210 protein-coding genes, 1 tRNA gene, 1 pseudogene and 1 riboswitch are annotated in these 224,949 nt (G+C 64.7%); of the genes and pseudogenes, 110 read left to right on the plus strand and 102 right to left on the minus strand.

Features of this window, described 5'->3' with window-relative positions; translation table 11 throughout:
- The first annotated feature begins 310 nt into the window (after positions 1 to 310).
- From RT614_RS14945 to RT614_RS14960, 4 genes are read left to right on the plus strand one after another with little or no spacing between them, the layout of a single operon-like run.
- Positions 311 to 1,975, plus strand: coding sequence for a DNA cytosine methyltransferase (locus RT614_RS14945; protein ID WP_313622909.1), 1,665 nt, complete (start codon positions 311 to 313; stop codon positions 1,973 to 1,975).
- On the plus strand, positions 1,972 to 3,978 hold the full coding sequence (locus tag RT614_RS14950; protein WP_313622910.1) for an ATP-binding protein: 2,007 nt from the start codon (positions 1,972 to 1,974) through the stop codon (positions 3,976 to 3,978). Before RT614_RS14945 ends, RT614_RS14950 begins: the two co-directional genes overlap by 4 nt.
- Positions 3,978 to 6,296, plus strand: a complete 2,319-nt coding sequence (locus RT614_RS14955; protein WP_313622911.1) for a Z1 domain-containing protein — start codon at positions 3,978 to 3,980, stop codon at positions 6,294 to 6,296. The genes RT614_RS14950 and RT614_RS14955 overlap by 1 nt, the downstream gene beginning before the upstream one ends.
- On the plus strand, positions 6,289 to 7,242 hold the full coding sequence (locus RT614_RS14960; RefSeq protein ID WP_313622912.1) for a PD-(D/E)XK motif protein: 954 nt from the start codon (positions 6,289 to 6,291) through the stop codon (positions 7,240 to 7,242). Before RT614_RS14955 ends, RT614_RS14960 begins: the two co-directional genes overlap by 8 nt.
- Positions 7,243 to 7,336: 94 nt before the next feature.
- On the opposite strand, the pseudogene RT614_RS14965 reads toward RT614_RS14960, so the two are convergent.
- The 3 genes and pseudogenes from RT614_RS14965 to guaB form a co-directional block, all read right to left on the minus strand.
- Positions 7,337 to 7,610: pseudogene (locus tag RT614_RS14965) on the minus strand (Arm DNA-binding domain-containing protein); the annotation flags it as partial.
- Positions 7,611 to 7,935: 325 nt separating this feature from the next.
- A complete protein-coding gene (guaA, locus tag RT614_RS14970; protein ID WP_313622913.1) occupies positions 7,936 to 9,528 on the minus strand; it encodes a glutamine-hydrolyzing GMP synthase in 1,593 nt (530 codons plus the stop codon).
- A gap of 100 nt (positions 9,529 to 9,628) precedes the next feature.
- Positions 9,629 to 11,089, minus strand: coding sequence for an IMP dehydrogenase (gene guaB, locus RT614_RS14975; protein WP_313622914.1), 1,461 nt, complete (start codon positions 11,087 to 11,089; stop codon positions 9,629 to 9,631).
- Positions 11,090 to 11,288: 199 nt separating this feature from the next.
- On the opposite strand from guaB, the gene RT614_RS14980 reads away from it, so the two are divergent.
- The 5 genes from RT614_RS14980 to RT614_RS15000 all read left to right on the plus strand — a co-directional run bounded on the left by RT614_RS14980 (position 11,289) and on the right by RT614_RS15000 (position 14,841).
- Positions 11,289 to 11,894: a DUF2239 family protein gene (locus RT614_RS14980; protein WP_313622915.1), complete on the plus strand. Its 606-nt coding sequence runs from the start codon at positions 11,289 to 11,291 to the stop codon at positions 11,892 to 11,894.
- A gap of 54 nt (positions 11,895 to 11,948) precedes the next feature.
- Positions 11,949 to 13,322, plus strand: a complete 1,374-nt coding sequence (locus RT614_RS14985) for a DUF308 domain-containing protein (RefSeq protein WP_313622916.1) — start codon at positions 11,949 to 11,951, stop codon at positions 13,320 to 13,322.
- A 100-nt stretch (positions 13,323 to 13,422) separates the two neighbouring features.
- On the plus strand, positions 13,423 to 13,632 hold the full coding sequence (locus RT614_RS14990) for a hypothetical protein (RefSeq protein WP_313622918.1): 210 nt from the start codon (positions 13,423 to 13,425) through the stop codon (positions 13,630 to 13,632).
- A gap of 257 nt (positions 13,633 to 13,889) precedes the next feature.
- The gene (locus tag RT614_RS14995) at positions 13,890 to 14,267 is read left to right on the plus strand and encodes a DCC1-like thiol-disulfide oxidoreductase family protein (RefSeq protein ID WP_313623220.1); all 378 of its coding nucleotides are present in this window, start codon (positions 13,890 to 13,892) and stop codon (positions 14,265 to 14,267) included.
- 73 nt (positions 14,268 to 14,340) lie between these two features.
- Positions 14,341 to 14,841, plus strand: coding sequence for a hypothetical protein (locus tag RT614_RS15000; RefSeq protein ID WP_313622919.1), 501 nt, complete (start codon positions 14,341 to 14,343; stop codon positions 14,839 to 14,841).
- On the opposite strand, the gene RT614_RS15005 is transcribed toward RT614_RS15000, so the two are convergent.
- The 3 genes from RT614_RS15005 to RT614_RS15015 form a co-directional block, all read right to left on the minus strand.
- Positions 14,831 to 15,232: an Imm1 family immunity protein gene (locus RT614_RS15005; protein ID WP_313622920.1), complete on the minus strand. Its 402-nt coding sequence runs from the start codon at positions 15,230 to 15,232 to the stop codon at positions 14,831 to 14,833. The genes RT614_RS15000 and RT614_RS15005 overlap by 11 nt on opposite strands.
- A gap of 97 nt (positions 15,233 to 15,329) precedes the next feature.
- Positions 15,330 to 16,436, minus strand: a complete 1,107-nt coding sequence (locus tag RT614_RS15010; RefSeq protein WP_313622921.1) for a PHB depolymerase family esterase — start codon at positions 16,434 to 16,436, stop codon at positions 15,330 to 15,332.
- A 25-nt stretch (positions 16,437 to 16,461) separates the two neighbouring features.
- On the minus strand, positions 16,462 to 16,884 hold the full coding sequence (locus tag RT614_RS15015) for a CopG family transcriptional regulator (RefSeq protein ID WP_313622922.1): 423 nt from the start codon (positions 16,882 to 16,884) through the stop codon (positions 16,462 to 16,464).
- Between the two features lie 187 nt (positions 16,885 to 17,071).
- On the opposite strand from RT614_RS15015, the gene RT614_RS15020 reads away from it, so the two are divergent.
- Both RT614_RS15020 and RT614_RS15025 read left to right on the plus strand, forming a co-directional pair.
- Positions 17,072 to 17,554, plus strand: coding sequence for a DUF4189 domain-containing protein (locus RT614_RS15020; protein WP_313622923.1), 483 nt, complete (start codon positions 17,072 to 17,074; stop codon positions 17,552 to 17,554).
- A 43-nt stretch (positions 17,555 to 17,597) separates the two neighbouring features.
- Complete coding sequence (locus RT614_RS15025; RefSeq protein ID WP_313622924.1) at positions 17,598 to 17,981, plus strand: hypothetical protein; 384 nt, start codon at positions 17,598 to 17,600, stop codon at positions 17,979 to 17,981.
- A gap of 9 nt (positions 17,982 to 17,990) precedes the next feature.
- On the opposite strand, the gene RT614_RS15030 is transcribed toward RT614_RS15025, so the two are convergent.
- The gene (locus RT614_RS15030) at positions 17,991 to 18,899 is read right to left on the minus strand and encodes a LysR family transcriptional regulator (RefSeq protein WP_313622925.1); all 909 of its coding nucleotides are present in this window, start codon (positions 18,897 to 18,899) and stop codon (positions 17,991 to 17,993) included.
- A gap of 175 nt (positions 18,900 to 19,074) precedes the next feature.
- Here RT614_RS15030 and RT614_RS15035 point away from each other — a divergent pair, with 175 nt between their 5' ends.
- The 19 genes from RT614_RS15035 (at position 19,075) to RT614_RS15125 (ending at position 37,924) form a co-directional block, all read left to right on the plus strand.
- Positions 19,075 to 20,070, plus strand: coding sequence for a tripartite tricarboxylate transporter substrate binding protein (locus RT614_RS15035; protein WP_313622926.1), 996 nt, complete (start codon positions 19,075 to 19,077; stop codon positions 20,068 to 20,070).
- A gap of 49 nt (positions 20,071 to 20,119) precedes the next feature.
- The gene (locus RT614_RS15040) at positions 20,120 to 21,085 is read left to right on the plus strand and encodes a 2-hydroxyacid dehydrogenase (protein ID WP_313622927.1); all 966 of its coding nucleotides are present in this window, start codon (positions 20,120 to 20,122) and stop codon (positions 21,083 to 21,085) included.
- Between the two features lie 640 nt (positions 21,086 to 21,725).
- A complete protein-coding gene (locus tag RT614_RS15045) occupies positions 21,726 to 22,019 on the plus strand; it encodes a hypothetical protein (RefSeq protein ID WP_313622928.1) in 294 nt (97 codons plus the stop codon).
- A 92-nt stretch (positions 22,020 to 22,111) separates the two neighbouring features.
- Positions 22,112 to 22,519, plus strand: coding sequence for a hypothetical protein (locus RT614_RS15050; RefSeq protein ID WP_313622929.1), 408 nt, complete (start codon positions 22,112 to 22,114; stop codon positions 22,517 to 22,519).
- 105 nt (positions 22,520 to 22,624) lie between these two features.
- Complete coding sequence (locus RT614_RS15055; RefSeq protein WP_313622930.1) at positions 22,625 to 22,891, plus strand: hypothetical protein; 267 nt, start codon at positions 22,625 to 22,627, stop codon at positions 22,889 to 22,891.
- An 11-nt stretch (positions 22,892 to 22,902) separates the two neighbouring features.
- Positions 22,903 to 23,244, plus strand: a complete 342-nt coding sequence (locus tag RT614_RS15060) for a hypothetical protein (protein WP_313622931.1) — start codon at positions 22,903 to 22,905, stop codon at positions 23,242 to 23,244.
- A gap of 158 nt (positions 23,245 to 23,402) precedes the next feature.
- The gene (locus RT614_RS15065; protein ID WP_313622932.1) at positions 23,403 to 24,380 is read left to right on the plus strand and encodes a LysR family transcriptional regulator; all 978 of its coding nucleotides are present in this window, start codon (positions 23,403 to 23,405) and stop codon (positions 24,378 to 24,380) included.
- Positions 24,377 to 25,846: an NAD(P)/FAD-dependent oxidoreductase gene (locus RT614_RS15070; protein ID WP_313622933.1), complete on the plus strand. Its 1,470-nt coding sequence runs from the start codon at positions 24,377 to 24,379 to the stop codon at positions 25,844 to 25,846. Before RT614_RS15065 ends, RT614_RS15070 begins: the two co-directional genes overlap by 4 nt.
- A complete protein-coding gene (locus tag RT614_RS15075; protein WP_313622934.1) occupies positions 25,843 to 26,817 on the plus strand; it encodes an ABC transporter permease in 975 nt (324 codons plus the stop codon). Before RT614_RS15070 ends, RT614_RS15075 begins: the two co-directional genes overlap by 4 nt.
- Complete coding sequence (locus tag RT614_RS15080; RefSeq protein ID WP_313622935.1) at positions 26,814 to 27,731, plus strand: ABC transporter permease; 918 nt, start codon at positions 26,814 to 26,816, stop codon at positions 27,729 to 27,731. The genes RT614_RS15075 and RT614_RS15080 overlap by 4 nt, the downstream gene beginning before the upstream one ends.
- Positions 27,728 to 28,741 carry an ABC transporter ATP-binding protein gene (locus tag RT614_RS15085; RefSeq protein WP_313622936.1) on the plus strand — a complete coding sequence of 338 codons (1,014 nt, stop codon included), beginning with the start codon at positions 27,728 to 27,730 and terminating at the stop codon, positions 28,739 to 28,741. Before RT614_RS15080 ends, RT614_RS15085 begins: the two co-directional genes overlap by 4 nt.
- Positions 28,738 to 29,757, plus strand: a complete 1,020-nt coding sequence (locus tag RT614_RS15090; RefSeq protein ID WP_313622937.1) for an oligopeptide/dipeptide ABC transporter ATP-binding protein — start codon at positions 28,738 to 28,740, stop codon at positions 29,755 to 29,757. Before RT614_RS15085 ends, RT614_RS15090 begins: the two co-directional genes overlap by 4 nt.
- Before the next feature lie 74 nt (positions 29,758 to 29,831).
- Positions 29,832 to 31,403, plus strand: coding sequence for an ABC transporter substrate-binding protein (locus RT614_RS15095; protein WP_313622938.1), 1,572 nt, complete (start codon positions 29,832 to 29,834; stop codon positions 31,401 to 31,403).
- 3 nt (positions 31,404 to 31,406) lie between these two features.
- A complete protein-coding gene (locus RT614_RS15100; protein ID WP_313622939.1) occupies positions 31,407 to 32,711 on the plus strand; it encodes an acyl-CoA thioesterase/bile acid-CoA:amino acid N-acyltransferase family protein in 1,305 nt (434 codons plus the stop codon).
- 156 nt (positions 32,712 to 32,867) lie between these two features.
- On the plus strand, positions 32,868 to 34,043 hold the full coding sequence (locus RT614_RS15105; protein ID WP_313622940.1) for a CMD domain protein: 1,176 nt from the start codon (positions 32,868 to 32,870) through the stop codon (positions 34,041 to 34,043).
- Between the two features lie 257 nt (positions 34,044 to 34,300).
- Positions 34,301 to 34,576: a hypothetical protein gene (locus tag RT614_RS15110; RefSeq protein WP_313622941.1), complete on the plus strand. Its 276-nt coding sequence runs from the start codon at positions 34,301 to 34,303 to the stop codon at positions 34,574 to 34,576.
- A 141-nt stretch (positions 34,577 to 34,717) separates the two neighbouring features.
- Entirely contained in the window at positions 34,718 to 35,581 is an 864-nt protein-coding gene (locus RT614_RS15115) for an SAM-dependent methyltransferase (protein ID WP_313622942.1), read from the plus strand.
- 614 nt (positions 35,582 to 36,195) lie between these two features.
- On the plus strand, positions 36,196 to 36,678 hold the full coding sequence (locus RT614_RS15120; RefSeq protein WP_313622943.1) for a hypothetical protein: 483 nt from the start codon (positions 36,196 to 36,198) through the stop codon (positions 36,676 to 36,678).
- 169 nt (positions 36,679 to 36,847) lie between these two features.
- Positions 36,848 to 37,924, plus strand: coding sequence for a M15 family metallopeptidase (locus RT614_RS15125; RefSeq protein ID WP_313622944.1), 1,077 nt, complete (start codon positions 36,848 to 36,850; stop codon positions 37,922 to 37,924).
- 248 nt (positions 37,925 to 38,172) lie between these two features.
- Here RT614_RS15125 and RT614_RS15130 read toward each other — a convergent pair whose 3' ends face one another.
- Positions 38,173 to 39,078 carry a LysR family transcriptional regulator gene (locus RT614_RS15130; protein WP_313622945.1) on the minus strand — a complete coding sequence of 302 codons (906 nt, stop codon included), beginning with the start codon at positions 39,076 to 39,078 and terminating at the stop codon, positions 38,173 to 38,175.
- Between the two features lie 91 nt (positions 39,079 to 39,169).
- On the opposite strand from RT614_RS15130, the gene RT614_RS15135 reads away from it, so the two are divergent.
- The 5 genes from RT614_RS15135 to RT614_RS15155 all read left to right on the plus strand — a co-directional run bounded on the left by RT614_RS15135 (position 39,170) and on the right by RT614_RS15155 (position 43,442).
- Positions 39,170 to 39,964: an SDR family NAD(P)-dependent oxidoreductase gene (locus tag RT614_RS15135; RefSeq protein ID WP_313622946.1), complete on the plus strand. Its 795-nt coding sequence runs from the start codon at positions 39,170 to 39,172 to the stop codon at positions 39,962 to 39,964.
- A 14-nt stretch (positions 39,965 to 39,978) separates the two neighbouring features.
- Positions 39,979 to 40,797, plus strand: a complete 819-nt coding sequence (locus RT614_RS15140; RefSeq protein WP_313622947.1) for an SDR family NAD(P)-dependent oxidoreductase — start codon at positions 39,979 to 39,981, stop codon at positions 40,795 to 40,797.
- 18 nt (positions 40,798 to 40,815) lie between these two features.
- Positions 40,816 to 41,328: a carboxymuconolactone decarboxylase family protein gene (locus RT614_RS15145; protein ID WP_313622948.1), complete on the plus strand. Its 513-nt coding sequence runs from the start codon at positions 40,816 to 40,818 to the stop codon at positions 41,326 to 41,328.
- Between the two features lie 37 nt (positions 41,329 to 41,365).
- Entirely contained in the window at positions 41,366 to 42,331 is a 966-nt protein-coding gene (locus tag RT614_RS15150; protein WP_313622949.1) for a tripartite tricarboxylate transporter substrate binding protein, read from the plus strand.
- Between the two features lie 115 nt (positions 42,332 to 42,446).
- Complete coding sequence (locus tag RT614_RS15155; RefSeq protein WP_313622950.1) at positions 42,447 to 43,442, plus strand: quinone oxidoreductase; 996 nt, start codon at positions 42,447 to 42,449, stop codon at positions 43,440 to 43,442.
- A gap of 563 nt (positions 43,443 to 44,005) precedes the next feature.
- On the opposite strand, the gene RT614_RS15165 is transcribed toward RT614_RS15155, so the two are convergent.
- From RT614_RS15165 to RT614_RS15175, 3 genes are all read right to left on the minus strand, one after another.
- Complete coding sequence (locus RT614_RS15165) at positions 44,006 to 46,360, minus strand: TonB-dependent siderophore receptor (protein ID WP_313622952.1); 2,355 nt, start codon at positions 46,358 to 46,360, stop codon at positions 44,006 to 44,008.
- Positions 46,361 to 46,561: 201 nt separating this feature from the next.
- Positions 46,562 to 47,515 (minus strand): FecR domain-containing protein, encoded by a 954-nt coding sequence (locus RT614_RS15170; protein ID WP_313622953.1) that lies wholly within the window; start codon positions 47,513 to 47,515, stop codon positions 46,562 to 46,564.
- 94 nt (positions 47,516 to 47,609) lie between these two features.
- Positions 47,610 to 48,119: a sigma-70 family RNA polymerase sigma factor gene (locus RT614_RS15175; protein WP_313622954.1), complete on the minus strand. Its 510-nt coding sequence runs from the start codon at positions 48,117 to 48,119 to the stop codon at positions 47,610 to 47,612.
- A 20-nt stretch (positions 48,120 to 48,139) separates the two neighbouring features.
- Here RT614_RS15175 and RT614_RS15180 point away from each other — a divergent pair, with 20 nt between their 5' ends.
- Positions 48,140 to 48,472 carry an integrase core domain-containing protein gene (locus tag RT614_RS15180; RefSeq protein ID WP_409558477.1) on the plus strand — a complete coding sequence of 111 codons (333 nt, stop codon included), beginning with the start codon at positions 48,140 to 48,142 and terminating at the stop codon, positions 48,470 to 48,472.
- Here the strand turns inward: RT614_RS15180 and RT614_RS15185 are convergent.
- The 3 genes from RT614_RS15185 to RT614_RS15195 form a co-directional block, all read right to left on the minus strand.
- Entirely contained in the window at positions 48,385 to 48,663 is a 279-nt protein-coding gene (locus tag RT614_RS15185; protein WP_313623240.1) for a hypothetical protein, read from the minus strand. The genes RT614_RS15180 and RT614_RS15185 overlap by 88 nt on opposite strands.
- A 414-nt stretch (positions 48,664 to 49,077) precedes the next feature.
- On the minus strand, positions 49,078 to 49,869 hold the full coding sequence (locus RT614_RS15190) for an IclR family transcriptional regulator (protein ID WP_313622955.1): 792 nt from the start codon (positions 49,867 to 49,869) through the stop codon (positions 49,078 to 49,080).
- Complete coding sequence (locus tag RT614_RS15195) at positions 49,866 to 50,498, minus strand: flavin reductase family protein (RefSeq protein WP_313622956.1); 633 nt, start codon at positions 50,496 to 50,498, stop codon at positions 49,866 to 49,868. The genes RT614_RS15190 and RT614_RS15195 overlap by 4 nt, the downstream gene beginning before the upstream one ends.
- Positions 50,499 to 50,739: 241 nt before the next feature.
- On the opposite strand from RT614_RS15195, the gene RT614_RS15200 reads away from it, so the two are divergent.
- The 6 genes from RT614_RS15200 (at position 50,740) to RT614_RS15225 (ending at position 55,478) form a co-directional block, all read left to right on the plus strand.
- Positions 50,740 to 51,708, plus strand: coding sequence for a tripartite tricarboxylate transporter substrate binding protein (locus RT614_RS15200; protein WP_313622957.1), 969 nt, complete (start codon positions 50,740 to 50,742; stop codon positions 51,706 to 51,708).
- 70 nt (positions 51,709 to 51,778) lie between these two features.
- Positions 51,779 to 52,159, plus strand: coding sequence for a RidA family protein (locus RT614_RS15205; protein WP_313622958.1), 381 nt, complete (start codon positions 51,779 to 51,781; stop codon positions 52,157 to 52,159).
- A 12-nt stretch (positions 52,160 to 52,171) separates the two neighbouring features.
- Positions 52,172 to 53,044 carry an amidohydrolase family protein gene (locus tag RT614_RS15210; protein WP_313622959.1) on the plus strand — a complete coding sequence of 291 codons (873 nt, stop codon included), beginning with the start codon at positions 52,172 to 52,174 and terminating at the stop codon, positions 53,042 to 53,044.
- Positions 53,041 to 53,907: a fumarylacetoacetate hydrolase family protein gene (locus RT614_RS15215; protein ID WP_313622960.1), complete on the plus strand. Its 867-nt coding sequence runs from the start codon at positions 53,041 to 53,043 to the stop codon at positions 53,905 to 53,907. The genes RT614_RS15210 and RT614_RS15215 overlap by 4 nt, the downstream gene beginning before the upstream one ends.
- Positions 53,908 to 53,916: 9 nt before the next feature.
- Positions 53,917 to 54,699 (plus strand): 2-oxo-hept-4-ene-1,7-dioate hydratase, encoded by a 783-nt coding sequence (hpaH, locus tag RT614_RS15220; protein ID WP_313622961.1) that lies wholly within the window; start codon positions 53,917 to 53,919, stop codon positions 54,697 to 54,699.
- An 8-nt stretch (positions 54,700 to 54,707) separates the two neighbouring features.
- Positions 54,708 to 55,478: an HpcH/HpaI aldolase/citrate lyase family protein gene (locus RT614_RS15225; RefSeq protein WP_313622962.1), complete on the plus strand. Its 771-nt coding sequence runs from the start codon at positions 54,708 to 54,710 to the stop codon at positions 55,476 to 55,478.
- A gap of 54 nt (positions 55,479 to 55,532) precedes the next feature.
- Here RT614_RS15225 and RT614_RS15230 read toward each other — a convergent pair whose 3' ends face one another.
- The 3 genes from RT614_RS15230 to RT614_RS15240 all read right to left on the minus strand — a co-directional run bounded on the left by RT614_RS15230 (position 55,533) and on the right by RT614_RS15240 (position 58,169).
- Positions 55,533 to 56,399 carry a prephenate dehydratase gene (locus RT614_RS15230; protein ID WP_313622963.1) on the minus strand — a complete coding sequence of 289 codons (867 nt, stop codon included), beginning with the start codon at positions 56,397 to 56,399 and terminating at the stop codon, positions 55,533 to 55,535.
- Positions 56,400 to 56,462: 63 nt separating this feature from the next.
- Positions 56,463 to 57,113, minus strand: a complete 651-nt coding sequence (locus tag RT614_RS15235) for a hypothetical protein (protein ID WP_313622964.1) — start codon at positions 57,111 to 57,113, stop codon at positions 56,463 to 56,465.
- A 306-nt stretch (positions 57,114 to 57,419) separates the two neighbouring features.
- Positions 57,420 to 58,169 (minus strand): SDR family oxidoreductase, encoded by a 750-nt coding sequence (locus tag RT614_RS15240; protein ID WP_313622965.1) that lies wholly within the window; start codon positions 58,167 to 58,169, stop codon positions 57,420 to 57,422.
- A gap of 541 nt (positions 58,170 to 58,710) precedes the next feature.
- On the opposite strand from RT614_RS15240, the gene RT614_RS15245 reads away from it, so the two are divergent.
- On the plus strand, positions 58,711 to 60,336 hold the full coding sequence (locus RT614_RS15245) for a DUF4157 domain-containing protein (RefSeq protein WP_313622966.1): 1,626 nt from the start codon (positions 58,711 to 58,713) through the stop codon (positions 60,334 to 60,336).
- Between the two features lie 44 nt (positions 60,337 to 60,380).
- Positions 60,381 to 60,800 carry a hypothetical protein gene (locus tag RT614_RS15250; RefSeq protein WP_313622967.1) on the plus strand — a complete coding sequence of 140 codons (420 nt, stop codon included), beginning with the start codon at positions 60,381 to 60,383 and terminating at the stop codon, positions 60,798 to 60,800.
- Positions 60,801 to 60,878: 78 nt separating this feature from the next.
- Here the strand turns inward: RT614_RS15250 and RT614_RS15255 are convergent, their stop codons facing one another.
- Both RT614_RS15255 and RT614_RS15260 read right to left on the minus strand, forming a co-directional pair.
- Positions 60,879 to 61,172 (minus strand): contact-dependent growth inhibition system immunity protein, encoded by a 294-nt coding sequence (locus RT614_RS15255; protein ID WP_313622968.1) that lies wholly within the window; start codon positions 61,170 to 61,172, stop codon positions 60,879 to 60,881.
- A 264-nt stretch (positions 61,173 to 61,436) separates the two neighbouring features.
- Positions 61,437 to 62,465 carry an NADP-dependent oxidoreductase gene (locus tag RT614_RS15260; RefSeq protein WP_313622969.1) on the minus strand — a complete coding sequence of 343 codons (1,029 nt, stop codon included), beginning with the start codon at positions 62,463 to 62,465 and terminating at the stop codon, positions 61,437 to 61,439.
- Positions 62,466 to 62,576: 111 nt separating this feature from the next.
- Here RT614_RS15260 and RT614_RS15265 point away from each other — a divergent pair, with 111 nt between their 5' ends.
- The 3 genes from RT614_RS15265 (at position 62,577) to RT614_RS15275 (ending at position 65,108) form a co-directional block, all read left to right on the plus strand.
- On the plus strand, positions 62,577 to 63,476 hold the full coding sequence (locus tag RT614_RS15265; protein ID WP_313622970.1) for a LysR family transcriptional regulator: 900 nt from the start codon (positions 62,577 to 62,579) through the stop codon (positions 63,474 to 63,476).
- 146 nt (positions 63,477 to 63,622) lie between these two features.
- Complete coding sequence (locus RT614_RS15270; protein ID WP_409558478.1) at positions 63,623 to 64,411, plus strand: DUF899 domain-containing protein; 789 nt, start codon at positions 63,623 to 63,625, stop codon at positions 64,409 to 64,411.
- A gap of 118 nt (positions 64,412 to 64,529) precedes the next feature.
- Positions 64,530 to 65,108, plus strand: coding sequence for a hypothetical protein (locus RT614_RS15275; RefSeq protein WP_313622971.1), 579 nt, complete (start codon positions 64,530 to 64,532; stop codon positions 65,106 to 65,108).
- Between the two features lie 2 nt (positions 65,109 to 65,110).
- Here the strand turns inward: RT614_RS15275 and RT614_RS15280 are convergent, their stop codons facing one another.
- Entirely contained in the window at positions 65,111 to 66,157 is a 1,047-nt protein-coding gene (locus RT614_RS15280) for a hypothetical protein (protein ID WP_313622972.1), read from the minus strand.
- A 142-nt stretch (positions 66,158 to 66,299) separates the two neighbouring features.
- Here RT614_RS15280 and RT614_RS15285 point away from each other — a divergent pair, with 142 nt between their 5' ends.
- The 4 genes from RT614_RS15285 to RT614_RS15300 all read left to right on the plus strand — a co-directional run bounded on the left by RT614_RS15285 (position 66,300) and on the right by RT614_RS15300 (position 68,805).
- Positions 66,300 to 66,893 carry a YSC84-related protein gene (locus RT614_RS15285; protein ID WP_313622973.1) on the plus strand — a complete coding sequence of 198 codons (594 nt, stop codon included), beginning with the start codon at positions 66,300 to 66,302 and terminating at the stop codon, positions 66,891 to 66,893.
- A gap of 60 nt (positions 66,894 to 66,953) precedes the next feature.
- On the plus strand, positions 66,954 to 67,445 hold the full coding sequence (locus RT614_RS15290; protein WP_313622974.1) for a nucleoside deaminase: 492 nt from the start codon (positions 66,954 to 66,956) through the stop codon (positions 67,443 to 67,445).
- Between the two features lie 174 nt (positions 67,446 to 67,619).
- Positions 67,620 to 68,297, plus strand: a complete 678-nt coding sequence (locus RT614_RS15295; protein ID WP_313622975.1) for a hypothetical protein — start codon at positions 67,620 to 67,622, stop codon at positions 68,295 to 68,297.
- A gap of 25 nt (positions 68,298 to 68,322) precedes the next feature.
- Positions 68,323 to 68,805, plus strand: a complete 483-nt coding sequence (locus RT614_RS15300; RefSeq protein ID WP_313622976.1) for a hypothetical protein — start codon at positions 68,323 to 68,325, stop codon at positions 68,803 to 68,805.
- Between the two features lie 46 nt (positions 68,806 to 68,851).
- Here the strand turns inward: RT614_RS15300 and RT614_RS15305 are convergent, their stop codons facing one another.
- A complete protein-coding gene (locus tag RT614_RS15305; RefSeq protein WP_313622977.1) occupies positions 68,852 to 69,463 on the minus strand; it encodes a cysteine hydrolase family protein in 612 nt (203 codons plus the stop codon).
- A 187-nt stretch (positions 69,464 to 69,650) separates the two neighbouring features.
- On the opposite strand from RT614_RS15305, the gene RT614_RS15310 reads away from it, so the two are divergent.
- Complete coding sequence (locus tag RT614_RS15310; RefSeq protein ID WP_313622978.1) at positions 69,651 to 70,634, plus strand: GlxA family transcriptional regulator; 984 nt, start codon at positions 69,651 to 69,653, stop codon at positions 70,632 to 70,634.
- On the opposite strand, the gene RT614_RS15315 is transcribed toward RT614_RS15310, so the two are convergent.
- Positions 70,631 to 71,593 carry a GlxA family transcriptional regulator gene (locus RT614_RS15315; protein ID WP_313622979.1) on the minus strand — a complete coding sequence of 321 codons (963 nt, stop codon included), beginning with the start codon at positions 71,591 to 71,593 and terminating at the stop codon, positions 70,631 to 70,633. The two genes, RT614_RS15310 and RT614_RS15315, sit on opposite strands and share 4 nt — an antisense overlap.
- Positions 71,594 to 71,695: 102 nt before the next feature.
- Between RT614_RS15315 and RT614_RS15320 the strand changes: the two genes are divergently transcribed.
- Both RT614_RS15320 and RT614_RS15325 read left to right on the plus strand, forming a co-directional pair.
- Positions 71,696 to 72,388 carry a GNAT family N-acetyltransferase gene (locus RT614_RS15320; RefSeq protein WP_313622980.1) on the plus strand — a complete coding sequence of 231 codons (693 nt, stop codon included), beginning with the start codon at positions 71,696 to 71,698 and terminating at the stop codon, positions 72,386 to 72,388.
- A 158-nt stretch (positions 72,389 to 72,546) separates the two neighbouring features.
- Entirely contained in the window at positions 72,547 to 73,848 is a 1,302-nt protein-coding gene (locus tag RT614_RS15325; protein ID WP_313622981.1) for a UDP-N-acetylglucosamine 1-carboxyvinyltransferase, read from the plus strand.
- On the opposite strand, the gene RT614_RS15330 is transcribed toward RT614_RS15325, so the two are convergent.
- Positions 73,845 to 74,495 (minus strand): DsbA family oxidoreductase, encoded by a 651-nt coding sequence (locus RT614_RS15330; RefSeq protein ID WP_313623222.1) that lies wholly within the window; start codon positions 74,493 to 74,495, stop codon positions 73,845 to 73,847. The two genes, RT614_RS15325 and RT614_RS15330, sit on opposite strands and share 4 nt — an antisense overlap.
- A gap of 262 nt (positions 74,496 to 74,757) precedes the next feature.
- Between RT614_RS15330 and RT614_RS15335 the strand changes: the two genes are divergently transcribed.
- Positions 74,758 to 75,339, plus strand: coding sequence for a YceI family protein (locus RT614_RS15335; RefSeq protein ID WP_313622982.1), 582 nt, complete (start codon positions 74,758 to 74,760; stop codon positions 75,337 to 75,339).
- A 62-nt stretch (positions 75,340 to 75,401) separates the two neighbouring features.
- Here the strand turns inward: RT614_RS15335 and RT614_RS15340 are convergent, their stop codons facing one another.
- The 5 genes from RT614_RS15340 to RT614_RS15360 form a co-directional block, all read right to left on the minus strand.
- Positions 75,402 to 76,709, minus strand: a complete 1,308-nt coding sequence (locus tag RT614_RS15340) for an acyl-CoA thioesterase/bile acid-CoA:amino acid N-acyltransferase family protein (protein WP_313623223.1) — start codon at positions 76,707 to 76,709, stop codon at positions 75,402 to 75,404.
- A gap of 22 nt (positions 76,710 to 76,731) precedes the next feature.
- Positions 76,732 to 77,721 carry a tripartite tricarboxylate transporter substrate binding protein gene (locus RT614_RS15345; RefSeq protein ID WP_313622983.1) on the minus strand — a complete coding sequence of 330 codons (990 nt, stop codon included), beginning with the start codon at positions 77,719 to 77,721 and terminating at the stop codon, positions 76,732 to 76,734.
- A gap of 294 nt (positions 77,722 to 78,015) precedes the next feature.
- Positions 78,016 to 78,573, minus strand: a complete 558-nt coding sequence (locus tag RT614_RS15350) for a DUF1415 domain-containing protein (RefSeq protein WP_313622984.1) — start codon at positions 78,571 to 78,573, stop codon at positions 78,016 to 78,018.
- Positions 78,574 to 78,643: 70 nt separating this feature from the next.
- Entirely contained in the window at positions 78,644 to 80,113 is a 1,470-nt protein-coding gene (locus RT614_RS15355; RefSeq protein WP_313622985.1) for a M20 family metallopeptidase, read from the minus strand.
- Between the two features lie 78 nt (positions 80,114 to 80,191).
- Positions 80,192 to 81,109 carry a LysR family transcriptional regulator gene (locus RT614_RS15360; RefSeq protein ID WP_313622986.1) on the minus strand — a complete coding sequence of 306 codons (918 nt, stop codon included), beginning with the start codon at positions 81,107 to 81,109 and terminating at the stop codon, positions 80,192 to 80,194.
- A gap of 161 nt (positions 81,110 to 81,270) precedes the next feature.
- Between RT614_RS15360 and RT614_RS15365 the strand changes: the two genes are divergently transcribed.
- Together RT614_RS15365 and RT614_RS15370 are read left to right on the plus strand one after the other, a co-directional pair.
- Positions 81,271 to 82,227: an alpha/beta fold hydrolase gene (locus RT614_RS15365; protein WP_313622987.1), complete on the plus strand. Its 957-nt coding sequence runs from the start codon at positions 81,271 to 81,273 to the stop codon at positions 82,225 to 82,227.
- Between the two features lie 19 nt (positions 82,228 to 82,246).
- Positions 82,247 to 83,230, plus strand: coding sequence for a tripartite tricarboxylate transporter substrate binding protein BugE (locus RT614_RS15370; RefSeq protein WP_313622988.1), 984 nt, complete (start codon positions 82,247 to 82,249; stop codon positions 83,228 to 83,230).
- Positions 83,231 to 83,334: 104 nt separating this feature from the next.
- Here RT614_RS15370 and RT614_RS15375 read toward each other — a convergent pair whose 3' ends face one another.
- Positions 83,335 to 84,963 (minus strand): methyl-accepting chemotaxis protein, encoded by a 1,629-nt coding sequence (locus RT614_RS15375; RefSeq protein ID WP_313622989.1) that lies wholly within the window; start codon positions 84,961 to 84,963, stop codon positions 83,335 to 83,337.
- A 196-nt stretch (positions 84,964 to 85,159) separates the two neighbouring features.
- Positions 85,160 to 89,209 (minus strand): phosphoribosylformylglycinamidine synthase, encoded by a 4,050-nt coding sequence (gene purL / locus RT614_RS15380; protein WP_313622990.1) that lies wholly within the window; start codon positions 89,207 to 89,209, stop codon positions 85,160 to 85,162.
- Positions 89,210 to 89,568: 359 nt separating this feature from the next.
- On the opposite strand from purL, the gene RT614_RS15385 reads away from it, so the two are divergent.
- From RT614_RS15385 to RT614_RS15395, 3 genes are all read left to right on the plus strand, one after another.
- A complete protein-coding gene (locus RT614_RS15385; RefSeq protein ID WP_313622991.1) occupies positions 89,569 to 90,111 on the plus strand; it encodes a TRAP transporter small permease in 543 nt (180 codons plus the stop codon).
- Positions 90,108 to 91,406: a TRAP transporter large permease gene (locus tag RT614_RS15390; RefSeq protein WP_313622992.1), complete on the plus strand. Its 1,299-nt coding sequence runs from the start codon at positions 90,108 to 90,110 to the stop codon at positions 91,404 to 91,406. Before RT614_RS15385 ends, RT614_RS15390 begins: the two co-directional genes overlap by 4 nt.
- An 84-nt stretch (positions 91,407 to 91,490) precedes the next feature.
- Complete coding sequence (locus RT614_RS15395; protein WP_313622993.1) at positions 91,491 to 92,519, plus strand: DctP family TRAP transporter solute-binding subunit; 1,029 nt, start codon at positions 91,491 to 91,493, stop codon at positions 92,517 to 92,519.
- 181 nt (positions 92,520 to 92,700) lie between these two features.
- Here the strand turns inward: RT614_RS15395 and greB are convergent, their stop codons facing one another.
- The 3 genes from greB to RT614_RS15410 form a co-directional block, all read right to left on the minus strand.
- A complete protein-coding gene (gene greB / locus RT614_RS15400; protein ID WP_313622994.1) occupies positions 92,701 to 93,252 on the minus strand; it encodes a transcription elongation factor GreB in 552 nt (183 codons plus the stop codon).
- A 68-nt stretch (positions 93,253 to 93,320) separates the two neighbouring features.
- Complete coding sequence (locus tag RT614_RS15405; RefSeq protein ID WP_313622995.1) at positions 93,321 to 94,166, minus strand: 3',5'-nucleoside bisphosphate phosphatase; 846 nt, start codon at positions 94,164 to 94,166, stop codon at positions 93,321 to 93,323.
- Between the two features lie 68 nt (positions 94,167 to 94,234).
- On the minus strand, positions 94,235 to 95,167 hold the full coding sequence (locus tag RT614_RS15410) for an alpha/beta fold hydrolase (protein ID WP_409558479.1): 933 nt from the start codon (positions 95,165 to 95,167) through the stop codon (positions 94,235 to 94,237).
- A gap of 277 nt (positions 95,168 to 95,444) precedes the next feature.
- On the opposite strand from RT614_RS15410, the gene cfa reads away from it, so the two are divergent.
- The gene (gene cfa, locus RT614_RS15415; RefSeq protein ID WP_313622996.1) at positions 95,445 to 96,635 is read left to right on the plus strand and encodes a cyclopropane fatty acyl phospholipid synthase; all 1,191 of its coding nucleotides are present in this window, start codon (positions 95,445 to 95,447) and stop codon (positions 96,633 to 96,635) included.
- Positions 96,636 to 96,706: 71 nt separating this feature from the next.
- On the opposite strand, the gene RT614_RS15420 is transcribed toward cfa, so the two are convergent.
- Complete coding sequence (locus RT614_RS15420) at positions 96,707 to 98,332, minus strand: GMC family oxidoreductase N-terminal domain-containing protein (protein WP_313622997.1); 1,626 nt, start codon at positions 98,330 to 98,332, stop codon at positions 96,707 to 96,709.
- A gap of 203 nt (positions 98,333 to 98,535) precedes the next feature.
- Between RT614_RS15420 and RT614_RS15425 the strand changes: the two genes are divergently transcribed.
- From RT614_RS15425 to RT614_RS15455, 7 genes are all read left to right on the plus strand, one after another.
- Positions 98,536 to 99,423 carry a LysR family transcriptional regulator gene (locus tag RT614_RS15425; RefSeq protein WP_313622998.1) on the plus strand — a complete coding sequence of 296 codons (888 nt, stop codon included), beginning with the start codon at positions 98,536 to 98,538 and terminating at the stop codon, positions 99,421 to 99,423.
- Between the two features lie 340 nt (positions 99,424 to 99,763).
- Positions 99,764 to 102,325, plus strand: coding sequence for a nitrite reductase large subunit NirB (nirB, locus tag RT614_RS15430; RefSeq protein ID WP_313623000.1), 2,562 nt, complete (start codon positions 99,764 to 99,766; stop codon positions 102,323 to 102,325).
- Complete coding sequence (gene nirD, locus RT614_RS15435) at positions 102,325 to 102,675, plus strand: nitrite reductase small subunit NirD (protein ID WP_313623001.1); 351 nt, start codon at positions 102,325 to 102,327, stop codon at positions 102,673 to 102,675. The genes nirB and nirD overlap by 1 nt, the downstream gene beginning before the upstream one ends.
- A gap of 49 nt (positions 102,676 to 102,724) precedes the next feature.
- A complete protein-coding gene (locus tag RT614_RS15440) occupies positions 102,725 to 103,537 on the plus strand; it encodes a formate/nitrite transporter family protein (RefSeq protein ID WP_076520447.1) in 813 nt (270 codons plus the stop codon).
- A 10-nt stretch (positions 103,538 to 103,547) separates the two neighbouring features.
- Positions 103,548 to 105,296, plus strand: a complete 1,749-nt coding sequence (locus RT614_RS15445) for a bifunctional protein-serine/threonine kinase/phosphatase (protein ID WP_313623002.1) — start codon at positions 103,548 to 103,550, stop codon at positions 105,294 to 105,296.
- A 21-nt stretch (positions 105,297 to 105,317) separates the two neighbouring features.
- Positions 105,318 to 106,076: a uroporphyrinogen-III C-methyltransferase gene (cobA, locus tag RT614_RS15450; RefSeq protein WP_313623003.1), complete on the plus strand. Its 759-nt coding sequence runs from the start codon at positions 105,318 to 105,320 to the stop codon at positions 106,074 to 106,076.
- Between the two features lie 31 nt (positions 106,077 to 106,107).
- Entirely contained in the window at positions 106,108 to 107,370 is a 1,263-nt protein-coding gene (locus tag RT614_RS15455) for a nitrate- and nitrite sensing domain-containing protein (protein WP_313623004.1), read from the plus strand.
- Between the two features lie 25 nt (positions 107,371 to 107,395).
- On the opposite strand, the gene RT614_RS15460 is transcribed toward RT614_RS15455, so the two are convergent.
- The 5 genes from RT614_RS15460 to RT614_RS15480 all read right to left on the minus strand — a co-directional run bounded on the left by RT614_RS15460 (position 107,396) and on the right by RT614_RS15480 (position 114,326).
- Positions 107,396 to 108,922 carry an MFS transporter gene (locus RT614_RS15460; protein WP_313623005.1) on the minus strand — a complete coding sequence of 509 codons (1,527 nt, stop codon included), beginning with the start codon at positions 108,920 to 108,922 and terminating at the stop codon, positions 107,396 to 107,398.
- An 18-nt stretch (positions 108,923 to 108,940) separates the two neighbouring features.
- Positions 108,941 to 110,107, minus strand: coding sequence for an efflux RND transporter periplasmic adaptor subunit (locus RT614_RS15465; protein WP_313623006.1), 1,167 nt, complete (start codon positions 110,105 to 110,107; stop codon positions 108,941 to 108,943).
- A 62-nt stretch (positions 110,108 to 110,169) separates the two neighbouring features.
- Entirely contained in the window at positions 110,170 to 111,660 is a 1,491-nt protein-coding gene (locus tag RT614_RS15470; RefSeq protein ID WP_313623007.1) for an efflux transporter outer membrane subunit, read from the minus strand.
- A gap of 76 nt (positions 111,661 to 111,736) precedes the next feature.
- Positions 111,737 to 112,192, minus strand: coding sequence for a MarR family transcriptional regulator (locus RT614_RS15475; protein ID WP_313623008.1), 456 nt, complete (start codon positions 112,190 to 112,192; stop codon positions 111,737 to 111,739).
- A gap of 112 nt (positions 112,193 to 112,304) precedes the next feature.
- Positions 112,305 to 114,326, minus strand: coding sequence for a transcriptional regulator (locus RT614_RS15480; protein WP_313623009.1), 2,022 nt, complete (start codon positions 114,324 to 114,326; stop codon positions 112,305 to 112,307).
- Positions 114,327 to 114,463: 137 nt separating this feature from the next.
- Between RT614_RS15480 and RT614_RS15485 the strand changes: the two genes are divergently transcribed.
- Entirely contained in the window at positions 114,464 to 115,312 is an 849-nt protein-coding gene (locus RT614_RS15485; RefSeq protein ID WP_313623010.1) for a class I SAM-dependent methyltransferase, read from the plus strand.
- Between the two features lie 293 nt (positions 115,313 to 115,605).
- Here the strand turns inward: RT614_RS15485 and RT614_RS15490 are convergent, their stop codons facing one another.
- Complete coding sequence (locus RT614_RS15490; RefSeq protein WP_313623011.1) at positions 115,606 to 116,667, minus strand: LacI family DNA-binding transcriptional regulator; 1,062 nt, start codon at positions 116,665 to 116,667, stop codon at positions 115,606 to 115,608.
- A 112-nt stretch (positions 116,668 to 116,779) separates the two neighbouring features.
- Here RT614_RS15490 and RT614_RS15495 point away from each other — a divergent pair, with 112 nt between their 5' ends.
- From RT614_RS15495 to RT614_RS15515, 5 genes are all read left to right on the plus strand, one after another.
- Complete coding sequence (locus RT614_RS15495) at positions 116,780 to 117,802, plus strand: TRAP transporter substrate-binding protein (RefSeq protein ID WP_313623012.1); 1,023 nt, start codon at positions 116,780 to 116,782, stop codon at positions 117,800 to 117,802.
- A gap of 11 nt (positions 117,803 to 117,813) precedes the next feature.
- Entirely contained in the window at positions 117,814 to 119,694 is a 1,881-nt protein-coding gene (locus RT614_RS15500; protein WP_313623013.1) for a TRAP transporter large permease subunit, read from the plus strand.
- 67 nt (positions 119,695 to 119,761) lie between these two features.
- Entirely contained in the window at positions 119,762 to 120,301 is a 540-nt protein-coding gene (locus tag RT614_RS15505) for a VOC family protein (RefSeq protein WP_313623014.1), read from the plus strand.
- 28 nt (positions 120,302 to 120,329) lie between these two features.
- Positions 120,330 to 121,607: a ribulose-bisphosphate carboxylase large subunit family protein gene (locus RT614_RS15510; protein WP_313623016.1), complete on the plus strand. Its 1,278-nt coding sequence runs from the start codon at positions 120,330 to 120,332 to the stop codon at positions 121,605 to 121,607.
- On the plus strand, positions 121,604 to 122,947 hold the full coding sequence (locus RT614_RS15515) for a four-carbon acid sugar kinase family protein (protein ID WP_313623017.1): 1,344 nt from the start codon (positions 121,604 to 121,606) through the stop codon (positions 122,945 to 122,947). Before RT614_RS15510 ends, RT614_RS15515 begins: the two co-directional genes overlap by 4 nt.
- Positions 122,948 to 122,997: 50 nt before the next feature.
- Here the strand turns inward: RT614_RS15515 and RT614_RS15520 are convergent, their stop codons facing one another.
- Positions 122,998 to 125,466, minus strand: coding sequence for a DNA internalization-related competence protein ComEC/Rec2 (locus RT614_RS15520; protein WP_313623018.1), 2,469 nt, complete (start codon positions 125,464 to 125,466; stop codon positions 122,998 to 123,000).
- Between the two features lie 218 nt (positions 125,467 to 125,684).
- On the opposite strand from RT614_RS15520, the gene RT614_RS15525 reads away from it, so the two are divergent.
- From RT614_RS15525 to RT614_RS15540, 4 genes are all read left to right on the plus strand, one after another.
- Complete coding sequence (locus RT614_RS15525; RefSeq protein WP_313623019.1) at positions 125,685 to 126,608, plus strand: LysR substrate-binding domain-containing protein; 924 nt, start codon at positions 125,685 to 125,687, stop codon at positions 126,606 to 126,608.
- Positions 126,609 to 126,733: 125 nt separating this feature from the next.
- Complete coding sequence (locus tag RT614_RS15530) at positions 126,734 to 127,711, plus strand: tripartite tricarboxylate transporter substrate binding protein (RefSeq protein WP_313623020.1); 978 nt, start codon at positions 126,734 to 126,736, stop codon at positions 127,709 to 127,711.
- 46 nt (positions 127,712 to 127,757) lie between these two features.
- Positions 127,758 to 129,044 (plus strand): M28 family peptidase, encoded by a 1,287-nt coding sequence (locus RT614_RS15535; protein WP_313623021.1) that lies wholly within the window; start codon positions 127,758 to 127,760, stop codon positions 129,042 to 129,044.
- 111 nt (positions 129,045 to 129,155) lie between these two features.
- Positions 129,156 to 129,605, plus strand: a complete 450-nt coding sequence (locus tag RT614_RS15540) for a PA2169 family four-helix-bundle protein (RefSeq protein WP_313623022.1) — start codon at positions 129,156 to 129,158, stop codon at positions 129,603 to 129,605.
- A gap of 223 nt (positions 129,606 to 129,828) precedes the next feature.
- On the opposite strand, the gene RT614_RS15545 is transcribed toward RT614_RS15540, so the two are convergent.
- Positions 129,829 to 130,464 carry a glycoside hydrolase family 19 protein gene (locus RT614_RS15545; RefSeq protein WP_313623023.1) on the minus strand — a complete coding sequence of 212 codons (636 nt, stop codon included), beginning with the start codon at positions 130,462 to 130,464 and terminating at the stop codon, positions 129,829 to 129,831.
- Positions 130,465 to 130,732: 268 nt separating this feature from the next.
- Between RT614_RS15545 and RT614_RS15550 the strand changes: the two genes are divergently transcribed.
- From RT614_RS15550 to RT614_RS15560, 3 genes are all read left to right on the plus strand, one after another.
- Positions 130,733 to 131,191: a DUF2846 domain-containing protein gene (locus tag RT614_RS15550; RefSeq protein ID WP_313623024.1), complete on the plus strand. Its 459-nt coding sequence runs from the start codon at positions 130,733 to 130,735 to the stop codon at positions 131,189 to 131,191.
- Positions 131,192 to 131,277: 86 nt separating this feature from the next.
- A riboswitch (TPP riboswitch) is annotated at positions 131,278 to 131,403 on the plus strand.
- Positions 131,404 to 131,432: 29 nt separating this feature from the next.
- Entirely contained in the window at positions 131,433 to 132,248 is an 816-nt protein-coding gene (gene thiM, locus RT614_RS15555; RefSeq protein ID WP_313623025.1) for a hydroxyethylthiazole kinase, read from the plus strand.
- Positions 132,249 to 132,328: 80 nt separating this feature from the next.
- Positions 132,329 to 134,446, plus strand: a complete 2,118-nt coding sequence (locus RT614_RS15560) for a 5'-nucleotidase C-terminal domain-containing protein (protein WP_313623026.1) — start codon at positions 132,329 to 132,331, stop codon at positions 134,444 to 134,446.
- Positions 134,447 to 134,487: 41 nt separating this feature from the next.
- Here RT614_RS15560 and RT614_RS15565 read toward each other — a convergent pair whose 3' ends face one another.
- Genes RT614_RS15565 through RT614_RS15585 form a run of 5 tightly spaced genes read right to left on the minus strand, consistent with a single transcriptional unit; the run spans position 134,488 to position 140,257 of the window.
- Positions 134,488 to 135,246, minus strand: a complete 759-nt coding sequence (locus tag RT614_RS15565) for an ABC transporter ATP-binding protein (RefSeq protein WP_313623027.1) — start codon at positions 135,244 to 135,246, stop codon at positions 134,488 to 134,490.
- On the minus strand, positions 135,243 to 136,226 hold the full coding sequence (locus tag RT614_RS15570) for an iron chelate uptake ABC transporter family permease subunit (protein ID WP_313623028.1): 984 nt from the start codon (positions 136,224 to 136,226) through the stop codon (positions 135,243 to 135,245). Before RT614_RS15570 ends, RT614_RS15565 begins: the two co-directional genes overlap by 4 nt.
- The gene (locus RT614_RS15575) at positions 136,219 to 137,217 is read right to left on the minus strand and encodes an ABC transporter permease (RefSeq protein ID WP_313623029.1); all 999 of its coding nucleotides are present in this window, start codon (positions 137,215 to 137,217) and stop codon (positions 136,219 to 136,221) included. The genes RT614_RS15570 and RT614_RS15575 overlap by 8 nt, the downstream gene beginning before the upstream one ends.
- Positions 137,218 to 137,248: 31 nt before the next feature.
- Positions 137,249 to 138,190, minus strand: coding sequence for a siderophore ABC transporter substrate-binding protein (locus RT614_RS15580; protein ID WP_313623030.1), 942 nt, complete (start codon positions 138,188 to 138,190; stop codon positions 137,249 to 137,251).
- Positions 138,191 to 138,235: 45 nt separating this feature from the next.
- Positions 138,236 to 140,257 carry a ligand-gated channel protein gene (locus RT614_RS15585; RefSeq protein WP_313623031.1) on the minus strand — a complete coding sequence of 674 codons (2,022 nt, stop codon included), beginning with the start codon at positions 140,255 to 140,257 and terminating at the stop codon, positions 138,236 to 138,238.
- Between the two features lie 212 nt (positions 140,258 to 140,469).
- On the opposite strand from RT614_RS15585, the gene RT614_RS15590 reads away from it, so the two are divergent.
- The 3 genes from RT614_RS15590 (at position 140,470) to RT614_RS15600 (ending at position 145,735) form a co-directional block, all read left to right on the plus strand.
- Positions 140,470 to 141,183, plus strand: coding sequence for a response regulator transcription factor (locus tag RT614_RS15590; protein ID WP_313623032.1), 714 nt, complete (start codon positions 140,470 to 140,472; stop codon positions 141,181 to 141,183).
- A complete protein-coding gene (locus tag RT614_RS15595) occupies positions 141,183 to 142,583 on the plus strand; it encodes an ATP-binding protein (protein ID WP_313623033.1) in 1,401 nt (466 codons plus the stop codon). The genes RT614_RS15590 and RT614_RS15595 overlap by 1 nt, the downstream gene beginning before the upstream one ends.
- Positions 142,584 to 142,825: 242 nt before the next feature.
- A complete protein-coding gene (locus RT614_RS15600; protein WP_313623034.1) occupies positions 142,826 to 145,735 on the plus strand; it encodes a C1 family peptidase in 2,910 nt (969 codons plus the stop codon).
- 99 nt (positions 145,736 to 145,834) lie between these two features.
- On the opposite strand, the gene RT614_RS15605 is transcribed toward RT614_RS15600, so the two are convergent.
- The 3 genes from RT614_RS15605 to RT614_RS15615 form a co-directional block, all read right to left on the minus strand.
- Entirely contained in the window at positions 145,835 to 146,653 is an 819-nt protein-coding gene (locus RT614_RS15605) for a TatD family hydrolase (protein ID WP_313623035.1), read from the minus strand.
- An 80-nt stretch (positions 146,654 to 146,733) separates the two neighbouring features.
- Positions 146,734 to 147,447: an ABC transporter ATP-binding protein gene (locus tag RT614_RS15610; protein ID WP_313623036.1), complete on the minus strand. Its 714-nt coding sequence runs from the start codon at positions 147,445 to 147,447 to the stop codon at positions 146,734 to 146,736.
- The gene (locus RT614_RS15615) at positions 147,440 to 148,672 is read right to left on the minus strand and encodes a lipoprotein-releasing ABC transporter permease subunit (RefSeq protein ID WP_313623225.1); all 1,233 of its coding nucleotides are present in this window, start codon (positions 148,670 to 148,672) and stop codon (positions 147,440 to 147,442) included. Before RT614_RS15615 ends, RT614_RS15610 begins: the two co-directional genes overlap by 8 nt.
- Before the next feature lie 178 nt (positions 148,673 to 148,850).
- Here RT614_RS15615 and RT614_RS15620 point away from each other — a divergent pair, with 178 nt between their 5' ends.
- Positions 148,851 to 149,792, plus strand: a complete 942-nt coding sequence (locus tag RT614_RS15620; protein ID WP_313623037.1) for a hypothetical protein — start codon at positions 148,851 to 148,853, stop codon at positions 149,790 to 149,792.
- Positions 149,774 to 151,474, plus strand: a complete 1,701-nt coding sequence (gene recJ / locus RT614_RS15625; protein WP_313623038.1) for a single-stranded-DNA-specific exonuclease RecJ — start codon at positions 149,774 to 149,776, stop codon at positions 151,472 to 151,474. Before RT614_RS15620 ends, recJ begins: the two co-directional genes overlap by 19 nt.
- A gap of 71 nt (positions 151,475 to 151,545) precedes the next feature.
- On the opposite strand, the gene RT614_RS15630 is transcribed toward recJ, so the two are convergent.
- Positions 151,546 to 152,856: an MFS transporter gene (locus RT614_RS15630; RefSeq protein ID WP_409558480.1), complete on the minus strand. Its 1,311-nt coding sequence runs from the start codon at positions 152,854 to 152,856 to the stop codon at positions 151,546 to 151,548.
- A gap of 255 nt (positions 152,857 to 153,111) precedes the next feature.
- Between RT614_RS15630 and prfB the strand changes: the two genes are divergently transcribed.
- From prfB to RT614_RS15650, 4 genes are all read left to right on the plus strand, one after another.
- Positions 153,112 to 154,216, plus strand: a protein-coding gene (gene prfB, locus RT614_RS15635; protein WP_313623039.1) for a peptide chain release factor 2 whose coding sequence is annotated in 2 segments (ribosomal slippage) — positions 153,112 to 153,192 and positions 153,194 to 154,216 — 1,104 coding nt in all. Because the reading frame shifts where the segments join, the coding sequence is not laid out codon by codon here.
- Between the two features lie 42 nt (positions 154,217 to 154,258).
- Complete coding sequence (locus tag RT614_RS15640; protein WP_313623040.1) at positions 154,259 to 155,014, plus strand: SDR family oxidoreductase; 756 nt, start codon at positions 154,259 to 154,261, stop codon at positions 155,012 to 155,014.
- A 10-nt stretch (positions 155,015 to 155,024) separates the two neighbouring features.
- Positions 155,025 to 156,548, plus strand: a complete 1,524-nt coding sequence (lysS, locus tag RT614_RS15645) for a lysine--tRNA ligase (RefSeq protein WP_313623041.1) — start codon at positions 155,025 to 155,027, stop codon at positions 156,546 to 156,548.
- Between the two features lie 15 nt (positions 156,549 to 156,563).
- A complete protein-coding gene (locus RT614_RS15650; RefSeq protein WP_313623042.1) occupies positions 156,564 to 156,884 on the plus strand; it encodes a preprotein translocase subunit TatB in 321 nt (106 codons plus the stop codon).
- Positions 156,885 to 156,899: 15 nt separating this feature from the next.
- Here RT614_RS15650 and RT614_RS15655 read toward each other — a convergent pair whose 3' ends face one another.
- Genes RT614_RS15655 through RT614_RS15685 form a run of 7 tightly spaced genes read right to left on the minus strand, consistent with a single transcriptional unit; the run spans position 156,900 to position 164,783 of the window.
- Positions 156,900 to 157,655 (minus strand): citryl-CoA lyase, encoded by a 756-nt coding sequence (locus tag RT614_RS15655; protein ID WP_313623043.1) that lies wholly within the window; start codon positions 157,653 to 157,655, stop codon positions 156,900 to 156,902.
- A gap of 31 nt (positions 157,656 to 157,686) precedes the next feature.
- Positions 157,687 to 159,822: an acetate--CoA ligase family protein gene (locus RT614_RS15660; RefSeq protein ID WP_313623044.1), complete on the minus strand. Its 2,136-nt coding sequence runs from the start codon at positions 159,820 to 159,822 to the stop codon at positions 157,687 to 157,689.
- The gene (locus RT614_RS15665; RefSeq protein WP_313623045.1) at positions 159,819 to 160,316 is read right to left on the minus strand and encodes a MaoC/PaaZ C-terminal domain-containing protein; all 498 of its coding nucleotides are present in this window, start codon (positions 160,314 to 160,316) and stop codon (positions 159,819 to 159,821) included. Before RT614_RS15665 ends, RT614_RS15660 begins: the two co-directional genes overlap by 4 nt.
- Complete coding sequence (gene fabG / locus RT614_RS15670; protein ID WP_313623046.1) at positions 160,313 to 161,062, minus strand: 3-oxoacyl-ACP reductase FabG; 750 nt, start codon at positions 161,060 to 161,062, stop codon at positions 160,313 to 160,315. Before fabG ends, RT614_RS15665 begins: the two co-directional genes overlap by 4 nt.
- Before the next feature lie 60 nt (positions 161,063 to 161,122).
- Positions 161,123 to 162,088, minus strand: coding sequence for a tripartite tricarboxylate transporter substrate binding protein (locus RT614_RS15675; RefSeq protein ID WP_313623047.1), 966 nt, complete (start codon positions 162,086 to 162,088; stop codon positions 161,123 to 161,125).
- 27 nt (positions 162,089 to 162,115) lie between these two features.
- Positions 162,116 to 163,579, minus strand: coding sequence for an aldehyde dehydrogenase family protein (locus RT614_RS15680; RefSeq protein WP_313623048.1), 1,464 nt, complete (start codon positions 163,577 to 163,579; stop codon positions 162,116 to 162,118).
- A gap of 10 nt (positions 163,580 to 163,589) precedes the next feature.
- Positions 163,590 to 164,783, minus strand: coding sequence for an iron-containing alcohol dehydrogenase (locus tag RT614_RS15685; protein WP_313623049.1), 1,194 nt, complete (start codon positions 164,781 to 164,783; stop codon positions 163,590 to 163,592).
- An 82-nt stretch (positions 164,784 to 164,865) separates the two neighbouring features.
- Between RT614_RS15685 and RT614_RS15690 the strand changes: the two genes are divergently transcribed.
- The 4 genes from RT614_RS15690 to RT614_RS15705 all read left to right on the plus strand — a co-directional run bounded on the left by RT614_RS15690 (position 164,866) and on the right by RT614_RS15705 (position 169,141).
- On the plus strand, positions 164,866 to 165,687 hold the full coding sequence (locus tag RT614_RS15690) for an IclR family transcriptional regulator (RefSeq protein ID WP_313623050.1): 822 nt from the start codon (positions 164,866 to 164,868) through the stop codon (positions 165,685 to 165,687).
- The gene (locus RT614_RS15695) at positions 165,684 to 166,715 is read left to right on the plus strand and encodes a nitronate monooxygenase (RefSeq protein WP_313623051.1); all 1,032 of its coding nucleotides are present in this window, start codon (positions 165,684 to 165,686) and stop codon (positions 166,713 to 166,715) included. The genes RT614_RS15690 and RT614_RS15695 overlap by 4 nt, the downstream gene beginning before the upstream one ends.
- Before the next feature lie 273 nt (positions 166,716 to 166,988).
- Positions 166,989 to 167,960 carry a tripartite tricarboxylate transporter substrate binding protein gene (locus RT614_RS15700; RefSeq protein WP_313623052.1) on the plus strand — a complete coding sequence of 324 codons (972 nt, stop codon included), beginning with the start codon at positions 166,989 to 166,991 and terminating at the stop codon, positions 167,958 to 167,960.
- Positions 167,961 to 167,989: 29 nt separating this feature from the next.
- Positions 167,990 to 169,141 (plus strand): acyl-CoA dehydrogenase family protein, encoded by a 1,152-nt coding sequence (locus RT614_RS15705; protein WP_313623053.1) that lies wholly within the window; start codon positions 167,990 to 167,992, stop codon positions 169,139 to 169,141.
- On the opposite strand, the gene RT614_RS15710 is transcribed toward RT614_RS15705, so the two are convergent.
- The 8 genes from RT614_RS15710 to RT614_RS15745 are packed head-to-tail and all read right to left on the minus strand — an operon-like array spanning position 169,134 to position 177,621.
- On the minus strand, positions 169,134 to 169,790 hold the full coding sequence (locus tag RT614_RS15710) for a TetR/AcrR family transcriptional regulator (RefSeq protein ID WP_313623054.1): 657 nt from the start codon (positions 169,788 to 169,790) through the stop codon (positions 169,134 to 169,136). The genes RT614_RS15705 and RT614_RS15710 overlap by 8 nt on opposite strands.
- A 5-nt stretch (positions 169,791 to 169,795) precedes the next feature.
- Positions 169,796 to 170,950 carry a thiolase family protein gene (locus RT614_RS15715; protein WP_313623055.1) on the minus strand — a complete coding sequence of 385 codons (1,155 nt, stop codon included), beginning with the start codon at positions 170,948 to 170,950 and terminating at the stop codon, positions 169,796 to 169,798.
- On the minus strand, positions 170,947 to 172,797 hold the full coding sequence (locus tag RT614_RS15720) for an AMP-dependent synthetase/ligase (RefSeq protein ID WP_313623056.1): 1,851 nt from the start codon (positions 172,795 to 172,797) through the stop codon (positions 170,947 to 170,949). The genes RT614_RS15715 and RT614_RS15720 overlap by 4 nt, the downstream gene beginning before the upstream one ends.
- Complete coding sequence (locus tag RT614_RS15725; protein WP_313623227.1) at positions 172,794 to 173,588, minus strand: ABC transporter ATP-binding protein; 795 nt, start codon at positions 173,586 to 173,588, stop codon at positions 172,794 to 172,796. The genes RT614_RS15720 and RT614_RS15725 overlap by 4 nt, the downstream gene beginning before the upstream one ends.
- A gap of 58 nt (positions 173,589 to 173,646) precedes the next feature.
- Positions 173,647 to 174,828, minus strand: a complete 1,182-nt coding sequence (locus RT614_RS15730; protein WP_313623057.1) for an ABC transporter substrate-binding protein — start codon at positions 174,826 to 174,828, stop codon at positions 173,647 to 173,649.
- 49 nt (positions 174,829 to 174,877) lie between these two features.
- Positions 174,878 to 175,915, minus strand: coding sequence for a branched-chain amino acid ABC transporter permease (locus RT614_RS15735; protein WP_313623058.1), 1,038 nt, complete (start codon positions 175,913 to 175,915; stop codon positions 174,878 to 174,880).
- A 3-nt stretch (positions 175,916 to 175,918) separates the two neighbouring features.
- Entirely contained in the window at positions 175,919 to 176,797 is an 879-nt protein-coding gene (locus RT614_RS15740; RefSeq protein WP_313623059.1) for a branched-chain amino acid ABC transporter permease, read from the minus strand.
- Entirely contained in the window at positions 176,797 to 177,621 is an 825-nt protein-coding gene (locus tag RT614_RS15745; protein WP_313623060.1) for an ABC transporter ATP-binding protein, read from the minus strand. Before RT614_RS15745 ends, RT614_RS15740 begins: the two co-directional genes overlap by 1 nt.
- Before the next feature lie 257 nt (positions 177,622 to 177,878).
- On the opposite strand from RT614_RS15745, the gene RT614_RS15750 reads away from it, so the two are divergent.
- A complete protein-coding gene (locus RT614_RS15750; RefSeq protein ID WP_313623061.1) occupies positions 177,879 to 178,682 on the plus strand; it encodes an enoyl-CoA hydratase/isomerase family protein in 804 nt (267 codons plus the stop codon).
- A 49-nt stretch (positions 178,683 to 178,731) separates the two neighbouring features.
- Here RT614_RS15750 and RT614_RS15755 read toward each other — a convergent pair whose 3' ends face one another.
- The 11 genes from RT614_RS15755 to uvrB form a co-directional block, all read right to left on the minus strand.
- On the minus strand, positions 178,732 to 179,616 hold the full coding sequence (locus RT614_RS15755; protein ID WP_313623062.1) for a methylglyoxal synthase: 885 nt from the start codon (positions 179,614 to 179,616) through the stop codon (positions 178,732 to 178,734).
- 160 nt (positions 179,617 to 179,776) lie between these two features.
- Positions 179,777 to 179,971: a Fe-S cluster assembly protein IscX gene (gene iscX / locus RT614_RS15760; RefSeq protein WP_313623063.1), complete on the minus strand. Its 195-nt coding sequence runs from the start codon at positions 179,969 to 179,971 to the stop codon at positions 179,777 to 179,779.
- Positions 179,971 to 180,312 (minus strand): ISC system 2Fe-2S type ferredoxin, encoded by a 342-nt coding sequence (gene fdx, locus RT614_RS15765; RefSeq protein WP_313623064.1) that lies wholly within the window; start codon positions 180,310 to 180,312, stop codon positions 179,971 to 179,973. Before fdx ends, iscX begins: the two co-directional genes overlap by 1 nt.
- A gap of 9 nt (positions 180,313 to 180,321) precedes the next feature.
- Entirely contained in the window at positions 180,322 to 182,184 is a 1,863-nt protein-coding gene (gene hscA, locus RT614_RS15770) for a Fe-S protein assembly chaperone HscA (RefSeq protein WP_313623065.1), read from the minus strand.
- A gap of 72 nt (positions 182,185 to 182,256) precedes the next feature.
- On the minus strand, positions 182,257 to 182,769 hold the full coding sequence (gene hscB, locus RT614_RS15775; RefSeq protein ID WP_313623066.1) for a Fe-S protein assembly co-chaperone HscB: 513 nt from the start codon (positions 182,767 to 182,769) through the stop codon (positions 182,257 to 182,259).
- A gap of 3 nt (positions 182,770 to 182,772) precedes the next feature.
- A complete protein-coding gene (gene iscA / locus RT614_RS15780; protein ID WP_313623067.1) occupies positions 182,773 to 183,096 on the minus strand; it encodes an iron-sulfur cluster assembly protein IscA in 324 nt (107 codons plus the stop codon).
- Between the two features lie 2 nt (positions 183,097 to 183,098).
- Positions 183,099 to 183,503: a Fe-S cluster assembly scaffold IscU gene (gene iscU / locus RT614_RS15785; RefSeq protein WP_076520401.1), complete on the minus strand. Its 405-nt coding sequence runs from the start codon at positions 183,501 to 183,503 to the stop codon at positions 183,099 to 183,101.
- 33 nt (positions 183,504 to 183,536) lie between these two features.
- Positions 183,537 to 184,748 (minus strand): IscS subfamily cysteine desulfurase, encoded by a 1,212-nt coding sequence (locus RT614_RS15790; RefSeq protein ID WP_313623068.1) that lies wholly within the window; start codon positions 184,746 to 184,748, stop codon positions 183,537 to 183,539.
- 21 nt (positions 184,749 to 184,769) lie between these two features.
- Positions 184,770 to 185,309: a Fe-S cluster assembly transcriptional regulator IscR gene (gene iscR / locus RT614_RS15795; protein WP_056318865.1), complete on the minus strand. Its 540-nt coding sequence runs from the start codon at positions 185,307 to 185,309 to the stop codon at positions 184,770 to 184,772.
- Between the two features lie 191 nt (positions 185,310 to 185,500).
- The gene (locus RT614_RS15800) at positions 185,501 to 185,992 is read right to left on the minus strand and encodes a low molecular weight protein-tyrosine-phosphatase (RefSeq protein ID WP_006386176.1); all 492 of its coding nucleotides are present in this window, start codon (positions 185,990 to 185,992) and stop codon (positions 185,501 to 185,503) included.
- Positions 185,993 to 186,243: 251 nt separating this feature from the next.
- Positions 186,244 to 188,310: an excinuclease ABC subunit UvrB gene (uvrB, locus tag RT614_RS15805; protein ID WP_313623069.1), complete on the minus strand. Its 2,067-nt coding sequence runs from the start codon at positions 188,308 to 188,310 to the stop codon at positions 186,244 to 186,246.
- 75 nt (positions 188,311 to 188,385) lie between these two features.
- Between uvrB and RT614_RS15810 the strand changes: the two genes are divergently transcribed.
- Together RT614_RS15810 and lexA are read left to right on the plus strand one after the other, a co-directional pair.
- Complete coding sequence (locus tag RT614_RS15810; RefSeq protein ID WP_313623070.1) at positions 188,386 to 189,585, plus strand: amino acid aminotransferase; 1,200 nt, start codon at positions 188,386 to 188,388, stop codon at positions 189,583 to 189,585.
- Positions 189,586 to 189,734: 149 nt separating this feature from the next.
- Positions 189,735 to 190,385, plus strand: coding sequence for a transcriptional repressor LexA (lexA, locus tag RT614_RS15815; RefSeq protein ID WP_313623071.1), 651 nt, complete (start codon positions 189,735 to 189,737; stop codon positions 190,383 to 190,385).
- A gap of 115 nt (positions 190,386 to 190,500) precedes the next feature.
- Here the strand turns inward: lexA and lon are convergent, their stop codons facing one another.
- From lon to RT614_RS15840, 5 genes are all read right to left on the minus strand, one after another.
- Entirely contained in the window at positions 190,501 to 192,951 is a 2,451-nt protein-coding gene (gene lon / locus RT614_RS15820; protein WP_313623072.1) for an endopeptidase La, read from the minus strand.
- Between the two features lie 255 nt (positions 192,952 to 193,206).
- Positions 193,207 to 194,505 (minus strand): ATP-dependent Clp protease ATP-binding subunit ClpX, encoded by a 1,299-nt coding sequence (clpX, locus tag RT614_RS15825; RefSeq protein ID WP_313623073.1) that lies wholly within the window; start codon positions 194,503 to 194,505, stop codon positions 193,207 to 193,209.
- A 101-nt stretch (positions 194,506 to 194,606) separates the two neighbouring features.
- Complete coding sequence (gene clpP / locus RT614_RS15830) at positions 194,607 to 195,260, minus strand: ATP-dependent Clp endopeptidase proteolytic subunit ClpP (RefSeq protein WP_313623074.1); 654 nt, start codon at positions 195,258 to 195,260, stop codon at positions 194,607 to 194,609.
- A 4-nt stretch (positions 195,261 to 195,264) separates the two neighbouring features.
- A complete protein-coding gene (gene tig / locus RT614_RS15835; protein WP_313623075.1) occupies positions 195,265 to 196,575 on the minus strand; it encodes a trigger factor in 1,311 nt (436 codons plus the stop codon).
- A 175-nt stretch (positions 196,576 to 196,750) separates the two neighbouring features.
- Positions 196,751 to 197,506 (minus strand): M48 family metalloprotease, encoded by a 756-nt coding sequence (locus RT614_RS15840; RefSeq protein ID WP_313623076.1) that lies wholly within the window; start codon positions 197,504 to 197,506, stop codon positions 196,751 to 196,753.
- Positions 197,507 to 197,765: 259 nt separating this feature from the next.
- On the opposite strand from RT614_RS15840, the gene RT614_RS15845 reads away from it, so the two are divergent.
- On the plus strand, positions 197,766 to 198,311 hold the full coding sequence (locus tag RT614_RS15845; protein ID WP_313623077.1) for a TIGR00645 family protein: 546 nt from the start codon (positions 197,766 to 197,768) through the stop codon (positions 198,309 to 198,311).
- A gap of 92 nt (positions 198,312 to 198,403) precedes the next feature.
- Here RT614_RS15845 and RT614_RS15850 read toward each other — a convergent pair whose 3' ends face one another.
- The 5 genes from RT614_RS15850 to RT614_RS15870 all read right to left on the minus strand — a co-directional run bounded on the left by RT614_RS15850 (position 198,404) and on the right by RT614_RS15870 (position 201,019).
- Positions 198,404 to 198,610, minus strand: a complete 207-nt coding sequence (locus RT614_RS15850; protein ID WP_042794090.1) for a cold-shock protein — start codon at positions 198,608 to 198,610, stop codon at positions 198,404 to 198,406.
- A 309-nt stretch (positions 198,611 to 198,919) separates the two neighbouring features.
- Positions 198,920 to 199,483 (minus strand): DUF924 family protein, encoded by a 564-nt coding sequence (locus RT614_RS15855; RefSeq protein WP_313623078.1) that lies wholly within the window; start codon positions 199,481 to 199,483, stop codon positions 198,920 to 198,922.
- Positions 199,484 to 199,631: 148 nt separating this feature from the next.
- Entirely contained in the window at positions 199,632 to 199,835 is a 204-nt protein-coding gene (locus RT614_RS15860; protein WP_006220190.1) for a cold-shock protein, read from the minus strand.
- 371 nt (positions 199,836 to 200,206) lie between these two features.
- Entirely contained in the window at positions 200,207 to 200,527 is a 321-nt protein-coding gene (locus tag RT614_RS15865; protein ID WP_313623079.1) for a hypothetical protein, read from the minus strand.
- A 93-nt stretch (positions 200,528 to 200,620) separates the two neighbouring features.
- The gene (locus RT614_RS15870; protein ID WP_313623080.1) at positions 200,621 to 201,019 is read right to left on the minus strand and encodes a hypothetical protein; all 399 of its coding nucleotides are present in this window, start codon (positions 201,017 to 201,019) and stop codon (positions 200,621 to 200,623) included.
- Positions 201,020 to 201,143: 124 nt separating this feature from the next.
- On the opposite strand from RT614_RS15870, the gene RT614_RS15875 reads away from it, so the two are divergent.
- Positions 201,144 to 201,443, plus strand: a complete 300-nt coding sequence (locus tag RT614_RS15875; protein ID WP_313623081.1) for a DUF2513 domain-containing protein — start codon at positions 201,144 to 201,146, stop codon at positions 201,441 to 201,443.
- Between the two features lie 70 nt (positions 201,444 to 201,513).
- Here RT614_RS15875 and RT614_RS15880 read toward each other — a convergent pair whose 3' ends face one another.
- From RT614_RS15880 to RT614_RS15890, 3 genes are all read right to left on the minus strand, one after another.
- A complete protein-coding gene (locus RT614_RS15880; RefSeq protein ID WP_313623083.1) occupies positions 201,514 to 201,810 on the minus strand; it encodes a hypothetical protein in 297 nt (98 codons plus the stop codon).
- 100 nt (positions 201,811 to 201,910) lie between these two features.
- Complete coding sequence (locus tag RT614_RS15885; RefSeq protein WP_313623084.1) at positions 201,911 to 202,297, minus strand: RidA family protein; 387 nt, start codon at positions 202,295 to 202,297, stop codon at positions 201,911 to 201,913.
- A 24-nt stretch (positions 202,298 to 202,321) separates the two neighbouring features.
- Positions 202,322 to 203,479 (minus strand): DSD1 family PLP-dependent enzyme, encoded by a 1,158-nt coding sequence (locus RT614_RS15890; protein WP_313623228.1) that lies wholly within the window; start codon positions 203,477 to 203,479, stop codon positions 202,322 to 202,324.
- Positions 203,480 to 203,597: 118 nt separating this feature from the next.
- Between RT614_RS15890 and RT614_RS15895 the strand changes: the two genes are divergently transcribed.
- Positions 203,598 to 204,521 (plus strand): LysR family transcriptional regulator, encoded by a 924-nt coding sequence (locus RT614_RS15895; protein ID WP_313623085.1) that lies wholly within the window; start codon positions 203,598 to 203,600, stop codon positions 204,519 to 204,521.
- A gap of 6 nt (positions 204,522 to 204,527) precedes the next feature.
- Here RT614_RS15895 and RT614_RS15900 read toward each other — a convergent pair whose 3' ends face one another.
- Complete coding sequence (locus tag RT614_RS15900) at positions 204,528 to 204,926, minus strand: RidA family protein (RefSeq protein ID WP_313623086.1); 399 nt, start codon at positions 204,924 to 204,926, stop codon at positions 204,528 to 204,530.
- Positions 204,927 to 205,106: 180 nt separating this feature from the next.
- Between RT614_RS15900 and RT614_RS15905 the strand changes: the two genes are divergently transcribed.
- On the plus strand, positions 205,107 to 205,415 hold the full coding sequence (locus RT614_RS15905; protein WP_313623087.1) for a hypothetical protein: 309 nt from the start codon (positions 205,107 to 205,109) through the stop codon (positions 205,413 to 205,415).
- A 13-nt stretch (positions 205,416 to 205,428) separates the two neighbouring features.
- Here RT614_RS15905 and RT614_RS15910 read toward each other — a convergent pair whose 3' ends face one another.
- The gene (locus tag RT614_RS15910) at positions 205,429 to 205,677 is read right to left on the minus strand and encodes a hypothetical protein (RefSeq protein ID WP_313623088.1); all 249 of its coding nucleotides are present in this window, start codon (positions 205,675 to 205,677) and stop codon (positions 205,429 to 205,431) included.
- A gap of 98 nt (positions 205,678 to 205,775) precedes the next feature.
- On the minus strand, positions 205,776 to 207,425 hold the full coding sequence (locus RT614_RS15915; RefSeq protein WP_313623089.1) for an intermembrane transport protein PqiB: 1,650 nt from the start codon (positions 207,423 to 207,425) through the stop codon (positions 205,776 to 205,778).
- 161 nt (positions 207,426 to 207,586) lie between these two features.
- Here RT614_RS15915 and RT614_RS15920 point away from each other — a divergent pair, with 161 nt between their 5' ends.
- The gene (locus RT614_RS15920; RefSeq protein WP_313623090.1) at positions 207,587 to 208,072 is read left to right on the plus strand and encodes a GNAT family N-acetyltransferase; all 486 of its coding nucleotides are present in this window, start codon (positions 207,587 to 207,589) and stop codon (positions 208,070 to 208,072) included.
- An 11-nt stretch (positions 208,073 to 208,083) separates the two neighbouring features.
- Here the strand turns inward: RT614_RS15920 and RT614_RS15925 are convergent, their stop codons facing one another.
- The 4 genes from RT614_RS15925 to aqpZ form a co-directional block, all read right to left on the minus strand.
- Entirely contained in the window at positions 208,084 to 208,392 is a 309-nt protein-coding gene (locus tag RT614_RS15925; protein ID WP_313623091.1) for a carbohydrate isomerase, read from the minus strand.
- Between the two features lie 66 nt (positions 208,393 to 208,458).
- Complete coding sequence (kdsA, locus tag RT614_RS15930) at positions 208,459 to 209,316, minus strand: 3-deoxy-8-phosphooctulonate synthase (RefSeq protein WP_313623092.1); 858 nt, start codon at positions 209,314 to 209,316, stop codon at positions 208,459 to 208,461.
- 95 nt (positions 209,317 to 209,411) lie between these two features.
- Positions 209,412 to 209,975 (minus strand): cytochrome b, encoded by a 564-nt coding sequence (locus tag RT614_RS15935; protein WP_313623093.1) that lies wholly within the window; start codon positions 209,973 to 209,975, stop codon positions 209,412 to 209,414.
- Positions 209,976 to 210,507: 532 nt separating this feature from the next.
- Positions 210,508 to 211,221 (minus strand): aquaporin Z, encoded by a 714-nt coding sequence (aqpZ, locus tag RT614_RS15940; protein ID WP_313623094.1) that lies wholly within the window; start codon positions 211,219 to 211,221, stop codon positions 210,508 to 210,510.
- Between the two features lie 239 nt (positions 211,222 to 211,460).
- Here aqpZ and RT614_RS15945 point away from each other — a divergent pair, with 239 nt between their 5' ends.
- Positions 211,461 to 212,000, plus strand: coding sequence for a hypothetical protein (locus RT614_RS15945; RefSeq protein ID WP_313623095.1), 540 nt, complete (start codon positions 211,461 to 211,463; stop codon positions 211,998 to 212,000).
- 259 nt (positions 212,001 to 212,259) lie between these two features.
- Here RT614_RS15945 and RT614_RS15950 read toward each other — a convergent pair.
- Positions 212,260 to 212,346, minus strand: a tRNA-Leu gene (locus tag RT614_RS15950).
- A gap of 47 nt (positions 212,347 to 212,393) precedes the next feature.
- Between RT614_RS15950 and dapC the strand changes: the two genes are divergently transcribed.
- The 5 genes from dapC to RT614_RS15975 all read left to right on the plus strand — a co-directional run bounded on the left by dapC (position 212,394) and on the right by RT614_RS15975 (position 218,506).
- Positions 212,394 to 213,590 carry a succinyldiaminopimelate transaminase gene (gene dapC, locus RT614_RS15955; RefSeq protein ID WP_313623096.1) on the plus strand — a complete coding sequence of 399 codons (1,197 nt, stop codon included), beginning with the start codon at positions 212,394 to 212,396 and terminating at the stop codon, positions 213,588 to 213,590.
- 24 nt (positions 213,591 to 213,614) lie between these two features.
- Positions 213,615 to 214,436 carry a 2,3,4,5-tetrahydropyridine-2,6-dicarboxylate N-succinyltransferase gene (dapD, locus tag RT614_RS15960; protein ID WP_313623097.1) on the plus strand — a complete coding sequence of 274 codons (822 nt, stop codon included), beginning with the start codon at positions 213,615 to 213,617 and terminating at the stop codon, positions 214,434 to 214,436.
- Positions 214,436 to 215,569: a succinyl-diaminopimelate desuccinylase gene (gene dapE / locus RT614_RS15965; RefSeq protein ID WP_313623098.1), complete on the plus strand. Its 1,134-nt coding sequence runs from the start codon at positions 214,436 to 214,438 to the stop codon at positions 215,567 to 215,569. The genes dapD and dapE overlap by 1 nt, the downstream gene beginning before the upstream one ends.
- Before the next feature lie 112 nt (positions 215,570 to 215,681).
- Positions 215,682 to 216,578, plus strand: a complete 897-nt coding sequence (gene prmB, locus RT614_RS15970) for a 50S ribosomal protein L3 N(5)-glutamine methyltransferase (RefSeq protein WP_313623099.1) — start codon at positions 215,682 to 215,684, stop codon at positions 216,576 to 216,578.
- Positions 216,575 to 218,506 (plus strand): ABC-F family ATP-binding cassette domain-containing protein, encoded by a 1,932-nt coding sequence (locus RT614_RS15975; protein WP_313623100.1) that lies wholly within the window; start codon positions 216,575 to 216,577, stop codon positions 218,504 to 218,506. The genes prmB and RT614_RS15975 overlap by 4 nt, the downstream gene beginning before the upstream one ends.
- Positions 218,507 to 218,589: 83 nt before the next feature.
- On the opposite strand, the gene RT614_RS15980 is transcribed toward RT614_RS15975, so the two are convergent.
- The 3 genes from RT614_RS15980 to RT614_RS15990 are packed head-to-tail and all read right to left on the minus strand — an operon-like array spanning position 218,590 to position 222,328.
- Positions 218,590 to 218,895 carry a chorismate mutase gene (locus tag RT614_RS15980; protein ID WP_056562507.1) on the minus strand — a complete coding sequence of 102 codons (306 nt, stop codon included), beginning with the start codon at positions 218,893 to 218,895 and terminating at the stop codon, positions 218,590 to 218,592.
- A gap of 5 nt (positions 218,896 to 218,900) precedes the next feature.
- Positions 218,901 to 221,195, minus strand: a complete 2,295-nt coding sequence (locus RT614_RS15985) for a UvrD-helicase domain-containing protein (protein WP_313623101.1) — start codon at positions 221,193 to 221,195, stop codon at positions 218,901 to 218,903.
- Complete coding sequence (locus tag RT614_RS15990; protein ID WP_409558484.1) at positions 221,192 to 222,328, minus strand: fatty acid desaturase; 1,137 nt, start codon at positions 222,326 to 222,328, stop codon at positions 221,192 to 221,194. The genes RT614_RS15985 and RT614_RS15990 overlap by 4 nt, the downstream gene beginning before the upstream one ends.
- On the opposite strand from RT614_RS15990, the gene RT614_RS29105 reads away from it, so the two are divergent.
- Positions 222,248 to 222,424 (plus strand): hypothetical protein, encoded by a 177-nt coding sequence (locus RT614_RS29105; RefSeq protein WP_409558485.1) that lies wholly within the window; start codon positions 222,248 to 222,250, stop codon positions 222,422 to 222,424. The genes RT614_RS15990 and RT614_RS29105 overlap by 81 nt on opposite strands.
- Before the next feature lie 341 nt (positions 222,425 to 222,765).
- On the plus strand, positions 222,766 to 223,149 hold the full coding sequence (locus tag RT614_RS15995) for a hypothetical protein (protein WP_313623103.1): 384 nt from the start codon (positions 222,766 to 222,768) through the stop codon (positions 223,147 to 223,149).
- Here RT614_RS15995 and RT614_RS16000 read toward each other — a convergent pair.
- The gene (locus RT614_RS16000) at positions 223,133 to 224,512 is read right to left on the minus strand and encodes an RsmB/NOP family class I SAM-dependent RNA methyltransferase (RefSeq protein ID WP_313623229.1); all 1,380 of its coding nucleotides are present in this window, start codon (positions 224,510 to 224,512) and stop codon (positions 223,133 to 223,135) included. The genes RT614_RS15995 and RT614_RS16000 overlap by 17 nt on opposite strands.
- Positions 224,513 to 224,949: the final 437 nt, after the last annotated feature.

The raw sequence follows: 224,949 nt of genomic DNA on the forward strand, positions 1-224,949 counted from the left end.
TAACCTTCGCTCCGATCGTCTATCAACCAATGTCTACTTGACAGGGGTGCTTACGTGCCGAACACGTAGAAGAAAAAATGCCCATGTGAAATTCATACAATCATGAAAGCGCACCCAATCTGTGCCTTCGCAGGCTCTGAGGCGAGACATTCCTGCGGCTTCATTACACTATGACACAATGCAGCATTTGGCGTCCGGCAGACGAATCGTCAAGCCGGGTTGCGGTGCGTGGTATGAACAGGCTTGAACCTCCGACCACCTGCACTCCGTGCTGGTGGTCCTGGCGCATGTTCCCTATGAGAGATACCGGATGTCCATCCAAACCGAGCTGCGAAAGTCGCAGTCCAGCAAGATCTACGAAAAGCACGCCCCCACGGCTGCCGACCTGCCCTCCCCGACCGGCAAGAATTCCCGCACCTCGCCCTCGGACCACGAGTTGATCCGCGACAAGCTGCAGCGCATACAGAACGGCGGAGAGATCCGCTACATGGATATGTTCGCCGGATGTGGCGGCATCTCCCTGGGCTTCCTGACCGCCGGTTTCACGCCGGTCGCATCCATCGAAATGGACCCGTGGGCTGCAAAGTCGCACGGAGCCAACTTCGGCTCGCGCTCTGTCGGGGGTGACAAGGAAGCGCACCACACCCCCCGCGACGCGGTAACCGAAACTGCAGACACCGTCTTTGGCGATCTGGGGCTGCAGGGTGCCACGGACTGCCAGATCGATGTGCTCGTCGGCGGCCCCCCCTGTCAGGCGTTCGCCCGTGTAGGCCGGGCCAAACTCCGCGAGCAGGCTCGGCTGCGCGAAGAGGTAACGGCAGACCAGGCATTCCTCGTGGACGGTCGGGTGAGCCTGTGGGAGCGGTACGTCGCGTTCATCCGGGCGACAAAACCTGTCGCGCTACTTATGGAGAACGTGCCGGACATCCTGAACCATGGCGGCACCAACGTTGCCGAGCTGGTTTCGAAGAGCCTTGCCGATGAAGGCTACGACGTTGCCTACACGCTGCTGAACTCCGTTTGGTACGGGGTTCCTCAGATGCGGGAGCGGATGATTCTTGTCGGTATTCACCGGTCTGCCGGCATCAAACCCCGGTTTCCCGTGCCGACGCACCACCTCGTTCTGCCCTCCGGCTATACCAGCTCCAAGAATGCCGCGCGCCGCGTGCTGAAGGCCGAAGGCTCGGCGCACCATCGCTGGATCCCGGACCCCGCACCCGACTCTCCCGCAGCCACCTCGGCCTCCGACGCCCTTGCGGATCTCCCGCCCCGATTTGCCAGAGAACTGCTGAGTAGTGGCGCCATCCGCCGCGGGGCAAAGGATCCGGCAGAGTCCGTCGAGTACACGACAAAAAATCCGACAACACCCTACTCACGTCTGATGCGGGAGTGGAAGGGCTTTGCGACCAAGTCCACGACCGGCCATGTCTTCCGATACCTCCCCCGGGATTACAAGATCTTTGCCGAGATTCAGCCTGGCTGGGAGTACCCGCAGGTGCATGCTTATGTCGAGCAGAAGATCGCTACTTGGCTAGCCAACCGCAAGAAGCGCGGCTTGCCTACAGATCCGCGAAACGCGGATGTCATTTCCTACATCACGGCTTGGCGCATTCCGTACGACCCAGGAAAGTTTCCGAACAAGTGGTGGAAGCTCCGCGCTGATGCTCCGGTACGTACGCTGATGGCGCACCTCGGCAAGGACTCCTATTCCCACATCCACTTTGACTCGGATCAGGCACGCACTATCACGGTACGTGAGGCTGCGCGGCTCCAATCTTTCCCGGACGGTTTCATTTTCAAGGGATCGATGAACCCGGCATTCAAACAGATCGGCAACGCCGTGCCGCCGCTGTTTGCCTATGCCATTGCTCGTGGAATCCGGGAGTGCCTGGGCGCCCCCAGGACGCCAGACATGCGCGTATCCCTGCTGGGCCTGGACCCGTCACAGATCAAGACCACCGAGGGAACGAAGTGAAGTTCACCATCCTCCGGCTGCTGAAACCGTCCGAACTGGGTATGTTTCATGAATACCGCCGTCAGGGGAAGGAGCGCGCCAAACAGCGCGCCATCAACTTCGACTGGGATGTCGTCGACACAGTCTTTCCCTCCGCCGAAGACCAGGACATCATCGCCATCAACTGCCGGCGCCTGGAAGACGAGCACACCGTCGTAGAGGTTGCCTCTTGGCTGAAGCGGCAGCACCGAAACTGGAGATTCGAAGGCGACTGCCCGACGAGTCTCTTTTACAGATTTGTCGACCCTGGTGTTCTGTTTGCAATGGTCGTGGACGCCTCGACTACCCCGGCCAATGCATCCTGGGTTGTCATCCCCGCAGACCACCCAGCCCATTCTTCGATCCTCGGCCATGGAGAAAGCGCCCGGCTAGGTAAATCCGCAATGATCGCGTTGTACGGTGATGAGGGCCAGCACTGCCAGACAGTGCTCTCGGATCACTTCCCGCAGGTATTCAAGGAGGCAAAAACAGTGTCCGCGACGTCATACAAAGAAAACGACAATAACCACAACGACGATGACGCCGCCCCGGACCCGCTCGGCCTTTTCAAGATCCTGGCGCGTGCCGGTCACAGTCTGCCCAGCGCTGTGGCCGATCTCGTGGACAACAGCCTTTCGCATGGCGCGCGGGAAATCAACATCACATTCCCGAATCCCAATGCGGGCGGCCGATGGATGTGCATCCGCGACGACGGCACGGGCATGACGCCATCGGGCCTACGAGACGCAATGAAGATCGGGCACCAGCGTGAATACGACGATGGCGACCTGGGCAAGTTCGGCTATGGGCTCAAGGGTGCGGCTTGGTCTCAGGCCGATCGCCTGACGGTAGTGTCGAAGGCTGCCGAAAACCATTCTACAACCCTCACCTGGGACAAGGAACATCTTGCCAAGACGCGCCGTTGGGCGCTGCTAAGCGACCCGGTGGCTCCCGAGCATGTCTCTGCTGTGGCCATCGGCGACTCGGGCACAGCCGTGCTGCTCACGCAGATGCGTCCCTCATTGGAGCCTGCCAGGGGCAAGTCAGATTCCCCCTATGCGCAGGAGCTTGCCGCCATCAAGTCGCACCTCGAACTTGTCTTCCACCGGTACCTTGAAGGCAAGGCGCGCGGGCGCGAGAAGGTCGTCATCCGATTGAATGATGACATCCTACGCGCCAATAACCCCATGGGACATCCTCTGACGAAGGAGTATGACCAGCATCGCATCGAGCTTCCCGGTCTTACGCCGGACAAGACGCCGGCACTCTATGTACGAGCTTATGTCACACCGAACGAGGCAGAGTTCGACGAGTACGTCAAGGATTTGCCACCGCTGGAGCAACGCGTCGAACGCGACCGCCACACCCTGAACGGCAGGGCCAACGATGCACAGGGCATGTACTTCTATCGGCTTGACCGGCTTATCAAATGGGGTGGCTGGGAAGATCTCTTCGCCAAGGATGAACACACCAAGCTAATTCGTGTCGCAGTCGACTTTGACAGGCTGGCAGATGAGCAGTTGCAGGTAGATATCAGCAAGCAGCTCATTCGCCTGCCCTTTGCGATCACTAAGCCCCTCGAAGCCCTGATTAAAGGCCCTCGCGCAGCCGCCCGCCTCCGGTACAACAAAAAGGAAAAGCCTGCGCCGGCACCGAAAGGAGGCGGCCGTACTGTGTCGCCGACAGTCACGCCAGCGCCGGGCGGTTTGATCCCTCCAACGACAGCGCCGGGAGCCCCCCCGGCTCCAGCCCCCACAGCGAAGAAAGACAGGACTTCAATCCGCCTCGTCAGCAGTGGCGACAAGCCATGGCAACGCAAGACGGGATTCAAGGGCGAAGAAGTCGAGGTCACCCCCCTGATGCCGACGCTGGTGACGCTCGTACAGCTCATTGACAAGGATGCCGAGGTCAAGACTGCTCTCTCTGAATTCCTTCGCGCGCTGGAAACAGCCGGTGTCCCGGACCAGTTTTCGGACAAGGCCTGATGCAGATCCGACTTCCGCTTCCCCTCACGCTGAAGCCCAGGCTGGCCCTGTGGACCGACGGAACCGCCTGGACCAACTGGTCCCGGCATGAAGCTTATCTGAGGTCTCAACCCAAGTGGAAGCCGCACCAGATTGTGTCGGTCGCGGAAGAGTCACTGCGGATCATCTCAAAGACAACGCCCATCGCTCGCCCGGAATTTCAGTGCCGCGGACTGGTCGTCGGCTACGTCCAGTCAGGCAAGACAGCCAATTTCACAGCTGTGGCGGCGCGCGCGGCTGATGTCGGCTATCGCCTGATCATTGTTCTTTCCGGCATCCACGATTCGCTACGGAACCAGACGCAGCAGCGCCTGGATCTGGAGCTTGTCGGGACCGGCGTCGACTGGATCACGCTGACCGATGAGGCTGCAGACTTTCGTGAACCGAAGGTGGCCGACGGATTCGCATCGACGGGTACAGTTCTGATCGTCGCCAAAAAGATCACGCCGATCCTGAAGCGGCTCAACCAGTGGTTCGGAAATCTCGAAGGCCGCCTCGCTGATGTACCGGTTCTTCTCATCGATGACGAGGCCGATCAGGCTTCCATCAATACACGCGGAAATCGACGTGATCCCAGTATCGACGCGGACACCGAACCGGATGCCGACACGGCCCCGTCACTGACCAACGCGCTAATTCGCGACATTCTCAACAAGATTCCGCGGGCTACATACATCGCCTACACGGCGACGCCATTCGCCAACATCCTTATAGACCCCGACGCCAGCGACAACCAAGTCGGAGAAGACCTGTTCCCCAGGGACTTCGTCGTGCAGCTTCCGCGGCCTGACGGCTACACAGGGACCGAGGAGCTTTTCGGCATCAGTGCGCAGGGCCGTGACGTACTCCGCCCCGTAGACCCCGCGGATGTGAAGGCTCTGAAGTCGAAGCAGCGCAAAAGGAGTGAGACGATCGTTGCCCGGGGTCCACTGGATCTACCCCAGTCGCTCGCCGATGCCCTTCTGACGTTTGCACTGGCCGGCGCCATCAGGTTGCTGCGCGGCCAGTCGGGCAAGCCGAACACGATGCTGGTGCACGTATCCCAGCTCCAGCAGGACCAGTTGCGCATTGGTGAAGCGATCGAGGAACAGATCCGCAACTGGTTCCATCATGAGAGTGCCGAACCCGGTGTACTCAAGCAGATGTTCCGGTCAACGCTCACAGGACTGGGACAGATTGATCTGCCCTGCAGCGAAGAGCTTCTCCTGGAAGAGGCAGTGACGAACTTGGCCCGTCTGGTCGTCGTTGTGCTCAACAGCACGACGGGCGACGAACTGGAGTACGACGCCAAGCCTGGGCGGCAGCTCGTTGCAGTGGGCGGCAATCGGCTGTCGCGCGGCCTGACGCTTGAGGGACTGACAATCGCCTACTTCCTGCGCACCACAACGCTGGCGGACTCGCTGCTGCAGATGGCCCGCTGGTATGGTTTCAGGACTGGCTATGAAGACCTGATCCGCATCTGGACAACCGAGGGCATCGCTCAGTGGTTTGTGGAACTGGCGCTAGTTGAGGAATCCCTGCGAGATTCCATCACAGCGCTGAACAAGGCCGGCCGCAGGCCAGACCAGATGGCCATCCGGATGCGCGCCCATTCAAAGCTCCTGCTCACCAGCAAGAACAAGAGCAGGATGCAGACTGACGATGCACAGTCATGGTCTGGCGAGAACCCGCAGACAATTCTGTTTCCCATGCAGGATCAGGAATTGCTGGAACGGAACTTTGACCTCGCGTCTGCCCTGCTGCGACAGCATCCCCCGACACAGGATGCACACGGCGGCGCCATCGCCCACGATGTGCCGGCCGAGGACATCGCACTGTTCCTGCGGCGTTATGAAGGACACCCGAACAGCATTGCGTTTCAGGGCGCAGAGATTGCCGACTGGATCCTGGAACGCGCTGAAGCGGGAGAGCTGACGAACTGGACCATATTCGTAGCCAACCCGCAGCGGGAACGCGAGGTTCTGCTAGGTGGAAGGCCGTTCGGCCTTGTTCGACGTTCGTTGCAGGCCAACGAATCGATCGGCATCCTTATCGATCCTCGCCATGAAGGTGTTGATCTGCATGGCGGGCCGGAAAACTACCGCGCTGCCTCAGGCTTCAATGCCCGCGCAATGCGCGAGGACCGACCTGCGCAGCAGGGCTTGCTCCTGCTCTACCCCCTCGATCCCGAACCGCTCCGCGCGCCAACACAGGCCGTGCTGGGCCTCGCGTTATCGCTGCCCCGCACTGCGGACGGCGAACAACGGTTCGTCGTGAACCGTGGGGTCCGCAATGGTTGAGATCACACAGGACCGTTGGGCAAGTCTGCGGGAGCAGCGGCTTCCACACGAGGCTATCTACGAACGAGCTGCAAAAGACCTGGAAGCGGCGCTGATCGGGGTGTCAGACGACGGACGGCTGCACCTGCTTCTGGCAATCGACGTCGCCCCGAAAAACCTGCCGCCGGACCTGCAAAGCCTTCAGGTCCGCATCCTGGAAGGCGAACAGACTTGGCTGGATGTCTCAGCCCGCAGCCACCACGAAGAACTACTTACGCTAGTCACCAACAAAGTCCTCTATGCCATCCGCATCGAAGGCCGCGACCCTGCTGTCTCGGTTGAACGGATCATCGACGACATGCGCGCGGCATTGCGCCCGCTCACACTTGAGCTCAGCACGACAGAGCAGATCGGCCTATTTGGCGAACTCTGGGTGCTCTCGAATGTGCTGTTCCCAACCCTCGGCAGCCGGGTCTGCCACCTCTGGAGCGGCCCGGAAAGCGAGCGACACGATTTCGTCGGACAAGGCGTCCACGTCGAAGTAAAGACCACCACGCGATCGGAGCCGAAACACGAGATTTCCCGCCTCGATCAGCTCAAGGCCCCCGCCAGCAAACGCCTTCTGTTCGTGAGCGTGATGCTGGAGAAAAGCCTGGGCGGCGACGAAACCCTGGCAGACCGCATCGATGAAATTCGAGAGAAGCTGGGATCGGATGGGCGTGCACTCGACGCCTTCGATTCACGCCTGGCTCAACTCGGCTGGCATGAAGGCCTTCGGCAGACCGGAGCCTTGCTGCGGTTCACATTCCGCGACGTTCACGTCTTCGAGGTTGCCGGCGACTTCCCCAGGCTACCCGATGACTACTTGCCGCCACTTGGCGTGACCGGAATCAAGTACAGCATCAACGTCGGAAGCCTCCCGTCGCTCGACGTTTCCGAAGTCCAGGAAGTTCTCTTGACCGCCTGATGCGCCACCTCGCGACCGACCCTGGCGGCACGTTACGGGAGCGCGATGCAAACGCCGTCGATAGCAATCCTGGGCATCTTCACGCTCCCGGTCCACGCCCTTTCTCTCGCTGCGTCTGTAGCGCTGGCGAAGCGCCCTCCCAGCAGCCGCTTGGCCCGTCGCAGCTTTTCTCGGGCTTCGGCTAGTGAAATGCCTCCGAAGCCGTAACGGCCTATGCTCAACGTCTCTCGTCGGCCATTGATCCGGTAGTCGTAACGGAAGGTCATAGTGCCTTCCGGTGAAACGATGGCGTACATGGCATCGCGATCGGCGACCGTGTAAAGGATCGCGCGGGGTTTCAAGTTCCGCCGGGCAAAGTCTGTCAGCACGGGAATAGTCTCCTGATTGAAACGGCCGATTGCCGTCACCTATCACGAGACCTACCTATCCTTGCGAGCCCGCATAAATCCTGATGTCTAAGAGAAAGAACTACCGTCGCTGACGGTAGTTCTTCCGAGGCTACGCCAACCCCAGCCCAAAGAGCTTGCGCACCCCGTCAAATTTACCGTCAGCTTGGCTGCCTGGAAGCTCTTGAAGATAAATAGCTCACACGAAATAACCTTTAAAATCAAAAGCCTAGAAGAATCACATTCTTGTTGATGATCTTTTGAGAGTCTTTCTAGCTTTTGATTTATAAGGGAAAACTGCTTCCCCTCACTCCCACTCGATCGTCGCCGGCGGCTTGCTCGACACGTCGTACACAACCCGATTGATGCCGCGCACTTCATTGATGATGCGCGACGACACGCGGGCCAGCAGCGGATGCGGCAGCGGCGCCCAGTCGGCGGTCATGAAGTCGAAGGTCTGCACGGCGCGCAGCGCGACGACGTATTCGTACGTGCGGCCATCGCCCATCACACCCACGGACTTGACGGGCAGGAACACGGCGAATGCTTGCGAGGTCAGTTCGTACCAGGTCAGGCCGCTGGCTTCGTCCTTGGTGTTGCGCAGTTCTTCAATGAAGATCGCGTCGGCGCGGCGCAGCAGTTCGGCGTACTCGTGCTTCACTTCGCCCAGGATGCGCACGCCCAGGCCCGGGCCGGGGAACGGGTGGCGGTAGACCATCTGCGGTGGCAGGCCCAGGGCGACGCCCAGTTCGCGGACTTCGTCCTTGAACAGTTCGCGCAGGGGTTCCAGCAGTTGCAGGTTCAGCGTATCCGGCAGGCCGCCCACGTTGTGGTGCGACTTGATGGACGTGGCCTTGCCGGTCTTGGCGCCGGCCGATTCGATGACGTCCGGGTAGATCGTGCCCTGGGCCAGCCACTTGGCGCTTTTCTGCTTGCCGGCCTGTTCCTGGAACACTTCGACGAATTCGCGACCGATGATCTTGCGCTTGGCTTCGGGATCGGCCACGCCAGACAGCTTGCCCATGAATTGGGCGGTGGCGTCGACGTGGATGATCTTCACGCCCATGTTTTCGGCGAAGGTCTGCATGACCTGCTTGCCTTCGTCCAGACGCAGCAGGCCGTGGTCGACGAACACGCAGGTGAGCTGGTCGCCGATGGCCTTGTGGATCAGCGCGGCGGCAACGGACGAATCCACGCCGCCGGACAGGCCGAGGATGACTTCGTCGGTGCCCACTTGCTCGCGGATGCGGGCGACGGCTTCGGAGACGTAGTCGGGCATGTTCCAGTCGCCCGTGCATTCGCAGATCTCGTTCACGAAGCGGGCCAGCATGGCCTTGCCTTGAACGGTGTGCGTGACTTCGGGGTGGAACTGCACGGCGTAGAAGCGGCGGTCTTCGTCGGCCATGCCGGCGATCGGGCAGGACGGCGTGGACGCCATCAGCTTGAAGCCCGGGGGCAGTTCGGTGACCTTGTCGCCGTGGCTCATCCAGACCTTGAGCATGCCGTGGCCTTCGGGCGTGCTGAAGTCTTCCAGGCCTTCCAGCAGCTTGGTGTGGCCGTGGGCGCGGACCTCGGCATAGCCGAATTCGCGGTGGTCGGAGAAACTGACCACGCCGCCCAGTTGCTGCGCCATGGACTGCATGCCGTAGCAGATGCCCAGGACGGGCACGCCCAGTTCGAACACGGCGTGCGGGACGCGCATTGAGCCTTCTTCGTAGGCCGAAGCGTGGCTGCCGGACAGGATGATGCCCTTCAGGCCCTGCGCCATCTGTTCGCGCACGAAGGCGTCGTCGACGTCGCCGGGGTGGACTTCGGAATAGACGCCGGCCTCGCGGACGCGGCGGGCGATCAGCTGCGTGACTTGCGAACCGTAGTCAAGGATAAGAATGCGCTGGTGCATGGAGACTCTACCCGTTGGAAATAAAACCGCACCGGCAGACCCGCTGATCTTTGCGGTTCTGCCGGTGCGTGATGCATGACATTGTAGTTGACTGTGCGGATCAGTCGGCGCGGTAGTTGGGCGCTTCCTTGGTGATCTGCACGTCGTGCACGTGGGACTCGCGTACGCCCGCGGAGGTGATCTCCACGAATTCGGTCTTGGTGCGCATGTCGTCGATGGTGGCCGCGCCGCAGTAGCCCATGGAGGCGCGGATGCCGCCGACCAGTTGGTAAATGATGGCCAGCACGCTGCCCTTGTAGGGGACGCGGCCTTCGATGCCTTCCGGCACCAGCTTGTCGGCGTTGTTGGCGGGATCCTGGAAGTAGCGGTCGGCGGAGCCTTCCGTCATGGCGCCCAGGCTGCCCATGCCACGGTACGACTTGTACGAACGGCCCTGGAACAGCACGACTTCGCCCGGCGCTTCTTCGGTGCCGGCGAACATGCCGCCCATCATGCACGAGAACGCGCCGGCGGCCAGCGCCTTGGCGACGTCGCCCGAGTAGCGGATGCCGCCGTCGGCGATGAGGGGAACGCCCGTGCCTTCCAGCGCCTTGGCGACTTCGGAGATGGCATGGATCTGCGGCACGCCCACACCGGCCACGATACGCGTGGTGCAGATGGAGCCGGGGCCGATGCCGACCTTGACGCCGTCGGCGCCGTGTTCGACCAGCGCGCGCGCCGCGGCTGCGGTGGCGATGTTGCCGCCGATGACTTCAACCTTGGGGTAGTTCTGCTTGACCCAGCGCACGCCTTCCAGCACGCCCTTGGAGTGGCCGTGCGCGGTGTCGACGATCAGGACGTCGACGCCTGCGGCAACCAGCTTTTCCACGCGCTCTTCGGTGTTGCCGCCCACGCCCACCGCCGCGCCAACGCGCAGCTGGCCTTGGGCATCCTTGCTGGCCATCGGGTGTTCGGTGTTCTTGACGATGTCCTTGACGGTGGCCAGGCCACGCAGTTCAAAACCGTCGTTCACGATCAGCACGCGTTCGAGGCGATGCTTGTGCATCAGGGCCTGCGCTTCATCAAGCGTGGCGCCTTCCTTCATGGTGACCAGGCGTTCCTGCGGCGTCATGATGTTGCGCAGGGGCTGATCCAGGTTTTCTTCGAAACGCAGATCGCGGTTGGTGACGATACCGACCAGCTTGCGGCCTTCGACGACCGGCAGGCCCGAGATGCCATGCTGGCGCTGCAACGCAATGGCGTCGCGCACTTTCATCTGGGGGGTGACGGTGACCGGATCGATCACGATGCCGAATTCGTGGCGCTTGACGCGAGCCACTTCACGCGCTTGGGCGTCGGCGGAAAGATTCTTGTGGATGATCCCGATGCCACCCTCTTGAGCCATGGCGATGGCCAAGCGCGATTCGGTGACGGTGTCCATGGCGGCGGACACTAGCGGAATATTCAGGCTGATGTTGCGGGTCAGGCGGGTGGCCAGGGAGGTGTCGCGCGGCAACACCTCGGAATACGCAGGCACCAACAACACATCGTCGAAGGTGAGCGCTTTTTGAACGAGACGCATGGGTAACTCCGGGCGCAAAGCAAGATTATACGCCGCCAACGTGTTTTGACTAGGTGTTCTCCCTAGGTTCGGGGTGGATATTTCTGACCCTGCGGGTTTCCCATGCACGCGCCTCCATATTTTTACCCGGATCATATTGACAGACATTTTCCCCAGGGTAATAATCTCGAAACTCTTATTGACCCGGATAAAAATCGCCATGACCGCTTTCCCCTCTGTCGACCCGCATACCGCCTTCGAGGGACTCCGCATTCTTGCCGCCGGCGAGCTGTCCAGCGTCGCGCTTGCCGTCAAACGCGCCATGGCCGCGCATGGCAATGACGCGATTCTGGTGTTCCAGGACGCGTCGGGCAAACAGGTGGACCTGGATCTGAGCGGCGATGACGCGCAGATCGTTGCGCGCCACGCGCACGCCCCCGCCGTTGCGCCCGCAAGCCACGACGCAGAACTTGACGCCGCGCCTCGCGGGCGCGGCCGGCCCAAGCTGGGCGTGGTGGCGCGCGAGGTGACCCTTTTGCCCCGCCACTGGGACTGGTTGGCCGCGCAGCCAGGCGGCGCGTCGGTCGCGCTGCGCAAGCTGGTGGAACAGGCCCGGCGCGACAACGAGGCGCACGATGCTCGGCGCCAGCGGCAGGAGGCCGCCTATCGGTTCATGTCCAGCATGGCCGGCAATCTGCCGGGCTTCGAGGACGCCACGCGGGCGCTCTACGCCGACGACCGGGACGCATACGCGCGGCACGTAGCGCAGTGGCCGCAGGGCGTGCGTGGCTATGCAATGAACCTGGCCTGGGGCACACCCGAATAGGATTGCTTTTACTTTTCCTATACACGTTATCGATTGCTGTCCGAGGCCGCCGCCATGCCGCAATTGGTTTTGCTGTTGTTGGGAGTGACCTACCTGCGCCAACGCTGGCGTGCGCTTGCCGTCGCGGGAGCCGTGTTCTTGCTGGCCGGCGTCGTGGTGTTCATCGACGCGCTGGACGGGGCGGCCTACTTCCCGCTTAATGTGTTCGCCGTCCTGTTCATCATCGAGGGCCTTGGCACCTTGCTGATCGCGTCCAGCGGCGTGGGTGGCCAGCGCGTGCTGCGTTATGCCAAGGGCTTGTTCGTCCTGCTGGCCGGGGGCCTGATCCTTGCCGGTCATCACCACGGGCACTTCGTGCTGTCGATGATTTTCGGTTTGCTGTTCCTGGCGGACGGCCTGCTGCAATGTGTCGCTGGCTACGTCGTGCGGTACGAACGCTGGCGCTATGCCTTTGCCGGTGGCGTGGCCGAAATCCTGCTCGCCATCTTCTTTTTTCAGCCTTATCCCACCAATTACCTGGGCACCGTGCCCTATTGCCTGGGCCTGTTCCTGGGCATCGCGGGCGTGAAACTGCTGTGGCTGGCGCGCCGCGTGCGGCATCTATCGTCGAATCCGGCATTTGCCGCCACACAGTCAATGGGTTTTGCGCCGACCGCGCCCGAACTGTCCAAAGCGCGGGTCTGGGATGGCCCGCCGGCCGATTCCGAACGCGCGTTGACAGTGCATGTCTGGACGCCGTCGGGTTCAGCCAAGACGCAGACCCGCAACTATCCCGTGGTGGACCGCTACATCGCGGCGGTGGACGTCAACGGCGTGATTTCCACCGGCCACGCCGCGCTGGAATCGCCCGAGGGCATCTACATCAGCCTGTACCCGCAAGAGGAAATCGACCGGTCCCCGGACGACTTCGGCGCGCTGCTGCGCGCCACGGCTGAAAACGACATCCCGGGCGTGTATCAGCCCGACTACGACACCGAATCCAAGGCCTGGCGCCCGTCAAACGTCCAGGTGCGCATCCGCAATTACGACGCCGAAAAGCTGGCCGCCTTCTGGGAGGAATACCGCAAGGTTTCCACCTACAACCTGACGCACCGCAACTGTTCCAGCACGGTATCGCAAGCGCTGGACGCCGCGCTGGATGGCGTCGTCGGACGCCTGCACGGCGACGAGGCCGGCTGGCGGGTGCTGATCCGGCTGCTGTTGACGCCCGAACTGTGGGTCGCGTCACAGATCCGCAAGCGCGCCCTCACCATGGCCTGGACTCCCGGTTTGACGCTGGATTACGCCCGCGCCATGAGCATGCTGGCCGACCCCCGCCCATTCGGCTGGTGGAAGATGTCGCAAAGCGCCGTGAGGCGAATCGCCAAGCTGCGCGAAGGCTGGCGAACGCAGGACAAGGAATCGCCCGCCCGGCGCCCCCGCACCTGAGCCGCCGCCAGGCTGTTGCAATTGATCCCTGGAGTATCGCCAGGCCCGGGCGTAACGTGAAAGCGCGGCATATGCCGCGTTGCCTTCGCAGGTACGCATCATGACGCCCAACACTCCCCGACCCGATTCCCGCCACGCGACGACCCTTCCTGCCCCCGACAACCATGCGCCGCCCCAAGCGGACAAAGCCCGGGCCAAAGCGGATCACCAGCATGAAGACGCGCGCCGCAAGGCGCTGGCTGGCTCGCAGCACAAAGAGAACACGCGCGCGGTGGCCGCGCCGCGCTACCACGGACACCGGGGCGGCTGAAGCTTCGTTTCTCCACGGGTTGTTGCCGTCTGCCTTCGCCAGGGCCAAAGGTTCAGGCCTCAAGCCCCAGGAGCGAGGCGGACGGCGAAAGCGCGCGCGGCGGGTTTATCTGGTCGCCAATCGTCGGATCACCCGTGCGCTAGACGACCGACATCGCCGGCCCACCTGCACACCGGACCACCAACATCGCCAGCCCGCCGGACCGCCAAACCGGATTTATGAGGTATGTTCCTGAAACTACCGACGGATCCCCCATGATGCAGTCCGACGAAAACTACCTTCTTTACGACGGCGATTGCCCGTTTTGCTCGAACTACGTGCGGATGATGCAGCTGCGAAAGGCCGCGGGGCCCATCGCCATGCTGAACATGCGTGACCATCCCGACCTGGCCACGCGGCACCGGGCACAAGGCTTTGACCTGAATCAGGGCATGCTGCTGCACCTGGACGGCCGGGATTACTGGGGCGCGGACGCCATCCACCGGCTGGCGCTGCTCAGCACCGGCAGCGATCTGTTCAACCGCGTCAATGCCACTATCTTCAGCAACGCATGCCTGTCCAAGGCGCTCTATCCCTTCATGCGCACCGGCCGCAGTTTGACGCTGACGTTGCTGGGCAAGAAGAAAATGCCTTGACGCACGGCTCACACAGGGCGCGCGGCATGAGCAGATCTTGCGCTAATTTCCCTTCAATCTGGAATTGACCTCGATGCTCTACATCACCGGCGCCGTGCTGCTGGCGCTTACGCTGTGTTCTATCGTCTATCGCCGCATGCAACGCAGGGACGGCGAGTCCGGCCGCGCCATCGGCCGGGACGTAGCCGCTGGCGCCGCCATTTATGCGTTCGTGGGGCCGGCCGTCGCCATACTCGTGATTGCCGTGTCCATGGCGATCATTACCTTGAGCCCCAATAACCTGATGTTCGCCCTCTTCGGGCTTCCCTGGTCGTACATCTTTGGCATTGTGCCGGCCCTGCTTTGCGGGATGATTGCGGGCGCCCTCAAGCCGCTCGCGCCGTCGTGGATGGCCATTGTGCGCATGGGCATCATCGGCGCTGTGTTTGCCTTTGCCTTCCTGCTGACATTCGGCGGCCGCGACCTGACCTGGTCGTCCACGGTGTTTCCCCTGTACATGGGCGCCCTGCCCGGCTCTATCGCCGGACTGCTGTGCGCGCGACTGCTCTACGGCAAGCCCGCGCCTACTCGCTAGCCCAGCTCAGATCGGGCGAAGGCGCGCCGTGCTGGTGAAAGTACAGCAGCGCGGACGCCGCCATGTTGCGGTCCACGCACTGGAACTGCGGGTAGCTGCCTGATTGGCCGCCCGCTACCAGATCCTGGTCATGGTCCTCGGATTTGGCGGGATCGATCAGCGTGTGTATTTGCGCATCGCCGCCTAGAGAGATAAATACGATATAGGCGCCGTCGCCGCCGCCGATCGACAAGACCGCGTCGTCATCGATCACGAAGGCGGTGGAACTGTAGACGACGCCATCCAGCCTGTGCAGCGCGGCAAGCAGATCGCTTTCGGTCGGAGCCTCGTGCGCACGCGCCTGCACCCGTTCATCCTCACGTACATCTTCGACGATTCTGATTATTTTCACGGTAATCCAGCCGACTGGCGGCGCGTAAGTGGAAGGTTGCGTTCGACCCGCAGGTTCGACCGAGACTACATCGGCCTTGAACTGCGAATGCGGCGTTTCATTGCTGTCCAGGCAAGGACTGCTGGAAGAAGAATCGCAGCATCTCGGCCGTGGCGTCCGGACCGGACTGATCCGTATAGGACCCCTGCTGCGATCCGCCGGCCCAGGCATGGCCGGCACCATGGACGTCCCAGCGCTCGGCGACGATGTCGCCCGCGGCATTGCGATACACGTGCCGGGTGCTATGACGCTTGCTGGCAACGCCCGGCACGCGCTGGGTCTCGGCGCGCATGCCCGGCCCCACACTGGCGGCGATCACCCTGTCGGCGTTGCCCGGATGCACGGTCGCATCGCGGTCGCCATGGAAGACGATGGTGGGCACGCCGCTGCCGGCCGCGGCGCTTGCCGAGAGGCCCACGCCCTTCATCGCGGACAGCGCCGACGGAAGATCGGACGCCGCGCCGGGCGCCAGCCCGGAATGCACGCCCGCCGCCGCATAGAGTTCGGGATAGGAGCCAGCCAGGATGGCGGCCATCGCGCCGCCCGCGGACAAGCCGGCAACATACACGCGCTGCGGATCAATTGCGTGGGTTCCCATCACCTCGCGCGTCATGCCCGCCAGGATCGAGGGTTCCCCGCGCCCTTGCTGCTGATGATTGTGCTTGAACCAGTTCCAGCACTTCTGGGGATTGGCGTCGCGAGATTGAACCGGGTACAGCACGTAAAAGCCCTGCTCGCGCGCGGCCGCGTTCATGGCGGTACCGGCCGCGAAATCGTCTGCGTCCTGGGTGCAGCCATGCAGCATCACCACCAGTGGCAGCGGCTTGCCGTCCGCATTGGGCGGCACGTACAGCTTGTAGCCACGTTGCCCGGACGCATTGCGGAATGATCCTGCGGTGAACGTATCGCCAGAGACGGAAGGCTTGCGCAAGGGTTGGACGACATCGACATCGTCGTGGGCGGGCTGCGCCGTTTCGGAGACGCCTGCGGAATCCGGAATCTCCCAGGCCTCGACCTCGATGACGCCGGCGTCGTCTTGCCTGGCGTCGTCCTTGATCGGATCGCCCCGCAGGGCGGCCTGGATCGCGGCGGTGGCCGCAGCCAGATCGCCGGACCGAGTGAGCTGGGTAGCCCGGTTCATGAACTGTTGGAAATCAGGGTGCATTTCGTGACCTTTTTGCGGCGTGATATCAGCGAATGCGCTGACGCAAGGCGGCTTTGACGGCGGGGCTGGCGTGCAGCGCCCCCAACACCGTCAGGGATTCGATCGTGGCCAGAGCCAACTCGGGCGTGATGTCCGGTGCAAGCGTCGCCAGGCCCAGCACTCGGATCTGAAGCATTTCGCCCGCCGCCTGGACCGCCTGCAAATCCTGGGCGGTGTAGTGCTGGATGCCGAGAACCAGCGTTTTCCGGCTGACGGCCTGGCGTACGGCGTCGCCATGGGTGGCAAGTTGATTGCGAATCGCGGTGCGGATCAGGTCCGTCCGGTTTGCATAGAACCCCTCCTGAACCAGAAGGTCGATCTGGCCCAGGTCGACATAACCCAGGTTGATCGTGATCTTCTCGTCGGCAGGCTTGGGGACGGAGGCGAGTTGAGATGTGCGAGGCGGCATGGAGCGAATATAAACCATCCACTTGGATGGTGCGTGGATGTTTCACTTTGATAAGCCTGCGCCGGTTGAGTACACGGGCGAGTTCACCGGAGGGACTAGTGCGCCGTTTTCCCGATGCTGAGGCGAAGTACCAGTGGCAAGGTCGGCGGCGCTCCGCTACTGTCGTCTTGAACCTCGGGGGATCCCAATGGCGCTGCGCCTTGTTTCGGGCCTGCTCTTGTCAATTGCCTGCGCGGCCACCGCCAGCGCTCAGCCCACGCCGCCTGACTTGTACGGCGCCCTTGTCGTCTCTTCCACTTATCGCTACTACGCGTCGATTCTGTACGGCTCCGAAAGCTCGGCTCGCCAAAACGCGCTTGCGGAATGCAAGGCCGATGAGCCCGACGCTACCTGCGCGGTGTACGCAAACTTCAAGAACCAATGCGTGGCGGTGGCCGCAAACGGCGCGCAGCACGTTGTCGCCATTGGCAGGAACGCGTGGAACCGGCAGCAGACGGGCGATTTCAGCCTGCAGCTATGCCGCGACAAGACGGGGTCCGCCTGCAGGTTGGTGATCAGCGCGTGTTCGACCCATGCGCAAAAGGCCGAGGACCAAAGCGCCTGGGCCGGCCCCGGCAGGCCAAGAGAGGGGGAGTTGCAGGCCCATCACGGCGGCCGCGCTCCCCAATGAACTACAGTCTGTCCAGACCCCGTTCACCCGAAAAGGAACCAATATGGAAAATCCCTTTGGCGACTCCGACGAGCCGTCTGGCACCGACCGGCAGTATCTGGTCCTGATCGCGGCATCGAAAGACAACGCCGCGCTCGCGCAAAAGATCCTGGAAAACATCAAGACCCATGTGGACGAACGCGCCGCGCCCCTGTGGATCGACGCCAAGGGAATCGGCGTGCTGGTCACGACGGAACTGGTGGCGTCCGAAATCTGGCGCGAGATGTTCCAAAAGGCGCCCGGCCAGGATTATGGCGACACGCGCAACCTGCTGATTGTTGAAATCGGCAAGGACTGGGCGGCTCGCCGGGACGACAAGATCGAACACTGGCTGGCCAGCCACGTCGGCGCTCCGCTGCCGCCGCCGCATCGCGCCAAGCGGCGCTAGGGGCAGGATTCACTTCTGCCTTGCGGCTGCCGCCGCGGGTCCGTCCACTTTCGCCACGCGTTGAAGAAACGCATCCAGCGCCGGATTGTCGTGCTGCGCATGCCAGGCCAGGTACATGTCGGCGTAGAGGTTGCGTTGCCCGATCGGCCGGAATTCCACGCCTTCGAACCGCAATTCGCGGGCCGAATCCGGCACGATGCCCACGCCCAGTCCAGCCCGCACCAACGCCAGCAGCGTATGGGTCTGCCCCGCGCGTTGCACATACTGCGGCTGCACGTCCGCCAGGCCGAAGGCGCCGACGATGCGGTCGTAGAAGTACTTCCCTTCCCGGGGCGAATACAGCACGAAAGGCTGCCCTTGCAGCAGGCGCAGCGGTACCGTGGCGTGCTCGCACAACGGCGACGCCGCCGGCAGCGCCAGCACCAGCGGCTCGCGTTCAAGCAGGCGCGATTCGATGCCCGCCTGCTGCGGCACGCTGCGCGCCAGGATGGCGTCCAGTTCATGGGCCAGCAGCAGGCGGCTGAGGTCCGTGGTGACGGTTTCCCGAAGCTGGATCTCCACGCCCGACAACAGTTTGCGCGCCTGCATGATCAGCGACGGCATCAAGCGGTACGCGGCCACGGCGGTGAACCCCAGCGTGATCTGGCCCGCTTCGCCACCCGACGTGCGGCGCGCGGTGGCGGCCGCCTGCGCCGAGAATTCCAGCAGGTGCCGCGCATCCCGCAGGAACCGCCGGCCGGCCGCGCTCAGCAGCACCTGACGGCTATTGCGTTGGAACAGTGTTACGCCCAGATCCTGCTCCAGAAGCTGGATCTGGCGCGACAACGGCGGCTGCGTCATGCATAGCCGTTCCGCAGCACGGCCAAAGTGCAGCTCTTCGGCCACGGCAATGAAACACTCAAGCTGGCGGAATTCCATCGATCCAATCCTTGAATTGATCAATGCTATTTATAGCTCGAACGGCTATCCATGGGCAGCCCTTCCTATACTCGGGCGCAAGGCCGAAAACCGGCCGTTCGAAGCATCAGGAGCCTTACCCAGCAGCACCCTTTTTCGCGGCATAGCCGCCATCAACGCCATAAAGAGAAAATCCATGGAGACAAAGAACACCGCCCGGATCCGCGTCCGGCTTATCGCCGCGGCGCTGGCCTTGACCGCCACTGCGGCATTGCCAGGCGCCGCCAGCGCCGCCGGCTATCCGGAGCGACCGATCAATCTCATCGTCCCGTTTTCACCGGGCGGGGGCACGGATATCTCGGCGCGCCTTCTAGCCGCGGCCCTGGGCGAAAAATTTTCGTCTTCGGTCGTGGTGGACAACCGGCCGGGCGCGGGCGGACAGATCGCCGCCGACCTGGTGGCGCGATCACAGCCCGACGGCTACACGCTGCTTTTCGCCAACTCGGGCATGCTGGCGATCAACCCCTGGATCTACAAATTGCACTCGGACCCGGTCAAGGCGTTCGCGCCGGTGTCCCTGTTCTCGGACCTGCCGTTCGTGCTGGTGGTGCCCGCCAGCCTGCCGGCCAAGAACGTCGCGGAACTGGTCACGTTGACCAAGTCCCAGCCCGGCAAGCATACGTTTGCCAGCTCCGGCACCGGCGGCGCGCCGCACCTGTCCGGCGAGATCTTCCAACAGGCCACTGGCGTCGACCTGGTGCACGTGCCCTACAAGGGCGGCGGCCCGGCCATGACCGACCTGATGGCGGGCCGAGTCGACATGCTGTTCGCGTCGGTGCTGGAAACCATGCCTTACGTCACCGCTGGCAAGCTGCGCGCTCTGGCCGTCACGGGCGCGGCGCGCTCGCCGGCCATGCCGGACGTTCCCACCATCGACGAAGCCGGCGTGAAGAACGCGCAAAGCGGATCCTGGACTGCGGTGCTGGCGCCTGCCGGAACCCCGCAGGCGGTAATCGACAAGCTGTCCGAAGCCATCCGAGAAGTCGCGGCCGACCCTGCCGTCAAAGCGAAGCTTGAATCGCAGGGCGCGGTGGCGCATGGCTCCACGCCAAAAGAACTGCAAGAATTGGCGGCCAGCGAACGCGAACGCTATGGGCAGATAATCAAGTCCCGCAATATCCAGACCAACTGATCCTCAATCCGGCCCGCCTTGGCGGGCCCACACCTCATAAGCCGTATCCATGACTGCATCCCTTCCCGCTTCCGCCGCCGACATCCTGATGGTTGGCCCCCTGCTGCCCGAATTGGTGGCCGACCTGGAATCGCGCTACCGAGTCCATCGCCTGTGGGAGGCCAAGGACGCGGCAGCGCTGTTGCGCGAACACGGGCCCGCCATCCGCGGCATCGCCACCAGCGGCCGGTTTGGCGCCAAGAAGGAACTGATCGACGCCCTGCCCGCCCTGGAAGGCATTTTCAGCTTTGGCGTGGGCTACGACACCATCGACATCGAAGCCGCCAAGGCGCGCAATGTCGTGGTCACCAACACGCCCGGCGTCCTGGACGCCTGCGTTGCCGACACCGCGCTGGCCCTGATGCTGGCCGTCTCGCGCCGCGTCGCGGAAGCCGACCGCTTCGTGCGCGCGGGCCGCTGGCCCACGGAAGGCTTCGGGCTGGGTTCCCGCATGACGGGCAAGCGCTGCGGCATCGTCGGGCTGGGCAACATCGGGCTGCAGATCGCCCGCCGCGCACAGGCCTTTGACATGGAGATCCTGTACACCAACCGCAAGCCGCGTCCTGACGCGCCGGCGTCGTATCGCTATTGCCCGGACATCGTGACGCTGGCCGGCCAATGCGACTATCTGGTCCTGGCCGTGCCGGGCGGAAGCGCCACGCGGCACATGGTGAACGCGCAAGTGCTAGACGCGCTGGGTCCCGATGGCTGGCTGATCAATATCGCGCGCGGCACCGTGGTGGACGAAGCGGCGCTGGTGGCTGCCTTGCAGAACAAGCGCATCGCCGGCGCCGGCCTGGACGTGTTCGAACACGAGCCCGCCACGCCCCCCGAACTGAACGGGATGGAGAACGTGGTGATGCTGCCGCACATCGCCAGCGGCACGCACGAAACCCGGCAGGCGATGGCGGACCTGATGCGCTCCAATCTGGACGCCTGGTTCCGCGAAAGCCAGGTGCATACGCGGGTGGTGTAAGGCGCGCGTGGGGTTCAGTCGGAGTTTCTTGCTGACGGCGCTGCTGCGCGACTGCTTCCAGCGATTCGGCCAGGGGTGGACGCCGACCCGCGCGGTTTGATGGTTGGTGATCTCCGACTCACGCGGCTCAAGGAACGGTGAGCGCGAGCGCACGCGGCTTAAGAAACCGCCTTCAGGCCGCGCTCCGTGTCATCGACTGACTGCGTTGCAGCCGGCTGCGCCCGATCGGGCGTCGTGCGGTCGCAGCGCGCCCATCCGGATGCCGCGTTGCGCCTGTCATGCAAATAGTCCCAATTGGCTCCGCAGGTGGCGCATGAAAAAGCCTCGTGCGTAATGCCCCGTTGGACAAGATGCAGAGCGCGCACGTGCCCCAGGCTGACCAGGTTTGCGTGACCCGGGGCGCCCGCCCTGTTCTCAACGATCGACGCGCAGTCCGCGCATTCCTCCATGCCTCCACCCTTTCATTTTGCTGTCGGGCAGAATGTTACGAAGGAAGGCGGCTTCGAAGCTCAACAATTCTCACATTCGGTATTTCACAGTTACGATGTCGCGTTTTGCCTGCGCGCTACCTGCCGAAACTACCAACGTCTGTGGCCGGTTCAATCGGACTATACTGGATATATAAACAGTATTTTCCGCCATGCCGTTCAAAGCCCCACTCACCCACGCCGACCTGCGATTCATCCGCGAACGTCAGCCCTGGAACCCCGACGTGATTTCCCTGCTCTGGGAGGTCAAGCGGCTGCGGTCCATCTTGCTGCGCGCCTACCAGCTATCCGGAGACTTCAAGCGCCCAGCAGGCATCACCGGCGAGCTCTACGATGACTTCATGAAGGATCTGCGCGGCGAACCCTGTGTGCTGGAACGCGACGACATGACGTCGACGCTGATCGAAACGCCAGACAAGCTGCGCAAGGGCATGGCGCCGCGATAGCTTTCCGAATTGATACGGAACTTAGTCCGCGGCGGGGTTACCTACGGACATCCAGGACGCATCAAGCGCACCGCCGCCCCAGGAGTTTCACGATGTCGACTTTCCCCATCAATACTGGCGGACCCACCGCCAGTTCGTCCCTCTCTGCCTCGCACGCGTCCGACAGCGCATCGATCGAGGCCATCATGCTGGCGCGCCCCGACGCCTTGAAAGGCCTCGTGGAAAAACAGGCCGAAATCGTCCACAACCTGAACGAGCAACTGCGTACCCTTTCCGCCGAAAAAGCGGAGCTTGCCGGCAAAGCCACCCCGACAAAGGACGACAAAGACCGCCTGAACGCCCTGGATGAGCAACTCGCCGGCCTGGTCAACCAACAGAGCATCCAGATGACCAAACTTCAAGACCTGGCTAACAAGATGACGCAAAGCCTGGAGATCGCGAGCAGCGTCGCCAAGAAGTTCTACGACGCCGGCGCCGGCCTGATCACCAATCTGCGCTGACTGCACGAGCGGCAGCGGCGCCGCAGTTCCAGGCACGTACTGGAATCCTGCCTGGCCCGGGAGTATCGTCAGGACGCAACCCCGGCCATTGTGCGGAGGCGTCTCATGTCTGAAATTCCAAATATCGATATAGAAGCCGGCGCGTCCCAGATGGGCAATCTGGTGCAGTTCCTGCTGTGGATTGCGGCGAAGCCCCGCACCTACGCCGAAACCATGGAAGCCTGGCGGACCAACTGCCCGAGGCTGTCAGCCTGGGAAGACGCCACCGCCAATGGGCTGATCGACATGACGGATGAGGAAAGCACGGTGCGGGGGGAAGCCGTGGTGGTGCTGACGGAAAAAGGACGAGCGCTGCTCGCCTCGTCGAAGTAAGGCTCTGGAGGTTGAACACGATCTCCATGCGCGTTTTCAAGCGCGCCCTCCTTGCCTGCGCCCTCCTCGGCGCTCCGTCTACCGTCCTGGCTGGCCAATTGGACAAGGCGGAATGCACCTACAGGGGCATTCCTCTGCACGGCAAGGTCAAGATCGTTACCGCCTTCCCGGACATCAAAGTCCGGGTAGTCAACGCGTTCGCCGACCTGTCGGTCAAGAAGGTCAACGCCTTCGCCAACAAGTGCGGCGAATGGCAAATCGTCGATAGCTTTCCCGACTTCACCATCCAATTGGTGGACGCGTTCGGCGATATCACGATCAATTGGACGGACAGTTTCCCCGGCGTCCGCTGACCCAGCAGCAAGGCGCGTCCGCCTAAGCGCTTGAAATAACTCGAAGTTATGAATTCGCCTAAGGAAAACCCGATTAGGGAATTTGCTTATGCGCTTTAATTATTTGCAAAGCGCATACTTGGCCGGCCAGAATTCGTCCTTGGCATAAATCAATACCAATGGAACTTCGTCAACTCGAGGCCTTCGCGGCCGTCATGTCCACGGGCAGCGTCACCGCTGCCGGACGGCTGCTTGGACGCTCGCAGCCTGCGATCAGCCGGTTGCTGCAGGAACTGGAGGCCGAGATCGGCTATCCCCTGTTCGCACGCAGCGGCCCCCGCGTGACGCCGACCGAGCAGGGCTTTCTTCTGTATGACGATGTTGAACGCGCGCTGACCAGTCTGCAGCAGATCCGCGGCCGCGCCGACGAGATCGCTCGCGGCCAGGCCCAGCCGCTGCTGATGGCCGCCACGTCCGCCCTGGCGGCGGGCCTGGTGCCGGACGCGCTCAAACGCATCGAAGACCGCCTTGGCGCCGCGCGCATTCAGTTGCGCAGCGCGTCCCCGGAACGCGTGGTGCACGCCGTGCTGTCGGGCGCCGCCCAACTGGGCGCGACCAGCCTGCCGCTGGAGCATCGCGGCCTGACGGTGCACTGGATCGGCCAGGCCCCTTGCGTGGCCGCCCTTCCGGAAGACGATCCCGTCGCGCAGCAGGCCGTGGTGCCGGTGTCGGTCCTGGCCGGGCGCCGCCTGATCACCATGGCCAACCCCTACCGCCTGCGGCGCCGTCTGGACGCCGCGCTGGCGGCCAACGGCCAGCTGCCCGGCACGCTGGAAACCAATTCGTCCATCAACGCCCTGGCTGCCGTGCGCGCCGGACTGGGCGTGTCGGTGCTGGAGCCAATCACCGCTTACGGCGCCCCGATGCCGGGCGTGGCGATCCGCCCCATCGACCTGGACATCCCCTTCTTTTTTGGGGTCATCACCCCGCAGTCGCAAACGCTGACGCCGGCCTGCCAGGCCATGGCCGACGCGCTGGCCGAGGCCGCCGCAGCCCTGCTGCCGGACTTCGTGCGGCATGACGCCTGCGAGCACTCGGCGCTATTGCAGTCGATCTACGGCGATGACGCCCCTGTCATGGAAACCCCCGCAATATGAATCAGCCCATCGCCACCCCGCCGCAAGGCTTAGCTGCCCTTGAGGCGCGCCTGCGGCAAGACCTGTCCTGGCTGGAAATCCCCGCCAAGAACTGGGTGACGCCCCGGCTGGTCGACGGCCAGCAGGTGCTGGACGTGGCCGTCATCGGCGGCGGCATGGCCGGCTTGGCGGCGGCGGCTTCGCTGAAGCACCTGGGCATCGACGCGCCGATCTTCGACCAGGCGCCCGAAGGCTACGAAGGCCCGTGGGCCACCACGGCCCGCATGGAAACGCTGCGTTCGCCCAAGCAATTGACAGGCCCCGCGCTGGGCCTGCCGGCGTTGACCTTCCGCGCCTGGTTCGAATCGCAGTTCGGGTCTGAAGCCTGGGAAGCGCTGGACAAGATTCCGCGCCTGCAATGGATGGACTACCTGCGCTGGTATCGCCGCGTGCTGGCGCTGGATGTGCGCAACGAACACCGCATCCTGTCGGTGCAGCCGCGCGCCGACAAGCTGGTCCAGCTGGACATCGAATCGCCCGCCGGACGCAGCACCGTGCTGGTCCGCCGCGTGGTGCTGGCCACCGGCCGCGACGGCCTGGGCGGCGCGTACGTGCCTGATTTTGCGAAAAAGCTGCCGCGCGACCGCTGGGCGCATTCGTCCGACGTGATGGACTACAACACGCTCGCCGGCCTGCGCGTCGGCGTCGTGGGCGCCGGCGCGTCCGCCATGGACAGCGCGGCGACCGCGCTGGAAGCGGGCGCCGCCAGCGTGGATCTCTTGATCCGCCGCAACGACATCCCCCGCATCAACAAGGGCAAGGGCGCGGGCAACCCCGGCCTGACCCACGGCCACCTGACGCTGCCCGACGAATGGAAGTGGAAGATCCGCCACTACATCAACGCCGCGCAGGTGCCGCCCCCGCGCGGCAGCACGCTGCGCGTGTCGCGCTTTCCCAATGCCTACTTCAACCTGGGCTGTGGCGTGCAGGACCTGGCGCTGGTCGGCGATGAAATCCACGTCACCACGCCCAAGGGCGTGTTCGTGCTGGATTTCCTGATCTTCTCCACGGGCTTCCGCATCGACTGGACCGTACGTCCGGAATTCGCGCCGCTGGCGCCCCACGTGCGCGCCTGGGGCGACCGCTACACGCCGGCCCCCGGCGACGAAGACCAGGAACTGCATGATTCGCCCGACCTGGGCGCAGTATTCGAACTGCAGGAAAAGGTCCCCGGCGCCTGCCCGGGCCTGGACCGCGTGCACTGCTTCTCGTACCCCGCCGCGCTGACGCAGGGCACGATCTCGGGCGACATCCCCGCCATCAGCGAAGGCGCCAAGCGCCTGGCGCAAGGCATCGCCGGCCTCTTCTATCGTGAAGACGTCGCCACGCACTACGCCAACATGGAAGCGTTCTCCGAACCCGAAGTGTTCGGCGACGAATGGACGCCGGCCCGCGCGCCGGCGCCGCAGGCGGAGACCGCGCAATGACCGCATGGCTGCTACGCCGCGTGGCGCAAGCCGCGGTGGTCGTGTTCCTGATGACGCTGATCGTCTTCGTGGGACTGCACGCCATCGGCAACCCCGTGGACATCCTGATCGGCCAGGACGTGGACCAGGTGGACCGCGCCCGCATCATCGCCGAACTCGGCCTGGACAAGCCCCTGTGGCAACAGTATCTGGCCTTCTTGAATGGGGCGCTGCACGGCAACCTGGGCAACAGCTTCGTCTACAACATTCCGGCCGTCGAACTGGTGATCCAGCGCCTGCCAGCCACGCTTGAACTGGCCATCACCGCCCTGACCTTCGCGGTCATCATCGGCCTGCCGCTTGGCCTCTTTGCCGGCCTGTATCCCGACAGCCGCGTGTCCAAGATGATCATGGCGGGCAGCATCGTCGGCTTCTCGCTGCCCACCTTCTGGGTGGCGCTGATGCTGATCATGGCGTTCAGCGTGTCGCTGGGCTGGCTGCCGGCCAGCGGCCGCGGCCAGACGGTGGAATTCCTGGGCTTCCAGTGGTCGTGGCTGACGGCCGACGGCTGGCGCCACCTGATCCTGCCGGCGCTGAACCTGTCGCTCTTCAAGATCTCGTTGGTGATCCGCCTGACCCGCGCCGGCGTGCGCGACGTGATGCCGCTGGACTTCGTGAAGTTCGCGCGGGCCAAGGGCCTGTCGCCCTTCCGCGTGGTCTGTGTGCACGTGCTGCGCAACACCATGATCCCGCTGGTGACGGTGCTGGGCCTTGAGCTGGGCTCGACCATCGCGTTCGCCGTCATCACCGAAAGCATCTTTGCCTGGCCTGGCGCCGGCAAGCTGATCCTGGACAGCCTGAACGCGCTGGACCGCCCGGTGATCGTGGCCTACCTGATCGTCGTCGTGTTCCTGTTCGTGACGCTGAACCTGATCGTCGACATTCTGTACAAAGTGCTGGACCCCCGGGTACGGCTGGAGGCCACGGCATGAGTTCCGTATCCAATACCTCGCAGGCGCCCGTCCTGCGCCGCGAGTCCCCGTGGCGCCGCAACCTGGCCGAGTTCCTGTCGTCCAAGACGGCCGTGCTGGGCCTGGTGGTGGCCACGCTGCTGATCCTGGCGGCCGTGCTGGCGCCCTGGATTTCGCCGCAGAACCCGTATGACCTGCTGCAGATCGACGTCCTGGACTCGCGCCTGCCGCCAGGAACCATGAACGGCCTGGAAACCTTCCACTACTGGCTGGGCACCGACGGCCAGGGCCGCGACCTGCTGTCGGGCATCTTGTATGGCCTGCGAATCAGCTTGATGGTGGGCGTGGGGTCGGCGCTGATCGCCGGCGTCATCGGCACGCTGCTGGGCCTTCTGGCCGCGTACGCCGGCGGCAAGGTCGACGCCTTCATCATGCGTCTGGTCGACCTGATCCTGTCGTTCCCGTCCATCCTGGTAGCCATGATGATCCTGGCTTACCTGGGCAAGGGCGTTGGCAACGTCGTGCTGACGCTGGTGATCCTGGAATGGGCCTATTACGCCCGCACCGCGCGCGGCCAGGCCCTGGTCGAACGTCGTCGCGAATACGTCGAAGCCGCCCGCTGCCTGGACATCCCCAACTGGCGGATCATGCTCAAGCACATCCTGCCGAACTGCCTGCCGCCGCTGATCGTCATCGGCACGCTGCAGATCGCGCGCGCCATCACGCTGGAAGCCACGCTGAGCTTCCTGGGCCTGGGCGTGCCCGTGACCGAACCGTCGCTGGGCCTGCTGATCTCCAACGGCTTCCAATACATGCTGTCCGGCGAATACTGGATCAGCTTCTACCCCGGCATCGCGCTCTTGATCACCATCGTGGCGATCAACCTGGTGGGCGACCGCCTGCGCGACGTGCTGAACCCGAGGACCCACAAATGACCGACCGCTCCGCCTCGGCTGGCGCGCCGGCCACGCTTGAAGTGCGCAACCTGCGCACCCAATTCCATACCCGCGCGGGCGTGCTGCCCGCCGTGGACGGCGTTTCCTTTACGTTGGAACGCGGCAAGATCCTGGGCCTGGTCGGCGAGTCCGGCTCGGGCAAGTCCGTCACGGGCTTTTCCATCATGGGTCTGGTCGACGCCCCCGGCCGCATTGCGGGCGGCGAAGTCCTGTTCCAGGGCCGCGACCTGACCAAGCTGGCCCCGCGCGAACTGCGCAAGCTGCAGGGCAACCGCATCGCCATGATCTTCCAGGATCCGATGATGACGCTGAACCCCGTGCTGCGGGTGGACGTGCAGATGATCGAGACGGTGCGCGCCCACAACGGCATGAGCAAGGCTCAGGCCCGCATCCTGGCGCGCGACACGCTGGGCATGATGGGCATCCCCAGCCCCGAAGAGCGCCTGCTGGCGTATCCGCACCAGCTTTCCGGCGGCATGCGCCAGCGCGTGGCCATCGCCATCGCCATGCTGCACCGCCCCGACCTGATCATCGCCGACGAACCCACCACCGCGCTGGACGTCACCATCCAGGCGCAGATCCTGTCCGAAGTGCAGAAGCTGGCCCAGCAGCACGGCACCAGCCTCATCTGGATCACGCACGATCTGTCGGTGGTTGCCGGCCTGGCCGACGACGTGGCGGTGATGTACGCCGGCCGCATCGTCGAACACGGCAAGGTTGACGACGTGCTGGACCGCCCGCAGCATCCGTACACGGTGGGCCTGATCGACAGCCTGCCCAGCAACAACGCCCGCGGCCAGCGCCTGCGCCAGATCCCCGGCATGACGCCGAACCTGCTGCACCTGCCTGCCGGCTGTGCGTTTTCGACGCGCTGCTCGCGCGCCACCGCCGCCTGCGGCCAGCAACCTGGCATCACCGAAGCCTTACCCGAACACAACGTGCGCTGCTTCCATCCTTCCATCCAGATCCACAGCGAGGTGGCGGCATGAGCGCGGCTGCCAATGCAATCACCCCGCTGATCGACCTGCGCCAGGTCAGCAAGCGTTTCGGCGAGCGCAAGGTCGGCGCCGCCGGCCGCGCCATGCAGTCGCTGGGCCTGTCCAAGCCGCCCGCCATCACGCGCGCGGTGGACCACGTGGACCTTATCGTGAACCCCGGCGAAGTCGTCGGCCTGGTCGGCGAATCCGGCTGCGGCAAGTCCACGCTGGGCCGCATCGCCGCGGGCCTGCTCACGCCGTCGGGCGGCGAAGTCCGCATCAACGGCGTGCGCCCCGCTGACATGAATCCTGCCCAGGCCCACGCCGCGCGCCTGAAAGTGCAGATGATTTTCCAGGACCCCTACGCCAGCCTCAACCCGCGCCTGCGCGTGGATGAGATCGTGGGCGAAGCGGCCCGCATCCACGGCCTGGTCGGCAACGGCGACTTCGACGACTACGTCAGCGCCCAGCTGGAACGCGCCGGCCTGGACCCCGCCCTGCGCCAGCGCTATCCGCACCAGTTCAGCGGCGGCCAGCGCCAGCGCATCGGCATCGCCCGCGCCCTGGCCGTGCAGCCGTCCATGCTGGTCTGCGACGAGGCCGTGGCCGCGCTGGACGTGTCGATCCAGGCGCAGATCCTGAACCTGTTCATGGACCTGCGCGAAGAGCTCAACCTGACGTACCTCTTCATCAGCCATGACCTGGGCGTGGTCGAACACCTGTCCCACCGCGTCGTCATCATGTACCTGGGCCGCGTCGTGGAAACGGCCACCGTGGAAGAAGTCTTCCAGCGCCCGAACCACCCGTACACGCAGGCGCTGCTGGCCGAGATTCCCACCCTGAAGTCGCGCCACAAAACCTTTACCGCGATCAAGGGCGAAATCCCCAGCCCGCTGAACCCGCCCAGCGGCTGCCATTTCCATCCGCGATGTCCGCACGCGATGCCGCGCTGCAAGACCGAGGTTCCCACGTTGAAGGGAATCGCAATCAACCACCTTAGCGCCTGTCATCTGAACGACATGGCCTGACGATCACTGGCCGCGGCCCGACCGCCGCGGCCGCTGGATTAACTCCGTTCCCCCCTATACCAAGGACCCCGGACATGAAACGCCTGATTCTCTCGACTCTCACCGCCGCCATCCTGGGCGCGTCGGCCGTTGCCGCCGCCGACAACCTGTCGATCGGTTTTGCCGACCCGCTGTCGTCCCTGGACCCGCAGCTGAACAACCACGCCGGCGACCGCTCGGTGGCCCTGCACTTCTGGGACCTGCTGATCGAGAACAAGTGGAACAAGCTGCAGCCGGGCCTGGCCGTGAGCTGGAAGCCGCTGGACCCCACCACCTGGGAATTCAAGCTGCGTGAAGGCGTGAAGTGGCAGGACGGCACGCCGTTCACCGCCGACGACCTGATCTACTCCTACACCCGCGCGCGCGGCGTGCCGGGCAGCGTCGCCACCTACGCCGGCTACCTGCGCACCATCGACACGATGACCGCCAAGGATCCGCTGACCCTCATCGTCAAGACCAAGGCCCCCAACCCCGACCTGCCGCTGAACCTGGCGTCCATCCACGTCGTCAGCAAGCACGTCGGTGAAAAGTCGTCGACCGAAGACTACAACTCGGGCAAGGCCATGATCGGCACCGGCCCCTACAAGTTCGTGTCCTACACCCCCGGCGACCGCGTCATCATGGAACGCAACGACGCCTACTGGGGCGACAAGCAGACCTGGGAAAAAGTCAACTACCGCTACATCAACAACGCCGCCGCCCGCACCGCCGCGCTGCTGGCCGGCGACGTGGACGTGATCGACAAGGTCTCGGTGTCCGACCTGGCCAAGCTGCAAAAGGCCTCGAACATCTCGGTGTACCCGTACGACGGCCTGCGCGTCATGCTGCTGCAGCCCAGCTTCAACCCCGCGCCCAACCAGTACATCACCGACAACAACGGCAAGCCGCTGGACAAGAACCCGCTGCTGGACGTGCGCGTGCGCCAGGCGCTGAACCTGGCCATCAACCGCAAGGCCATCGCCGACCGCATCCTGCAAGGCGCCGCCACCGAAGCCAACCAGTGGATGCCCAAGGGCACCTTTGGCTACAACCCCGACGTCAAGGACATCCCCAACGACGTCGCCCAAGCCAAGAAGCTGCTGGCCGAAGCCGGCTTCCCCGACGGCTTCAAGCTGACGATGCACGTCCCCAACGACCGCTACCCGCAAGGCCCGGAAACGGCCCAGGCGGTTGCGCAGTTCTGGACCCGCGTCGGCGTCAAGACGCAAGTGGAAGTCGTGCCATGGGCCGTGTACTCGGGCCGCGCCAACAAGAACGAATTCGCCGTCAGCATGCTGGCGTGGGGCAACGGCACGGGTGAAGCGAGCTACGCGCTGGTCAACATCCTGGCCACCGTCGACGCCAAGAAGGGCCTGGGCGCCTCCAACTGGGGCCACTACACCAACCCCAAGGTCGACGCCGCCCTGGAGCAATCCACGTCTGAATTCGACGTGGCCAAGCGCGAAGCCATCCTGCGCGACTCCGTCAAGATCGTCGCCGACGACGTCGGCATCATCCCGCTGTTCCACTACAAGAACATCTGGGCCACCAAGAAGGGCCTGAAGGTCACCCCGATGACCAGCGACCGCACGGCCGCCATGATGGTCACCAAGGAAGCGGGCAAGTAAGCCATGACGCCGACCCTGACCATCGCCCCCGCGGACGCCCTGATCGACGTCCCGCGCCAGATCCGCGTCGAACACGTCGCGCCCGGCGCGACGGTCGAGATCACCGCCCTCACCCGCCGCAACGGCGTGCTCTGGCAAAGCCAGGCCGCCTACACGGCGGGCGAAGACGGCGTTGTCGACCTGACCCGCGACGCGCCCGTCTCGGGCGACTACACCGGCCTGGCCCCCATGGGCCTGGTCTGGTCGCAGTCTCCCGTGGATTCCCCCAGCCGCGAACACTTCAACCACCCGGTGACCGAAGCGCTGATCACCGACGTCGTGGCTCGCGTGCAAGGCGCCGAGGTAGAGGCCAGCTTCACGCAGCGCCTGGCCGCCGACGGCGTCACGCGTCATGAAGTCCGCGATGAAGGCCTGGTCGGCACGCTTTACCTGCCGGCAGGCAGCGCCCCGGGCTCGCATCCCGCCGTCATGATCCTGAACGGCTCGGGCGGCGGCATCAACGAACCGCGCGCCGCCCTGTACGCATCGCGCGGCTACGCCGCCTTCGCGCTGGCCTACTTCAAGGCTCCCGGCCTGTCCGACTACATCTCGAACACCCCGCTGGAGTACTTCCAGACGGGCCTGCGCTGGCTGCGCAAGAAGGTCCAGCCCAAGCATGACTTCGTCGCCATCAGCGGCCAGTCCCGCGGCGGCGAACTCGTGCTGCTCTTGGGAGCCACCTTCCCCAAGGAAGTGTCCGCGGTCGTGGCCTACGTGCCCGGCGCCGTCGTGCACAGCGGCCAGAACGCCTGCGACCCCAAGATCGGCCGCGAAGGCCCCACGTGGCTGCTGGACGGCAAGCCCCTGCCTCACGTCTGGGAAAACAACCGCACCGCCACGTGGGCTCCGTTCGATGAAGGCCCCGCGCCCCATCGCCACGAAAAGGCCATCCTGACGGCGTTGCAGGACCCGGACGCCGTGGCCCGTGCGCGCATCCGCGTGGAAGACATCGAAGGCCCGGTCATCATGCTGTCCGGCACCGACGACGGCTCCTGGCCGTCCAGCCTGTACTCGAAGATGATCCAGGACAAGCTGGTTGAAGTGAAGCATCCGTACCCGGTCGAGTGGCTGGACTACGAGAACGGCGGCCACTCCATCCTCTTCCCCTTCGTGCCGACCACCCAGCACGTCTACGCCCACCCGGTGTCAGGCAAGATCAGCACCAGCGGCGGCACGCCCAAGGACAACGCGCGCGCCGACGAGGAATCGTGGGAAGGCGTGAAGAAATTCCTGGACGCGGCCGTCAAGGCGAAAGCCGCGGCGGCCTGATCCGTCGACACATCCGCATCGGCATGAACAACGCTTCCGCCACGCGTTCCGGTTCCCACGCGAACGCTGCTGCAAGCGTTGCCGGCAGCGCCAACGGGGCATGCGTAACTGCTGCCCCGTCAGCGCCGGCTAAATGACATTCAAGGAGAACTCCTAATGGCACAACAACCCATCGTCTACGACGTCACGAAAGACCTGGTGGACCAGCTCGTCGGCCTTACGCCCGGCAGCCAGACCTTTGAAGTGCGCCACAAGCGCGACAAAGTCGCCGCCGCCACCCAAGGCAGCTACGACGCCCTCTTCGACCCGGCCCTGCCCGGCCTGTCGCTGGCCGAACGCCTGGTCGTCGCGCTGTACGCCACCCGCATCACCCCGTCGCCCCTGCTGGCCGCCCACTACCGCGCCCGCGCGGTGGAAGCCGGCGCTGCGGCTGCGGACATCGCCGTCGCCGAATCCGGCAAGCCGGCCGACGCCGCCGACGCGCGCCTGGCCGCCGTGTTGGAATACACGCGCAAGCTCATCGAAAAGCCCGTCGAAGGCGACGAAGCCGCCTTGAAGACCCTGCCGGCCGCAGGCGTCTCCACCCCCGCGGTGGTCACCCTGTCGCAGCTCATCGCCTTCCTGTCGTACCAGACGCGACTGGTGGCGGGGTTGGTGGCGATGAAGGCGGCTGAGGGGCTGGGGGCTGGTGGTTCCGATGCTGCCGATGCAACGGCCGTCATCAACCCCGGCAACACCGAACCCGGCGCCGTCATCAAAGCCCACGGCTTCACCAACGAAGTCCTGGAATGGAAAGCCTGGCTCGACGTCGTCAACGTCGACACCGCCACGCCCGAACAGATCGCCGTCCTGGAAGAAAGCCACCCCAAGGCCAAGGTCTCGGACTACTACCTGTTCCTGGTCCACCAACCGGAAATCCTGCGCCAGCGTTCGACCGCGTTCAACGCGATCATGTATGCGCCGGGCGGGATGTCACGTGCTGAGCGGGAACTGGGCGCCACTGTCGTCTCGCGCGTCAACGGCTGCGTCTACTGCGCGTCGGTCCATGCGCAGCGCTTTGAGCAACTGGCCAAGCGCAATGACGTGATCGGCCAGGTGTTCGAGAATCCGATCACTGCTGGCACCACTGCCCGTGAACAGGCCATCGGCAAGTTCTCGATCCAGATCACCGAAGCGCAGGCTGCCGTGAATGCGGACAGCATCCAGGCGCTGAAGAATGTGGGGCTGAACGACGGCGAGATTCTGGATCTGCTGCATTCGGATGCGATTTTTGCCTGGGCGAATCGGTTGATGCTGAATTTGGGCGAGCCCGTGTTCGTCGTTGCTGGCTGACACCTGCGTTTTCCCTGCCCTGGGGCCGCGTCAGGCCCCAGGTGTCTGGCACCCGTGCAAGACCGTCGGCGCACTGCGAGAGCGGTCCCGGGTGTCTGACACCGCCCTTGAGCAGACACAGCCGGTGTCCGCGACACCGCACCGCCGTAAACTGGCCTCGGCGGCCACCTCGCCGCCAGCCACCCTGCCGCCCTCCGCGCCTTCCCCCTTCGGCCCGCCACGGCAGCCCCCTCGCGAACAAGACACGGAGCCCAGCCATGGACCATGACCTTGACGCCATGACGCGCGAGCAGCTCATCAGCGAAGTCAAGAAACTGCGCGCCGGCGTGCGCGCCCACCGCGACGCCACCGGCCACGACCTCTGTTGGCATCACCCTCAGCTATGGGATCTGCTCCCCGAGCAAGCTGGCAAACCACCCATCGTGCCCGCCTGGCCTCAGTTCATGCGAGGCTGCATCGCCTACCGCACATCGCTGGACGCGCAATGCCCAGCCGCTGTGCGCAGCGAACAGGAATACGGCGGCAAGCCCTAGCGCCGCCACGGCGCATCCGGTCCCACGCCTTGGGGCCCGACACCCGCCGCCGGGACTGCTCTTCCCCGGGGAGGAGTTAAACTGCCTCTTTCCGCCTTCCCCTGCGCCCCGCCCCTCGAGCGGGGCGCAATGCCTTTCCCAATGTCAGAAAAAACTCACGACATCCGCCCCGGCCAGTCCGTCGAACTGCTAAAGGCCCTGCACATCCTGACCCGCGACGGCAAGATGAACCAGGACAGCCGCAGGAAATTGAAGCAGGTCTATCACCTGTTTCAGTTCATCGAACCGTTGTTAAAAGACGTTCAACAGGAGCGCGGCGCGGTCACGCTCGCGGACCACGGCGCGGGCAAGTCGTATTTGGGGTTCATCCTGTATGACCTGTTCTTCAAAGAGCAGCCCGAGGCGCTGAAAAACGGCTCCCACATCTACGGCATCGAAACCCGCGAAGAACTGGTGAAGTCGTCGGAAGAACTGGCCAAGTGGCTGGGGTTTGGCGGCATGTCATTCCTGAACTTGTCGGTGGCCGACTCCATTACGTCAGGCAAACTGCCGGCCTCCATCGACGTCGTCACCGCCCTGCACGCTTGCAATACGGCCACCGACGACGCGATTCATTTTGCGTTGGAGAAGAAGGCGAAGTACATCGTCGTGGTGCCTTGCTGCCAGGCTGAGGTGGCCTCGGTGCTGAGGAAGAATAAGGCGAAGGCGTTGGCTGATCCGTTGGCTGAAATCTGGCGGCATCCGCTGCATACGCGGGAGTTTGGGAGCCAGATCACCAATGTGCTGCGCTGCCTGCAATTGGAAGCGCATGGGTATCAGGTGAGTGTGACCGAGCTGGTTGGCTGGGAGCATTCGATGAAGAATGAGCTGATCATTGCGCAGTATAAGAATCTGCCGACTCGGAAGCCTGCGGAACGGTTGACGGAGATGTTGGAACGGATTGGGTTGCAGGAGTTGAAGGACAGGTTTTTTGTGCCTGAAAAGAAGCAAGAAACTACAGCCTGATCGAGAACCTAAACCCGCTGTTACCGCTTTCCCACCTACGCACGGCACACGACCTGCTCATTGAGCGCGAGTGCCCAATACCCCTTCAAGAACGGCTCGAGCCCGCCAGCACTCAGCCTGCCGTTCGGTGGGCGCCAGACGGGGCGGTCGCGACCAATCCGACCGCGCAAGAAAAAATCGAAATCCCTATTCGGCCGGGAAAGGTCGCGACACCGATCGAGAACCGGTGGCTCAACTTCTTTCAGTTGAGAAGAAGCCGCATTAGCTTCCGAGCACCGGCGGATCTGACAACCGGCGACCCAATAATGGCCCGCCCATTGCCCTGACGACTTCGCTCTTCGCGGCTGTACGTGGAGACGAGGGTGAGATCTCTTCGATTTCGCATGCCCATCCAGTACTTGCAGCCATGTACATCCGCACTTTGAGGTATGTACATACCGCTCATCAGGCGCAAAATTCAAATTAGAACAACGCTCTAATTCTGTCCCCGAGCATCCCAAGGGACGAGTTTGAGGAAATGTACGGCGATATCAAGCAGCTGCAAGGCGTTCAGGGGACGCGATTTCAGGCTGCCCTCCTTCAAAGCAACCTGGCCGCAAGAATCGAGCGCTCATATGACCCGCCAACAAGCATTAAATCAGATTTGGAAAAAACTGCTGCTAGTATTTCTAATCCTTAGCGCCATAACCATAAGTGTGGCATACCTCGGCAAGGATGCTCGAGTTCCAATACTGGTATTTTTGTTCGGAAATATTGGCGCATACGTTGGTGTTCATAGAAATCTTGCCGACCTCTCTGATGGAGAGCTATCGGATCTTGCAGGCTCGTGGCTAGGTCTTGTCATTCCGTCTTTCGTGGGAGGCATATTAGCGCTCGTGCTCTATCTATTATTTCTCTCCGAGATCGTCGGCGGAGAACTATTCCCAAGCTTCACAAACGACTCCAAACCCACATTAAAAGAAAACTTCGACATCATTTTGAATCAGCATGCCCCCACGGCGGCTGATTATGCGAAGCTACTTTTCTGGAGCTTCCTTGCAGGTTTCAACCAGAAATACGCAGTGGATATTATCGATTCAGTTAAAAATCGAACCTAATCATCAACGCAGATACGCCCGTTAGGTTTCATCGCAATCAACACCACGCGCAGCAGCTTGCTTGGTTAGACCTTATCGCATGCCCCGCTTTCAGAATGTACGGCAAGCGGTAATTTCGCGGCTGCGCCCGCCACCAGGCGAGAATATTCTCATATTGGAGGATATAAAAATGCCAGAAGGACTGTTCAATCATCCACTTTTCGGCTCTATCGCCTTCCGCACCGCAAACAGGAATCGATGGATCCGTGGCGACGCCATCTCGTTTATCAGCGGCTTCGATGATTCCGAGATAACCCCTTTACACATCCCACAACTCGCCGGGATTCCAGGCGCCAACCACGGGAATCTACGATTTCATCAGAAAGGGCACGCTCAATTGCTCCGGACATTTGCAGAGATAGCAGATCAAGAGCTGTTGCATCATATTAAGACCTGCGCCGGCTCGTTGAACAAGCGATTACGCAAACCTGTCGACGGAGGGGTAAGCAAGCTACCGTCCAACCACGCATTCGGAATCGCTATTGACCTGAATTCCGACGATGGCAGCCTTGGCGGGTCAATAGCCCCAGTGGCTCCGATTTTTCAAAAAAACGGATTTTTGTGGGGAATATCTTTCAACGATCCAATGCACTTTGAGGTAAGTCAATTCCTGCCTCACGGTAACAACCCCGTAGGTGCGCCTGTCGTATCGACGCCTAAACAGTTCATTGCTTGCAAACAGAAAGTACACAATCGCGGCGCTCCCCCTGACGCATTCCTCAACAAGCTGGTTGGATGGGGCGCTGTCGCAGACGACGAGATATTTCTAAAGAACAGCGCGTTTGACATTTACGCCAGCACGGCCAATGTCCTGGGACCGTGGCGCGGCGACTTGCATCGACGCGCCGTAATGCTGGAGGTTCTGCGCGTTTTGGGAGGCTTCGAAAGCTCATGGCAGTGGGAGGCCGGCCGTGACATCACCAACCCCACCTCAGGAACACCCTGCACGGAAGAAGCTGGCATTTTCCAATGTTCTGGTAATTCTATGAACTTCTCCTCCCGGCTACTTCAACTCCTGCGTGATATCGGCGGAGATGAAAGCTGCGAATCGTTTATTGCAACGACCAAATCAAATCACAAATTCGCACTTGAATATTGCGCGCGCCTGCTTAGAATCACTATAAAACACCATGGCCCGATCAAACACGGACATATTCACGCTTGGCTGAGACGTGATGCCGTGGACGAGTTGATGAGAATACTTTGATGTCATTGCACCGGTGAATCGAGCCTTGAGCTGCTCGAACTTACGCAGTTAGCGCAGCTCAAAAGGGGTGTATTTTCTCAACCATCTTTAGAAATCGCCCCGGACGCACCAAGCTGCCGACGTACGTCGGTCACTCCCTCTTCGCTTCCTGCCACGGCTGACGTGCGCCCCTCTGGTTCTTTTGGCTAGGTCTCATCAACAACAGAAACGAGCACAAGAACACCCCACGCCCTAGAACGACCTACATCTCATCGGTCGGACCTCTGCCTATCCCTCCCCAACCTCCGCAGCTCATCCAACGCCAGCCGAGCCAGTTTTGAAGGACGATACTCCCGCCGAATAAACATTCCCACTGATCGAGTCGGCGCGCCCTGGAGACGAGTCTTGGCAATACCATGATGAACAGCCTGATCCAAAGACGACTCGGGGAGCAAGGCGACCCCACAATCGTCCTGCACAAAGCGCGCAATGGTATTGAGATCCCGCAGGGAATACAGAGGCTTGAACGCCTGCGACTCGTCTTGAAAGGCGCGCTCGGTCAACACGCGCACGCTGGTTCCAGGCGGCATGCTGATGATGGGCAACTGGCCGATCTCGGCCGGTGTCCAATGTGTGGTCCGGACGTCGGCCTCAAGGCTATGAAACAGCACGAAGGGTTCAGCAAACAGCTCCTGATATCGCAGATCCGGAGAGCCGTCGTTGCCCATGGCGGTGACAGCGATATCGACGCGGCGTTCGCGTAGCAATTGCAGCGCCTCGCTGGCAATGGGGTCGTATACGTCAATGCGGGCACGCGGGTCCGCCTGCCGAAGATTTTTAACGAGCTGTGGAAGCAGCGATGCCGCCAGCGTTGGCAATGCGGCGACGGCGACGCGGTTGTGGCGTTCGCGCAGCCGTTCGTCCAGCTCCAGCATGCCCGCGTCATAGCGGGCCGTCACGCTGCTAGCGATTTCCAGTATGTCTTGCCCTTCGCGCGACAGTCGGACCATGCGAGTACTACGCTCAAAAAGCTTGATGCCGATGGAGGCCTCGATTTCTTTTACCAGCTTACTTAGCGTGGGCTGCGTGATGTGCAGCATTTCGGCCGTCTTGTGAAAGCTCAAGGTCTGCGCCAGCAGCACGAATATCTTCAGTTGTCTTGTCGTCAGATTCATTCTTTTTATCTATCAATAAAGTGCGGATCGGAACTTAACCTGGAAGCTGTGCCGTCCTAAGCTTGAATCCAGAACGGTATCTGGAGATCACATGTTTCGCCTCGATGGAAAGATTGCGCTGGTGACGGGATGCGGGACCCTGGGAGACGGCTGGGGCAATGGCAAGGCAACGGCGGCGGTCTTGGCAAGGCTGGGGGCATCGATATATGGCTGTGATGTCGACATCGATGCGGCGGTGCAGTCTGCCGCGGCGATCGAAGCCAAGGGCGGCCGGATCCAGGTGCGGCAATGCGACGTCCGGCATGCACGTGAGGTCGCCGAACTGGTGGAGGCCTGCGTCGCCGCCTATGGGCGCATCGATATCCTCGTCAACAATGTTGGCAGGTCCGAGCCGGGGGATCCGGTCAGCATGTCCGAGGAAACTTGGGACGATCAGATCCAGGTGAACCTGACCTCTGCCTTTCTCTGCTGCAAGCACGTCATTCCGCTCATGACAGCAGCGGGAGGCGGCTCGATCATCAACATCTCATCCATCGCAGGGCTTAGGTATGCGGGCAAACCCCAGGTGGGCTATGCCGCCGCCAAGGCCGCCTTGATGCAGATGACGGCGACTACCGCCGTCATCTACGCAAAAGATGGCGTGCGTCTGAACTCGGTGGTGCCAGGCTTGATGTTTACCCCGCTGGTGCAGCGCCTGGCGCAGAAGTACGCCCAAGGTGACTACGAGGGCTTCGTCGCCCATCGGCATCAGCAGGTGCCCACGGGCCGTATGGGCGATAGCTGGGATGTCGCGCATGCGGTGGCCTTCCTGGCCAGCGACGAGAGCCGCTACATCACCGGCCAACAGTTGGTGGTGGACGGCGGCATCACGCTGTCCACGCCTTAGGCCTGGGGGAAATCATGGACGAAGAGAACTGCCAGACAGGACGGGTGGCGGGCAAGGTGGCGCTGGTATTTGGCGCCGGATGCACCGGCCCCGGCTGGGGCAATGGGCGCGCGATCGCCGTGCGCCTGGCACAGGAAGGCGCCATGGTGGTCGCGGTGGACAAGGATGAACAATCGCTGCCGGAGACGTTGGAACGCGCCGGTCGATACCGCGATCGCATCGAGACGCAGATTTGCGATGTCCAGGATTCGAGCCAAGTTGCGACGCTGATCGAGCAGACGCTGCAAAGGCACGGCCGGATAGACATCCTGATCAACAACGTCGGCGGCCCTATCGCAGGCGGTCCTGGCGCGTTGTCAGAGGACGATTGGCAGAAGCAGCTGGCGCTGAACTTGACCACAGTGTTTACAACGTGCCGGCATGTGCTGCCCATCATGGCGCGTCAGCGCGCAGGCGCGGTGGTGAATGTCTCGTCTACCTCTGCGATTCGCTGGACGGGTGCGCCGCAGGTTGGCTATGCGGCCGCAAAGGCGGGGGTGATGCAGTTTGGCCGCGTTGCCGGGGTTGAGTACGCCCAGTGCGGCGTGCGTATAAATACCGTGCTGCCGGGCCAGTTGCACACGCCGCTGGTGGATGCTTTCCTGGCCGCACAGCAGACCGCCGGCGATATCGAGGCGTTGCTGCAAAAGCGCCGGAAACGCATTCCCCTGCCCTTCGAAGGGGACGGGCGCGACACGGCGAACGCCGTGCTCTTCCTGGCTTCGGACGAAGCCAGGTTCATAACCGGCACCGAGCTCATCGTAGATGGCGGCATGAGCGCACGGTGCGATTGAGACAAAGAGGAACCCACGATGGCGAGAATCTCCTATGCGGATGTCACCAGGCCGGAAACCCGGGAACTGGTCCAGCGCATACAGCACGAGCGCGCCAGTCTGCCGAATCTGTACAGGATGCTGCTGAACAGTCCGCCCGTCGCCGAAGGCTGGCTGAATTACCTGACAGCCATCCGCCAAAAGAGCGGCCTGTCTGCCCGGATACGAGAGATGCTTATCCTGCGGGTAGCGGTGTTGAACCAGGCCGACTACGAGTTCGAGCAGCATCTGCCCATTGCATTGAAAGAAGGTTGCACCGAACAGCAGGTGGCCGCCCTGAAAGTGGGAGACCGGGCCGCGCTGGATGATAAGGCGCAAGCCGCCATTGCGTACTGCGATGAGATGACGCGCGACATCCGGGTCAAAGAGGCAACCTTCGCGACGCTGCGATCATTATTCAACGAGAAAGAGATCGTGGAGATCACGGCGACCATCGCCGCCTACAACATGGTGTCGCGTTTTCTGGAAGCCATACAAGTCGATCACGAGTAAGCGGCAAAGTCCGTCATAACGATAATGGGAGACAACAATGCGCAAGTATTTCGGAGGCATCGTGGCGTCGTGCGCTCTGGGCTTGGCCCTGAGTACGACAGCCCACGCTGGACAGCCCTATCCCGACCGACCGGTGCAACTGGTCATTCCCTTTTCACCCGGCGACACCGACAGGATGCTGCGGCCCATCACCGAGAAAATGGGGCAATACATGGGCCAGCCCTTGGTTATGAACTACAAGCCTGGGGCGGGCGGCGGCATCGGCGCGGCGTTTACTGCCGGCTCGGCGCCAGATGGATATACGCTGGTGGGAAGCTCTCCCGGTTCACTTGTGGTCGTGCCGCTCGCCAATAAAGAGGTCACCTATACGACCGATTCCTTCGCACCCGTGGCCGGGATTTCGCTGGGTGGCATGATGATCGTTGCGCCCTCGAAATCCAGATACAAGACCCTGGCCGATGTCGTAGCCGATGCCAAGGCCCGTCCCGACGCCATCGCGTATGGCACGTCGGGCGCCATGGGCATCAGCCACCTTCTTGGAGAACTCTTTGCTTCCGAAGCGAAGATCACCCTGCGCCATATCCCGTTCAAGGGCAGCACCCCGGCGGTAACCGCGTTACTAGGCGGACATACCGATATCGCGGTCTCGGCGGTCGGTCCCGCGCAAGCGCATATCGACGCCGGCGGCCTCAGGCCGCTTGCCGTGTTCAGCGATAAACGCCTGGTCGCCTACCCGGACGTGCCGACCGTGCGGGAGCTGGGCTACGACGTGGGCAGCCCGACGATCTACGGCCTGATGGCGCCCAAGGACACACCGCCCCAAGTGATCGATGCGCTTTACCAGGCCGCGCGCAAGGTGGTGGCTGAGCACGGCGCCGAGGTGGAAAAAACCCTGGCCACGCTAGGGGCGGAGGTCAGTGTGATGGGGCCCAAGGAGTATGGTGCCTATCTGCAGCAGCAGCGCGCACTGTTTTCCCGGGGTGTTGGCCTGATACGGGAGTAACTCCCGATCCCCGGACCTTTACACATGCACGCAAGCGCGGGTGAAGGCCCCTGCTGTCGCCTCACGTTTGGCGGCAGGCCTCATTCATCATCGCTCAACCACCTTGGACGCCTCAATGACTGACCACCGCGCCACGGAAAGCCGATCCATCCAACTCCAGGGATTTGGAGGAACGGACGTCTTGAAGTTGCAGACCATCGATATCCCTGCTCCTGCGACGGGCGAGGTCCAGCTGAAGCAGACCGCAATCGGCTTTAACTTCATCGACATTTATCAGCGTGCCGGCAAGTACCCACTTCCCTTGCCCACCGGCCTGGGTCACGAAGCCGCGGGTATCGTCGAAATGGTTGGCTCGGGTGTCACCGACTTTCGCGTCGGTGATCACGTGGTCTATATGAATGCCGGTGTTGGCGCATATTGCAGCCGGCGTAACGTCCCCGCAGAAAAGCTTGCGCGAATTCCCGACGGAATCGACGACGAAACTGCTGTTGCCGTCTTTTTCAAGGCCATGACGGCCCAGTATCTGGTTCGCAAGACCTTTCCTGTCAAGAAGGAGAACATCGTGGTCGTTCACGCCGCGGCAGGCGGCGTCGGACAGATCCTGAGCGGATGGGCCAAGGCATTGGGAGCCATCGTAATCGGCACGGCCGGATCGGTCGAAAAATGTGGGATCGCCATCAATGCAGGTTGTGACCACGCGGTGAATTACAGCGAGGAAGATTGGGTCGACCAGGTCATCAAGGCAAGCGATGGCAGAAAGGCTGATGTGGTCTATGACTCCGTCGGCAAGAACACCTTTCTTGGATCCCTGGACTGCACAGCCAAATTCGGCATGGTCGTCCTGTACGGAGCGGCGTCAGGACCTGCTCCGTCCATCGATCCCGAACTGCTGAACAAGAAAGGATGTCTTTTTCTGACGCGGCCGTCCGTCTTTCCCCACAATGCCGACCCCGCAACGTTTCGGGAGAACGCGGCAGAAGTATTCGACGCCATGCAACGGGGCTATTTCAAGGCATCAGTTGCCGCCCGGGTCGCCCTGGAGGACGTCGCCGATGCACACACGCTGGCGGAAAGCCGAAAGAGCGCGGGCTCGATCATCATCGTGCCGTAGAAGTTCGTTCAAAACGACTTCCCGCTGTCTCGACTGGGCGGCTCCGAAGCGCTGATCCGCGCGAGAAATCCATGCCGCGGCGACGCATGGTCAGCTGCTGAACTGGCCATTTACAGACGGCACTATTCCAGCAGCTGTGCAAGACCTCGTGCGTTTCACGGGTTCAACCCGCCTATCAATCCCCCGAACTCCGACGCAACCGATCCGTCGACTCCTTATTCAACCGCTTCGCTTCATCTTCCGCATAATCTTCCTCGCCCGAGTCATACTGCCCCTCATAGATGCAGCTGCTGCGGTACCACGCGCACTCGTTGCCTATTGAACAACCCGAACTCAGCGCGGCGAGAAACAGCACGACACCGCAGCGGCTTAACGTTTGAATCGACATATCGCTCCCTGGTTAACGACTTAGTGTAGGGGATCAAGTCGACAGATCAAGGGAATGGCGGGTTCAATATGCGCCGTCATGTATCGAGTGTTTTCTTACGGTGAATTCGCTACGCCATTTCGGCCGCAGGGGCTGACGTCCAAGATCGCCAGCCCTGCTCCCCATCAAACTCGCCTCAATACTGATACCGCATCGTCAACATCACACTGCGCGGCTGTCCGTAGTAGTTCTGCCGCGAAGCACCACCCAGCTTTTCGTAGTACTTACGATCGAACAGGTTGTCGACCGTCAGCGTGCCTTCGACATGGCGGTTGTAGCGGTAGCCGATCTGGGCCGATACGAGCGCATAGCTCCCCTGCTCCCAACGCACTTTGCCGCTCTGCAGATAATTCCCGCTATTCCAGCGCACGCCCGTACCCACGCTGAAGCCTTCCAGCGCCGGCTCCGTAAAGCGGTAGCGGGTCCACAGGTTAATGGCGTGGCGCGGGGTGATCGTGCTGTACGACAGTCCTTCCGTCCCTTGGGCCGCCTCGAGGTATTTGGTCTGCGTGTAGGCATAGCCCGCCACGATGTCCCAGTTCGGCAGCGGCGATCCGCTGATCTCGGTTTCGAAGCCCTGGCTGCGCACCTTGCCCGCGGCCACGGAATACATCGGATTGTTGAGATCGCTCATCGCCCGGTTGCGGTCCACGATCTGGAACAGCGCGGCGTGGGCGTTGAGCGCGCCGTCCATGAACGAGCCCTTCAGGCCCGTTTCGATCTGGCGCCCGACGCGCGGAGACAGCGTGTTGCCTTGGGCGTCGATCTCGGTCTGCGGCTGGAAGATGCTGGTGTAGCTGGCGTAGGCGGACAGCTGCGGCGTGAGGTCGTACACCAACCCGGCATACGGCGAGGGGCGCGCGGAGATGCGCGTTTCGGTCTGGCTGAAGTCGCCGAAGTACTGGTTGGCGTTGCGCGCGTCGTTTTTCCACCAGCTCAGGCGAGCGCCGGCGATGACCTTCAAATGGTCGGTGGCCTGGATATTCGCCCGTGTGTACAGGCCGAACTCGCTCGTGCGCCCGTCGTTGCCGTTGACCTGCTCCATTTCGGGCAGGGGCATGTCGATGACCGGCTCGTACACGTTGGTCGGGAATATGGAGCCGCCGCCGTAGTTGAACTGCTTGTGCGTGTAGCTGTAGTCGGCGCCCACCAGCACGCTGTGTTCTCGGCCGAATGCTTCGAACGGCAGGTTCACGTGGGCGTCCGCGCCCGTGGTTTTCCAGTGATTGCGGTACGACCAGGCAATGACGTTGGTATCGCCGGTGACCGGATCGACGGCTCGGTTGGGCCAGGTGGTCAGGCGGGTGGGTGTATCGGTATCGCGATGGAAGACACTCGCCTTCACGGAGCCGCCGCCGCCGAGCCGGTGCTCGAGGTCGGCAAAGACCTCGGTGGTTTCTTCTTTGATGTAGTTCCACTCGGCGCTGAGGTTGGTGCCGCGGCGCACGTCGAGCAATGAGCCATCGGCATAGGCCGGCAGGCCGAATGCTGGCGTAATGCGGGCGCGTTGATGCGTGATGCCGGCGGCCAGCGTGGTGTTCGGCGTCAGATCGGCCTCGACGATGCCGTAGATCGTGGGCCGCTCGGAATTCACGCGGTCCACGAAGGAGCCGCGATCTTCATAGGCCGCAATGAAGCGCCCCCGCACCTTGCCTTCGCTATCGAAAGGCGTGCTCAGGTCGGCCACCGCGCGGTAGTAGTCCCACGATCCGACGCTGGCCTGCGCACCGAAGGCGAATTCCTGCAGCGGACGCTTGCGCACGAGATTCACGCTGCCGCCCGGCTCACCGGTACCTTGATACAGCCCGGACGGGCCGCGCAGCACTTCGATGCGGTCGTAGATGGCCAGGTCGAAGCCCGCCGACAGGTTGCCGGCCCCGGCCGGCGCGCGCATGCCATCGACCTGGATGGAATCCAGCGTATAGCCGCGGGAAATGAATCCGGACATGTTGCCGCCGCTCGACAGCGTTTCGACAGTGATGCCGGTCACGTTACGCATCGCGTCCGACAGGCTATTGAGGTTCTGGTCATCGAGCTGCTGTCGCGTCACGACCGACACCGACTGCGGGATTTCCTTGAGCGTCTGCGTGCCCTTGCCCAGCGTGACCGCATTGCTGGTGTACGAGCCCGTCCCTTCGCTGGTGGCGCGTTCGGCCATCCCCGTGACGGTCACGGCTTCCAACTGGGTGACCCCGCCTTGCGGCGCGGCCTGCATGGAATAGGTGCCCGCCGCGCCGGGCACGGCGCGATAGCCGGTGCCCGCCAGCAGCCGGTCAAAACCTTGCTGCACGCTCATCTCGCCCGAGATGCCCGGGCTCTGGCGGCCTGCCAGCCAGGCCGGGTCGTAGACGATCTGTACGCCCGCGGCGGCGGCATAGCGCGACAGCACGGTGTCGAGCGGTCCCGCGCCGATCGCCACGGAGCGCACCTGCGAGGCTGGCGCCGTGCCGGTCTGCGCGGCGGACTGCGCGCCCGCCGTCGCGCTTGCCATGGCCGTGCACCATAGAGCCGACCAGATCATTGCCTTGCGGGATCCTCTGCCCCGCGCTGCGCGTACACGTGCCATCACTCTTTCATCCTTTCATCGTCAAGCTGGAAGCGCCCGCATCCCCTCGATGCGGTCTCACTTCCTACTCCGTACGACAACGAAAAAGTGATCACCTCGATGCAAAATATTTTTATGCGAGGCCGTTCAAGCGCCCGCCGGCCCGACCGATACCCAATAGCGTGTGACGCGTTGCACCGCGATCGGCAGGCGTTCGGCCAAGGCGCTCAAGGCCGCGTCGGTATCGCGCAGCGACAGCGCGCCTGACACCCGCAAGTCGGCGACCTCGGGCGAGCAGCGCAGGAAGCCCGGGCGATGGCGCGCCAGCTCTGCGACCACATCGGCCAGGCGCTGGTCGCGCACGACCAGCATCCCCTGCTCCCAGAACGCCGCGCTGTCGTCCACGGGCGCAAGCGCGCCGGTCTGGCCTAGCGTGAAGCTGCCCCGTTGCCCGGCGTCGATGCGCAAGGGCGCGGCGTGCGCCGGACGCGCCAGCACCGCGTGCTCGAACACCATGACCTCGGTGCGATCGTCGATCAGGCGCACCGAAAAGCGCGTGCCCAAGGCCTGCACCTCGCCCTGCGGGGTCTGCACCACGAACGGCCGATACGTGGGTTCCGTCTCGTGGCCGGTAGTCACCAGCACCTCGCCCGCCACCAGCACCAGACGGCGTTCGGCGGTTCCGTAGCGCAGGTCGACGGCGCTGCCGCTGTTCAATACCAGCCGCGTGCCATCGTCGAGCATGCGAGTCAGTTGTTCGCCCGCGGCGGTGCGCAGATCGGCGCGCCAGGCGGGCGCTTCGCGCCACGCAATCCAGCCAGTCGGCGCCGCGACGCCCAGCCCAAGCGCCACGCGCAGCACGGCGCGGCGGCCCTGCCGCTTGCGGGTGGCGCGCAGCACGTCATGTCCGATTCCTGCAGGCAGCCCGTCAAATGCGCCCAGCACCTGTTCGGCGCGTGCCCAGGCCTGCGCATGGGCCTCGCCCTGCGCAAGCCAACGCTCGAACACCCGTTGTGTTTGCGCATCGGCGGGCTCGTAACGCAGCCGGATAATCCAGTCGGCCGCTTCTTCCAGCAGCATGTCGCCCGGCACGGCCGTCATGGCGTCCCAGCCCCGGCGAATACGTCCGTGATCGCCGCTACAGGTTGAAAGTGCGTACAGGCCCCCGCGCCGAGGCAGGTTGTCAGCCACCCGCTCATGCGGCGACGGTCATGCAGGCCATCAGGGCCTTGCGCAGATGGCGCCGAACCGTGATCACGGGTTTGCCCGTCTGCTCGGAGATCTCCTGCAGCGTCAGCCCGTCCAGTTGGGCGAGCAGGAACATGTCGCGCGTGGCGTCGGGCAGGCGCCGCAGCATGGCGTCGATGGCCACCAGCGTCTGCACGATCATGAGGCCCGTTTCCGGCGACGGCACCTGCGGCTCGGGCAGATGCGCGATCGCGTCCAAATAGGCCTGCTGCACCGCCCGGCGGCGCCAATGGTCGACCAGCAGCCCCTTGGCAATATGCGTGATCAGAGCGCGCGGCTCCTCGCGCAGCACGGGAGGCCGGCGCGCGGCCATCAGCCGCACGAACGTGTCATGCGCCAGATCGGCCGCATCGCCGCTGTCGCCCAGCTTGCGATGGAGCCAGCCTTGCAGCCAGCCATGGTGATGGCGATAAAGCTGCTCGACTGCAGGAAGAGAAAGTGAGTCGGTAGATTGCAAGATGCCGCGTAGTCTACCGAATGCGAATAAGAAATACTATTAATTGCAACAAATGGGTGAGTGCCGGCGCAGCTTGCGCGCAACAGGCGGCGTCATACCCACGCGGTATCAAGCTCGATCACACGCGCCCCGGTAAACCTCCCGATGATGGGCATATCGAGTCATTCAACGGTCGACTGCGTGATGAATACCCTAACGTGCAGGAATTCATCACGCTGCACCACAAGCGAAAAACGAGACAGGATGGGCTCTGGTTTATATATCGTCAACGGTTGTCAGAAATCTCCCTGAACTCATCATCGGTCATCACCCACCCGCTTCCTTTGCCACAAGAGACTCGTTTGAATCTGTAGACCTTCTGATAGCTCCATCCCTCGCCTAGCGAACAGACTTCACCGGGAGCAAGCGAAAAAATGACCGGCGCAACATCGTCATTTTCCGCATACACGTCTATAGAAGCGGTGACCTCCCACCGGCCTTGGGGCGAATCGGAACACCCGCACAATGCAGCAATCATTGCCAGAACAATCAAGACAGCCTTCATTTCGTTTTCGGGTACGAAGTGCGCCTGACTACGCGAGAAGATCGAGACACGATTAGCAGCACCTCTTTCGGGCTCACAGCAGTTCTTCTCGAGGCTTCCCATTGAAATCGGGGATCGTGGGCTAGCACTCCCGACCATCTCTGTATTCGAATCATGGTTGCGCCCGCAGCGAGAGGGTCACTGGCGACCACACAGTCCCGAGCACACTTCCAATGCCTGCATCGTCGTCCATCTTTTCGCCCTGGCTAGTAGGTAAGCGACGAATGTCACGAATAACCAGAACCTGGTCGATCAGCAGTGTCTTATGCGCCCTACGATTTCTTCGCAATCAATGGACATAGCTCTGTAGCTCGGCCATTCTTCCACAAAATCCTGAAGAGGCCTGACGAGGCATCTGACCTGAAACCCAGTTACTCAGGTTCTACTTAAAACCTGCGCGTGCCGCCCCGCAATCCCCGTCGCCGCCTGCCTCATTCGCTCCACCACTTCCCCAAACCGCTCCACTCCCAACCGTTCCGCCATCGCCGTCACGGTAATCGCCCCCAAGGCCTCGCCTCGTGCCGACATGATCGGCACCGCGACCGCGCTGGTCCCCGGCATCAGCCCCGCCGGCGCATGCGCCAGCCCTTCTCGCCGCGCCACGTCAACCCGAGCAATCACATCCTCCACCCGCTCCCCCAACACCTCCAGCCGCGCCGCATTGCTGCGCACCAGACTCTCGCTTTCCTCGGCATCCAAGCTGGCCAGCAACGCGACGCCAGAGACCCCCACCCCCAGCGGCCTGCGAACACCGACCTCAATCGACAGCACCTGTATCGGGTGCCGTCCCGTCCGCCGGCCAATGCATATCGAGTCATGCCCATGCCGGATGCTGAGGAACACCGTATCCCCTACCTGATCCGCCAGCTCCGCCATATACGGATCCGCCAGCGTCAGCAACGGAAACCGCCGCGTGCGCGCCAGCCCAAGCAGGGTGACCTCCTGCCCGATCAAATACCGCCGCGTCTCCGGATCCTGTTCGACGGCCTCTTCTTGAACCAAGGTCTTGAGTAATCGATGCACGGTCGGGCGATTCAGGCCGGACATCCGTTCTAAGTCCACCAGACGCACGCCCCGCTCTTGCCCGCACGCAATCAAGCGCAGCAGCGCGAGCGCTCGCCGGACGGTTTGCGCGCCCGACGCGCTTTTATCGTCGGGATCGCTCATGCGGCCTCCGGTTTCATCACCGCCTTCGCCGTCTGCGCGATGCCGCGCTTGGTGACGATGGGGCCCAGCGATGCGTAGTTGGGCCCGCCGATTCGGCAGATGGGGCGCAGCAGGCCGGTGTCAATCTTGCCGTCCTGCATCAGGCCGTCTCGGATGTGGAACATGACGACTTCGCCCACGAAGAATTCGGCGCCGGTGTTTCCAAACGCCGTGACGCTGTGCAGCCGGCATTCCAGGCTGATGGGGGCGGCGGCAAGACGAGGCGTGGCGATTACCGTGCCGGGAAGAACTTCCAAGCCCAATAACTCGGCTTCGCTCACTTCCGGCGGATGCTCCTGGGCGCTCTCGTGCAACGGATCCAGAAGCGTCTCGTCCGCGATGTTTACGACAAAATGGCCGTTCTCCATGATGTTCCGACCAGTGTCTTTGCGTTCGCCGGCTTTACGGCCGATGTTGACGCCGATCATGGGTGGCTGGTTGGAGACGAAGGTGTAGCAGCTGAAGGGCGCCAGGTTGACGCCGCCGTTGCGGTTGACGCTGCTGATCCAGGCGATGGGCCGGGGAACGACGATGCCGCTCATCAACCGATAGGTCTGTTCGGGGTTCAGGTCGGTGGCGGGGAAGTGCATGGTTGTCTCGCTCCGTAGTCCGGATATTGAACATCAAATTTGGCCGTATCGATGCGCAAACAGTGCGCCAAGCCTTATTTTCCGGTGCTGAAAGCCAAGTCCACACACCACCTCCAAACTCCAGTTTGAAAAGAGTCCAATATCCGGAACTTTTTGCGAAATTCGCGTTGTTCGACATAGCGGCAATTCCTACAGTGTCATCAAACAAACAAAACGCGATGACACGCACAGGAGACTAACCATGAACCGCACCGCGCTCCGCGCCTGCGCCACTGTGGCGCTGACCGTCCTGACTTCGATGGCGCACGCCGCCTGGCCTGAGAAGCCCGTGAAGATTGTTGTGCCCTACCCGCCCGGCGGGAATGTGGACGTGGCGGCGCGGCTTATCGCGCCGGGGTTGCAGGCGGCGCTGGGGCAGCCGTTCATCGTGGAGAACAAGCCGGGTGCGGGCGGCATGATCGCCGGCGAGCAGGTGGCGCGTTCGGACCCGGACGGCTACACGCTGTTCATGGCCGCAAATGGCCCGCTGCTGTTCTCGCCGCTGATATTCAAGCGCGAGGCCTATAAGTGGGACCGGGATTTCGCGCCGATCAGTTCGGTGTCGTTCACGCCGCTGGTGCTGCAGGTGCGGCCAGGCCTGCCCGCCAAAACGCTCGATGAACTGCTGGCGCTGGCCAAGAAGGAGCCGGGCAAGCTGAACATGGCGTCGCCGGGCGCCGGAACGACGAATCATCTGGTCAGCGAACTGCTGCAATCGCTGACGGGCGCGCGTTGGACGACAGCCCAGTACAAGGGTAATGCGCCCGCCACAACCGATCTGCTGGGCGGCCAGGTGGACTTCAATTTCGACCAGATTTCAGTAGCGCTGCCGTACGTGAAGGAGGGGCGGCTGCGGGCGCTGGCGGTGACGACGGCCAAGCGCGTGCCGTCGATGCCGGACGTGCCGACGTTCGCCGAAGCCGGTGTGCAGGGCATGGAAGCGGCGACGTTCACCGGCCTGCTTGCGCCCAAGGGCACGCCGCCAGATGTCCTGAACAAGCTGAGCGCGGCGCTAACCAAGATCCTGGCGGAGCCGACGATCATCCAGCGCTTTGATGATCTGGGCGCCGAGGCGCGCGGCAGTTCGCCCGAGGAATTCACGCGCTATCTGGCATCCGAAGACGCGCGCTGGACCCCGATCATCAAGCGCGCCGGCATTACGGCCAACTGATCCAGGGACGCCGCCGCGGCATCAGCGCCGGCGTCCTTCCCCCATACATCGACCCGATACGGAACCCGCCATGAGCAGACGCAGCATCTACGCCGAAGGCTTCAGCCACAAGAATCCCATTCCCGCCGCCTGCCGGATCGGCGCCATGCTCTATTCCGGCAGCATTCAGGGCACCGATCCGGCCACGGGCGCCTATGGCGAGTCGCTGGAACGCCAGTGCGAACTGATGTTCGACCACGTGCGCCGCATCGTGGAAGCGGGCGGCGGGTCGCTGGACCATGTCGCGAAGATGACCGTGTGGATGCGCGACCGCAGCCAGCGCGCGGCGCTGAATGCGGTGTGGCTGAAAGCGTTTCCGGATGCGCAGAACCGTCCGGCGCGCCACACGATGCAGGCCGACCTTGATGGCGACAAGCTCATCGAGTGCGATTTCGTGGCCGTGATCGGATAAGGAGGCCAGAAGATGACGCAATACCAGCCCTTTCATTCCCATCCGACGGCGCCGGCGTATCGCCCGCCGGCCGGATCGTGCGATAGCCAATTTCACGTGTTCGGCTCTGCGGACCAATATCCCGTGCGCCCGGGCGCAGCCTACGAGATGCCCAGCGCCACGATCGAGACCGCACTGGGCCTGCACCGGCTGCTGGGCATCGAGCGCGGCGTGATCGTGCAGGCCACCACGTACGGCGCGGATCACCAGGTGGTGCTGGACGGCCTGGCGGCCGCCGGACCGTCCTATCGCGGTTGCGCGAATGCGGTGGTGCTGGCCGAGCGCGATGACGCCTACATCCAGAAGCTGCACGATGCCGGCGTGCGCGGCGCGCGATTCACGCGCCAGGGCCTGGGCATCAGCATGTCGCCCGACGTGTTCGACCGCGCCATCGCCCGCATCCGCGAGCTGGGCTGGTACGCGAAGTTCCAGCCCGAGCCCGACGGCATGATGGCGCAGGCCGCGCAGTTCGAGCGGCTGGACATCCCCGTGCTGTTGGATCACATGGGCCGCGCGGACCCCAACGCGGGCGCAGCGGATCCCACGCGGCGCCTGCTCGAATCGCTGCTGGCGCGCGGCAATTTCTGGGTGATGTTGTCGCTGACCGAGAAGATCTCGCGCACAGGCCAGCCCTGGGACGACGTGATTCCGTTGGCCCAGTCGCTGATCGCCGCGAACCCGGACCGCGTGGTGTGGGGCAGCGACTGGCCGCATCCGGTGTCGGTGAAGGCGACGCCGGACGAAGGCCGCCTGCTGGACCAGCTGGCGCGCTATGCCGGCGACGAAGCGACGCTCAAGAAGATCCTGGTCGACAACCCTGCCCGCCTGTTTGGATTCAACGAATGAAACTCCTCAGCTTTACCCATCAAGGCCGCGCGCGCTTTGGCGCCCTGCGCGGCAACGACGAAATCGTTGCGCTGGACGGCCACGGCCATGACAGCCTGCGCGCCGCACTGGACGCCGGCGATCTGCCCGCGCTGGCGCGTCTGGCCGACACGCTGTCCGTCACGCACCGGCTGGACGAGGTGCGCCTGCTGCCGCCGATCCCCGCGCCCGAGAAAATCATCTGCGTGGGCGTGAACTACGGCAAGCGCAACGAGGAGTACCAGGACGGCAGCGCGCCTCCGGCCTATCCCAGCGTGTTCCCGCGCTTTCCGGGATCTTTCGTGGGGCACGGCGCGCCCCTGCTGCGCCCGCCCGAGTCCGAGCAGCTCGACTACGAAGGCGAGATCGCCATCGTGATCGGCAAGGCCGGACGCCGAATTTCCGCGCAAGACGCCTGGAGCCACATAGCAGGCCTGACGTGCCTGAACGAAGGCACGGTGCGCGACTGGATCAAGCACGGAAAGTTCAACGTGACCCAGGGCAAGAACTTCGACGCCAGCGGGTCGATGGGCCCCTGGATGGTGACGGCCGACGAGTTCGACCCGGCCGCGCCGCTGACGGTCAGCACGCGGGTGAACGGCGAACTGCGCCAGCAGGACACCACCGACAACCTGATGTTCCCGTTTGCCGAACTGATCCGCTACATCTCCATCTGGACAACGCTCAAACCCGGCGACGTGATCTCCACCGGCACGCCCATTGGCGCCGGCGTGCGCTTCACGCCGCCGCGGTTCCTGAAGCCGGGCGATGTCGTCGAGGTGGAAGTGGCCGGGATCGGCATCTTGTCCAACCCCGTGGCCGACGAATCGGCCGTGCCCGCCTAAGGAACCGCCATGCTGAATGAAGAAGATCGCGACCGCGCCGCCGGCCTGCTGCTGGAAGCAGAACGCAGCGGCGTGCCCACCACGCAGCTTGACCAGGCCTTTCCCGGCATCGAGATCGCGGACGCCTATGCGATCCAGAAGCGCATCATCGACCAGAAACTTGCTGCGGGCGCCAGGCTGCGCGGCCACAAGATCGGTCTGACGTCCAAGGCGATGCAGAGTACCGTCGGCATCGATGAACCCGACTACGGGCATCTGCTGGACACGATGTTTTATCAGGACGGCGAGACCATCCCGACTGACAAACTGATCGTGCCGCGCGTGGAGGTGGAGCTGGCCTTCGTGCTGGGCAAGCCGCTGCATGGCCCCGACGTCAGCCTGTTCGACGTCCTGGACGCCACCGACTACGTGGTGCCGGCGCTGGAACTGATCGACGGGCGCAGCAAGTATCCGCGCCGCATCGTCGACAACATCGCCGACAACGCGGCATGCGCTGGCATCGTGCTGGGCGGCCGGCCGGTGCGGCCGCTGGACATCGACCTGCGCTGGGTCGGCGCCCTGCTGCTGAAGAACGGCGTCATCGAGGAATCCGGCGTGTCCGCCGCGGTGCTGGGGCATCCGGCCCTGGGCATCGCCTGGCTGGCCAACAAACTGGCCCAGCACGACACAGGCCTGGCGGCCGGGCAGATCGTGCTGGCCGGGTCGTTTACCCGCACCGTCGCGGTCAAGCGCGGCGATACCCTGCATGCCGACTACGGCAAGCTGGGCAGCATCTCGGTGCACTTTTCCTAGGACGGCGCATGGAACTCCCGATCAACTCTTTCAAGCGCGCGCTGCGCGAACAGCGCCACCAGACCGGGCTGTGGGTCACGCTTGGCCACCCGAACAGCACCGAACTGGTGGCGGCCAGCGGCTTTGACTGGCTGCTGCTGGACACCGAGCACACGCCCGTGCTGCTGCCCACGGTGATGGCGCAATTGCAGGCCGCGGCCGCCTACGGCAGTCATCCGGTCGTGCGCCCGTCGTGGAACGACAAGGTGCAGATCAAGCAATACCTGGACATCGGCGCGCAGACCCTGCTGCTGCCCTATGTGCAGAACGCGGCCGAAGCCGAAAGCGCCGTCGCTGGCATGCGCTACGCGCCGCGCGGCGTGCGCGGCGTCAGCGGCACCATGCGCGCCACGCGGTACGGCCGCGTGGCCGACTACATGCGCCGTTGCGAGGACGAACTGTGCCTGCTGGTGCAGGCCGAGACCGGCGAAGCCCTGGAAAACCTTGACGCAATCATCGCGGTCGATGGCGTGGACGGCGTATTCATCGGCCCGGCGGACTTGGCGGCCAGCCTGGGTTATCCGGGCGAACCCCTGCATCCGAAGGTGGTGGCCGAGGTCGAACAAGCCATCAGACGGGTGCGCGCGGCCGGCAAGGCGCCGGGCGTGCTGACGCCAGATGAAACGCTGGCTCGGCGCTACATGGCCGCGGGAAGCCTGTATACGGCGGTGGGCGTGGATGCGGCGATCCTGGCGCGGCATTGTGATCAGTTGGCGGCGCGATTCGCCGTATCGGCTTAGAAATGAACCGCGGCGGGTGGCGCGATTCGTGCCACCCGCCGCCCCCGAGCGCCTCTATTTCCTGGGATAAGACCCCAACACCCGAAACTCGCCATGCTTGGCCAGAAACGCCGTCAATTCCCCTTGCTTGGCATGCCCCGCGACTTCGATCAGATATCGGTGCGTATCCAGCGTCTTCTTGCTAGGCCGTTCATACACGGTCAGCACCTGCACCCCTGCCCCGGTCAGCGCCGCCAGCGACGCGCCGAATTTGTCGTCGGACTTGTTGAGCAGCAGCGACGTCTTGTCGTTGCCAGTGGGCGCGGGCATCTCGCGGCCCAGAACCCACCAGCGGGTGACGTTGTGCGGACCCTCTTCGATGCCGTCGACCAGCGACACCAGTGAGTAAACACTGGCGCCGACCTTGGGCCCGAACGAGGCCTTGTCCAAGGTCGGGCTATTGGCCACGGTCTGCGCGGCAGCGCCTCCACTGGCGGCGTCGGTGCGGCGCACGTTGGGCATTTCGCGGTCCACCCACGGTTTGACCTCTTCGAAGGCCACGGGGTGGGCGAAGACTTCCTTGATGTCCTCGCGCTTGGCGCCGGGCTTGGCCAGCAGGCTGTAGCCGAGCATCTTGGGATACTCCGCGACGATGGTGACGTTGGGCAGGTCAAGGACGGCGTCCAGGTACGGCGTGACACCCACCACCGACGTCGTGACGGGAACGCAGGCGCGTTCGACCTTGCCGTCGGTGTAGCTTTTGAAGAGTTCGTCGCGGGTGAGCGGCACCAGGTCTTTGGGCCCGAAGAGATCGAGACACGCTTGATGCGTCCAGGAGCCGGCGGGGCCCAGGTAGGCGATAGGGCCGGCCACGGCCGGATTGTTGACGGAGAGGTTCAAGGTAAGCAGGCCTAAGACGGTGAGCGATGTAAGAGTCTTCATGTTCCGTTCCTGGTGGTCGCGTGCAGGTCCGTGGACATGATACTTAGAACTACCCGCTCGATCTCATAAATGCCGGTGGCTGCAAACCATGGTTTGTCCGGTCAGCTCGCCGATCAGGCCCGCCAGCCCCTCAGCACTTTCCTGGTCCAGGCCTTCTGTTCTTACCAGCCGAAAGCCCATCGCCAGGCTGTAGCGCCAATCCAGTTCCAGGATGCGGTAGTCGCGGCCATTCCCCGCACAGCGCCATTGCGCCGCGGGATCCTCGTAAGCCGCGCCGATGAAATCGGCATGCGATTCAAACGGCGGCATGGACTCCAGGGGTTCCGCTGAACCCGGCAGGCAGGGTTCGGAAAAGTTTTCACCCACCGCCACATGCGGGGCTGGACCGTCATAAGCCAGCAGCACCAGCGGAAAATTCTTGGGATCCGCGTCGTAGGCGGCTCTTGCGTCTTCGCTGAGATAGGGCCGCGCCGCAGGGCCAAGACAATACTGGGGGCTGTGCCAGTCGCTGTCCTCAGCGTCGGCATACAGCGCCGCCGGCGTAATGCCATGGGTGGCCAGTAGCGCCAGGGTCTCTTCCATGGTGTCGGCGTGGCGGATCAGGATGTTTGCTGGCAGATACCCTGCCCTTGCATACATCGCGATCACGTCGCCCGGCGTACGCAAGGATTCTTGATACTGGTATGACCCTTCGTTCAAGCCCGCCAGGCCCATGCTCAGATTCAGCAACGCGCGATACGGGACATTATCGCCGCGCGGTTCCAACACATATCCGCCCTCCAGCAATCTGGCTTCAAGCGCTCGCCAATCGGGCGGCGGCAAGTGCATATCGCGGGGGCACAGGAACTGGTGGTGTTCGGACATCGATGAAACTCGCTGAGGGGTGTAGCCGGGGCGTGTCGACGTGCACTGCCGAAGGCGGGCATGTCATTTATCTCGAGGAGGCAACACTGTAATGCAATGCCCCTGGATCGTCGGATGACGTTCCGTCAAGGTATATCCGAAGCCACGCCGATCCGCTTACTTCACCGCCGCATTCCCTCCATCCGCAAACAAGGCAGAGCCTGTCACGAAGCTCGCCATCGAACTCGCCAGGAACAACGCCGCGGAAGCGATCTCCTCCGGCAGGGCAATCCGCTTCATGGCATGCAACCCGGCCGCCCACTCCTTTTGCGCGCTGTCGCCGGCCATCGCCGTGTCCACGCCGCCGGGCAGCAGCGCGTTGGCCCTGATGCCCTTGTCGCCGTAGTCGGCAGCAATACCCTTGACCAACCCCATCAGCCCCGCCTTGGCGGTTCCGTAGGCCGCCATGCCGGGCAGTCCCACACTGGTGCCCACAAAGCTGGACGTGAAAATGATGGACCCGCCCCCGCGCGCGAGCATCGCGGGGATCTGATGGACGCATCCCAGGAAGGCCGAATGCAGGTTCATCGCAATCGTGGCTTGCCAGTCGGCGAACGTGATAACGGCAAGCGGTGCGATCGGACCGGTGGCGCCGGCGTTGTTAAGTGCGATATCCAGGCCGCCAAATGCGTTTATCGCTTCTGCCACCAATCGCTGATGGGTCTCGGGCTGACTGACGTCGCCCGCGATGACACTCGCCTGTCCACCTTTTGCCCGGATGCTCGCTGCAACCTCTTCAAGCGCGGCTTCGCCCCTGGCATTTAATACGACAGCGGCGCCCTCGGCGCTGAACAACAGCGCGGCGGCGCGGCCGATTCCAGAGGACGCACCCGTGATGATGGCCACTTTGCCCTGCAACAGACCCATGATGATTCTCCGAATTGGATGACGTGTCGCCATTCTCGCGATCGTCCATCCAGGCGGATATCCGGTTCTTGCGCCTATGAAAAACGCGCACACGGTTCCCCCTGTCCCGCTGAACTATTGGTGCCGGAGCCGATCCGCCCGAATATGCCGCAAGCCGATAAAAGGTAGACAATATTTGGCGTAGCCAAGCAGAAGACGCAACCTGTTTCCCTTCCTGCCCGCTGAATTCCTTGGTTGCTGAAGACCGAACGAACGGAGCGAAACCATGCGCACTGTCGTACAGACGCCCAAAGCGGCCCCGCGCTCCGCGTTGTCCAAACGCGACGGGCGTAGCGCCGTGGAAGTTCGGCCGGCGCGACGAAATTCCGTCGACGATACGTGGGACACCAAGGAAGACCAGCGCGCTCCCGCCCCGCCGGTATCTCCCGCTCACGATTTAAGGCGCATCCCCATTCATCCTCCGGCCGCCACGCTAGCCATCAATAGCGCCGGTGACAAATACGAGCAGAACGCCGAGCGAATCGCGAGGAAAGTGTTGGAGATGCCGCAGGCGCAGGCCACCGAGCGGCAAACCGATCCTGGTTCTCGCCAATCGCCGCTGCCGATGCAGATGGCGGCGCCCACCGCAGCGACGCATGTCGAGGCCGCCCCCATCGTTCAGGGCGTGCTGACCGCTGCGGGCCGGCCGCTCGACTCACGAACCCGGGCTTTCATGGAACCCCGGTTTGGCGCGGACTTCGGCAATGTCCGCGTGCATGCCGATTCGAGCGCGGCGATATCGGCTGACGCCGTCCAGGCCCGCGCATTCACGGTGGGCCATCAAATCGTGCTGGGCGCCAGCGAGTATGCGCCCGGCACACCTGCGGGCCGCGCGCTGCTTGCGCACGAGCTGGCGCATGTGGTCCAGCAAACGTCGATGGCAACCGGCCGCGCGATGCTGCTGCAGCGTGAGCCGCTCGGGCCGACCTATGGGAATCTGCCCAGGGACATGCCGGCGCCAGGTTCGTCGGGCGATGTGGTCCGGCTCAGGCAAGTCAACGGATCCTGGAAAGAAGTTGGCCCCAAGTACACCCGCACGGCGCGCGGCAACTATGACTTTGTCGTGAAGGACAAGGAGATATTTGCCGTCAAAACGAAGAGGACATTGGGCGGGGGGTATGGCCATACCGAGGCCGCCCGTGGCGAGCGAGTCAATTGGGCGGGCCAGGTGGAGTTCGAAGGCGGGAAGGTGAAGACGTGGAATGACGGGTCGGGGCACTACCGCTCCCTGTCAAGCATGCGACAGCCCGCCGTGGACGCCGGGATGCCGAAAGACAAGTTCGTACAACATGTCGAGACGGCGCCGCGCCCTCGTCCAAAATCCTCTTTGCCCCAACTCCCCGTCGAACAACCCGCCACCAAGCCGCGCGTGCCCGGCGAGCCGCCAAAGGTCGGCGCCGGCCCACCCCGCATGGCCGAGTTCGAGGCGCGGTACGGAAAGGCGCCGACCGCGGTGCCTGCCACCGCCGCCAGCACGGTCGTGGCCGAGGAAGCCACTTCGGTCCTGAAGGTGTCGGGCCGCACCGCCTCCGCGCTGGGCAAGATCGGCAGCGCCGCCGGCTGGGTGGCGGACTTCCTGATGCCCGGCCCGCAAGACGCCATCATGCTGATGGTGCAGTTCGCCATGACCTACGCCGAAGCGCAGGATGCGGCGCGGGCCGAAGGGATGCGCACAGGGTTCGGGCACGGACTGTGTGCGGGACTGCTGCGGCTGAGCCGCGGCTGGATACGCGACAACCTGGCGCCCAAGGTCATCAGCCGCAGCGTCGCCAGCGAAGTCGCGGCCACCACCGGGTATCGCGAGAAAGGCGTGGTGCAGGGTCTGGTGGCCGGCATCTCATTCGCGGAACGTCTCTCGGCGGATCAACGCAAGGCCCTGATCAAGGAGGCGACGCGCGCCATGCGGGCCAAGGGCGACGATATGACCCTGCGCGCGCGCTGGGAGCGCGGCTACACGGCAAACGACATCATCGACATGTCCGTCGCCCTGGCGCCGCGCATCACGGAGATCCTTGAAGAAGCGCAGAAGAACGAGGAACTGCGCCAGGCGGCGGAGAACTGGAAGAAGTTCAAGAAGTACGGTCCGTTGATGCCGCTGGAACCGCTGTTCAAATCATTCGAGTCATAGCAGGCAGGATGCTGCCAGGACTCGATTGGCTACACTTCCTTCCCATGCGCAACCCGTCCGATCCCTTCGCCCCGCCAAAGAAGCAGCGCGCCGCCCGCCAGAACTCGCTCTTGTGGATTCTTGAACCGCTGGAGCGGGATGCCGGCTACACGCACCGCAACATGTTCGGCGCCGACGCGGCATACCTTGACGGACTGCTATACCTGATCGTCGCCGACCGCGACGATCCGTGGAACGGCGTGATGGTAAGCACGTCGCAAGACCGCCATGCGGCCTTGCTTGCGGACATACCCGAGCTGATACCCCATCCGGTGCTGGGAAAGTGGCTGTATCTGCCGCAATCGAACGAGTCGTTCGAATCGATTGCGGCAACGCTGGCGATGCTGGCGGTGGCGCGCGACCCGCGCATGGGAGTTGTGCCCAAGCCGAGGGCGCGTCGCGGTTCGCCCAGTTTAGGCAGGTAATTAGCTGCCCGGTGAAACCGATCCGTTGTCAGCACAGGCCGCAGGGACACAGCGTCCTGGCTGATCAAGCCTGTCGATCTAGCCGATCAGAACCCGCTTCAATTCTTCGAAGAAGGCTGGAATGGTATATCCCCCTCCAGCTGGATCGAAAGATCTCCAGTTTTCCGCAAATGCAGTTGCGGCACCCGGCCCAAATTCGGCAACAAATCTGTCCATCTCCCGGCACGCTTGAGCGATATCTTCTGGAGCGGTCACCCTCTTATAGCAAAGGGCTACTTCCTCTATGGTCTCGCCAAAAAGGTCATAGTCCTGATGAAAGTACCCCCCAAGGAGTGCGTTCAAGGCAGGGTAACTCTCCACAATCACAGTCATTTAAGTTCCAGATAGGAAGTTAAGACGAAGCAAGGCACCCCGTTGTAGGGCTGCTTTTTCAGCAAAGGCCGATAAACCAATGACTGTTACAAGCCGCCAGATACCAGGCAATCAGAGTGGTCTGATCTTGCTGTGCAACCGATCGCTGAGTCCTGTTCCACGACACCTCCCCGGGCACTCGTCCTCTGGCAAGCTGGCGATTGATCGGGTCTATTGCCCCTCGCCAGCCTGCCAGCTTCCAACGAGCCCAGCCGGCAGCGCCCCTTACCCGCCCACCCTCACCACCAGCTTCCCAAAGTTCTTCCCTTCCAGAAGCCCGATCAACGCTTCCGGCGCCCTCTCCAGCCCTTCAACCACATCCTCGCGCCAGCGCAGCTTGCCTTCGCGAATCCACTGGCCGGCCACCCGCAGGAACTCGTCTTCCTGCTCTTTCGGAAAGTCGAACACGATGAACCCTTGCATGGTGATGCGCCGGGCGAGGATTTCGCGCATGGTCGCGGGCAGACGGTCCGGGCCGCTTCGGTCGGCGGGGCCGTCGTTGTAGTTGGCGATCAGTCCGCACACGGGCACGCGGGCGAAGTCGTTCAGCAGCGGCAGCACGGCGTCCCACACATGGCCGCTGACGTTTTCGAAGTAGACGTCGATGCCGTCGGGGCAGGCCTCGGCCAGCTTTTGCGCGAAATCGGGTGCGTGGTGGTCCACCACCACGTCAAAGCCCAGTTCTTCTTTGACGAAGGCGCACTTTTCCGGACCACCCGCAATGCCCACCACGCGAGCGCCCTTGATGCGAGCGATCTGGCCGACGACCGAACCGACCGCGCCGCTGGCGGCCGCGACGACGACGGTCTCACCTGGCTTGGGCTTGCCGATGTTGAGCAATCCGACATAGGCCGTGAGGCCGGGCATGCCAAGCACGCCAAGTGCAGTCGACGGCGGTGCGATGGTCGGATCGAGGCGGCGCAGGTCGCTGCCGTCCGACAGTGCGTAGCGTTGCCAACCGGCGGCCGACAACACGATGTCGCCTTCGCGCCAGTCGGGGTGCCGTGAGGTTTTGACGCGGGCGACGGTGCCGCCCACCATCACGTCGCCGATTTCCATGGGCGGCGCATAGGATTTCGCATCGCTGACGCGCCAGCGCATGTAGGGGTCCAGCGACAGGGTCTGGACTTCCAGCAGCACCTGGCCGTCGGCCGGTTCAGGAATAGGCGCGTGTTCGACGCGGAAGTCGCCGGTTTTGGGACGGCCAACGGGCCGGGACGCCAGGACGACGCGCAGGTTTTGGGTTTGAGTCATGGTGAAAGCTCCTTGAATTGAGTCGGACATTTCGCGACAAGGGACATCCTAGGCAGCCGCCAGAGTTACAGCTAGACTGATATCTCTTAAACCAGACTTCACGGATTGATAATGTCAGGCGATTTCGACCCCGCCCTGCTCCGAACCTTTGTCGCCGTCTGCCGCCTCGGCAGCCTGAGCCGCGCCGCGGATCAGGCCGGGCGCGCGCAGTCGGCGCTCAGTACGCAGATACGCCGGCTGGAGGAGATGGTGGGCAAGCGCCTGCTGCACCGCACCGGCCGCGGCATGGCGCCCACGACCGAGGGTGAGCTGCTGCTTAGCTATGCCAACCGCATCCTGGCGCTGGGCGAGGCGGCTGCGGCACGGTTGCGCGAGCGCGCGGTGGCGGGCAGCGTGCGCATCGGACTGTCGGAGGACGTGGCGGTGGCGGCGTTGCCCGCGGCGCTGGGCCGGCTGCGGCGTTCGTGCCCCAATCTGCACCTGGAAGTCATCATCGACGACGGCGAGCGGCTCGCGGCGCGCTGGCAGGAAGGCACGCTGGACGTGGCGGTGGGCGCATGCACCGGTTTCGTGGACGAACCCATCGAGACGTGGTCTGTCGATCTGCACTGGGTGTGCGGCATCGACGAGGCGCCGGATCCGGACCAGCCGCTGGACGTGATCGTGTACGCCGAACCGTGCTCGTGGCGCCGGCTGGCGTTTGATGCGCTGACTGCTGCGGGACGGGATTTCCGGGTCTCGCTGACCAGCCACAACGTAGGCGCGACCGTCGCGGCCGTCGAAAACGGCTTGGGCGTCGCGTTGCTGACCACCGAGTGCCTGCGGCCGGACACCATGCGGGTGATATCGATCGGTGACGACGGCACGGCGCCGCTGACCGCGCAATTTGGCCTGTACGCGGCGCATCGGCTGAACGACAGCGGCCGGGCCGCCGTCGAGCTGCTGCGAGAAAGCCTGCGCGGGTGGACGGCGCCGGCGGCGCCGCGGGAGGCCGGCCTGATCCTCGCCTGACGCGGTTGCCCGCCAATTTTGTTACCCCCGGCCGTCCCGCCCCGGTGCCACACTATCTGCACGCCCCGAGCCGCCGCGCTGCGCCCTCGCCTTCCAGGCCATGGCCCGCGCCATCGGGATCGACGCACACCAGGAGGAACCAAGCCATGACCACGCCCCCCGCACCCGCCGGCAACGGCGACCGGCCCGCCATGCAGACGCCCCCGGTCGTTTCCGCCGAAGACTGGGAAGCCGCCCGACTGCAACTTCTGCTGAAAGAGAAAGCCCACACCCGCGCCCGCGACGCCCTGGCCGCGGAACGCCGCCGCATGCCCTGGGTGGCCGTGGACAAGGAATACATCTTTGAAGGCCCCGCCGGGCAGGTTACGTTGCGCGACCTGTTCGACGGCCGCCGGCAGCTCATCGTCTATCGCGCATTCCACGAGCCCGGCGTGTTCGGCTGGCCCGACCATGCCTGCCGCGGCTGCTCGATGGTGGCCGACCAGGTCGCGCACGTGGCGCATCTGAACGCGCGCGACACGACGCTGGTCTTCGTCTCGCGCGCGCCGCAGGCCGACATCGAACGGCTGAAGGCCCGAATGGGCTGGACGATGCCTTGGTTTACGCTGACCGACAGTTTCGACGCCGACTTCGGCGTGGACGAATGGCACGGCACCAACGTGTTCTTCCGCGACGGAGATCAGGTGTTCCGCACGTATTTCCTGAACAACCGCGGCGACGAGCAGATGGGCGGCACATGGAACTACCTGGACATCACGCCGATGGGCCGGCAGGAAGTCTGGGAGGATTCGCCCGCGGGTTACCCGCAGACTCCCCCCTACAAGTGGTGGAACTGGCACGACAGCTATGTGCCGGATGCGCCGCCGGATAAGAAGTGGGTGGAGGTTTCCGACGCAGGAGAGAAAGCGTTCCGCAACCATTGCGACGGAAAGTAGGCTCGAAGCGCAAAAAAGGCTTGCTTTAAGATATGCGCGGTCGCAATTCTTGCAGCAAGCTCCATGAAAATCGAAACCGGCCCACGCCATGGCCGCAAGCGTTCCCAAGGCATCCGGCATGAGCAGTGAGCTGGCCGATTGGAAGCGAGCCTTTCGGCCGTGCCTTTTTCCCGCGCTTGCCGTGCTGGTCCTGGGTGTCATCTCTTTCCTGTTCTTCGGCATGGCGAAGGGCATCCGCCTGCCCTACGACCCCGCGAAGCTGAACACGATCCAGTTGCGCATCGACAAGGTGACAAGCTGCGAAGGCCGGGCCCGCATCCGTGGCTGGTGGCAGTCTTTCCCCGTGCCTTGCGTGTATTCGGGCAACTATCCCTACATGGTGTTCAAGTTCCATGACGCGACCGGCAATGTCCGGTACACCGAGGGTGAGCGCGTGGAATTCATGGTGCGCGAGGACGAAGCGCAGCTCACCGACAGCGAGATCGCCCTGCAGTACAACATGGCCATACCCATCCGAGTGTATGGCGTGCGTCGGGACGGTGAAACGCTGGTCGATCCCGTGAAGGTTCACGATTGGAACCTGTCGCGCAAGGTTCAGCGCAACATGGTGGGATGGATTTCGCTGGCTCTGGCGGCTTGGGCGGCTGTCATCACGTTCCGCCGGGCCAGGAAAATCTTGAACGAAGAGATGTGGTGACCTTACGCGCGCTGGCTTTCGTCGTCGAATACGCGGGTCCAGGCGTGCGCCAGCGTGACGGCGTCTTGCTCGGCTACGTACTGCGGCGCTGCCTTCGCCATCGCGGCAAATAGCAGGGCGTCGCAGGCGCCTTGCCACAGGGGCGCCAATATCTGTTCGGTTTCGCCATCTTCTTCGACCACGACGAAGGCGCTGTCGCCGTCGACTTGCTCTGCGCGTAGCCGCAGTTGAGCGTGGATCAGCAGAAAGCCGGAGTGGATGGGCGAACGGGCCTTGTCGCCGCGCCGCGTGGCGGCCAGCGTGCCGCGCCACTCGTCCACGCTGTCATGCGCCGGTTCCGCACCCTGCTGCGACCACTGCATCCAGGCACGGCTGTACGCCAGGTGTGCATCCGCCGGCAGGTTGTCGGCCAACCCCTGAGCCTCGATGCGCGACAGTTTGCGGATTTGCGCAATGATGTCCAGCACGGCATCGCCATTCGCGCCGAACAAGGCGGACAACGGCAACTCTTCCAGCAGTTCAATCGTCGACGCACGCCAGTACCCGGGCTGCGCCACCAGGCCGGACATATCGCCCAGTTTGACGACACGTACGCGCCAAAGCTGGCCAGGCCACCGGCTGCCGATGACGATGGAGTCAAGGGACTCGTCCACCACGATCCAGGGCGGCGTCGCTTTTGGGCGCGCAACACGGCCGGCGGTTCGCTTCAGTTCGACCGACGGGTCCAGAGAGTCGAACCAGTAGCCCTCGGGCATGGCCGCAAGCTCGCCGTCTTGCGCCGTTTCGGTCACGTCGCCGCCGCAATGCCGGCACACGCGTGCCTCGCGAAGAATGCGCCCGCCGCACAAGGGGCAATCGATATGGGATGCGGGCAAGGGCTGGCCGCCCTGCTGCGACCGCTTGGTGATCGTCGTCAGGAATATGCCTGCAACCGGCGCGCTGATCAGGCAGGCCAGCATCGTCCATCCAAAACCATTGCGGCCTCGGCCCTTGGCCATGAAGCCGACCACGATGGCCAGCACGATCCAGAGAAAGATGATGAGTAGCATGGCGCGATGTTAAACCGAGGCCATGCGTGTTTTTTTGCGTCGCGCGCGCCTTGTCGGGACGCTGTTGCCGCCGGCCGGGGTAACCTGCTGCCAGGAGATGGTTTGATGTGCATCGTTGGTCACCCACAATAAGGAAGCGCATATGCTTGATATCACTTCGAAATTCCGCAGAACCGCCGTCGCGGCCCTGACGCTGGGCGTGGCCGGCGCGCTGTTCGCCGGCTGCACGACGACGGATTCCCGCGCGAGCGCAACACCGGCCGAAAAGAAGCAGGAACTGGACACCGCAACGAACGCCACGCTGTCCAAGCTGTATGAATCGTCGCCGCAGTCCAGGCAGTTGGTTGAGCAGGCCCGCGGGGTGCTCGTGTTCCCAGCGGTGTTGAGCGCCAGCTTCATCGTCGGGGCGCAGCATGGCACAGGCGTGCTTCGTGTCAGCGGCCAGGACACCGGCTACTTCAGCATCACGGGCGGCTCCATCGGCTTCCAGGCAGGGGCCCAGTCCAAAGCCATGGTGGTGCTCTTCATGACCGAGGATGCGCTGGCCAAGTTCCGCGCCAGCAGCGGTTGGACGGTGGGCGCCGACGCCACGGTCGCCGTGGCGAACGTGGGCGTCAATGGCAGCATCGATTCCAATACGGCGCAGCAGCCCATCGTGGGCTTTGTGTTGAACAACGGCGGCCTGATGGCCGGCGTGTCCGTGGACGGAAGCAAGATTTCGCCGCTGCTGCTGTAAGCCTGCCGGGCCGCCGCGGAAGGTCCGCGGCGGCCAGAATTTTTTTCCAGGAGATCACGCGTGATCAGCGAACAAGACAGGAAGCACCTGGCTCGATGTGTCGAGCTGGCCAAACAGGCGCTCGACGCGGGAGACCAGCCCTTTGGATCGGTGCTGGTGTCCGGCGACGGCCGGGTGCTGTTTGAAGACCACAATCACGTTTCCACCGGCGACCGCACACGCCATCCGGAATTCGAGATTGCCCGCTGGGCGGCGGCCAATGTGCCCGAAGCGGAACGCGCCGCGTGCACCGTCTACACATCCGGCGAACACTGCTCCATGTGCTCGGCAGCACATGGTTGGGTGGGGCTGGGTCGCATCGTCTACGCCGTGTCGTCCAGGCAGTACGCCGAATGGATGCGCGGTTGGGGCGTGCCTCCGTCGGCGGTGCGGCCGTTGTCCATATCGGAAGTCATCGACGGCGTGGAAACCGAAGGGCCCGTGCCCGAGTTTGTGGAACAGGTACGACTGCTGCATGAAGAGAACGTGCGTCGGCGCTCGCGGGGCGCCTGAAGCAAAGTGTTGGCGACCTAACGAATAGATACACAAACTCGAAAGACGGCAATTATTTGCACGCAATGGTCATGCTAAGTTGGCGGCCGTGCCGTAATCGGGGTCAGGGTCAACCGCCCTGCTCCGATCAAGAACAAGAGACACGGCGCGTCCCTTTCCCTTCTGACACAGACCATGCAAACCACCGTTGATCGCGGCGCAACCGGCGCCTTGGGTATCAAGCGCAAGACCGGCAAACTGATTGTCGCCCTGAGCCTGGCGTTCGCCGCCGCCCCGGCCATCGCGGCCCAGGATCCCGGCGCGGCCATCCTGCCTCCGCGGGGCAACGCCGCAAATCAGGCACCCGCTCAACAGGCGCCTGTTCAACAAGCCCCCGTTCAACAAGCGCCCGTGCAGCGCGCTCCTGTCCAGCAACAGGCGCCCGTGCAGCGAGCCCCGGCAGCGCAGCAGCCGGCGCAGTCAAGCGCCCTGGCTCCCGTACAGAAAACCCAGATCAACAACCAGGCGGCCTACGAACGGCTTCTGAACAATAGTGGTGTGACGCTGCAATGGCTGTGGTCCGCGCAGCGCGGCAAGATGAACGCCATCGACGACAACGACGTGGTGCGCATCGACGGCACCCAGGCCAACTTCGAAGGCACGCTGAAGGTCAAGGGCGAGATCGTCTCCATCGACAGCGACCGCTTTGTGCTGCGCGGCACGATTCTGATTTTGGACGCGCCGGACAAGGGCCGCCGCTGCGAGCGCACCGGCGACTACGAATTCAAGGCGACGGGCAAGCGCAAGTACTGGCGGCTGCAGCAGATGGAAGCTTGCGGCGGCCTGACGGACTACGTCGACATCTTTTATTGATCCCCCCGTCCACGCGTAGCCTTCCATGCCCCCTACCGCGATCAAATGGCTTGCCAGCGTTGTGTTCGGTCTGCTCATCGGCAGCGCGAGCTTCAGCCTTACCAACCCGTTGCTGCAGATCGTATTCGGTCTGAATCAGCCCGCTGGCGCGCCTTATGAGCCCTTGGACCCCGTCGCGCTGGAACGGATGCAGATCGCCGGCGCGGTGCTTTACGGCCTGATCGCGGTCGTGGTCGCGGTGGTGCTGGCGCGCATATCCAACATGCGCCGGCTGATCGGCTGGGGTTGCGTGGTGCTGGGCGTCACGTTGCTGCTGACGGTGCCGATCGCCCTGCTGCAAATGGACCCCGCCGTCCATGGCGGCGGCGGCGCCGACGCACGGGACGCGAACACCGCCCTTTTCTTCTTCCTGCTTATCTTCGGCCTTCCTTATCTGGGCGGGGGCTTGCTGCTGACGATTGGCGGCGCGGTGCTGATCCGGAAGAATCCGAAACAGCCGGCCGCCTGATCGCAGGCAGCCTGATCGCAAGCCGCCTGATCCCATTCCAGGCGTATCAAACCACCGGCAGCTTCAGCACCTGCTCCGTCGTCAGCACGTCTCCGAACGTATCTTCAATGCTTCCCAGCGCGGCCTGGTGCAGGCTGTCGTGCCGCACGACGCTGCCATCGCCCCGGTCCAGGTCCCGGGTTGCGCACGCATCTTCGGCGACGATGACCTGATAGCCCAGCGGCACGGCGTCGCGCGCGGCGCCGGCCACGCAGGCGTGGGTCATCAAGCCGGTGATGACCAGGGTTTTCACGCCGGCCGCCTTCAATTGCTCGTCGAGATTGGTCGTCGGAAACGCGCTGACCGACGATTTGCGCACGACCTTGTGGTGCGGCGCGGGCTGCAGGTCTTCATGGAATTCGCCCGTGGGGCTTTGGTCGGCGAACACGGGGCTGCCCGCCGGCGTGACGTGCTGGATATGGAAAACCGGAATCTTGGCCTGGTCGGCATGGGCGATCAGGCGCTGCGCATTGCCCAGCGCCGCCTTGCCGTCGGGAATCGGCAGCTTCCCGTTGAAGTATTCATTCTGGAAGTCGATCACCAGCAAGGCGGTGCTGGATGCATCGATGGAGGCCGGGGCAGGCGCGCCGGCGATGGTGCGGATGGTGGGATGGCTCATGGTTGACCTCGGCGATGTGAGATAAGGAAGGCCTGCTTCGGGCGGGCCGTTTTTGCGCGTACTGCGTCAAGGCCTTCAGTTTCCCGCGGAGCGAGCTTCCCGGATAGTGGCCCGATGGACAACTATTGCTAGAATCGGGCCAACCCGCATACGCCAACCCGCATACGCCCCGACCCTCGCCTGAAAGATGCATACCGTCGCCGTCATCGCCTTCGAAGACATCAGCCCTTTTCACCTGTCCGTCCCCTGCATGGTGTTTGGCGACGACCTGGCCCGGCTGGGCGTGCCGCGCTACCGCCTGATGATCTGCGGCGAACGCACGGGGCTGGTTCCCACGATGTCTGGATTCCGGATCGAGGTGGAGCACGATCTGCGCGCCCTGGAACAGGCCGACACCATCATCATGCCGGCCTGGCGCGACCCCGACGAATCCGCCCCGCCTGCGTTGCTCGATGCGTTGCGGGCGGCTCATGCGCGCGGCGCCCGGATTGCCGGGCTGTGCCTGGGGACGTTCGTGCTGGCCGAGGCCGGTCTGCTGGACGGACGCACGGCGGCAACTCATTGGGCCTGGAGCGAAGACTTCGTGCGGCGCCATCCCCAGGTCAAGCTGGACCGCAAATCGCTGTATATCGACGACGGCGACATTCTCACGTCAGCGGGCACCGCGGCCGCCATCGATTGCTGCCTGCACTTGCTGCGCTGCGATCACGGCGCGGAGATCGCAAACCGCGTCGCGCGCCGCATGGTCGTTGCGCCGCACCGGGATGGCGGCCAAGCCCAGTACATCGAGCAGCCCCTGCCCGACTGGCACGGATCCGACAAGCTCGACGCCACGCTGGACTGGGCCATGGAAAACCTGCGCCAGCCGCTGACGCTGGACCTGCTGGCCGGCAAGGCCGGCATGAGCCGCCGCAATTTCACGCGCCGCTTCAAGGCCAAGACGGGAGCCACGGTGTCCCAATGGGTGCTGAATCATCGGCTGGCATCGGCGCAGCGGCTGCTGGAAACCAGCAACAAAACCGTGGACCTGATCGCCGACACCGTGGGATTTGGTTCGCCAGCATCGTTCCGGCAGCATTTCGCCCATGCGTTCGCGATCTCGCCGTCGGGCTACCGCAGGCAGTTCAGCACCGGCCCTGCCCCTGGCGCGGCGCTTACCCAAAACGTCTAGCCCAGCCGCAGCTCTTTCACCCCCCGTCCCAAGCGGCGACGCAGCAGGGTCCGCAGCGTGGCGCCGTCCTCGTAGCCGACTTCGGCGGCAATGGCGTCGATGTTCAGATGGCTGGTGCGCAGCAAATGCACCGCGCGTTCGACGCGCAGGTCCTGGAAGTACGACAGCGGCGACTTCCCGAGCACGGCCTCTATGCGGCGTTGCAGCGTCCGGGTGCTGGTGGCCAGCGCGCCAGCCGCGGCGTCGAGCGAGAAACCTTGGGCCAGCCTGTCCCGGGCCCAGCGCTCGAAGCGTTCCACCAGCGGATCCGCGCGCGCCAGATGGTCGGGGATCATATAGGACGCCTGGGATGGCCGCGCGTCCACCAGCAGGTAGCGCGCGACGACGGCCGCCAGCGCGGGGCTGGCCTGGCCCAGCAGCCACAAGGCCAGGTCAAGGTGACCCATCGCGGCGCCCGCGGTCGTGAAGCTGCCGGACGGCACCATCATCCGCGCGCTGTCCAGTTGAACCTCTGGATAACGCTGGCGGAACAGCGGCGCCAGCCACCACGACGTCGTGGCCTCGTGGCCGTTCAGCAGCCCCGATTCGGCCAGCACGAACGTACCGATGCAGGCGGCCGCGATCCTGGCGCCGCCCGCGTGGCTTTCGCGCAGCAGCGCCAACGCATCCCTGACGTCGCGCCGCTCCAACGCCGGCAGCAACTGTTCCGGCATCTTCGTCGCGATGGCTGGCAGGACCACCCAGTCGGGATCGCCCATCGCGCTGACGGGCTTGGCCGGGACGCGCATGCCCAGCCCTGTGCGCACCTCGCGGCGCAGGCCGATCACGTTGATGTCGAACCGAGGCCCGGCGCCGGGTTGCTGCAGCTGGGCGAGCTCGTTCGCGGTGGTGAATGCATCCAGGATGGCTGACAGCCCGGTGTCGAAACAGCCGTCCAGCGCCAGCACCGAAAGTTTCATGGCGGAAATGACTCCAAAATTGTCACTTGCGACAATAGAGCCCGGGCCGATTCCTGTCTACATTGGCCGTAGGCGCATACGGCGCTGAACACAGGAACCGGCATGGACCAACAAGCACACAGTCTGGACAACCCGATCTGGACAGCTCTGAACAGCGACCAGGCGCATCTGGGCCTGCACAATGGACTCGCGTGCAGGTACCACCCCGACGTGGCGCCGTTCGGCGCGATGGAATCCGAATCTCCCGAGGCTTGGCTCGCGCTTGAACATCTGTTGCCTCCGGGGCAGCAGGCGGCGTTGTTGTCATCCGACCCGGTCTCGCCCCCGGCCCCGCTGCGTGCACAGCCCGTCGGCGTGATCCACCAGATGGTCGCGACGCGCCGCGACGCCTGTGTGGAGGACGCGTCGGACATCGTGACGCTTGGTCCCGCGGACGCGGCGCAGATGCTGGAACTGGCGGGCAAGACAAAGCCCGGCCCTTTCAGCACGCGCACCCACGAGCTGGGACGCTACATCGGCGTACGAACGCAAGGACGCTTGATTGCGATGGCGGGCGAACGCATGCATCCGGCCGGCCACGTCGAGATCAGCGCGGTCTGCGTGGACGAAGCCTGGCGCGGCAAGGGGCTGGCCGCGCGGCTGGTGCAACGGCTGGAACGGGAGATCTGGCAGCGGGGAGAGTCGCCGTTCTTGCATGTGCTCAGCAACAACGTCAATGCGATTGCGCTGTACGAAAAGCTGGGGTTCGCATTGCGGCAAAGGTTTTTTCTGACGCTGGTGGGGCGCGACGAATAACCGACTGACAAACGTTGCGCAGCGCTCGCAACGGTCCACCGAATCCCCCGCGATTGCAGTTTGAAATATCTTGCGGCCTTTCGTCGAAAAGGCCCGGCGGGGGACGCCGGTACAATTCGGGCGCTCTTTCCTATTTCTTTCCTGGCCGTTCAATCCCCATGTCCAACCTCATCGTCCACGGCGGCACGCCTTTGCGCGGTCGCGTCGTTCCTTCGGCCAACAAGAACGCCGTGCTGCCCATCTTGTGCGCCACGTTGCTGACTGACCAGCCGCTCAAGCTGCATGGGGTGCCGGACATCACGGACGTGCGCAAGATCCTGGACATCTTCCGCACGCTGGGCAGCGACGTCCGGCTGGACGACACGACGCGCACGCTGGAACTGCATCACCGCAACACGGTTTTTGATGCCGCACGGCATCGACTTCCCGAAGAGATGCGGTCGTCGATCATGCTGGTGCCGCCGCTGCTGGCTCGCTTTGGCGTGGCGCGCCTGGAAGACAACGTCAAGGGCTGCACGCTGGGCGTGCGCGAAATCGATCCGCACGTGGACATCTTCCGGTCCTTCGGCGGCGAGGTCGCACGCGCCAGCGGGTCCCTGCTGGTCCGTTCGACCGGCCCGCTGAAGCCCACGCATCATTGGCTGGACTATGCGTCGGTGACGACGACCGAAAACTTCGTGCTGTGCGCGGCCGCGGCCGAAGGCGAGTCCACCCTGACGAACGCGGCTTCCGAGCCGCACGTGCAGGAGTTCTGCCGCTTCATGGCGATGATGGGCGCGGACATCGACGGCATCGGGACGTCCCGCCTGACGGTGCGCGGCGGCGCGCGCCTGAAGGGCGGCGAGTTCACGTTCGAAGAAGACTTCCACGAGATCACGACCTTCCTGGCGCTGGGCGCGATCACGGGCGGCGACGTCGTGGTGCGCAACAGCACCCCGGGCAACTTCCCGCTGATCGATCGCACGTTCGCCAAGTTCGGCGTGCGCATCGAACACAAGGACGGCTGGTCGCGCGCGCTGCGCGCGGGCCCGCTGAAGGTGCAGACACCCTTCACCAGCAATGTGCTGACCAAGGTCGAGGCGGCGCCCTGGCCTTACTTCCCGGTGGACCTGCTCCCGATCTTCATCGCGCTGGGCGTATGCGCCGAAGGCAATGCGATGTTCTGGAACAAGGTCTACGACGGCGCTTTGGGCTGGACCGGCGAGCTGTCCAAGTTCGGCGCCCACGTGTTCTCGTCGGACCCGCACCGCGTGGTGACCTTTGGCGGCAATCCGCTGACGCCGGCCGTGGTGGAAAGCCCCTACATCATCCGCGTGGCGATCGCGCTGTTCATGGTGGCCAGCAGCATCAAGGGCCGATCCGAGATCCGCAACGCCACGCCGATCCGGCGCGCCCATCCGCAGTTTGTCGAAAACCTGCGCAATCTGGGCGTGCAGGTGGAATGGGCCAACGACGACTAGCCCTCCTCCGCGACCTGCCGCAGGGCCTGTTCGAAGGCCTCCGGCGGCTGGCCGCCAGACACCAGGTATTTGCCGTTGATGATCACCGACGGCACCGACGAAATGCCCAGCCGCCGCCAATGCTCTTCATCGGCGCGCACCTCGTCGGCGTAGCGGCCACTGTCCAGCACCTCGCGCGCCGCCGCCTCGTCCAGCCCCGCCTCGCGTGCCGCCCGCGCCAGCACCTGCGCGTCGCCGGTGTCTTCGTTCAGAAAATGATAGGTGCGCAGCAGGCTCTGCTTCATCGCGGTCTGCTGCGCCTGCCCCTGCAACCCGGCCCAGTGGATCAGCCGATGGGCATCGAAGGTGTTGAAGGACCGGTTGTCGTCTTCCATGCGCATCGGCATGCCGACGGCGGCCGCGCGCTCGCTGATGACCTTGCGGTTCGCCTGCACCTGTTCGCGGTCGTACCCGTACTTTGCCATCAGGCGCTCGATGGTGTTCTGCCCGCCGGCCGGCATGTCGGGATTCAATTCGAACGGCCGGAAATGCAGGTCGACCTGAGCGATTCCCTCCGTCCGGCGCATGGCCTCCAGCAGCCCGCCCAGCCCCACCGCGCACCACGGGCAGGCGACGTCGGAAACGAAATCGATGTTGATCTTGGCCATGCGGCTCTCCAGAAAACGTGACGATGAGCCAGAGAGTAAAACAAACCGCCCGACCGCACCGGGACTGGCCACCGTCTCCCGCGCACTTGCCGGATGGCGCGCGCGCAGCTGGGCAATGTGCCCTGATTCCGCTTCAGACATTGCCGCGCATCTGTTGATCTGCATCCGTCGCTGACAAAGAACTGAATGTTATTGTCTTGCTTTCGCTGCACGCTCGCGCATGCCGCCAGCGTGGCTTGAACGCCATTCACAAGGAGCCGAAATGAAGTTGATCCCGTCCCTGCTGGGCGCCGCCGCGCTGATGCTGAGTGTCTCCGCCACCGCCGCGCCGGTCACGTATGACCTGGATCCCTCGCACACGTACCCCAGCTTCGAAGCCGACCACTTCGGCGGCCTGTCGACCTGGCGCGGCAAGTTCAACCAGTCCCGTGGCGTGGTGGTGCTGGACCGCGAGGCGCGCACCGGCACGGTAGAGGTCACCGTCGACATCAACTCGGTGGACTTCGGCCACGACGAGATGAACAAGCATGCCGTCGCGCCCGATATTTTCGATGCGGCCAAATACCCCACCGCCACGTTCAAGGGCAAGTTCACCAAATTCGACGGCGACCGCCCGGAAGAAGCCACCGGCGACCTGACCCTGCGCGGCGTCACGCGCCAGGTCAAGATGGACATCGACGACTTCAAGTGCATCGACCACCCCATGGCGAAGCGCGAGGTCTGCGGGGCCGATGTGTCCACGGAGTTCAGCCGCAAGGACTTCGGCCTGAACTTCGGGCTGGACATGGGCTTCAAGCCCGAAGTGAAACTGAAGATCCAGGTCGAGGCGGCGCGTCGACAGTGACGCCTGTCAGCCCTGCCGTGCGGACCGCACGGCGGGGCTGAACCGCGCCGACGCCCAACGATCTATTCCTCGCCAGCCTGCCCGCGTCGCGCCTGCGCCAGAAACCCCAACACCGCGCGGTACGAGCCTTCATTGCCCGCAGCGTTCGCGGACGGCGTGCCTCCGGCGTCCAGCAGCAACCCCGACATGGCATGCGGTTTGTTGATCAGCGTGGCGGGCAGCCAGGGATAGTGAATGTGATGGCCCGCCCCCGCGCAGACATGGTGCAGCGTCGGCAACGCATGCGCCTGCCGCTGGCGCACCACCATTTCCGAATACGCGGTGCTGGGCCAGAAACCGTCGTCCGACGCGCTGACCAGCATGACGGGCCCCGGATAGTTCTCAACCGGAATGCGGGCGCGCTCGAACGCAGCGGCGTCGCGCGTGGCGCTCAGGAAGGCCAGCGTCTGGCGATACGGCGGCTCGGAGGCGTAGGCGGCATCCCAGTCGGCCGTGGCGTTGTCCTGCCACAGGTGCGGCAGCGGTTCGCCATGGCGAGTCCAGACCTGCGCATCGCGCCCCGTGCCGGGCGCGCCGGCGCTGACCACGCCGTGCATCACCGGCGATGGCACGTACGCCACCACAGCGCTCACCAGTTCGGGAAAGTGCGAGGCCACCAGCAAGGAGGTCTCGCCGCCGCGGCTGATGCCTGACACCGCCACGAAGCCGTCGCGCGGCTGCAGGGATTTGCGTATCCATTTCAGCGCCGACTCGAAGTATTCGAGCGGCATGTCGTTCAGGTACTTGGGCCGGCCGTCGTAGTTGAAGATCGCGAGCGCCAGGCATTGGTAGCCGCGGGCAGCGAAGAGCGCGGCGCGCGGGGCGTTCACGCCGCCCGACGATCCATTCATGTACACGACGACGGGATGCGGCCCCGGGCCGGCGGGAACGTACAGCTCGCCCGACAGCGTCATGCCGCCCAGGTCTTCGCGCACGGACCGGTGCGTGACCCCTTCGGCCATGAACTCCTGCACCAGCGTGGCCTCGGCCGACAGCGCGCCGTTCGTCGCATGCAGATGCACGGTCAGCGCATCGGTGCTGTCGGGCGGGAACACCACCCGTTCCATCTCCTGGCACGCCATCGACCAGACGATGCCCATTGCGGCTGGTTCGGCATAGGAACCGGACACCGGACCGTCCCGGCGCAAATCGAGGCGCCCGTCGTGGCCCGCGACGAACACGGCTTCCGAGCGCCAGGCCGCGCCGCACATCTGCATGCTGGCCGTGACGGTGATGAAGGCATACGCCGGAAAACCTTCGATGCGGATGTCGCGCTCGACGTCGATGAGCGCGCGTTCGGGCGTTACGGTGATACGGGGCTGCGTCACGATCGTCTCCTTTGCGGTCGCGGCCTCAGGCCTTCAAATCGGTCTTGGGAACGCCATTGGCCTTGATGACCTGCGCCCACATGGCGGATTCGTCGGCGATGACTTTGTCCAGGTCCGCCGACGAGGTGAACTCCACGGCCACGCCCTGCTCCGCGAACTGCTGCACCAGGCTGGGATCGCGCGTGCCCTCGCGCACGGCGTTCTCAAGGGTCTTGACCACATCGGCGGGCATGGCCGCGGGGCCGGAGATCATCATGCGGGTGTAGAGCTCGAAGTCATCGACGCCGGCCTCTTTCATGGTGGGCACGTCCGGCAGGCTGGACAGGCGCTTGTCCGCAGTAACGGCCAGCACCTGGAGCTTGCCCGACTTGATGTTGGGCAGCGCCGACGTGGGAAAGTCGAAGGTGCTTTGCACCGTGCCCGCCATCAGGTCCAGCAGCGCCGGGCCGCTGCCCTTGTAGGGCACGTCCTGGAACTGCGTGCCCGTCTTGGACTGGAAGTGCAGCAGCGCCAGGTGGTTGATGACCCCGCGGCCCGCATGCGCGCACGTGATGTCGTTGGGCTTTTTCTTGGCCAGCGCGATGAATTCCTGCACGTTCTTCACGCCCAGGTCAGGATGCACGATCAGCAGCATGGGCGACTTGCCCATCGAACCCAGTTGCTTGAAGTCCGAAGGCTGGTACGGCAGGTTGTTGTACAGCAAGGGGTTCAGGATCATCCCGTTGGTGCCCGCGAATCCCAGCGTGTAGCCGTCCGGCTCCGCCCGCGCCACGGCAACGGTGGCGATGATGGCCTGGCCGCCGGGCCGGTTCTCGACGACGACGTTCTGCTTGAGCGTCTTGCCCATGCGGTCGGCCAGCGCGCGGGCGGCGATGTCGGTCAGGCCACCGGGCGCGAAGCCCACCAGCAGCCGCACGGGCCGCGTCGGATAGGCGTTCTGCTGGGCCCAGGCCGGGCGCGAGATCAACGGCAGCGCGGCAATCGCGCCCAGGGCATGACGGCGGGTGAATCGCATACGGCTCTCCAGACTAGGCAAAGGCAAAGGCCAACGCGCGGCCAAGGACGCGCCGCGGGGCAAGACAATGAAAAGGGGAAGGACGCACAGGCCGGTCGCCGAACGGCGGCGGTCACAATAATCGTATGTTGTATGCAATACAACGGATGGGCTATCTAGGGATATCCCGGTGCGCCTGGAGTGACGGGCGGACAGATTCCGCCGGGCGGTATTTGGTATTCAAGAGCAAGCACCCCGGCATTGAGGTGCAGGCATTGGACCCCAGGCTGCAGGGGCAGCGTGCCCCTGCCGGCCTCAGGCCTTGGTCATCAGCTTCTTCCAGCCTTCCAGGCCCAGCTTCTGCATCGTGTCGATGTTCTTTTCGTAGATCTCGGCGGCGTCGGGGAAGGATTCCACCGCGCGGTCGATGCTGTCTTCGCGCAGCAGATGCAGGATGGGGTATGGCGAACGGTTGGTGTAGTTTTCGATGTCGTCTGGCTGCGTGTCGGCGAACTGGAACTGCGGGTGGAACGTGGCGACCTGCAGTTCGCCCACCAGGCGCATGCGCTTGAGCAGGCGATCGGACAGGTCTTCGAAGTCGTTGAAATCCAGGAAGTCGTCCAGCGCGTCAGGGATGATCAGCAGCGTGGTGTCGATCTTTTCGGGGTCGGTTTCGGCCAAGAGCGCCAGCTCGTCCTGCAGGTCGGTGAGCACGCCTTCGGCGTCGGTGGCGTCGCTGACGGCAAAGCGGATCTGGTCCTTGACCTGAACCGCCTTGGCGAAAGGACAGAGGTTCAGGCCGATCACGGCCTGGTTCAGCCAGTGGCGGGTTTCTGCAACTACGTTGGCGTAGGCGTCGGAGGTTGAAATCATCGAATCAATCCTGGAAAAAGAAAGAGCGCAAGGCCATAGGCCCCGCGCTCTGCATGGCTGATGGTGCGCGTCAGGCCGGCATGGCCGCCATCGTCTGCGCGACAGCGGCGGTCAGCTTCTTGCCATAGGGCACGTGCAGGAATTCATTGGGGCCGTGGGCGTTGGACTTGGGACCCAGCACGCCGCACACCATGAATTGGGCCTGCGGGAAACCCTTTTGCAGGATGCTCATCAGCGGAATGGTGCCGCCCTGGCCGATGTAGCCGCAAGGCGCGCCGTAGTACTGCTGCGAGGCCGCGTCCAGCGCCTGGGTCAACCAGGGCACGGATGCGGGCGCGTTCCAGCCCGTGGCCGCGCCTTCGTTGGCCTTGAAGATCACCTTGGCGTTATAGGGAGCGTCCGCTTCCAGCAGTTCCTTGATTTCCTGCGAGGCGGCCACGGCGTCGATCAGCGGCGGCAGGCGCAGCGACAGCTTGAACGCGGTGCGCGGGCGCAGCACGTTGCCGGCGCTGGACAGGGGCGGCAAGCCTTCGGCGCCCGTTACCGACAGCGTCGGGCGCCAGGTGCGGTTCAGCAACGCCTGTTCGGGTTCGGTGGTCATGGGCAGCACGAAGCCGCCTTCGGCGCCGCAGCTCCAGGGAAAGCGGCGCCAGACTTCGTCGCCCAGGATGCGGGCTGTGGCCGCGACCTGTTCGATGCGTTCGGCGGGGATTTCGCAGTGCAGGCTTTGCGGCAGCAGACGGCCGGTGGCGCTGTCTTCCAGGCGATCCAGCAGGTGACGCAGGATGCGGAACGACGACGGCACGACGCCGCTGGAGTCGCCCGAGTGCACGCCTTCGTCCAGGACCTGGACTTCCAGGGTGCCGGACACCATGCCGCGCAGCGACGTGGTCATCCAGAGTTGGTCGTAGTTGCCGGCGCCCGAATCCAGGCACACCACCAGGGCCACGTTGCCCAGGCGGTCGCGCAGCGCGTCCACGTAAGGCAGAAGGTCGTAGCTGCCCGATTCTTCACAGGTTTCCACGATGCCCACGCAGCGCGGACGCGGGATGCCCTGCTTGTCCAGCGCCATGATGGCGGTCAGCGAGGCGTACACGGCATAGCCGTCGTCGGCGCCGCCGCGGCCATAGAGCTTGCCGTCTTCGTACTTGGGCGTCCAGGGGCCCAGGCCCGCGCGCCAGCCGGAGAATTCGGGCTGCTTGTCCAGGTGGCCGTAGAGCAGGACGGTGTCGCCGTTGTCGCTGCGGGTGGCGGGCGCGTCAAAAAAGATGACGGGCGTACGGCCCGGCAGGCGCACCACTTCCAGTTTCAGGCCGGACACCTTTTGCGCTTCGACCCATTGCGCCGCATCGCGCACCACACGTTCGATGAACGCGTTCTTTTCCCAGTCGGCGTCGAACGCCGGGCTTTTGGCCGGGATGGCGATGTAGTCGGTCAGCGCGGGGATGATTTCGTTGTCCCACTTGTCATCCACGAAGTCCTGGAGGGCCTTGGGATCGAGAGTGGGCGGCAATGCGTCTTCGGGGATGCGTGCGTTCATGGCGCTGGCTTCCTGTGTGCGGGAAAGGGGCAAACCGCTATTTTATGCCTGTGCCGGGCGGACGGCATCTTTTGTCCCCTATCTGGCCGCGTACGCCTCGATCCGGCTCCATACCTCGCGGGCCAGCGGCTTGGCGTTGCCGACCGACTGGTACAGCCGGATTTCCATATGGATGTCGTTGCGGGCGCCGTCGGCGCGCACCAGCGTGCCGTCCCGCAGGTCGGATTCAACCAGCGTATGCGGCAGCCAGGCCAGCCCGAAGCCCTGGCGCGCCATGGCGTGCAAGGCGTCCGCCAGGTCTGATTCGTACATGGTCTGCAATAGCGGAACCTCGCAAAGTCCGCGCAGCTTGTCGTGCAGGATGCGGCCCAGCGACATGCTGCTGGCGTAGGCCAAAAAAGGCACGGGTGGATCCGAGGCCAGCTTGGGCACGGCGTGGCGGGGATAGCGTCCGCCGGGGGAAACGGGCGCGCTGACGGCGACCAGCTTGTCGGCGCCCACCCGCCGGTAGCGGTAGCTGGGATTGTCGATCTTGGCGTACAGCGGTTCGTGCGCATGGCACAGCAGGAAGTCGACCTCGCCGTCCTCGAGCATGTCGACGCCGTAATTCAGCGTCGTGGTGACGACCTTCAACTGAAAAGCTGGCAGGCCCCGCTGAACGCCTGCCATCAGCCCCGGCAGCACCGAATGGGCCAGCGTCTTGCCGGATGCGATGGTGATCTTGCGTGCGCGCTCCTGTTCGGGCTTTTGCAGCGTCTCGCGCGTTTCGCGCAGGATGTCCAGCACGTCGATGGCGGCCGCCAGCACGCTGCGCCCGGCGGCGTTCAGCGTGGACACCTGGTGGCCGCGTTCGACCAGCGGCACGCCTGCCCAATCTTCCAGCGCCTTGATGCGGCGCCCGAACGCCGGGTGCGTCACGTTGCGCGCCTCGGCGGCCTGGAACAGGTTGCGCGCCTTGGACAGGGCGACGAAGTCCTCAAGCCATTTGATATCCATCGGTGTCTCTCTTTTCCCGCCCCGCCCCGAGATTCGGCAGGCCCGGCGGTTGTTTGTGCATGGCTCAACGCCTGTGCCGATCTGGCACAGCGATTGCGCATTTTGCACAACCCAGAAACACCTTGCAACTAATATCCCAGCATCCACTCCTGGAAAACCCTATGTCAGACACTCCTGTCCTGCTCAAGTCGATACGCAGCCATTACCTGGGCGGCGTGGACGTCGTGGCTGGCGGCCTGCCCATGCAACAGCAAAAGGTCGTGGGCAATGCGTCCGCCCGGCTTATCGATATGAACGGCGGCTATAGCGCCGGACAGTTGTATGTCCAGGAATACCGGCTGGCGCAGCCGCGCTGCCCCTACCCCGTACTGCTGTGGCATGGCGGAGGCATGACGGGCGCACAGTGGGAAAGCACACCCGACGGCCGCGACGGCTGGCTGTGGCGCCTGCTGCAGGCGGGCTACGACGTTTTCGTGTCCGACGCGCCCGAGCGCGGCCGCGCCTCGTGGGCGATGTTTCCGCAGGTGTACGACTCGGCGCCCATCTTCCGCTCCAAGGAAGAGGCCTGGCGACTGTTCCGCATCGGTCCGGCTTCGGGCTACGCCCCCGCAGGTGAAGACCGCCATGCGTACCCGGGGCAACAGTTTCCCGTCGACGCTTTCGACACGTTCGCCAAGCAGTTCGTCCCGCGCTGGCTGACGCATGGGGACATGGCGCTTGGCGCCTACCGAGAACTATTGGACCTGGCCGGCCCCTGCATCGTCATCGGCCACAGCCAGGGCGGCGGCTTCGCCACCTTGCTTGCCCAGGAATACGCGGCGACCGTGCGCGCCGTCGTCGCGGTGGAACCCACCGGCACCCCGGCCCAGGCCACCTGTCAGTTGCCCCCGCAACTGCTGGTCTGGGGCGATCACTTTGACGCGGACGACACCTGGCAGCGCTACCGCGCCCAGACGGACGCCTATTGGAACGCCCTGCGCGCGGCCGGCCAGACCGCCGACGTGCTGGACCTGCCCGATGCCGGCATCGCCGGCAACTCCCATTTCTGCATGCTGGATCGCAACAGCGACCACATTGCCGGATTGATCGTCGATTGGCTGGACCGCAGCCTCGACTAACCTTCTCGTGGAGATAGACATGACCCTGAAGAAAACCACCATTGCCCTGGCGCTGTTCACCGGCGCCACGCTGGCGGCCGGCGCTTCGGCCCAGCAGGCCGACTATCCGAACAAGCCCATCCGCATGATCGTGCCGTTCGCCCCGGGCGGCACCGCCGACATCATCGGCCGTGTTTTTGCCGCGCAACTGGGCACCGAGCTGGGCGTTACCGTCGTCGTCGAAAACAAGGCCGGCGCCGGCGGTTCGATCGGCACGCGCTATGTCGCCGACGCCGCGCCGGACGGCTACACCATCCTGCTGGCCTCCTCCAGCACCCACGGCACCAATCCCGCCGTGTACAAGAACCTGACGTATGACGCGTCGCAGGACTTCACGGCGATCACGCAGCTGGTCACCGTGCCGGGTGTGCTGAGCGTCACCAAGGACTTCCCCGCCGCCGACCTGAACGCACTGATCGCGCAGTCCAAGGCCAATCCGGACAAGTACACGTACGCCTCGTCGGGCGCCGGCGGCCTGGGCAACCTGGCCATGGAACTGATGAAGTCGATGACGGGCTCCAAGCTCATGCACATCGCGTACCGCGGTGCGGGCCCGGCCTTCACCGACGTGATCAGCGGCCAGGTGTCGATGATCTGGGAACCGGTGCCGGCATCGCTGCCGTACATCAAGAGCGGCCAGATCCGCCCGATCGCCATCGCCGCCGACGCGCGCTCGCCGGAACTGCCGGACACGCCCACCTTCAAGGAAGCCGGCCTGGCGCGCTACGAAGCCAACGCCTGGAACGGACTGCTGGCGCCCAAGAACCTGCCGGAAAACGTCAAGCAGAAGCTGCATGACGCGTCGGTCAAGGCTTTGAACACGCCGGACGTGAAGGCCAAGATGGCCAGCCTGGGCGGCACCGTGGTGGCCGGTACGTCCGACGCTTTCCAGCAAGTGATCGCCAGCGACGTGAAGAAGTGGAAGAACGTCGCGAACGACGCCAAGATCCAGCTGGACCAGTAATGGAAAAGGCCCCGGCGCGATGCGCGCGGGGTCTTTGCTCGGATCAGGGCCTGTATATATATATAGGCAAGCCGGCCGTCATGGCCGGCTTTTTCATGGGTGGATCAGGCGCCGATCAGTGCAGGTTCGCCGCCGCGGCTTTCCAGGGCGGGCGCCTCGGCATCGATCACGCGGCCGGTTTGCAGCTTGAACACCGCCACGGCTTCGCGCAGGCGCTGGGCCTGCGTTTCCAGCGAAGCCGCGGAAGCGGCCGCCTGTTCGACCAGCGCCGCGTTCTGCTGCGTCACGCTGTCCATCTGCGACACGGCCTGGTTCACCTGCTGGATGCCCTGCGACTGCTCTTCGGACGCGCTGGAGATTTCGTTGATGATGTCCGTCACGCGGCGCACCGAGGTGACGATCTCCTGCATGGTGGCGCCAGCGGCCTCCACCTGGTCCGAACCCACCGACACCTTCTGCACGGAGTCGTCGATAAGGCCCTTGATTTCCTTGGCGGCGGCGGCGCTGCGCTGCGCAAGGGCGCGCACTTCGCTGGCCACGACCGCGAAGCCCTTGCCCTGCTCGCCGGCACGCGCCGCTTCCACCGCGGCGTTCAACGCCAGGATGTTGGTCTGGAAGGCGATGCCGTCGATCACGCCGACGATGTCGGCGATGCGGTGCGAGCTGTCGGCGATGCCGCGCATCGTGCCGACCACGTCGCCCACGGCCTGGCCGCCGCGCGTAGCGACCTCGGACGCCGCCATCGCCAGTTGCGAGGCGTTGCGCGAGCTGTCGGCGTTGTTTTTCACGGTGGAGGACAGTTCGTCCATGCTGGCGGCCGTTTCCTCCAGCGACGCGGCCTGCTGTTCCGTGCGGGAAGACAGGTCGATGTTGCCCGCGGCAATTTCGCGCGAACCCGTGTGGATCTCTTCCACGCCCAGGCGCACGGCGGACACGGTGCGCGCCAGGCTGTCCTGCATGCGCTTGACGGCGGCGTACAGCACGCCGATCTCGTTGTTGCCGCGGTGGTCGATGCGATTGGTCAGGTCGCCGTTGGCGATGCGGTCGAACAGGCGCCCGGCTTCATGCAACGGGCGGAAGACGGAACGTCCGAACACGACATACAGCCCCACGACCAGCGCCGCCACCACTGCCAGCAGACAGATCAGGAACACGATTGCTGCATTGATGCGAGCGGCGGATTCACGCGCCACCCGTTGGCCGACTTCGTCGGCATAGTCCACGTACTGCTGGATGGAATTGGTGAAGTTGATGCCCAGCGGCGTGACCTTTTCCAGATTGATTCGGCCGGCTTCCTTGGCGTTGCCGGCGCGGATGGCGGCAATCAGCGGCACGATCGCGTCGCGCGCATAAACGTCATAGGCGGCCAGCGCGGCATCGAACAGGGGCTTGCCCTGCGGCGTCAGTTCCGGCTGCTTGCGCGCCGAGTCGATCAGGCCGGTGGCCTTGGTGACGTAGCCGTCCAGCCGCTGCATGCTGGCCATGTTTTCCAGGCTCTTGCCTTCCAGCAGCGCGCTTTGCGCCGACAGCAGCACCACGCGGGCGCGCAGCAGTTCGGCGGCGGCGTCGTCCAGCGCGTTGGCGCGGACGAGGTTGGTGTCCAGCATCACCTCGATGGAGGTGCGATTGGACGTCAGTTGCTGGTACACGGCGATGCCGGTGACCAAAAAGAGTGCAAAGAAGACGCCCAGGGCGGTCGTCAGGATTGCGCGGATACTTAAATTCTTGAACATTGGAGCCACTCCGGGGGTTGCGTAACGCTATCCCCTTAACGGCGCAATGCAATGAAAAGTTAAATATCTCATCGGGTTACATGCGTGCGGCAACCCGGCTGCGTTCAATAAAAACCCCGCCGCCCAGGCGCATTGCCTGGGCGGCGGGGTCTGTGTCGCGCAACGCCGGGGACGAGGCCCCGGCGAATGAACCGGCTTACTTCAGCCAGGCGCGCGCATTGCGGAAGATGCGCATCCAGGGGGTGTACGCGCCGCCCTTGTCGGCATTGCCCCATTTTTCGGGGGCCCACGACATCATGACGTTGCGCGTGACGCGTTCCGGGTGCGGCATGATGACCGTGAAGCGGCCATCGGCGGTGGTGACCGAAGTCAGGCCGCCCGGGCTGCCGTTCGGGTTGAACGGGTAGGTCTCGGTGGCTTGGCCGTAGTTGTCGATGAAGCGCGCGGCGGCCAGCACGCGGCTGGCGTCGCCCTGTTGCGAGAAGTCGGCGAAGCCTTCGCCGTGGGCCACGGCGACCGGCACGCGGGCGCCTTCCATGCCTGCGAAGAAGATCGACGGCGACTTGGCCACTTCAACCATGGACAGGCGCGCTTCGTACTTTTCCGACTGGTTGCGCGTGAAACGCGGCCAGTGGTCGGCGCCCGGGATCATCGGGGCCAGCGCGGCCATCATCTGGCAGCCGTTGCACACGCCCAGCCCGAAGGTGTCGGGGCGCGCGAAGTACGCGGCGAACTGGTCGGCCAGCTTGCTGTTGAAGCGGATGGTGCGCGCCCAGCCTTCGCCGGCGCCCAGCACGTCGCCGTAGCTGAAGCCGCCGACGGCGACCAGGCCCTGCATCTGCGCCAGGTCCACGCGGCCGGACAGCAGGTCGGTCATGTGGACGTCGATGGCTTCGAAGCCTGAAGTGTCGAACGCCCAGGCCATTTCGACCTGGCTGTTGCAGCCTTGTTCGCGCAGGATCGCCACGCGCGGGCGCTTGCCGGTGTTGATGAACGGGGCGGCGACGTCTTCCTGCGGATCGAAGGCCACGGTCGGGCTCATGCCCGGATCCTTGACGTCATTCCAGACGTCGAGTTCGGCCTGGGCGCAGGCCGGGTTGTCGCGGCGAGCCATGATGCGGTAGGAGACTTCGGACCAGGCGCGGCCGAGGTCAGCGCGGGGCTGGCCCCAGATCTTCTTGCCGTCGCGGTAGAACTCGATTTCGTCGGCGCCGTTCAGGCCGCCGATGACGTGCGAGTGGGCCGACAGGCCTGCGCCGCGCAGCACCTGCATGACGGCGTCGCGTTGCGCGGCTGGCACCTGGATCACGGCGCCCGCCTCTTCCGAGAACAGCGCCTTGAGCGTGAGTTCGTCGCGCTGCACCGCCACCTGTTCCGGACGGATCTTGTAGTCGCCCCAATCCGCGGACTGCGGATCGAAGGTGAGCATGTCGAGGTTGACCGAGATGCCGGTGCGGCCGGCGAAGGCCATTTCCACCAGCGTGGCGAACAGGCCGCCGTCGGAGCGGTCATGGTAGGACAAGATGGTGCCGGCTTCGGCCAGCGTGCGGATGGTGACGAAGAATGCGCGCAGGTCTTGCGGCGAATCGATGTCCGGCACGGTCTGGCCGACCTGGTTGTAGGTCTGCGCCAGGATCGAACCGCCCATGCGATGGCGGCCGCGGCCCAGGTCGATCACGATGAGGACGCTGTCGCCCGCGTCGGTGCGCAGCTGCGGGGTGAGGCTGGCGCGCACGTCGGCCACCGGCGCGAACGCCGTGACGACCAGCGACACCGGCGCCACCACCTGGCGCTGCTCGCCGTCCTGTTCCCAGGACGTCTTCATGGACAGGGAGTCCTTGCCCACCGGAATGGACAGGCCGGTGGCCTGGCACAGTTCGCTGACGGCGGACACGGTGTCGTACAGCGCGGCGTCCTGGCCGGCCACGCCGCAGGCGGCCATCCAGTTGGCGGACAGCTTGATGTCTTCCAGGCGCGCCACGTCGGCGGCGGCCAGGTTGGTCAGGGCTTCGGCCACGGCCATGCGGCCCGAGGCCGGCGCGTCCAGCATGGCGATGGGAGTGCGTTCGCCCATCGACATGGCTTCGCCGCGGAAGCCTTCGTAGTCGGCCAGCGTGACGGCGCAGTCGGCCACCGGAATCTGCCAGGGGCCGACCATCTGGTCGCGGCTGGACAGACCACCGACCGTGCGGTCGCCGATGGTGATGAGGAAGGACTTGTTGGCCACCGTGGGGTGGCGCAGCACGCGATACGCGGCTTCGGTGAGGTCGATGCCGGCCAGGTCCAGAGGTTCGGACACGCCGGGCAGGCGCTTGACGTCGCGCGTCATGCGCGGCGGCTTGCCCAGAATGACGTCGATCGGCACGTCCACGGGGCGCACTTCGGCGTCGCCTTGCGGGCGGATCGTGTCCAGGCCGGGCAGGCCTTCGCCGTCGACCACGCGCAGCTGGCGTTCTTCGGTGGCCACGCCCACCACCGCGTACGGGCAGCGTTCGCGGCGGGCGATGGCGTCAAAGCGTTCCAGGTCTTGGGGCAGGATCGACAGGACGTAGCGTTCCTGCGATTCGTTGCTCCAGATTTCGGCGGGCGACAGGCCCGATTCTTCGAGGGGCACGCGCTTCAGGTCGAAGATGGCGCCGCGGCCGGCGTCGTTGACCAGTTCCGGGAAGGCGTTGGACAGGCCGCCCGCGCCCACGTCGTGGATGGCGATGATGGGGTTGTTTTCGGCCTGCTGCCAGCAGCGGTCAATGACTTCCTGGGCGCGGCGTTCGATCTCGGGGTTGCCGCGCTGGACGGAATCGAAGTCCAGTTCGGCCGAGTTGCTGCCCATGCTAATGCTGGAGGCGGCGCCGCCGCCCATGCCGATGCGGAAGCCCGGGCCGCCCAGCTGGATCAGCAGCGCGCCGGGAGGAATGACGTCTTTGTGCGTGAGGCCCGCGTCGATGCTGCCCAGGCCGCCCGCGATCATGATGGGCTTGTGGTAGCCCCAGCGCGTGCCGCCGGCGGTTTGTTCGAACGAGCGGAAATAGCCCAGCAGGTTGGGCCGGCCGAATTCGTTGTTGAACGCCGCGCCGCCGATGGGGCCGTCGATCATGATGGACAGCGGCGAGGCGATGCGTTCGGGCAGGCCGTGGTGGTCGGCTTCCCAGGGCTGCAGCGCGTCGTCGAAGCGCAGGTGCGACACGGTGAAGCCCGTGAGGCCCGCCTTGGGCTTGGAGCCGCGGCCAGTGGCGCCTTCGTCGCGAATTTCACCGCCGTTGCCGGTGGATGCGCCGGGGAACGGCGCGATCGCGGTCGGGTGATTGTGCGTTTCCACCTTCATCAGCGTGTGCACGGTGGTGTCGCGGCGGATGTACTTGGCGCCTTCGGCGCCCTGCCCGGTGACGCCCGGCACGCCGGCCTGGAAGCGCTGCGCGGGGCCGCCTTCCATGATGGCGGCGTTGTCCGAATAGGCGACCACGGTGCCTTGGGGCTGCGCCTTGTGCGTGGCCCGGATCATGCCGAACAGCGTGTTGGGCTGCTCCTGGCCGTCGATGACCCATTCGGCGTTGAAGATCTTGTGGCGGCAGTGTTCGCTGTTGGCCTGCGCGAACATCATCAGTTCGACGTCGGTGGGGTCGCGGCCCAGGTCCGTGAAGGACTTGGCGAGGTATTCGATTTCGTCGTCGGACAGGGCCAGGCCCAGCGAGGTATTGGCCTCGGTCAGGGCATCGGCGCCGCGCGACTGGACGTCGACGGTGCGCATCGGCTTGCCGGCCAGCGGCTGGAACAGCGCCTGGCCGTCGAAGCTGGCGTCCACCACGGTTTCGGTCATGCGGTCGTGCAGGCAGTCGGCCGCGCGCGCCAGCATGGCGTCGTCGAAGGACTTGGTGCCGAGCAGGCCGCGTTCCGGCGTGATGACGTAGCGCACGCCGCGTTCGATGCGATGCACGGACGCGAGGCCGCAATTGTGCGCGATGTCAGTGGCTTTGCTGGCCCACGGAGAAATCGTGCCAAGGCGCGGGATCACCAGCAGCGACAGGCTCTTGGCCGGGGCATCCGCCGTGTTGGGCGTGCCGTAGTCCAGCAGTTGGGTAAGTTGCTGCTGCTGTTCGGCCGTCAGGGCGGCATCGGTGCTGACGAAGTGCTCGTAGCGAGCGGATATGTCGGCCACCGGCAGGCCGGCTTCCTTCAATTGCGCCAGGAGGCGATCACGTCGAAAGGAGGACAGGACGGAGGAACCAGGCAGATGCTGAACTAGGGACACGATGCGGGCGCCGTATAAAGAGGGGTGCAAAGATGGGATTTTACCCGTTTAAGGGGTTTTCCCGGAGCCGATGTTCAACCTGCCTTCAGGCGGCCGCCTGCCGGCATTGTTACAAAAGAATTCCAGCAGCGTCGCACCGCCATGGTGCACAGCAATAACGGCGTCAACACGCCCGGCTCTGCCGTCGTTTTCCCTCTCGGTTGCCATCAGGCTTGTCACGCGTGACGCACCGCAGCATGTTGCGGCAACCCCGCATTGCGGGAAAACACGAACACCCTCCTCCGCGGGTCAACGGTAGGATGCAGCGACCCTACCAACACAAGAACAAGCGCCCATCCGCGCACTGGCCGTTGCCTCACATGTCCCGCCCTGAAGCCCCCGCCGAGCCCGTCGAACCGATCATCCCCGTAGAAGCAGATCCCGCCGTGAAGGTGCCGCTGGCGATCGAAGACTGGCTGGCCGTGATCCTGCTTGCGACCCTGGCCATCATTACTTTCCTGAATGTGCTGGTGCGCTACTTCACCGATCAGTCCTTCGCCTGGACGGAAGAGATCTCGGTGTTCCTGCTGATCGTGCTGACCATGGCGGGCGGCAGCGTGGCCTTCGTGCGCAATCATCACATCCGCATCGAGATCCTGGCCGATTCCGGTTCGCCGCGTCGGCAGCGCATCATGGCGCTCATCGCCAACGGCTGCGTGCTGGCGTTCTTCGTGCTGCTGACCGTACTGTCGGTAAAGCTGGTGCTGGACGAATACATGTACGAGGAAACCTCGCCCGCGATCGGCGTGCCGACCTGGTGGTATTCGATCTGGCTGCCCGTGATGGCGGCGGCGATCTCGCTGCGCACCGTCGGCACGCTGCGCCGCATCGCGCGCGGCCCGAAAGCGGACGCGCAGCAATGATCGCCGCCATCCTCTTTACCGTCTTCATCGTCCTGATGGTGATCGGCGTGCCGGTCGGCGTGGCGCTGGGCATCGGAGGCACGGTCGCGATCGTGCTGACCAACCTGGATACGCCCTGGTATGGCCTGTTGACCGTGCCGCAGAACTTCTACGCCGGCCTGGCCAAGTACCCGTTGCTGGCGATTCCGATGTTCGTGCTGGTCGGCTCCATCTTCGACCGTTCGGGCGTGGCCAAGCGCCTGGTGGACTTCGCCATCGCCATCGTCGGGCGCGGTCCCGGCATGCTGCCGCTGGTGTCGATCGCGGTGGCCATGTTCCTGGGCGGCATCTCGGGCTCGGGCCCGGCGTGCGCCGCGGCCGTGGGCGCGGTGATGATTACCGCGATGTCGCGCGCAGGCTATCCCGGATCGTTCTCGGCGTCGGTGGTGGCCGCCGGCGCCGCGACGGACATCCTGATCCCGCCCTCGGTGGCCTTCATCATCTATTCCGTGCTGGTGCCCGGCGCGTCGGTGCCTGCCCTGTTCGCCGCCGGCATGGTGCCCGGCATCCTGGCCGGCCTTGCGCTGATCGTGCCGGCCGTCTGGCTATCGCGCAAACACAAGATGGGCGGGTTGGAAGCCCACCTGCCGCGTCCGCCCTTCTGGAAAAGCCTGCGCGAAGCTTCCTGGGGCCTGGCCGCGCCGGTGCTGATCCTGGGCGGCATGCGCATGGGCTGGTTCACGCCCACCGAAGCCGCCGTTGTCGCCGTGTTCTATGGCCTGTTCGTCGGCGCCTTCATTCACCGCACGATCAAGCTGCGCGACCTGTACACCATCCTGCGCGAAGCCGCCGAACTGTCGGCCGTCATCATGCTGGTGGTGACGCTGGCCGGCATCTTCGCCTGGGCCCTGTCCACGCTCAGCGTCATCGACCCGATCACCCACGCCATCGTCAATTCCGGCCTGGGCGAATGGGGCGTGCTGGCGCTCCTGATCCTGCTGCTGATGACCGTGGGCATGTTCCTGGACGGCATCTCGATCTTCCTGATTTTCGTGCCGCTGCTCATGCCGATCGCCAATGCCTACGGCTGGGATCCGGTGTGGTTCGGCGTGATCCTGACCTTGAAGGTCGCGCTGGGCCAGTTCACCCCGCCGCTGGCGGTGAACCTGATGGTGTCGTGCCGCATTGCGCGCGTGCCGATGGAATCCACGGTGCGTTGGGTGGTGTGGCTGCTGGGCGCGATGTTCCTGGTGCTGGTGGCGGTGCTGGTGTTTCCCGAGCTGGCGTTGTGGCTGCCGCGCAAGCTGGGTTATTGAGAAGGCGGGACCGGCCGGCCCGAGAAGGGCCGCATGGCCATTGATGACAACAACATACAGACTCGCATAGAGAGGAGACGCACTATGAAATTCCGCAATCTGATCGGGGCAGCGCTGTGCGCGGCCGCCGTCGTGGGCATGGCGCCCGCGCACGCGCAGAACTACAAGCCCGAGTACAAGCTCTCCATCGTCGTCGGCACCACCTTCCCGTGGGGCCAGGGCGCGGAAATCTGGTCCAACCTGGTGCGCGAACGCACCGAAGGCCGCATCAATATCAAGGTCTACCCCGGCACCTCGCTGGTCCAGGGCGACCAGACCCGCGAATTCACCGCGATCCGCCAAGGCGTGATCGACATGGCGGTGGGCTCCACCATCAATTGGTCGCCGCAGGTCAAGCAACTGAACCTGTTCTCCCTGCCCTTCCTGATGCCCGACTACGCGGCGATCGACGCGCTGGTTCAGGGCGACGTGGGCAAGGAAATGTTCAAGCTCATCGAAAAGGCGGGCGTCGTGCCGCTGGCCTGGGGTGAAAACGGCTACCGCCAGATCAGCAATTCCAAGCGCGAGATCAAGCGCCCCGAAGACATGAAGGGCATGAAGCTGCGCGTGGTCGGCTCGCCGCTGTACATCGACACGTTCACCGCGCTGGGCGCCAATCCCACGCAGATGAGCTGGGCGGACGCGCAGCCCGCGCTGGCCAGCGGCGCGGTCGACGGCCAGGAAAACCCGCTGTCGATCTACACCGGCTCCAAGCTCTACACCGTGGGCCAGAAGTACCTGACGCTGTGGAACTACGTGGCCGATCCGCTGATCTTCGTGGTCAACCGCGAAGTGTGGAATTCCTGGTCGGAAAAGGACCGCGACATCGTGCGCCAGGCCGCGCTGGATGCCGGCAAGCAGCAGATCGTGATCGCGCGCAAAGGCGTCACGCCTGAAGACCCGTCGCTGCTGAAGGAAATCGCCGGTCACGGCGTCACCGTGACCTCGCTGTCGCAGGCGGACCACGACGCCTTCGTGAAGGTCACCAAGCCCGTCTACGAGAAGTGGAAGAAGCAGATCGGCGAAGACCTGGTCACCAAGGCCGAAAAGTCCATCGCCGAACGCAAGAAGTAAACCCGCGAAAGATTCGCAGCAAGCCCCAGGGGAACCGGCGGCGCAAGCCGCCAACCGAGGCAGGGACGTAGAATCCCGCCCACCAAACGGGCGCCGGCCAAAACCGGCGCCCGTTATTTTTTGCAGCGTTGTCTTTGGATTGTTGGGCGTCCGACACCGCGCAAGGGGCGCGGAGACGCCGCTACTCGGGGTAACGGACTTCCAGGATATCCAGCTCGTCGATGCCGGCCGGCGTGCGCAGCACGACGGTGTCGCCTTCGCGCGCCTTGATCAGGGCGCGCGCGACGGGCGAAATCCAGCTGATCTTGCCCGCCAGGGGCTCGGCTTCGTCCACCCCGACGATGGTGACGGTGTGTTCCTCACCCGCCTTGTCCACGTAATTGACCGTGGCGCCGAAGAACGCCTGGTCGCGGTTGGGCTGGGCCTTGGGGTCGACGACCTCGGCGATGTCCAGCCGCTTGGTCAGGAAGCGCATGCGCCGGTCGATTTCGCGCAGGCGCTTCTTGCCATAGAGATAGTCGCCGTTTTCCGAGCGGTCGCCGTTGGACGCCGCCCACGACACCACCTGCACGACGGCCGGGCGCTCCACGTTCATCAACTGCGTGAGTTCGGCGCGCAGGCGCTCGTACCCTTCAGGCGTCATGTAGTTCTTGGTGCCCGCCGGCAAGGCCTGGGCCTGCGGCAGATCGTCGTCGTCCTCGTGATCGGACTCTTTAACAAAGGCTTTATTCATGGCGGTTGCGCCGCGACGGCGCGGTCACTGTCGATGGCTTGCAGGATGGGCGGCGGATACCGCCCGCGTCAGAACCAGTCGTGCCAGACCGGTTTCAAGTCGGAGGGCAAAGGCGGCAGTTGGCCCAGGTCCATCCGGCTTTCCTTGGGGCTGTGGAAGTCAGACCCGCGCGAGGCCAGGAAACCGTAGCGGCGCGCGACCTCGGCGTACTGGCGCGCTTCTTCAGCGGTATGGCTGCCCGTGTTGACCTCGATACCCACGCCGCCCAGTTGCAGGAATTCGTCGAACAGGGCGGCAAACTGCATGGGCGTGTACTTGTAGCGCCCGGGGTGCGCAATGACGGCCTGCCCGCCCGCGCCGCGGATCCAGCCCACGGCGTCGGCCAGCGAGGCCCATTGCATGGGCACGTGGCCGGGGCAGTCGTCGCCCAGGTGCTTGTTGAAGACGGTCTGGACGTCCGGGCAATAGCCGGCTTCGACCAGATACCGCGCAAAATGCGTGCGGCTGATGAGTTCCGGGTTGCCGGCGAACGGCAGCGCGCCCTCGTAGGCGCCGGGCATGCCCATGCCGGCCAGGCGTTCGCCGATGCGGCGGGCGCGGTCCGCGCGGCCGGAACGGGTTTTGCGCAGGCCCTGGATGAGCGTGGCGTTGTCGGGGTCGAACCGCAGCCCGACGATATGGACCGTCAAGCCCGCCCAGGTGACCGAAATCTCGACGCCGGTGGCAAAACGCATGCCCAGTTCCTGGGCCGTCGCCGCGGCTTCGGCGAGACCGCCCACTTCGTCGTGGTCGGTCAGGGCCCAGACATCGACGCCATTGGCGTAAGCCCGCTGCGCCACGTCCCGGGGCGCAAGGGCGCCGTCGGAAACCGTGGAATGGCAGTGCAGGTCGATGTTCAGCGTGGGCGATTTCATGGGGCTATTGTAGAGAAGGCCCGGCGGCACGCCTAGCGGCGTGCCGTCCCCACATTGCGCGCGGGGGATCAGGCTAGCAGGAAATCCGCCACTGGATTCACCTGGTCGTCGGCGATCAGCGTGGGCGCGTGGCCTACGCCAGCGACTTCATGCGCCCGCGCGCGCGGATTGCGCTTGAGCATTTCGTCGACGGTGGCGCGAGTCAGCAGATCGGATTGCGCGCCGCGCACGATCAGCACCGGACAATCAATGGCGTCATAGGAGCGCCACAGGATCTGCTCGCCCGCGGCCAGCTCTTCGGCCGTCTGCGAGGACAGCGCCTGGGAGATCGCCACGTCATAGTGCTTGACCCACTTGCCGCCCTGCTCGGGGTACAGGTACTTCGCCAGATCCGCCCACTGGGCGTCGGTATGAGGGCCGAAGGTCTGGGAGTTGGCCCGCATGGCGGCGACGGCGTCCTGGAACGACGCAAACTCGCTGGAATCGCCCACGTACTGGCCGATGCGCGACAAGGCGCCGTTTTCCAGGCGCGGGCCCACGTCGTTGAGCACCAGCTTGTCCAGGCGGATGCCTTGGTCAGGCGGCAGCATGCCCGCATGCGGGCGCATCGCCAGCATGGCTTTGGCGAACGCCCCGGCGCCCGACAGCGCCATGCCGATCAGGCCGCCCATCGACGTGCCCACCCACGCCAGGCTGCCGGGCCGCAGGCGCGCGATGAGCGTCACCATGTCGGACACATACTGCGGCACCGTATAGAAAGCCGGGTTGACCAGCCAGTCCGAACGGCCGCGCCCGACCACGTCGGGGCAGACGACGCGGTAGCGGCCGGCCAGCCGGCGCGCCAGCGTATCGAAGTCGCGCCCGGTGCGAGTCAGGCCATGCACGCACAGCAGCACGCGATCATTGGCAGGGTCGCCCCATTCCCAATAGGCCATGCGGTGCAGTCCGGCCGGGCTGGCGCAGGTGACGAAATCCAAACGGGGTTCCAGGCTGGCATCCACTTTCAATACGCTCCAGGGATCGGCGCGCGCCGGCGCGGCGGCGCATGTGGCCGCTATCTTATAGGAGCCGTGGGCGGCCTGCTCTGGACTATCGCGGCGGCCGTGGCTACGATCGTTGCATCCAACCGGGCGCGCAGACGCGTCCACCCCGTCGGCATTGCCATTGCCTATGGCGTCGATGCAATCATTAAATTGGAGTTGCGCACCTTTCCGGGCGCACAGTAAAAAGCTTCAGGCATTGCCAGATCAGTCATCCCAAAATTGATATGGAGTCCGTATGCAGCAAAGCAGTCCCGTCTCTCCGCTGACCGACCAACCCACCGGTCAAGCCATCGTCGCCGCCCCTCCCCCCGAACCCCCGAAAGTCCTGCAGGACGTCCTGTCGCGCGCGGACGTGCAGATCAACGGCTCGCGTCCCTGGGACATACATGTTCATGACAAGCACATGTACGAGCGGGTGTTCGCCAGCTGGTCGCTGGGACTGGGCGAATCCTACATGGACGGCGAGTGGGACTGCGACGAGCTGGACGAGCTTTTCACGCGGCTTCTGCGAGCCGACATGGGATCGGCGGCGTTGGGCGTGGCGCGCATCAAGCTGATCGCCGAACACCTGCGCCACAAGCTGTTCAACCTGCAGTCCAAACACCGGGCGTTCGAAGTCGGCGAGCAGCACTACGACGCCGGCAACGACGTGTTCGAGGCCATGCTGGACAGCCGAATGATCTACTCCTGCGCCTATTGGGAGCATGCCCAGACGCTGGAGGAAGCGCAGGAGGCGAAGCTGGACATGATCTGCCGAAAACTGCAGCTGAAGGAAGGCGAGACGCTGCTGGACATCGGCTGCGGCTGGGGCGGCCTGGCCAAATTCGCGGCCGAGCGCTACGGCGTCAAGGTCACCGGCGTCACCGTGTCCAAGGAACAGCTTGCCCTGGCGCAGGAACGGGTGAAGGGCCTGCCGGTTGAACTGCTGCTGCAGGACTACCGCGACCTTCAAGGCAGCTTCGACAAGGTCGTCTCGGTAGGCATGTTCGAGCACGTCGGCCCGAAGAACTACGACACGTACTTCACCAACGTGCAGCGACTGATGGCGCCGGAAGGCGTGTTCCTGCTGCACACCATCGGCATCGCGTCCACCAGCCAGAGCACGGACCCGTGGATCGACCGCTATGTGTTCCCGAACGGCAAGCTGCCGTCCGCCCGCGAGATCACGACGGCCGTGGAGGGCCGATTCATCATCGAAGACTGGCACAACTTCGGCGCCGACTACGACCGCACGCTGATGGCCTGGTGGGACCGCTTCGAGCAGGCCTGGCCGTCGCTCGAGTCCCGTTACGGCACCCGGTTCTACCGGATGTGGAAGTACTATCTGATGTGCTGCGCCGGGTTCTTCCGGTCACGCGAGGGACAGCTATGGCAGGTGATCCTGACGCATCCGCAGCGCCAGGAAACCTATCGTTCGCTGCGCTGACACCCAGGCATCGGTACAAAAGACAAAGCCGCCCATCAGGCGGCTTTGTCGCTTTGGCAGGGCGCCGGCGGCTATCGGACCGCTGCGCCGGCCTCTTCACGGATCATGTCGGCCGCGCGCTCGGCGATCATGATGGTTGGCGAATTGGTATTGCCCGAGGTGATCAGCGGCATGATCGAGGCGTCGGCGATGCGCAGCCCTTGCAAGCCATGCACGCGCAACCGCGCGTCCACTACCGCCCCGCTGTCGGCGTCCCGGCCCATCGCGCAGGTGCCCACGGGATGGAAGATGGTGGTGCCGATCTTGCCGGCCGCCTGACGCAGCTCTTCTTCGGTCCGGAAGGCTGGCCCGGGCAGCCATTCGTCCGGCTGGTAGCGTTGCAGCGCGGGCGCGGCGGCGATGCGGCGCACCAGCCGGATGGAGTCGGCCGCCACGCGCAGGTCTTCGTCGGTGCTCAGGTAGTTGGGGCGGATGACGGGCGCTTCGCAGCCCTTCTGTCCGGCGGGCCCTTGCGCGTGGACACTGCCCCTTGAGGTGGGCCGCAGGTTGCACACGCTGGCCGTAAACGCATCAAAGCCATGCAGGGACTCGCCGAACGCGCCCAGCGACAGCGGCTGAACATGGAATTCCACGTTGGCGCGCGCCTGGCCGGGGTCGGATTTGGCGAAGGCGCCCAGCTGCGAGGGCGCCATGCTCATGGGGCCGCTGCGGTTGACCAGGTATTCCAGCCCGATGCCCGCCCTGCCCAGCCACGTAGACGCGATACGGTTCAGCGTCTTCACGCCGTTGACCTTGATGATGACCCGCAGTTGCAGATGGTCCTGAAGGTTCTCGCCCACGCCCGGCAAGGCGTGGCGCGATGCGATGCCGGCCTCGCGCAGGCGCGCGGGTTCACCGATGCCGGAGACTTCCAGCAGGTGCGGCGTATTCACGGCGCCGGCCGACAGGATGACTTCGCGGCGAGCGCGCAACGTCGTGGATTGTCCGCCGCGGTTGACGCGCACGCCCACGCAGCGCGTGCCCTCGAATTCCAGTTGCTCCGCCAGCGCCCCCGTCATCACCTCCAGGTTCGGGCGCTTTAGCACCGGCCGCAAGAACGCCTTGGCCGTGTTCCACCGCCAGCCGCGCTTCTGGTTGACCTCGAAATAGCCGCTGCCGAAGTTGTCGCCGCGGTTGAAGTCCTGCACACGGGGAATGCCTTCCTGTTCGGCCGCGCTGGCAAAGGCTTCCAGGATGTCCCAGCGCAGGCGCTGCGATTCCACCCGCCATTCGCCGCCCGCGCCGTGGTGCTCGTCCGCGCCGCGGTGATAGTCCTCGCTGCGCTTGAAGACCGGCAGCACCTGGTCCCAGCACCAGGCCGGATCGCCCGATATCTCCGCCCAATCTTCGTAGTCCTGCTTCTGGCCGCGCATGTAGATCATGCCGTTGATCGACGAGCTGCCGCCCAGCACGCGGCCCCGAGGATAAATGAGCGACCGTCCGCCCAGGCCCGGTTCCTCGGCGGTGCGGTACATCCAATCGGTGCGCGGATTGCCGATGCAGTGCAGATAGCCGACCGGGATATGGATCCAGTGATAGTTGTCGCGACCGCCGGCTTCCAGCAGCAGAACCTTGACGGCGGGATCGCGGGTGAGGCGGTTCGCCAGCACGCAGCCGGCCGACCCCGCGCCCACGACGATGTAGTCGTATGTCTCCATAAGCTCTTCTTATCAAGTCGCGGGCAGAAAAGGGGCGCCAGCGCGGTGAGCCGCCCCGGCTACGGCGGTGAACGCGCGCCGGGGATCTCCCGGAACTGTGGCGCAGCACGGGGGTGGCTGTCCAATGAAATGTTGAAAAGCGCTTTATAAGCGTCTTTAATAATGGTCGCTGATTTTGGTCGACGCCACTTTTGGAAAGCGCCATGGACTTGAAGCACATCCGCACTTTTGCCGCAGTCGCCAGGGAAGGCAACCTCACCCGGGCGGCCGAGCATCTGCACCTGACGCAGCCCGCGTTGAGCCTGCAGCTCAAGAACTTCCAGGAATCGCTGGACCTGACCCTGTTCTCGCGCACGGCCCAGGGGCTGGCGCCGAACGCGGACGGGCGGGCGCTGCTGCCGTCGGCGTTGCGCGTGCTGGATGCGCTGGACGACTTCCAGCGCGCCATCGGCGCCCTGCGCGACACCGTGCAAGGCGAACTGCGCATGGGCACCATCCTGGACCCGGAATTCCTGCGGCTGGGCGCCACCTTGCAGTACCTGGTGGAGCACTACCCAAAGATCCGCCCCACCCTGCGCCACGGCATGTCGGGGACGGTCGGGCGGCTGGTGAAATCCGGCGAACTGGATGTGGGGTTCTTCCTGGGGCCGCAAACCGCGGGCGGCCATCCCCCGGGGCTGCACGCGCAGCCGCTGGCGTCGTTTGCCTACTACGTCGTCGCCCCAAAGAGCTGGAGCGCGCAGGTTGCCGGCCGCGGCTGGGCCGAGGTCGCAACGCTGCCCTGGATCTGGACGCCGCCCGACTCCGTGCATCACCGACTGCTGTCCGACAAGTTCGACGCGCTTGGCATTACGCCCCACGCCGTCGCCGAAGTGGACCAGGAGGCGTCGATGCTGGACCTGGTGCGCTCGGGCGTGGGCCTGTCGTTGGCGCGCGACTCCATCGCCCTGCGCGAGTCCCAGGCGAGCGGACTGCAACTGGTCAAGGGCCTGTCGATCCAGGCGGAGTTGTCCTTCATCACCCTGGCCGCGCGGCGCGACGACGCGCTGGCTGCCGCAGCCTTTGCGGCGGTGCAGGCGGCATTCGCCTGAGACCGCGTCGGGCGGGGCTTCGGTTCATGCTGCGCTGCGCCAAACGGGTGCAGCGCGCACACCGCTATGCACCGTTACGAAGCATTCCCCCCGCACTCTCGCCTTAGAGCGATGGTCGCCCGCGCAGTGATTCGCCTGCCGCTTTCCCTCTGAATTCCTGGCCAAACCCCTCGCCGCACCCCCATCTGGCAATACCTGGCACGGACTTTGCTTGATAAGCCATGTGCGGGTGCAAGCCCGGCAAGACAACGCGAGCAGTACCGGCAATGGCGCCCCGACCGCAAGGTCCAGGGCGCCGTTTGTCTTCTGAAAACCAAATATCCAAGCCTGGGGATATCCCATGAATGCAGCGGCCACATCCGATTCCTTGCAGACGCTGGTTGTCATCGGCAACGGCATGGTGGGCCATCATTGCGTAGAGCAACTGATCGCCCGCGGCGCCCTTGCGCGCTATCGCATCTACGTTTTCGGCGAAGAAACCCGTCGTGCCTACGATCGCGTCCACCTGTCCGAGTACCTGAACGGCCGCGATGCCGAATCGATGGCGCTGGGCGAAGCGTCGCTCTATGAACAGGAGGGCGTCACCCTGCGCCTGGGCGAGCCCGTGTTGGAAATCGACCGGCACGCGCAGCAGGTGGTGACCGCGAGCGGCCGCACTGCCTATGACAAGCTGGTGCTGGCGACCGGCTCCTATCCGTTCGTGCCCCCGATCGCCGGCGCCGAAGGGACATCGCGACTGGTGTACCGCAACATCGACGACCTGGACCTGATCCGCGAAGCGGCCAACGGCGCGCGGCGCGGCGTGGTCGTGGGCGGCGGGCTGCTGGGGCTGGAAGCCGCCAACGCGCTCAAGTCGCTGAACCTGGAGGCGCACGTCGTGGAGTTCGCCCCGCGCCTGATGCCGGTGCAACTGGACGACGCCGGCGGCGCCGCGCTGAAAGCGCGCATCGAGGCGATGGGCGTGGGCGTGCATCTGTCGCGCGCCACGCAGGACATCAAACCCGGCACGCAGTATCGCTACCGCATGCGCTTTGCCGAAGGCGCGGCGCTGGAAACGGACCTGATCGTGTTTTCGGCCGGGATCCGCCCGCAAGTCTTCCTGGCGCGCAAGGCAGGGCTGACGCTGGCCGAGCGCGGCGGCGTCACCATCGACGACCGCTGCCGCAGCAGCGACGAGAACATCTACGCCATTGGTGAATGCGCGTCCTGGAACGGCGCCGTGTTCGGCCTGGTGGCGCCGGGATATCAGATGGCGCGCATCGTCGCCGCCGAGCTGTGCGGCGCGCCCGAACAGCCCTTTTCCGGCGCCGACATGTCCACCAAGCTCAAGCTGCTGGGCGTGGACGTGGGCTCGATCGGCGACGCGCACGGCGCCACGCCGGGTTCGCGCAGCTACCGCTACATCGACGAAGCCGGTTCGGGCTACCGCCGGCTGGTCGTGTCCGCCGACGGCAAGCGCGTGCTGGGCGCGGTCCTGGTGGGCGACAACAGCTACTACGACACGCTGCTTCAGTACGTGCAGAACGGCATCGCGCCGCCCGCCGATCCGTCCTGCCTGATCCTGCCGCAGGGCCAGGCCGCGCCACTGCTGGGCGTCGATGCCCTGCCCGCCACCGCCACCATCTGCTCCTGCCACAACGTCAACAAGGGCGCCATTTGCGACGCCATCGACGGCGGCTGTACGGACCTGGCCGGCGTCAAGGCCTGCACCAAGGCGGCTTCGGGATGCGGCGGCTGTGCGGGCCTGCTGAAGCAGGTTGTCGAGCACGAGCTGGCCAGCCGCGGCGTCGCCGTGGACAAGAGCCTGTGCGAGCACTTTGCCTATACGCGCCAGGAGCTCTACGCCATCGTGCGCGTGGGCAGCATCGAGAGCTTCGAACAATTGCTGGCCAGCCACGGGCGCGGCCACGTGGGGTGCGAGATCTGCAAGCCCGCCGTGGGTTCGATCCTGGCGTCCTGCTGGAACCGCCCCATCCAGGATCCGCACCTGGTGCCCCTGCAGGACACCAACGACACCTTCATGGCCAACATGCAGAAGAACGGCACCTATTCCGTGGTGCCCCGCATGCCCGCCGGCGAAGTCACGCCGGATGGTCTGATCGCCATCGGCGCCGTGGCCAAGAAGTACAAGCTGTACGTCAAGGTCACCGGCGGCCAGCGCATCGACCTCTTCGGCGCGCAGCTCCACGAGCTTCCGTCGATCTGGTCGGAACTGATCGCCGCCGGCTTCGAGACGGGCCATGCCTACGGCAAGTCGACGCGCACGGTGAAGTCCTGCGTGGGCAGCACCTGGTGCCGCTACGGCGTGCAGGACAGCGTGAAGATGGCGCTGGACATCGAGCACCGCTACAAGGGCCTGCGCGCGCCGCACAAGCTGAAGTTCGCCGTGTCCGGCTGCACCCGCGAATGCGCCGAGGCGCAAAGCAAGGACATCGGCGTGATCGCCACCGAGAACGGCTGGAACCTCTACGTATGCGGCAACGGCGGCATGCGCCCGCGCCACGCCGAACTCTTCGCCACCGACCTGGACGACGCCACCCTCATCCGCTACATCGACCGGCTGCTGATGTTCTACATCCGCACGGCCGACAAACTGCAACGCACCTCCGTGTGGCGCGAGTCCCTGGAGGGCGGCCTGGAATACCTGAAAGAGGTGGTCATCGAGGACAGCCTGGGCCTGGGCGCCGAACTGGAGGCGCAGATGCAGCTGGTGGTGGACCGCTACGAATGCGAATGGGCCAACGCCATCGACGACCCCGAAAAGCTCAAGCGCTTCCGCACTTTCGTGAACGACAGCCAGGGCGATCCCGACATCCAGTTCGTGCAGGAACGCGGCCAGCCCAGACCGGCCCCGGCGCGCGCCGCGCAGCGCGTCATCCCCATTGCCGAGGAGATCGCCTGATGTCCGCAAAAGCCTCTCAACAACAAGCGTGGCGCCACGCCTGCTGCCGCCAGGACCTCGTGGCGAACTCCGGTGTCGTCGCGTTGGTGGACGGCGCCCAGGTCGCCCTCTTCTACCTGCCGGAGGCCGCCGGCCAGAATCTATACGCCGTATCGAACCGCGACCCGAAGTCGGGCGCCAACGTGATCGGCCGGGGCATCGTCGGCCAACTAGCCGGCGACCTGGTGGTCGCGTCCCCGCTCTACAAGCAGCACTTCCGCCTGGCGGACGGCAGCTGCGTGCAGTACCCCGAGCAGCGCCTGCAAACGTGGCAGGCGCGCTTCAACGGAGACGCGGTGGAAATCGCCTGACGGGCGCCGCCGGATTTTTTTCAAATATCGCAAAGCAACAGGAAACATCATGTCCTACCTAGCTCCCTCCGAGTTCGTCACCAAGATGGTGGACGCAGGCGAATCCAAGCTCTACATGGCGACCCGCGACGTCCTGATCCGCGCTTTCATGGCCGGCGCCATCCTGGCGATCGCCGCCGTCTTCGCCGTCACCGTCACGGTGCAGACCGAGTCGCCCATCCTTGGCGCGGCGCTCTTTCCGGTGGGGTTCTGCATCCTGTACCTGATGGGCTTTGACCTGCTGACGGGCGTTTTCGTCCTGACGCCGCTGGCCCTGTTCGACAAGCGCCCCGGCGTCACCGTCGGCGGCATCCTCAAGCACTGGGGGCTGGTCTTCGTGGGCAACTTCCTGGGCGCGCTGACCGTGGCCGTGTTGATGGCCATCGTCTTTACCTACGGGTTCTCGGTACCGCCCAACAAGGTCGGCCAGGTCATCTCGCACATCGGCGAAAACCGCACGCTGGGCTACAAGGAATACGGCGCGGGCGGCATGCTGACGATCTTCATCCGCGGCGTGCTGTGCAACTGGATGGTGTCGCTGGGCGTGGTGGGCGCCATGATCTCGACGACCGTCAGCGGCAAGGTCATCGCGATGTGGATGCCCGTCATGCTGTTCTTCGCGATGGGCTTCGAACATTCCATCGTCAACATGTTCCTGTTCCCGTCGGCGATGATCATGGGCGGCAACTTCTCGATCATGGACTACATGATCTGGAACGAAATCCCCGTGGTGCTGGGCAACCTGATCGGCGGCATTTCGCTGACGGGCCTGACCCTGTACACCACGCACATGAAGACCGCGCCCAAGCGCCGTTTCGTCTGATTCCGGACGCATGGACAGCTACACGCCCGGCGCGCCCGCCGCAACGCTGAAGGTTGCGGTGGGCCAGCACACGGATCCTGGCGTCAAGTCCGTCAACCAGGATTTCCACGGCCTGTGCGTGCCGGGCGAGCCGCTGCTGGGCGCAAAGGGCATCGCGATTGCGCTGGCCGATGGCATCAGCAGCAGCAACGTCAGCCACATCGCCAGCGAGACCGCGGTAGCGAGCTTCCTGGAAGACTACTACTGCACCCCGGAAACCTGGTCGGTGAAGAAGTCGGCCCAGAAGGTGCTGAGCGCCGCCAACGGGTGGCTGCATTCGCAAAGCCGCCAGCGCCACGGGCAGGACCAGGACCGGGGCTATGTGTGCACCCTGACGGTGATGGTGCTGAAGGGCACCACGGCGCACGTCCTGCATATCGGCGACGCCCGCATCTACCGCCTGCGCGATGGCGCAATCGAGCAGCTGACCGAGGACCACCGGGTCTGGGTCGCGCACGACAAAAGCTATCTGGGCCGCGCGCTGGGCCTGGCCCCGCACCTGGAGATCGACTATCACACGCAGGCCCTGGAACCCGGCGACGTGTTCCTGCTGGCGACGGATGGCGTGTACGAACACCTGAACGAGCAGGACTTGCGCGATGCCTTGGACGCGCACGGCGATTGCCTGGACGAGGCTGCTCGCACGCTGGTGCGCCAGGCGCTGGAACGCGGCAGCGACGACAACCTGACGGTGCAGATCGTCCGCATCGACGCGCTGCCGTCGCGGCAAGCCGGCGAGATCGCCCGCTATTCCGGAAGCCTGCCCTGTCCCCCGCTGCTGGACGTGGGACAGGAGTTCGAGGGCTTTCGCATCACTGGCGAACTGCGCGCCAGCAGCCGCAGCCACGTCTATCTGGCGCAAGACCTCGACAGCGGCGACACGGTGGTCATCAAGATCCCGTCGCTGGACCTGCGCCACGACCCGGCTTACCTGGAACGGCTGCTGACCGAGGAATGGCTGGCGCGCCGCATCGACAGCCGGCACGTGGTGCGGGCCTGGCCGCGAAGCCGGCAGCGGCGGTCTCTGTACACCGTCAGCGAGTACATTGCGGGCTGCACGCTGACCCAATGGATGGCCGCCAACCCGCGGCCCGCGCTGGAGCCGGCGATCGCCATCGTGGAACAGATCGCGCGCGGCCTGCAGGCCTTTCACCGGCTGGAAATCGTGCATCAGGACCTGCGGCCGGACAACATCATCATCACGCCGGACGGCACCGCCAAGATCATCGATCTGGGCTCCGCCCGGACAGCCGGCATTCAGGACCTGGTGTCCGACGATGACGAGCCGCCGCCCGTGCTGGGCACCGCGCAATACGCGGCGCCCGAATATTTCCTGGGCGAAGCCGGCACGACCCGGTCCGACATCTATTCCCTGGGCGCGATCCTGTACCAGATGCTGTCCGGGCGCCTGCCTTACGGGGCTGACGTAGCCCGCTCCCGCAGCCGCGCGGCGCAGTTGCGGCTGACCTACGTGTCCGTCCTGGACCGCGATCGCGAGATTCCGGTCTGGATCGACAGCGTGCTCAGCCGCGCCCTGCATCCGGACCCGCAACTACGCACGCCCGAGCTATCCGAATTCACCCACGCGCTGCGCCACCCCGGCGACATCGCGGGCGATGGCGCGCGCCTGCCCTTGCTGGAACGCAATCCGGTGGCTTTCTGGAAAGGCCTGTGCCTGGTCCTGGCCATCGTGATCGCGGTCCTGGCCCTCAAACCCTGAACCGAGACGGAGATGCCTCTCATGAACCCATCCGTGTGGCTGATCGGCGCGGGTCCTGGAGACCCTGAACTGCTGACCCTCAAGGCGGTCAAGGCGCTGGGCCGCGCCGACGTGGTGCTCGTCGACGACCTGGTCAACCCGCAGATACTGGAATTCTGTCCGCAGGCGCGCATCGTGCGCGTGGGCAAGCGCGGCGGCTGCCGCTCGACGCCGCAGGACTTCATCCAGCGCCTGATGCTGCGTTACGCCCGCCAGGGCCTGCAGGTGGCGCGCCTGAAAGGCGGCGACCCCTGCATCTTCGGCCGCGGCGGCGAAGAAGCGCAGTGGCTGCTGGAACATGGGGTGTCCTGCCAGATCATCAATGGCATCACCTCCGGGCTGGCCGCCGCCACGTCCAGCGGCATTCCGCTCACGCAGCGGGGCATGGCCCAGGGCGTTACACTGGTCACCGCCCATTCGCAGGACGGCTCCACGCCCGATTGGTCCGCGCTGGCGCGCAGCGGCACGACACTGGTGGTCTACATGGGCGTCGCGAAAGTGCAGGATTTGAGCAGCCAGCTGTTGGCCGCCGGCATGGCCGCCGATACGCCGGTGGCCATGATCGAGCGCGCATCCTTGCCTGGCGAACGCCTGTGCCCGTCTTCGCTGGCCGCCATGGCGCGCGACGCGCAGGATTTCCAGTTGTGCAGCCCGGCCGTGCTGGTCATCGGCCAGGTCGCCGCCTGCCGCATGTTCGGCGTCCAGCCAGATGCGGCAGCCGCCCAGCGCCGCCTTGCCTGATCACCCGCATTACGCCGTATAGAGACTCCCGATGGCCGAACGCCACATGCCGCCGCCGCTTCGCTTCCTGCTTGCCGCGCGGCGCAGCGAACTCCAGGGCCTGGAAGCCCTGGCCCGCACCTGCGAACTGGTGCTGCGCATCAGCGCGCTGGTGCACGCCCTGCAAAAAGAGCGCGGCTATTCCAACCTGATTTTGTGCAGCGCCGCCGACCGCCTGCAACCCGCGCTGGCCAGCCTGAGCAGCGAGGCCGGCGCCGCCGAGGCCGACGTGCGCGCCTTGCTGGACGGCCTGGAAACCGACCCCACGGCGGGCGCCGGACGCGCGCGCCTGCTCAACTGCATCGCCTACGCTTTGTTCCGGCTGGACGAGCTGCCCGGCCTGCGCCGAGAGGTGCGCGACCGGCGCGTGCAGGCCACGGACGCCGACGTCCGCTTCACGCAGGCGATCGGCAGCCTCCTGGCCATCGTGTTCGAGGCCGCGGACGCTTCGCTGGATCCCGACGTGACGCGCATCCTGGTGGCGCTGCTGAACTTCATGCAGGGCAAGGAACTCAGCGGCCAGGAGCGCGCCTGCGGCGTCATGGGCTTCACCACCGGCTGGTTCGGCGACGTCCAGAAGGCGCGCATGCTGGGCCTGGCTGCCAACCAGGCGCGCAGCTTCGCCGTCTTCACGCAGTACGCGCAGGGCGCGCCGCTGGACGCCTGGGACCAGGCGCAGCAGCAGGACCAGCCGGTGCAACGCATGCGCGACATGGCGCAACACACCTCGGACACCCAGCGGGTAGACAGCGGCCTGGCCGAATTGTGGTTCGACCTTTGCACGGCGCGCATGGACACCATGCGCAACGTCGAGACCCTGCTGGCCCGCGATCTGGCGGCGCAATGCGCCCGCCGCATCGCCGAGACCCGCCAGGAACTGGACGACCGCCGCCTGTTGCTCAGCCGCCATGCCGACCACGCCAGCGGCCGCGCGCTCAGCCTGGTGTTCAGCGTTCAAAGCCGGATCCTGGATGAGCCGCCCGAGGACGGCGTGGGCAACGACCTGGAACGCTCGATCCTGGACATGATGCGCGAGCAGACCCTGCGCATGCAGCGCGCCGACGAGGCCCTTGGCAACGTGCGCGGCGCGCTGGACGAGAGAAAGCGCATCGACCGCGCCAAGCTGCTGCTGATCAGCCGCTACGGCCTGACCGAGCAGGCGGCGCACGAACGGCTGCAACGCGCCGCGATGGACGCGGGCCTGTCCTTGGCGGACGTCGCCCGGCAGATCATCGGGCAACTGGGCGAAAACTGAAAGCCGCGCGCCCGGCCGGCGCGGCCTATCGAAACACCCGCTGGACCAGGCTGACCACGGCGGCCGCCAGCGCCACCGCCGCCACCACCCTGAAATGATCCAGGCTGGCCAGCAGCACCGATTGTTGGCTGAGCATCTGCGCGATCTGCGCCGTCGCAAGCTGTTGCGCCTGCGCCGGACCCGCCGAAGCGGCGAAAAATCCGGATAGCTGCGCCATCGCCGCCTCGAAGTGCGCATTGCCGGTTGCAATGCTTTCCTGAAGCACGGAGTAGTGCCGGGACGCGAACCACTGCTGGCCGACGGTCGCCAGCATGATGCCCAGCGCCTGCCCGACCTGGGCCAGCATGTTCTTCACCTGCTGCGCATGCGCGAACACCGCCGGATCGCCGGACAGGCCCGTGAACGTGTGCATCGCGGTGGTCGGCATGATGATCATGATGAACATGCCGTAGCAGGCCAGCGCGGGAAAAACGTCCGTCCACATGTTCGCGGTCGGCGCCAGGCGCGACATCAGCACGCCGAACGCGGCCAGCGCCAGGAAGCCGGCCGCCAGGAACTTGCGCGGCGACGGCCAGCGCGGCAGCAACTGCGACATCGCCGCCCACGTCAGCACCCCCGCCCCCAGGCCCATGGCGAAGAACTCGCCCGCCGTCGTCCATGACTGGCCCAGCGCGCGTTGCAGCATCAGGGGCACCAGATAGCCGTTGGCGCCCAGCATCAGATAGCACGTCATGAAGAGGACCAGGCCGCTGAGGAAGCGCGCTTCTTTCATGCCCCCAAGCTTCAGCAGCGGCGCGCCGTTGCGCGTTTCCGTCCAGACGAAGTAGCCCAGCGCGGCCACGCCCGCGGCCGCCGACATCGTCAGCAGATTGCGGTCGCTGAAAAAATCGTAGTAGGACCGCTGCAAGGCATGCAGCAGCAGGAAGCTGCCGGCGCCCAGCGCGGCGATCGGTATCAGGCGCACCTGGCCGGCCAGCACCGACCCGGCTTCCCTGCCCGGCATGGCCAGCATCACGGGCGCCATCGCCAGCACGGAAAGCGCCGCCACCAGCCAGAACATCAGTTGCCAGCCGTCGTGTTCGACCGCCATCGCAGCCAGCCAGGGCGCCAGCGCGGTGCCCACGCACAGGCCCGTCGCCAGCGCCTTGATGCCCAGAAAGCGCGCGGGGCTGGGCGGGATCAGGTTGACCGTCAGCCGGGACGACGTGAGCATCGCCGCGCATCCCGCGGCCATCAGCACCCGCCCCAACAGGAAGCCCGCCTCGTCATGGGCCAGTGCGCACACCGCGGCGCCCCCGCCGGCCGCGGCCAGCGACGCCAGCAGATAGCAGCGCAGCCCCAGGCGATGCGTCAGCCAGCCCTGCAAGGCGATCATCACCACCGCCACGCAGGCATAGATCACGGCGATGGTGCTGTATTCCTCCGGGCTGGCCCCGATCTCGCCCATGATGGGCGCGGCGCCGAACGTCGCCATGCCGTTCTGCAGGAAGTCGATGAAGGTCAGCGCGCCGATGACCAGCAGCAGCGAGACCGGAGGTTTGGGATGAGGCATGGAAGCAGCGCCGCCGGATCAGAGGTTGGCGTCGATCACGGCGCGCACCGCTGCGTCGGCAGCGGTCAGTTCGCCGGCGTACACCGTCGTCGTGTAGGCCTGCGCGGGGCCTTCCGCCGCTGCCAGTCGCGTGCCGTCGCGAGTCTGCGTATCGACTTCGACCCGCATCGACAGGCCAAGCTGCAGCGGCTGCGCGGCCACCTCGGCCGGATCCAGCGCAATCCGCACCGGCACGCGCTGGACGACCTTGATCCAGTTGCCGGTGGCGTTCTGCGCCGGCAGCAGCGAAAACGCGCTGCCCGTGCCGGCATCCTGCCCCAGCACGCGGCCGTGATAGACCACGCCGCCGCCGTACAGGTCGGTCGTGAGCCTGACCGGCTGGCCGATGCGCACATGGCGCAGTTGGGACTCCTTAAGGTTGGCCGTGACCCACAGGTGATCCAGCGGCACCACCGACATCAGCGGCGCGCCGGCGGCCACGCGCTGGCCCACCTGCACGCCGCGCTTGGTGACCACGCCGCCCACCGGCGCCGGGATCCGGGTGCGAGCCAGCGCAACGCTGGCGTTGCGCAACTGCACGGCGGCCGCCTGCACGTCCGGGTGGGATTCGACCGTGGTGCCGTCGATCAGCGCGTGGTTGCGCTTGAGCTGCTCGCTGGCGACATTCAGCGCCGCGCGCGCCGTGCGCACCGTCTGCTGGGCGTGGATCAGCTCTTCTCCGGGAATGGCGCCTATTTTCGCCAGCGCGGATCGACGGGCCACGTCTTCCTGCGCGCGCGCCAGATCCACCTTGCGCAACTCCACGTTGGCGCCGTCCTGCCCCGCCATCGCGAACTGGCCACGCACCTGCCGCACGGTGCGCGCCAACTGCGCGCGGGCGGCGTCCACGGCCAATTGCGCGTCCACGCCATTGATCTCGACCAGGACCGCGCCCGCCTTGACGACGTCAGTATTGTCGGCGCGGATCGCGGTCACCACGCCGCCAACCTGGGGAGTCACCTGCACCACGTTGCCTTCGACGTAGGCGTCTTCCGTCGATACCCAACGGCCGTCGGAGTACTGGGAGTAGGCGCCTGCCAGCAGCGCCACGGCCAGTATGGATGCCCCCGCCACCACGGCTTTGCGGGCCAGGCCGCCGCGCGGGCGGGAAACGGAGGACGACGGATTCGGGGAGGAGGCATTCATGGTTTGCGTTGCGGGTTCGGTAAGTGGAGCGTCTGGCTGGGTACGTGTGCGGCCTGGAGGGTTCATGACAGGCTTTGCGGCGATTGGGGCGGCTGGGCGGCCTGCGGCGCATAACCGCCGCCCAACGCCCGGATCAGTTCCAGATGCAAGGCGCGGCCGCGCGTCTGCAGTTCGATCAGCAACTGCTTCTGCTGCAGCACCTGCGATTCGGCGGACAGCACCTGCAGGTAGCTGCCCACACCGTTGCGGTAACGCGCGGTGGCCATGTCGTAGCCTTCCTGCGTCAGCACCAGGGCCTGTTGCTGCTGCGCCGAGCGTTCGGCCTGCCAGCGCAGCGACACGATCTGGTCGACAACGTCGTGCAGCGCCGTGATCAGCGTGCCGTTGTACTGCTCCACGGCCACGTCATATTCGGCCTGGCGGGCGCCCAGATTGCCGCGCAACCGGCCGCCGTCGAAGACCGGCAACGAAATCGCCGGACCGATCCCCAGCACTCGGCTGCCGGCATTCAGCAGATCCGACAAGCCCAGGCTTTGCACGCCGGCGAAAGCCGTCAAGCTGACATTCGGATAGAACTGCGCGCGCGCCACCTTGATCTCCTGGCTGGCAGCCTCCACACGCCAGCGCTGCGCCACCACGTCCGGCCGGCGGCCGATCAGGTCTGCCGGCACCGCCGTCGGGATGGCCGCCACGTAGTCGCCCTGCATCGCCGGCCGGCGAATCTGGATGCCGGCGTCGGGCCCTTGCCCCGTCAGCGCTGCGACCTGGTTGCGCGTCAGCGCGATCTGCTCGTTCAGGGCGGCGATGCGTTCGCGCGTGGCGGGCAGCGCTGCTTCGGCCTGCTTCATGTCCAGCCGGGAATCCAGCTGCGCCTGGACGCGGCTCCCGGTCAGCTTCAGCGTGTTCTCGCGCTGTTGCAGCGTTTGCTCGGCCAGATCGCGCAGCAGGTAGGCGGCATCCAGCTTCAGGTAGGCACGCACCAGCGACGTCGTCAGCATCAGTTCGGCGGCATGCCGGTCGACGTCGGCGGCCTGGGCGCGCCCCAGCGCGGCGTCCAGCGCCGCCTGGTTCTTGCCCCAGAAATCGATCTCGTAGCCGACGCCTGCCTGCACGTCCGCCGTCCAGTCCCATGACCCGGCCAGAGGCTGCGGCGTCGTGCTGTTTTCACTGAAACGCTGCCGTGTCGCTCGGCCGCTCACAACGCCCTGCGGGTACAAGGGCGCCCCCGCCACACCGGCCAACGCATCGGCCTGCCGCACGCGGGCCGCCGCTGCCTTCAGGCCGGGCTGCCCGGCCAGTGCTGCCTGCACCAGCTGGTCAAGCTGCGCGTCGCCAAAGCTTTCCCACCAGGCGTGCGTCGGCCAGGCCGCCGGCGTCAGTTGAGCGCCTTCCAGCGACGTAGCGCTTTCCAGCGCGTTCGCCGTGCCCAGCGTGGATTGCGGCTGCAACCCGCCCGTGCTGGCGCAGCCAGCCAACACGGCTGCCGCCAGCGTCAGGCTGAAGCGGCGGCTCAGCCGCGCCAGGGGGTGGGGAAACGGAAAAGGGACTTGCATGGTGACGCCTATTTTTATGCCCAGGCTGTATATGCCTAGGCAGATACATAATCAAAAAAAATGCCGGACCGAAGTATCAGTCCGACCGCGCATTGGCCAGGATGCGGAACAGCAGTTTCTGCAGCGTTTCGGCGTCCTCTTCCGAGAAGCCCGCCAACATGCGGCGGAAGGCCACCTCGGTCTTCTGGCGCGCCTGCGGAAATGCCGCGCGCCCCTGCTCCGTCAGTTCGATCAGCGAGCTGCGGCGATCGGCCTCGTTTTCCACCCGCCGGATGAAGCCCTTGGCGGCGATGCGGTCCAGAAGGCGGGTCATGGCGCCGGAATCGTAGGCCAGCACGCGGCAGAAGTCGCTAAGCGTGCGCCCCCACCCCTTGACGATGCAGTTCAACACCACGTACTGCTGCACCGTGATCTGCAGCGGCGCGAGCTCGCGATCCAGGGCGTCGAGAAGGCTTGCGCGCACGTTGGTCAGCAGGAAGCCGAGTTCGCCGGTGCAAAAATCGTCCAGCACGGAGGGTTTCGCGTCGCTCATGAGGGGGCCTGGCGCAGTGCCGTGGGTATCGGTCGATGCATATTAACTGCCTAGGCAGTTATCTACAAGCATTTTCGGCGACATGCCCGACAACCGGACACGCTCAAGGCCGTCAGCCTATCCCGATGCGCCTGGCGCTTTCGCGAAAGAGCGCCTGCGTATCCGCGTCCAAACGGAACGCGCCCAGGAAATCGTCAACCCGGTACGACGGAGCCGCCTTGCGGATAGCCGGCAGAAAGCCCAGCGCCTCTTCGGTCCTGCCGGCCATCGCCAGGCAGCAGGCGGCAATCGCCAGGATGTGCACGTGCGCATTGGGGCGCGCCGCCGCCTTGATGGCCCAGCCGGCCGCTTCCTCGATACGCCCCAGGCGCACCAGCGCCAGCGCGCGCACGGCCAGCATGCCAAAGAGCAGCGGGTCGAACGGACTCAGATGACGCGAATAATCGGACGCGTCGATTGCCGCCTGGGCGTCTCCCAGCTGGCAGTCCACGAAGCCCAGCGTGTAGTGGCCCAGCGCAAAATTGGGGCTCAGGTCGACTGCGCTGCGCAGTTCCGAAAGCGACTGCTCCTGGTGCCCGCGCAGCCACAGCGCCCGCCCCATGGCCCAATGCGCGGCCGGATCGCGGTCATCGGCGATGAGGCTCTGGCCCGCGGTCTCGTAAGCCAGGTCGATGGCGGGGCCCTGGTCCTCCCAGCGCTGGAATGCGCTCTGCCAATGGGTGAAGGACAGGCCGGCGTAGGCCCGCGAAAACGTCGGATCCAGCCGCACGGCCATCTCGAAGAAGTGTCGCGCCTGTTCGTTGTCGCTGCGGTTGAACCGGTACATGTGCCACAGCCCGCGATGATGCGCCTGCCACGCGTCCAGGGAATTCGGCGGCATGAGGATGGCGCGGTTGCGCTCCGCGGCTTCGATTTCGATGTCGATCGACGCGACGATGCGGTTGCCGATCTCGTCCAGCGCCAGGAAGGCGTCATCCAGCTTGTGATCGAACACGTCCGTCCAGACGATGCGGGCCGTGCGGGATTCGACCAGCTGGACGTCCACGGCGATGCGCTGATCCTGCCGCCGCAACGAGCCGCTGACCACATAGTCCACGTTCAAGGTGCGGCCCGCCTCTTCCGGCCCCACGCTGCGCTGGTCCAGCGCAAACACCGTACCCTGCGCAATGACGAAGAGGCTGCGCAGCTTGGCCAGCCGGGCAATGATGTCGAAGGCCAGGCCGTCCGCCACGCCGCCACGAACGCCCGCCTGCGCCGACCGGTCAAGAAAGGGCATGACCGCGATCGACGCCCTCCCTCCGCGTTCCGGTGCGTGTTCAGCCGCGCGAGCCGTCGGCGCCGCGCTGGCCTGCGCCGGCTCATGCGCCCGGCTCGCCCGTCGGGCCCGCACGTCGCGCCAGGCCTCGCGCAGGGGCCGCCAGTCCAGCCCTTCGGACTCGAAGGCGCGCACGGCGGCCGCCAGGTGTTCTTCGCCCTCGCGCCACTGCCCGCGAAACGCCAGCGCGTCCAGCATCAGCTCATGCGCCTCTGGATCGAAAGGAGCCAGCTGCAGCCACTTGTCCAGGCATGCAAAGCCGTCCTGGGAGCCCGCCGGCAGATTGGCGGCCAGATGCGCCAGCACGGCGGCATGGCACGCCCTCAGCCGGCGCCGCTGCGCGGTCAGCCAGCTGTTGAAGAAAGGGCTGCGGCCGATCTCCAGCCCCTCCAGGAAATCGCCCACGAACATCGCCGACAGCGAACGCAGCCGTTCCAGCCCCGCTTTGTCGATGCCCTGCTGCATGGCCGCGCCGATCTCCAGGACATCCACCCGGCAATCGCCCAGGTCCAGCCTGACCGTGTCCTGGACGGTTTCCACCCTGCGCCGGTCGGGCTCGTCCAGCAATCCCCTGGCTTTGCTCAGGCACCAGCGCAGTTCTCCGCGCGGATCGTTTGGAACGTCCCACAGCAGTTCGCAAAGGTGGGCCCGATTGACCGCATGCGGCGCCAGCGCCAGATACGCGACCAGGGCGCGCAGCTTGCGCGAAGGCGGGAGCGCCAGCGGGGCGCCGCCCCGGCTGATGGCCATGGGCCCCAACATGCGCACGTGGATGGCCGCCCCCGTCGATTCCACCCCGGATTCCACGCTGGCTACCACGCTCGCCTCCACGACCGGTTTTTATCGTTGTTTCCGGGGAGCACGGCGCGCGAATGCCTTCGCGAAGCTGGTTGCAACACCCCGGCGCGTAGGCAATGGATGCCGCCGCGCACCCATCGCTCTAACGGAGACACACCATGTCCATTTCCTCCCTTGCCACCAGCGACGTGCGGGAAACCGCACAGCCCGACCTGGCTGCCTTGAAGACCCGCCAGCAGGGCACCTGGTCCTCCGGGGACTATGCCGTTGTCGGCACCACGCTGCAGATCGTAGGAGAACAGCTGTGCGAATCCCTTGATGTACGCGCCGGCCAGAAGGTGCTTGATGTCGCCGCCGGCAACGGCAACGCGACGTTGGCCGCCGCCCGCCGCTGGTGCGACGTGGTCTCGACCGACTACGTGCCAGCGTTGCTTGTCCGCGGCCGTGAACGCGCCGCCGCCGAGCATCTGAAGATCGAATTCCAGGAAGCCGACGCCGAGGCGCTGCCCTTCCCGGAAGCGTCGTTCGACGTCGTCATGTCGACCTTCGGCGTAATGTTCACCGCCGACCAGGACAAGGCCGCCGCCGAAATGGCCCGCGTATGCAATCACGGCGGCAAGATCGGGATGGCCAACTGGACGCCCGACGGCTTCATCGGCCAGATCTTCAAGACCATCGGCAAGCACCTGCCTCCGCCCGCCGGCGTCAAATCGCCCGCCTTGTGGGGCACCAAGGCGCGCATCGAAGAAATGTTCGGGCCCCATGCGTCCTCGATCAAGGCCGAACCCCGCCATTTCGTGTTTCGCTATCGCTCGCCCGACCACTGGCTGCAGGTATTCAAGACCTACTACGGCCCGCTGCTGAAGGCCTTCGGCGCGCTGGACGCCGCGGGGCAGGAAGCGCTGACCTCCGACATCAAGGCGCAGATCGAAAAGTTCAACCGATCGGGCGATTCCGCGGTGGTGGTGCCCAGCGAGTACATGGAGATCGTGATCACCCGCCGGTGATCGCACAGGAAGCCGGCCTTCGCCGCAAGCGAGGCCGGCCACGTGGACGTCAGGCAGGAAGGAGTCCATGCGCAGCGCCTTCACGGCCGTCCGCCACGAAGCCTCGGGGCGGCCGTTGTTGAGCAACCGTTCTAGAGGATAGGCAATGGCGTGCCGGCCACTGCCGGACTGGGTGCGAGCCCATAGCGGAAATCATACGCCCGTGAAGAGCGCCTGCGGGGATCAGCCGGCCAGCGAGGACTTGAAGCGCTGGCCGGCCGCCTTCCACTCGCAGGGCCGGCGGGCCGCCTTCCCTATGGCAGGTTTTCCCTGAAGATCACCTGGCTGCGGGCCAATTCCACCCCGTTCATTGCGCTGCGCTTGTCGCGCAGGTTGCTGAAGATACGCACGCAGCTCATCAGGGCCTCCATGGGGCTTTGCGTGATGACGGCATCCATGGTGCCGTCGATCAGCAGCGACCGCGTGTCCGGCGTCAGGCCGTGCCCGATGAAAACAACCCGGTGCTGCTGCCCTGCTTCCTTCAGCGCGCGCGCCACGCCATCCGACGCGCCGCCGATGTTGTAGATGCCGGCCAGCTGGGGATACTGCTCCAGCAACTGCCGCGTCTGTTCATAGTTGCGCTGCGCGTCGTCGTAGCCTTCGCGCAGGTCGACCACCTGCATGGCCTGGAACTGTTCGGCATAGAGCTGCAGGAAGCCGCTTTCGCGCTCTTCATGGGCGCGGTAATGCCGAGACCCCGCGATCAGCGCCACGTGCGCCGCGCGCATTCCAATGAACCGCGCGATCAGGTAGCCCGCCGTGCGCCCCGCGGCGCGATTGTCCAGGCCCACGTACGCCGCGCGCGCGCTGTTGGCGATGTCCGAAATCAGCGTCACCGTGGGCACGCCCTGCTGCGCCAGCGCGTTGACGGCTTCGCGCACAACCGGGTGCTCAAGCGCCATGAACGCTATCCCGTCTGCCCGCTTGCCATGCTTGGCCAGCGCCTGCGCCAGCGCGTCCGGATTGAAGCTCTCCACGTAATCGACCTGGCACTTCGCATTCAACGGCGCGAAATGCTCGTGCGCGAAGCTGACGGTGTCGCCCAGCATGCGCAGATAGCGATTGCTGCCGCGGGGCAGCACGAACACCAGCCGCATGGGCTCGGGCGCGGCGGCGGCGTAGGCGTCCTGCTCGGGCAGGTAGTCCAGGTCGACGGCGGCCTTGAACACCTTCTGGGCGGTGGCCGGGCGCACGCCTGGGCGGCGGTTCAGCACGCGGTCCGCCGTGGCGGTGGAGACGCCAGCCCGGGCGGCCACATCGGCCAGGCGGGCAAGCTTACGGTCGGGAGAAACTTTATTCACATCAAAAACCATCATGAATAAGATTTGACGATGATAGCGCCTGTTCACTATTGTCCACTCTGCCGCATGGCTTAGGCGTATTTGTGGCACATCAAAAAACATCATAACTACCACGACGGAGACAACCATGAAGCTGCTTACACGCCGCAGTGCCCTGCGCCGCCTATGCGCGGTTCCCGCCCTTGCCGTTGCCGGCACCGGCTTTCCGCTGATCGCCCGCGCGGCCGACTACACGCTCAAGTACGGCAACAACCTGCCGGTGACGCACCCGCTGAACATTCGCGCCCAGGAAGCCGCCGAACGCATCCTGAAGGAAAGCAACGGCAAGGTCGACATCAAGATCTTCCCGAACAACCAGCTTGGCGGCGACACCGACATGCTGGCCCAGGTGCGCTCCGGCGGCATCGATTTCTTCACTCCTTCCGCCCTGGTGATCGCCACGCTGGTGCCGGTGGCCGCCATCAACGCGGTGGGCTTTGCGTTCAAGGACTACAACCAGGTCTGGAACGCCATGGACGGCGCGCTGGGCGCGCACGTGCGCGCCGCCATTGCGCAGCGCAAGCTCTACGCCTTTGAAAAGATGTGGGACAACGGCTTCCGCCAGACCACCAGCAGCAAGGCGCCCGTCAACACCGCCGCCGACATGGACGGCTTGAAGATCCGCGTGCCGGTGAGCTCGCTGCCGATCTCCATGTTCAAGGGCCTGGGCGCCGCGCCTGCCAGCCTGCAATTCAGCGAGGTCTATTCGTCCCTGCAGACCAAGGTGGTGGACGCCCAGGAGAACCCGCTGCCCATCATCCAGGTGGCCAAGCTGTACGAAGTGCAGAAGTACTGCTCGCTGACCAACCACATCTGGGACGGCTACTGGTTCATCGCCAACGGCCGCATGTGGGAAAGCCTGCCCGCCGACCTGAAGACGGTGGTGGCGCGCGGCATCAACGAAGCTGGCCTGGCCCAGCGCGAAGACATCAAGAAGCTGAACGCCTCGGTGCAGTCCGACCTGGAAGCCAAGGGCCTGCAATTCAACCAGCCGTCCGCCGACAGCTTCCGCGAACAGCTGCGCACGGCGGGCTTCTACAAGGAATGGCAGGGCCGGTTCGGCAATGAAGCCTGGGGCTTGCTGGAGCAGTCCGTCGGCAAGCTGGCCTGAGGTCGCGCGCCATGTCCTCCCTGTCCGCCCCCCACGCAGCGGCCCCCGCGCTGCCGGCCAACCCTTTGCGCCGGGCGGCCGGCGCGCTCGACAAAGTGCTGGGCACCGTGGTCGAACACGTTGCCGCGGCCATCGTGCTGGTCGAGATCATCGTGCTGTTCGCCGGCGTGGTGGCGCGTTATGCGCTCCACAGCCCGCTGGTCTGGTCCGATGAGCTGGCGTCCATCCTGTTCCTGTGGCTGTCGATGCTGGGCGCGGTCGTCGCGTTGCGGCGCGGCGAACACATGCGCATGACCGCGCTGGTGAACAACGTCAGCCCCGCGCGGCGCGCGCAACTGGAAACGGTTGCGCTGGCCGCGTCGCTGGCGTTCCTGGTGCTGATCCTGGCGCCCGCCATCGAATACGCCCATGAAGAACACTTCATCATCACGCCCGCGCTGGAACTGAGCAACGCGTGGCGCGCGGCGGCGATTCCCGTCGGCATGGGACTGATGGCCGTCATCGCGCTGCTGCGCCTCTTGCGCACGCAGCCGCTGCCGCAGGTGCTGACGGCGCTGGCGGGCGTGGCGGCGGTGGTCGGGGTGTTCTGGCTGGCGCAGCCGCTGTTCGCGGGGCTGGGCAAGGTGAACCTGGTGATCTTCTTCGTGGGCATCGTCGCCGCCACGGTGTTCTCGGGCGTGCCGATCGCCTTCTCGTTCGCGCTGGCGACGTTCTCGTACCTGGCGCTGACCACCAACACCCCGATGGTCGTCATGGTGGGCCGGCTGGACGAAGGCATGTCGCACCTGATGCTGCTGGCGGTGCCGCTGTTCATCTTCCTGGGCTCGCTGATCGAAATGACCGGCATGGCGCGCGCCATGATCCAGTTCCTGGCCAGCCTGCTTGGCCACGTGCGCGGCGGCCTGTCGTACGTGCTGATCGGCGCGATGTACCTGGTGTCCGGCATCTCGGGTTCCAAGATCGCGGACATGGCGGCCATCGCGCCCGTGCTGTTCCCCGAAATGCAGAAGCGCGGCGCCAAGCCCGGCGACCTGGTCGCCCTGCTGTCCGCCACGGGCGCGCAGACCGAAACCATCCCGCCGTCCATCGTGCTCATCACCATCGGGTCGGTGACGGGCGTGTCGATCGCGGCCCTCTTCACCGGCGGGCTGCTGCCCGCGGTGGTGCTGGGCCTGGCGCTGTGCACGGTCGTCTGGTGGCGCTACCGCAAGGAAGACCTTAGCCTGGTCCAACGCTTCGGCTTCAAGGAGATCGGCCGCTTTTTCATGATCGCGCTGCCGGCCGTGGCCCTGCCGTTCGTGATCCGCGCCGCCGTGGTCGAAGGCGTGGCGACTGCCACCGAGGTCTCCACCATCGGGATCGTGTATTCCGCGGTCGTCGGCCTTCTGATCTACCGCCGCTTCGACTGGGCGCGGTTAAAGCCCATGCTCATCGAAACCGCCTCGCTGTCCGGCGCCATCATGCTGATCGTGGGCTGCGCAACCGCCATGGCGTGGGCGCTGACGCAATCGGGCTTCTCCGGCGACCTGGCCCGCATGATGGCCGGCATGCCCGGCGGCAGCTACGGCTTCCTGGCAGTGTCCATCGTGGCCTTCATCATCCTGGGCAGCGTGCTGGAAGGCATTCCCGCCATCGTGCTGTTCGGCCCGCTGCTGTTCCCCATCGCCGTGCAAGCCGGCGTGCATGAAGTCCACTACGCGATGGTCGTGATCTTCGCCATGGGCATCGGCCTGTTCGCACCGCCCTTCGGCGTCGGCTACTACGGCGCCTGCGCCATCAGCCGCGTCGATCCCAACGAAGGCATCCGCCCGATCTGGGGTTACATCGGCGCGCTGCTGGTGGGCCTGATCATCGTCGCGGCCTTCCCCTGGTTCTCTATCGGTTTCCTGTGACGCGGCGCGGCTCCAAGCGAGCCGCGCCCTTCCCGTCCCTCAGCCACCCTTTTACAAAGATCCCAACATGAGTCGTTTCCTGGGCGAAATCCGCCAACTCGGTTATGTCGTGCACGACATCGAAGCCGCCATGGACTACTGGAGCACCAAGCTCGGCGTGGGCCCCTGGTACTACAACCCGCGCGTGCCCATCGTGAACTACCAGTACGACGGCGTGGGCTACGAGCCCCACAACTCCGTGGCCCTGGCCAACTCGGGCTACGTGCAGGTCGAACTGATCCAGACCCGCAACGACGTGCCCTCCATGTATCGCGACTTCCTGCAAGCCGGCCGCACCGGCCTGCAGCACGTGGCCTACTGGACCGAAAGCTACGACGCCGACCTGGAGCGCCTGCTGGCGCAGGGCTTCAAGCCCAAGATGAGCGGCGAAGTCGGCGAAAAAGGCCGCTTCATTTATTTCGACACCGAATACCACCCCGGCACGGTGATCGAACTGTCGGAAGTGGCCGGCCCCAAGGGACGCCTCTTCGATCTGATCCGCGAAAGCTCGGTGAACTGGGATGGCAAGGACGCCGTCCGCCCCTTCCCCGACCTCAGCCGCCTTTGATACGCCCCCAACGCCGCACATCGCCACCATGAATTCCCAATCGTTTACCGCCACCTACCTGATCGAAACCCCCCAGGACCCGGCACGGGTCGCGGAGGTGATGGCCGGCGAGCAATCCTGCGGCACCTTCACGCGGGTCCAGGGCGAAACCGACGAACTGCGCGCCCGGGCACGGGCGCGCATCGAATCCATCGAGACCCTGGAATCCGTCGACACGCCCAGCCTGTCCAACGCCTACCTGGCGCGCCAGCCGGGCGGCATGCCCGGCAAGTACCAGCGCGCGCGGGTGCGCATCGCGTTTCCCGTCGCCAACGTCGGCGCCAACCTGCCCACGCTGGCGGCCACCGTCGGCGGCAACCTGTATGACCTGGGCGAAGTCACCGGCCTGCGGCTGGAAAGCATGGAACTGACCGCCAACTACCGCGCCCAGTTCGACCTTCCGCAAGTGGGCATCGCCGGCACGCGCGCGCTGACCGGCGTGGACAAGGGGCCGCTGGTGGGCACCATCATCAAGCCCAACGTAGGCCTGTCGCCCGAGCAGACCGCGCACCTCGTGGCGCAGCTTTGCGCCGCCGGTGTGGACTTCATCAAGGACGACGAAGTCTGCGCCAACCCCGCCCACGCCCCGCTCGCGCAGCGCGTGGCGGCCGTGATGGCGGTGGTGCGCGCGCATCGCGAACGCACCGGCCGCAACGTCATGGTCGCGTTCAACATCAGCGACGAAACCGACGCCATGCGCCGGCATGCGGACCTGATCGAGCGCGAAGGCGGCTCCTGCGTCATGGCAAGCCTGAACTGGTGTGGCTATTCCGCCATCCAGACCCTGCGCCGCAGTACGCCCCTGGCCCTGCACGGCCACCGCAACGGCTTCGGCGCACTGTCGCGTCATCCGCTGCTGGGCATCGGCTTCCAGGCCTACCAGACGCTGTGGCGGCTGGCCGGCGTTGATCACATGCACGTGCACGGTCTGCAAGGAAAGTTCTCGCAGGAAGACAGCGAGGTCGTCGAATCTGCCCGCGACTGCCTGGCGTCGCTGACACCCGGCATCGACGACGCCGTCATGCCCGCGTTCTCTTCCGGCCAATGGGCAGGCACGGTGCCCGCCACCTGGTCCGCCGTCCGCACCGACGACCTGCTGTTCATGTCGGGCGGCGGCATTCTCGCCCACCCGGATGGCCCGGCCGCCGGCGTGCAAAGCATCCGCCAGGCCTGGCATGCCGTGCGCGACAACCAGCGCCTTGAAGACTTCGCGCGCAACGCACCCGAACTGCAGCGCGCGCTGGACTTCTTCGGAAACCGCGCATGATTGACGCCGACCGCAGCGCCGACGCGCCGCAGGTGTGCTGGTACGGCGACGACTTCACCGGCGCCACCGACACGCTGGCCGAGGTCTCACGCGCGGGTTTGCGCGCCCTGTTGTTCCTGGGCGTGCCAACGCCGGCGCAATTGCGCCGCGCCGGCCCGCTGGACGCCATCGGCATCGCCGGCGCCGCGCGCGGCATGACGCCCGCCGAGATGGAAGTCGAACTGCGCGCCGTCGGCCAGTTCGCTGCGGCCACCGGCGCCCGCGTGCTGCACTACAAATGCTGTTCCACCTTCGACAGCGCACCGCACGTGGGCAGCATCGGCGCCGCCGTCAGGGAATTGCGGCGCCACATGCCCAATCCGGTCGTTCCGATCGTCGGCGGCCAGCCCAGCATCGGCCGCTATTGCAGCTTCGCCCAGCTCTTCGCCCGCGCCGGATCGGCGCCGGAAGTCCACCGAATCGACCGGCACCCCGTCATGAGCGTGCATCCCGTCACGCCAATGCACGAGGCCGACCTGCGCCTGCATTTGAAGGCGCAGGGGCTGGACGGCATTCGATCGGTGCCGCACATCGCCTATCCGGCTGCCGGCGACACGGGGGCGATCGATGCGTGGATTGAGCCCCTCATCGATTCCGCCGACGGCCCGCTGCTGCTGGATCTGGTGGACGACGCGCAACTGGCCATCATTGGCCGCCTGATTCGCCGGGCGGCCTCTCGCGCGCCGTTGCTGGCCGTTGGCCCCAGCAGCGTGCAGCAGGCGCTGGCTCGCGCCCTTCCCGCCGCGGACAATGCTGCCGCACCGGCATCACCGCTCGGCCCTGCCACCGGTCCCGTGCTCGTCGTCGCGGGCAGCCTGTCTCCCGTCACCGCGCGGCAGATCGCCGCGTGCGAACACTACACGCGCCAGCCGCTGCAAGTGGAGCGCCTTCTGGCCGACACCGATTACGCCGCACAGCAGGTGCAACTGGCCGCCGCCGCGCTGGCCCAGGGCCGCAACGTGCTGGCGCATACCGATAGACCCGCTGCGCCCGTCAACGCGGACCACACCGCCGCCACCGCACGCGCAACTGCCCGGCTCGTTTCGGACATCGTGCGCGCCAGCGCCCAGGCCGGACAACGCCTGACCCGCATCGGCATCGCCGGCGGCGACACGTCCAGCCAGGCCGCCCTGGCGCTGGGGCTGTGGGGCCTGGCGTTCCGCTGCGTCCTGGCCCCCGGCGTGACGGTCAGCGTCACGCGCAGCGACGATCCTTTGACGGACGGCATCGAACTGATGCTCAAGGGCGGGCAGATGGGCGGGGACAAGCTGTTCGACGAATTGGCGAAGGGCGCGGCTTGAGGCGGCCGGGCCTCCACGGCCATATACGCCGCGAGCGTCGCGATAACCGTCTAGCGCTTGTGCCAGTACCTCCCTCCCCGGTCCCGCTGCGCCCAGACTTCCAATCCTTCAGCGCTTGACTGCGCCATCACCGCGCCATCCCGGTCGCTGCGCCAGAACCGGGCCCCGGCCCGCGTCCATCGCAACTCCACCGCCCGGGCGGGATGGCGGAATCGATTCAGGTGCCCGGCCTGCGCGATCGCGTGCTCCGCGCCCACCGCATTGACCAGTTCCCGGCCGGACGAAGACGCCGACCCATGATGGGGCGCAAGCACGATGTCGGCTCCTTCAAGCCCCGACGCCACGAGCTCCCGCTCCTGCGCCACGCCGACATCCCCGGTCAGCAGCAACGAATGGCTTGCGCCGTCCACGCGCAGCACGCAGCTATCGGCGTTCCGGTCATCCGCTTTCGTGCTGCCCTCCGGCGCCGGGTGCAGGAAGGTAAACACCACCCCGTCCGTCTCCCAGCTTGTTCCTCGTTCGCAACGCAACATCTCCCCTGGCAAAACCGGCTGCGCGTTGCCCGCGTCCGGCCACATCCTGGCGTCGCGCCGCAAGAAAGCGGGCAGGTCGAACGACGTGTAGCTGCGCGCCACCGGCGCCGCCGCCAGCACCGCGCGCGTTCCGCCCACGTGGTCCATGTCGGCGTGGGATAAGACCAGCACGTCCAACTGCCCGACGCCACGGGACTGGAGAAACGGCGCGACGACCCGCTCGCCCGCGTCGCTGCCCCCGTAGCTGCGCGGCCCCGCATCAAACAGCAGCGACTGGCTGGCCGTTTCCACAAGAATGGCGCTGCCCTGCCCCACGTCCATCGCGCTCATGCGCCAATGGCCGGGCTCCGGCCTGTCGGGCCGCCAGAACAGCAGAGGCAGCATGCACACCCATCCAAGATGCCGCCCCGGCCATCCTCGTTCCTGCAGCGCCCAGACCATGCCCGCCACCGCCAGCAACAGCCACGGCCACCCGGCTGCAGCGACCGGCATGCTGGCCCAGCCGGCGTTGCCCACCCAGGTCACCGGCGCCATTGTCATATCGAAGGCGGTCAACCCCGCCTGGCCCACCATCGCCGCAAGGCTCTCCGCGCCGGGCAAACACGACAACGCCGCGCACAGCAGCGCCAGCGGAGTCACGATGAACGTCACCGACGGAATCGCCACCGCGTTGGCCAGAGGCGACCCCAGCGACACCTGATGCACCAGGAAGGCGAGCAGCGGCATCAGGCCCACCGTCACCATGAGCTGCAGGCGAACCGCCTGCCCCAGCCGGGCCGCCCAGCGCGCGCGCCAGCCTGCATCAAAGTCAATCGGCGCACTGGCGATGCGCAGCAACACGGCCACCGCGCCGAAGGACAGCCAGAAGCCCGCCGATACGGGCGCCCAAGGATCCAGCGCGACCACCGCGGCCGCCGCGCAGGCCAGCACCCGGTCGGGCGAAAGCGGCAGGCGCGACAACGCCGCCGCCAGCACCACCAACAGCATGAAAAAGGTACGCCGGGCCGGCACACCCCAGCCCGCCAGCAGGCAATACAACAGCGCCACCATCGCCGCGACCGCACCGCCCGCAATGCGCGCCGGCAAACGCTCGGCCAACCCGGTTCCACGCCAACGCAACCGCCGCCAGACCGCCGATGCCAGCAGCCCCGCAATGCCGGCAATCGACGTCACGTGCATGCCGCTGATCGACACCAGATGCGTGATGCCGCTGCGGTTGAAGATGCGCCAGTCGTCGCGCGCCACGCCCGCCTGATCCCCGATCGCCAGCGCGATCATCACCGGCGCATAGCGGTGATCTCCCAGCGCAGCACGCATGCCTTCGCGCACATGGTGCCGAGCCCGTTCTATCGCAATGCCGGCCGTCGCCCACGGCCGATCCGCCAGCAGGGCCGGCTGCCCGCGCACCGTGCCCGTCGCGCGCACCCCGCCGGCAAACAGGCGCCCTTCCAGATCGGGCCCCGAAGGGTTGAGCAACCCGTGCGGCCGCCGCAGCACCACCGCCATGCGCCACACCTGGCCGGGCGCCAACTGCGGCAAGCCCTGATTCGCCCCCGCACCCGCCTGCCAGGTGATCTGAATGCGAGATGGGATACCGGGCCGAGCAGGCTGGTCCAGCTCTGCCATGAACCGCTGTCGTTGCGCATCGCCGTCAGGCAGTTCCGCCACACGCACCACCAGGCGGGACACTTCGTCCTGATGCGCATCGGCCAGCGCATCGTCCAGGCGGTGCTGGGCTTGTAGGGAGGCGTTGATGAAACCGACGGAGAATCCCAGGGTCAGTGCAGCCAGGATGCGCAGGACAGGATGGCGCGCGCGTGACCAGGCGGCGCAGGCCACAGCACCCGCGGCGGCGGCCGTCCACAGCAGTAACGCGTTCGGCAATGACGGCAGTACCTGCACCACCCCCGCGCCCGCCACGAAGGCGAGGCAGAACGATCGGCCCGTGATGACGCTCTCCTGGGAAAAAAGGAAAGCGTAGGCCACGGTATGGACCTGCGAACCAGCAAGTGAGCGGATTTATCCAGCTCGGAGGACCGCCACGGATCCTATTCCATCTGTCGTCTTCAATTTAAAAATGCTGTGTACCGGGGCCGCCGTCAACGAAGAGCGCAACGGCTTCCTCGCGGCGGCTAAAGCCGGAGCTGCCTGGCCAGACGCACAAAGTACATTACCCCCCAACCGAACGCCTCATCCCGACACCCATGAAAGGCACCCGCAATTCCCTGTCTTCCCTGCGCATCTTCCTGACGGCCGCCGAAACGCTGAACTTCAGCCGCGCGGCCGAAGCGCTGAACCTGACCCAAAGCGCCGTCAGCAAGCACGTAGCCGCCTTGGAAGACCGCCTGGGCACGGCCCTCTTCAAGCGCATGCCGGCGGGCCTGCGTCTGACTTACGCCGGCGCGCTGTACCTGGAACGCATCAGCGCCGCGGTGCGGCTCATCGATGAGGCTGACGCGCTGGTGGCCAATCCGGCCTCGCGCGTCGCGCTGAACGTCGCGGTGTCTCCGTCCTTCGCCCAGTTCTTCCTGCTGCCCAGGCTGTCCGAGTTCTTCGAACTGCACCCCGAGATCCGCGTCAATATCCGTCCTCGCCTGCTGCATGGGCGGGACCGCTCGGAAAGATTCGACGCCGAAATCCAGCTGCACACCGGCTACGTCTCGGGCATGAGCGCGCAGTATCTATGCGGTCGCGAGATGACGCTGGTCGCCACCCCCGCGCTGCTTGAACGCCATCCCGTCAAGTCCGTGGAAGACATCGCTCGATTGCCGCTGCTGAAACGGGCGCAGCGTGGCTACGGGTGGGACGAATGGAGAGCCGACGTTGCGCCGCTGTGGTCCGGGCCGGCCGCCACCGCGCCCGAATACGAAGGCTTTTCGATTTTGCTGCCGGCGGTGATGAACGGATTGGGCGCAGGGATCATGCCCTTGTGCATGGTGCTGGACCAATTGGAATCCGGCCGACTGGTGCGCCCGTTCGAAGAGACGGTGGACGGCCGCTACGGCTATCACTTGATGCAACCCCGGCCCAATGTCGGCGGTCCGTACTGCCAGGCGTTCTGCGACTGGGTGATTGCCCAGGGCCAGGAACTGAACGCCAGGACGCGACGGTTCGCCGGGCTGGCATAAAAGGCACAAACCCTGCGCAGCACCGGTATTCCAGTTTGGAATATCCCATGCGCATACTTCCTTTGCCCGGCGCAAATCCAGCCACCACAATGACGTGAAACCATTCATGGGTCACCAAAAAAATCATGTTCAAGTGGAAAAAACTGCTGGCCGCCCTGGCCGTTCCCGCGTCTTTGGCAAGCGTGCAAACAGCCTCGGCCGCCTATCCCGATAAGCCGATCAAGATCGTCGTGCCCTACTCGGCCGGCGGCAGCTCCGACGTGGTGGCCCGCGCCATCAGCGATCAATTGAACGCCCAGCTCGGGCAGTCGGTCATCGTCGAAAACCGCGCCGGCGCAGGATCGATGCTGGGAACCGCGTACGTCGCCACCGAGGCGCCCGACGGCTACACCTTGCTGCTGGCCGACGTGCCGTTCACCATCGTTCCGGCGCTGTACAAAGACCGCGTGAAGTACGACGCGAAAAAGGACTTCGCGCCGATCTCGCTGCTGGGCCTGTCGCCCATGTATCTGTTCGTCAACCCCAAGTTCGAGGCGCAGGACGTCCCGTCCCTGGTCAAAGGCGCCACCGCCAAGCCGGACACCATTTCCATGGGCTCGGGCGGCAATGGCTCCCTGACCCACCTGATGGCCGAACTCTTCATGCAGACCACGAAGACCAAGTTCGCGCACATTCCCTACAAGGGCGCGTCCGCGTCGGTCAACGACCTAGCCGGCGGCCAGATCGACGCCAGTTTCACCACCATGGCGACCGCCGTAGCGCTGTACCAGAGCGGCAAGATCAAGCCCATTGCCGTGTCGTCTCCCGCTCGGCAGGCGGATACGCCCGATGTCCCGACGTTCCAGGAACTGGGATACCAGGGACTGACCGTGCAAAGCTGGTGGGGGCTGGTGGCGCCGGCAGGAACGCCCGAGCCCGTCCGGAAGAAGCTGTCGGACGCGATGGCCAAGGTCATGCAATCCGACCCCGTCAAACAACGGCTGGCCAGCGTGGGCATGAACCTGTCGCCGGACACCAGCGCGGCTGCGCTGAGCTCGTTGCTGGCGCAGGACTTTGAGCGCTGGGCCGACCTGGTGCAGCGCGCCAATATCACTTTCGAATAAACAATTTTGCTGCGCCGCGCGGCCATGCGCGGCGCCGGAGACACAGATGACATCCTGGCAACAGGCGGCCGCCGGCGACGCGGCCCTGATGGGCGACTTTCAAACGATTTGCAGTTTTGGCGGGCGCCTGTCGGGCACGGGCAAGGACGAAGCCGCCATGGAATGGGCGCTGACGCGCCTGCGGGAAATCGGGCCCGACGTGCGCCGGGTGCAGGTGCCGTACGATGGCTGGCGCTGCCTGTCGAGCAGCCTGACGCTGCTTGGCGATAAACCCGTGGACCTGGAGTGCGTGCCCCTGCTGCGCTCGGCGTCCACAAGCGCCGAGGGACTGGAAGGCGTTGTGCAGGACCTGGGCGCCGGCCGCCCGGAAGATTTTGAACAGGCCGGCGATGCGGTGCGCGGCAAGATCGTGCTGGTGCGCCACGAGTATCCGTTTTCGCGGGGGCATGTCCATCGTCGCCGCAAGTACGACATGGCCGTGGCCCAAGGCGCTGCCGCTTTCCTGATCGCCAATCCCTTGCCGGAAGCCGGCCCGCTGTCCGGATCGTCGGGACGTCCCCGCGACGGCGCCGGCATTCCGGCAGCCTATATCGGTCACGAAGCGGCACTGGCATTGACCGCGCAGCCCGGCTCGCGCGTGCGCCTGCAGATTCAGGGCGAAGAAGTGCGGGATTCGATGGCCTGCGCCGGCATCCTGGACCTGCCCGGCGGCCGCGACAGCCGGGTGGTCATCAGCGCGCACATGGACGGCCATGACCTGGGCACGAGCGCGCTGGACAACGCCACGGGCGTGGCCGTTGCGCTGGCTGCCGCCCGCAACCTTGCGGGTTGCCTTGGGCCCGACACGCCGGGTCTGCGCATCTGCTTTTTCACCGCCGAGGAATGGGCACTGGCAGGTTCTGCGCGCTATCTGGCCGACATGGCGCCATCTGAGCGTCAAAAGCTGAAAATCAACATCAACCTGGACACCGTGGCCGGCGACGACACCCTGTGCGCATTGATCAGCGACTACCCGGCGCTGGCAGGCGTGGTGGACGGCGCCACCGCGCAGGCTGGCGTGCCCGTCTCGCACTGGCTGCCGTTCATGCCGAATTCGGACCACGCCAATTTCGCGAAACACGGCATCCCTGCCCTTCGTCTGGTGGCCGGCTTTGAAAAACCTGAATCTCGCGTTCGGCACATCCTTTCACGTGGCGACGTCCCCGGCATCATCCTCGAAAGCGAAATGCGCAATGCCTTGGCGGTGACCTGCGCAATGGCTTCCCTGGCGCTGGGCATGAGCGACCGGGACCTGGACGCGTTGAAAGCAGGCTCGACCTGCCCCGGCGTCTAGGACGCTGGCGCTCGCCACTGGCACGCCGATTCGCCAGGCACGCCGCTTGCTGAGTCTCCAATTCGACAGGCGGCATCCGTCGCCTGGTGGATTCAATTCAAGGAGACCGATATGGCGGACCATGTGATCAAGGTATTGAACGATCTGATCGAAACCTCGAAAGATGGCGAAAAAGGATTCACCGCCGCGGCCGACGACACAAAGACCGCGGAACTGCAGGAACTCTTCAGGAATCGCGCGCGCGACTGCGCGGCAGGCGCCGCGGAGCTGCAGGCCGTGGTCAGCCAGATGGGCGGCAAGCCCGAGGACAGCGGAACAGTGTCCGGCGCGATGCACCGGGGCTGGACGAACCTGAAGGCAGCGGTCGCAAGCCGCACGGACCTGGTCCTGCTGGAAGAATGCGAGCGCGGCGAAGACGTCGCCAAGGCCGCTTACGCCAAGGCGCTGAAGGACATCCTGCCCGAAAATGTCCGCGCCATCGTCGAGCGCCAGTATCAAGGCGTGCTGCGCAATCACGACCAGATCCGTGATTTGCGCGACCGTTACCGCGCCGCGACCTGATCTGCGTGACGCCCCCGGAGTACCGGCATGCCCCGGGGGACCAGCCAGGAAATCGCGCCTAAGTCACGGCGCTTGATCTGAACGCACGTGCCTCAAACGCGGGACGTTGAAGCAGCACGGCGCGGCGCGCCCGCTTTACTTCCGTCGTTGTTCGCGCCGGCCGGAACGCCCAGGCGCACGGCGTTGGATTTGAAACGACTGGCATTTCAAGCAGGAACGCTTCCTACCGCACCAATTCCGCGTACACGCGCTTGAACAAGGAGAAGCGCTGCTTCAAGCCTGCCAGCCCGCCATTGATCCGGCGCGTGATCCTGGCGAAATCTTCAAGATCGTCATCGTGCGTCCGGTCATCGGCAAGCTCGTTCAACCCGCGCGATTGCCAGTACCACCCCGCGCTCAGCGCCGCCCATTTCGGTTCCGCCAGCAAATCAGGCGTGTTGAGCAGGTCCACGCCGATGGCATCCGCCGCCGCATCGTAATTGCTGCGCCCCGTCAGCTGGATGATGCCCCTTCCGCGATACCGGTAGCCGTCGTCGCTTGCGACGTCGCCATTGCCCATCCGGTTCGCGTACACCATGTTCGCCAGCCCCTGCGGATTGTTCACATAGGGCATCGCCGACGCCTCGTCCGGAAAGCGCTTCGGCCAGACCTTGGTCAAGCGCGCGGCGGTCGTGTACTTCAGATTCTCTTCCAGCCGGTTGTATTCGGCGGATTCATAGCCCGTCTGAGCAAGAAAGCTCGCGATCCGATCGGGGGTTTCGATCTCGTACTTCTGGAATGCCGGGGCCAGCGCCTCGGCCCACGCCGCGGGCGCCTTGCAGTTGGGAAAGACGCGTTGGAGCTGATCGAGACTCAGCATGATCGTTCCTCGGGTGCATAGGAGTGGCCGCGATTTGGTGGCAGCAGACAGTGAGTTTGAGCCACGCCCGGCAGCTGCAAATACCTAATTTTGGGTATGGCCGAACACACGCGCGTCGCTCGCGTTGCGAGGGATCATGGACCGGGAAAACAAATTATGAAACACTCCGATATTTTTAGATACGCGTCGCCCTTCTGTTTGAAGCTGTCCGGGCGGTCCGTTTGTTAATCACTTACTTCCAACCACAATGAATCGAACGACCAAGAACATGCTGAAACTGGCCGCAGCCGGCGGCGCCATCCTTTTGGCAAGCGGATGCGCGAACGTGCCCATGGCTTCTGAAGAAAGCAACCTGAAGGCCAAGACATTTGCCGTCCCCGACGAAGGGAAGTCCGGATTGTTCGTTTATCGGGACAGCTTTGCAGGCAAAGCGCTGAAGAAAGACGTCTATGTCGATGGCAACTGCCTCGGCGAGACCGCTGACAGGGTCTTCTTCTATACCCAGGTCGAAGGCAACAAATCGCACAAGGTGTCGACCGAATCGGAATTCTCCCCGAACGATCTTCTGCTCACGATGGAGGCGGGCAAGAACTACTTCGTCCGGCAATTCATCAAACTGGGCGTGTTCGTCGGCGGCGCCGGCGTAGAACAGGTGTCGGAAGAAGAAGGGAAAAGGGTGATTTCCAAACCCGAACTGAAGCTGGCTGCTGAAGGCCAGTGCGGCTGATCGCTTAAGACTTCCCCGCCAACAAGCCGCAAGTTCGCGCGCCAGGCGGGGACCTTGACACCTCCCGCTCCCCCCGGGAACATACCCTCTTCCACCCGGGGAGCGTCGCCAAGGCGCTGAGAATCCGTTGGCCTGCCTTGCAGGCAATGCACGGCGACCCGTCGAACCTGATCCAGATAACGCTGGCGTAGGGATGGTGCGTGTCCATGGGCGCGCGTCCCCCGCGCAAGGACCGCCCCGCATGACGCATTCCGATCTTCAAGCCCTAGCCCACCGCTCCCAGGACCTCCTGGCCGCCGTCCGCCGCGACGCGCCGCTGGTGCAGTGCCTGACCAACTTCGTCTCGATGAACTACGCGGCCAACGCCGTGCTGGCCATTGGCGCATCGCCCGCGATGGTGCATGCCGAGCAAGAGGCGCCTGAGTTCGCGCGGATTGCCGGCGCGGTGGTGATCAATATCGGCACGCTTTCCGCGCCGTGGCTCGACAGCATGCTCTTGACCGCGGCTGCCGCCGGCCAGGCCGGCACTCCTTGGGTGCTGGACCCGGTGGCGCATCACGCAACGGGATTCCGACGCGACGCCATCCGGCGGCTGCTGGACCTCAAGCCCACGATCATCCGGGGCAATGCCTCGGAAATCATCGCGCTGGCCGGCGGACAGAGCGCCGGCAGGGGCGTGGATGCGCGCGACGCCGTGGCGCAGGCGGAGCAATCGGCGCTGGACATCGCGGTACGCCGCCAAACCGTCGTGGCGGTCACCGGGGAGGTGGACTTCGTCACCGACGGGACGCGCTCGGTTCGGATCGGCGGCGGATCCCCGCTGATGCCGCGCGTGACGGCCACCGGCTGCGCGCTGACCGCCGTCGTTGGCGCCTTTGCTGCTGTTTCCCGGGACGATCCCTACGCCGCGGCGGTCGCCGCCCTGTCCTGCTTCGGCATTGCGGGGCAGCGGGCCCACACCCAGGCGCAAGGCCCGGGTTCATTCGCCTGGCGATTCCTGGACGCGCTGGCCGGGCTGGAAGCGGATTGCCTCACGCGCGAATCGCCGCTGCATTGAAATTGATCTGGCCCCGGGCGTGTCACGGGTAGGTCACACGCTGTCCCCAAAATTCTTTCCTTCAACACGGAGGAAAGACGGTGAAGCCACACCTACGCAAGATCTTTGCAGTCACCGCCAGCTTTGCGCTGGTGGCCGGCCTGTCCGCCTGCGGCGGCGACGACGATGATAACGACGCCGCACCCGAAACCCCGCCGCAGGCCAGCGTGCCGCAGGGCGCGACGCTGGACGTCGCCATCCTGGGCACCACCGACCTGCACGCCAATGTGCTGGGCTACGACTACTACAAGCTGGCCGAGGACAAGAGCTACGGCATGGACCGCACGGCCACGCTGATCGCCAACGCCCGCAAGCAGAACCCGAACACGCTGTTGTTCGACAACGGCGACACGGTCCAGGGGACTGCGCTGTCGGATTACCAGGCGCTGGTGTCGCCGGTGCAGTGCTCCGACATGATTGCGATCTACAAGCAGATGAAGCTGCTGTCGTACGACGCGGGCACGATGGGCAACCACGAGTTCAACTACGGCCTGCCCTTCCTGTCGCAGATCACGAATGTGGACTTCGGCCTGGCCGGCATCGGCAAGGGCACGGCGCAGACCAACCCCGCCGGCGCGAAGGACTGCGCGGCGCCGGAATTCCCGTTCGTATCCGCCAACGTGGTGTCGGCGGCTTCCAAGCAGCCCATCTTCAAGCCGTGGGTGATGCTGGACAAGACGTTCAAGGCCACGGACGCCAGCGGCAAGTCGATCGACGTGCCGCTCAAGGTCGGCGTGATCGGCTTTGCGCCCCCGCCCATCATGCAATGGGACAAGGCCAACCTGGAAGGCCACGTGGAAGTCACGGGCTGGAAGGAAACGGCGGCGCGCTACGTGCCTGAAATGAAGGCCGCGGGCGCGGACCTGGTCGTGGCGCTGGCGCATGGCGGCATCGATCTGGCGACGGCCTACAGCCCCGACATGGAAAACGGCGCGGGTTACCTGAGCCAGGTGGCCGGCATCGATGCGCTCATCACGGGTCACCAGCATCTGCTGTTCCCCGACACGAACGAGAAGTCGCAATTTGCCGGCCAACCGGGCGTGGAATTGGCGAAGGGCCTGATCAATGGCGTGCCCACGGTGCAGGCTGGCCAGTGGGGCAACAACCTGGGTCAGATCACGCTGAAGCTGGCGTACGACCAGGGCTGGAAGGTGCAGAAGGATGCGACGCAGGTTCAGCGCATTTCGACCCGCCTGACGGCGCAGAGCGGCTCTACGCCCGCCACCTATGTCGAACCCGATTCCGCCGTGCAACAGTTGGTGCAGGCCGAGCACGCCGCCACCATCGACTACGTCAAGACGCCGATCGGCCAGAGCCAGTTCGACATGGCCACGTACTACGCGCTGGCGGGCGACGTGTCCGCGCTGCAGATCGTGAACATGGCGCAGATCGACTACCTGACCGACTACATCGCGAAAAACAGCCCGTCATATGCGGGCCTGCCCATCCTGTCGGCCGCCGCGCCGTTCAAGGGGGGCCGCAATGGTCCCGGCGACTTCACGTACGTGAAGCAGGGCAACGTCGCGATCAACAACGCCGCCGACCTTTACCTGTATCCCAACACGCTGCAAGTAGTGCGGGTCAGCGGCGACATCGTGCGCCAGTGGCTGGAAAAGACCGCCGAACAGTTCAAGCAGATCGACCCCTCGCAGGTCGCGCCGCAAGATCTGATCGACACCAGCTTCCCGACGTTCAACTTCGACGTGCTGTACGCGGCGGGCAATGCCCTGAAGTATGAAATCGACGTGACCCAGCCGAAGGGCTCGCGGATCACGGCGCTGACGTACAACGGCGCACCGCTGGATCTGACTGCGGAGTTCCTGGTGGTGACCAACAACTACCGCGCCAGCGGCGGCGGCGACTTCCCCGGCCTGGCCGGCGGCAAGGGCGACATCGTGCTGCAGGCCCCGGACGCCAGCCGCGACGTGCTGATCAGCTACATCAAGAAGAATCCCACGCTTGACCTGGCCACCTTTGGCCTGGACCGCAGCTGGCGCTTCACGCAGCTGAGCTCGCTGTCCGGACCCGTGGTGTTCTCGTCGGTGCCGGGCACGCTGGCCATGGCGTCGGCGCACGGCGTGACCAACGTCTCGGTGTACGACGCCACGCCCGACTCGGTGACGCAGCTCTCGCGTTACGCGCTGGACCTGACCCAGTAAAACGGTCGGATCAGGTGGGCGTCCTGCAACGGGGCGCCCGCCTAGCGGTAGTACACGCAGATGCGCTTGCCGCCGATTTCGTGCACGTCGATCGGCAGCTCATACAGTTCGCTCAGCACGTCCGGCCGGATCAGTTCGGCCGGCGGGCCGTGGCGGGCAATTCGGCCCTGTCGCATCGCCACAATGCGGTCCGCGTAGCTGGACGCGAAGTTGATGTCGTGCAGCACCAGCACCACCGTCTTGCCCAGTTCATCCGCGGCGCGGCGCAACGTGCCCATCATCGCGACGGCATGCTTCATGTCCAGGCTGTTCAGCGGTTCGTCCAGCAGCACGTAGCGCGTGTCCTGGCATAACACCATGGCCACGAAGGCGCGCTGGCGCTGGCCGCCGGACATCTCGTCCAGGTAGCGGTCGGCCAGGGGCTCCAGGTTCAGGTAGGCGATGGCGCGGTCGATATGAACCTTATCGTCCATCGTCAGCCGCCCGCCCGTGTGCGGGTAACGGCCAAACGCCACCAGGTCCTTCACCGTCAGCCGCAGCGGCAGGTGGTTGTCCTGGCGCAGGATGGACAGACGGCGCGCCAGGTCGCGGCTGTCGGCCCGCGTCACGTCCAGGCCTTCGACCAGCACGCGGCCCGCGCTCATCGGCAAGAGCCGGCTGACCATCGACAGCAAGGTGGACTTGCCCGCGCCGTTGGGGCCGATGATCGCCGTGACCCCACCCGCCGGCAGGTCAAGGCTGACATCGTCGATGACGACCGTATCGCCGTACTGCTTACTGACGTTCTGGATTTCTATCATCGGCGCCCCCTGCGCAAGATCAGGACGAGGAACATCACGCCGCCCACGAATTCAATCACCACGCTGACCGTGGTGTTCAGGCCCAAGACCCGCTCAAGCAGCGTCTGGCCGCCCACCAGGAAGATGACGCTCAACAGCGTCGCCGCCGGCACCGTGTACTTGTGCTTGTCGGAACCCATGGCCTGATACGCCAGGTTGCTGACCAGCAGCCCGAAAAACGTCACGGGCCCGACCAGCGCCGTGGACACCGACACCAGCACGGCAATGGCCGCCAGGGTCAGCATCACCGTGCGTCGGTAGTCCACGCCCAGGTTCAGTGAGATATCCCGGCCCAGCGCCAGCACGTCGTAACGTCGGCGCATCCGCCAGATCAGCAGCGACGCGGCGAATACGGCCGCCAGCGCGATCGGCAGCAATTCCACGCGAACCGAATTGAAGCTGGCGAACATGCGGTCCTGCAGCACCAGGAATTCGTTGGGGTCGATCAGCCGCACCACGAAGTTCGACAGGCTGCGGAACAGCAGCCCGAAGATGATGCCCACCAGCATCATCAGATGCAGGCTGCGCACCGCATCGGAAAACAGCCAACGAAACAGCAGGCAGGCGAACGCCGTCATGGCGCAGACCTCCAGCAGGAAGGCGGCGACGGGGTGGCTCGCGGCAGCCGCCGCCTGACCGAAGCCGAACACCACCACGGCCTGGATCAGCAGATACAGCGCATCGAAGCCCATGATGGCCGGCGTCAGGATGCGGTTGTGCGTGATGGTCTGGAACAGCACCGACGACACCGCGACGGCATAGGCCACCAGCAGCATGGCCACGAGCTTGCCGCCCCGGAACGGGATGACGAACGACCACTGGCCGTTTGCGCCCAGCGTCATGAAGGCCGTGATGCAAAGCAATGCGGCGGCGCCCAGCAGCGCCAGCCGCCAGGCCTGCGGCGAGCGCGCGGAAGTCAGGGACAACGAGGACTCAGCCAAGGCGGTTCCTCCGCGTGCGCAGCAGCCACAGGAACAGGATGCTGCCCAGCACGCCCACCACGGTTCCGATGGGAATCTCGTAGGGATGGATCACCATGCGGCCGATGATGTCGCAGGCCAGCACGAACACGCCGCCCAACGCGGCCACCCATGGAATGGCGCGGCGCATGTTGTCGCCCAGCACCAGGCTGACGGCGTTGGGCACGATCAGGCCCAGGAAGGGAATGCCGCCCGCGGTCACGACGACCACGGCGGAGATGGCCGATACGATCAGCAGGCCGACCAGCGTCAGCCGCGCGTGATTCAGACCCAGATTGGAGGCAAACTCGCGCCCCATGCCCGCCACGGTGTAGCGGTCGGCGGCGGCGTAGGCCGCGCACGCCAGTGCGAAGCCGATCCACAGCAATTCGTAGCGGCCGCGCAGCACGCCGGAAAAATCGCCGGTGGTCCAGGCATGCAGCGACTGAAGCAGGTCAAAGCGATACGCCACGAAGGTCGTGACCGCGTGGATCACGCCGCCCAGGATCAGGCCGATCAGCGGAACGATGAATGGCGTGCGCAATGGCACGCGACGCAGCAGCGCCAGGAACAGCAAGGTGCCGGCCAGCGCAAAACCCGTAGCCGTGAGCATCTTGCCGATCACCGGCGTATCCGGCGCAAGCAGGGTCACGACAAGGATGCCCAGCGTCGCGGATTCGACGGTGCCGGCCGTCGTGGGTTCCACGTAACGGTTGCGCACCAGCATCTGCATGATCAGGCCGGCCACCGCCAGCGCCATGCCGGCGAGCAGCAGCGCGATCGTCCGCGGGATGCGGCTGACCATCAGCAGCCGCCATGCGCGTTCGGCCTCTTCGCCCCCGCTCCAGAGCGCGGTCCACGACATCTGGCCCGCGCCCAGGCTGATGCTGGCCACGCACAGCACCAGCACCAGCAACAGCACCAACACCGCGGCCAGGCCGCCCCAACCGCTTATCGCCTGCCGCCAATTCACCGGCGGCCCTTCCACGCTGCCCGCATGCTGCTTACTTTCCTTGCGCCAGCGCCGCGGCGATCTGGTCCACGTTCTGCTGCATGGCCGTCAGGCCCGCGCTGCCCAGCAGATACCAATTGAAGCCGTTCAGGTAGACCACGCGCTGGTTCTTCCAGGCCTTGGTCGGACGCACCAGCTCGTTGTCCAGCATGCGCTGCGCCGACACGCCTTCGCGGCCGATGGCGGCGTCGCGGTCGATCACGAACAGCCAGTCGGGATCGGTCTGCGCGATGAACTCGAACGAGATCGCCTGGCCATGGTTGGACACGTTCAGGTTCGTCGCTGCGGGCTTGACGCCGAACGCGTCATGAATCACGCCGAAGCGGGAACCGGGACCATAGGCGCTCATCTTGCCGCCCGTCGTCAGCACGATCAGCGCGGTGCCGGCATCGGCGGCCTTGGTCTTCAGGGCCGAGATGGACGCGTCCAACGCATCCAGCTTTTCCTTGGCCTGCGGCTGCTTGCCGTAGATGGCGGCCAGCGTTTCGGTGTTGCGCTTCACGCTGCCGACCAGATCCTTGGCGTTGACGGTCAGGTCCACCGTGGGCGCCAGCTTGGCCAGCTCGTCGTACTTGGGCGCGGAACGACCAGCCACGAAGATGACCTGCGGCGCGGCCGCGTGGATGACTTCGTAGTTGGGCTCGAACATCGTGCCGGCCTTCAGGTAGCGCTGGTCGGCGAATTGGCTGAGCTGCGGCGGCAGCTTGGCGGCGCTGGGCACGCCCACCGGCTCTACGCCCAGCGCATGCATGGTGTCCAGCACGGCCAGGTCCAGCACCACGGTCTTGGACGGATTGGCCGGCACGGCGGTTTCGCCGCGCGCATGCTTGACCGGCACCGTGGACTGCGCGGCGCAAACCGCGGACGCGGCCCCCAGGATCAGGGCGGCGCCGGCACGGGCCGCCCATCGACATGCTTGCTTGGAATGCTTCATTCAAATCCTCTCTGTTTAGGGGCGCCCGAGGGCGCCCCGTCGTCATCAGAACTTCACGCCCACGCCCAGCCAGTAGCGGCGGCCGTCTTCGACATAGCCGAAGTCGTCGTAGGCGACCTGCTTGTCGAACAGGTTGTAGATGCCGGCATAGACCGACACGGTCTTGTTCACGGCGTACGATCCGCCCAGGTCCACGAAGGTGTAGGACGGCGCCACCAGCGCGTCCGAGGACGGACCGGTGGTGGGCTGGCTTTCGCGGCCACGGAAGTTCACGCGCGCCCAACCCTGCAGCGCATCGGACGGCTGCCAGTTCACGGTGGTGGTGAACAGGTGCTTGGGAAGCTGGTTCAGCGGCTCGCCCTTGTACTGGCCCGACTTCTGCTCGGACTTCGTGAAGGTATAGCTGCTGGTCAACGACCAGTCGGCGGACAGCGGCAGCTTCAGGCTGGCTTCCACGCCGCGCGACACGGCCTTGTCCACGTTCATGTACGTGGTGGGATTTGCGCCGAACTGGTTGGGGCCGTCCGTGCACTGCGTCAACGGGCAAGCCACGCGGGTGATCTTGTCCTTGAAGTCATTGTTGAACAGCGTCAGGCCGGCGTTGAAGCCTTCGCCATCGTCATAGATCAGGCCGATTTCCTGCGTCACCGACTTTTCGGGCGTCAGGTCCGGGTTGCCGTACATGTTGCCGCCGCGGCTGGTCTGGCCCCAGCCCGCCACGGTCTGGCGCAAGTCGGGCGCGCGGAAGCCCGTGGACACGCCGCCCTTCAGGGTCCAGCGTTCCGCCATGTGCCACACGCCGTACAGGCGCGGGCTGAAATGGCTGCCGAAGTTCTCGTCCTCGTCCATGCGCAGGCCGCCCGTGACCGCGAAGCTCTCTGTCAGACGCCATTCGTCTTCGGCGAACAGGGCCCATTGGTAGCGTTCGACCTTGTTGGGGCCGCCGGCAAGCTGGTTGCCGGTCTGGTCGTCCAGGCGCTGGTTGAGATAGCTGCCGCCCAGCGTCAGCATGTGCGAACCCAGCGGCAGGGACCACGAGGTCTGCAGGTCCAGGTTCTTGATCTTCATTTGCCGCGAGCGGTTGTCGAACTCTTCCTGCTGCACGTAGCTGTCGGACACGCCCCAGCCCCAGCGGCCGGTGTGCGACAACGCCCATTTGTTGCTGCGGTAGTCGGTTTCCGACGAGGCCGGGCAGCCTGTGCGCGCGCACGCCTCGCCCGGCGCCAGCGGCTGCACCGTCTTGCCCAGGGTGTCCTGGAACTTCTGGCGCATGGTCGTCGCTTCCAGCACAATGTCGTGGTCGCGGTTGGGCGTCAGCGCCAGCTTCGCGGTCACGCTTTCAGCATTGCGCTTGCGGTAGCCGTTGTAGATGTCGTCTTCATCACGCTGCGTGGCCTGGCCGTAGATCTGCAGGCCCAGCAGGTCGTTCTTGATCGGGCCAGCCAGGTAGAAATTGCCCTGGTAGATGTCGCCCGACTTGCTGCTTTCCTGGATCGTCGTATCCATGCGGATTTCGCCGTGCCATTCAGCGGGGACCTTGCGCGTGATGATGTTGATCACCCCGCCCATGGCGTCCGAGCCATACAGCGACGACATCGGACCGCGGACCACTTCGATGCGCTCGATGGCGGACAGCGGCGGCGTCCAGCCGCCTTCGACGCCCGTCGAATCCGAGTTCGTGCGCGTCTCGCGTGAGCTCTGGCGCTTGCCGTCGATGAGGATCAGCGTGTATTTCGGACCCATGCCGCGCAGGCTGATGTCCTGGCGGTCGCCGCCGCCGGTCACGATGACGCCGGGCACTTCCACCAGCGCGTCGTTCAGGTCGCGGTAGAACTTCTTGTCCAGGTCTTCACGCGTGATGACGCTGATCGAAGCGGGCGCGTCGCGTATCTCCTGCTCGAAGCCGCTTGCCGTCACCACCACGGTGTCCATCGTCCGCGTGGTGTCGGCCTGCTGCGCCCAGACCGCGGCGGGTCCCAGGCCAAAACCCGCTGCGCACAGGGCGGCGGCCAGTTGCGTGCGCGACGCGACGATGCGCTGGCCAGCGGCCAGTTCTTTCCTGCTCATGATTCCAACTTCTCCCGTCCCAGGCTCGCACCGCGCCCCACGCGCGGCACTGCACCGGCTTTCCACTTATTAATGAAAACCATTCTCATATTAGAATTGGGGCTGGCGGGAGCCGGCAACACGCTTTCCGCAACTTTTATCTTCTTTGCACTTCTTGACACTCCGGCGAACTGCGTTCGGCCAAACTGCCGAATGCACGACGCTCCCGACGCATGCCTTTCAATCACACAGCGGTAGCGCGCCGCATCCTGCTCATCGACGACGACGTCGAATTGGCGCAGATGCTGCGTGAATATCTGGGACCCAGTCACTGCCAGCTCACGCTGGCCCACACCGGCGCTCAGGGACAAGCCCTGCTGGCGCAGGACGATTTCGACCTGGTGCTGCTCGACCTGATGCTGCCCGACGGCAACGGACTGGACTTGCTCAAGCACTATCGGCAGCGGTCGCGCCGTCCCGTCATCATGTTCACCGCGCACGGCGGCGAGACCGACCGCGTGTTGGGCCTGGAATTCGGAGCCGACGATTATCTGGCCAAGCCCTTCAGCCCGCGCGAGCTCAAGGCCCGCATCACCGCGGTGATGCGCCGCTTCGAGGAAACCCCCGCCGCCGCCAGCCCTTGCTTGAACCTGGGTCCGCTGTCACTGGACCCCGCCACCGGCCGCGCCCGTTTCGGCGTGGACGAGGTCATGCTGACCGGCGCGGAGCAGCGCATCCTTGAGATCCTCATGCGCGCCCCCGGCCAGGTGATCGCTCGCGATCAGATCGGCCTGTACGCGCTGGGCCGCGCGCCGGACCGCTATGACCGCAGCATCGACACCCATATAAGCAGCCTGCGCAAGAAGCTGCGCCTGGACAACCAGGCCGACTCCCTGTCCATCCGCAACCTGCGCGGTCTGGGCTACGTGCTGGCCGGCGCCGCGTGATGGCCCGCCTGCCCACACGCTCGCTCTTCTGGCGAGCCTTCCTGACGTTCTGGGGCGCCATGGCCGTCATCCTGGTGTGCGGCATGATGCTGACCGCCGCGGTTGCCTGGTACCGCTTCAATTCGCTGGACGGACTGAATCCCGGCAACCTCACGCGCGACGCCACGCAGGTTGCGCGCACGCAAGGGCAAGACGGACTGGAACGCTGGGTCCGCGCCATGGATGACCATTATTCCGCGCTGAAGATCTACATCATGGATGCCCAGGACGCGGACATCCTGGGCAGGCGCCTGCCCACGCGTCTTCAGGACTGGCTCAGCGCGTACCGCGCGTCGCCGGACCGACCGCCGCAATCGGACTACGCCCCCGCCGACCCCGCAGGCGAGCGGGTCTCCTGGTGGGAGCCACAGGTGCTTACCCTGCCGGACGGCTCGGAACTGCTGATGCTCTTCCTGCCATTCGACTCGTCGCGCTGGGAAGTGCTGGCGCTGTCGCCGGTGGCGCTGGCCCTGCTGCTCTTTGCCCTTGCGGTAACCGCCCCCTTCTGCTGGGCCTTGACGCGCCACATCACCGCACCGCTGGCGCAACTGCGCGAGACCACGCATGCACTAGCCGCGGGTCGACTCGACACCCACACGCCGCCCCAGTTGGCAAAGCGCAAGGATGAACTCGGCCTGCTCGCCCGCGACTTCGACGCGATGGCGGTCCGGCTGAAGGCCCTGGTCGATACGCGCGAACAACTGCTGCACAACGTCGCACACGAACTGCGCTCCCCGCTGGCTCGCCTGCGGTTTGCGGCCGAACTGGCGCGTCGCAACGACGAAAGGCGCGACCTGCAGCTGGACCGCATCGAACGCGAATGCGAGCGTCTGGATGCGCTGGTGGGCAACACGCTGAGGCTTGCCCGAGTGGGCGCGATGCCCGTGCCCTCCGAAACGCTGGACGTGGCGGAAGTCGTGTCGGGCGTGGTGGACGACGCACGCTATGAAGCCGGCGGCCGAAACGTGCGCATCGACTGGGATACCCCGCCGCCCGTGCTGATTGCCGGCGACCGCGACAGCCTGGCCAGCGCCATCGAAAACGTGCTGCGCAACGCCCTGCGCTTCGCGCCGCCGAACAGCGTCATTCGCGTGCGCCTGTTGACCAGCGCCAGCGAAGCGAGCCTCGAGGTCGAAGACCGCGGCCCCGGCGTGGCCACGGACGAACTGGCATCGCTCTTCGAACCCTTCTATCGCACCGGCTCCGCCGGCGGCGGTTCAGGCAGCGGCGCGGGCCTGGGCCTATCCATCGCGCAGGCCGCGATCGCTGCGCACAAGGGCACGATATCGGCACGCAATGTGTCCCCGCAGGGACTGAGCGTGCGCATGGAGCTGCCGCTTATTTGCGGCGTGGATGCTTAGGGGAGATTGGTTGGCGGCGATGTGTAATCGCATCGTCCACGGTCTTCCTGCAACTTGAAAGAGCGCACGCGAACCCACAAATCGCCTGACGATGGACGCCCCCGTTCACGCGGCTGGAATCCAAACTAACCGTACCCAAGATTGGGTACAGGCTCGACCGCCGACTTGCTTCAAAATCTCCAGCACTGCGATGCAAATAGCCTTTCCTGCTGACCAAACGCGTACAGGGCTGGGAGATATCCATGAACTGGTTGTTATCCAAAGATGATCAGGGCAACGACATCGAGCCGTTGCGCAAGGCGCTCGCGCGCGCATTGGGCGCCGACGCCGCGGCATTTGCCGTGCTTCAGAAACCGGGTACGGTGATCGACGGAGAATTTGACGCCGCAATTCGCCGCTGGCAGGCCGGAATAGGCGCCATCTCGGACGGCATCATTGGACCGCGTTGCCAGTTGCTGCTGGGTCTCTCATCGCCCGTCCCGTTGCGTCTGGGCGCTGAACCGGTCAATGTTGGCACTGTCAGCCGCCTGTTTCCCGCCACCAAGCCGGCCAACATCGCTCGCTACTTGCCGTACATTGAAGCAGCGTTGGGTGCGGTAGGACTTACCGATCGTGCCATGGTGATAGGCGCGCTTGCGACCATTCGAGCCGAAACCGAGGGATTCGTGCCCATTGCCGAATTCAAGTCACGGTTCAATACCGTGCCTGGCGAAAGGCCGTTCGGTCGATACGACGGGCGAAACGGTCTGGGCAACAGCGCACCGGGCGATGGCGAGCGCTATAAAGGCCGCGGCTTTATCCAACTGACGGGCAAAGCCAACTACAAGAAGTACGGCGAAAAGTTAGGCATTGACCTGGTGAATTCGCCGGACAGAGCTAACGCGCCGGAAGTGGCCGCCCTGCTCCTGGCGTTGTTCTTGCTCGACAAGGCGCCGAAGTTCCGAGACGCGTTTCAAAGCGGCGATATGCCCGCAGCCCGACGGCTCATCAATGGTGGGACTCACGGGCTGGAAAATTTCCAGGATGTGTTCGAGCGCGCGGAAACCATCTGGCCAACGGCGGCGCCTCCTGTCGCCGGAACGCAGCGCCGTGCAGGTGCGACCCACGCAGAAGATCCCGCGCCACCGGCCATGCCTGCTACGCGCAACCTGCGCACGAAGAAGGACGCCGCCGACCTGCGAGACAGAATGTTCCAGCCTCAGGCCACGACATTGGCCGACGAATATCCCGCGCAGAGCGAAGTCGAAGCCTTTCTGCCAGCCTACACGGCCGCGGGATTGATATTGAATCAAGGACAGGAAGGCGCCTGCACCGGTTTTGGCCTTGCATGCGTCATCAACTACCTGCGATGGCTCAAGGCCAGACACCCGGCCAAGATGGAATCGGTAAGCCCGCGCATGCTGTACACGCTCGCACGCCGCCACGACGAGTACGAGGGCGAAAACTACGACGGGTCGAGCTGCCGGGGAGCGCTCAAGGGCTGGTTCAACAATGGCGTGTGCCTAGAGTCGTTCTGGCCGTACACGCCTCAGGCCTCGAACCCTGCACATTATGGATTCGCGGAAAATGCGGCGCAGCAAACGCTGGGTGTGTACTACCGTGTCGACACCAAGTCCATCGTCGACATGCAGGCCGCCATTGCGCAGCAAGGCGCGGTTTTCGTCTCCGCGTTTACGCACAACGGCTGGCAGTCATGGGAGACGCCCGAAAGGCGCTCACCGCACAAGGTCAGTCACGCCGGCCTGCCGCGCATCCCGTTTGACGGCCGCCCCTCTCAGACCGACGGCCATGCCTTTGCACTGGTCGGCTTCAACGCCCTGGGTTTTATCGTGCAGAACTCGTGGGGAACGGACTGGGGTGAAGGCGGGTTCGCCGTGCTGTCCTACCTGGACTGGCTGGCGAACGGCATGGACGCCTGGGTAATAGCCCTGGGAGTGCCGGGAGTGATCGCCGGGGGCCTGGAGGTCGGCAGCAGAGCCGGCCAGACCATGGCCGGCGCCGACCGCAGCAAGTGGTGGGACACCGGACTGGCTTATCGCCACAGCGTGGTGCTGGGCAATGACGGGCGGGTAAGCCGCTACCTGACCGAAGATGAGCAACCCCGCAAGTTGCAGCAGCAGGCCTACGCCCTGCCCGACGACTGGTTCCGCACGTTGAGCCCGGAAGCCCCCAAACGCTTGGTGCTATATGTGCACGGCGGTTTATGTAGCGAAGCCGATTCCATAAAACGCGTGAGCGCCCTGGGAAGATTCTTCATCGGAAATGGCTGCTATCCGCTGTTTCTGGTGTGGAAGACGGGCCTTATCGAGACACTCGGCAACATCATTTCTGAAAAGATGCGTTCGCAACCTGTGCTGATGGGTGGCTGGGAAGATGCCATTACCGACGCCACGGATTTGCTGGTGGAAAAGTCTATCGGTCGCCCCTTGGCGCGGCCTTTGTGGAGCGAAATGAAGGAGAACGCCATGCTGGCGTTCACGCCAAGGCATGGCGGCGATCTACTGCTGGATGCGCTGCAGTCGCTGGCCACAACCTGGGGCGACAAGTTCGAACTGCACCTGATTGGACACTCGGCGGGCGCCATCGCGCTGGGTCATCTTCTGCGCTCGCGAGAGCTCCGGCAGCGCGACGCCCAGGACGAGACCTTGGGTGGGCGCCTGGCCTCGGTCCATTTGTACGCCCCTGCCTGCAGCGTGGCCTTCGCCAACGCCCATTATGGCAACGTCATGCAACAGCTCCATCTGGAACTGCTTTCAGACCGGGTAGAACGTCGCGACAAGGTGACTCCGCTATATCGCAAGTCCTTGCTCTATTTCGTGTCAAACGCCCTGGAAGCCGACCTGCACACGCCGCTACTTGGCATGGAGCGCGTAATCAATACCGGCGATACCGGGTGGGATGGCACGTCGGATACGGGAGAAGTGCTACGTTCTTGGCGCACGGCCGCCAAGGATTTCGGTCTAGACACGCGAACCAGGTCGGTTACCGACGACAGCATTCAAGTGGCCACCGACGCCAATGGAAATCCGGTGGAAATGCCCGCCACCCATGGCAGCCTGGACAACAGCATTGACGTGATCAGCCGGACTTTGAAAAACATCACCGGCCGCGCCAATCTTGACATGAAGGTGGACGACCTGCGCGGCTATTGACGGCATGCCGCGTTATCGAGTGCTCCCCGGCCAGCTTGTGAACTGGCTCCATTGGCCGACGGCGCGTGTTGCGACGTCAACGGACCAAGCCCGAAAAAATCACTCCGAATCGGCCAGGATGGCTGCCGGCAGCCGATCCAGCACCCGCATCGCATTGGCGGTGGTGGCGTGGGCCACCTGTCCCGGGGTGATTCGGCGCAGTTCGGCCAGCACCTCGGCGATGCGGACCAGTTCGCCGGGACGGTTGCGGCGATTGGGGGGATGCAGCCATGCTGGGGGGATGTCGGGCGCATCGGTTTCAAGAACCAGGTGCTCCAGACCCACATCCACTGCGTGGCGGCGGATCTGCAAGGCGCGCTCGTACGTCATGGCGCCGCCCATTCCCAACGCGAAGCCGTGTTCGATGAACGCCTGCGCCTGCTGGGCGCTGCCGTTGAACGCATGCGCGATGCCTCCGATGCGCTCGTGGCGACGCAGGTACTTCAGCAGGATGTCCTGGGATTTGCGCACGTGCAGCAGCACGGGCAGCTTGAACTCGGCGGCCATTTCCAGTTGCGCGGCATAGAACCTTTCCTGGCGTTCGCGCGGCTCGCCAGAGGCGATCTCCGGCACGAAAAAGTCCAGGCCGATCTCGCCAATGGCAACGAAGCGCGGATCACCCAGCGATTCCCGGATCGCAGCGCGCAGCGCGTCCAAATCCGCATCCGCGGCGCGCTGCACGAACAGGGGATGGATGCCGAGCGCGTACGCGCCGCCGGAAATCTTGCCGGCCAGGTCGCGCACGACTGAAAAGTTGGCCCGCTCGACGGCGGGAATCACGATGGCCTGGACGCCGGCTTCGGCGGCGTGGTCCGCCACCGCTTCGCGGTCGGCGTCGAATTCTCCCGCGTCCAGATGGCAATGGGTGTCGATAAGCATGGGCGCGCCCTCCTGGTGCGGATTATCCGCCCGCGGCCCCGTGGTGGCCAGCGCCAGACGGGCGGCGCCGTTGTCGATGCCTATCCCGAGACCAGCCGGCCGCTTTCCATCAGCAACTGGCGATCTGCGCGGGCGGCAAGTTCGGGATCATGGGTGACGATCGCAAATGCCGTGCCCGACTCCTGGTTCACCCGCGTCAGCAGTTCAAACATATTGTGAGCGGTATGCCGGTCGAGGTTACCCGTGGGCTCGTCGGCCAGCACGCACACGGGACGCGTCACCAGCGCGCGCGCCAGGGCGACACGTTGCCGTTCTCCGCCGGACAACTGTCCAGGAAAGTGCCCTTCCCGCGCGGACAGTCCGACCATGCCAAGGACCTCGTGCGCGGCCTGCCGAGCCTTGTCGCGATTTTCGCGGCGCACGATCAGGGGCATCGCCACGTTGTCCAGGGCGGAAAATTCCGCCAGCAGATGGTGGAACTGGTAAACGAATCCAAGGCTGCGGTTGCGCACCGCGCTCTTTTTGGCCTCGGACAGGCCCACGGCGAGCTGTCCGTCGACGGACACCGAACCGCTTGTGGGGACGTCGAGGAGGCCCAGGATATGCAGCAAGGTGCTCTTGCCGGAACCCGATGCGCCCACGATGGCGACCATTTCGCCGCGGGCGACGGTCAGGCTGACGTTGCTGAGGACTTCGATGCGGGCCGGGCCCTCGTCATAGATTTTGACGATGTCGTTGGCCTCTAGCGCGGGCGTCGTTCCAACCCCGGGTTCTTGCGTCAGGGTATCAGTCATGGCGCAGCACCTGTGCGGGTTGCAGGCGCGAAGCGCGCCAGCTGGGATACAGCGTCGCCAGCAGTGACAGCACCAGCGACGTCACGCCGATCGTGACGATGTCGCCAACCTGGGGATCGGAAGGCAATGCGCTGATGAAATAGATCTCGCGCGGCAGGAAGTGCACGCCCAGCATGCGCTCGATGAAAGGCACGATCACATCGACGTTGTACGCGATGATCATGCCGCCCGCCACGCCCAGCAACGTGCCGATGACACCGATCAGCGCGCCTTGCACCAGGAAAATGCGGGCCACCTCGCCCGGGCCTGCGCCCAGCGTGCGCAGGATGGCGATGTCGGACTGTTTGTCCTTCACGGCCATGACCAGCGACGACAGCAGGTTGAACGCCGCCACCGCCACGATCAGCGCCAGGATCAGGAACATCATGCGCTTTTCGGTCTGCACCGCCGCGAACCACGTGCGGTTGTTGCGCGACCAGTCGCTGGCCATGACGTAAGGCGGCAGCACGTTCCGAAGCTCGGCCGCCACTTCGGGCGCCTTTTGCATGTCGGCAATGCGCAAACGCACGCCGGCAGTGCCGCTTTCGCGGAAGACCCGGGCAGCGTCTTCGTTGTCGACGAAAGCCAGCGAGGAGTCGTATTCGTAGTGACCCGACGAGAACACGCCCACCACGGTGAACTGGCGCATGCGCGGCGCAAATCCCGCGGGGCTGATCGAGCCCTGCGGCGCCATCATCAGCAGCGTATCGCCCACCTTGACGTTCATGCCGTCGGCCAGTTCGTTGCCCAGCACCACGCCGAAGCTGCCCGGCTTCAGATCGGAAAGCTTGCCCGACACCATCTGGCGCGGCAGGTCCGACACGTTGCCCTCGGTGGCCGGGTCAATGCCCCGCACCTGGACGCCGCGCAGCGCCTGGCCACGCACCAGCATGCCCTGGGCCGCCACGAATGGCGCGCCGGCCTTGACCTCGGGGTTCTTTTCCGCGGCGGTGGCGAACTGCTGCCACTGTTCCAGCACCCGTTCGGGCGACGCCCCCGGTATATAGAGTTCGATATGCGGCAGGACGGACAGCATGCGGTCCCGCACTTCCTTCTGGAAGCCGTTCATCACGGACAGCACCACGATCAGGGCAGCGACGCCCAGCGCGATGCCGGCCATGGAGCTGGCGGCGATGAAGGAGATGAAGCGATCGCGGCGCCCGCGTCGCTGGCGGATTCGGGCCAACCCGGCGTAACGGGCGCCTATCCAGAGTTCGTAGGGTATTTTCAGCACGTGCGCATTATTGCATTAACCGCCCGAGAATCGCCCCGCGGATGTGGGGATTCCAGACCAGGCGTGACAACGTATGGCAGTTCGCCCCGCCCCTAAGTTCCCCATGCCGCCGGGGACTACAATCGCGGCCATGCTGATCGTCATTCCGGGCGCCCTGCCCGCCCTACCCGTTGCCGCCGAACTGGCCAAGCTGCTGCCGGAGCGCGCGCCCACCCTGCATGGATGGCTGCAGGCCGCTTCGGCCCGGCCCCAGCCCTACGACCTGCGCGCGCACGGCTGCACGGCCTTTGAAGCCTGGCAGCTCGAACGCGCCGGATACACGCCCGAACCCGGTCTGCTGCTGAGCGCCGGGCTGGGCCCGCTGCTGGCCGGGCAGCCCGAAGAGGGACAGGACGTCTGGCTGGCCGAACTGATCCACCTGGCGCTAGGCGCCGATCAGGCCAATTTGCTGGATCCAGGGGCAATGGACCTGCGCGCCGAGGAAGCGGCCGCCCTGCTGGACACGGCGCGCCCGCTGTTCGAGGACACCGGGTTCGCCGTCGAGGCCCTGTCGCCGCAGCGCTGGCGCCTGCGCCTGCCCGATGGACTGCGTCCGCAGACCGCCAGCCCGACGGCCGTGGCGGGACAGCGCCTGAACGAATGGTGGCGCCAGGATGCGGAAACGCGCCCATGGCGACGACTGCTCAATGAAATACAGATGGCGTGGCATGAACACCCCGTCAACGACGCCCGCGCGGCGCGTGGCCTGCCCCCGGTCAACGCGCTTTGGCTCTATGGCGGCGGCAAGCCCTGGACTGCGGCGCCCGCCAGCCCGGCGCAGGTGCTGACCAGCCTGGACGCCCCGCAGCGCACCGGCGATTGGGCTGCCTGGCTGGACGCGCTGGCGCAACTCGATGCACAGCACCTGCGGCCGCTGGCCGGGCCCAAGGGCCTGCCCGCCATGCCCGTGGAAATGCTGCTGCTGGGCGACGATCGCAAAGTCGCCCTTGACCTGAAACCGCGCGGGGGCCTGCTCGGCTTGCTGCCCGCGCCCAAGAAGAACTGGAGCGCCTGGTGGTCTCACCCCGCTTAACCATCCGTCCGGCCGACCTGGCCGCTTGCCAAGTCCTCGAAGCCTCCGGCATTCATCCGCTGCTGGCCCGTCTGTGGGCCGCTCGTGGCGTGAACCATCCCGACCAGACCCGGCTCGCCTGGCCATCGCTGATTCCGCCCGCCGGCCTGACGCACTCGGCCCACGCCGCCGGCGTCCTGGCCGACGCCATCCAGGCCGGTAAAAAACTGCTCATCGTGGCGGACTACGACTGCGACGGCGCCACCGCCTGCGCCGTCGGCCTGCGCGCGCTGTCCGCCATGGGCGCGGACGTCGACTTCCTGGTCCCCAACCGCTTCGAGACCGGCTATGGCCTGTCGCCGGCGGTCGTGGAACTGGCGTGCCGACATCGGGCCGGCAAACCCGACATCATCATCACGGTGGACAACGGCATCGCCAGCGTCGACGGCGTGGCGGCCGCCAATGACGCCGGCATTGGGGTCGTCATCACCGACCACCATCTTCCGGGCGACACCCTGCCGGACGCCCTGGCCATCGTGAACCCCAACCAGCCGGGCTGCGGCTTTCCGTCCAAGAATCTGGCCGGCGTGGGCGTCATCTTCTACATGATGCTGGCGCTGCGCGCCGAACTGCGCCGCCGTGGCGTCTATGCGCCCGACGGCGGCCCGCGCCTGGACGCGCTGTCCGACTTGGTGGCCCTGGGCACGGTCGCCGACGTGGTCAAGCTGGACGCCAACAACCGCCTGCTGGTCACCCAAGGCCTGCAGCGCATGCGCAGCGGGCGCCTGCAACCCGGGCTGCGCGCGCTCTTCGCCGTCGCCGGCCGCGAGCCGCGCAGCGCCAATGGCTTCGACCTGGGCTTCGCGCTGGGCCCGCGCATCAACGCCGCCGGGCGCCTGGCCGACATGAGCCTGGGCATCGCGTGCCTGACCACCGACGACGAAGCGCAGGCGCTGGAAATGGCCCGCGAGCTGGACAACATCAATCGGGAACGGCGCACGATCGAGGCCGAAATGCGCGAACAGGCGCTGGCCGCAATGGAAGAACCCAATGCGTCCGCGGGCGCCACCGTTTGCGTCTTCGACCCCGGCTGGCACCAGGGTGTCGTCGGGCTGGTCGCCTCGCGGCTGAAGGAAAAATTCTGGCGTCCCACGCTGGCCTTTGCGCCCGCGGGCGACGACGAGATCCGCGGGTCGGGCCGCTCGATCCCCGACGTGCATCTGCGTGATGCCCTGGACCTGGTGTCCAAGCGTCACCCCAACCTGATCCGCAAGTTTGGCGGCCATGCCATGGCGGCCGGCCTGACGCTGGGCAAGTCCGATTTCCCGGCGTTCGCGCCCGCGTTCGACGCCGCCGTGCGCGAACTGACCGGCCGCGACACCTTCGAGCCCGTCATAGAAACGGACGGCTCGCTGGAATCCGGCTACGCCAACGCCGACGTGGCCGGCATGCTGCAGCAGCAGGTCTGGGGCGCGGGCTTTGCCGCCCCGCTGTTCCTGGACGAATTCGTCGTGCGCAACCAGCGGCTGGTCGGCGAAAAGCACCTGAAGCTGTCGCTGGAGCGCGGCCACCAGCGCTTCGACGCCATCTGGTTCGGCCACGACCAGTCGCTGCCGGAACGCATCCAGGCCGCCTACCGGCTTGAGCAGAACGTCTGGAACGGCATGGTGTCGGTGCAACTGGTCATCGAACACGCCGGCTGACCGCCGCCGGCGTTCCAGCGTCGGGATGTCTGACACACTGAATCTCAGGTGTCAGACACCCATCCTCACACTTACTTATTCACCAACTTCGCCGGCTGCGCCAGCGCGACCAGCGCGCCCACCACCAGGCAGCCCGCCAGCATGTACAGCCCCGTGTTGGTCGTGCCCGTCATGTCCTTCAGCCAGCCGACCAGGTAGGGACTCACGAAGCCCGCCAGGTTGCCAACCGAGTTGATCAGCGCGATGCCCGCTGCGGCGGCCGTGCCGCCCAGCAAGGCCGTGGGCAGGCTCCAGAACAGCGGCAGCACCGTGCAGATGCCGATGTTGGCCACGGTCAGCGCCAGGATGGCCAGCACCGTGTTGCCGCTCCAGACCGCCGAAAAGAACAGGCCCACGGCGCCGAACAGCGCCGGCAGCGCGACGTGCCAGCGGCGCTCGCGGTGACGGTCGGAATTGCGCGAGATCAGGATCATGCCGATCACGGCGAACAGGTTGGGGACGGCCGTCAACAGGCCGATCGCCAGCGGGCTTTGCACCCCGGTGCTCTTGATCAGCGTCGGCATCCAGAAGCCCACCCCATACAAGCCCATCACGAACGAAAAATAGATGAGCGCCATCGCCCACACACGCGGCTTGACCAGCGCGGCGCGGATCGGCGGATCCTCTTTCTGCTGCTCCTCTGCGGCGATATTGCGGATCAGCACGGCCTTTTCGTTGGCGGTCAGCCATTTGGCCTTGTTGATGCGGTCGTCCAGATAGATCAGCACCAGCACGCCGATCACCACCGAAGGAATGCCCTCCAGCAGGAACAGCCATTGCCAGCCCGACAGGCCATGATCGCCGTGGAAAGTCGCCATGATCCAGCCCGAGATCGGGCCGCCGATCAGCCCGGACATGGGCACCGCGGTCATGAAGAACGTGGTGATGCGGCCGCGCCGGGCTGCCGGGTACCAGTAGGTCAGGTACAGAATGATGCCGGGGAAAAAGCCCGCTTCGGCCGCGCCCAGCAGGAAGCGCAACAGATAGAACATGTGCACGCTGGTCACGAACATCATGCAGGCTGAAATGATGCCCCACGTGATCATGATCCGCGCAATCCAGATCCGCGCGCCCACCTTGTGCAGGATGATGTTGCTGGGAATCTCGAAAATGAAATAGCCGATGAAAAAGATGCCGGCGCCCAGCCCGTAGACGGTCTCGCTGAACTGCAGTTCCTGCAGCATCTGCAGCTTGGCGAACCCGACGTTCACGCGGTCCAGGTAAGCCACCACATAGCAAACCACCAGCAGCGGCACCAGTCGCCAGCCCACCTTGCGGTAGATCCGGTCCTCCTCGCTTGCGGGCAGCGCCGGCGAGACCCCGGGGGGCATCGTGTTTTCCATCTATGTCTCCATTCCTCTGACGGGATAGGCCGGCGGGTCGCCGGTGTCTTCGCGGTCCGCCGCCCGGGTGTGGGCAGTACGGCCGCCCCCCAGGCTAGAACCCCCTGGTTGACAAAAAACTGAACAACTTCGGATGAACCCTCGCGAACCGCCGGATTCCGACCCGTCCCCTACCTTGCGAAGCGCGCCCGCGAACTTGGCCCATCCACGGTAAAATGCCAGGTTTCGCACAAAAGTCATCAGGACAGGATCATCATGGAAGCCGAACGTCAGAACCAGCTCGCAGCCCGCCTCGCCGACTACGCGGAGCGCGAACAGGCTCTACGGAGGTATCTTTGACTACGATGCCAAAGCTGAACGCCTCCACGTCGTAAACGCCGAACTCGAAGACCCCGCCGTCTGGAACGACCCCAAGCACGCCCAGGATCTGGGTCGTGAAAAGAAGTCGCTCGAAGACGTGGTGGGCACGCTCACGGCCTTGGGCTCCGGCGTCGCCGACTCCCAGGAACTCTTCGAGCTGGCCGCGTCCGACGACGACAGCGCCACCCTCGAATCGATCGAACAGGACGCCGACGCGTTCCAGGAAAAGCTCGAAGCCCTGGAATTCCGCCGCATGTTCTCGAATCCGGCCGATCCCCTGAACTGCTTCCTGGACATCCAGGCGGGCGCGGGCGGCACGGAAGCGCAGGACTGGGCCTCGATGCTGCTGCGCCAGTACCTCAAGTACGCCGAACGCAAGGGATTCAAGGCCGAGATCCTTGAAGAATCCGACGGTGAAGTCGCGGGCATCAAGTCAGCCACGATCAAGATCGAAGGCGAGTACGCCTTTGGCTACCTGCGCACGGAAACCGGCGTGCATCGCCTGGTCCGCAAGAGCCCCTTCGATTCTTCCGGCGGCCGCCACACGTCGTTCGCCAGCGTCTTCGTGTACCCGGAAGTTGACGATTCGTTCGAAGTCGATGTGAATCCCGCCGACCTGCGCGTTGATACCTACCGCGCATCGGGCGCGGGCGGCCAGCACATCAACAAGACCGACTCCGCCGTGCGCCTGACCCACATTCCCACCGGAATCGTGGTCCAGTGCCAGAATGACCGCTCTCAGCACCGCAACCGCGCCGAAGCCATGCAGATGCTGAAGTCCAAGCTCTACGAACTGGAAATGCGCAACCGCATGGCCGAACAGCAGAAGCTGGAAGACTCCAAGACCGACGTGGGTTGGGGCCACCAGATCCGCTCCTACGTGCTGGACCAGAGCCGCATCAAGGACCTGCGCACGAACGTCGAAATCTCCAACACGCAGAAAGTGCTGGACGGCGACCTGGATCCCTTCATCCAGGCCAGCCTGAAGCAAAACGTCTAAATTCCGCGATTCTTCCCGCTCTACGCACCCAGAGGTCCACGAATGTCCGACACCATTGCAATTCTCACCGGCGCATCGCGCGGCATCGGCGCCGCCATGGCGCGCGGCCTGGTCAAACCCGGCACCCGCCTGATCACCCTGGCGCGCCGCGAAGACCCCGAGCTCGCCGCCCATGCGCGGTCGCAGGATGTGCAGCTGGAACAACTGTCCGTGGACCTCTCGGACCTGAAAGCGGCCGAATCCGCGGCCCAACGCATCTGCGCCGCGCTGCCGCGCGACGCCAAGCGCTATCTGCTGATCAACAACGCGGGCACCGTGCATCCCGTGGCGCGCACTGACGAACTCACCGACGGCGCGGCCATCACCGCGGCCTTCAACCTGAACGTCACCGCCGTCATGTTGCTGACGGCGCGATTCCTGGCAGCCGTGGCGGACATCAAAGCCGACCGCCGCGTCCTGAACATCTCCTCCGGCGCGGGCCGCAACCCGAACGCCGGCTGGGGCGTGTACTGCGCCACCAAGGCCGCGCTCGACATGCACGCGCGCGTGGTCAAGCAGGAACAAGGCGCCGACGGCGCCCGCATCGTCGCACTGGCCCCCGGCATCGTCGACACCGACATGCAGGCCGCCATCCGCGCCAGCGACCCCGACAGCTTCCCGGCGCTGGCCAAGTTCCAGGACTTCCACGCCACCGGCAAGCTGTCCTCGCCCGCCAACGTAGCCTCCCGCATCCTCGCCTACCTGGATCGCGAAGATTTCGGCACGACCGAAATCGACGACATCCGCAATTACGACTGATCCCCCGACCATGACCGACCACTCGACCACTCCGGCTCCCGCCCAGGATGAAAACCGCTTGATCGCCGAACGGCGCGCCAAGCTGGCCAAACTGCGCGAAACCGGGGTCGCGTACCCCAACGATTTCGTTCCGGACGCCCGCGCCGCCGACCTGCATGACAAGTACGACGGCCAGGAACAGGAAGCCCTGGCCGCTGCCGGCGTCACCGTCAAGGTCGCCGGCCGCATGATGCTCAAGCGCGTCATGGGCAAGGCCAGCTTCGCCACGCTGCAGGACAGCACCGGCCGCATCCAGCTCTACCTGGAACGCGGCACGCTGGGCGAAGACGTCTACGCCGCGTTCAAGCAATGGGACATCGGCGACATCATCGCGATCGAAGGGTCGGTCTTCAAGACGAACAAGGGCGAACTGTCGGTGCACGCCACCACGGCGCGCCTGCTGTCCAAGTCGCTGCGCCCCCTGCCCGACAAGTTCCACGGCGTGGCCGACCAGGAACTGCGCTACCGCCAGCGCTACGTCGACCTCATCATGACGGACGCCACGCGCCGCACTTTCGAAGCGCGCAGCAAGGCCGTCGGCAGCATCCGCCAGTTCATGCTGAATGCGGGCTTCCTCGAAGTCGAAACCCCCATGCTGCACCCCATCCCGGGCGGCGCGGCGGCCAAGCCCTTCGTCACGCACCACAACGCGCTGGACATGGAAATGTTCCTGCGCATCGCGCCCGAGCTCTACCTCAAGCGCCTCATCGTGGGCGGCTTCGAGCGCGTCTTCGAAGTCAACCGCAACTTCCGCAACGAAGGCGTCAGCCCGCGTCACAATCCCGAATTCACGATGATGGAGTTCTACGCAGCCTTCGCGGATTACCGCTGGCTGATGGACTTCACCGAAGAGCTGATCCGCCAGGCCGCCATTTCCGCCAGCGGCACCGCCGTCCTGACCTACCAGGAACGCGAGCTGGACCTGAGCAAGCCCTTCGACCGCCTGACCATCTGCGAAGCGATCCTCAAGTACGCGCCGGGCTACACCCAGGCGCAACTGGACGACGCGGCCTTCGTGCGCGCCGAACTGAAGAAGCTGGGCGCCGACGCCGACGGCCCCGTGCTGTCGCGCGCCGGCCTGGGCGCCCTGCAGCTCGCGCTCTTCGAAGAGACCGCCGAAGCCAAGCTCTGGAACCCCACCTACATCATCGACTATCCGGTGGAAGTCTCGCCCCTGGCGCGCGCCTCCGATACGCGCGAAGGCATCACCGAGCGCTTCGAACTCTTCATGACCGGCCGCGAGATCGCCAACGGCTTCTCCGAGCTCAACGACCCCGAAGACCAGGCCGAACGCTTCCGCTCGCAGGTCGAAGCCAAGGACGCCGGCGACGAAGAAGCCATGTTCTACGACGCGGACTACATCCGCGCGCTGGAATACGGCATGCCTCCGACGGGCGGCTGCGGCATCGGCATCGACCGCCTGGTCATGCTGCTGACCGACAGCCCCAGCATCCGCGACGTCATCCTCTTCCCGCACCTGCGCCGTGAAGACTAAGCCGCGGACGGCGTCATGATCTTCAAGATCCTGATGCTGCTGCTGGTCGTGGCGGGGCTGATCTACTGGATCAAACAGCCCCGCCGCGTCCTGCCCGGCGCGCCGTACCGGACCGTGCCGGCCCGGCGGCCGGCATTCATCGTGCTATGCGTCGCCACGGCCATCGCCCTGGTCGCGGCCATCCTGACCGCCGTGCTATGGATGGGCAGCGTCGCCGGCGGCGTCACGGGCGGCGGCTATCGCGGCGAAGCCGACTTCCTCCTGCCCGTCTCCGGTTCGCTGCTGGCAGTGTCCATCGCCTGCGCCGTGGGCGCGTTTCTCAAGCGCCGCGGCTAGACGCCAGCGCCGGGCTCAGCCCGCGTCGGCATGGCCGCTGGCCATGTCCCATACCTTCTGGGCGATCGGGTTCTTCTGTTCCTCGATGATGTGGGCCATCAGCCCCACCGACCGCCCGATCATCGTCAGCGCCTTGCCCAGTTCGGGCGTCAATCCCATATCGAGCACGATGGCCCCCTTGGCGCCCGTGGCGTTCAGCGGAATCTTGCGGCCCGACTGCCGGGCGGCGGCCGCGGCCAACTCCACGGCGAAACGCGAATAGTTGCCGTAATAGCCGCAGTCTTTGGCGATTTCGAACATCTTTTCGCAACGCGGGTCGCCGTCCACGTGGATGGGATGCCCTATTCCGGGGATCTTGCGCTTGGCCGCCTTGTTGGCTTTGACGCAATCCTCGGCATAGCCGTGTAGTTCCTCATCCGTATAGGTTTCCTGCACTGGCAAGGCATCGCGCAGGAAGCGCGCGGCGTACTCGATTACTCCCAAAAACCGGCTGCCCGCCCCCAGCAGGCCTGCGGCCAGAGCCCCCTGCATGGCCTCCGGCGCGCCATGCAGGGTCAGACGCGCCGACAACGCGCTGGGCGTCAACCCGTGATCCGTCGCGCTGACCAGGAACAGATTGAGCATGCGCTTGAGGTTGGGCGTGGGAAATTCACCCAGCAACTCCAGGGCCAATACGTCGATGAAGTCCCTGTTGAACAGGTCGTGAACCAGGTCATGACCCCGCACCAGGATGGAGTGGGCGTCGCCGCCGCCGATCTTGCTGTCGAACATCTGCTATCTCCGTGATTGTTATTCCGACCCGCTATTCGATGACCGCGTCCAACGCCACCACCCCTAGTCCGGCATCCAGCACCACCAGCGGGTTCACCTCCAGCGACTGCACGCCATCGCCCAGCGCGGAAAACAGGGCCGCGATACGCCGCACCGCGTCTACCAGAGCCGCCCGATCCCGCGGCGCCAGGCCGCGATGACCGGCAAGCCGCCGCGAGATGCGCGTCTTGTCCAGCGCCTCTTCGATCCGCGCGCGGCTGGCGGGCAGATGGCAACGCACCACGTCCGCATCCACTTCCACCCACACGCCGCCAGCGCCCACGCTCAACACCGGCCCGAAGACCGCGTCCCGGTGCACCCCTACCAGCATCTCCACGCCATCCACCACCATTTCGGACACCAGCACACCGCGGATGGCATGCGCCGGCACCCCATGCCGCGTGGCGTTCGCCAGAATGCGCTCAAATGCCTCGCGCACCTCGTCCTCGTTCCGCAACCGCAGTTGCACGCCGCCGATATCGCTTTTGTGCAGTACGCCGCCCGCCACCAGCTTGAGGGCAACGGGAAACCCGATCTGGCGGGCCGCCGCGGCTGCTTCCTGTGCGGTGCCCGCCTGAGCCTCCGCAGGCGCACGCACGCCGAACTGCGCCAGCAGCGCCTTTGCCTGCGCCTCGTTGCACGGCAGCGCAACAGCGGGCGCCGCACGCGGCAGCCCCTCGGGCGGCGCTTCGGGCGTGTCTTCGGCTGGCAACGCCGCATACGCGCTGACGCGCCTGAGCGCATGCATCGCGTTGCGCAGGCTGTAGACGGGTGCAAACCCCTCCTGGATCAGCAGATCGTGGGCGGGCCCTCGGCGGCTGCTCATCCAGACGGGCACGAACGCCTTCCCGCCGCCTTTCGCGACATCAAGCATGTTGCGCACCAGGCCTTCCGTGCTGGCCGAATAGTTGGACGTGATCGGATAGAGCACGGCATCGACGCCCGGGTCGGCGAAGAGCGGGGCAAGGCAACGCCTGGCCAGTTCGGGATCGACCAGCGCCTTGGTGGTCAAATCAACCGGATTGGTCAGCGCCGCATAGGCGGGCGCGTGACGCGCCATCTCGGCCACGGTCTCGTCGGCCAGATGCGCCATGGCAAGCCCGGCCTCTCCGACCTTGTCGGCCGACAGCACGCCCGCGCCGCCCGATGACGAATACACGCAGATGCGACGCAGGCTGCGAACGCCAACACGCGATATCAGGCCGGCCACATCCAACATCTCGTCCAGGTCTTCCACGCGGATGACGCCGTACTGGGAAAACACCGCGTCGTTTACCGCGTCTTCGCCGGCCAACGACGCCGTATGCGATTGCGCCGCCTTCTTGCCGAACTCCGAACGCCCGATCTTCAGCGCGATCAGCGGCTTGCCCGCCTGGCGCGCGGCAGCCGCGGCCGCAATGAACCGGGTGCCGCTTCCGATGCCTTCCAGCACCGTGCAGATCAGGTCAGTGCCGGGATCGTGCGCAAGCCAGTTAATGAAGTCCGCGCTATCCAGGTCGAGCTCGTTGCCGGTGGAGAACCAGCGAGAAAAGCACACGCCTCGCTCGTTGCCTTGCATGAGCGAACGCCCCAGGCCGCCTCCCTGCGTGACCAGGCCGATGCGCGACAGCTTGCCGGTCCGCCCGTCGTTGCGGAATTCGGTGGAGAAAGTCAGTCCTAAACGTGGCGCCAGCATCGTCATGCCAGCGCAGTTCGGACCATAAAGGCGCATGCCGGCGCTGCGGGCCACGGCCAGCATGTCCGCCTCGACCGTGCGGCCGGCGTCGCCAAGTTCCGCGAAGCCGCCCGTGAACACGATGACGTAGCGCACACCCTGCCGCGCGCACGCGCGCAGCGTATCCACCGCCGCCTCGGCAGGCACCAGCAGCAGCGCCACGTCGATGCCCTGGACCGGCAGGTCCGCGACGCTGGGATGCAAGGCCTTGCCGAACAGTTCGCCGCCCTTTGGATTGACCAGGTAGACCTCGCCATCAAAGTCCGAGTGCTGCAGCACATTGACGACGGTCGTGTGACCCAGGGTGCCGGGCGTGCTCGACGCACCCACAATCATCACCGACCGAGGACGCGTCAGCGCCACGAGATCGTCGAAGCGGACGTTGGGGTCGAACGAAGACGCGCTTGTGCTCATGCCGCCACCTCTCTGCGTTTCATCAGCGTCGTCCATTCCGACTCGGCCACGACATCGCCGTTCTGGTTCTTCACGGTGCGCAACATCGTCACGCGGCCGGCGTCATGGAGCGACTGCGAGGGCGCCTTGTCGCCGATGCGCAGCACGACGTGCAAGGTGTCGCCGATGAATACGGGCTTGCGCCATTGGCAGCGCAGTTCGGTCAGGGCCAGCCGGGTTCCGTCCATCAGACGGTACACCGGCATGCGCGTAGTCAATCCCGACGCGATGGCCAAGGTCAGCAAGCCGTGGGCGGCGCGCTGGCCAAACGGATGCCCGGCAGCGAACACGGCGTCCGTGTGCAGGGCGTTGTAGTCGCCGGACAGTCCGGCGAACTGCACCACGTCGGCTTCGGTCACGGTGCGGCGTGGACTTTCCCACGACTGCCCCGACTCCAGGTCCTCGAAATACAGGCGCCGGCCCAGGTGTTCGTCCAGATCGAATGGGATGCTCATGCGTAACGCCCTCCGGTCACGTGCACGGTCTCGCCCGTGGTGAAGCCAGCCAGCCGCGACGCCAGGAAGGCAACGGTCGCAGCCACGTCGGCGGGATCCCCCAGCCGCCCAACCGGCGTGTTGGACTTTGCGCGCTCGGTCAGTTCGTCGAAGTCGGGGCGCTGCTGCATGCGGGGCGTGGAAATGACGCCGGGCGCCACGGCGTTGGCCGTGATGCCGAACTTGCCCGACTCCAACGCCAGCGAACGGGTAAAGCCGATCAGCCCGGCCTTGGCCGCCGAATAGTTGGTCTGCCCCGGGTTTCCCAGATGGGCGCGCGACGCGATATTGATGACTCGGCCGAATCGATGTTCCATCATCAGCGGCAACACCGCTCGCGAGCAATGGAATGCGCCCAGCAGCGTCACATCCAGCACGGCGTGCCAGTCTTCCTCCGACATCTTGGTCAGATAGCGGTCGCGGGCAAAACCCGCGTTGTTGACCAGGATGTCCACCTTGCCCCACCGGTCAGCCGCCTGTTGCACGGCCTGGCCGACGTCGTCCTTGTTCGTCACGTCGGCGCGCACGCCCATGATCTCGCCGCCCAGGCCGGACAACGCACTGCGCGCGGATTCGATCGCCTCCTCGTTGGCGTCGCACACCACGACATTGCACCCCTCTTGCAGGAAGCGCCTGGCCATCGCCATGCCCAGCGTGCCCGCGCCGCCCGTGATGAATGCCGTACAACCGTTCAGTTCCAGATCCATGTTGCCATTTCCATTCGAGTTTCAAGATTGCTGTCCGCCGGAGGTTCCGACGGCCGCCGTTCAATCAACCTGCAGCCGCGCCTGTTCCACCAGCTTTCTGGCATCGGCCCTTTCCTTGGCCCAGAACACCGCAAAGGCTTCTGGCGTGCTGCCCACGAGAGGTGTGTAGATGCGTTCAAAGCGTTCGCGCACCTGCGGCATCTGCAGCGTCTCGCGCAGCGCTGCCGAAAATTTGTCCACGATGGGCTGGGGCGTCCCGGCAGGCATGACGACCGCCTGCCACGTCGTCACCTTGAAGCCCGGCACGCCGGACTCGGCCACGGTAGGCACATCGGGCAGGTCCGCCACGCGCTGGTCGCCGCTGACGGCCAGTGCGCGCAGCGAGCCTTCCCGGATGAATGAGGCGGTGGTCGATCGGCTGTCCACCATGAACGAAAGACGCCCGGCCAGCAGATCCTGAAGCGCGGGCGCGCTGCCCTTGTAGGGCACATGCGTCATGGGAACGCCAACGGCCAGCGCAAGCGCGGCGCCAGCCACATGCATGGAACTGCCATGGCCCGCCGACCCATACGACAGCGACGCGTCAGGCTTCTTGGCCGCCTCCACCAGGTCCTGCATGGTGTGGAAAGGCGAATCCTTGGGCACCACGACCACAAGCGGCGAATCCGTCAACTGCGTAACGGGCACGAATGCCTTGCCGGGATCGAGCTCCACGCCCTTGTAGAGATAGGTGTTGATCGCCAGCGGCCCGATGTTGGCCCAGAGTGCCGTATAGCCATCGGGTTCCGCGGTCGCGACGGCCTGGTTGGCGATGTTGCCGTTGGCCCCGGGTTTGTAGCTTGGCACTACGGGCTGTCCCAACCTCTTGGACAGTTCATCCTGCACCATCTTGAAAGCGATGTCCGATGCGCCACCAGGCGCAAAGCCAATGACCATGCGCAGCGGCCTGTCGGGCCATTCCGCCTGCGCCGCACCCGCCGCCATGCAGGCGGCCAGCGCCCAGGCAAGCTTGCCGATGAGTTTCATGCTGTCTCCTTGTCCATCCCGGCGCCGCTAGATCGAGGTGTCGTACTTGACATTCTTGAGCTGCGTGTTTTCATAGACGGCTTCCAGCCCGCGCTCCTTGCCCACACCCGACTGCTTGTATCCGCCAAAGGGCGCGTCGAACGACGTGCGCAGGCCGGTGTTGATGGCCACGCTTCCCGACTGCAGGCCGCGCGCCATCCGCAATGCCCTGCCGCCATCGCGCGTATAGACCACGGCGGCCAGGCCATAGCGGGTGTCGTTGGCAATGCGCAGCGCATCGTCTTCGCCCTGAAAGCCGATCACGGATTGCACCGGGCCAAAGATCTCGTCCTGGGCCGACTGCATGCGTCCATGCGAATTCAGCAACAACGTCGGCGGCACGAAGAACCCATTGGCCGTGTCGCCTTCCAGGGCCATCCTGCCGTGGCGCGCCGGCTGCGCGCCCTCTTCGCCCGCCAGCCGGATGTAGTGTTCGACGCGCTGCTTCTGCACGTCGCTGACCAGCGGTCCCATCTCGGTGGCGGGATCCGTGGGCGATCCGATGCGGACCGCGTCCAGGCGCTGCTGGAGCAGGCTGACGAATTCGGCGCGCACGCTTTCCTGAACCAGCAGCCGCGTGCAGGCGATGCACACCTGTCCGGAATTCTTGATGATGTCGCCCGCCGCCACGGCGGCGGCCTTGTCCAGCGGCGCATCTTCGAACACGATCAACGGCGACTTGCCTCCCAGCTCCAGCGTCACCCGCTTCACGTCCCCGGCCGCTGCCGCGGATATACGCGCGCCCGTCACGGTGCCGCCGGTAAAGGAAACCCTGGACACCAGCGGGTGGGACACCAGGCGTTCGCCGACGGAGGCGCCAGGACCGTTGACGACGTTGATCACACCGGGCGGAAATCCGGCCTCTTCGAAGAGCCGCGCCAGCGCCATGGTGGACAGCGGCGTCACCTCCGATGGCTTGAGGATCACCGTGTTGCCCGCCGCCAGGGCCGGCCCGAGCTTGTTGATGGTGAGCGTCATCGGGTAATTCCACGGCATGATGAGCGCACACACGCCCAGGGGCTCGCGTATCGTGAAATTCAGCACGTCCGTGTTGCCCACGGGGATGGTCTCGCCACGCAGGGCGGGAATGATGCCGGCGAAGTACTCCAGCGACGCCGGCATCCCCTTCAGCGATTCCAGCGAATGCGTGATGGGCTTGCCAACATTCAGCGTTTCAATCCAGGCCAGCTTCTCGCGGTCACGCTCGAACAGGTCGGCCAGGCGGCGCAGCAGCTTGCCGCGCTGGGCAGGCGTGGTCTTGCGCCAATGCGTTTCGTAGGCGGCATGCGCCGCCTGCACGGCGGCGTCCACGTCGGCGCCGTCCGCCTCGTGAACCTGCGCCAGCACCCGCGCGGTGGCCGGATTGAAGGTGTCGAACGTGCGGCCTTCGGCGCCTGTGCGCCAGTTCCCACCGATCAGCAACTCGTACGGGGTTGAATCAATGACATCCATGCGGGGCTCCTTACGCGGCCATCTGCAGGTAAAGGGATTTGATTTCTTCGGGCGCGAGAGTCCGCGGGTGGATGGGCATGGACGCGCTTTGCATCGCCTGGGAAGCAAGCAATGTGGCGTCCTGCTCCGAAAGCGCGAGGTCCGAAAAGCGCAAGGGAATGTCCGCCAGCCGGGCCAGCGATTCGACCGCGTCGATCAAAGTCAGGGCATCGAGTCCGTCGTCGCCGGAATTCGCAATGCCCAGCATTCGCGCGGCCGCCGCATAGGGCGCCGGCGCGGTTTGCGCCGTGTATCGCGACACCACGCTGAAGATCGGGCCCAGGACCTCCGCATGGGCCCCATGCACGCGCGATTCCAGCGGTGTGCACATGGCGTGCACGGCATCCACCTTGCTCATGCCGATGGCCAGCCCAGCCATGTAAGCGCCCATCTGCATGTCGGCTCGCGCCTGCAGGCTGTCCGGGGAACGCAAAACAGCGGGAAGCGCGCGCAGGCACAGCTTGAGCGCGTGCAGCGCCATCGCCTTGCCGACGGGCGAGGGGTCCGTGTTGATCCAGGCGCCCAATGCGTGCAGCGTCGCATCGAACCCGCCTTGCGCGGTGGGGCGCAAGGGCAGGCTCAGCGTCAGGTCCGGTTGCAGCGCGATCAGGGACGGACGCATGCGGTTCGAGCGGTAAAGGCGTTTGCGTCCGTCGTCCGCCTGGACCAGCGCGGCCGAACTGCTTTCGCTTCCCGTGCCTGAAGTCGTGGGCACGGCGATAAAAAGGGGACCGTCGGGAACAGATGCAGAATCCAGCCACGCCTGCCCCTTTGGGGACAGCAATTCGTCGGCCTCCAACCCGCCCGCCAGGCACGCATACGCGGCCTTCGCGACGTCGATGGCGCTACCGCCCCCAACGGCCACGATGCTCGCGCAGTCCAGGGCGCGGCCTTTACGCAGCGCTTCCCGCACCTGGTCCACTGCGGGATTCGGCACCACGCCGTCATAGACATGCCATTGCAGGCCGGGCACCGCGGCAAACGCGGCCTCGACCGTGGAACGCACGGCGCGCCACGTGCTGGCGTCAGTCACCACCAGCGGGGCCTTCAAGCGCGCTCCGGCCGCGATGACCGTGCGAGCCAAGGCGCCGGCGCCCCAATGACAGACACCCGGCCATGCGATGCTGCCCTGAAGCTGAAGCGCGCAATCCTGTTGACCGCTCAAGTCGTCCTCCTCGTCTTGCATAATTTGCTATGCGAATTTATAATTCATTTAGTGAATTGATGATAAAAAAAGGAGCTTGCTGATGTCAAGAGCCTCGCCCCGCGCGTCCTCCAACAACACCACCGAAGAATCCGCCGAACCGGACCGCCAGTTCGTCACCGCGCTTGCCCGCGGGCTGGATATCCTGCGCTGCTTCAACGCCGAACGCCGGATGCTGGGCACGACCGAAATCGCTCATCTCACGGGCCTCGCGCAACCCACGGTCTGGCGTCTGTGCCACACCTTGCAGAAAACCGGCTTTCTCACCACGGTTCCTGGCAAAGACAAACTGCAGTTGGGCATCGCCGCGATCGCGCTGGGCGGGTCCGCGCTGGCGGGCCAGGAAGCGCTGGACGTCATCCGGCCCTTGCTGCAGGAACTGGCCGACCGCTATCAAGTCGCGGTAGCCCTGGGCCGGCGCGACGGCGACAGCATCGTCTACCTGCTGCGCTGCCAAGGAAATTCCCCGTTGCTCATGAACCTGCGCGTGGGCTCGCGCATCCCGCTGTTCAACAGCGCAATCGGATGGGCCTACCTGGCGTGCTGCTCGCAGGAACAGCGCGATGCGCTTCTGGACGAAGCCCGCGCGTCCGGCAAGCTGCCCGACGCGGCCGACCAACAAGCCATGGCCGACGCCATCGCCGGCTACGCCGAACGCGGCTTCGTGTTCCACGAGCGGCCCGCCTTCCAGATCAACACAGTCGCAGCAACCATTGAACTGCCCGCCGACGAGCGTTACGTGGTCAGTTGCGGCGGCCCCGCCTCGCTTCTGCCCCGGCCGCTGATGCTCGACGAAGTCGGCCCAACGCTGCGGCAGTTGGCACGCGAACTGCAACCCATCCTGCTGATGGGGAGGCACGTGTGACGCAGCCCCTCGCGCCGGTCGCAGGCATCGACGTTCCCGACCGCTGGCCCACGCGCATCACCGAGCTGCTCGGCATCCGCTGGCCTCTGCTGCTGGGCGGCATGATGTGGCTGTCCGATGCTCGTCTGGTGGCGGCAATGGTTCGGGCGGGCGGCATGGGATTCATCACCGCGCGCAGCTCGCGCTCAGACGACGACTTCCGGCAGGCGCTGCGCCAGTGCCGCGAGTTGTCCGGGGGCTTGCCATTCGGCGTCAACCTTACGCTGTCGCGCCGCGCCGCCCACAACGACGCCATGCTGGTCAGGCTGCGGATTGCGCTCGAGGAAGGCGTGCGCCTGTTCGAAACAGCGGGCCTGCCGCCCACCCCTCTCTTGCCGGACATTCGCGAAGCCGGCGCCGTGGTGATCCACAAATGCGCACACGTACGCCATGCGGTGGCGGCGCAGAACATGGGGGTGGACGCGGTCACCCTGGTCGGCATGGAAGAAGGCGGCCATCCGGGCAGCAATCCCCTGCCCACCTTTCTGAACGGCGCCTATGCGCTGGAACAACTGCACCTTCCGCTGGCGCTGGGCGGCGGCATCGGCCATGGCCGGCAGATCGCGGCGGCGCTGGCGCTTGGCGCGGACGCCGTGGTGATGGGCAGCGTCTTCACGCCGGCAATGGAAACCCCGGCGCACGCGGCGTACAAGCAGCGCGTGGTCGCCACTGATGCGCATGGCACCCGGGCTGTGCTGGGCAGTCTTGGAGACACGTGGCGCATCCTCGACAACGAAAACGCCCGCAAGGTTGCCGCCCTGGAACAGGCCGGCGCCCGCAGCTACGCGGAATTCGGCGATCTGATCAGCGGCGATCGCACCCAATCCCTCGCCTATCAAGCCGGCCAGCACGAAGAAGGCATGCTCTCCATGGGGCCGGCGGTGGGCTTTGCCCGCGCGGTGGAACCCGTGGCCGACATCGTCCGCCGCCTGCAGGAAGAATGCGTGCGAGCCAGCACGCGCTTCCTGCAAATGACCGCCCGCACCTGACCCTTCGCGGCACGGTCGCCGCTTCCACTTCGATGCCCTGCCCGGCCCCGTCCGGCAGGGCTTTGTTTTATGCCGGCCGCGCCGGCCATCGTCGACGATCCGTGATCTGCAAACGGCAGAAACGCGGCGGACACATTGCACGCGGCTTGGCCGTCGCTGTAATATCAATTCATTCGACGAATTGTTAATTCGCTATGCGAATAAACGCCCGAGGCCGCAGAAGCCTGCCGTCGGATGCCGGTTCCCACTTACCCAGAAGAACAGGAGACAAAAATGAAATTCACGCAGATGGTCGTGGCGGCGGTGCTGGCCGCGGGATACGCGACGGCGGCCCCGGCCGCGGATTGGCCGGACAAGCCCATCAAGGCGGTGATCGGATTTGCGCCCGGAGGGCCTTCCGACATTGCCTTCAAGATGATGCAGGACGAGCTCAGCAAGCATCTCGGCCAACCCGTCATTCCGGAATATCGGCCCGGCGCCAACGGCAACCTTTCCCTGGTGGCCGCGGCCGGCGCCGCGCCGGACGGCTACACCATTCTTTGGACCAACGCGGCCACCATCGCCGTCAACCAGTACCTGTACAAGGACCTGAAGGTGGATCCGGCCAAAGCCTTTGCGCCGGTCGCGCAATTGACGGATTCGCCGCTGGTCGTCGTGGTTCCCAAGGACTCACCCTACAAGACCATGCAGGACCTGATCACCGCCATCAAGGCGGATAGCCAGGCCACGATGACCTACGGATCGCCGGGATTCGGCAGCTCTGCGCACACTGCGGCCTCGTCGCTCGCGCTGGCGCTGGACGCCAAGATCACGCACGTGCCCTACAAGGGCAGCGCGCCGGCGTTGCAGGACCTCGTCGCCGGCCGCCTCACGTTCATGATCGACAGCCGCTCCAGTTCCCTGCCCTATATCAAGGACGGCATGCTACGCCCGCTCGCGGTCAGCGGCGCTACCCGCGTGAAGGACATGCCAGACCTGCCCACCATCGCGGAGTCGGGCGTGCCAGGCTTCAAGGTCACTACGTGGCAGGCAGTCGTGGTTCCGGCAGGCACGCCCAAACCCATTATCGACAAGCTGGCCAAGGCAATCGAAGCCACGGCCGCCATGCCAGTCGTCCAGGAACGCTTCGAACGGATCGCCACGCCGCTGGTAAGCAGTTCGCCGGAAGCGTTCGCGAAGTTCTGGGCAGAGCACCGCGAAACCACGCGCGACCTCGTCGAACGCGCCAACCTGAAGCTGGAATAGCCGCACCGGGCCGCACACAAGGAAATTCGATGAGCAATATCGACCTGACGCCTGAACAGCAGGCGCTGCAGCACAGCATCCGCCGCTTCATGCAGAGCGAAGTGGTTCCCATCGTTGCGCAGCATGAAAAGGCGCGCACTTTTCCCTTCGAGCTGATGCCCCGGCTGGCCGATCTCGGCTACCTGGGCGGCAATCTGCCGGAGTCCGAGGGCGGGCACGGCATCGACATGCCGACGTGGGCCATGATGATGGAAGAGCTGGGCTATCACTGGCTTTCGCTGCGGACCATCGTCAACATCACCAATGGTTCCATCAAGCGGCTTGCCGCGCATGGCACGCCGGCTCAAAAGGAAAAATACCTGAAGCCCCTGATGGCGGGCCGCCTCAAGGCATGCACCGGACTCACCGAACCGAACACGGGGTCCAACATTGCCGGCATCCAGACGCGCGCCGAACTGGTCGGAGACGAATGGGTCATCAACGGCCGCAAACTGTGGATCACCAACGGCTGCGACGCCGACTTCGCCATGGTCGTCGCGCGCACCTTCAGCCCCACCTGCGACGGCAAGCTGTCCACCTTCATCGTTGAACGCGCCCTTGCCAACTACGACGTTCGCAAGCTCGACACCATGGTGTTGCGGTGTTCGGGCACGGCTGAGCTGGGCTTCAGCGACGTGCGCATCCCGCGTGAGAATCTGGTCGGCGTGGAAGGCGCCGCGTTGACCGGTACCCTTAAAGGGCTGGACGCCGCGCGCCTGAACATCGCCATGGGCGCGGTCGGAGCCGCGCAGGCCGCGCTGGACATGTCCATTGACCATGCCCGGCAGCGCGAGCAGTTTGGCCGCCCCATCGGCAGCTTCCAGCTTGTGCAGAAGCACATCGTGGACATGACGGTGCGCGTCGAAGCGGCCCGGGCGCTGGGCATGCGAGCCGCTCATGCGCTCGAAGCGGGCAAGGACGTGCGCCAGGCGTGCTCGATTGCCAAGCTGTACGCCACCGAGGCCGCCCACGAGGTAGCGAGCATGGCGCTGCAGGTGCATGGCGGACTGGGCTACTCGGAGGAATACCCGATCGAGCGGATCTTCAGGGATACGCGCGGCGGCATGATTCCTGAAGGCACCACCGAGATCCAGACCCTGATCGCCGGGCGGGAAATCCTCGGGATGAACGCCATCAGCTAGCGCGCGCCTGCTTCGACTCCACCGGCCACTCCCCCGCCCCCGCCGGCAACGCCGGCAGCGACGCCTGCAACATGGCATCGATGAATTCGGCGGGGGGCAGCCGCCCGCCCGGCTTGTACCACTGCACTGTCAGATTCATGGCCCCCAGCACGCAGCGCTTGATGATGCGCGGGTCGCCCTGAAATAGACCCGTGTCGACCGCCGCCGCCACCACCGATTGCCACATCGCCTCATAGCGGTCGCTAAGCACTTTCACGGCCGCCTGGCTGGATGGCGACAGGCTGCGCCATTCATACACCAGCGCATTCATGGCGTCTCCGCCGGCCCCGTGCAGCATGCTCCACATGTGCACGCGAAACAGCGCCGCCAGCCGGTCGGCGGGCGCGGCATAGGTGGCCAGCGCCCTTTCTCCGTGGTCGATAACTTCCTGGATGCCGTTGTTCATCACCGCCACCAGGATTTCTTCCTTGCTGCGGAAATGATGGAACAGGCTGCCGGACTGCAGTCCGACGGCCCGCGCCAGTTCGCGCACCGTCGTGCGCTCATAGCCATGTTTGCTGAAAAGTCTGCCCGCGGCCAGGACCAGTTCGCGCCGCCGCTCCGTCTCGGCGCCGTCGTCCCGCGTTGCGGCAGTGCCGGTCTTGTCCATGCGGCTCACAGCCTCTGGATGATCGTCGCGGTCGCCATGCCGTGGCCGATGCACATCAGCTGCATGCCGAATTCACCCTCAGTGGCCTCCATTCCCGCCAGCATCTTGCCCATCAGGCCCGCGCCGGTCGCCCCCAGCGGGTGTCCATGCGCGATCGCGCCGCCCCAAGGATTCACGCGCGCCAGATTCGCGCCCAGTTCGCGCTGCCACGCCAGCACCACGCTGGCGAAGGCCTCGTTGATTTCGATCCAGTCGATGTCGTCCAGCGTGAGGCCCGCTCGCGCCAGCGCCTGGCGCGCGGCCGGGATCACGCCGGTAAGCTGCATGACCGGGTCCGATCCGACCACCACCCGCGCGAGGAACCGCGCCCGCGGCCGCAGGCCATCGGCCAGCGCCGTTTCCCGGTCGGCCAGCAGCACCGCCGCCGCGCCGTCCGCAAGCTGGCTGGCGTTGGCTGCGGTCACGCCACCCTGTCCAACTGGCCGCAAGGCCGGCGCCATGGCCGCCATGCGGGAAGCGTCCGTGGTCTGGCGTATGCCTTCGTCGCGGTCCTCGGCCCCGCGCGGACCCGGCAGGAGCTCCGAGTGCAGCCCGGCGCTTGCCGCGGCCCAGGCGCGCGCGTGGCTCTCGCGCGCCCACTGGTCCATCTCTGCTTGCGACAGGCCCCAATGGCTGGCGATCCGTTCCGCGCTCTCGATCTGGTGGATCAGCGGATAGCGCTCCAGCAGCGCGGGGTTCAGCGATTCGAATCCGCGGAACTCCGCCTGCCCCAGCGTCACGTCCAGGAACATCGGCACTCGGCTCATGCTTTCCACGCCGCCCGCCACCACGTAGCGCATGTCGCCGGCGGCGATCGCCTGGGCGCCGAAGTGCACCGCCTGCTGGCTGGAACCGCACATGCGGTTCAGCGCGACCCCCGGCACGCTCTCGGGCAAGCCGGCCAGCATCGCGGCCAGGCGGCCGATATTGGCGCCCTGCTCACCCGCCTGGCTGACGCAGCCGGCGATCAGGTCTTCGACCTTCTCCCCCGGCAACCCGGCGCGCGCCAGCAGCGCCTGCACGGTCTGGGCCAGCAGCGAGTCGGGCCTTGTCTGCGCCCACCATCCACCGCGCCTGCCAAATGGCGTGCGCACCGCTTCCACGATCACGGCTTCGTTCATGCCGGCGTCTCCTCAACGTAGAGCGTTTCGATTTCTTCCGCGTACGTGCGATAGATGCTGGCGCGCCGCACTTTCATCGTCGCCGTCACCTCGCCGTCGTCGTGATCCAGTTCCTTGGTCAGCAGATGGAAACGCTTGATCTGCGCTACGGGCGCCAGCCCGGCGTTGGCGCGCGCGACTTCCTGCTGGACCAGTTCGCGCACCTGCGGGCATTCGGCCAGCGACCGGAAGTGCGTGAACGCGATGCGCCGCGATTCCGCCCATTTTCCCACCGTATCGAATTCAAGCTGGATCAAGGCCGAGACGTACTTGCGCCCATCCGCGATGACGATGCATTCCTTGACATAAGGGCTGCCCTTGACCGCGTTCTCGATCTCGGAGGGCGTCAGGTTCTTGCCGCCCGCCGTGATCATGATGTCCTTCAGCCGGTCCACGATGCGCACGCGCCCGGCGTCCTCGGCCACGACGTCGCCGGTATGCAGCCAGCCGTCACGCACCGTATCGGCGGTGGCGTCCGGGTTCTTGTAATAGCCTTGGAACACCATGTCGCCGCGCACCAGCAGTTCGCCCGCCTCGCCCATGCGCCACTCCACGCCCAGGATGGGCTCGCCCACGGTGCCGACCTTCACGCGGTGCGGATGCTGCCCGAAGATCATGCCGGTCGACTCCGTCAGGCCGTAGACCTCGACAAGTGGCACACCCAACGTGCGGAAGTAGCGCACCACGTCCTGCGGGATCGGCGCCGCGCCGGTCATCGCCACCCGCACCCGTCGCAGTCCGATGAAGTTCTGCAGGGCGCGCAGCACCAGCCAGTACCACAGCCCATACGTCAGGCGCTCGCCGAACCCATACTGCGCCCGCGATTTTTCCAGGAACGGCGCGCACTGCGCCAACGCCTTGCGGTACAGCCACTGCTGCAAGGCCCCGGCCTCCTGCATCTTGATGGAGATGGCCGCGTGCAGCTTTTCCCAGATCCGCGGCACACCCAGGAAGATCGTGGGCGCAACCTCGCGCAGGTCTTCCTGCACGGTACGGATCGACTCCCCAAAATTCACCTGCGCGCCAAGGTAGATGGGCACGAACGTCGTCAGCATCTGCTCGGCGACGTGGCACAGCGGCAGATACGACAGATGCACGGTCGAAGCATCCATCGACAGGCGCTCGGCGATCCCCGGCGCCACGCCGCGCATGTTGCCGTAGCTCAGCATCGCCCCCTTGGGCTTGCCGGTGGATCCCGACGTATAGATCATGAGGCCCGTGTCCTCGAGCCGCTGCGTGTCCAGCGTCGCGTTCAGCGCGGCCTTCTCCACGGCTTCGCGCTCGCGTCCGTCGGCCTCGACGTCCTGGAACGGCACGATGCGTTCCCGGTCGCCTGGCGCATACGAGCGCAGTCCCTTGGTCTCGATCATCACGATGCGGCGCAGGCGCGGCAGCCTGGCGGCCACCTGCAACACCTTGTCGGTCTGCTCCTGGTCCTCGCAGACCACCAGCTCGACGTCGGCGTGCTCCAGCACGTAACCCATCTCCTGAGCCGGGCTGGTGGAATAGACCCCTACGGCCACGCCGCCGACCGCGCCCGCGCCCATCTGAGTCAGCAGCCACTCAACCCTGTTTTCCGACACGATGGCGACACGCCCACCGGGGTTGAGGCCAAGCGCGCGCAACCCCAGCCCGACGCGGCAGGCGCGCTGCCAATAGTCCGCCCACGACAGCGGCTTCCAGATGCCAAAGTCCTTTTGCCGGATGGCGATGGCGGAGGGCTGGCGGCGCGCCTGTTCGCGCAGCATCTGGGGCAAGGTCAGCGCCGGCCAGGCGCCCACGCCGGAATCGAAATGTCTGTTCATCATGAAAGCCACCGCTTGCGGCGCTTGTAGTGCTTGATGTCGCGAAAACCTCGCGCCTCGCCCGATCCGCCCACGCCCAGGTAGAACTCGCGCACGTCCGGGTCCGCCGCCAGCTTCTCGGCCGAGCCGTCGATCACCACCTTGCCGGTCTCCATGATGTACCCGTAATGCGCCACCGCCAGCGCCACGGACGCGTTCTGCTCCACCAGCAGCATCGACACGCCTTGTTCGCTGTTGATGCGCGCGATGATCGAGAAGATGTTCTCGACCAGCATCGGCGACAGGCCCAGTGACGGCTCATCCAGCAGCATCAACTTCGGCTGCGCGATCAGCGCCCGGCCAATGGCCAGCATCTGCTGCTCGCCACCCGACAGGTATCCGGCCAGGCCTCGGCGACGTTCGAACAAGCGTGGGAAGTATCCATACACCAGGTCGAAATCCACCTTCGCTCCGGACCTGCCCGTCAGCGCGTACGTCGCGGCCACCAGGTTTTCTTCCACGGTCAGGTCCTCGAACACGCGCCGCCCTTCCATCACGTGCGCCAGGCCCGACCGGACCAGGTTCTGCGGCTTGACGCCCGAGGTGTCGCCGCCGCCGAACAGGATCTGCCCCCGCACCAGCGCCCCGTCCTCCAGGTCCAACAAGCCGGAAACCGCCTTGAGCGTGGTGGATTTTCCGGCCCCGTTGCTGCCCAACAGCGCAACGATGCTGCCGTCGGGCACTGATAGGGACAGCCCGCGCAGCACCTGCACCGCCTTGTTGTAGACGACTTCGATATTGTTGATATCGAGCACCGCCGGCGCACCGGCGATGCTTTGCGCACGCGCGTCATGTCCCGGATTCACGTCGTCCTCACTTCAGCACGATCCAGTCTGACGCCGGCACCATCTGCTTCTGCTTCACATCGGCGCGATAGATCCGCCCCACCGGTATGGAGTTGCCCTTGATGGTGATGGGCACGCCGATCAGGCCGCCGGTATCGAAGTCCTTGATGCCGTCCAGCGCAGCTTTCATGTTGGCGGCGGTCAGATCCTTGCCGGCGTCGAGCGTGCGCTTGGCGACTTCGGAGAACAGCATGGCCGCCAGGAAACCCTGCATGTAGCCGGTGCTCTGGTACTGCGGACGCATCTCGCGGATCTTCTTGAGCATCGGCGCGTCCGCGGCCGTGTCGTAGTAATAGCGGTACGGCATCACGCCCATGAAGCCCTCGGCGTCCTCGCCCATCTGCATCACGGTCGAGTTGTCCATGGTCCAGAAGGTGCCCATGTAGCGCGTCTTCAAGCCCATGCGCTTGCCCTGCCCGACGAACTCCGGAATGGGCGCCAGCACGTAACCATGGAAAATCGTGAAGTCCGGATCCGCGCGGCGCAGCTTGATGACTTCGGTGGACACGTCCACGCTGCCCGGCGGCGTCATGATTTCCGTGGCCACCTTCAGCCCCAGCTTTTCGGCCACCGCGCGCGAACTGGCGATGGGATCACGGCCGAACTCGGTATCCGAATACACGAACGCCACCTTGGCGCCCGGCTGCTCCTTCGCGATGTAGCGCAGCAGGATGCCGAACATTTCGGTGTAATCGGGCCCCAGCATGAACTGGGCGGGATACTTGGCCGGATCGTTCAGCTCGGTCGCGAACGATGCGCCCGTCATCAGGATGTCGCCGGTGCGGTTCAGCTCGGCGTTGATCGTCTTCGAAAACCCCGTCGAATCGCCATAGTAGAAGTTCACCTTGTTCTGGCTGGTGATCTTCTTGAATGCGGCCACGGATGCGTCCACCTTGTACGCCGTGTCCTCCGGCACGTAACGCAGCTTGCGGCCCTTGATGCCGCCCTGGTCATTGATGATTTTCACGTAGTCCGTGATACCGGCGTGGATGCCCTGGCCCGCAAACGCGAACACGCCGCTCAGAGGAATCGAGCCCCCAAGCACCAGATCCTCGGCCGCCTGGGCCGCGGGCGCCGCCGCCAATGCCGCCGCCAGGCCCAACGGGGCCAACAACCTCGATAAACCGCTGCCTATCCGGATGCGCTTCATGGTTTGTCTCCTGGGTCTTATGGGTGGCCATCGCGCCGGGCGCGGGTCGCTACGTGCGAAATGGCCAGAGGTGAAAGAATCGGCGCGCGCGCCGCCAGATTTCCGCGAGCCCGTGCGGCTCGAAGATCAGGAAGCCCACGATCAGCAGGCCGAAAACAATGGTGCGCACGGGAGAGATCAGCCGCAACGCGTCGCCGCCGACGGGCAGCCAACCGACCACCAGCTTCAGGAACTCGGGCACCATCGTCATGAAGATGGCGCCCAGGATGGATCCCAGGATCGAGCCCATGCCGCCCACGATGATGGCCGCCAGGAAGAAGATCGACATGATCAGCGGAAAGCTCTCCGGCGTGACCACGCGGAAGAAGTAGGCCCACAGGCCTCCGGCCACGCCTGCGTAGAACGACGACAGTCCAAAGGACAGCAGCTTGTAGCGCAACAGCCGGATGCCCAGCACTTCGGCCGAGATGTCGCGGTCGCGAATGGCGATGAAGGCCCTGCCGATGCGTGTGCGGAAGAGGTTCGCCGCCCCGAGCACCATCAAGACAGTCACCGGGACGATCAGCCAATAGATCTTGAACGAGGTGTCCAGGTCCACGCCCAGCACTCGGGCCGGCGGCACTTGCAGACCGGTCGTTCCGCCCGTGAACTGCCAGTTCGCAAAGATGAAATGCGCAATGAACGATGCCGCGATCGTGGCGATGGCCAGGTAAAGCCCCTTCACCCTCAGCGACGGTATGCCAACCAGCAACCCGCCCACCATCGCCACCACGCCCCCGCCTAGCAGGTTCAACAGCACCGGCGTGCCCAGGTGCAGTTCCATCACGGCGACCGTGTAGGCGCCCAGCCCCATGAATGCCGCCTGCCCCAGGCTGACCAGCCCCGTATACCCGGTCAGGATATTCAGCCCGGTGGCGCTGGCGATGTTGATCGCGACCAGGCAGGCCAGGTACAGCCAATAGGCGTTCGCGAAGAAGGGAAACAGCGCCAGCGACGCGGCCAGCAGCGCCAGCCACACGTGCTGGGTGCGCGTGTCGAACAGCGCCTCGTCGGCCAGGTAGGTCTGCTTGGCGGTAGCGATGCGCATGGATCAGAGCCTCTCGATTTCACGGGTGCCGAACAGGCCATAGGGCCTGGCCATCAGCACCACGACCAGCACGACGAACGTGGCCAGCAGCTTGTATTCGCCGCCCATATAGGCGCCGGCCCAGGCTTCCAGCAAGCCGATGAAGATGCCGCCCACGAGCGCCCCGGCCACGCTGTCCAAGCCGCCCACGATCACCACCACCAGCACCGACAGGCCGAACACGCCCATTGACGACGAAATCCCCCCGATGGCGCCCACGATCACGCCCGACACCGCGGCGATCGCGCCCGCCGTCACCCAGGCCAGCGAAAACACACGCGGCACATTGATGCCCATGGCATAGGCCGCCCCCTGGTCCGACGCTGTTGCGCGCAGCGCCACGCCACCGCGCCAGTAACGGAACACCACCAGCACCAGCAGCGCCAATACCACCGCCACCCAGAACCCGTAGAACACCTTGGGAGCCACGAAAGCCTCGCCCACCATGACAGGCGCGCGAGGCATGAATTCAGGCAGGCGGCGCTGGTCGGCCGTCCAGATGAGTTCCACCGCGCCCACGAGGATCGACGCCAGGCCCACGGTGATCATGAACACGGAGATCGGCGCCTCGCCCAGCATCGGCCGTATCGTCAGGCGCTCGACCACCGCGCCCAGCGCGCCGGACACCACGACCGCGCCCACAATGGCCATCCAGATCGGCCACTCCATGCCCGTCGCGAATGCGTAGAACACATACGCGCCCAGCATCAGGAACTCGCCGATCGCGATGTTGACGACACGCGTCGCCTTGTACACGATGACGAACGCCAGAGCGGCCAACGCATACAGGCCGCCGCTGCCCAGGCCGGCCAGCGAAACTTCCAGGAAGAACAGCCAATCCATCAGGCCGCCTCCTTCAGACGGCGGCGCAGGTCGCCGACGTCGCCCGCGCCCAGATAGGCCTTGATGACTTCAGGATTGGCTTGCACCTCGGACGGCGTGCCGTCGGCAATGACCTGCCCGAAGTTCAGCACCACGACGTGGTCCGACAGGTCCATCACCATGCCCATGTCGTGCTCCACCATCAGCACCGTCACGCCCCATTCGGACCGCGCGTCCAGGATGAACCGCGCCATGTCGTCGGTCTCTTCGCGGTTCATGCCCGCGACCGGCTCGTCCAGCATCAGCACCTTGGGATTCATCGCCAGCGCGCGCGCCAGTTCCACGCGCTTTTGCAGTCCGTAGGACAGCGCCGCCACCGGCGCGTGCCGGATGTGATCGATCTCCAGGAAATCGATGATGCGCTCCTCGATGTCGGCTCGCAGCGCCATTTCCTCGCGGCGCGCGCGCCCGAAGTAGAACAGCGCATCCAGGACGTTGGTGCGCAGGTGCGCGTGCCGCCCCAGCTTGATGTTGTCCAGCACGGTCATGCCGCGGAACAGCGCAATGTTCTGAAAGCTGCGGGCCAGTCCCAGCTTTGCCCGTTCGGGCGCCGGCATGCGCGTGATGTCGCGCCCTTCGAAGCGGATCTGCCCCGAGGCCGGTTTGTAGAAACCCGAAATGGTGTTGAACAGCGAGGTCTTGCCGGCGCCGTTCGGGCCGATGACCGTGGTGATGGAGCCCGGCGCCACGCGAAAGCCCACGCTCGTCAGCGCCTTGACCCCGCCAAACGCCAGCGTCACTCCCTCCGCCTCTAGCAAGGCAGGCCTGTCGGACTGATCCACCATTTGTCTCCTCGCTTTTTTTATGCGAAGTTTTTTTGCCGCCTGTGGCGGACATTTTTTTTACGACGGTGAACCTGGCGAACCCGCGAGGCAGGAGATGCAACGAACCTGTCTTTACCTACGCCAGTACAGCGCCGGAAAATCGTTCTATGCGTTACGCTAAGCGTGCTTAAAACAAAACCAAGCAAGCGCTCGGTTCAGACCATAGCATCGCGGTTTTTGGATCGACAGTTGGTACTTACCCGAAACGGAGACGCGCCATGACCCAGGAACTTCCAGTCTTCCAGACGCTGCTGCTGCACATCGACGGCGCGCTCGCGACCGTCACGCTGAACCGGGCGGATACGCTCAACGCCATCGACGTCGCCATGGCTCGCGACCTGCTTCGAGCCGCCCAATGGCTGGAAACACGCGACGCCGTGCGCGTCGTGCTGCTGCGCGCCGAGGGCAAGGCTTTCTGCGCGGGCGGCGACATCAGCATGTTCACGGGCGAACCTGCCGCGGTGCGCGCCACCCTGTCCGATCTCTTCACACCGCTCAACGATTTCGTCTCACGCATCGCGCGCATGGACAAAGTGTGGCTCGCACAGGCGCACGGCGTCGCCGCGGGCGCAGGCCTGTCGCTCGTGCTTGCTTGCGACCTCGCCATCGCAGACGCCGGCACGCGTTTCATAACCGCCTACCTGAAGCTCGGCGCCACGCCGGATGCCGGCATGACGCACGGTCTGATGCGTGTGGTCGGCCCGAAGCGCGCGCTGGACTTGCTGTTGCGACACGATCCCTTCACTGCGCAAGACGCGCTGGACTGGGGCATCATCACTCGTACGGCGCCCGCCGGTGAACTGAGCGCGGCCGCGCAGGCTTACGCGCAAGACATTGCGCAACACGCGCCGCATGGAATTGCCGGCGCCAAGGCTTTGTTGCGTTCGGCGCAGCATGCTTCGCTGGAAACCCAGCTGGCCGAGGAAACGGCGCGCTTCCTCCATTCCGCAGGCCGCGCCGACTTTGCCGAAGGCGTCAAGGCGTTCCGCGAAAAGCGCCCTGCCCGCTTTACCGGGCAGTAGCGCTAACGCGGCGCGCGAATTCTGGCGGCGTGGATCGCCGCTTCGCGCATCAGACGATCCGCTTTTCGACCGCTTGCGCCCAGCGCCGCGCCACCGCGGGCGAGGTCGCGCAGGTGGCGGATTCGGTCACCACCCGCACTGCCCGCTCCAGCAGCTGGATGTCGGCTTCGTGCTGGCGCGCCACATGGGGATCTTCAAAGAAGATCACGCGCTGGCATTGATGCTCGAGCACCAATTCCGCGATCTGCGCATCGCCGCCCAGCGGCCCGCTCAGATAACGGTGCACCCAGGGCGTGTCCTTGGGCCAGCCACGCGACCAGGCCAGTTCGTTCAGTCGGCCGCCGGTGGTGCCGGTGGCCACGCGGCGTGCAAAGCGGGACAACACGTCGAAGTGCTCGCTGGCAAACGCGACCATTTCGTCCTTGAGCGCATCGTGGGCGATCATGGCGAGGGTCTGGCCCGTAAAGTTGAAATGGCGCGACACGGATGCGTCCGGCGCCAACCCTGCGTGGATGCGCTCGACTTCCATCCACTCGATCGCGCCGGCCAGCGTCGAAATGAACGGGCGGCCATGCGTGATGCATTGGCGCTTGAGCGCCAGCGCTTCGGGAAAGATCGACGAAGGATCGACGGGATCGATCAGGTAGATCGCGCCGTCGAACGGCGCCTGTCCGTCGCGCCCTTCAGTCACGCGCGCCACCAGCTTCATCAGGCCGCCTTCACGGCCATAGGGATAGCGGATCAGGCCGGAATAACCCTGCAGCATGCCTTCGCGCACGATCGCATCGTGGGTGCGGCCCACGGTGTGCAACTGCACGCCCAGCTCGCGTATGGTGGACGAACACGCGCGCAGCCACGTAAACAACGCGGCGTCGGGAGTTTCGTGGTGCAGCCGGTTGGCGGCCAGGCCAAAACGCAATTGGGCAGCGGGCATCGGTAGACTCGGGGCAGAAAGGACAACTTACGGATCCCCGATGATACCGTGGCCTGGCGACCGCGGCATGTCACCGCTTACGACACGCGGCGCCGTCTTTCGAACGCGCGGTCGGCCCAAATGACAAACGCTCCCTTCGGGAGCGTTTTCTGGGGCGGCTTCAGTCGGCCTCGTCGATCCAGGCCATCTGGATGGCTTCAAGGATCTTTTCGCCGCAGTGGGCCGGGTCGTCGGTGAAACCCGGCAAGCCCATGACCCACTCACGCAACTGCGTGAAGCGCAGCGTCTTGGGATCCACGTCAGGATGCGCGTCCACCAGCGCGGCGGCGATGTCGTAGGTATCGGTCCACTTCATCAATGGCCCTCTTTCGCGTGATTGATCGTGTACTTCGGAATTTCGACGGTCAGGTCAGCTTCGCTTACCAGCGCCTGGCAGGACAGGCGCGACGTCGGGGTCAGGCCCCAGGCCTTGTCCAACAGGTCTTCTTCATCGTCCGTGGCGTCTTCCAGCGAGGAATAGCCCTGCTTCACCACCACATGACAGGTCGTGCACGCGCATGACAGTTCGCAGGCGTGCTCGATGTCGATGTGGTTGTCCAGCAGCACCCGGCAGATCGACACGCCCTTGGGCGCGTCTTCGATCACGGCGCCCTCCGGGCAATAGTCGGGATGAGGCAATACAGTCAGTTTCGGCATAGCTTTTTATCAGGCGATTTCGTCAAGTTTGCGGCCGGCCAACGCGGCGCGGATGCTGCGGTCCATCCGCCGCGCGGCGAATTCGTCGGTCGCGGCGGACAAGGCCTGCACCGCTTCCGTCACCGTATCCACGTCCTGCGCTTCCTGCGCCGCCATGGCGGCTTGCAGGCACTCGTCGACCCGCTTGCGCTCGTCGGCATTCAGCAGATCGCCGTCGACGGCCAGGGCCGCCTGCACCGACTCCACAAGCTGACGCGCGTCCACTTGCTGTTCACGCAGCATGCGGGCCTTGGCGTCGGTGTCGGCCTGCGCCACGCTGTCGGCCAGCATCTGCGCAATTTCATCGTCCGACAGGCCGTACGACGGCTTGACGGAAACCATGGCTTCAACGCCCTGGCTCTGCTCGCGCGCAGTCACGCTCAACAGCCCGTCCGCATCCACCTGGAACGTCACACGGATACGGGCGGCGCCTGCCACCATGGGCGGGATGCCGCGCAGCTCGAATCGCGCCAGCGAACGGGAATCCGAGACCAGGTCGCGCTCGCCCTGCACCACATGGATGCTCATCGCGGTCTGGCCATCTTTGAACGTCGTGAATTCCTGCGCGCGCGCCACCGGAATGGTGCTGTTGCGCGGAATGATACGCTCGACCAGGCCACCCATGGTTTCCAGGCCCAGCGACAGCGGGATCACGTCCAGCAGCAGCCAGTCTTCGCCCGGCGCCCGGTTGCCCGCCAGCAGATTCGCCTGCAAAGCGGCCCCCAGCGCCACGACCTGATCCGGATCCAGGTCGGTCAAAGGTTCCGTGCCAAACACCTTGGCCACGGCCGCGCGCACGACCGGCATGCGCGTTGCGCCGCCCACCATCACCACGCCGCGCACGTCGGCGGGCTTGAGCGCCGCGTCGCGCAATGCGCGGCGAGCGCAGTCCAGCGTGCGTTCGATAAGGGGCTGGGCCAGCGCTTCGAATTCGGCGCGCGTCAACGTCAGGTCGACCTGGCGCCCGTCGGACAGCGTCAGCGCAAGGCTGGCGGACTCGGCGTCGGACAGGGCCTCCCGCGCTGCGCGCGCCGCCATCAACAGGCTGCGCCGATCAGCGGGCGACAAATCGCCGGCGCCCAACCGGGCCTCGGCGTGATCCGCGATCAGCGCGTCGAAATCGTCCCCGCCCAGGGCCGTGTCGCCGCCCGTCGAAATCACTTCGAAGACGCCCTTGGTCAGGCGCAGGATGGAGATGTCGAAGGTGCCGCCGCCCAGGTCATACACGGCGTACACGCCCTCGGCGGCGGTGTCGAGCCCGTAGGCAATTGCCGCGGCGGTCGGCTCGTTCAGCAAACGCAGAACGTTCAGGCCCGCCAGGCGAGCCGCGTCGCGTGTGGCCTGGCGCTGCGCATCATCGAAATACGCGGGCACGGTGATCACGGCGCCCACAAGGTCGTCGCCCAGCACGTCTTCGGCGCGCTGGCGCAGCACAGCCAAAATTTGCGCGGACACTTCAACCGGACTCAGGTCGCCCTGAGCTGTGCGGATGCGCACCATGCCCGGCGCGTCCACGAATTCGTACGGCGCGCGGGAAGCACGCGCCTCTTCGAGCGAGCGGCCCATGAAGCGCTTGACCGACACGACGGTATTCAGCGGATCTTCCGCCTGCTGGGCAAGCGGTTCGCGACCCGTCGTGACTTTGCCATCGGGGAAATAACGCACCGCCGACGGCAGCAAGGCATGGCCTTGGGCGTCGGGCAGCACTTCAGCAACACTGCTGCGCACCGCAGCGACAAGCGAATTGGTGGTGCCCAGGTCGATCCCGACCGCCAGCTTGCGCTGGTGCGGCGCGGGCGACTCGCCGGGCTCGGATATCTGCAATAAGGCCATGATTCTGCTTTTCTGGTCAGTAGGCGGCGCCTCGCGGGCGTTCCTGGCGGGAACACCCGGGCGTGCCTTGGGCTATCCCGCAGGCTGAACGTGCGCCAGCTCTTGCGCCAGCTTTTCCACGAACATCCATTCGCGCACTTTGCGTCCGGCCGCCGCGTAATCGCGTTCGTCGTCCAGCAGACGCGCCAGCGTGGCGCGCATGTCGCTGCGCGCCTCGTCCAGCTCGGCCTGCAGCGCGCTCAAGACATCGGCATCGTCCCGCGCATCGTCCAGCATTTCGCGCCAGGTCATCTGCTGCATCAGGAACGCCGCGTCCATGGACGTGTTGCTTTCGGTCTGAAGGTCGACGCCGGCTTGCTCGCACAGGTAGCGCGCGCGCAACAGCGGATCTCTCAGTTGGCGATAGGCCTCGTTGGCACGCGCGGCCCACTGCATGGCCACACGGCGTTCCGCGGGACTTGCCGTGGCGAAGCGGTCGGGGTGAACCTGTGCGGCGACGGTTCGCCAGGCGCTTTCCAGCGCCTGGGCGTCCAGGTCGAAGCGTGCCGGCAAGCCAAACAGGCTGAAGTGATCGTCACCAGCCAAGGCTTACACCGTGAACGACTCGCCGCAGCCGCAGGTCGCCTTCTCGTTGGGGTTGCGGAACTTGAAGCCTTCATTCAGGCCCTCGCGGGCGTAATCGAGTTCCGTGCCATCAAGGTAGGCCATGCTCTTGGGATCGACGAAGACCTTCACACCGAAGCTCTCGAACATGACGTCTTCCAGGTGGGCCTCGTCGACGTACTCAAGCTTGTAAGCCATCCCGGAGCAGCCCGTCGTCCTAACGCCGAGCCGCAAGCCGATACCCTTTCCGCGCTTCTGCAAGTAGCGGCCGATATGGGTGGCAGCCTGTTGGGTCAGGGTAACGGACATGGTCAGCCCGCCACAGCTTCGGCCGGGGCCGAGTGCTTTTCTTTGTAGTTCTGCACCGCGGCCTTGATTGCGTCTTCGGCCAGGATGGAGCAGTGCACCTTCACGGGCGGCAGGGCCAGTTCTTCCGCGATCTGCGTGTTGCGGATGTTCATCGCTTGGTCCAGCGTCTTGCCCTTGACCCATTCGGTCACGAGCGAGCTGGAAGCAATGGCCGAGCCACAGCCGTAGGTCTTGAAGCGCGCGTCTTCGATCACACCGGCTTCGTTGACCTTGATCTGCAGCTTCATGACGTCGCCACAGGCCGGCGCGCCGACCATGCCAGTGCCCACCGAGTCGTCCGACTTGTCGAACGAACCGACGTTGCGCGGGTTTTCGTAGTGATCCAGAACTTTGGTGCTGTAAGACATGTTAATTCTCCACGTATATCAAGGCGCGGGCGCTTAGTGCGCGGCCCACTGCACGGTATTCAAGTCGATGCCTTCCTTGGCCATTTCCCAAAGCGGCGACATGTCGCGCAGCTTGCCCACGCGGCTCTTGATGAGTTCAACCGCGAAATCCACTTCCTTTTCGGTCGTGAAACGACCCAGCGTGAAACGGATCGAGCTGTGCGCCAGTTCGTCATTGCGGCCCAGGGCGCGCAGAACATAAGACGGCTCCAGGCTGGCCGAGGTGCAGGCCGAACCGCTGGAGACGGCAAGTTCCTTGATCGCCATGATCAACGACTCGCCTTCGACGTAGTTGAAGCTGACGTTCAGGTTGTGCGGCACGCGCTGATCCATATCGCCGTTCAGGTAGACCTCTTCGATCTCGGACAGGCCATTCCAGAGGCGGTCGCGCAACATGCGGATGCGTTCGTTTTCGGTACCCATTTCTTCGCGCGCCAGGCGGAAGGCTTCGCCCATGCCGACGATCTGGTGCGTGGCCAACGTGCCCGAGCGGAATCCGCGCTCATGGCCGCCGCCGTGCATCTGCGCTTCGATGCGCACGCGCGGCTTGCGGCGCACGTACAGCGCGCCGATGCCCTTGGGGCCGTAGGTCTTGTGCGCCGAGAACGACATCAGGTCGACCTTGAGCTTTTGCAGGTCGATTTCCACCTTGCCGGTCGCCTGGGCGGCGTCGACGTGGAAAATAATGCCCTTCTCGCGGCAGATCTCGCCCAGCGTTTCCACGTCCTGGATCACGCCGATCTCGTTGTTCACCATCATCACGGACACCAGCACGGTATCCGGACGCAGCGCCGCCTTGAAGACATCCAGGTCGATCAGCCCGTTGTCCTTGACGTTCAGGTACGTGACCTCGAAACCCTGCCGTTCCAATTCGCGACAGGTATCCAGCACTGCCTTGTGCTCGGTCTTGACGGTGATGATGTGCTTGCCGCGTTCGGCATAGAAATTGGCGGCGCCCTTGATGGCCAGGTTGTCGGATTCGGTGGCGCCGGAGGTCCAGACGATCTCGCGCGGGTCAGCGTTGACCAGCTTGGCGACTTCTTCGCGTGCGCGCTCCACGGCCTCTTCGGATTCCCAGCCAAACGCATGGCTGCGCGACGCCGGATTGCCAAAATTGTCGTAAAGCCAGGGCACCATCTTGTCCACGACGCGGGGGTCGACGGGGGTCGTGGCCGAATAGTCCAGATAGATGGGACGGGTGGTCATTTCTACAACTCCTGATACTTCTTATACGGTGGCATTGGCTGCGACGGTCGTGGTCGGGGCGTTGGCGGCAGTGGCGCCTCCCACCCTGTTCACACGCACCGCGCAGGCCTGCGCTTGATTGGTGGCTTCCTGCAACTGGCGCACGCGCTGCTGATCAACCAGATCTTGCAGCGACACCGAATCCAGGTAGTCCACCATCTTGCGATTCAACGTGGCCCAGAGCTCGTGCGTCATGCACTTGCCCGGTTTGCCATCGTTGCCGCTCGTACAGTCCCGCTTGCCGCCGCAGCTGGTGGCGTCCAGGGGTTCGTCAACGGCGAAAATGATGTCGGCGACCGTCACGTTGCGCGCAAGGCGGGCAAGAGAGTAACCGCCACCGGGGCCCCGCACGCTGTCCACGAGTTCGTGGCGGCGCAGTTTCCCGAATAGCTGTTCCAGATAGGAAAGCGAAATGTTCTGACGCTGGCTGATGGCCGCAAGAGTGACCGGACCGCTATGCTGCCGCATAGCCAGATCGATCATGGCAGTCACGGCGAAACGCCCTTTGGTAGTTAGCCGCATGGTGGGTTCCCTGTGAATCGGCAATGGCCGCCAGCGAATCCAGCGGTCAATACCCGAGTAATTGGCTCAAGTATAGCCTATTCCCGACTAATTTGGTATGGCTCCGGGCTACAAAAAACCGCGCATCTGCGCGGTTTTTCACTGCCATCTGCCCTGGGATCCGCGAAACACGCGGTTCCAGGCTAGAGGAATCAAGCAGCTTGGTACTGGGTAGCGCGCTTGCGGACCAATTCAAGGACGCCCTGACAGGCGTCTTCCAGGTAATCCAGGACCTTGCCGAAGCCGTCGGCTCCACCGTAGTACGGATCAGGCACGGTGGCCTCTTCGAACTCGTTGGCAAAGCGCATCAGCAGCATCAGCTTGTGCTGATATGCCTTGGGGCATTGCTGCTGCATGGCCGAGAGGTTGTCCCAGTCCATGGCGAGGATAAGATCGAAGTCGCGGAAGTCTTCCGCGGTGACCTGACGGGCCTCGCAGTGGGTGATCTCGTAGCCGCGCTTGCGCGCTGCGGCCTGCGCCCGGGCATCAGGCGCCTCGCCAATGTGAAACGCGTGCGTTCCCGCGGAGTCGATGCGAACGACATCGCCCAAACCCGCGTCATTCACCAAATGGCGAAACACGCCCTCTGCGCTCGGCGAGCGACAGATATTGCCCATGCAAACGAAAAGTACCTTGGTCATCATGGAAGCAAGTGTGCGGGAAAACCCGAGATAAGGCAAGCTTTTTTTGCGCCTGCGCAATTGACGAAAAGCAAATCCGACCCTTTGAAATCCGCAATGAAATCATTGACTTGCAGTGGCTTCCTCAGACGTCAACTCACGATGGCCAAGGCCTAAATCCGCCGATAGTTACATCATGATTGCAACGCAGCAGATTTCCGGACTTTTCAGCATCCTGTAAGTTACGTGACATGAATTGATACGCCAATCGGGCCCTAGACTGCCCCATCGAGCAGTACCCGCTGCTTCAAGGCGTTCAAAGAGTCGCGGGCGGCGGCGGCCTGCTCGAACTCCAGGTTTCGGGCGTGATCCATCATCAGCTTTTCAAGACGCTTGATTTCGCGCGCCAGCGACTTTTCGTCCTTCAGCACATCGGCGGGGATGGCGGCTTCCAGCGCGTCGTGCTGCGCGGGCGCCACGATGCCGTCGATAAGTTCGCGCACTGCCTTCTGCACGCCGCGCGCCGTAATGCCGTGGTCGGCATTGAACTGGATTTGCTTGGTGCGGCGACGGCCGGTTTCCTCCATGGCGCGCTGCATCGAATCCGTGATTCGATCCGCATAAAGGATGGCATGCCCATTGAGGTTGCGCGCCGCCCGGCCGATCGTCTGGATCAGGCTGCGCTCCGACCGCAGGAACCCTTCCTTGTCAGCGTCCAGGATCGCCACCAGGGATACTTCGGGAATATCCAGCCCTTCGCGCAGAAGGTTGATGCCGACGAGCACGTCGAAAGTACCCAGCCGCAAGTCCCGCAGGATTTCCACGCGCTCGACCGTATCGATATCGGAGTGCAAATAGCGCACCTTCACGCCATGCTCGGCGAGGAAGTCGGTCAAGTCTTCCGCCATGCGCTTGGTCAGGGTGGTGACCAGGACTCGCTCACCCTGCGTGACGCGAGCCTTGATCTGACCAAGCAAGTCATCCACTTGGGTGCGCGCAGGCAGCACCTCGACCACCGGGTCGACCAGGCCCGTGGGTCGCACAACCTGCTCGACGACGTTGTCGGCATGCTCTTTTTCGTAGGCGGCAGGCGTTGCCGAAACGAACACGCACTGGCGCATCCGCGCCTCGAACTCTTCGAGCTTGAGTGGCCGATTGTCCAAGGCAGACGGCAGACGGAAGCCGTATTGCACCAGCGTTTCCTTGCGCGATCGGTCCCCACGGTACATGGCGCTGAGTTGGCCGATGGTGACGTGGCTTTCATCAATGAACATCAGCGCATCGGACGGCAGGTAGTCGATGAGAGTGGGCGGAGGTTCGCCCGGCGCGGCGCCTGAAAGATGACGGGAGTAGTTTTCGATGCCCTTGCAGAAACCGAGTTCCTGCAGCATTTCTAGGTCGAAACGGGTGCGTTGCTCGAGCCGCTGGGCTTCGACCAGGTGGCCATCGTCCACGAAACGCTTGGTGCGCTCACGCAACTCTTCCTTAATGGTCTCGATCGCGCGCAGCACGGTGTCGCGCGGCGTGACGTAGTGCGAGCCCGGATAGACCGTGAAGCGCGGCAATTTCTGGCGGATACGGCCCGTCAGCGGGTCGAACAGTTCCAGGCTTTCGATTTCATCGTCGAACAGGGTCAGGCGCAGTGCGAGTTCGGCGCTTTCTGCCGGAAAGATATCGATGGTCTCGCCCCGCACGCGGAACACACCACGCGTAAATTCAGCGTCGTTGCGGGTGTACTGCATGGCGACCAGGCGCGCCAGGATCTCGCGGCGCGCGATTTGATCGCCCGTGCGCAGGATGAGCACCATCGCGTGGTAATCACCAGGGTTGCCGATACCATAGATGCACGACACCGTGCCAACGATGATCGTGTCCCGGCGCTCCAGCAGGCTTTTGGTGGCCGACAGCCGCATCTGCTCGATGTGTTCATTGATGGACGAATCCTTTTCGATGAACAGATCGCGCGTTGGTACGTAGGCCTCGGGCTGGTAGTAGTCGTAGTACGAAACAAAGTACTCGACGGCGTTCTTCGGGAAGAACTCACGCATTTCAGCGTACAACTGCGCGGCCAGCGTTTTGTTGGGCGCAAGCACCAGCGCAGGGCGGCCCATGCGCGCGATGACGTTGGCCATGGTGTAGGTCTTGCCCGACCCCGTCACCCCCAGCAGCGTCTGGAACATCAGGCCGTCTTCGACACCCTGCGTCAGCCCTTCGATGGCCGTGGGCTGGTCCCCTGCTGGCGGATAGGGCTGGTAAAGATGAAACGGGCTGTCAGGGAAATCGACGAATCCCGGACCTGCGGCGGGAGCCCCCGCGCTTGGGTCTATTGCGCTCTTAGGCATGCTAGACTGTTCCAGGGTAAACCCCCCATTATCCACAGCACCTCGTACTGCGTCCACCCACCTCATCAGAGTCCCATGAGCACCCTTTTCGATTCCGTCGAGCTCGCGCCGCGCGACCCCATTCTTGGTCTGAACGAACAATACAACGCGGACACCCGCCCCGGTAAAGTGAACCTGGGCGTCGGCGTGTACTACGACGATCAGGGACGGATCCCGCTGCTGGGCGCAGTGCGCAAAGCCGAAGTCGCTCGCATCGAGGCCGCCGCCGCCCGCGGTTACCTGCCGATCGAAGGCATCGCCGGCTACAACAACGCCGCCCAGACGCTTTTGCTGGGCAAGGATTCGGCCCTGGCCGCGGCTGGCCGCGTCCTGACCACGCAAGCCCTTGGCGGCACCGGCGCACTGAAGATCGGCGCCGATTTCCTGCGCCAGCTCCTGCCGGGCAGCAAGGTCCTGATCAGCGATCCCAGCTGGGAAAACCATCGCGCCCTGTTCGAGCGCGCCGGCTTCGAAGTCGGCACGTACGCCTACTACGACGCATCCACCCGCGGCCTGAACTTCGACGCCATGCTAGCCGACCTGAAGGCGGCGCCCGCCAGGACGGTCGTCGTGCTGCACGCGTGCTGCCATAACCCCACCGGCGCGGATCCCACCGCCGAACAGTGGAAGCAGATCGCAGCCGTCGTGAAGGAAAACAACCTGGTCCCCTTCCTGGACATCGCCTACCAAGGGTTCGGCGACGGCCTGACGGAAGACGCCTCGGTCGTGCGCCTGTTCGCCGATCTGGACATGACCATGTTCATCAGCTCTTCGTTCTCGAAGTCGTTCTCGCTGTACGGCGAGCGCGTCGGCGCGCTGACGGTCGTTGCCGGCAGCAAGGATGAAGCCACTCGCGTCCTGAGCCAGCTCAAGCGCGTCATTCGCACCAACTACTCCAACCCGCCCACGCACGGCGGCACGGTAGTCTCTACGGTCCTGAACACGCCCGAACTCTTCGCCCTCTGGGAAGAAGAACTGGCCGGCATGCGCGACCGCATCCGCCTGATGCGCAAGCAGTTGGTCGACAAGATCAAGGAACACGGCGGCAAGCAGGATTTCAGCTTCGTGCTCAAGCAGCGCGGCATGTTCTCCTACTCGGGCCTCAGCTCCGCCCAAGTCGACCGCCTGCGCGAAGAACATGGCGTGTACGCCGTGTCCAGCGGCCGCATCTGCGTGGCTGCCTTGAACAGCGGCAACATCGACAAGGTGGCGGCCGCCATCGCAGCTGTGCTGTAAAAGCTGCCGAGCGGCGCTGCGCCGCTTTCTGCCAAACGGGGCCTGCGGGCCCCGTTTTCATTTGCGGCGGCCACGGCTTGCTTTTTTGCGCTGCGTCCCCCAGAATGGCGCTGTATATATGTACAGTCCGCTCGCAACGGATCATCGCCATGGCCAGCAAACTCACGGATCGCCAACAACAAATCCTGGATCTCATCAGGCAAACGGTCACGCGCACCGGCTTTCCGCCGACGCGCGCTGAAATTGCCCAGGCCTTGGGTTTTCGCTCACCCAACGCCGCAGAAGACCACCTCAAGGCGCTCGCCCGCAAAGGCGCCATCGAGCTCACTGCAGGCGCTTCGCGCGGCATCCGCCTGAAGGATACCGGCGCCGCACCCGTGCAGGCCTCGCTGCCTATTCCTGCGCTGGCGCAGTTGCTGCTGCCCCTGGTAGGCCGCGTCGCGGCGGGCAGCCCGATCCTCGCCGCCGAACACGTTGAACGCGAGGTCGGCGTGGACCCCAACCTTTTCGCCCAAGCGCCCGATTACCTGCTGAAGGTGCGCGGCATGAGCATGCGCGACGCCGGCATCCTGGAAGGCGATCTGCTGGCCGTCAAAAAAGCCTCTGAAGCCCGCAACGGCCAGATTGTGGTGGCCCGCCTAGGCGACGACGTCACGGTCAAGCGTCTGCAACGCCAGAACGGGCATATTGAACTCCTGCCTGAAAATCCCGACTTCGAAACGATCGTGGTCAAGGCCGGCCAGGAATTTGCCCTGGAAGGTATTGCGGTCGGGCTGATCCGTACGCAGGCATTGCACTGACAAAACCTGCCGTCGGGCGATCCTCCCGGCACAAATAAAAAACCCCGCTTATCAACTAAGCGGGGTTTTTTGTTGGGATGCCCTTTTGCAGGGCATCCATGCACCACGGGTGCTATCAGTGCTTCAAGACCGGGTCCGTGGAGCCGGGTTCGGCCGGCTTGGCCACCAGGGGCTCTTTGACGGCTTCTTCCTCGGCCAGGGGCTCCGGCAGACGCTCCAAGGCAAGTTCCAACACCTTGTCGATCCAGCGAACCGGCACGATCTCAAGGTGGTTCTTGACGTTGTCCGGGATCTCCGCCAAATCCTTGACGTTTTCTTCCGGAATCAGAACCGTCTTGATGCCGCCACGGTGAGCGGCCAACAGCTTTTCCTTCAGGCCGCCGATAGGCAGGACTTCGCCGCGCAACGTGATCTCGCCGGTCATGGCGACGTCAGCACGCACCGGAATGCGCGACAGAGCCGACACCATGGCCGTGGTGATCGCGATACCTGCAGACGGGCCGTCCTTCGGCGTGGCGCCTTCGGGCACGTGAACGTGCATGTCGTGCTTTTCAAACACGCTGTCAGCAAAGCCCAGGCGGCGAGCGCGCGAGCGCACAACCGTACGAGCAGCTTCGACGGATTCCTTCATCACATCGCCGAGCGAACCCGTACGCTGGATGACGCCCTTGCCAGGCATGTCCGCGACTTCGATCGTCAGCAGGTCGCCACCGACTTCCGTCCACGCCAGACCCGTCACTTGACCGATCTGGTTTTCCTTTTCGGCCATGCCGAATGCATAGCGGCGCACACCCAGGTAATCGCTGAGGTTTTCGGCCGTCACATTGACCGCCTTGACTTCCAGCGTCTTGCCTTCGGCATTGGCGCGATCGCTTTGCGTCAGCAGCTGCTTGATGACCTTGCGGCAGATCTTGCCCACTTCGCGTTCGAGCGCACGCACGCCGGCTTCGCGGGTGTAGTAGCGCACGATGTCGCGCAGCGCGCTGTCGTCCACGGTCAGTTCGCTATCCTTCACGCCGTTGTTCTTCATCAGCTTGGGCAGCAGATGGTCGCGGGCGATGTGGATCTTCTCTTCCTCGGTGTAACCCGACAGGCGGATCACTTCCATACGATCCAGCAGCGCCGGCGGAATGTTCAGCGTGTTGCTGGTCGCCACGAACATGACGTCGGACAGGTCGAAATCGACTTCGATGTAGTGGTCCTGGAACGTGTGGTTCTGTTCCGGGTCCAGCACTTCGAGCAGCGCCGACGAAGGATCGCCGCGGAAGTCCATGCCCAGCTTGTCGATTTCATCAAGCAGGAACAACGGATTGCGCACGCCGACCTTCGACATGTTCTGGACGATCTTGCCGGGCATGGAGCCGATATACGTACGGCGATGGCCGCGGATCTCGGCTTCGTCGCGCACGCCGCCCAGCGCCATCCGGACGAACTTGCGGTTCGTCGCTTTGGCGATGGACTGCCCGAGCGAAGTCTTGCCCACGCCCGGAGGGCCGACCAGGCACAGGATGGGCGCCTTGACCTTGTCGACGCGCTGTTGCACGGCAAGGTATTCCAGGATCCGTTCCTTGACCTTCTCGAGACCGTAATGGTCGTTGTCCAGCACGGTTTCGGCGTTGCTGATCGAGTTGTTGATCTTGCTCTTCTTTCTCCAGGGGAGATTGATGAGCGTATCAATGTAGTTGCGCACCACGGTGGCTTCGGCCGACATGGGCGACATGAGCTTGAGCTTCTTGAGCTCGGCATCGGCCTTCTTGCGCGCCTCTTTGGGCATGTGGGCAGCGATGATCTTCTTTTCGAGCTCTTCGATGTCCGCGCCCTCTTCGCCTTCGCCCAACTCTTTCTGAATGGCCTTGACCTGCTCATTCAGGTAGTAGTCGCGCTGGCTCTTCTCCATCTGCTTCTTCACGCGGCCGCGAATCCGCTTCTCGACCTGGAGGATGTCGATTTCGGTTTCGAGTTGCGTGAGCAGACCTTCGAGGCGTTCGGAGGTGCCGACGATCTCGAGCATCTTCTGCTTCTGCTCGAGCTTGAGGGGCAGGTGCGCGGCGATCGTGTCCGCGAGGCGTCCGGCATCATCGATGCCAGCCAGGGACGTCAGGATCTCCGGGGGGATCTTCTTGTTGAGCTTTACGTACTGCTCGAACTGCGCAACGATGGCGCGGCGCAGGGCTTCGGTTTCGGAGCCCTGCATGGCGTCCGGCTCAATGGGCGACACCTGGCAGGTGAAGTGCGAATCGGCATCTTCGATGGTGTTGATGCGCGCGCGCTGGGTGCCTTCGACCAGCACCTTGACGGTGCCGTCGGGCAGCTTGAGCATCTGCAGAATGCCGGCAACGCAGCCGATTTCGTAAACGTCTTCGGGCGTGGGGTCATCCTTGCCGGCGGATTTCTGGGCCACCAGCATGATGCTTTTGCCCGCTTCCATCGCAACCTCGAGCGCGCGTATGGAGCGCGGACGGCCGACGAACAGCGGGATGACCATGTGCGGGAACACTACGACGTCGCGTAGCGGCAGCAGGGGAAGGTCGATCGGGTCGGAAGGCAGGGTCTGGCTGGCAGACATATGTGGTTCCTCGGTATGACTCGGCGTATCGGGGACGGGGCACTCGGGAATACCCGAGCAAACTCGTCAATTACGTCTGTTATGGGAACAATAGCCGAAAATTCAAGATCTCGGCGCCTGGATAACCAAAAGGCCGATAAAGGCCCCGGTGCGCTTCCAGTATGCGGCCTTGGCGGCCCCGAGAAAAGCGTGTTTTTGGCGTTCAGAAAGCCCTAGGCAAAAAAACCCGTTACGAGAACGGGCTTTTTTGAAATATCAGGCTGCGGCGTCGCGGACTTCGCCGCGTTCGGGTTTCTCTGGCGCGGCGGCCTCATCGGCGTAGATCAGCAAGGGCTTGCCCTCGCCTTCGATGGCGCCTTCGTCGAGCACCACGCGCTTGACGTTGCCCTGGGAGGGCAGGTCATACATGGTGTCGAGCAGCGCCTGCTCGATGATGGACCGCAGGCCCCGGGCGCCCGTCTTGCGGCGGAGCGCCTTGCGGGCGATGGCCTTGAGCGCGGCCGGACGAACGTCCAGCTCGGCGCCTTCCATGGCAAACAGCTTCTGGAACTGCTTGAGCAAGGCGTTCTTGGGCTCGGTCAGGATCTGGACCAGCGCGGCTTCGTCGAGTTCGTCCAGGGTGGCGACGACCGGCAAGCGACCGACCAGTTCCGGAATGAGGCCGAACTTGATGAGATCTTCGGGTTCGACTTCGGAGAACAGCTCGCCCACGCCGCGTTCCGACTTGGCGCGCACCGAAGCCGAAAAGCCGATGCCCGACTTTTCCGTGCGATCGCGGATGACCTTTTCCAGGCCATCGAAGGCACCGCCAACGATGAACAGGATATTGGTGGTATCCACCTGGACGAAGTCCTGGTTGGGGTGCTTGCGACCGCCTTGCGGGGGCACCGAGGCCACCGTGCCTTCGATCAGCTTCAGCAAGGCCTGCTGCACGCCCTCGCCCGACACGTCGCGGGTGATGGACGGGTTGTCGGACTTGCGCGAGATCTTGTCGATCTCGTCGATATAGATGATGGCGCGCTGGGCCTTTTCGACTTCATAGTTGCAGTTCTGCAGCAACTTCTGAATGATGTTCTCGACGTCTTCGCCCACGTAACCGGCTTCGGTAAGCGTGGTGGCGTCGGCCATGACGAAAGGCACATTCAGCATGCGAGCAAGCGTCTGGGCCAGGAGCGTCTTGCCGGAGCCCGTGGGGCCGATCAGCATGATGTTGCTCTTGGACAGCTCGACTTCGTCGCCCTTGATTTCGCCGTGGCGAATGCGCTTGTAGTGGTTGTAGACAGCCACGGCCAGCATGCGCTTGGGCGACGTCTGCCCAATGACGTACTGGTCGAGGAACGTCTTGATTTCAGCCGGAGTGGGCAGTTCGGAACGAATCGCCGCGCGCGCGGTTGCCTGCGCTTCCTCGCGGATGATGTCGTTGCACAAATCTATGCATTCATCGCAGATGAATACCGACGGACCCGCGATCAGCTTGCGGACTTCATGCTGGCTTTTATTGCAAAACGAGCAATGCAGCACTTTTGCGTCTGCCGATCCCTTTTTTTCAGGCATATTTCTTTCGTATCTCAGGTAAAGATGCGCCAGGCCGAGTGAGGCCTAGCGCATGCGCTTACTCAAACATGATGGCAGCGGGTCTGGATTCAACCGGGAAGTCAGCCTTCCGAACGGGAGGCCATGACCTTGTCCACCAGTCCATACGATACCGCATCTTCGGCCGACATGAAGTTGTCACGTTCCGTATCCAGCTCGATGCGCTCCATGCTCTGCCCGGTATTGGCGGACAGGATGCGATTCAGGCGCTCGCGCAGGTCAAGGATTTCACGAGCCTGGATCTGGATGTCCGAGGCCTGCCCTTGGGCGCCGCCGGATGGCTGGTGAATCATGATGCGGGAGTTGGGCAGCGTGAAACGCTTGCCCTTCTTGCCGGCTGCAAGCAGGAACGCACCCATGCTGGCCGCCAGGCCAGTGCACAGGGTGGACACGTCCGGCTTCACGAACTGCATGGTGTCATAGATGGCCATTCCCGCGTACACCGACCCGCCGGGCGAGTTGATGTACAGGGAAATGTCCTTGTCAGGATTCTCCGATTCCAGGAACAGCAACTGAGCCACAACCAGGTTGGCCGTGGCGTCGTTCACCGGTCCCACCAGGAAAATGAGCCGTTCGCGGAGCAGACGCGAATAGATGTCGTAGGCGCGTTCGCCGCGCCCCGACTGCTCGATCACCATGGGAATGTAGCCCAGGCCGGTGGGGGTCACCGAAGACCCGCCATTCATTGCCGCATAGAAATCGGTGAATCTCTGCATAGTGTTACGCCATCCCCATCAACTGATCGAAAGGCACCTTCTCATCGGTGACCTTGGCCTTTTCCAACACGTGCGCGACGACGTTGTCTTCAAGCACGATAGCCTCGATTTCAGCACGACGCTGGCGGTCTGCCAGGTAATAGCTGACAACCTGGGCGGGTTGTTCGTAGTTTTGCGCGAATTCTTCGATGCGCGTACGAACCTGCTCGGGCTTGGCCTGCAGTTGGGCTTGCTTGACCAGTTCGGACACCAGCAGGCCCAGACGGACGCGGCGCTCGGATTCGGTCGAGAAGGCTTCGGCCGGGATCGGCACGGATTCGGCATTGGGCACGCCGCGCTGCTTCAGTTCTTCGCGAGCAGCGGCGACGCGGCCTTGCACGTCGTTGTCGATCAGCGCCTTCGGCACGTCGAACTTGCCGGCTTCGACCAAAGCGTCCATGACGCTGGCCTTGGTGCGGCCTTGCGAACGGACCTTGACTTCGCGTTCGATGTTGGTGCGGATGTCGGCCTTCAGCTTTTCGACGTCGCCTTCGGCCTGGCCGAGGGACTTGGCGAATTCGCTGTTCAGTTCAGGCAGGACGCCTTCAGCCACTTCCTTGATGGTGATGGTGAATTCGGCGGTCTTGCCGGCGACTTCCACGCCTTGGTAGTCATCGGGGAACTTGAGCTGGAAGACCTTGGTTTCGCCAGCCTTCAGACCGCGGGCGGCTTCTTCGAACTCGGGCAGCATGCGGCCTTGACCGAGCACGAACGGGAAGTCTTCGGCCTTGCCGCCTTCGAACGGCACACCGTCGATGGTGCCGACGAAGTCGAGCGTGACGCGGTCGCCGTCGGCGCTGGCGCGGCCTTCGCGGGCTTCAAACGTGGCACGTTGCTTGCGCAGGACGTCCAGCGTTTGCTGCACTTCGGCGTCGGTGACGGCGGTTTCGTAGCGAGTGACGGCCAGGCCCGACAAGTCAGGCACGGCGACTTCGGGGTAAACCTCGAACGTGGCGGTGAACGCCAGCGTATCGTCAGAAACGCCTTCAGTCTTGGGCTCGAGGTTCGGGGCGCCAGCGACGCGCAGCTTGGCGCCGTCGATAGCTTGTTCAAAGGCACGGCCAACTTGGCTATTGATCACGTCGTAGCGGATGCTGGGGCCATGGCTACGCTCGAGCATGGCGAGCGGCGCCTTGCCCGGACGGAAACCGGGCACCTTGGCGGTGCGAGCCACGCGCTTCAATTGCGCCTGGACTTCCTTTTCGACGTCGGCCACCGAGACGGCCAGATCAACACGGCGCTCCAGGCCGGAGAGGGTTTCAACCACAGGCTGCATTAAAAGACCTATTTTCCGAGAGATGAGATTACGGGCGGATAAACGCGGCATTTTACCGGAACTTCCAGAACCCTGACGCAAAAGGGCGCGAGCCCCGGATTTGCCCGGATGCTCGCGCCCCGTTTTATCGCCCCAGGAAAGGACATTCCGAGAGGCAAGAAGCCTGCCTGCGGCTTTATTTGGCCTTGGCGATACGGTCTTCGATGTGCTGAGCGCGCTTGGCCGAGGACGGGTGCGAGCTCATCATATCGCTCTTGCCGCCGTCGAGTTCGGCAAGCTTCTGGAACGCCGTCACGAGACCGCGGGTATTGAGCTTCTTGGACTGGAGCAGATCGAACGAGTAATCGTCCGCGGCGCTTTCCTGCGACTGCGAGAACTGCGCGTTGATGAACTTTTCGGTCAGGTCGCCCAACTGCGAGGAGTTCAGCGCGGCAACGGTCGCCCCGCCAGCTGCGCCCGCCGCATCGCGTGCGGCCGACACGGTGTAGGCGGTCTGCATCGCCTTCTTGGAATGGCCCAGCGCCACGTGGCCGATTTCGTGGCCAACCACGCCCATCACCTCGTCGTCCGTCATCATGTCCATCAGGCCGCTGTAGACGCGGATGCAGCCGTTGGCCATTGCCCAGGCGTTCACGTCTTTGGTGACATAGACCTTGTAGCTGGCCTTCTGGCCGTTGACCGTGCCGCCCAGCGATTTGGCGATCTTTTGCAGGCGGGCGTCGTACTTGCTGCCCGGGGCTGCGATCTTTTCTTGCGAATCGCTCTGTGCGCATGCCTTATCGGACAGGGTCTTGATCTCGGCGTCGCTCAACGTGGCCGCCTGGACCACCTTGGCGCCGGCGCCCACGAGCCCTCCGATGTCCAGGGCGTGCGAGGCCGAGTAAGGCGCAAGCGCGACGGCCAGGGCGGCGACGGTGTAGCGAATCTTCATGGGAACAAACTCCTATTGACTTGTTCTATGCAAACGAGGCGGCAATTCTATATAGGCCAATAGCTTTGGAAGCACTTCGGCACACAGTTTCGCAAATGCGAACTTCGCTTACATAAAATCCAAGCGCCGCACCAATTGCCATGCTAGGTGCCTGGCGCTCCAGGCCACGTCAGCCAAAACAGATCCCCCGGCTGTCGCACGGCATTGATAGAATTGCCGCCGCCCTTTTTTCTGCAAACAACAACGGCTCGCACCCACCATGATCCCGAATCCCCCTCCCCGCCTTGGACTGCTCCCCAGCCTGATCTTCAGTTCGCGCTGGCTGCAACTGCCGCTCTACCTGGGCCTGATCGTCGCGCAGGGCGTTTATGTCATGCTTTTCCTGAAGGAGCTCTGGCATCTGGTGACTCACGCCACGAGCTTCGGCGAGATGGAAATCATGCTGATCGTGCTGGGCCTGATCGACGTGGTCATGATCTCGAATCTGCTGGTCATGGTGATCGTCGGCGGCTACGAGACTTTTGTGTCGCGCCTGCGCCTGCAGAACCACCCCGACCAGCCGGAGTGGCTCAGCCACGTGAACGCGAGCGTGTTGAAGGTGAAGCTTGCGATGGCCATCATCGGCATCTCGTCGATCCACCTGCTTCGCACTTTCATCGAAGCGGGCACGATCGGCACGCCCAACGCGCGTTTCACGGAAGCCGGCGTAATGTGGCAGACCATCATCCATGCCATCTTCATTCTGTCCGCCTTGGGCATCGCGCTGGTTGACCGGCTGTCCTCCGGCGCCGGCGCCAAACACTGACGATCCAGGTAAAAAAAAGCCCCCACACGCTAGGTGTGGGGGCTTTTTTATGGATAGAACACCAGGTGGCCCGGCGCGCTACCCTGTAGGTCTCAGGCCGCGACCTTGATGTTCTTGGCGCTGGGGCCCTTGGGGCCGGTCCCAACGTCGAAAGTGACCCGTTGGTTCTCCTGGAGCGACTTATAGCCTTCGCTACGGATTTCGGAGTAGTGAGCGAAAAGATCCTTGCTGCCGTCGTCGGGCATGATGAAACCATAACCCTTTTCGGCGTTGAACCACTTGACGATGCCGGTTGCCATGGAATGTCCTTGACCTAGAAATGCGATTGCTCGCGGGGCGCCAGATCATCAAGGATGGGAGAGGATAGCAACCGCGGCACCACTGACGGCGACCAAGGAGAACGCAGACCGCGTCGCTTGAGAATCTCGCTGAATTCAGTGTATTGGCGAATTCGGAAAAACGTCAAATATTCGAAAGGCGGGAAATTGCGCCTGGAAACGCCCGCTACGCCCGTAAAAAGTCGCAAACCGCAGGGCCTTTGAACGGATAATTTTCAACTTGCCACCTGCCGATACAGGTGGATACCGCCTTGCCCTGCGGCCCCGTCCTTAGCCGGAGAATCCGCCCGACTCCAGGAACTCTCGCTCGGCCTGAATGGTCTGCCGTCCCAACGCGGCATTGCGGTGCGGAAAGCGCCCGAACCGCTTGATGATGTCGCGGTGCAGGACAGCCCAGCGTACAGCTTCCGCCCCCAAAGGTTCCATTAGGGCAATGCATCGATTTTGAGCGCCCAGGTTCTCGGCATGCTCGAATGGCATATAAAAAAACTGCCGGACAGCATTGTCGACCTCGAGGTCGTGGCCGGCAGCGATGGCCCGTTCCGCAAAGTGCAGCGCCAGCGCGTCGGTCGCGAACATATGACCGGTATCCCGGTAAGCATTACGGGGGAACTGGTCCAGGAGGATCATCAGCGCCAACGCGCCCGCCGGGTCATCCAGCCATGCGTCCAGGCGACGCCCTGCGGCAGCCATGTGGGCGCCTTCGAAGCGGGCTTTGAAAGCCGCGTCGAATGACGCGCTCTTGCTGAACCACTGCGCGGGTCCCGCCTTTATCCAGAAGTCGACTACATCCTGGGGTTGAGTGGAAATCGGCGACGTGGGGGCTGCTGTCATGGCGGCGGCAAGGTCCTGAGATGGGGGCTGGGACACGCGCCGCTTGGGCCGTGCTGGCGAATGCCTGCTGGCGAATGCCTGCTGGAAGAATACCGCGGACAAAAACAAAAAAGCCCCACGAGGGGGCTTTTTGCGAAAAATCAGAGTCTTACAGAACCTGAATCTTCGTGGCTTGCGGGCCCTTGGGGCCATTGGCCGTCACAAAGCTGACGCGCTGGTTCTCTTCCAGAGACTTGAAGCCCGAGCCCTGAATTTCGGAGAAGTGAGCGAACAGGTCCTTGCCACCCGCTTCCGGGGTGATGAAGCCATAACCCTTTTCCGAATTGAACCACTTAACGACGCCGGTTTCCATACTGTATTTCCTAGAGATAATGGGCAAATGCCCGGAGGTCACGAATCAATCAAGGAGGGGACAGTAGAACAATAACGCTGAGCCGGAAAAGGCACGGCACTGAACGAAAATCGCAACGCTTGTGATCGTGTGCCGACACTATCGTTATGTTCCCCTCACAAGTCAACATAATCCTAAAAAATACGTGCCAATAATGCAACAAAGAGAAACTGCACAGAAAATTGGCACGTTTTCATAGGCAAAACGAAGCCCTGTATAGGTGTTTACACCCACACATCATAAAAAAACAATCAAGGCTTATATAAATGCCACCAAAACCGAGTACGACGTTCAATACATCGTTTGGATGACACTATGGTTTGCCGCCAGGCTTACTCGTCGATAGGTAAACCCAACAGGTCGAGTGCCGCGCCGAAAGCATCGGGACCCGAGCAAAGGAAGACCGCCACGTCGCCGGGGTTCATATTTTCCAGGACTTGGTCGATCTGTTCTTGCGCATTATCAACATTGTCGACATTGGCGGCGTGTATGTCCGCTCCGGCGTCGACTTTTTCACGCGGCACGATATCTGCAATTGCATTGAGATCGGTGACGCCCATGACGACATAGGCGCTGATGCTCTCGCCATCCAGCGTGGTGAGCAGCTCGATGCCGCCCGCTACGTCGGCAACGTGCCGACTGAGTATTTCCATGATCCATCTTCCTTGACTTGCGAGCTGAGCCCGCCTGGGCACGCACCGTGTAGGTGCACACGCACGCCCAGGCGCGACTATAACAGCCTTCGGCTAACGCTTCTTGACATTCGGACCAAGCGACGTCCGAGCGGCTCCTGACGTGGCCGCCACGCTACGGCAGCGGACCCCTGCTGCAGTCAGCACCTGGGCAAGCGGCTTCTGGGCCGCCAGGAATGCCGCCTTGTCGTCGCCGAGCAGCTTGCAGATGAAGAGCTGGGCCTGTAGCTGGGTGCGCCGCGCCTTGCGGTTGTCGGATTCCTGGGCCAGCCACTGGCCGACCCAGGCCGCGGCGGCTTCGGGGTCGCCTTGCTGCTTTACGTGGCCCAGGAGGTCGAACACGGTCACTCCGTTGATGCGATCGTCGTCGCTACGCGATAGAAAGAGCTTGGCGGCCTGGCCCGTATAGCCGGGGACCACGGCGAGGCAATCCCGTTCTGCGGGTTTTTTCATGGTGTTTGGGAATCTGGTTTATCGAGATCCAGGACTGTAACCCGGCTGCGCGCTGTCCCATTGCTGCAGTGCAAGTCTGCTATCGTCATCGTGTTCTTTCCCTACCCCCAACATGGTGAACATCATGCAACGCGATTTCGATCTGGTCGTCACGATCCTGGGCGCCCTGCGCGACGCTCCGGGTCCCAACCTGAGCACCCACGACATCAAGAACGCCGCACTGGCGCCGCATCCCGAGGAACAAGGCCTGCAGCTGATTGCGCATCACCTTGACCTGCTGGAGGACGCGGGCCTGGTCAAGCAGATCAGCGAAACCGCGGCAACGGCAGGTGCGACGCGTTGGCGCATCACCTGGAAGGGCTATGACGCCCTTGAGCAGGACGAAGACGACGAAGAGGATGAGGATTTCGACGCCGAGGAGTGAAGCGCGGCGTGCCCGTCGACCGAGCGGCGTAGGCCGCCGGTTGGCGGTTAAACGTGTCGACGATGGGCGATCAGCGGCTTGATGGCTGGACTGCCCCACGGCGCTCCAGGATGCGACGCGTAAGCAACGCGGCCGCAGCGCCGATCACCAGGCTGAACATGAAGGCCGCGATCGACAACATGGGCGCCAGGTCGCTGAATCCAGCCACGCGCGCCAGCACCAGGGCGGCCACGGAGATGACCGCCGCCAGCCCTGCGACGCCCAATAGCGCATGACCTATCGAACGCAGGCGGCCGCACAGGGCGCCGCCCGCCAGGGCTGCCGCCACCATGGCGGCCATGGACCAGAACAGATATTCGTATTGCATTCGAACGATCTCCGCCGCGGGCATCAAGGCGCCCGCATTATAGGCGGCGCCCGGCCGTGCCCGTCGGTAGCGGCTTGGAGCAAGACCGTTCTGGCCTGTTTCAAGCCACGGCGACCACGCTGATCTCGACCAGCGCGCCGAAGTGCAGGTCTCGCGTGGGCACGATGGCGCGTGCCGGGCGATGAGCGCCAAAGCACGTTTCGTACACACCATTGACCTCATCCCAGAGGCTGACATCGGGGATGTAGACCGTCGCGCTCACGACCGCCGACAGGGATGAGCCGGCAGCTTCGAGAATCGCCTTGACGCTGCGCATGGCCTCATGTGTCTGGGCGGCCGCGCCGGATGCCAAAAGCGGCCGCAGACCGGGCCCGGCAGCCGGCAGGAAGCCCAGTTGCCCTGACACGAACACAAAGCCATTTGCGCGAACCGCCTGGGAATAATGCCCGGCGGGCGGAGTTGCTTCGGGGGTGTGGATGATTTCCATGTCCTGATCCTTGTAGCGTCGGGCTTACCAGCCGCGAAACCGTTCCCAGCGAGCCACGACGCCCGGCTGCCCGGGCCGCACGACCTCGTATGCGTCATGTTGCGCGCAGGTGGCGCACGCGTGGTTGGGGACGATGCGCAGCTTGGCGCCGATCGGCAGGTTCGGCAGCGCCTCGGCGCTGCCCGCCCGCAGCTTGATGATGCCCTGCTCCTGATTCGTCTCGGCCAGCAGTACGTCGGGATACACGTTGCCGTCCACATCGCAAACCAGCCCGTAGAGCTGATCCACCGGCTGTTTGGCGGTGCCCCGGTCACGCGACATGGCCATCCATCCTGCGTCAACCAGGATCCATCCTTTGTCGGGTTGGTGGCCAATTACCGTCGTCAGCACCGTGGCGGCGATATCTTCCACGCGGCAAACCCCCAACCCTGCCATGACCAGGTCGAAAAACACATAAACACCGGCCCGGACTTCCGTCACACCTTCAAGGCTGCGCGCAAAATGCGCGGTGGGGGTCGAACCGACGCTGACCACGGGACACGGCAGGCCGGCAGCTCGGATTGCCTGGGCGCAGCTTACGGCGGCCCAACGCTCCTGCTCGGCCATGTCGGCGATTGCCTCGACGCTACGGCAACCGTAGGACTCGCCGGCATGCGTCATGACGCCTTGCAGCCGCGCGCCGTCTTCGTGAAGCACCCGAGCGATCGCCAGGAGGTTCGTCGAATCGTTGGGCTGTACGCCGGCGCGGTGGCCGTCGCAATCGATTTCGATCAGCGCGGGGATGGGGTCTCCCGCCGCCTTCGACCTGGCTGAAACCGCCCTCGCCGCCTCGATGCTGTCGACCACGACGGTCAAATCGACGCCGCGCTGGCGCAGGGCCAGCACGCGGCCCAGCTTGGCGGGCGACACGCCAACCGCGTAAAGCAGGTCCGTGACGCCCGCAGCCGCGAACTGTTCGGCTTCCTGCAAGGTCGACACTGCGGCAGGCCCCTGCGGCGTGGACATCACCCGACGCGCGACTTCTATTGATTTGGGGGTTTTCAAATGGGGCCGGAGTTGCACGCCATGACCGGCCATCAGGGCGTTCAAACGCTCGATGTTGCGCGCCATCCGGGTTTCGTCCAGCAGCAGGCATGGGGTTTCAAGGGTGTCCAGCGAAGGCGCGGCGCTTTCCGGGGTCATCATGGTCTCGTGGGTGATGGACGGGGCACGAGGGCTCGTGTCCGCGATGGGCCAGTATGGCGCGGACGGGACTTCCCGTGTTTAATTCATTCTTAATTTTCCATTAAGCCCGACCTAAATGATTACCACCGATGACCTGCGCTTTTTCCTTAGCCTTGCCGCAACGGGCTCGCTGGCGCAGGCGGCGCGAGCTCTGGACGTGACGCCGCCGGCGGTAACGCAACGACTGCACGCGCTGGAAAAGCGGCTGGGGGTCAGGCTGGTCAACCGGTCGGCGCGCGGCATCGCCTTGACCGACGAGGGTACGTTGCTGGCCCGTCGGGCCGGGCAGATCTGCGGCGAGCTGAGCGACCTGGCGGACGAGCTGGCGGGGCGGCGCGGCATAGTGGCCGGCCATCTTCGTGTCGTGGCGCCGCTGGGTTTCGGCCAACGCTACATCGCCAGCCTGGTGGCCGACTTTCGCGCACGCAGCGAAGACGTCACGGCCAGCCTGGCGCTGTCGGACGGTCCGCCCCGTTTTGCATCGGACAACTGGGACGTGATGGTCCACATCGGCGAACTGCGCGACTCCACGTTGGTCGCCTATCCGCTGGCGCCCAACCGTCGCATTCTGTGCGCGGCGCCGGCTTACCTGGCGCGCAGAGGGACGCCCGCCAAGCCCGAAGACCTGCGCGACCACGATTGCATTGCATTGCGTGAGAACGACGAGGACGTCACCCTGTGGCGGTTCAAGCGCGGCCGTAGCGCCGCCCTGGGAGTGCGGATCACCCCCACGCTGTCCAGCAACGCCGGGGCGACGGCCCTGCAATGGGCATTGGCCGGACACGGCATCGTCGCGCGGTCGGAATGGGATGTGGCGGCGCATCTTGGCACGGGCGCGCTTGTGCCCTTGCTGGCGGGCTGGAACCTGCCGGATGCGAATGTGGTGGCGCTGGTGAAGTCACGACAGGAACTGTCGGCTCGTACGGCTGGATTCCTGGCGTGCCTGCGAGCCGCATTCGCCTCGCCGCCGTGGCGCGACACTACATCCACGCCGGCGTGAAAGCGGTTAATCCAGCATCGCCTCTGCTTCGATTTCGATCAGCCATTCCGGCAGCGACAAACCGCTGACGATGATCCACGAGGAAGGAGGCGGGTCGACCTTGAAGCGATCGCGCAGGGCCTGCGCCACGACCTCCTGCTCTTCCCTTACCGTGTCGCAGATATAAATGCGCAGCATGATGACCTGCGCAAGCGTGCCGCCCCCCGCGGCCAGGACCCTTTCGACGTTGTCCAGCGCGGCTTCGGTCTGAACCTGCAGCCCCGGCCCGACGGTCTTTTCGTCGGGGCCAACGCCGACTTGCCCAGACAGGAGCATGCGACGCTGTCCCGTCACGATGACGGCCTGGCTGAACCCGTATTGCACGGAATTGAAGACCGTATCGGGGTTGACGACAATTCTGGACATGGCGATCTCCGGTACAGGCCCACGCGGCCGTTGGCCATTCTAGCAACGGGCCGGCACAACACGCCGACGCTGATCCGCAAGCCGCGCGCTGGCGCCATGCGCCAAATCGATCAAATGCGGTATGGATCACCACGCGGGTCTTTGATACGCTGGATCAACCTGAAACAGCGGGGTATGGCCATGAGCAACAAGATCCGAGTCCTGTGCATCCAGCCCGCCTCGATGTCCGCGCGTTTCGCCTTTCTGACCATCGCCCTGAAGTGGTCGCTGGGAGCAACGCCCAGGCCGACGCGTTTGCGGATCGGGCCGCACGACCTTCAACCCGAGGGTTCGGAGGCCGCATTCTGGCAGTTTGCGCTGCGGCATGTCTTCTCCAGCCAGTCCATTTTGGTCACGCGAGGCGACCACTGGGACGTGTCCGCATCCGTGGACGGCGACGAGGTCCGGGCGTTCGGCCGGACGTTCGCGCTGCGGCAGTGCCTTTTCTGAAGCCTTTCTGTCCCTACGCGCTCTTGCGGTGAAAGGAGACCATTTCCTCCGCCGTCCAGCGCTGGCGCGCCTCGTCCTGACAGCACGTCCGATACACCAGCGCGCCGACATCCAGGAAGCGCTTCATGTCGGCCTCGGACACCTTGCCCTGCACCTGCAGCAGGCAATCCGCCAAGGCCGAAAGCACACCGTCCCAGCCGTCGAACCGGCCCGGCGCAACAGGCTGCGTGATCATCCGCGCCATCATTTCACTATGATCCATGCTGAGTCTCCACTCTGACGCGCTGCCAGCCCCAGGTAGCCGTGAAAGCGTCACGGGGCTACATCAGCAAACGGTGTTCCCGGCGCCGGTCGGGGTGGCTAGCGCGCCGTTGCGCGCGCCGGCGCGGGATCCGCGGCGCGGCCGCGCAACAGCGCGTCGGGGTGGGCCTGCAGATAGTCGGCCAGCTCGCGCAGGGCCCTGGCGGTGCGCGAGAGTTCCTGCAGCATCGTCCCCGTATTGACCGGCAAGCCTGCATCCGGGCTCAGCAGCCCGCCCACCGCGGCAAGGGACCTGCTGGCCTGCTTGAGCATCGCGACGGCCTCCGGCGCAAGCTGCGCATCCAGCCGCCTGACCAGGCTGGATGCCCCTTTCAGGACATTGCCCAACTCGGTTCCCAGCCCCTCCAGAGGGACTCGCTCGATCGTGGTGAGGATGCTGTTGATCTGAAGCTGCAGCTGATCCAGATTGTTCGGCACGGTGGGTATGAACGGCGCATCCTCCATCTTGAACACCGCCGGATCAGCATCCGGGAAGACCGCCATCGCAACGTACAGTTGCCCCGTCAAGAGGTTTCCGATCCGCAGTTGCGCGCGCAGGCCGTGTTCGATCATGGCGGCCATCAGCTTGCCGGTGGGATGTTTGATCGTGGAGCCCGAGAACTCCGTGATTTCTTCGAATGTCTTGGCGCCGAGCCGTTCGGGATAGAGCGTCGCCCCAACGACCGCATAAAACTGGTTTGTCGTCCGATCAAGTTCCAGTGCAATGGAATCCACCTGGCCGATCGAGGCGCCAAAGGCGTCAATGGGCGCGCCGACTACCAGCCCTCGCACCGACTGGTCGAACCGCATGCGAATGCGCATGGGAACGCCATCCGGAAGCGCACGCGCAGCGGATTCCGACTCAAAAATGACGAACGAGGCGTCAGGCTTCGCTGCCGCGTGCGATCGCGCTTCCAGGGAATCGAAGGCCACGCCGCCCACGAGCACGGAAAGCAGCGATTGCGAGCGCACTTCCAGGCCGCGAGCATCCACGGAAAAGTCGACGCCGCTCGCGTTCCAAAAGCGCGTGCCTTCGTTGACATAAGCATCGTTGGGCGCATCGACGAACACCTGGATGTCGACTCCGTCGCCGCTGGCGTTCAGGCGATACCCCACCACCTGCCCCACCGCTATGCGCCGGTAGTACACCGGCGAACCGACATCCAGTGAGCCGAGATCGTGCGCCTTCAATGTAAAGCGCTTTCCCGGCCGGTCCTGCGTGACTTCGGGCGGGACTTCGAGACCGACAAAGGAAAACTTGGTGGCGATGGGGGCCTTGTTTTCGTTGGATCGGCCCGCCGGATCGAGCCCGATGTAGGCGCCCGACAGCAAGGTGCCCAGTCCTGACACACCGCTCAGAGTGAGGCGCGGCCGCACCACCCAGAACACGGTGCCCTCTTGCAGCAGTCCGGCAGCCTCCTTGTTCAGGCGCACCGTGGCCACCACCCCGGTGCGCTCCGGATTCAAGGCCACGCGCTGGACGATGCCGACATTCACCTCTTTGTAGCGGACCTGCGTCTTGCCCGCCTCCAGCCCTTCGGCGGTCTGGAAACTGATCGTGGCGACCGGGCCTGCTTCCATCCAGACCCGCAGCACCAGCAGCAATCCGCCCAGCGCCGCAATGATAGGCACGAGCCAGATCCAGGAAAACCGGCGGCCACGCCTCGCGGGCGGCGGCGTCTTGCCGGCGGCAGTACCAGTCTCGGGCATTGAGGACATCCCCTTCGAGCACGCGTCCGGATTCTGGGCACAATCCCGTTAAAGCGTCGCGCCTGGCAGCCGGACGCGCAACAAGGGAAATCCCCAGGTGGGCCGCTGCTGCTTCAGCGAATCAGGGGTAGGATAGCGATCCCAATAAACAGGAAAAATTCGTGAATATTGAAATCCGTCCGGCCATTCCGTCTGATGCGGCGCAGATCCATGCATTCATCACCGAGCTGGCGGTGTACGAACGAGCTGCCCACGAGGTGATTGCAAGCGCGGACGACGTCCAGCGAACCTTGTTTGCCGAGGGCGCGCCGGCGCGGGCGCTGATGTGCCTGGTCGACGGCAAGGCCATCGGCTACGCCGTCTACTTCTACAGCTATTCCACCTGGTTGGGAAAGAACGGCATTTACCTTGAGGATCTGTACGTCACGCCCGAACACCGCGGCATTGGCGCAGGCCGGGACCTGCTGCGCCGCCTGGCGCAGGAAGCCGTGGAAAACGGCTGCGGACGGCTGGAATGGAGCGTGCTGGACTGGAACCAGCCCGCCATCGACTTCTATCAGTCCATCGGCGCCCTGCCACAAGACGAATGGGTGCGCTACCGGATGGCGGGCGATGCGCTGCGCAATTTCGCGGAAGGCCGCAGATAGGGCCTTTGCGGTCAGAACTCTGGCAGGTCGAACAGCGTGTGCAAGGTGGAGCTGGGCGCCGGCACGGACGCGAGGTGCTCGCGCCCGCCATCGTCCACCAGCACGCGCACCGCGCGCGACGCCACGGTCAGGCCGTCCACGCTGATGGCTGTCTCGACTTGCGCGCCGTGCTTGATGAGATCGATGACTTCAGAGGCGGCGGCCGTCGTGGGCTCGGATATCCACCCCGGCACGCCGCGCACGGCCTGTCCCCAGCGTACGTAGGCAATATGTCCGCTGACGGCCTCTTTACGCACGGCGACGATCACATACAAAGACATCCAGGCCTCCCTATGGTTTGGCCAGGATCGTATAACAGCTTTGCGTAGGTGGCATGACTGCCGCCGTCAGGGTTCGATGTCAATGGGCGCAAAGGACTTCACCAGGTCATCCAGATTCTTGAGCTGCGTCAGGAAGGGTTCCAGCTTATCCAGGGGCAAGGCGCTGGGACCGTCGCACTTGGCGTTCTTGGGATCGGGATGGGCTTCGAGGAAGAGACCTGCCAGGCCCACCGCCATGCCGGCCCGAGCCAATTCGACGACCTGTTCACGCCGTCCGCCGGAAGCCGCATCAAGCGCCGAACGCTGCTGCAACGCGTGCGTCACGTCGAAAATCATCGGACGGTTGCCCGTCACTTTCTTCATGACGCCGAAGCCCAGCATGTCCACCACCAGATTGTCGTAGCCGAAGCTCGTGCCACGGTCACACAGGATCAGCTTGTCGTTGCCGGCCTCGGTGAACTTTTCCACGATGTTCAACATCTGGGTGGGGCTGAGAAACTGCGGCTTCTTGATGTTCACGACACGCTGCGTCTTGGCCAGCGCCACGACCAGGTCGGTCTGCCGGGCCAGGAACGCCGGCAACTGCAGGACGTCGGCCACTTCGGCGACCGTCGCGGCCTGCCAGGGCTCGTGCACGTCCGTGATGACCGGCACGCCGAACTCTTTCTTCACGGCCTCGAAGATCTTCATTCCTTCTTCCAGCCCCGGCCCGCGGTACGAATGAATGGACGAACGGTTGGCCTTGTCGAACGAAGCCTTGAACACGTAGGGGATGCCGAGCTTCGTGGTGACGCGCTGGTATTCCTGGCAGGCGCGCAGCGCGAGGTCCTGGGATTCCAGCACGTTGATGCCGCCGAACAGCACGAAGGGGCGATCGTTCGCGCATGCGATCGAAGGGGAAATGACGACTTCAGGGGCGGGCATGATGGGAGATCCTGTAGAGATAAGGCAGGTGATAGTGCGTAATGTACAACCTGCCACCCAGGCCTTTCTGCCGCTGCGCCCTTTTTTTCAGGCCTTCAGCGGCTGGATGTCATGCGGCGCAGCACGCCGTCGCGCAGGACGTAATGGTGGAAAAGCGCCGCCAGGGCATGCAGCGCCGCCAGCGTGATAATTATCCAGGCGACCGTATCATGCAGTCCCCCGATGAACCGGCGTTGCTCGTGGGCGATGGGAATCAGCGTGGGGATGTCGAACAGCCCGAAAAATGCGAATGGCTCGCCCTGCGCCCAGCGGAACAGGAAGCCGAGGACGATCTGCGCCGCCATCAACAGATACAGCAGACCATGCACGCCCACACTGGCCGCCCCCATCCATCCCGAGGTGGCCCGGGGCAGACGCCTGCCTGCGCTGAGCCGCCACACGAGGCGCAGCACGAAGACACAGGCGAAGGCCAGCCCGAACGAAATATGCAGGGATTGCAGTAGCCGTCGCGTAGGCGTCCCGCGCGGCAGGAAGCCCCAGATTTCGGCCAAGGCGAACAATCCCAGCACCAGCACGACGGTCAGCCAGTGCAGGACGATGGTCGTCGTGTCGTAGTGGGCAAGGCGGGCTGGCGCTGAGGAAGGGCTGAGTGTTGTCACAGGATTACGCTTTGCGTCGATGGAATCGTCCGAAAGCGTATTGGGATCCGGCTGACTAGGTCCTGAGGACCGGCTTGTTGACGCCCCCTTGCAGTACCAAGCCAGCGAATTCCGGCTGCTGTGGGCCAACAACTCCTTTTTCAACTTGCACAACGCCTATCACGCCTATTGCAACAGCAAAGGGAAGGAGCGCCGTCGCCACCTCCAAAGGTATGTTTCCGCCCTGGTGACGGGCATGCAGCGAACGCCCCGGCAGCTCTCCGAGGTCCGCCTCTGTTGCGCGCCATCATCCGGAGCCGGAGCGCCTTGGAATACGTGCGCCTGAACCAGGCCAGGGCTGACAGAAACGACGACGCCCCTCCTCCCGCCTTCCCGCCATTCGGGGACGATTGCGCGGTACTGCTTGCGGTGGACCATCCCGATGCCATCGCAACGTTGACGAGCGGCCCGGAACCATCTTGGGGCTTGACGTTTGAGCAGGCGCTTTCCGTCGTTTTCGCTGGCCTCTTGGACGCGCGGTGGCCTGACCCTGTCAGGCGCGCTCGACTGCCGGGTCGCTGACCAGCCGATACGCAATGGCGCCGATGATTGCGCCCGCGATCGGCGCGACCCAGAACAACCAAAGCTGCTCGATCGCCCATCCACCCACGAACAGCGCGGGACCGGTCGAGCGTGCAGGATTGACCGACGTGTTCGTGACCGGGATGCTGATCAGGTGGATGAGCGTAAGCGCCAGGCCGATGGGGATGGCGGCGAAGCCCGCCGGGGCGCGACGGCTGGTGGCGCCCAGGATGACGAACAGGAAGCCGGCGGTCAGCACGACTTCGGTGACCAGCGCCGACAGCAACGTGTACTTGCCCGGCGAGTAAGCCCCGTAGCCGTTTGCGGCGAAATGGCTGGCTTTCAGGTCGAAGCCCAGCTTGCCACTGGCGATGCATGCCAGTACTGCCGCGGCCGCGATGGCGCCGAGGACCTGAGCAATGACATAGGGAAGGATTTCCTTGGCGGGAAAGCGCCCGCCCGCGACCAGGCCAACGGTGACGGCCGGATTGAAGTGCCCGCCCGAAATATGACCCACGGCGAACGCCATGGTCAGAACGGTAAGGCCGAAGGCCAACGCGACGCCGGCAAAACCTATGCCCAGCTCGGGAAAGCCGGCGGCCAGCACTGCGGCTCCGCATCCGCCCAGCACCAGCCAGAACGTGCCGAAGAATTCGGCGCCGCAGCGCTTTGAAAGCGAGTACATATCCACTCCTTGGTTACGAAACCTCAACGGTATCGCCAAGCGCGTATTGCGAAGGTCAAGGATTGAAAAGCTTGACCATTCTTGTATGTGCGTCCTGGCGGGCATGGCCGCCTTGCACAAAATAGCGGACCCGGACCGCGGACGCGATCGGGCAAACGGGCGATGCCGGGAGCGCCACATTGACGGCAAAAAACCGCGAATGCTATGTTTCAGCGGCCGACCCTCGTTGGAGGAACGCCGTGAAACTGCTCCTCGCTTTCGTTCCCTTCATTACCTTTGCGCTGCTGGAGCACAGGCTGGGAACCCACCCTGCCCTCGTCGCCGCCACAGCCGTCTCCGCGCTGCTGGTCATCCGGGACTTGCTCATCCTTCGCGTGGTGCCCAAGACGTTGGAGCTGGGGTCGCTGATATTGTTTGGCGTGCTTGCCTTTGCGACGCGCTTTGCCGAATTCGCGCCGTCGATCCTGAGCGTTCGCTTGCTGGTGGACGCCGGCTTGCTCGCTATCGTGCTGGGATCGATTTTCGCGGGCCGCCCCTTTACGCTTCAGTACGCGCGTGAGCGGGTCTCTCCGGAAGTCGCCGCCCGCCCCGCTTTCAGGCGCACCGCGGATAGGATTGCGTGGGCTTGGGCAGCCGCGTTCGCGGTTATCGTGCTGGCCGATCTGGCGATGATGTACGTGCCGTCTTTCACCACGTCCATTGGCACCGTGGTCATCCTGGCCGCACTATTGGCGGCGGCATGGTTTACCGGCTGGCTGCCCAAGAGGGTGCAGCGGTAATACGGGGGAACCATCGGGGTCGGTTGAACGGGGGGCCAGTTGAACTGGGGGGCCAGTTAAAGAGAGGCAGTCGAACCGTCGGGATTCAATGCGGCGACTGGATCAGTCGGTCGTTCGCGCGAAGGAACGGGTCCAGATTCGCTGGCTTGGTGAAGTGCACGGGGAGCGCAGTGGATTCCAGCGCGGTGCATTCCAGGGCCCGGCTCCCCACATCAACGCCGGATGAAAATCCAAGCCATTGATTTCATGAAGAAAAAATTGGTGCGAAGGAGGGGACTCGAACCCCTACACCTGTTACGGCGTCAGGACCTAAACCTGGTGCGTCTACCAATTTCGCCACCTTCGCAATAGGCCAAGCCCGCTATTGTAGCTTGCTTGTTAAAATCTTGCGTCATGAATCCGCGCCTCGATGCCCTACACCCCTACCCGTTCGAAAAATTGCGGGCTTTGCTGGCCTCCGCCAGCTCGCAACCGGACGGCCTTGCGCCCATCAATCTGTCGATCGGCGAGCCCAAGCACGCCGCGCCGGAGCGCGTGGCGCAAGCCATTCGCGACAGCCTTGCCGGGCTGTCCGTCTATCCGTCCACGAAAGGCGACCCGGCATTGCGTCGGGCCATCTCGGAATGGCTGGCGCGCCGCTACAGCATCCCCGCGCCCGACGCCGACACGCAGGTGCTGCCCGCGTTGGGCTCGCGCGAAGCGCTGTTTGCATTCACGCAGACCGTGATTGATCCGTCCGCCGATTCGGTCGTGATCTGCCCCAATCCGTTCTATCAGATCTACGAAGGCGCCACGCTGCTGGCAGGCGCCACGCCCTATTTCGTCAATGCCGATCCGGTGCGCAATTTTGGCAGCGACTGGAACCAGGTGCCGGACGACGTCTGGAAAAAGACGCGGCTGGTGTTCGTGTGTTCGCCGGGCAATCCGGCCGGCAACGTCATGTCGCTGGATGAGTGGAAGGCGCTGTTCGAACTGTCCGACCGCCATGGTTTTGTGATCGCATCGGACGAGTGCTATTCCGAGATCTACCTGGACGAGGGCAATCCTCCGCTGGGCGGCTTGCAGGCGGCGCGCCGGCTGGGCCGCGACGACTACCGCAACCTGGTGGCGTTTTCCAGCCTGTCCAAGCGCTCCAATGTCCCCGGGCTACGGTCGGGGTTTGTGGCGGGCGATGCCGCGCTGATCGGCCGGTTTCTGCTGTATCGCACGTATCATGGCAGTGCGATGAGCCCTATCGTGTCCGCGGCCAGCGTCGCGGCATGGTCGGACGAGGCGCACGTGAAGGAAAACCGTCGCCAATACCGCGAAAAATTCGACTCCGTCGTGCCGATCCTGCAGAAAGTGCTGGACGTGTCGCGGCCGCAGGCCTCGTTCTACTTGTGGGCGGCCACGCCCGGTTCCGATACGGCCTTCGTGCGCGACCTGTATGGCCGGACCGGTGTTACCGTGCTGCCGGGAAGTTTCCTGGCGCGGGAAGCGCACGGCGTGAATCCTGGCCAGGGACGCATCCGCATCGCCCTGGTGGCGCCTTTGGCCGACTGCGTGCAGGCGGCCGAGCGCATTGCCCATTTTGTACATACCTCTGTTTGATCAACCTTTAAAAGCTGAGCCGCTATGACTCTCGACCTCCAGACCACCATCGAACAAGCCTGGGAAAACCGGGGCAACCTGTCGCCCACCGACGCCAGCGCTGAAGTGCGCGAAGCGGTCGAGCACACCATCGCCGGGCTGGATCTGGGCCGCCTGCGCGTGGCCGAGAAGATCAACGACGACTGGGTTGTGCACCAGTGGATCAAGAAGGCCGTGCTCCTGTCGTTCCGCCTGAACGACAACGCCATCATGGGCCAGGCGCCCCTGCAGTTCTACGACAAGGTGCCGCTCAAGTTCTCGGAATTCGGCGACAACGCCTTCAAGCAAGGCGGCTACCGCGTGGTGCCGCCGGCCGTCGCGCGCCGCGGTTGCTATATCGCCCGCAACGTCGTGCTGATGCCCTCCTACGTGAACATCGGCGCCTACGTCGACGAAGGCACCATGGTCGACACCTGGGCCACCGTCGGTTCGTGCGCGCAGATCGGCAAGAACGTCCACCTGTCGGGTGGCGTGGGCATCGGCGGCGTGCTCGAGCCGCTGCAGGCCAACCCCACCATCATCGAAGACAACTGCTTCATCGGCGCCCGTTCGGAAGTCGTGGAAGGCGTGGTCGTGGAAGAGAACTCGGTGCTGGCCATGGGCGTGTTCCTGTCGCAAAGCACCAAGATCTATGACCGCGCCACGGGCAAGATCACCTACGGCCGCGTGCCGTCGGGTTCGGTCGTGGTTCCGGGTTCGCTGCCGTCGGCCGACGGCACGCACAGCCTGGCCTGCGCCGTCATCGTCAAGCGTGTCGACGCGCAAACCCGCGCCAAGACCAGCATCAACGATCTGCTGAGGGCTTGATGAGCACGGTACTGGATCTGGTCAAGGACCTGATCGCCCGTCCGTCGGTCACCCCGGCGGACGAGGACTGCCAGCGGGCGCTCGCCGCCCGCCTGGAACGCATCGGCTTCACGTGCGAAACCATCGCGCAGGGCGGCGTCACCAACCTGTGGGCCCGGCGCGGAAGCGCCGCGCCGCTGACGGTGTTCGCCGGCCACACCGACGTGGTGCCGCCCGGCCCGCGCGAAAAGTGGAACAGCGACCCGTTCGTTCCCACCGAGCGCGATGGCTGGCTGTATGGCCGCGGCGCGGCCGACATGAAAAGCTCGATCGCCGCCTTCGTGGTTGCGGCCGAGGAATTCGTGGCGGCCCATCCGCAGCATGGCGGCTCGATCGCATTGCTGATCACCTCGGACGAGGAAGGCCCGTCCATCGACGGCACGGCCATCGTCTGCGACGCGCTGAAGGCGCGTGGCGAACAGCTGGATTACTGCATCGTCGGCGAACCGACGTCGGGCGACGTGTTGGGCGACACCTGCAAGAACGGCCGTCGCGGCTCCTTGTCGGGCAAGCTCACGATCAAGGGTGTGCAGGGCCACGTGGCTTACCCGCACCTGGCGCGCAATCCGGTGCACCAGCTTGCTCCGGCGCTGGCCGAGATCGTCGGCATCGAATGGGACCAGGGCAACGAGTACTTCCCGCCCACCACGTTCCAGGTTTCCAACCTGAATTCGGGCACCGGCGCGACCAACGTCGTGCCGGGAGAGGCCGTGGCGTTGTTCAACTTCCGGTTCTCCACCGCAAGCACGCCGGAAAGCTTGAAGCAGCGCGTGCATGCAGTGCTGGACAAGCATGGCCTGGAGTATGACCTGGACTGGGAACTGGGCGGCGAGCCCTTCCTGACGCCTCGCGGGTCGCTTACCGATGCGCTGGTGCAGGCCATCCACGCGGAAACCGGCGTCACTGCGGAACTGTCGACCACCGGCGGCACGTCCGACGGCCGCTTTATCGCCAAGATCTGCCCACAGGTGATCGAGTTCGGCCCCGGTAACGCCACGATCCACAAGGTCAATGAGCGTATCGAGATCGCTTCGCTGGAGCCGCTCAAAAACATTTACCGCCGGACGCTGGAAAACCTGCTGCTGCAGAAATAACAGTGCCCCACCCGGGGGGATACCTTCCTCCCGGCGAATCGCCCGCCCCTTGGGCCGTGCCCCCCCGTCGCGGGGGCATTTTCCCATTGGGCGGTGAACTGGAATGCCAAATATGAATGCCTCCTCCCGCGAAGAATTGCAGACGCTGCGCGACCTTATCCGCTACGGCGTGTCTCGCCTGAACGGCGCCCAGGTGGCGCTGGGACACGGCAGCGACAATGCCTGGGACGAAGCGGTCTACCTGACGCTGCATGCCTTGCACCTGCCGCTGGACACGCTTGAGCCGTTCCTGGATGCCCGCGTGACGCGAGAGGAACGCGAGCACGTGCTCGATCTGCTGGACCGACGCGTGTCTGAACGCGTACCGGCCGCCTACCTGACCAACGAAGCCTGGCTGCGCGGCCATCGCTTTTACGTGGACAAGCGGGTGATCGTGCCGCGTTCGCCCATCGCCGAACTGCTGGACCAAGGGTTGTCGCCGTGGGTGCAGGACGCGCTGGCCGTCGAAAACGTGCTCGACATGTGCACCGGATCCGGCTGCCTGGCCATCCTGTCGGCGCTGGCGTTCCCCTATGCGCACGTGGACGCCGTTGACGTCTCGTCGGACGCATTGGACGTGGCGCGTCGCAATGTCGACGAGTACGGACTGGCGGATCGACTGGACTTGCATCAAAGCAATCTGTTCGACGACCTGCCCGCGCGCCAGTACGACGTGATCGTCTGCAATCCGCCCTACGTCAACAGCGGTTCAATGGACGCCTTGCCGCAGGAATACCTGCACGAGCCGCAACTGGCTCTGGCCGGCGGCGACGACGGCATGGACCTGGTGCGCCGCATCCTGGCCTCGGCGCCGCAATACCTGACCGAGCAAGGCGTGCTGGTGCTGGAAATCGGCCACGAGCGCGACTTTTTCGAGGCGGCCTTTCCGCAGCTGTCGCCCGTATGGCTGGACACCGAGGAAGCCTCGGACCAGCTTCTGCTGCTTACCCGCGAGCAATTGAGCCTGTGATACGCGCTACTGGATTGACCCTGCGCCGCGGCACGAAAGTGCTGCTGGACGGCGCCGAATTCGTTGTAAACCCCGGTGAGCGCGTCGGCATCGTCGGCAAGAACGGTGCGGGAAAGTCCTCGTTGTTCGCGCTGTTGACGGGCGCGCTGGACCTGGACGCGGGTACCTTGTCCGTGCCCGTGGGCTGGCGCATCGCCAGCGTCGAGCAGGAACTGCATGCGGACGACCGCCCTGCCCGCGAGTTTGTCATCGACGGCGACACCCATCTGCGCGCGCTTCAGGCGCAGCGCGCCGCGCTGTCCGACGATCATGGCACCGAGATCGCGGAGGTCGAAGCCGCGCTGGTGGAAGCCGGCGCCTGGAGCGCCCCGTCGCGCGCCGAACAACTGCTGGCTGGCCTGGGCTTCAAACCCGCCGAATGGATGCAGCCCGTCGAGAGTTTTTCCGGCGGCTGGCGCATGCGACTGGCGCTTGCCCGCGCGCTGATGGCGCCTTCTGAACTGCTGCTGCTGGACGAGCCCACCAACCACCTGGATCTGGACGCCATGTTGTGGCTGGAGAAATGGCTGGGCGCCTACGAAGGCACCGTCATGCTGATTTCGCACGACACCGAATTCCTGGACGCGGTCGCCAAGTCAATTCTGCATTTCGACCACGCCAAGCTTGTCCGCTACCGCGGCGGCTATGGCGACTTCCTGACGCAACGCGCCGAGCGCCTGCGTCAGACCAACATCGCTTTCGAACGCCAGACGCGCGAGGCGGCCCGCCTGCAGGGCTTCATCGACCGCTTCAAGGCCAAGGCATCCAAGGCCAAGCAGGCGCAAAGCCGCGTGAAGGCGCTGGCGCGCATGCAGGTGCTGGCGCCATTGCAGGCCGAGGCGGGCATCGACATCCGCATCCCGTCGCCCGAGCAGGTGCCCGATCCTTTGCTGACCCTGGAACACCTGTCGGCGGGCTACACAGACGCCGACGGCAACGCCGTGCCCATCCTGCGCGACGTGACGCTGATGGTGCGTGCAGGCAGCCGCGTCGGCGTGCTGGGCGCCAACGGCGCGGGCAAGAGCACGCTGATCAAGACCCTGGCTGAAGAACTTCCCGTACAGGCAGGCGAACGCCGCGCGTCTCGCGGTCTTGCCATCGGCTATTTCCATCAGCACCAGCTCGACATGCTGGACGTGGACAGCACGCCGATCGCCCACCTGGCGCGCCTGGCTCCGGACGCGCGCGAGCAGGAACTGCGCAACTACCTTGGCGGTTTCGGCTTTTCCGGCGATACGGTGACCAGCAAGGTCGGTCCCATGTCAGGCGGGGAAAAGGCGCGTCTGGCGCTGTCCCTGATCGTCTGGCAAAAGCCTAACCTGCTGCTGCTCGACGAACCCAGCAACCACCTGGATGTCGAGACACGCGAGGCCCTGGCCACCGCGCTGGCGGATTTCGGCGGCAGCATGCTGCTTGTATCCCACGACCGCCACCTGCTGCGCACCACCGTGGACAGCTTCTGGATCGTCGCGGACGGCGCGGTGCGGGAATTCGACGGCGACCTGGAGGACTACCGGGACTGGCTGGCCGCCCGCAACGCCGACGAACGCGCCGAAGCACGGGAAAACGCCGAAAGCGGCGAGCCCGTCGTCGACCGCAAGGCCCAGCGGCGCGCCGAAGCGGAGCAACGCCAACGCCTGTCGGCGCTGCGCAAACCGCTGGAATCCAAGCTGGCCAAGGTGGAATCCGAGATGGAGAAGCTGCGCGTGAAATTGCAGGCGCTGGACGCCATCATTGCCGACCCCGATCTGTATTCAGACAACCGGCGCGCGGAACGCCAGAAAGTCATGGCAGACCACGGCGAACATGGCAAGCGCATGGGCGAGCTGGAAGAACAGTGGCTGGAACTGCAGGGAGAGCTGGAGGAGATCGACCAGGCCGAAGCCTGATCGAGTGCGACACGGCGGCGGCCAGGAGGGCCGCCGGCGCCCCATGGCATGCGCAGAGGCAAGCCTGGGGCGCGGCCGGAGCGTTACGAGTACGGACGCTCGCGCAGGCGGGTGTGGTTGTCGATCACGGTGTCGATGACCTCGCGCAGGATGGTTTCGGCCAGGTCGGGCGGCACGCCCGCTTCCAGCGCCAGGCGGCGGATGCGCTCGACCTGCTGGGCCTCACGCTTGGGATCCACCAGGTCCATGCCGTGGTTGGTCTTGAGTTCGCCGATCATGTCCGTGCAACGGAACCGAACGCCCAACAGCAGCATGATCTGCTGGTCGATTTCGTCGACTTCGGCGCGCAGCGACGCCAACTCGGCTTTGGGGGAATCGTTGGTGGCCATGTGTGTCAACCCTGAACAATGTCAAGCTTGGCGATGCCCAGCGCCAAGGTCTTGGCGCCTACGTCGCGGAATTGGATTTCCGCCTGTGCGTCCTGCCCCGAACCGCTCAGGCTGATGATCGTGCCATCGCCGAAACGCGCATGATGGACACCCTGACCTACACGATACTGCTTGTCGCCCACGGTGACGCCGGTAGCGACGCCGCGAGGTTGACGCGGCGCAATGGTATTGGTTGGCTTGCGGCCGAAGGCGTCGCCGCGCGCACCGCCGCCCCAGCCCGCGCCCGTGGCGCTGAGCGGCGCCAAGCCGGCTTTCGGAGTGAGCCACTTCAAGTGCTGCTCGGGGATCTCGTCCAGGAACCGCGAGCGCATGGCGTAGCGCGTCTGTCCGTGCAGCATCCGGCTTTGCGCCAGGCTGATGTACAGGCGCTGGCGCGCGCGCGTGATCGCCACATACATGAGGCGGCGTTCCTCTTCCAGCCCCGAGGGTTCCAGGATGCTGTTCTCGTGCGGGAACAGCCCTTCCTCCAGGCCGGTAATGAAGACGGCGTCGAACTCCAGGCCCTTGGCGGCGTGCACCGTCATGAGCTGGACGGCGTCCTGGCCTTGCTGGGCCTGGTTGTCTCCGGCCTCTAGCGCAGCATGCGACAGGAACGCCGCCAGCGGCGTCAGGTTGTCGCCCGCGGCGATGGGCGCGTCCACCACGCCCGGCATGAGCGTGGACGACGTGTCGTGGTCCGGAACCACGCCGGCAGGCATGCCGTCGTAGTTTTCTTCCGAAGCGAACACGGCCGCGGCCGTGATCAGTTCGTTCAGGTTTTCCAGCCGCTCGGCGCCTTCGCGTTCGGCCTTGTAGTGCGCATTCAGGCCGCTGGCCTCGAGCATGTGCTCGACCATTTCCGGCAGCGGCAATTCACGCGTTTCTTCGATCAGGCGGTGGATCAGCTGCGCGAACTGCGCCAGATTGGACCCGCCCTTGCCGCCGACCAACGCCACCGCGGCGTACAGGCTGGTGTCGTGCGCCCGCGCGGCGTCCGCCAACTGTTCCAGCGTACGCGCGCCAATGCCGCGCGTGGGAAAGTTGACGACCCGCATCCACGACGTGTCGTCGTGCGGGTTGGCCATCAGGCGCAGATAGGCAAGCGCGTGCTTGATTTCCTGGCGCTCGAAAAAGCGCAGGCCGCCATAGACCTTGTAGGGAATGCCGGCGGAAAAGATGGCGTGCTCGATGACGCGCGACTGCGCATTGCTGCGATACAGCACCGCGATTTCGCGGCGGTCGCTGCCTTCATGGATGAGCGAACGGATTTCGTCCACGATCCATTGGGCTTCCATGCCGTCCGACGGCTGCTCGATGACGCGCACCGGCTCGCCTTCGCCCTGGTCGGTCCAGAGATTCTTGCCCAACCGGCCGGAGTTGTGACCGATGAGCGCGTTGGCCGAATCCAGGATGTGGCCGTAAGAGCGGTAGTTCTGCTCCAGGCGGATCACCGTGCCGTGCGCATAGTCACGTTCGAAATCGGCCATGTTGCCGACGTTCGCGCCGCGGAATGCGTAGATGGACTGGTCATCGTCGCCGACAGCGAACATGACGGCGCCGCCACCGGCCAGCAAGCGCAGCCACTTGTACTGCAGCGTGTTGGTGTCCTGGAACTCGTCGACGAGGATGTGGCGGAAACGGCGCTGGTAGTGCTCGCGAACGGGCGCGTTGCGCGACAGCAGCTCATAGGCGCGCAGCAGCAGTTCGGCAAAGTCGACCACGCCTTCGCGTTGGCACTGGGCCTCGTAAAGCTGATAGATCTCGATCAGGCGCCGGCGGTGGGCATCGTAGGCCTCGACGTCCGCGGGACGCAGGCCTTCTTCCTTGGCGCCGTTGATGAAGCGCTGCACGTCGCGGGGAGGATACTTTTCGTCGTCGACCCCGTTGGCCTTCATCAGGCGCTTGATGGCCGCCAGTTGGTCGGTGACGTCAAGGATCTGGAAACTTTGCGGCAGGCCGGCGTCGCGATGGTGCGCGCGCAGCATGCGATTGCAAAGACCGTGGAACGTGCCGATCCAGAGGCCGCGCGTGTCGATCGGCAGGATGGCCGACATGCGCGCCAGCATTTCGCGCGCCGCCTTGTTGGTGAACGTGACCGCCAGAAGCCCAAAAGGCGAAGCCTGGCCGGTTTGAATCAGCCAGGCCATGCGGGTGGTGAGCACCCGGGTCTTGCCGCTGCCCGCCCCGGCCAGGACCAGGGCGTGCTGCGGTTCTAACGTTACTGCGGCGCGTTGTTCAGGGTTGAGCTTCTCTAGCATCATGCCGCGTAGCGGCGCAGATGTTGAGCGAACTGCTCAAGCCCAGCGATGCCGCTTTGCTGGGCCCGCTGGCACCAGGCCTGCAGGTCATGGAGAAGTTGTTCGCTGCTGGCGCTGGAGCTTTCCCAGATGCGGCCGAGTTCGCGGCGCATTTGAACCAGCGTGGACAGCGACTTGTTCTGAGCAATTGCCTTGTCGACGGCGGCCAGTTGTTCCGGCTGCAGGATGTCTTCGTTGCGGTGGATGGCGCGGCGCACCTGATGCAGCTTGGTGTAGCCGCATTCCGCGTTGCCTTCCTGACGCGAGGCCTTGAGCTTGGCCAGTTCTTCGCGGGCGGCGCCCTTGATCACGTCCGCATAGCGGGCCATGACTTCGTAGCGGTGCGTGATCACGCCTTGCAGCGTGCGCAGGTCGATGCCGGTGCGCGTGTCGTCCAGCTTCAGCTTGGGCGCAACCTTCTTGATCTTGGCCAGGCCGAAGAACTTCAGGATGTTGATGTAGCACCAGCCGATGTCGAATTCATACCACTTGGCCGAGAACTTGGCCGACGTGCCATGAGCATGGTGGTTGTTGTGCAGTTCTTCGCCGCCGATCACGATGCCCCAGGGGAACACGTTGGTGCTGGTGTCCGGGCTGTTGTAGTTACGGTAGCCCCAGTAGTGGCCGATACCGTTGACGACGCCAGCCGCCCAGAAGGGAATCCAGGCCATCTGCACAGCCCACACGGTGACGCCGACAGCGCCGAACAGGGCGACGTCGATGGCGAGCATGGTCAGCACGCCCCAGAGGCTGTGCTTGCTGTAGACGTTGCGTTCGAGCCAGTCGTCGGGGGTACCGTGGCCAAACTTGGCCATGGTTTCCTTGTTGTTCGATTCTTCGCGATACAGTTCCGCGCCGCGGAACAGCACCTTCCAGATGCCGAACAGGATGGGCGAATGCGGGTCACCTTCCTTTTCGCACTTGGCGTGATGTTTGCGGTGAATGGCCACCCATTCCTTGGTGACCATACCGGTCGTCATCCAGAGCCAGAAGCGGAAGAAGTGCATGACAGCCGGATGCAAATCCAGACCGCGGTGCGCTTGGCTGCGATGGAGAAAAACCGTGACCGAAACAATCGTGATGTGGGTCACGACCAAAGTGAAAACGACGATCTGCCACCAAGTCGCTTGGGTCAGGCCGCCGGCAATGAAGGAGAGGATGTAATCCATAAAGCTGTTATGAGCCTCGCTTGAGAAGTGGCTGAAGTTTAGCGTACCTTGAGTGTCTGATGACAATCTAGTTTCAAAATTGTTTTTGAGCGAAATCAAGGACTAAGCCACGGTTTTGCGCAAAAAAGCGGCCACAGCACCGCTTTCGGCTGGCGCAAAAGGGCTGCTTATGCCCTTGCTGTAGCAAGGCTAGCCCGGCAGCCACGGCCGGGAGTCGCATAGGCATCTCATTTTGGCCACATTTCGCCGTTAAAGTTCCAGTCAGGATGTCCTGCAGACTTGAAGGCGCCACGATACCGGCGCACACTTCACGCCGATTTCGCCCGACAACTGTCTCTTTTGCCCCACTGATGCCTTTCGAATTGATGCGCCACCGTTTTTATCCCGCCCTGGCCGTGCTTGGAATGGTGCTAGGGGCCCCTACCGTCCTGGCGCAGACGTTGAAATCCGGGGACGTAGCGGTCCTGGCCTCGTATTACGAGATTCGCGGGTCGGATTGCTTGGCGCTGCGCGCACCGCGCGTGTCCATCACGCAGATGCCTACGCTGGGGAAGGCGAGCGTCATGCAGACGCGAGGCCAGTCCAGCAATTCGGGCCGATGCGCCTACAAGGCGGTGCCGGTGGCTCAGGTGGTGTACCAGGCCGACCGGCCGGGGTCCGACACCCTGTCCTGGGAAGTGAAATACCAGAACAAGACGATCGGAACCCGCCGCTACAGCGCAACCGTGGGCGTTACACCGGCTCCTTGACGCCGGTTTCGTCTTCCGCGACTGCATCAGCGCCGGCCTCGTTGGCCGCGGGGGCCTCGTCGGCTACGAAGTCTTCCTCGACGACGACATCTTCTTCGGCCACGGCGTCTTCGCTGGCGTCCGCGACAGCACCCTTCTTCTTGCGTTCGAATACAGCCGCAAAGAAGCCGTCGGTGCCATGCACGTCCGGGCGCAGTTGCACGTACGGCCCCTGCAGGTTCAGCGATTCGCAACGGGCGCCCAGGATTTCGGCGGCGTCAAGGCGTTCGAAGTCGGGGTGGCTGGCCAGGAAGCGGTCGGCCTGGACCTCGTTTTCTTCTGCCAACAGGCTGCACGTGGCGTAGACCAGGCGGCCGCCCGGCGCGACGCAACGCGCCGCGCTGTTCAGGATGCGTTCCTGCAACTGGCCCAATTCGGCCAGCGCCTCGGGGTGCTGGCGCCATTTCAGGTCGGGATTGCGGCGCAACGTGCCGATGCCGCTGCACGGGGCGTCGACCAGCACGCGCTGCGCTTTGCCGGCCAGGCGCTTGACGCGGGCGTCGTTTTCGCTATCGATGACCACGGGCACCACGTTCGACAGGCCGCTGCGCGCGAAGCGCGGCTTGGCGCGAGCCAGGCGCGCCGCCGAGACATCGAACGCGTACAGGCGCCCGGTGGAGCGCATCAGCGCCCCCAGCAGCAAAGTCTTGCCGCCTGCACCTGCGCAGAAGTCGATGATCATTTCACCGCGACGCGGCGCCACCAGCAAGGCCAGCAACTGGCTGCCCTCGTCCTGGACTTCGATGCTGCCGTTTTCGAATTGCGGCCAACGATTGATGGCGGGACGCCCCTCCATGCGGATGCCCCACGGCGAGAACGGCATGGCCGTCGGCTCGTAGCGCCCGGCGCTTTGCTGCAGTTCGGTCAGCATGGCGTCGCGTTCGACCTTCAGCGGGTTCACGCGCAGGTCCAGGGATGCCTGGCGATTCAAGGACTCGACCAGCGTTTCCGGGTTGTCCATGGCGCTGAGTCGTTCGTCCAGCCAGTCGGGGATGCTTCCGCGCACCGCCCGCGGCAGCGTGGACACGTCGATGCGCGATACGCGCTGGAGCCATTCCGCTTCCGCCGCGTCCATGCCCTCTTGGAGCGCGTCCGCACCCAGGGTCGCGTTCAAGCCCAGAATGGCGAGACGGCGCGAAGCCGCCCCGACGCCGCTTTCCGCATACTGGCGGTAGCGGCGCAGATGGCGCAGCACGTCATAGACGGCTTCGGCCACTTCGGAACGGTCGCGCGCACCCAGATTCGGGTGGCCGCGCAGCCAGTGCGACAGCGCAGCGTCGGCCGGGTAGGTCCATTGCAGGATTTCGCCCAGGACGCGCTGCACCTGGTCGATGCGAATGGCGGCATGGGACAGGCGCGGACGGTTGTATTGAGGTTTCTGCGGCGCTTGATCGCGCTCGCCGCCCCGGTGGTCGCCACGCGGGCCGCCATGTGACGGCCGGAAATCCTGTCGGCCCCGGCCTTCGCGCCGTTCCTGGTTGAAACCGCCCCGTTCGTTGCCACGGCCTTCACCGCGCTGGCCGTCGAAAGACGGGCGGGAATCGCCACGGCTCTGGCCTTCCCCACGATCCTGGCCGTAGGAGCCACGTTCGTTGCCGCGATAGTCGCCACGCTGGCCGCCGAACGACGAGCGGGAGTCTCCACGACCCTGGCCTTCACGACGATCCTGGCCGAACGAGCCCCGATCGCCGCCACGGTTGTCGCCACGCTGGCCGCCGAAGGACGAGCGGGAATCACCACGCCCCTGGCCTTCACGGCGGT

Source organism: Achromobacter sp., assembly GCF_032102605.1.
Taxonomy (GTDB): Bacteria; Pseudomonadota; Gammaproteobacteria; order Burkholderiales; family Burkholderiaceae_B; genus Achromobacter.

Coding starts and splice junctions, on each gene's coding strand:
- RT614_RS14945 (WP_313622909.1), top strand. CDS start 311: ATGTCCATCCAAACCGAGCTGCGAAAGTCGCAGTCCAGCAAGATCTAC.
- RT614_RS14955 (WP_313622911.1), top strand. CDS start 3,978: ATGCAGATCCGACTTCCGCTTCCCCTCACGCTGAAGCCCAGGCTGGCC.
- RT614_RS14960 (WP_313622912.1), top strand. CDS start 6,289: ATGGTTGAGATCACACAGGACCGTTGGGCAAGTCTGCGGGAGCAGCGG.
- guaA (WP_313622913.1), bottom strand. CDS start 9,528: ATGCACCAGCGCATTCTTATCCTTGACTACGGTTCGCAAGTCACGCAG.
- guaB (WP_313622914.1), bottom strand. CDS start 11,089: ATGCGTCTCGTTCAAAAAGCGCTCACCTTCGACGATGTGTTGTTGGTG.
- RT614_RS14980 (WP_313622915.1), top strand. CDS start 11,289: ATGACCGCTTTCCCCTCTGTCGACCCGCATACCGCCTTCGAGGGACTC.
- RT614_RS14985 (WP_313622916.1), top strand. CDS start 11,949: ATGCCGCAATTGGTTTTGCTGTTGTTGGGAGTGACCTACCTGCGCCAA.
- RT614_RS14990 (WP_313622918.1), top strand. CDS start 13,423: ATGACGCCCAACACTCCCCGACCCGATTCCCGCCACGCGACGACCCTT.
- RT614_RS14995 (WP_313623220.1), top strand. CDS start 13,890: ATGCAGTCCGACGAAAACTACCTTCTTTACGACGGCGATTGCCCGTTT.
- RT614_RS15000 (WP_313622919.1), top strand. CDS start 14,341: ATGCTCTACATCACCGGCGCCGTGCTGCTGGCGCTTACGCTGTGTTCT.
- RT614_RS15010 (WP_313622921.1), bottom strand. CDS start 16,436: ATGCACCCTGATTTCCAACAGTTCATGAACCGGGCTACCCAGCTCACT.
- RT614_RS15015 (WP_313622922.1), bottom strand. CDS start 16,884: ATGCCGCCTCGCACATCTCAACTCGCCTCCGTCCCCAAGCCTGCCGAC.
- RT614_RS15020 (WP_313622923.1), top strand. CDS start 17,072: ATGGCGCTGCGCCTTGTTTCGGGCCTGCTCTTGTCAATTGCCTGCGCG.
- RT614_RS15025 (WP_313622924.1), top strand. CDS start 17,598: ATGGAAAATCCCTTTGGCGACTCCGACGAGCCGTCTGGCACCGACCGG.
- RT614_RS15030 (WP_313622925.1), bottom strand. CDS start 18,899: ATGGAATTCCGCCAGCTTGAGTGTTTCATTGCCGTGGCCGAAGAGCTG.
- RT614_RS15035 (WP_313622926.1), top strand. CDS start 19,075: ATGGAGACAAAGAACACCGCCCGGATCCGCGTCCGGCTTATCGCCGCG.
- RT614_RS15040 (WP_313622927.1), top strand. CDS start 20,120: ATGACTGCATCCCTTCCCGCTTCCGCCGCCGACATCCTGATGGTTGGC.
- RT614_RS15045 (WP_313622928.1), top strand. CDS start 21,726: ATGCCGTTCAAAGCCCCACTCACCCACGCCGACCTGCGATTCATCCGC.
- RT614_RS15050 (WP_313622929.1), top strand. CDS start 22,112: ATGTCGACTTTCCCCATCAATACTGGCGGACCCACCGCCAGTTCGTCC.
- RT614_RS15055 (WP_313622930.1), top strand. CDS start 22,625: ATGTCTGAAATTCCAAATATCGATATAGAAGCCGGCGCGTCCCAGATG.
- RT614_RS15065 (WP_313622932.1), top strand. CDS start 23,403: ATGGAACTTCGTCAACTCGAGGCCTTCGCGGCCGTCATGTCCACGGGC.
- RT614_RS15070 (WP_313622933.1), top strand. CDS start 24,377: ATGAATCAGCCCATCGCCACCCCGCCGCAAGGCTTAGCTGCCCTTGAG.
- RT614_RS15075 (WP_313622934.1), top strand. CDS start 25,843: ATGACCGCATGGCTGCTACGCCGCGTGGCGCAAGCCGCGGTGGTCGTG.
- RT614_RS15080 (WP_313622935.1), top strand. CDS start 26,814: ATGAGTTCCGTATCCAATACCTCGCAGGCGCCCGTCCTGCGCCGCGAG.
- RT614_RS15085 (WP_313622936.1), top strand. CDS start 27,728: ATGACCGACCGCTCCGCCTCGGCTGGCGCGCCGGCCACGCTTGAAGTG.
- RT614_RS15090 (WP_313622937.1), top strand. CDS start 28,738: ATGAGCGCGGCTGCCAATGCAATCACCCCGCTGATCGACCTGCGCCAG.
- RT614_RS15095 (WP_313622938.1), top strand. CDS start 29,832: ATGAAACGCCTGATTCTCTCGACTCTCACCGCCGCCATCCTGGGCGCG.
- RT614_RS15100 (WP_313622939.1), top strand. CDS start 31,407: ATGACGCCGACCCTGACCATCGCCCCCGCGGACGCCCTGATCGACGTC.
- RT614_RS15105 (WP_313622940.1), top strand. CDS start 32,868: ATGGCACAACAACCCATCGTCTACGACGTCACGAAAGACCTGGTGGAC.
- RT614_RS15110 (WP_313622941.1), top strand. CDS start 34,301: ATGGACCATGACCTTGACGCCATGACGCGCGAGCAGCTCATCAGCGAA.
- RT614_RS15115 (WP_313622942.1), top strand. CDS start 34,718: ATGTCAGAAAAAACTCACGACATCCGCCCCGGCCAGTCCGTCGAACTG.
- RT614_RS15120 (WP_313622943.1), top strand. CDS start 36,196: ATGACCCGCCAACAAGCATTAAATCAGATTTGGAAAAAACTGCTGCTA.
- RT614_RS15125 (WP_313622944.1), top strand. CDS start 36,848: ATGCCAGAAGGACTGTTCAATCATCCACTTTTCGGCTCTATCGCCTTC.
- RT614_RS15130 (WP_313622945.1), bottom strand. CDS start 39,078: ATGAATCTGACGACAAGACAACTGAAGATATTCGTGCTGCTGGCGCAG.
- RT614_RS15135 (WP_313622946.1), top strand. CDS start 39,170: ATGTTTCGCCTCGATGGAAAGATTGCGCTGGTGACGGGATGCGGGACC.
- RT614_RS15140 (WP_313622947.1), top strand. CDS start 39,979: ATGGACGAAGAGAACTGCCAGACAGGACGGGTGGCGGGCAAGGTGGCG.
- RT614_RS15145 (WP_313622948.1), top strand. CDS start 40,816: ATGGCGAGAATCTCCTATGCGGATGTCACCAGGCCGGAAACCCGGGAA.
- RT614_RS15150 (WP_313622949.1), top strand. CDS start 41,366: ATGCGCAAGTATTTCGGAGGCATCGTGGCGTCGTGCGCTCTGGGCTTG.
- RT614_RS15155 (WP_313622950.1), top strand. CDS start 42,447: ATGACTGACCACCGCGCCACGGAAAGCCGATCCATCCAACTCCAGGGA.
- RT614_RS15165 (WP_313622952.1), bottom strand. CDS start 46,360: ATGGCAAGCGCGACGGCGGGCGCGCAGTCCGCCGCGCAGACCGGCACG.
- RT614_RS15170 (WP_313622953.1), bottom strand. CDS start 47,515: ATGACGGCCGTGCCGGGCGACATGCTGCTGGAAGAAGCGGCCGACTGG.
- RT614_RS15180 (WP_409558477.1), top strand. CDS start 48,140: ATGCGAATAAGAAATACTATTAATTGCAACAAATGGGTGAGTGCCGGC.
- RT614_RS15185 (WP_313623240.1), bottom strand. CDS start 48,663: ATGAAGGCTGTCTTGATTGTTCTGGCAATGATTGCTGCATTGTGCGGG.
- RT614_RS15190 (WP_313622955.1), bottom strand. CDS start 49,869: ATGAGCGATCCCGACGATAAAAGCGCGTCGGGCGCGCAAACCGTCCGG.
- RT614_RS15195 (WP_313622956.1), bottom strand. CDS start 50,498: ATGCACTTCCCCGCCACCGACCTGAACCCCGAACAGACCTATCGGTTG.
- RT614_RS15200 (WP_313622957.1), top strand. CDS start 50,740: ATGAACCGCACCGCGCTCCGCGCCTGCGCCACTGTGGCGCTGACCGTC.
- RT614_RS15205 (WP_313622958.1), top strand. CDS start 51,779: ATGAGCAGACGCAGCATCTACGCCGAAGGCTTCAGCCACAAGAATCCC.
- RT614_RS15210 (WP_313622959.1), top strand. CDS start 52,172: ATGACGCAATACCAGCCCTTTCATTCCCATCCGACGGCGCCGGCGTAT.
- RT614_RS15215 (WP_313622960.1), top strand. CDS start 53,041: ATGAAACTCCTCAGCTTTACCCATCAAGGCCGCGCGCGCTTTGGCGCC.
- hpaH (WP_313622961.1), top strand. CDS start 53,917: ATGCTGAATGAAGAAGATCGCGACCGCGCCGCCGGCCTGCTGCTGGAA.
- RT614_RS15225 (WP_313622962.1), top strand. CDS start 54,708: ATGGAACTCCCGATCAACTCTTTCAAGCGCGCGCTGCGCGAACAGCGC.
- RT614_RS15230 (WP_313622963.1), bottom strand. CDS start 56,399: ATGAAGACTCTTACATCGCTCACCGTCTTAGGCCTGCTTACCTTGAAC.
- RT614_RS15235 (WP_313622964.1), bottom strand. CDS start 57,113: ATGGGCCTGGCGGGCTTGAACGAAGGGTCATACCAGTATCAAGAATCC.
- RT614_RS15240 (WP_313622965.1), bottom strand. CDS start 58,169: ATGGGTCTGTTGCAGGGCAAAGTGGCCATCATCACGGGTGCGTCCTCT.
- RT614_RS15245 (WP_313622966.1), top strand. CDS start 58,711: ATGCCGCAGGCGCAGGCCACCGAGCGGCAAACCGATCCTGGTTCTCGC.
- RT614_RS15250 (WP_313622967.1), top strand. CDS start 60,381: ATGCGCAACCCGTCCGATCCCTTCGCCCCGCCAAAGAAGCAGCGCGCC.
- RT614_RS15255 (WP_313622968.1), bottom strand. CDS start 61,172: ATGACTGTGATTGTGGAGAGTTACCCTGCCTTGAACGCACTCCTTGGG.
- RT614_RS15260 (WP_313622969.1), bottom strand. CDS start 62,465: ATGACTCAAACCCAAAACCTGCGCGTCGTCCTGGCGTCCCGGCCCGTT.
- RT614_RS15265 (WP_313622970.1), top strand. CDS start 62,577: ATGTCAGGCGATTTCGACCCCGCCCTGCTCCGAACCTTTGTCGCCGTC.
- RT614_RS15270 (WP_409558478.1), top strand. CDS start 63,623: ATGACCACGCCCCCCGCACCCGCCGGCAACGGCGACCGGCCCGCCATG.
- RT614_RS15275 (WP_313622971.1), top strand. CDS start 64,530: ATGAGCAGTGAGCTGGCCGATTGGAAGCGAGCCTTTCGGCCGTGCCTT.
- RT614_RS15280 (WP_313622972.1), bottom strand. CDS start 66,157: ATGCTACTCATCATCTTTCTCTGGATCGTGCTGGCCATCGTGGTCGGC.
- RT614_RS15285 (WP_313622973.1), top strand. CDS start 66,300: ATGCTTGATATCACTTCGAAATTCCGCAGAACCGCCGTCGCGGCCCTG.
- RT614_RS15295 (WP_313622975.1), top strand. CDS start 67,620: ATGCAAACCACCGTTGATCGCGGCGCAACCGGCGCCTTGGGTATCAAG.
- RT614_RS15300 (WP_313622976.1), top strand. CDS start 68,323: ATGCCCCCTACCGCGATCAAATGGCTTGCCAGCGTTGTGTTCGGTCTG.
- RT614_RS15305 (WP_313622977.1), bottom strand. CDS start 69,463: ATGAGCCATCCCACCATCCGCACCATCGCCGGCGCGCCTGCCCCGGCC.
- RT614_RS15310 (WP_313622978.1), top strand. CDS start 69,651: ATGCATACCGTCGCCGTCATCGCCTTCGAAGACATCAGCCCTTTTCAC.
- RT614_RS15315 (WP_313622979.1), bottom strand. CDS start 71,593: ATGAAACTTTCGGTGCTGGCGCTGGACGGCTGTTTCGACACCGGGCTG.
- RT614_RS15320 (WP_313622980.1), top strand. CDS start 71,696: ATGGACCAACAAGCACACAGTCTGGACAACCCGATCTGGACAGCTCTG.
- RT614_RS15325 (WP_313622981.1), top strand. CDS start 72,547: ATGTCCAACCTCATCGTCCACGGCGGCACGCCTTTGCGCGGTCGCGTC.
- RT614_RS15330 (WP_313623222.1), bottom strand. CDS start 74,495: ATGGCCAAGATCAACATCGATTTCGTTTCCGACGTCGCCTGCCCGTGG.
- RT614_RS15335 (WP_313622982.1), top strand. CDS start 74,758: ATGAAGTTGATCCCGTCCCTGCTGGGCGCCGCCGCGCTGATGCTGAGT.
- RT614_RS15345 (WP_313622983.1), bottom strand. CDS start 77,721: ATGCGATTCACCCGCCGTCATGCCCTGGGCGCGATTGCCGCGCTGCCG.
- RT614_RS15350 (WP_313622984.1), bottom strand. CDS start 78,573: ATGATTTCAACCTCCGACGCCTACGCCAACGTAGTTGCAGAAACCCGC.
- RT614_RS15355 (WP_313622985.1), bottom strand. CDS start 80,113: ATGAACGCACGCATCCCCGAAGACGCATTGCCGCCCACTCTCGATCCC.
- RT614_RS15360 (WP_313622986.1), bottom strand. CDS start 81,109: ATGGATATCAAATGGCTTGAGGACTTCGTCGCCCTGTCCAAGGCGCGC.
- RT614_RS15365 (WP_313622987.1), top strand. CDS start 81,271: ATGTCAGACACTCCTGTCCTGCTCAAGTCGATACGCAGCCATTACCTG.
- RT614_RS15370 (WP_313622988.1), top strand. CDS start 82,247: ATGACCCTGAAGAAAACCACCATTGCCCTGGCGCTGTTCACCGGCGCC.
- RT614_RS15375 (WP_313622989.1), bottom strand. CDS start 84,963: ATGTTCAAGAATTTAAGTATCCGCGCAATCCTGACGACCGCCCTGGGC.
- RT614_RS15385 (WP_313622991.1), top strand. CDS start 89,569: ATGTCCCGCCCTGAAGCCCCCGCCGAGCCCGTCGAACCGATCATCCCC.
- RT614_RS15390 (WP_313622992.1), top strand. CDS start 90,108: ATGATCGCCGCCATCCTCTTTACCGTCTTCATCGTCCTGATGGTGATC.
- RT614_RS15395 (WP_313622993.1), top strand. CDS start 91,491: ATGAAATTCCGCAATCTGATCGGGGCAGCGCTGTGCGCGGCCGCCGTC.
- greB (WP_313622994.1), bottom strand. CDS start 93,252: ATGAATAAAGCCTTTGTTAAAGAGTCCGATCACGAGGACGACGACGAT.
- RT614_RS15405 (WP_313622995.1), bottom strand. CDS start 94,166: ATGAAATCGCCCACGCTGAACATCGACCTGCACTGCCATTCCACGGTT.
- cfa (WP_313622996.1), top strand. CDS start 95,445: ATGCAGCAAAGCAGTCCCGTCTCTCCGCTGACCGACCAACCCACCGGT.
- RT614_RS15420 (WP_313622997.1), bottom strand. CDS start 98,332: ATGGAGACATACGACTACATCGTCGTGGGCGCGGGGTCGGCCGGCTGC.
- RT614_RS15425 (WP_313622998.1), top strand. CDS start 98,536: ATGGACTTGAAGCACATCCGCACTTTTGCCGCAGTCGCCAGGGAAGGC.
- nirB (WP_313623000.1), top strand. CDS start 99,764: ATGAATGCAGCGGCCACATCCGATTCCTTGCAGACGCTGGTTGTCATC.
- nirD (WP_313623001.1), top strand. CDS start 102,325: ATGTCCGCAAAAGCCTCTCAACAACAAGCGTGGCGCCACGCCTGCTGC.
- RT614_RS15440 (WP_076520447.1), top strand. CDS start 102,725: ATGTCCTACCTAGCTCCCTCCGAGTTCGTCACCAAGATGGTGGACGCA.
- RT614_RS15445 (WP_313623002.1), top strand. CDS start 103,548: ATGGACAGCTACACGCCCGGCGCGCCCGCCGCAACGCTGAAGGTTGCG.
- cobA (WP_313623003.1), top strand. CDS start 105,318: ATGAACCCATCCGTGTGGCTGATCGGCGCGGGTCCTGGAGACCCTGAA.
- RT614_RS15455 (WP_313623004.1), top strand. CDS start 106,108: ATGGCCGAACGCCACATGCCGCCGCCGCTTCGCTTCCTGCTTGCCGCG.
- RT614_RS15460 (WP_313623005.1), bottom strand. CDS start 108,922: ATGCCTCATCCCAAACCTCCGGTCTCGCTGCTGCTGGTCATCGGCGCG.
- RT614_RS15465 (WP_313623006.1), bottom strand. CDS start 110,107: ATGAATGCCTCCTCCCCGAATCCGTCGTCCTCCGTTTCCCGCCCGCGC.
- RT614_RS15470 (WP_313623007.1), bottom strand. CDS start 111,660: ATGCAAGTCCCTTTTCCGTTTCCCCACCCCCTGGCGCGGCTGAGCCGC.
- RT614_RS15475 (WP_313623008.1), bottom strand. CDS start 112,192: ATGAGCGACGCGAAACCCTCCGTGCTGGACGATTTTTGCACCGGCGAA.
- RT614_RS15485 (WP_313623010.1), top strand. CDS start 114,464: ATGTCCATTTCCTCCCTTGCCACCAGCGACGTGCGGGAAACCGCACAG.
- RT614_RS15490 (WP_313623011.1), bottom strand. CDS start 116,667: ATGATGGTTTTTGATGTGAATAAAGTTTCTCCCGACCGTAAGCTTGCC.
- RT614_RS15495 (WP_313623012.1), top strand. CDS start 116,780: ATGAAGCTGCTTACACGCCGCAGTGCCCTGCGCCGCCTATGCGCGGTT.
- RT614_RS15500 (WP_313623013.1), top strand. CDS start 117,814: ATGTCCTCCCTGTCCGCCCCCCACGCAGCGGCCCCCGCGCTGCCGGCC.
- RT614_RS15505 (WP_313623014.1), top strand. CDS start 119,762: ATGAGTCGTTTCCTGGGCGAAATCCGCCAACTCGGTTATGTCGTGCAC.
- RT614_RS15510 (WP_313623016.1), top strand. CDS start 120,330: ATGAATTCCCAATCGTTTACCGCCACCTACCTGATCGAAACCCCCCAG.
- RT614_RS15515 (WP_313623017.1), top strand. CDS start 121,604: ATGATTGACGCCGACCGCAGCGCCGACGCGCCGCAGGTGTGCTGGTAC.
- RT614_RS15525 (WP_313623019.1), top strand. CDS start 125,685: ATGAAAGGCACCCGCAATTCCCTGTCTTCCCTGCGCATCTTCCTGACG.
- RT614_RS15530 (WP_313623020.1), top strand. CDS start 126,734: ATGTTCAAGTGGAAAAAACTGCTGGCCGCCCTGGCCGTTCCCGCGTCT.
- RT614_RS15535 (WP_313623021.1), top strand. CDS start 127,758: ATGACATCCTGGCAACAGGCGGCCGCCGGCGACGCGGCCCTGATGGGC.
- RT614_RS15540 (WP_313623022.1), top strand. CDS start 129,156: ATGGCGGACCATGTGATCAAGGTATTGAACGATCTGATCGAAACCTCG.
- RT614_RS15545 (WP_313623023.1), bottom strand. CDS start 130,464: ATGCTGAGTCTCGATCAGCTCCAACGCGTCTTTCCCAACTGCAAGGCG.
- RT614_RS15550 (WP_313623024.1), top strand. CDS start 130,733: ATGCTGAAACTGGCCGCAGCCGGCGGCGCCATCCTTTTGGCAAGCGGA.
- thiM (WP_313623025.1), top strand. CDS start 131,433: ATGACGCATTCCGATCTTCAAGCCCTAGCCCACCGCTCCCAGGACCTC.
- RT614_RS15565 (WP_313623027.1), bottom strand. CDS start 135,246: ATGATAGAAATCCAGAACGTCAGTAAGCAGTACGGCGATACGGTCGTC.
- RT614_RS15580 (WP_313623030.1), bottom strand. CDS start 138,190: ATGAAGCATTCCAAGCAAGCATGTCGATGGGCGGCCCGTGCCGGCGCC.
- RT614_RS15585 (WP_313623031.1), bottom strand. CDS start 140,257: ATGAGCAGGAAAGAACTGGCCGCTGGCCAGCGCATCGTCGCGTCGCGC.
- RT614_RS15590 (WP_313623032.1), top strand. CDS start 140,470: ATGCCTTTCAATCACACAGCGGTAGCGCGCCGCATCCTGCTCATCGAC.
- RT614_RS15595 (WP_313623033.1), top strand. CDS start 141,183: ATGGCCCGCCTGCCCACACGCTCGCTCTTCTGGCGAGCCTTCCTGACG.
- RT614_RS15600 (WP_313623034.1), top strand. CDS start 142,826: ATGAACTGGTTGTTATCCAAAGATGATCAGGGCAACGACATCGAGCCG.
- RT614_RS15605 (WP_313623035.1), bottom strand. CDS start 146,653: ATGCTTATCGACACCCATTGCCATCTGGACGCGGGAGAATTCGACGCC.
- RT614_RS15610 (WP_313623036.1), bottom strand. CDS start 147,447: ATGACTGATACCCTGACGCAAGAACCCGGGGTTGGAACGACGCCCGCG.
- RT614_RS15620 (WP_313623037.1), top strand. CDS start 148,851: ATGCTGATCGTCATTCCGGGCGCCCTGCCCGCCCTACCCGTTGCCGCC.
- RT614_RS15630 (WP_409558480.1), bottom strand. CDS start 152,856: ATGGAAAACACGATGCCCCCCGGGGTCTCGCCGGCGCTGCCCGCAAGC.
- RT614_RS15640 (WP_313623040.1), top strand. CDS start 154,259: ATGTCCGACACCATTGCAATTCTCACCGGCGCATCGCGCGGCATCGGC.
- lysS (WP_313623041.1), top strand. CDS start 155,025: ATGACCGACCACTCGACCACTCCGGCTCCCGCCCAGGATGAAAACCGC.
- RT614_RS15650 (WP_313623042.1), top strand. CDS start 156,564: ATGATCTTCAAGATCCTGATGCTGCTGCTGGTCGTGGCGGGGCTGATC.
- RT614_RS15655 (WP_313623043.1), bottom strand. CDS start 157,655: ATGTTCGACAGCAAGATCGGCGGCGGCGACGCCCACTCCATCCTGGTG.
- RT614_RS15660 (WP_313623044.1), bottom strand. CDS start 159,822: ATGAGCACAAGCGCGTCTTCGTTCGACCCCAACGTCCGCTTCGACGAT.
- RT614_RS15665 (WP_313623045.1), bottom strand. CDS start 160,316: ATGAGCATCCCATTCGATCTGGACGAACACCTGGGCCGGCGCCTGTAT.
- fabG (WP_313623046.1), bottom strand. CDS start 161,062: ATGGATCTGGAACTGAACGGTTGTACGGCATTCATCACGGGCGGCGCG.
- RT614_RS15675 (WP_313623047.1), bottom strand. CDS start 162,088: ATGAAACTCATCGGCAAGCTTGCCTGGGCGCTGGCCGCCTGCATGGCG.
- RT614_RS15680 (WP_313623048.1), bottom strand. CDS start 163,579: ATGGATGTCATTGATTCAACCCCGTACGAGTTGCTGATCGGTGGGAAC.
- RT614_RS15690 (WP_313623050.1), top strand. CDS start 164,866: ATGTCAAGAGCCTCGCCCCGCGCGTCCTCCAACAACACCACCGAAGAA.
- RT614_RS15700 (WP_313623052.1), top strand. CDS start 166,989: ATGAAATTCACGCAGATGGTCGTGGCGGCGGTGCTGGCCGCGGGATAC.
- RT614_RS15705 (WP_313623053.1), top strand. CDS start 167,990: ATGAGCAATATCGACCTGACGCCTGAACAGCAGGCGCTGCAGCACAGC.
- RT614_RS15710 (WP_313623054.1), bottom strand. CDS start 169,790: ATGGACAAGACCGGCACTGCCGCAACGCGGGACGACGGCGCCGAGACG.
- RT614_RS15715 (WP_313623055.1), bottom strand. CDS start 170,950: ATGAACGAAGCCGTGATCGTGGAAGCGGTGCGCACGCCATTTGGCAGG.
- RT614_RS15720 (WP_313623056.1), bottom strand. CDS start 172,797: ATGATGAACAGACATTTCGATTCCGGCGTGGGCGCCTGGCCGGCGCTG.
- RT614_RS15730 (WP_313623057.1), bottom strand. CDS start 174,828: ATGAAGCGCATCCGGATAGGCAGCGGTTTATCGAGGTTGTTGGCCCCG.
- RT614_RS15735 (WP_313623058.1), bottom strand. CDS start 175,915: ATGCGCATCGCTACCGCCAAGCAGACCTACCTGGCCGACGAGGCGCTG.
- RT614_RS15740 (WP_313623059.1), bottom strand. CDS start 176,797: ATGGATTGGCTGTTCTTCCTGGAAGTTTCGCTGGCCGGCCTGGGCAGC.
- RT614_RS15745 (WP_313623060.1), bottom strand. CDS start 177,621: ATGGTGGATCAGTCCGACAGGCCTGCCTTGCTAGAGGCGGAGGGAGTG.
- RT614_RS15750 (WP_313623061.1), top strand. CDS start 177,879: ATGACCCAGGAACTTCCAGTCTTCCAGACGCTGCTGCTGCACATCGAC.
- RT614_RS15755 (WP_313623062.1), bottom strand. CDS start 179,616: ATGCCCGCTGCCCAATTGCGTTTTGGCCTGGCCGCCAACCGGCTGCAC.
- iscX (WP_313623063.1), bottom strand. CDS start 179,971: ATGAAGTGGACCGATACCTACGACATCGCCGCCGCGCTGGTGGACGCG.
- fdx (WP_313623064.1), bottom strand. CDS start 180,312: ATGCCGAAACTGACTGTATTGCCTCATCCCGACTATTGCCCGGAGGGC.
- hscA (WP_313623065.1), bottom strand. CDS start 182,184: ATGGCCTTATTGCAGATATCCGAGCCCGGCGAGTCGCCCGCGCCGCAC.
- iscA (WP_313623067.1), bottom strand. CDS start 183,096: ATGTCCGTTACCCTGACCCAACAGGCTGCCACCCATATCGGCCGCTAC.
- iscU (WP_076520401.1), bottom strand. CDS start 183,503: ATGTCTTACAGCACCAAAGTTCTGGATCACTACGAAAACCCGCGCAAC.
- RT614_RS15790 (WP_313623068.1), bottom strand. CDS start 184,748: ATGACCACCCGTCCCATCTATCTGGACTATTCGGCCACGACCCCCGTC.
- iscR (WP_056318865.1), bottom strand. CDS start 185,309: ATGCGGCTAACTACCAAAGGGCGTTTCGCCGTGACTGCCATGATCGAT.
- RT614_RS15800 (WP_006386176.1), bottom strand. CDS start 185,992: ATGATGACCAAGGTACTTTTCGTTTGCATGGGCAATATCTGTCGCTCG.
- uvrB (WP_313623069.1), bottom strand. CDS start 188,310: ATGCCTAAGAGCGCAATAGACCCAAGCGCGGGGGCTCCCGCCGCAGGT.
- RT614_RS15810 (WP_313623070.1), top strand. CDS start 188,386: ATGAGCACCCTTTTCGATTCCGTCGAGCTCGCGCCGCGCGACCCCATT.
- lexA (WP_313623071.1), top strand. CDS start 189,735: ATGGCCAGCAAACTCACGGATCGCCAACAACAAATCCTGGATCTCATC.
- lon (WP_313623072.1), bottom strand. CDS start 192,951: ATGTCTGCCAGCCAGACCCTGCCTTCCGACCCGATCGACCTTCCCCTG.
- clpX (WP_313623073.1), bottom strand. CDS start 194,505: ATGCCTGAAAAAAAGGGATCGGCAGACGCAAAAGTGCTGCATTGCTCG.
- clpP (WP_313623074.1), bottom strand. CDS start 195,260: ATGCAGAGATTCACCGATTTCTATGCGGCAATGAATGGCGGGTCTTCG.
- tig (WP_313623075.1), bottom strand. CDS start 196,575: ATGCAGCCTGTGGTTGAAACCCTCTCCGGCCTGGAGCGCCGTGTTGAT.
- RT614_RS15840 (WP_313623076.1), bottom strand. CDS start 197,506: ATGAAGATTCGCTACACCGTCGCCGCCCTGGCCGTCGCGCTTGCGCCT.
- RT614_RS15845 (WP_313623077.1), top strand. CDS start 197,766: ATGATCCCGAATCCCCCTCCCCGCCTTGGACTGCTCCCCAGCCTGATC.
- RT614_RS15850 (WP_042794090.1), bottom strand. CDS start 198,610: ATGGCAACCGGCATCGTCAAGTGGTTCAACGCCGAAAAGGGTTATGGT.
- RT614_RS15855 (WP_313623078.1), bottom strand. CDS start 199,483: ATGACAGCAGCCCCCACGTCGCCGATTTCCACTCAACCCCAGGATGTA.
- RT614_RS15860 (WP_006220190.1), bottom strand. CDS start 199,835: ATGGAAACCGGCGTCGTTAAGTGGTTCAATTCGGAAAAGGGTTATGGC.
- RT614_RS15865 (WP_313623079.1), bottom strand. CDS start 200,527: ATGGAAATACTCAGTCGGCACGTTGCCGACGTAGCGGGCGGCATCGAG.
- RT614_RS15870 (WP_313623080.1), bottom strand. CDS start 201,019: ATGAAAAAACCCGCAGAACGGGATTGCCTCGCCGTGGTCCCCGGCTAT.
- RT614_RS15875 (WP_313623081.1), top strand. CDS start 201,144: ATGCAACGCGATTTCGATCTGGTCGTCACGATCCTGGGCGCCCTGCGC.
- RT614_RS15880 (WP_313623083.1), bottom strand. CDS start 201,810: ATGCAATACGAATATCTGTTCTGGTCCATGGCCGCCATGGTGGCGGCA.
- RT614_RS15885 (WP_313623084.1), bottom strand. CDS start 202,297: ATGGAAATCATCCACACCCCCGAAGCAACTCCGCCCGCCGGGCATTAT.
- RT614_RS15890 (WP_313623228.1), bottom strand. CDS start 203,479: ATGACCCCGGAAAGCGCCGCGCCTTCGCTGGACACCCTTGAAACCCCA.
- RT614_RS15895 (WP_313623085.1), top strand. CDS start 203,598: ATGATTACCACCGATGACCTGCGCTTTTTCCTTAGCCTTGCCGCAACG.
- RT614_RS15900 (WP_313623086.1), bottom strand. CDS start 204,926: ATGTCCAGAATTGTCGTCAACCCCGATACGGTCTTCAATTCCGTGCAA.
- RT614_RS15905 (WP_313623087.1), top strand. CDS start 205,107: ATGAGCAACAAGATCCGAGTCCTGTGCATCCAGCCCGCCTCGATGTCC.
- RT614_RS15910 (WP_313623088.1), bottom strand. CDS start 205,677: ATGGATCATAGTGAAATGATGGCGCGGATGATCACGCAGCCTGTTGCG.
- RT614_RS15915 (WP_313623089.1), bottom strand. CDS start 207,425: ATGCCCGAGACTGGTACTGCCGCCGGCAAGACGCCGCCGCCCGCGAGG.
- RT614_RS15925 (WP_313623091.1), bottom strand. CDS start 208,392: ATGTCTTTGTATGTGATCGTCGCCGTGCGTAAAGAGGCCGTCAGCGGA.
- kdsA (WP_313623092.1), bottom strand. CDS start 209,316: ATGCCCGCCCCTGAAGTCGTCATTTCCCCTTCGATCGCATGCGCGAAC.
- aqpZ (WP_313623094.1), bottom strand. CDS start 211,221: ATGTACTCGCTTTCAAAGCGCTGCGGCGCCGAATTCTTCGGCACGTTC.
- dapC (WP_313623096.1), top strand. CDS start 212,394: ATGAATCCGCGCCTCGATGCCCTACACCCCTACCCGTTCGAAAAATTG.
- dapD (WP_313623097.1), top strand. CDS start 213,615: ATGACTCTCGACCTCCAGACCACCATCGAACAAGCCTGGGAAAACCGG.
- dapE (WP_313623098.1), top strand. CDS start 214,436: ATGAGCACGGTACTGGATCTGGTCAAGGACCTGATCGCCCGTCCGTCG.
- prmB (WP_313623099.1), top strand. CDS start 215,682: ATGAATGCCTCCTCCCGCGAAGAATTGCAGACGCTGCGCGACCTTATC.
- RT614_RS15980 (WP_056562507.1), bottom strand. CDS start 218,895: ATGGCCACCAACGATTCCCCCAAAGCCGAGTTGGCGTCGCTGCGCGCC.
- RT614_RS15985 (WP_313623101.1), bottom strand. CDS start 221,195: ATGATGCTAGAGAAGCTCAACCCTGAACAACGCGCCGCAGTAACGTTA.
- RT614_RS29105 (WP_409558485.1), top strand. CDS start 222,248: ATGCAAATCCAGACCGCGGTGCGCTTGGCTGCGATGGAGAAAAACCGT.
- RT614_RS15995 (WP_313623103.1), top strand. CDS start 222,766: ATGCGCCACCGTTTTTATCCCGCCCTGGCCGTGCTTGGAATGGTGCTA.